The 230,686-nt window shown below is 69.6% G+C and carries 203 protein-coding genes, 3 tRNA genes and 7 pseudogenes (1 of these 213 cut by a window edge); 79 read left to right on the top strand and 134 right to left on the bottom strand.

The annotated features are described in order from the left end of the window. Positions 1-341 carry the 3' portion of a hypothetical protein gene (locus OG413_RS12885; RefSeq protein ID WP_266805239.1) on the top strand. 175 nt of this gene lie to the left of the window's left edge, so 341 of the gene's 516 nt are visible here — the last part of the coding sequence; the start codon falls outside the window, past its left edge; it ends in the stop codon at positions 339-341. Here the strand turns inward: OG413_RS12885 and OG413_RS12880 are convergent. The 15 genes from OG413_RS12880 to OG413_RS12810 all read right to left on the bottom strand — a co-directional run bounded on the left by OG413_RS12880 (position 319) and on the right by OG413_RS12810 (position 11,997). Further along, a complete protein-coding gene (locus OG413_RS12880) occupies positions 319-498 on the bottom strand; it encodes a hypothetical protein (protein WP_266805238.1) in 180 nt (59 codons plus the stop codon). The genes OG413_RS12885 and OG413_RS12880 overlap by 23 nt on opposite strands. A gap of 242 nt (positions 499-740) precedes the next feature. Beyond that, positions 741-1,250: a topology modulation protein gene (locus tag OG413_RS12875; RefSeq protein ID WP_266805237.1), complete on the bottom strand. Its 510-nt coding sequence runs from the start codon at positions 1,248-1,250 to the stop codon at positions 741-743. 96 nt (positions 1,251-1,346) lie between these two features. Continuing rightward, positions 1,347-1,604: a hypothetical protein gene (locus OG413_RS12870; RefSeq protein WP_266805235.1), complete on the bottom strand. Its 258-nt coding sequence runs from the start codon at positions 1,602-1,604 to the stop codon at positions 1,347-1,349. Between the two features lie 194 nt (positions 1,605-1,798). Next, the gene (locus tag OG413_RS12865) at positions 1,799-2,110 is read right to left on the bottom strand and encodes a hypothetical protein (protein ID WP_266805233.1); all 312 of its coding nucleotides are present in this window, start codon (positions 2,108-2,110) and stop codon (positions 1,799-1,801) included. Between the two features lie 95 nt (positions 2,111-2,205). Next, positions 2,206-2,523, bottom strand: a complete 318-nt coding sequence (locus OG413_RS12860) for a hypothetical protein (RefSeq protein ID WP_266805231.1) — start codon at positions 2,521-2,523, stop codon at positions 2,206-2,208. An 87-nt stretch (positions 2,524-2,610) separates the two neighbouring features. Continuing rightward, complete coding sequence (locus OG413_RS12855; protein WP_323137851.1) at positions 2,611-3,579, bottom strand: thiopeptide-type bacteriocin biosynthesis protein; 969 nt, start codon at positions 3,577-3,579, stop codon at positions 2,611-2,613. Between the two features lie 2 nt (positions 3,580-3,581). Continuing rightward, positions 3,582-4,811, bottom strand: a complete 1,230-nt coding sequence (locus OG413_RS12850; RefSeq protein ID WP_266805227.1) for a lanthionine synthetase C family protein — start codon at positions 4,809-4,811, stop codon at positions 3,582-3,584. Further along, entirely contained in the window at positions 4,808-7,873 is a 3,066-nt protein-coding gene (locus OG413_RS12845; RefSeq protein WP_266805225.1) for a lantibiotic dehydratase, read from the bottom strand. Before OG413_RS12845 ends, OG413_RS12850 begins: the two co-directional genes overlap by 4 nt. Positions 7,874-7,969: 96 nt before the next feature. After that, positions 7,970-8,173 carry an FxLD family lanthipeptide gene (gene fxlA, locus OG413_RS12840; protein WP_266805223.1) on the bottom strand — a complete coding sequence of 68 codons (204 nt, stop codon included), beginning with the start codon at positions 8,171-8,173 and terminating at the stop codon, positions 7,970-7,972. Between the two features lie 52 nt (positions 8,174-8,225). After that, positions 8,226-9,464 (bottom strand): methyltransferase, FxLD system, encoded by a 1,239-nt coding sequence (fxlM, locus tag OG413_RS12835; RefSeq protein ID WP_266805222.1) that lies wholly within the window; start codon positions 9,462-9,464, stop codon positions 8,226-8,228. Positions 9,465-9,665: 201 nt separating this feature from the next. Continuing rightward, complete coding sequence (locus OG413_RS12830; protein ID WP_266805221.1) at positions 9,666-10,313, bottom strand: hypothetical protein; 648 nt, start codon at positions 10,311-10,313, stop codon at positions 9,666-9,668. Continuing rightward, positions 10,310-10,513 (bottom strand): DUF5999 family protein, encoded by a 204-nt coding sequence (locus OG413_RS12825; protein ID WP_055643646.1) that lies wholly within the window; start codon positions 10,511-10,513, stop codon positions 10,310-10,312. The genes OG413_RS12830 and OG413_RS12825 overlap by 4 nt, the downstream gene beginning before the upstream one ends. Positions 10,514-10,566: 53 nt before the next feature. After that, on the bottom strand, positions 10,567-11,001 hold the full coding sequence (locus OG413_RS12820; protein ID WP_266805218.1) for a DUF6302 family protein: 435 nt from the start codon (positions 10,999-11,001) through the stop codon (positions 10,567-10,569). Between the two features lie 32 nt (positions 11,002-11,033). Continuing rightward, on the bottom strand, positions 11,034-11,342 hold the full coding sequence (locus OG413_RS12815) for a DUF6415 family natural product biosynthesis protein (RefSeq protein WP_266805216.1): 309 nt from the start codon (positions 11,340-11,342) through the stop codon (positions 11,034-11,036). A 181-nt stretch (positions 11,343-11,523) separates the two neighbouring features. After that, positions 11,524-11,997 (bottom strand): ATP-binding protein, encoded by a 474-nt coding sequence (locus tag OG413_RS12810; protein ID WP_266805214.1) that lies wholly within the window; start codon positions 11,995-11,997, stop codon positions 11,524-11,526. A gap of 175 nt (positions 11,998-12,172) precedes the next feature. On the opposite strand from OG413_RS12810, the gene OG413_RS12805 reads away from it, so the two are divergent. From OG413_RS12805 to OG413_RS12795, 3 genes are all read left to right on the top strand, one after another. Further along, complete coding sequence (locus OG413_RS12805; protein ID WP_266805212.1) at positions 12,173-13,564, top strand: helix-turn-helix transcriptional regulator; 1,392 nt, start codon at positions 12,173-12,175, stop codon at positions 13,562-13,564. After that, the gene (locus OG413_RS12800; protein ID WP_266805210.1) at positions 13,561-14,448 is read left to right on the top strand and encodes an aminoglycoside phosphotransferase family protein; all 888 of its coding nucleotides are present in this window, start codon (positions 13,561-13,563) and stop codon (positions 14,446-14,448) included. The genes OG413_RS12805 and OG413_RS12800 overlap by 4 nt, the downstream gene beginning before the upstream one ends. 101 nt (positions 14,449-14,549) lie before the next feature. Next, positions 14,550-14,855 (top strand): MazG-like family protein, encoded by a 306-nt coding sequence (locus OG413_RS12795; RefSeq protein ID WP_266805208.1) that lies wholly within the window; start codon positions 14,550-14,552, stop codon positions 14,853-14,855. A gap of 91 nt (positions 14,856-14,946) precedes the next feature. Here OG413_RS12795 and OG413_RS12790 read toward each other — a convergent pair whose 3' ends face one another. Further along, entirely contained in the window at positions 14,947-15,234 is a 288-nt protein-coding gene (locus tag OG413_RS12790; protein WP_266805206.1) for a hypothetical protein, read from the bottom strand. A 94-nt stretch (positions 15,235-15,328) separates the two neighbouring features. On the opposite strand from OG413_RS12790, the gene OG413_RS12785 reads away from it, so the two are divergent. Together OG413_RS12785 and OG413_RS12780 are read left to right on the top strand one after the other, a co-directional pair. Beyond that, entirely contained in the window at positions 15,329-15,988 is a 660-nt protein-coding gene (locus tag OG413_RS12785; RefSeq protein ID WP_266805204.1) for a helix-turn-helix domain-containing protein, read from the top strand. Beyond that, positions 15,985-17,598 carry a tyrosine-type recombinase/integrase gene (locus OG413_RS12780; protein WP_266805202.1) on the top strand — a complete coding sequence of 538 codons (1,614 nt, stop codon included), beginning with the start codon at positions 15,985-15,987 and terminating at the stop codon, positions 17,596-17,598. The genes OG413_RS12785 and OG413_RS12780 overlap by 4 nt, the downstream gene beginning before the upstream one ends. 616 nt (positions 17,599-18,214) lie before the next feature. Here the strand turns inward: OG413_RS12780 and OG413_RS12775 are convergent. The 11 genes from OG413_RS12775 to OG413_RS12725 form a co-directional block, all read right to left on the bottom strand. After that, positions 18,215-18,288, bottom strand: a tRNA-Thr gene (locus OG413_RS12775). Positions 18,289-18,404: 116 nt separating this feature from the next. Beyond that, complete coding sequence (locus OG413_RS12770) at positions 18,405-19,934, bottom strand: alpha/beta hydrolase (protein WP_266805200.1); 1,530 nt, start codon at positions 19,932-19,934, stop codon at positions 18,405-18,407. A gap of 172 nt (positions 19,935-20,106) precedes the next feature. Then, positions 20,107-21,312: a DNA polymerase III subunit delta' gene (locus OG413_RS12765; protein ID WP_266805198.1), complete on the bottom strand. Its 1,206-nt coding sequence runs from the start codon at positions 21,310-21,312 to the stop codon at positions 20,107-20,109. 168 nt (positions 21,313-21,480) lie between these two features. Then, complete coding sequence (gene tmk / locus OG413_RS12760; protein WP_266805196.1) at positions 21,481-24,789, bottom strand: dTMP kinase; 3,309 nt, start codon at positions 24,787-24,789, stop codon at positions 21,481-21,483. Between the two features lie 349 nt (positions 24,790-25,138). Continuing rightward, on the bottom strand, positions 25,139-28,009 hold the full coding sequence (gene topA, locus OG413_RS12755; protein WP_266805194.1) for a type I DNA topoisomerase: 2,871 nt from the start codon (positions 28,007-28,009) through the stop codon (positions 25,139-25,141). A gap of 281 nt (positions 28,010-28,290) precedes the next feature. Next, positions 28,291-28,488, bottom strand: coding sequence for a hypothetical protein (locus OG413_RS12750; RefSeq protein ID WP_073719550.1), 198 nt, complete (start codon positions 28,486-28,488; stop codon positions 28,291-28,293). A gap of 758 nt (positions 28,489-29,246) precedes the next feature. Next, entirely contained in the window at positions 29,247-30,779 is a 1,533-nt protein-coding gene (locus OG413_RS12745; protein ID WP_266805191.1) for a methyltransferase, read from the bottom strand. An 85-nt stretch (positions 30,780-30,864) separates the two neighbouring features. Then, on the bottom strand, positions 30,865-31,485 hold the full coding sequence (locus tag OG413_RS12740) for a small secreted protein (protein WP_266805189.1): 621 nt from the start codon (positions 31,483-31,485) through the stop codon (positions 30,865-30,867). A gap of 399 nt (positions 31,486-31,884) precedes the next feature. Continuing rightward, positions 31,885-34,317: a sodium-translocating pyrophosphatase gene (locus OG413_RS12735; protein ID WP_266805187.1), complete on the bottom strand. Its 2,433-nt coding sequence runs from the start codon at positions 34,315-34,317 to the stop codon at positions 31,885-31,887. Between the two features lie 462 nt (positions 34,318-34,779). Continuing rightward, on the bottom strand, positions 34,780-35,250 hold the full coding sequence (locus tag OG413_RS12730; RefSeq protein WP_266805185.1) for an ATP-binding protein: 471 nt from the start codon (positions 35,248-35,250) through the stop codon (positions 34,780-34,782). 196 nt (positions 35,251-35,446) lie between these two features. Next, positions 35,447-35,800, bottom strand: a complete 354-nt coding sequence (locus OG413_RS12725) for an STAS domain-containing protein (RefSeq protein ID WP_003967428.1) — start codon at positions 35,798-35,800, stop codon at positions 35,447-35,449. 78 nt (positions 35,801-35,878) lie between these two features. Between OG413_RS12725 and OG413_RS12720 the strand changes: the two genes are divergently transcribed. Beyond that, the gene (locus OG413_RS12720; RefSeq protein ID WP_266805184.1) at positions 35,879-38,392 is read left to right on the top strand and encodes a DEAD/DEAH box helicase; all 2,514 of its coding nucleotides are present in this window, start codon (positions 35,879-35,881) and stop codon (positions 38,390-38,392) included. A 261-nt stretch (positions 38,393-38,653) separates the two neighbouring features. Here OG413_RS12720 and OG413_RS12715 read toward each other — a convergent pair. The 7 genes and pseudogenes from OG413_RS12715 to ssd form a co-directional block, all read right to left on the bottom strand. Beyond that, positions 38,654-39,001, bottom strand: a pseudogene (locus OG413_RS12715) (Rv3654c family TadE-like protein); the annotation flags it as partial. Positions 39,002-39,147: 146 nt separating this feature from the next. Continuing rightward, positions 39,148-39,552 carry a TadE family type IV pilus minor pilin gene (locus tag OG413_RS12710; protein WP_266805183.1) on the bottom strand — a complete coding sequence of 135 codons (405 nt, stop codon included), beginning with the start codon at positions 39,550-39,552 and terminating at the stop codon, positions 39,148-39,150. Continuing rightward, positions 39,539-39,727, bottom strand: coding sequence for a DUF4244 domain-containing protein (locus OG413_RS12705; RefSeq protein WP_266805181.1), 189 nt, complete (start codon positions 39,725-39,727; stop codon positions 39,539-39,541). The genes OG413_RS12710 and OG413_RS12705 overlap by 14 nt, the downstream gene beginning before the upstream one ends. Positions 39,728-39,943: 216 nt before the next feature. Then, on the bottom strand, positions 39,944-40,762 hold the full coding sequence (locus OG413_RS12700; protein ID WP_266805179.1) for a type II secretion system F family protein: 819 nt from the start codon (positions 40,760-40,762) through the stop codon (positions 39,944-39,946). Beyond that, positions 40,759-41,631 (bottom strand): type II secretion system F family protein, encoded by an 873-nt coding sequence (locus OG413_RS12695; RefSeq protein WP_266805177.1) that lies wholly within the window; start codon positions 41,629-41,631, stop codon positions 40,759-40,761. The genes OG413_RS12700 and OG413_RS12695 overlap by 4 nt, the downstream gene beginning before the upstream one ends. Beyond that, positions 41,628-42,776 (bottom strand): TadA family conjugal transfer-associated ATPase, encoded by a 1,149-nt coding sequence (locus tag OG413_RS12690; RefSeq protein ID WP_266805176.1) that lies wholly within the window; start codon positions 42,774-42,776, stop codon positions 41,628-41,630. The genes OG413_RS12695 and OG413_RS12690 overlap by 4 nt, the downstream gene beginning before the upstream one ends. After that, positions 42,773-43,909, bottom strand: coding sequence for a septum site-determining protein Ssd (gene ssd / locus OG413_RS12685; RefSeq protein WP_266805174.1), 1,137 nt, complete (start codon positions 43,907-43,909; stop codon positions 42,773-42,775). The genes OG413_RS12690 and ssd overlap by 4 nt, the downstream gene beginning before the upstream one ends. Positions 43,910-44,409: 500 nt before the next feature. Between ssd and OG413_RS12680 the strand changes: the two genes are divergently transcribed. Further along, positions 44,410-45,252: an HAD family phosphatase gene (locus OG413_RS12680; protein ID WP_266805173.1), complete on the top strand. Its 843-nt coding sequence runs from the start codon at positions 44,410-44,412 to the stop codon at positions 45,250-45,252. Between the two features lie 434 nt (positions 45,253-45,686). On the opposite strand, the gene OG413_RS12675 is transcribed toward OG413_RS12680, so the two are convergent. Further along, on the bottom strand, positions 45,687-46,511 hold the full coding sequence (locus OG413_RS12675; protein ID WP_266805171.1) for an oxidoreductase: 825 nt from the start codon (positions 46,509-46,511) through the stop codon (positions 45,687-45,689). Positions 46,512-46,613: 102 nt separating this feature from the next. On the opposite strand from OG413_RS12675, the gene OG413_RS12670 reads away from it, so the two are divergent. After that, a complete protein-coding gene (locus tag OG413_RS12670; RefSeq protein ID WP_266805169.1) occupies positions 46,614-47,609 on the top strand; it encodes an ATP-binding protein in 996 nt (331 codons plus the stop codon). 108 nt (positions 47,610-47,717) lie between these two features. On the opposite strand, the gene OG413_RS12665 is transcribed toward OG413_RS12670, so the two are convergent. Next, complete coding sequence (locus OG413_RS12665) at positions 47,718-49,097, bottom strand: hypothetical protein (RefSeq protein WP_266805167.1); 1,380 nt, start codon at positions 49,095-49,097, stop codon at positions 47,718-47,720. Between the two features lie 284 nt (positions 49,098-49,381). On the opposite strand from OG413_RS12665, the gene OG413_RS12660 reads away from it, so the two are divergent. From OG413_RS12660 to OG413_RS12635, 6 genes are all read left to right on the top strand, one after another. Further along, complete coding sequence (locus tag OG413_RS12660) at positions 49,382-52,042, top strand: SulP family inorganic anion transporter (RefSeq protein WP_266805166.1); 2,661 nt, start codon at positions 49,382-49,384, stop codon at positions 52,040-52,042. A gap of 222 nt (positions 52,043-52,264) precedes the next feature. Continuing rightward, positions 52,265-54,262 (top strand): acetate--CoA ligase, encoded by a 1,998-nt coding sequence (gene acs, locus OG413_RS12655; RefSeq protein ID WP_266805165.1) that lies wholly within the window; start codon positions 52,265-52,267, stop codon positions 54,260-54,262. A 274-nt stretch (positions 54,263-54,536) separates the two neighbouring features. Next, the gene (gene nhaA, locus OG413_RS12650; RefSeq protein WP_266805163.1) at positions 54,537-55,943 is read left to right on the top strand and encodes a Na+/H+ antiporter NhaA; all 1,407 of its coding nucleotides are present in this window, start codon (positions 54,537-54,539) and stop codon (positions 55,941-55,943) included. A gap of 39 nt (positions 55,944-55,982) precedes the next feature. Continuing rightward, a complete protein-coding gene (locus OG413_RS12645) occupies positions 55,983-56,513 on the top strand; it encodes a phage holin family protein (protein ID WP_266805161.1) in 531 nt (176 codons plus the stop codon). Continuing rightward, a complete protein-coding gene (locus OG413_RS12640) occupies positions 56,510-57,484 on the top strand; it encodes an alpha/beta fold hydrolase (protein WP_266805159.1) in 975 nt (324 codons plus the stop codon). The genes OG413_RS12645 and OG413_RS12640 overlap by 4 nt, the downstream gene beginning before the upstream one ends. 104 nt (positions 57,485-57,588) lie before the next feature. Then, positions 57,589-57,804: a hypothetical protein gene (locus OG413_RS12635; RefSeq protein ID WP_266805158.1), complete on the top strand. Its 216-nt coding sequence runs from the start codon at positions 57,589-57,591 to the stop codon at positions 57,802-57,804. 178 nt (positions 57,805-57,982) lie between these two features. On the opposite strand, the gene OG413_RS12630 is transcribed toward OG413_RS12635, so the two are convergent. The 3 genes from OG413_RS12630 to nth form a co-directional block, all read right to left on the bottom strand. Then, positions 57,983-59,188, bottom strand: a complete 1,206-nt coding sequence (locus OG413_RS12630; RefSeq protein WP_266805156.1) for a MarP family serine protease — start codon at positions 59,186-59,188, stop codon at positions 57,983-57,985. 90 nt (positions 59,189-59,278) lie between these two features. Beyond that, positions 59,279-59,956 (bottom strand): CoA pyrophosphatase, encoded by a 678-nt coding sequence (locus OG413_RS12625; RefSeq protein ID WP_266805155.1) that lies wholly within the window; start codon positions 59,954-59,956, stop codon positions 59,279-59,281. A 326-nt stretch (positions 59,957-60,282) separates the two neighbouring features. After that, positions 60,283-61,128 (bottom strand): endonuclease III, encoded by an 846-nt coding sequence (gene nth, locus OG413_RS12620; RefSeq protein ID WP_266810103.1) that lies wholly within the window; start codon positions 61,126-61,128, stop codon positions 60,283-60,285. Positions 61,129-61,551: 423 nt separating this feature from the next. On the opposite strand from nth, the gene OG413_RS12615 reads away from it, so the two are divergent. Next, positions 61,552-62,226, top strand: coding sequence for a Crp/Fnr family transcriptional regulator (locus OG413_RS12615; protein ID WP_014046869.1), 675 nt, complete (start codon positions 61,552-61,554; stop codon positions 62,224-62,226). Positions 62,227-62,394: 168 nt separating this feature from the next. Here the strand turns inward: OG413_RS12615 and OG413_RS12610 are convergent, their stop codons facing one another. From OG413_RS12610 to OG413_RS12595, 4 genes are all read right to left on the bottom strand, one after another. Further along, the gene (locus tag OG413_RS12610) at positions 62,395-63,225 is read right to left on the bottom strand and encodes an MBL fold metallo-hydrolase (RefSeq protein ID WP_266805154.1); all 831 of its coding nucleotides are present in this window, start codon (positions 63,223-63,225) and stop codon (positions 62,395-62,397) included. Continuing rightward, positions 63,222-64,196: an NUDIX hydrolase gene (locus OG413_RS12605; RefSeq protein WP_266805153.1), complete on the bottom strand. Its 975-nt coding sequence runs from the start codon at positions 64,194-64,196 to the stop codon at positions 63,222-63,224. The genes OG413_RS12610 and OG413_RS12605 overlap by 4 nt, the downstream gene beginning before the upstream one ends. A gap of 302 nt (positions 64,197-64,498) precedes the next feature. Next, the gene (locus tag OG413_RS12600; protein ID WP_266805152.1) at positions 64,499-64,969 is read right to left on the bottom strand and encodes a RidA family protein; all 471 of its coding nucleotides are present in this window, start codon (positions 64,967-64,969) and stop codon (positions 64,499-64,501) included. Next, positions 64,969-65,127, bottom strand: a complete 159-nt coding sequence (locus tag OG413_RS12595) for a DUF4177 domain-containing protein (protein WP_003967454.1) — start codon at positions 65,125-65,127, stop codon at positions 64,969-64,971. Before OG413_RS12595 ends, OG413_RS12600 begins: the two co-directional genes overlap by 1 nt. 71 nt (positions 65,128-65,198) lie before the next feature. On the opposite strand from OG413_RS12595, the gene OG413_RS12590 reads away from it, so the two are divergent. After that, the gene (locus OG413_RS12590) at positions 65,199-66,173 is read left to right on the top strand and encodes an ArsA-related P-loop ATPase (RefSeq protein WP_266805150.1); all 975 of its coding nucleotides are present in this window, start codon (positions 65,199-65,201) and stop codon (positions 66,171-66,173) included. Beyond that, complete coding sequence (locus OG413_RS12585) at positions 66,170-67,609, top strand: ArsA family ATPase (RefSeq protein WP_266805148.1); 1,440 nt, start codon at positions 66,170-66,172, stop codon at positions 67,607-67,609. The genes OG413_RS12590 and OG413_RS12585 overlap by 4 nt, the downstream gene beginning before the upstream one ends. Before the next feature lie 188 nt (positions 67,610-67,797). On the opposite strand, the gene OG413_RS12580 is transcribed toward OG413_RS12585, so the two are convergent. Continuing rightward, the gene (locus OG413_RS12580; protein ID WP_266805146.1) at positions 67,798-68,148 is read right to left on the bottom strand and encodes a WhiB family transcriptional regulator; all 351 of its coding nucleotides are present in this window, start codon (positions 68,146-68,148) and stop codon (positions 67,798-67,800) included. A 419-nt stretch (positions 68,149-68,567) separates the two neighbouring features. Here OG413_RS12580 and OG413_RS12575 point away from each other — a divergent pair, with 419 nt between their 5' ends. Then, the gene (locus OG413_RS12575; RefSeq protein ID WP_266805144.1) at positions 68,568-70,802 is read left to right on the top strand and encodes a transglycosylase domain-containing protein; all 2,235 of its coding nucleotides are present in this window, start codon (positions 68,568-68,570) and stop codon (positions 70,800-70,802) included. Positions 70,803-71,020: 218 nt separating this feature from the next. On the opposite strand, the gene OG413_RS12570 is transcribed toward OG413_RS12575, so the two are convergent. Continuing rightward, on the bottom strand, positions 71,021-71,485 hold the full coding sequence (locus tag OG413_RS12570) for a GatB/YqeY domain-containing protein (protein ID WP_073719662.1): 465 nt from the start codon (positions 71,483-71,485) through the stop codon (positions 71,021-71,023). A gap of 79 nt (positions 71,486-71,564) precedes the next feature. Here OG413_RS12570 and OG413_RS12565 point away from each other — a divergent pair, with 79 nt between their 5' ends. The 4 genes from OG413_RS12565 to OG413_RS12550 all read left to right on the top strand — a co-directional run bounded on the left by OG413_RS12565 (position 71,565) and on the right by OG413_RS12550 (position 74,355). After that, positions 71,565-72,503: a metallophosphoesterase gene (locus tag OG413_RS12565; protein WP_266805140.1), complete on the top strand. Its 939-nt coding sequence runs from the start codon at positions 71,565-71,567 to the stop codon at positions 72,501-72,503. Between the two features lie 176 nt (positions 72,504-72,679). Then, positions 72,680-72,753 (top strand) — tRNA-Pro (locus OG413_RS12560). Positions 72,754-73,152: 399 nt separating this feature from the next. Next, entirely contained in the window at positions 73,153-73,323 is a 171-nt protein-coding gene (locus OG413_RS12555; RefSeq protein WP_266805138.1) for a hypothetical protein, read from the top strand. A 225-nt stretch (positions 73,324-73,548) separates the two neighbouring features. Beyond that, positions 73,549-74,355, top strand: coding sequence for an SGNH/GDSL hydrolase family protein (locus OG413_RS12550; protein WP_266805137.1), 807 nt, complete (start codon positions 73,549-73,551; stop codon positions 74,353-74,355). A gap of 72 nt (positions 74,356-74,427) precedes the next feature. On the opposite strand, the gene OG413_RS12545 is transcribed toward OG413_RS12550, so the two are convergent. Then, positions 74,428-75,903, bottom strand: a complete 1,476-nt coding sequence (locus OG413_RS12545; protein ID WP_266805136.1) for an MFS transporter — start codon at positions 75,901-75,903, stop codon at positions 74,428-74,430. A 46-nt stretch (positions 75,904-75,949) separates the two neighbouring features. Between OG413_RS12545 and OG413_RS12540 the strand changes: the two genes are divergently transcribed. Next, positions 75,950-76,621 (top strand): helix-turn-helix domain-containing protein, encoded by a 672-nt coding sequence (locus OG413_RS12540; protein WP_266805134.1) that lies wholly within the window; start codon positions 75,950-75,952, stop codon positions 76,619-76,621. 30 nt (positions 76,622-76,651) lie between these two features. On the opposite strand, the gene OG413_RS12535 is transcribed toward OG413_RS12540, so the two are convergent. Continuing rightward, positions 76,652-77,488, bottom strand: coding sequence for a bifunctional 2-polyprenyl-6-hydroxyphenol methylase/3-demethylubiquinol 3-O-methyltransferase UbiG (locus OG413_RS12535; RefSeq protein ID WP_266805132.1), 837 nt, complete (start codon positions 77,486-77,488; stop codon positions 76,652-76,654). A gap of 90 nt (positions 77,489-77,578) precedes the next feature. Here OG413_RS12535 and OG413_RS12530 point away from each other — a divergent pair, with 90 nt between their 5' ends. Both OG413_RS12530 and OG413_RS12525 read left to right on the top strand, forming a co-directional pair. Next, positions 77,579-79,396: a prolyl oligopeptidase family serine peptidase gene (locus tag OG413_RS12530; RefSeq protein WP_266805130.1), complete on the top strand. Its 1,818-nt coding sequence runs from the start codon at positions 77,579-77,581 to the stop codon at positions 79,394-79,396. 370 nt (positions 79,397-79,766) lie between these two features. Beyond that, positions 79,767-80,546: an SURF1 family protein gene (locus OG413_RS12525; protein WP_266805128.1), complete on the top strand. Its 780-nt coding sequence runs from the start codon at positions 79,767-79,769 to the stop codon at positions 80,544-80,546. A 213-nt stretch (positions 80,547-80,759) separates the two neighbouring features. Here the strand turns inward: OG413_RS12525 and OG413_RS12520 are convergent, their stop codons facing one another. The 8 genes and pseudogenes from OG413_RS12520 to OG413_RS12490 form a co-directional block, all read right to left on the bottom strand. After that, entirely contained in the window at positions 80,760-82,136 is a 1,377-nt protein-coding gene (locus OG413_RS12520; RefSeq protein WP_266805126.1) for a hypothetical protein, read from the bottom strand. After that, positions 82,133-82,708 carry a SigE family RNA polymerase sigma factor gene (locus tag OG413_RS12515; protein ID WP_073719508.1) on the bottom strand — a complete coding sequence of 192 codons (576 nt, stop codon included), beginning with the start codon at positions 82,706-82,708 and terminating at the stop codon, positions 82,133-82,135. The genes OG413_RS12520 and OG413_RS12515 overlap by 4 nt, the downstream gene beginning before the upstream one ends. Positions 82,709-83,067: 359 nt before the next feature. Continuing rightward, complete coding sequence (locus OG413_RS12510) at positions 83,068-84,132, bottom strand: aspartate-semialdehyde dehydrogenase (RefSeq protein WP_266805124.1); 1,065 nt, start codon at positions 84,130-84,132, stop codon at positions 83,068-83,070. Beyond that, positions 84,129-85,400 (bottom strand): aspartate kinase, encoded by a 1,272-nt coding sequence (locus OG413_RS12505; protein ID WP_266805122.1) that lies wholly within the window; start codon positions 85,398-85,400, stop codon positions 84,129-84,131. Before OG413_RS12505 ends, OG413_RS12510 begins: the two co-directional genes overlap by 4 nt. A 167-nt stretch (positions 85,401-85,567) precedes the next feature. Then, a pseudogene (locus tag OG413_RS47105) lies at positions 85,568-85,675 on the bottom strand (hypothetical protein); the annotation flags it as partial. Positions 85,676-85,690: 15 nt separating this feature from the next. Next, positions 85,691-86,141, bottom strand: a pseudogene (locus tag OG413_RS12500) (Uma2 family endonuclease); the annotation flags it as partial. Between the two features lie 21 nt (positions 86,142-86,162). Beyond that, positions 86,163-86,432: a hypothetical protein gene (locus OG413_RS12495; RefSeq protein WP_266805121.1), complete on the bottom strand. Its 270-nt coding sequence runs from the start codon at positions 86,430-86,432 to the stop codon at positions 86,163-86,165. Continuing rightward, positions 86,429-86,671: a hypothetical protein gene (locus OG413_RS12490; protein ID WP_266805120.1), complete on the bottom strand. Its 243-nt coding sequence runs from the start codon at positions 86,669-86,671 to the stop codon at positions 86,429-86,431. Before OG413_RS12490 ends, OG413_RS12495 begins: the two co-directional genes overlap by 4 nt. 591 nt (positions 86,672-87,262) lie before the next feature. On the opposite strand from OG413_RS12490, the pseudogene OG413_RS12485 reads away from it, so the two are divergent. Together OG413_RS12485 and OG413_RS12480 are read left to right on the top strand one after the other, a co-directional pair. Next, a pseudogene (locus tag OG413_RS12485) lies at positions 87,263-87,376 on the top strand (DUF4442 domain-containing protein); the annotation flags it as partial. A 152-nt stretch (positions 87,377-87,528) separates the two neighbouring features. Continuing rightward, the gene (locus OG413_RS12480; RefSeq protein WP_266805118.1) at positions 87,529-88,704 is read left to right on the top strand and encodes an abortive phage infection protein; all 1,176 of its coding nucleotides are present in this window, start codon (positions 87,529-87,531) and stop codon (positions 88,702-88,704) included. Positions 88,705-88,739: 35 nt separating this feature from the next. Here the strand turns inward: OG413_RS12480 and OG413_RS12475 are convergent, their stop codons facing one another. Then, entirely contained in the window at positions 88,740-90,809 is a 2,070-nt protein-coding gene (locus OG413_RS12475) for a LamG-like jellyroll fold domain-containing protein (protein WP_266805116.1), read from the bottom strand. Positions 90,810-91,092: 283 nt separating this feature from the next. On the opposite strand from OG413_RS12475, the gene OG413_RS12470 reads away from it, so the two are divergent. Continuing rightward, positions 91,093-91,926, top strand: a complete 834-nt coding sequence (locus OG413_RS12470) for an NAD(P)H-binding protein (protein WP_266805114.1) — start codon at positions 91,093-91,095, stop codon at positions 91,924-91,926. 82 nt (positions 91,927-92,008) lie between these two features. Here OG413_RS12470 and OG413_RS12465 read toward each other — a convergent pair whose 3' ends face one another. The 3 genes from OG413_RS12465 to OG413_RS12455 form a co-directional block, all read right to left on the bottom strand. Then, on the bottom strand, positions 92,009-92,668 hold the full coding sequence (locus OG413_RS12465) for a DUF5063 domain-containing protein (protein WP_266805112.1): 660 nt from the start codon (positions 92,666-92,668) through the stop codon (positions 92,009-92,011). An 89-nt stretch (positions 92,669-92,757) separates the two neighbouring features. Beyond that, positions 92,758-93,357: a recombination mediator RecR gene (recR, locus tag OG413_RS12460; RefSeq protein WP_266805110.1), complete on the bottom strand. Its 600-nt coding sequence runs from the start codon at positions 93,355-93,357 to the stop codon at positions 92,758-92,760. Positions 93,358-93,456: 99 nt separating this feature from the next. Continuing rightward, a complete protein-coding gene (locus OG413_RS12455; RefSeq protein ID WP_073719500.1) occupies positions 93,457-93,792 on the bottom strand; it encodes a YbaB/EbfC family nucleoid-associated protein in 336 nt (111 codons plus the stop codon). Between the two features lie 372 nt (positions 93,793-94,164). Here OG413_RS12455 and OG413_RS12450 point away from each other — a divergent pair, with 372 nt between their 5' ends. After that, the gene (locus tag OG413_RS12450; RefSeq protein ID WP_266805108.1) at positions 94,165-94,953 is read left to right on the top strand and encodes an SLATT domain-containing protein; all 789 of its coding nucleotides are present in this window, start codon (positions 94,165-94,167) and stop codon (positions 94,951-94,953) included. Positions 94,954-95,529: 576 nt separating this feature from the next. On the opposite strand, the gene OG413_RS12445 is transcribed toward OG413_RS12450, so the two are convergent. The 3 genes from OG413_RS12445 to OG413_RS12435 form a co-directional block, all read right to left on the bottom strand. Further along, positions 95,530-96,180: a hypothetical protein gene (locus OG413_RS12445; protein WP_266805106.1), complete on the bottom strand. Its 651-nt coding sequence runs from the start codon at positions 96,178-96,180 to the stop codon at positions 95,530-95,532. 184 nt (positions 96,181-96,364) lie between these two features. Beyond that, positions 96,365-97,087, bottom strand: a complete 723-nt coding sequence (locus tag OG413_RS12440) for a GntR family transcriptional regulator (RefSeq protein ID WP_266805104.1) — start codon at positions 97,085-97,087, stop codon at positions 96,365-96,367. Positions 97,088-97,177: 90 nt separating this feature from the next. Further along, positions 97,178-98,551: an aspartate aminotransferase family protein gene (locus tag OG413_RS12435; RefSeq protein ID WP_266805102.1), complete on the bottom strand. Its 1,374-nt coding sequence runs from the start codon at positions 98,549-98,551 to the stop codon at positions 97,178-97,180. Between the two features lie 160 nt (positions 98,552-98,711). On the opposite strand from OG413_RS12435, the gene OG413_RS12430 reads away from it, so the two are divergent. Continuing rightward, the gene (locus tag OG413_RS12430) at positions 98,712-99,308 is read left to right on the top strand and encodes a type 1 glutamine amidotransferase family protein (protein WP_266805100.1); all 597 of its coding nucleotides are present in this window, start codon (positions 98,712-98,714) and stop codon (positions 99,306-99,308) included. Continuing rightward, positions 99,305-99,784, top strand: coding sequence for a MarR family winged helix-turn-helix transcriptional regulator (locus OG413_RS12425; RefSeq protein ID WP_266805098.1), 480 nt, complete (start codon positions 99,305-99,307; stop codon positions 99,782-99,784). The genes OG413_RS12430 and OG413_RS12425 overlap by 4 nt, the downstream gene beginning before the upstream one ends. A 111-nt stretch (positions 99,785-99,895) precedes the next feature. On the opposite strand, the gene OG413_RS12420 is transcribed toward OG413_RS12425, so the two are convergent. Genes OG413_RS12420 through OG413_RS12410 form a run of 3 tightly spaced genes read right to left on the bottom strand, consistent with a single transcriptional unit; the run spans position 99,896 to position 104,237 of the window. After that, the gene (locus OG413_RS12420) at positions 99,896-103,156 is read right to left on the bottom strand and encodes an amino acid adenylation domain-containing protein (protein ID WP_266805097.1); all 3,261 of its coding nucleotides are present in this window, start codon (positions 103,154-103,156) and stop codon (positions 99,896-99,898) included. Positions 103,157-103,194: 38 nt separating this feature from the next. After that, the gene (locus tag OG413_RS12415) at positions 103,195-104,019 is read right to left on the bottom strand and encodes a mycofactocin-coupled SDR family oxidoreductase (RefSeq protein WP_266805095.1); all 825 of its coding nucleotides are present in this window, start codon (positions 104,017-104,019) and stop codon (positions 103,195-103,197) included. 47 nt (positions 104,020-104,066) lie between these two features. Next, entirely contained in the window at positions 104,067-104,237 is a 171-nt protein-coding gene (locus OG413_RS12410; RefSeq protein ID WP_266805093.1) for a hypothetical protein, read from the bottom strand. Between the two features lie 33 nt (positions 104,238-104,270). Between OG413_RS12410 and OG413_RS12405 the strand changes: the two genes are divergently transcribed. Both OG413_RS12405 and OG413_RS12400 read left to right on the top strand, forming a co-directional pair. Beyond that, a complete protein-coding gene (locus OG413_RS12405) occupies positions 104,271-105,965 on the top strand; it encodes a serine/threonine-protein kinase (protein ID WP_266805091.1) in 1,695 nt (564 codons plus the stop codon). Positions 105,966-106,106: 141 nt separating this feature from the next. Further along, complete coding sequence (locus OG413_RS12400) at positions 106,107-106,739, top strand: hypothetical protein (RefSeq protein WP_266805089.1); 633 nt, start codon at positions 106,107-106,109, stop codon at positions 106,737-106,739. A 26-nt stretch (positions 106,740-106,765) separates the two neighbouring features. On the opposite strand, the gene OG413_RS12395 is transcribed toward OG413_RS12400, so the two are convergent. Next, complete coding sequence (locus OG413_RS12395; RefSeq protein WP_266805088.1) at positions 106,766-107,173, bottom strand: hypothetical protein; 408 nt, start codon at positions 107,171-107,173, stop codon at positions 106,766-106,768. Positions 107,174-107,327: 154 nt separating this feature from the next. Here OG413_RS12395 and OG413_RS12390 point away from each other — a divergent pair, with 154 nt between their 5' ends. From OG413_RS12390 to OG413_RS12375, 5 genes are all read left to right on the top strand, one after another. Continuing rightward, the gene (locus OG413_RS12390; RefSeq protein ID WP_266805086.1) at positions 107,328-108,164 is read left to right on the top strand and encodes a helix-turn-helix transcriptional regulator; all 837 of its coding nucleotides are present in this window, start codon (positions 107,328-107,330) and stop codon (positions 108,162-108,164) included. Beyond that, positions 108,161-108,397, top strand: a complete 237-nt coding sequence (locus OG413_RS12385; RefSeq protein ID WP_266805085.1) for a DUF397 domain-containing protein — start codon at positions 108,161-108,163, stop codon at positions 108,395-108,397. Before OG413_RS12390 ends, OG413_RS12385 begins: the two co-directional genes overlap by 4 nt. 96 nt (positions 108,398-108,493) lie before the next feature. Continuing rightward, positions 108,494-109,108 (top strand): FG-GAP repeat protein, encoded by a 615-nt coding sequence (locus tag OG413_RS46920; protein WP_323137849.1) that lies wholly within the window; start codon positions 108,494-108,496, stop codon positions 109,106-109,108. Between the two features lie 10 nt (positions 109,109-109,118). After that, the gene (locus tag OG413_RS46915; RefSeq protein ID WP_323137848.1) at positions 109,119-109,919 is read left to right on the top strand and encodes an FG-GAP repeat protein; all 801 of its coding nucleotides are present in this window, start codon (positions 109,119-109,121) and stop codon (positions 109,917-109,919) included. Between the two features lie 184 nt (positions 109,920-110,103). Next, on the top strand, positions 110,104-112,122 hold the full coding sequence (locus tag OG413_RS12375; RefSeq protein ID WP_266805084.1) for a YncE family protein: 2,019 nt from the start codon (positions 110,104-110,106) through the stop codon (positions 112,120-112,122). Here OG413_RS12375 and OG413_RS12370 read toward each other — a convergent pair whose 3' ends face one another. Then, positions 112,123-113,595, bottom strand: a complete 1,473-nt coding sequence (locus tag OG413_RS12370; RefSeq protein ID WP_266810100.1) for a helix-turn-helix domain-containing protein — start codon at positions 113,593-113,595, stop codon at positions 112,123-112,125. It abuts the gene before it with no gap. Between the two features lie 388 nt (positions 113,596-113,983). Between OG413_RS12370 and OG413_RS12365 the strand changes: the two genes are divergently transcribed. Together OG413_RS12365 and dnaN are read left to right on the top strand one after the other, a co-directional pair. Next, a complete protein-coding gene (locus tag OG413_RS12365; protein WP_266805082.1) occupies positions 113,984-114,511 on the top strand; it encodes a nucleotidyltransferase domain-containing protein in 528 nt (175 codons plus the stop codon). Positions 114,512-114,647: 136 nt separating this feature from the next. Then, positions 114,648-115,757: a DNA polymerase III subunit beta gene (dnaN, locus tag OG413_RS12360; RefSeq protein ID WP_266805080.1), complete on the top strand. Its 1,110-nt coding sequence runs from the start codon at positions 114,648-114,650 to the stop codon at positions 115,755-115,757. 70 nt (positions 115,758-115,827) lie between these two features. Here dnaN and OG413_RS12355 read toward each other — a convergent pair whose 3' ends face one another. Then, the gene (locus OG413_RS12355; protein ID WP_266805078.1) at positions 115,828-116,178 is read right to left on the bottom strand and encodes a DoxX family protein; all 351 of its coding nucleotides are present in this window, start codon (positions 116,176-116,178) and stop codon (positions 115,828-115,830) included. 112 nt (positions 116,179-116,290) lie between these two features. Between OG413_RS12355 and OG413_RS12350 the strand changes: the two genes are divergently transcribed. After that, a complete protein-coding gene (locus OG413_RS12350) occupies positions 116,291-116,752 on the top strand; it encodes a MarR family winged helix-turn-helix transcriptional regulator (RefSeq protein ID WP_266810098.1) in 462 nt (153 codons plus the stop codon). Positions 116,753-116,855: 103 nt separating this feature from the next. Here OG413_RS12350 and OG413_RS12345 read toward each other — a convergent pair whose 3' ends face one another. The 3 genes from OG413_RS12345 to OG413_RS12335 form a co-directional block, all read right to left on the bottom strand. Next, a complete protein-coding gene (locus tag OG413_RS12345) occupies positions 116,856-117,746 on the bottom strand; it encodes a glycoside hydrolase family 19 protein (RefSeq protein WP_266805076.1) in 891 nt (296 codons plus the stop codon). A gap of 302 nt (positions 117,747-118,048) precedes the next feature. Further along, the gene (locus OG413_RS12340; protein ID WP_323137914.1) at positions 118,049-118,996 is read right to left on the bottom strand and encodes a glycoside hydrolase family 19 protein; all 948 of its coding nucleotides are present in this window, start codon (positions 118,994-118,996) and stop codon (positions 118,049-118,051) included. Between the two features lie 227 nt (positions 118,997-119,223). Further along, on the bottom strand, positions 119,224-120,507 hold the full coding sequence (locus tag OG413_RS12335) for an adenylosuccinate synthase (protein WP_266805073.1): 1,284 nt from the start codon (positions 120,505-120,507) through the stop codon (positions 119,224-119,226). A 186-nt stretch (positions 120,508-120,693) separates the two neighbouring features. Here OG413_RS12335 and OG413_RS12330 point away from each other — a divergent pair, with 186 nt between their 5' ends. Together OG413_RS12330 and OG413_RS12325 are read left to right on the top strand one after the other, a co-directional pair. Beyond that, positions 120,694-121,650, top strand: coding sequence for a diacylglycerol kinase (locus tag OG413_RS12330; protein WP_266805071.1), 957 nt, complete (start codon positions 120,694-120,696; stop codon positions 121,648-121,650). A 62-nt stretch (positions 121,651-121,712) separates the two neighbouring features. Continuing rightward, entirely contained in the window at positions 121,713-121,985 is a 273-nt protein-coding gene (locus OG413_RS12325) for a DUF1876 domain-containing protein (RefSeq protein WP_266805070.1), read from the top strand. Between the two features lie 126 nt (positions 121,986-122,111). Here OG413_RS12325 and OG413_RS12320 read toward each other — a convergent pair whose 3' ends face one another. Next, positions 122,112-122,693 (bottom strand): GbsR/MarR family transcriptional regulator, encoded by a 582-nt coding sequence (locus OG413_RS12320; RefSeq protein WP_266805068.1) that lies wholly within the window; start codon positions 122,691-122,693, stop codon positions 122,112-122,114. A 90-nt stretch (positions 122,694-122,783) separates the two neighbouring features. Here OG413_RS12320 and OG413_RS12315 point away from each other — a divergent pair, with 90 nt between their 5' ends. Then, on the top strand, positions 122,784-123,695 hold the full coding sequence (locus tag OG413_RS12315; RefSeq protein ID WP_266805066.1) for an ABC transporter ATP-binding protein: 912 nt from the start codon (positions 122,784-122,786) through the stop codon (positions 123,693-123,695). After that, positions 123,692-125,317 (top strand): ABC transporter permease, encoded by a 1,626-nt coding sequence (locus OG413_RS12310; protein ID WP_266805064.1) that lies wholly within the window; start codon positions 123,692-123,694, stop codon positions 125,315-125,317. Before OG413_RS12315 ends, OG413_RS12310 begins: the two co-directional genes overlap by 4 nt. A 280-nt stretch (positions 125,318-125,597) precedes the next feature. Here OG413_RS12310 and OG413_RS12305 read toward each other — a convergent pair whose 3' ends face one another. Continuing rightward, on the bottom strand, positions 125,598-126,116 hold the full coding sequence (locus OG413_RS12305) for an N-acetyltransferase (protein ID WP_266805062.1): 519 nt from the start codon (positions 126,114-126,116) through the stop codon (positions 125,598-125,600). A 208-nt stretch (positions 126,117-126,324) separates the two neighbouring features. Here OG413_RS12305 and hemA point away from each other — a divergent pair, with 208 nt between their 5' ends. Then, positions 126,325-127,554, top strand: a complete 1,230-nt coding sequence (hemA, locus tag OG413_RS12300) for a 5-aminolevulinate synthase (protein WP_266805060.1) — start codon at positions 126,325-126,327, stop codon at positions 127,552-127,554. Between the two features lie 86 nt (positions 127,555-127,640). Here hemA and OG413_RS12295 read toward each other — a convergent pair whose 3' ends face one another. After that, complete coding sequence (locus tag OG413_RS12295) at positions 127,641-128,606, bottom strand: LysR family transcriptional regulator (protein ID WP_266805058.1); 966 nt, start codon at positions 128,604-128,606, stop codon at positions 127,641-127,643. Beyond that, complete coding sequence (locus OG413_RS12290; protein WP_266805057.1) at positions 128,603-129,628, bottom strand: ScbA/BarX family gamma-butyrolactone biosynthesis protein; 1,026 nt, start codon at positions 129,626-129,628, stop codon at positions 128,603-128,605. The genes OG413_RS12295 and OG413_RS12290 overlap by 4 nt, the downstream gene beginning before the upstream one ends. An 83-nt stretch (positions 129,629-129,711) precedes the next feature. Here OG413_RS12290 and OG413_RS12285 point away from each other — a divergent pair, with 83 nt between their 5' ends. Together OG413_RS12285 and OG413_RS12280 are read left to right on the top strand one after the other, a co-directional pair. After that, complete coding sequence (locus OG413_RS12285) at positions 129,712-130,371, top strand: ScbR family autoregulator-binding transcription factor (RefSeq protein ID WP_266805055.1); 660 nt, start codon at positions 129,712-129,714, stop codon at positions 130,369-130,371. Next, a complete protein-coding gene (locus tag OG413_RS12280) occupies positions 130,368-131,306 on the top strand; it encodes an NAD(P)-dependent oxidoreductase (RefSeq protein ID WP_266805054.1) in 939 nt (312 codons plus the stop codon). The genes OG413_RS12285 and OG413_RS12280 overlap by 4 nt, the downstream gene beginning before the upstream one ends. Before the next feature lie 67 nt (positions 131,307-131,373). Here OG413_RS12280 and OG413_RS12275 read toward each other — a convergent pair whose 3' ends face one another. The 15 genes from OG413_RS12275 to OG413_RS12205 all read right to left on the bottom strand — a co-directional run bounded on the left by OG413_RS12275 (position 131,374) and on the right by OG413_RS12205 (position 147,817). Next, positions 131,374-132,423, bottom strand: a complete 1,050-nt coding sequence (locus OG413_RS12275; RefSeq protein WP_266805053.1) for a cytochrome P450 — start codon at positions 132,421-132,423, stop codon at positions 131,374-131,376. A 230-nt stretch (positions 132,424-132,653) separates the two neighbouring features. After that, on the bottom strand, positions 132,654-133,316 hold the full coding sequence (locus OG413_RS12270) for a response regulator transcription factor (RefSeq protein WP_266805052.1): 663 nt from the start codon (positions 133,314-133,316) through the stop codon (positions 132,654-132,656). Beyond that, positions 133,313-134,674 carry a sensor histidine kinase gene (locus tag OG413_RS12265; protein ID WP_266805050.1) on the bottom strand — a complete coding sequence of 454 codons (1,362 nt, stop codon included), beginning with the start codon at positions 134,672-134,674 and terminating at the stop codon, positions 133,313-133,315. Before OG413_RS12265 ends, OG413_RS12270 begins: the two co-directional genes overlap by 4 nt. 202 nt (positions 134,675-134,876) lie before the next feature. Next, positions 134,877-135,752: an alpha/beta hydrolase gene (locus OG413_RS12260; protein WP_266805049.1), complete on the bottom strand. Its 876-nt coding sequence runs from the start codon at positions 135,750-135,752 to the stop codon at positions 134,877-134,879. 229 nt (positions 135,753-135,981) lie between these two features. After that, positions 135,982-137,211 carry a kynureninase gene (gene kynU / locus OG413_RS12255; RefSeq protein WP_266810096.1) on the bottom strand — a complete coding sequence of 410 codons (1,230 nt, stop codon included), beginning with the start codon at positions 137,209-137,211 and terminating at the stop codon, positions 135,982-135,984. A 13-nt stretch (positions 137,212-137,224) separates the two neighbouring features. After that, positions 137,225-138,073: a tryptophan 2,3-dioxygenase family protein gene (locus tag OG413_RS12250; RefSeq protein WP_266805048.1), complete on the bottom strand. Its 849-nt coding sequence runs from the start codon at positions 138,071-138,073 to the stop codon at positions 137,225-137,227. Between the two features lie 232 nt (positions 138,074-138,305). After that, positions 138,306-138,719: a DUF3151 domain-containing protein gene (locus tag OG413_RS12245; protein ID WP_266805047.1), complete on the bottom strand. Its 414-nt coding sequence runs from the start codon at positions 138,717-138,719 to the stop codon at positions 138,306-138,308. A 48-nt stretch (positions 138,720-138,767) separates the two neighbouring features. Further along, positions 138,768-140,276 (bottom strand): DHA2 family efflux MFS transporter permease subunit, encoded by a 1,509-nt coding sequence (locus OG413_RS12240; RefSeq protein ID WP_266805046.1) that lies wholly within the window; start codon positions 140,274-140,276, stop codon positions 138,768-138,770. A gap of 443 nt (positions 140,277-140,719) precedes the next feature. Next, positions 140,720-141,877: a MalY/PatB family protein gene (locus OG413_RS12235; protein WP_266805044.1), complete on the bottom strand. Its 1,158-nt coding sequence runs from the start codon at positions 141,875-141,877 to the stop codon at positions 140,720-140,722. A gap of 112 nt (positions 141,878-141,989) precedes the next feature. Beyond that, positions 141,990-143,012, bottom strand: coding sequence for a class II fructose-bisphosphate aldolase (gene fbaA / locus OG413_RS12230; RefSeq protein ID WP_266805043.1), 1,023 nt, complete (start codon positions 143,010-143,012; stop codon positions 141,990-141,992). A gap of 190 nt (positions 143,013-143,202) precedes the next feature. Next, positions 143,203-143,742, bottom strand: a complete 540-nt coding sequence (gene pyrE, locus OG413_RS12225) for an orotate phosphoribosyltransferase (protein WP_266805042.1) — start codon at positions 143,740-143,742, stop codon at positions 143,203-143,205. 30 nt (positions 143,743-143,772) lie between these two features. Beyond that, a complete protein-coding gene (locus OG413_RS12220; RefSeq protein WP_266805040.1) occupies positions 143,773-144,567 on the bottom strand; it encodes an aldose 1-epimerase in 795 nt (264 codons plus the stop codon). A 22-nt stretch (positions 144,568-144,589) separates the two neighbouring features. Further along, entirely contained in the window at positions 144,590-145,474 is an 885-nt protein-coding gene (locus OG413_RS12215; protein WP_266805039.1) for an SRPBCC family protein, read from the bottom strand. A 114-nt stretch (positions 145,475-145,588) separates the two neighbouring features. Next, a complete protein-coding gene (locus OG413_RS12210) occupies positions 145,589-147,187 on the bottom strand; it encodes a polyamine aminopropyltransferase (protein WP_266805037.1) in 1,599 nt (532 codons plus the stop codon). A 108-nt stretch (positions 147,188-147,295) separates the two neighbouring features. Beyond that, positions 147,296-147,817, bottom strand: a complete 522-nt coding sequence (locus OG413_RS12205; protein ID WP_266805035.1) for a DUF2617 family protein — start codon at positions 147,815-147,817, stop codon at positions 147,296-147,298. Positions 147,818-148,598: 781 nt separating this feature from the next. Between OG413_RS12205 and OG413_RS12200 the strand changes: the two are divergent. From OG413_RS12200 to OG413_RS12190, 3 genes and pseudogenes are all read left to right on the top strand, one after another. Then, positions 148,599-149,354: pseudogene (locus OG413_RS12200) on the top strand (aminotransferase class I/II-fold pyridoxal phosphate-dependent enzyme); the annotation flags it as partial. Positions 149,355-149,463: 109 nt separating this feature from the next. Continuing rightward, positions 149,464-150,618 carry a pyridoxal phosphate-dependent aminotransferase gene (locus tag OG413_RS12195; RefSeq protein ID WP_266805033.1) on the top strand — a complete coding sequence of 385 codons (1,155 nt, stop codon included), beginning with the start codon at positions 149,464-149,466 and terminating at the stop codon, positions 150,616-150,618. Between the two features lie 112 nt (positions 150,619-150,730). Then, a complete protein-coding gene (locus OG413_RS12190) occupies positions 150,731-151,483 on the top strand; it encodes a transposase family protein (protein ID WP_266805032.1) in 753 nt (250 codons plus the stop codon). 706 nt (positions 151,484-152,189) lie between these two features. On the opposite strand, the gene OG413_RS12185 is transcribed toward OG413_RS12190, so the two are convergent. From OG413_RS12185 to OG413_RS12165, 5 genes are all read right to left on the bottom strand, one after another. Then, positions 152,190-152,780 (bottom strand): hypothetical protein, encoded by a 591-nt coding sequence (locus OG413_RS12185; protein WP_266805031.1) that lies wholly within the window; start codon positions 152,778-152,780, stop codon positions 152,190-152,192. A gap of 7 nt (positions 152,781-152,787) precedes the next feature. Beyond that, complete coding sequence (locus OG413_RS12180) at positions 152,788-154,461, bottom strand: DEAD/DEAH box helicase family protein (protein WP_266805029.1); 1,674 nt, start codon at positions 154,459-154,461, stop codon at positions 152,788-152,790. A gap of 3 nt (positions 154,462-154,464) precedes the next feature. After that, positions 154,465-157,023, bottom strand: coding sequence for an ATP-binding protein (locus OG413_RS12175; RefSeq protein ID WP_266805027.1), 2,559 nt, complete (start codon positions 157,021-157,023; stop codon positions 154,465-154,467). A 179-nt stretch (positions 157,024-157,202) separates the two neighbouring features. Continuing rightward, complete coding sequence (locus tag OG413_RS12170; RefSeq protein WP_323137847.1) at positions 157,203-157,703, bottom strand: very short patch repair endonuclease; 501 nt, start codon at positions 157,701-157,703, stop codon at positions 157,203-157,205. 278 nt (positions 157,704-157,981) lie between these two features. Continuing rightward, the gene (locus OG413_RS12165; RefSeq protein ID WP_266805025.1) at positions 157,982-159,298 is read right to left on the bottom strand and encodes a DNA cytosine methyltransferase; all 1,317 of its coding nucleotides are present in this window, start codon (positions 159,296-159,298) and stop codon (positions 157,982-157,984) included. 123 nt (positions 159,299-159,421) lie between these two features. Between OG413_RS12165 and OG413_RS12160 the strand changes: the two genes are divergently transcribed. Beyond that, positions 159,422-160,297, top strand: coding sequence for a GIY-YIG nuclease family protein (locus OG413_RS12160; RefSeq protein ID WP_266805023.1), 876 nt, complete (start codon positions 159,422-159,424; stop codon positions 160,295-160,297). A 214-nt stretch (positions 160,298-160,511) separates the two neighbouring features. Here the strand turns inward: OG413_RS12160 and OG413_RS12155 are convergent, their stop codons facing one another. The 5 genes from OG413_RS12155 to OG413_RS12135 form a co-directional block, all read right to left on the bottom strand. Next, positions 160,512-160,769, bottom strand: coding sequence for a hypothetical protein (locus OG413_RS12155; protein WP_266810094.1), 258 nt, complete (start codon positions 160,767-160,769; stop codon positions 160,512-160,514). A gap of 285 nt (positions 160,770-161,054) precedes the next feature. Then, positions 161,055-161,933, bottom strand: a complete 879-nt coding sequence (locus OG413_RS12150; protein WP_266805021.1) for a hypothetical protein — start codon at positions 161,931-161,933, stop codon at positions 161,055-161,057. A gap of 113 nt (positions 161,934-162,046) precedes the next feature. Next, complete coding sequence (locus tag OG413_RS12145; protein WP_266805019.1) at positions 162,047-162,694, bottom strand: hypothetical protein; 648 nt, start codon at positions 162,692-162,694, stop codon at positions 162,047-162,049. 348 nt (positions 162,695-163,042) lie between these two features. After that, positions 163,043-163,993, bottom strand: coding sequence for an NAD-dependent epimerase/dehydratase family protein (locus OG413_RS12140; RefSeq protein ID WP_266805017.1), 951 nt, complete (start codon positions 163,991-163,993; stop codon positions 163,043-163,045). An 11-nt stretch (positions 163,994-164,004) separates the two neighbouring features. Further along, complete coding sequence (locus tag OG413_RS12135) at positions 164,005-165,300, bottom strand: nucleotide sugar dehydrogenase (RefSeq protein ID WP_266805015.1); 1,296 nt, start codon at positions 165,298-165,300, stop codon at positions 164,005-164,007. A 335-nt stretch (positions 165,301-165,635) separates the two neighbouring features. Between OG413_RS12135 and metG the strand changes: the two genes are divergently transcribed. After that, positions 165,636-167,357 carry a methionine--tRNA ligase gene (gene metG / locus OG413_RS12130; protein WP_266805013.1) on the top strand — a complete coding sequence of 574 codons (1,722 nt, stop codon included), beginning with the start codon at positions 165,636-165,638 and terminating at the stop codon, positions 167,355-167,357. 32 nt (positions 167,358-167,389) lie between these two features. Here metG and OG413_RS12125 read toward each other — a convergent pair whose 3' ends face one another. Genes OG413_RS12125 through OG413_RS12100 form a run of 6 tightly spaced genes read right to left on the bottom strand, consistent with a single transcriptional unit; the run spans position 167,390 to position 173,319 of the window. Next, a complete protein-coding gene (locus OG413_RS12125; protein ID WP_266805012.1) occupies positions 167,390-168,028 on the bottom strand; it encodes a histidine phosphatase family protein in 639 nt (212 codons plus the stop codon). 21 nt (positions 168,029-168,049) lie between these two features. Beyond that, a complete protein-coding gene (locus tag OG413_RS12120) occupies positions 168,050-168,604 on the bottom strand; it encodes an FkbM family methyltransferase (RefSeq protein ID WP_266805011.1) in 555 nt (184 codons plus the stop codon). Further along, positions 168,556-170,151 carry a hypothetical protein gene (locus OG413_RS12115; protein WP_266805009.1) on the bottom strand — a complete coding sequence of 532 codons (1,596 nt, stop codon included), beginning with the start codon at positions 170,149-170,151 and terminating at the stop codon, positions 168,556-168,558. Before OG413_RS12115 ends, OG413_RS12120 begins: the two co-directional genes overlap by 49 nt. Positions 170,152-170,157: 6 nt before the next feature. Further along, a complete protein-coding gene (locus OG413_RS12110) occupies positions 170,158-171,300 on the bottom strand; it encodes a glycosyltransferase family protein (RefSeq protein ID WP_266805008.1) in 1,143 nt (380 codons plus the stop codon). Between the two features lie 13 nt (positions 171,301-171,313). Next, positions 171,314-172,630 (bottom strand): N,N-dimethylformamidase beta subunit family domain-containing protein, encoded by a 1,317-nt coding sequence (locus tag OG413_RS12105; RefSeq protein ID WP_266805007.1) that lies wholly within the window; start codon positions 172,628-172,630, stop codon positions 171,314-171,316. Further along, positions 172,627-173,319: a class I SAM-dependent methyltransferase gene (locus OG413_RS12100; RefSeq protein ID WP_266805005.1), complete on the bottom strand. Its 693-nt coding sequence runs from the start codon at positions 173,317-173,319 to the stop codon at positions 172,627-172,629. Before OG413_RS12100 ends, OG413_RS12105 begins: the two co-directional genes overlap by 4 nt. Positions 173,320-173,498: 179 nt before the next feature. Between OG413_RS12100 and OG413_RS12095 the strand changes: the two genes are divergently transcribed. Both OG413_RS12095 and OG413_RS12090 read left to right on the top strand, forming a co-directional pair. After that, a complete protein-coding gene (locus OG413_RS12095; RefSeq protein WP_266805003.1) occupies positions 173,499-174,536 on the top strand; it encodes an AAA family ATPase in 1,038 nt (345 codons plus the stop codon). After that, positions 174,536-175,087: a guanylate kinase gene (locus tag OG413_RS12090; protein WP_266805001.1), complete on the top strand. Its 552-nt coding sequence runs from the start codon at positions 174,536-174,538 to the stop codon at positions 175,085-175,087. Before OG413_RS12095 ends, OG413_RS12090 begins: the two co-directional genes overlap by 1 nt. Here OG413_RS12090 and OG413_RS12085 read toward each other — a convergent pair. Both OG413_RS12085 and OG413_RS12080 read right to left on the bottom strand, forming a co-directional pair. Then, a complete protein-coding gene (locus OG413_RS12085; protein ID WP_266804999.1) occupies positions 175,063-175,935 on the bottom strand; it encodes a DUF1932 domain-containing protein in 873 nt (290 codons plus the stop codon). The two genes, OG413_RS12090 and OG413_RS12085, sit on opposite strands and share 25 nt — an antisense overlap. Further along, positions 175,932-176,600: an HAD family hydrolase gene (locus OG413_RS12080; protein WP_266804997.1), complete on the bottom strand. Its 669-nt coding sequence runs from the start codon at positions 176,598-176,600 to the stop codon at positions 175,932-175,934. Before OG413_RS12080 ends, OG413_RS12085 begins: the two co-directional genes overlap by 4 nt. A 542-nt stretch (positions 176,601-177,142) precedes the next feature. Between OG413_RS12080 and OG413_RS12075 the strand changes: the two genes are divergently transcribed. Further along, a complete protein-coding gene (locus OG413_RS12075) occupies positions 177,143-177,496 on the top strand; it encodes a DUF317 domain-containing protein (RefSeq protein ID WP_266804995.1) in 354 nt (117 codons plus the stop codon). 237 nt (positions 177,497-177,733) lie between these two features. Continuing rightward, positions 177,734-178,546: a DUF317 domain-containing protein gene (locus tag OG413_RS12070; protein ID WP_266810093.1), complete on the top strand. Its 813-nt coding sequence runs from the start codon at positions 177,734-177,736 to the stop codon at positions 178,544-178,546. 109 nt (positions 178,547-178,655) lie between these two features. Here OG413_RS12070 and OG413_RS12065 read toward each other — a convergent pair whose 3' ends face one another. The 6 genes and pseudogenes from OG413_RS12065 to OG413_RS12040 all read right to left on the bottom strand — a co-directional run bounded on the left by OG413_RS12065 (position 178,656) and on the right by OG413_RS12040 (position 186,171). Beyond that, positions 178,656-180,398 carry a mobilization protein gene (locus tag OG413_RS12065; RefSeq protein ID WP_266804993.1) on the bottom strand — a complete coding sequence of 581 codons (1,743 nt, stop codon included), beginning with the start codon at positions 180,396-180,398 and terminating at the stop codon, positions 178,656-178,658. After that, positions 180,395-181,015 carry a mobilization protein gene (locus tag OG413_RS12060; RefSeq protein WP_266804991.1) on the bottom strand — a complete coding sequence of 207 codons (621 nt, stop codon included), beginning with the start codon at positions 181,013-181,015 and terminating at the stop codon, positions 180,395-180,397. The genes OG413_RS12065 and OG413_RS12060 overlap by 4 nt, the downstream gene beginning before the upstream one ends. Before the next feature lie 49 nt (positions 181,016-181,064). Then, a pseudogene (locus OG413_RS12055) lies at positions 181,065-182,374 on the bottom strand (hypothetical protein). After that, positions 182,371-183,060: a hypothetical protein gene (locus OG413_RS12050; protein ID WP_266804989.1), complete on the bottom strand. Its 690-nt coding sequence runs from the start codon at positions 183,058-183,060 to the stop codon at positions 182,371-182,373. The pseudogene OG413_RS12055 and the gene OG413_RS12050 overlap by 4 nt, the downstream one beginning before the upstream one ends. 9 nt (positions 183,061-183,069) lie before the next feature. After that, entirely contained in the window at positions 183,070-183,912 is an 843-nt protein-coding gene (locus tag OG413_RS12045) for a helix-turn-helix domain-containing protein (protein WP_266804988.1), read from the bottom strand. 816 nt (positions 183,913-184,728) lie between these two features. Beyond that, positions 184,729-186,171 carry a recombinase family protein gene (locus tag OG413_RS12040; protein WP_266804986.1) on the bottom strand — a complete coding sequence of 481 codons (1,443 nt, stop codon included), beginning with the start codon at positions 186,169-186,171 and terminating at the stop codon, positions 184,729-184,731. A 29-nt stretch (positions 186,172-186,200) separates the two neighbouring features. On the opposite strand from OG413_RS12040, the pseudogene OG413_RS12035 reads away from it, so the two are divergent. From OG413_RS12035 to OG413_RS12025, 3 genes and pseudogenes are all read left to right on the top strand, one after another. Beyond that, positions 186,201-186,632 (top strand): annotated as a pseudogene (locus tag OG413_RS12035) (aminotransferase class I/II-fold pyridoxal phosphate-dependent enzyme); the annotation flags it as partial. A gap of 105 nt (positions 186,633-186,737) precedes the next feature. Beyond that, entirely contained in the window at positions 186,738-187,523 is a 786-nt protein-coding gene (locus OG413_RS12030; protein ID WP_266804984.1) for a LamG domain-containing protein, read from the top strand. Positions 187,524-187,663: 140 nt separating this feature from the next. Then, on the top strand, positions 187,664-188,248 hold the full coding sequence (locus OG413_RS12025) for a sigma-70 family RNA polymerase sigma factor (RefSeq protein ID WP_266804983.1): 585 nt from the start codon (positions 187,664-187,666) through the stop codon (positions 188,246-188,248). 36 nt (positions 188,249-188,284) lie between these two features. On the opposite strand, the gene OG413_RS12020 is transcribed toward OG413_RS12025, so the two are convergent. After that, positions 188,285-189,226, bottom strand: a complete 942-nt coding sequence (locus OG413_RS12020; protein ID WP_266804982.1) for a hypothetical protein — start codon at positions 189,224-189,226, stop codon at positions 188,285-188,287. A gap of 243 nt (positions 189,227-189,469) precedes the next feature. Here OG413_RS12020 and OG413_RS12015 point away from each other — a divergent pair, with 243 nt between their 5' ends. Continuing rightward, positions 189,470-193,852 (top strand): FtsK/SpoIIIE domain-containing protein, encoded by a 4,383-nt coding sequence (locus OG413_RS12015; protein WP_266810091.1) that lies wholly within the window; start codon positions 189,470-189,472, stop codon positions 193,850-193,852. Positions 193,853-193,949: 97 nt separating this feature from the next. Here OG413_RS12015 and OG413_RS12010 read toward each other — a convergent pair whose 3' ends face one another. The 6 genes from OG413_RS12010 to clpB all read right to left on the bottom strand — a co-directional run bounded on the left by OG413_RS12010 (position 193,950) and on the right by clpB (position 200,139). Beyond that, entirely contained in the window at positions 193,950-195,179 is a 1,230-nt protein-coding gene (locus OG413_RS12010) for a hypothetical protein (protein WP_266804981.1), read from the bottom strand. 25 nt (positions 195,180-195,204) lie between these two features. Then, entirely contained in the window at positions 195,205-195,903 is a 699-nt protein-coding gene (locus OG413_RS12005) for a hypothetical protein (protein ID WP_266804979.1), read from the bottom strand. A 31-nt stretch (positions 195,904-195,934) separates the two neighbouring features. Beyond that, the gene (locus OG413_RS12000) at positions 195,935-196,231 is read right to left on the bottom strand and encodes a hypothetical protein (RefSeq protein ID WP_266804977.1); all 297 of its coding nucleotides are present in this window, start codon (positions 196,229-196,231) and stop codon (positions 195,935-195,937) included. 66 nt (positions 196,232-196,297) lie between these two features. Further along, positions 196,298-196,600, bottom strand: coding sequence for a WXG100 family type VII secretion target (locus OG413_RS11995; protein ID WP_073719404.1), 303 nt, complete (start codon positions 196,598-196,600; stop codon positions 196,298-196,300). Positions 196,601-196,842: 242 nt separating this feature from the next. After that, entirely contained in the window at positions 196,843-197,400 is a 558-nt protein-coding gene (locus OG413_RS11990; protein WP_266804975.1) for a YbjN domain-containing protein, read from the bottom strand. Positions 197,401-197,553: 153 nt separating this feature from the next. Beyond that, positions 197,554-200,139 carry an ATP-dependent chaperone ClpB gene (clpB, locus tag OG413_RS11985; protein ID WP_266804973.1) on the bottom strand — a complete coding sequence of 862 codons (2,586 nt, stop codon included), beginning with the start codon at positions 200,137-200,139 and terminating at the stop codon, positions 197,554-197,556. A gap of 247 nt (positions 200,140-200,386) precedes the next feature. Here clpB and OG413_RS11980 point away from each other — a divergent pair, with 247 nt between their 5' ends. Further along, positions 200,387-200,788: a pyridoxamine 5'-phosphate oxidase family protein gene (locus tag OG413_RS11980; RefSeq protein WP_266804972.1), complete on the top strand. Its 402-nt coding sequence runs from the start codon at positions 200,387-200,389 to the stop codon at positions 200,786-200,788. Positions 200,789-200,893: 105 nt separating this feature from the next. Here the strand turns inward: OG413_RS11980 and OG413_RS11975 are convergent, their stop codons facing one another. Both OG413_RS11975 and OG413_RS11970 read right to left on the bottom strand, forming a co-directional pair. Continuing rightward, positions 200,894-201,211 (bottom strand): (2Fe-2S)-binding protein, encoded by a 318-nt coding sequence (locus OG413_RS11975; RefSeq protein ID WP_266804970.1) that lies wholly within the window; start codon positions 201,209-201,211, stop codon positions 200,894-200,896. Beyond that, complete coding sequence (locus OG413_RS11970; protein WP_266804968.1) at positions 201,208-201,528, bottom strand: hypothetical protein; 321 nt, start codon at positions 201,526-201,528, stop codon at positions 201,208-201,210. The genes OG413_RS11975 and OG413_RS11970 overlap by 4 nt, the downstream gene beginning before the upstream one ends. Positions 201,529-201,638: 110 nt before the next feature. On the opposite strand from OG413_RS11970, the gene OG413_RS11965 reads away from it, so the two are divergent. Continuing rightward, complete coding sequence (locus tag OG413_RS11965; RefSeq protein WP_198953027.1) at positions 201,639-202,640, top strand: helix-turn-helix transcriptional regulator; 1,002 nt, start codon at positions 201,639-201,641, stop codon at positions 202,638-202,640. Positions 202,641-202,814: 174 nt separating this feature from the next. Here OG413_RS11965 and OG413_RS11960 read toward each other — a convergent pair whose 3' ends face one another. The 4 genes from OG413_RS11960 to dnaK all read right to left on the bottom strand — a co-directional run bounded on the left by OG413_RS11960 (position 202,815) and on the right by dnaK (position 207,032). Further along, entirely contained in the window at positions 202,815-203,261 is a 447-nt protein-coding gene (locus OG413_RS11960) for a helix-turn-helix domain-containing protein (RefSeq protein ID WP_266804964.1), read from the bottom strand. Between the two features lies 1 nt (position 203,262). Continuing rightward, entirely contained in the window at positions 203,263-204,444 is a 1,182-nt protein-coding gene (gene dnaJ / locus OG413_RS11955) for a molecular chaperone DnaJ (RefSeq protein WP_073719396.1), read from the bottom strand. Positions 204,445-204,537: 93 nt separating this feature from the next. Continuing rightward, entirely contained in the window at positions 204,538-205,188 is a 651-nt protein-coding gene (gene grpE / locus OG413_RS11950; protein ID WP_266804949.1) for a nucleotide exchange factor GrpE, read from the bottom strand. Further along, positions 205,185-207,032 carry a molecular chaperone DnaK gene (gene dnaK / locus OG413_RS11945; protein WP_266804947.1) on the bottom strand — a complete coding sequence of 616 codons (1,848 nt, stop codon included), beginning with the start codon at positions 207,030-207,032 and terminating at the stop codon, positions 205,185-205,187. Before dnaK ends, grpE begins: the two co-directional genes overlap by 4 nt. 552 nt (positions 207,033-207,584) lie before the next feature. Here dnaK and OG413_RS11940 point away from each other — a divergent pair. The 4 genes from OG413_RS11940 to OG413_RS11925 all read left to right on the top strand — a co-directional run bounded on the left by OG413_RS11940 (position 207,585) and on the right by OG413_RS11925 (position 213,068). Then, on the top strand, positions 207,585-208,169 hold the full coding sequence (locus OG413_RS11940) for a sugar transferase (protein WP_266804945.1): 585 nt from the start codon (positions 207,585-207,587) through the stop codon (positions 208,167-208,169). 82 nt (positions 208,170-208,251) lie between these two features. Beyond that, a complete protein-coding gene (locus OG413_RS11935; RefSeq protein WP_266804943.1) occupies positions 208,252-210,519 on the top strand; it encodes a (Fe-S)-binding protein in 2,268 nt (755 codons plus the stop codon). Between the two features lie 279 nt (positions 210,520-210,798). Beyond that, positions 210,799-211,917, top strand: a complete 1,119-nt coding sequence (locus OG413_RS11930; protein ID WP_266804941.1) for a VCBS repeat-containing protein — start codon at positions 210,799-210,801, stop codon at positions 211,915-211,917. Positions 211,918-212,111: 194 nt separating this feature from the next. Further along, positions 212,112-213,068: a Yip1 family protein gene (locus OG413_RS11925; protein WP_266804939.1), complete on the top strand. Its 957-nt coding sequence runs from the start codon at positions 212,112-212,114 to the stop codon at positions 213,066-213,068. A gap of 83 nt (positions 213,069-213,151) precedes the next feature. Here the strand turns inward: OG413_RS11925 and OG413_RS11920 are convergent, their stop codons facing one another. Continuing rightward, positions 213,152-213,649, bottom strand: coding sequence for a phosphoribosyltransferase (locus tag OG413_RS11920; protein WP_266804937.1), 498 nt, complete (start codon positions 213,647-213,649; stop codon positions 213,152-213,154). A gap of 10 nt (positions 213,650-213,659) precedes the next feature. After that, a complete protein-coding gene (gene dcd / locus OG413_RS11915; protein ID WP_266804935.1) occupies positions 213,660-214,235 on the bottom strand; it encodes a dCTP deaminase in 576 nt (191 codons plus the stop codon). Positions 214,236-214,769: 534 nt separating this feature from the next. Here dcd and OG413_RS11910 point away from each other — a divergent pair. Next, positions 214,770-214,840, top strand: a tRNA-Gly gene (locus OG413_RS11910). A 126-nt stretch (positions 214,841-214,966) separates the two neighbouring features. On the opposite strand, the gene OG413_RS11905 is transcribed toward OG413_RS11910, so the two are convergent. Both OG413_RS11905 and OG413_RS11900 read right to left on the bottom strand, forming a co-directional pair. Beyond that, a complete protein-coding gene (locus OG413_RS11905; protein ID WP_266804933.1) occupies positions 214,967-215,578 on the bottom strand; it encodes a DUF6461 domain-containing protein in 612 nt (203 codons plus the stop codon). A 67-nt stretch (positions 215,579-215,645) separates the two neighbouring features. Beyond that, on the bottom strand, positions 215,646-216,470 hold the full coding sequence (locus OG413_RS11900) for a hypothetical protein (RefSeq protein WP_266804931.1): 825 nt from the start codon (positions 216,468-216,470) through the stop codon (positions 215,646-215,648). 578 nt (positions 216,471-217,048) lie between these two features. Between OG413_RS11900 and OG413_RS11895 the strand changes: the two genes are divergently transcribed. Together OG413_RS11895 and OG413_RS11890 are read left to right on the top strand one after the other, a co-directional pair. Further along, the gene (locus OG413_RS11895; protein ID WP_266804929.1) at positions 217,049-217,396 is read left to right on the top strand and encodes a transcriptional regulator; all 348 of its coding nucleotides are present in this window, start codon (positions 217,049-217,051) and stop codon (positions 217,394-217,396) included. Continuing rightward, positions 217,393-218,064: a nucleotidyl transferase AbiEii/AbiGii toxin family protein gene (locus tag OG413_RS11890; RefSeq protein WP_266804927.1), complete on the top strand. Its 672-nt coding sequence runs from the start codon at positions 217,393-217,395 to the stop codon at positions 218,062-218,064. Before OG413_RS11895 ends, OG413_RS11890 begins: the two co-directional genes overlap by 4 nt. A 787-nt stretch (positions 218,065-218,851) precedes the next feature. Here OG413_RS11890 and OG413_RS11885 read toward each other — a convergent pair. Further along, positions 218,852-220,798, bottom strand: a complete 1,947-nt coding sequence (locus OG413_RS11885) for a YncE family protein (protein WP_266804925.1) — start codon at positions 220,796-220,798, stop codon at positions 218,852-218,854. Positions 220,799-221,306: 508 nt separating this feature from the next. Between OG413_RS11885 and OG413_RS11880 the strand changes: the two genes are divergently transcribed. From OG413_RS11880 to OG413_RS46910, 7 genes are all read left to right on the top strand, one after another. Then, on the top strand, positions 221,307-221,852 hold the full coding sequence (locus OG413_RS11880) for a hypothetical protein (protein ID WP_266804923.1): 546 nt from the start codon (positions 221,307-221,309) through the stop codon (positions 221,850-221,852). Between the two features lie 131 nt (positions 221,853-221,983). Continuing rightward, a complete protein-coding gene (locus OG413_RS11875) occupies positions 221,984-223,090 on the top strand; it encodes a sensor histidine kinase (protein ID WP_266804921.1) in 1,107 nt (368 codons plus the stop codon). Beyond that, positions 223,087-223,752, top strand: a complete 666-nt coding sequence (locus OG413_RS11870) for a response regulator transcription factor (RefSeq protein WP_266804919.1) — start codon at positions 223,087-223,089, stop codon at positions 223,750-223,752. The genes OG413_RS11875 and OG413_RS11870 overlap by 4 nt, the downstream gene beginning before the upstream one ends. Before the next feature lie 886 nt (positions 223,753-224,638). Then, positions 224,639-224,887, top strand: a complete 249-nt coding sequence (locus tag OG413_RS11865) for a type II toxin-antitoxin system CcdA family antitoxin (RefSeq protein WP_266804917.1) — start codon at positions 224,639-224,641, stop codon at positions 224,885-224,887. Continuing rightward, on the top strand, positions 224,884-225,285 hold the full coding sequence (locus OG413_RS11860) for a PIN domain-containing protein (RefSeq protein WP_266804915.1): 402 nt from the start codon (positions 224,884-224,886) through the stop codon (positions 225,283-225,285). Before OG413_RS11865 ends, OG413_RS11860 begins: the two co-directional genes overlap by 4 nt. Before the next feature lie 706 nt (positions 225,286-225,991). Beyond that, positions 225,992-226,825, top strand: coding sequence for a PIG-L family deacetylase (locus OG413_RS11855; RefSeq protein WP_266804913.1), 834 nt, complete (start codon positions 225,992-225,994; stop codon positions 226,823-226,825). A 323-nt stretch (positions 226,826-227,148) separates the two neighbouring features. Then, on the top strand, positions 227,149-227,310 hold the full coding sequence (locus tag OG413_RS46910) for a hypothetical protein (protein WP_323137846.1): 162 nt from the start codon (positions 227,149-227,151) through the stop codon (positions 227,308-227,310). Between the two features lie 23 nt (positions 227,311-227,333). Here the strand turns inward: OG413_RS46910 and OG413_RS11845 are convergent, their stop codons facing one another. Further along, positions 227,334-227,528, bottom strand: a complete 195-nt coding sequence (locus OG413_RS11845; RefSeq protein ID WP_266810413.1) for a hypothetical protein — start codon at positions 227,526-227,528, stop codon at positions 227,334-227,336. Between the two features lie 292 nt (positions 227,529-227,820). Here OG413_RS11845 and OG413_RS11840 point away from each other — a divergent pair, with 292 nt between their 5' ends. Continuing rightward, on the top strand, positions 227,821-229,032 hold the full coding sequence (locus tag OG413_RS11840) for a serine hydrolase (protein ID WP_266804911.1): 1,212 nt from the start codon (positions 227,821-227,823) through the stop codon (positions 229,030-229,032). Between the two features lie 138 nt (positions 229,033-229,170). Here the strand turns inward: OG413_RS11840 and OG413_RS11835 are convergent, their stop codons facing one another. Further along, on the bottom strand, positions 229,171-230,589 hold the full coding sequence (locus OG413_RS11835) for a DUF2252 domain-containing protein (protein ID WP_266804909.1): 1,419 nt from the start codon (positions 230,587-230,589) through the stop codon (positions 229,171-229,173). Between the last annotated feature and the right edge of the window lie 97 nt (positions 230,590-230,686).

Genomic DNA, 230,686 nt, shown 5'->3' with positions numbered 1-230,686 from the left:
GCACCTATCGAATCGGTTACGCCGCCCACGTGGCGGTTCAGGCAGTTCCCGGTGTTCAGCGGTCTCCCCACCTTGCCGACAGCCTCGCTGGGTTCAGGCCGGCCGTCGATGCCGCCCTCGAAGCTGTAAGCCTCGTGAGGCTGCACGGCCCGGACAAGGTCGCCCGTGCTGCGAACAACCTGGCCTCGGCCATGACTCGCTGGTGCCGCGAGGTGGAGGATCTGTACGACGGCCAAGGAGACGAGCAACGGGCAAGTGAGGCAATCGAATTGTACGAGGAGATGGAAGAGCGTTTCCTCACGTTGGGGCGAGAGACGCTCAGTCCTGAATTGGTGCGTTAAGAATCGACGGCTCGCCCTCACCCGTGACGAGCCGTCCGGTCTGCTGGGCAAGGAGGTTCGCAGCTCGCGCAAGATCGTCCGGGGAATCGACTGCTACACCGTCGTCCAGGACATGGATCATCTGTACGGCGTGGCCGTGTTCGACGAAGCGGAACATCTTCACTCCTTCCGTGCACTTCAGGGCCCCTGCTGGAGCTGCCGGGAGCGCTGGAGAGCCGGGTCGGTGAAGCCGTAGAAACCCAACTGACGCAGGTACTTTGGTCGGTCGTCCCTTCGGGGTAGCGATGGGCTGGCGCGAGAACCGGGCGGCGTGACCGTAGGGCTCGTGCGCCGGGCGAGGTCCAGGAACGGGTTGGGCTCGTTCATGCCGCGCCCCCCCTGTCCGGGAGCGCGGGCCGTTCAGGACTGCTCGGCGGCCACCTTCTGCAGCCAGCGCTGCGTCTGGCGCCGGTTGGCCAGCAGAACCACGTCCTCTCCGGCACCGAACTCCTCGATCTTCGCCATGACGCGGGGCCGCATCTTGCGCCGGTACGTGGCGACGTACTTGATCACGCCCCAGTGGATGCGGTTGTGCACCCCGTTGCCCTTGTGCCCGGCCCCATGCCGGATCTGCCGGGAGAAGATCCCGTACAGCGCCGCCACCGTTGACACGTCCATCAGGACCACCGTGTCGCAGGCTTCGAGCCGTACCTGCAGGGTCGAGTTGTAGTTGCCGTCGATCACCCACCGCGGCTGCGCGACCAGCTCGCGCTGCAGGTCGGCGAACTTGTCCATGGGCAGCACGTTCCACTCGTCGTCGTAGAACGCGGCGTCCAGGTGTGTGACCGGGGCGTCGAGGATGGTGCCCAGTTCGCGGGCCACGTGGGATTTGCCGCTGCCTCCGCAGCCGACGATGGCGACCTTCTTCATGGTGCTCCAGCGTAGAGAGGTTCGGGTGCCCGGCGGGGCCATCCTCCCGGACACGTGCGGATGACCCCGGCGCTATGGCCTGTCGAGAGATCTGCATCAGGCCACTCCCTGCTCGATCTCGGTGGCCTGGAGGAGTCCGTGCAGGACGGAATCCAGGGAGTCGACCTGCTTGCTCAGGCCGAACAGGTGCAGGCGGTCCATGCACGCCGCGATCAGGTCGGCGTGCTGCTGGGTGCCGGCGATCTCTCGGAGGTAGGAGAGACGTTCGATCACGTCGCTGCCGGAGCGCACGACCAGCTCCTTGGCGACGACCCGGTCGGCGAAGCGGATGTCCGCCGGGCCAACGGCGGGCATCCGGCGAGTACGGCCTCGAAGATGCGCTGGGTCGTCTGCCCGACGGCGGCGTACCGCTTGGGCAGCATGAGCACGGTGGCCAGAGACCGGCCGTAGATGCCGGTGGCGGCCTCGAACGGTATCCCGGCCCACGAAACGGAAGTGCGGCCAGCGGTCGTCTTCGTCCGCTACAAGATCTACTTGCGCAACAGACCCTAGGTCGGCGCAGCGAAGACCGCGTTGTCGGGCATCCGGTCGCGGAACGCATCCGGGATGGTGCCCATGAGCCAGAGGCGGCGCGTCACGTGCACGGTGCCTGTCGGGTCGTCGAGCAGGACGTAGCGGGACTCCCCACCCCCTACGTAGCCAATCTCCGGCGGAAACCCCTGCTCCTCGGTCCACGACAGGTAGTGGACGCCGTCGATCCGAAGGACACGCCGGCCGTCCGGGTCTTGGTCGCCGAGCATCGCGTACCCCAGGCACATCAGCCAGAAGTCACACGAGCTGCACACCCGATACGCAGCCATCCGCACACCGACACCTCGGATCTCCCGGTCCGTCCCCTTGTTCGGGCACAACTTGCATTGGAACAACTGGTACACCTCGGGTGTACGGGCTCGCCTCATGCGCCGGAGGCGGCGGGCCTGCGCCGGACATGCTTGCACCGGATACCGCGTTCGATGTCCTGGAGCGAGGGTCTGCGGGACGCCCCGCAGTCGGTGCACTCGCTCGCCCAAGGCATCGAGCGGGCACCGGGGTAAGGCGCCTTCGGCTCGTAGCCGGCCGCACGCATCACCTCCTCGGCTTCCCGCTCGTCGGCGGTCACCTGGGTGGTGGGCGGGGGCCCGGAGACGGGCGGCGGGAGCTCGAAGCTCTGTGGGTGTCCCCCGAACAGCAGTCCGAGGCTCACCCATTGCTTCTGCCGCGATGGAACGGTCATGGCAAGTCCTATCTCGCACTACTGTGGGTTGCGTCGCCTGAGCCCATAGCGTGTGACCTCCGGCGGTTTACACGGCTCGCGGCCGACCTATGCCCTGCGTTCCTGGTGCAGGATCGCCGCCCTCGCTGCCCAGGCCAAGATGCTCTGACCCCGCATGGACAGTCCAAGCCGGTTCCAGTGAAAGATCACGTGATAGCTCAGCACCTGCCTCAGTCCCCGGTCGAGCGTCCCGTCCTGTACGGCACGGCGGAGTTCCTGCCCCGTGCTGCGGAAGGCGGCGGCCCACTCGGCGACGGGCTCCAACAGCCCACCGGGGCGCAGCAGGACATCACTGTCAGCGAAGAGCAGTGGCCGGATCTCCTGCGCGCGGGCGTCGAGCCGGTCTGCCGGGACATCGCTGACGGCCGATCGGTGCTCTTCCGTGATGACGCGGTGCCACACGTCCCCCTGCTCGTACCACTCCAGGCCCGCGGCGCGCATCATGATCGTGCAGAGGAGAACGGACAGCTCGCGCGGTCCCACGGCCAGGTCCCCGCGCTGCCTTAGTTGCTGCGCCTCGCGGCTGTCGGTGACGAACAGCGCGTGCGCAGCCGTCATGCTGACCGCGCCCCCGAACGCTGCGGTCTCCGGCTCGTAGGTCCCGGGCCACCACCGGTGCAGATGCCCGTCGGAGACAAGACGGTCGAAGCCGTCGCCGAGGGTCAGTTTGGTTCCGGCCTCGGGCTGTAGACGAAGGCGCAGGCGCCAGCACGGGTGCTTGCGGGTGTACCACCAGCCGCCCATGAGCCCCGCGGCCTCTGCCTCCCGAAGCACGGGGAGCACGTGCGTGGTGAAGGTGGTGTCGGCGGCCGTCCAGTCGGTGAAGTGGAGGTACACCTGCCACCAGTCGGTGGCGGCGGCGTGGCGGGCCAGGGCCTCCCGGCCGGCTTGGTCGTAGACCGCCACGGCGTCGGACAGGATCGTCGGTTCCATCCCGTACTGAGCTGCGACCTCGGGGATCGGCAGGCCGGTGAGGGCAGCGGAGACCGCGCGCTGGATCGGGCTCGGCTCCGTCAAGATCAGTTGATCAAGAGACATGCGTCCCATCCGGAGATCGGGGCCTGCTGTGAGGCGTAGGTGGTGAGGGCGAGCGCGGTACCGGCGTCGCCGTTGATCAGGCCGGGCCCGGGAAGGCACGGCTGGGCGTTCGCTGCGAGGGTGTCGCCGAGGCGCTTCGGGAGGGTCTGAAGGCGGGGGTCGCGGGCATCGGCAGCGGCGCGGGTTGCGGTCTGGTAGATGCCTGCCCAGCCGTGGCACAGACCCGAGTCGGTGACGTGGGCGAGCTGTTCAGGGTCGGTCAGGGCGCGGTACAGGGCGTCCTCGTAGAACGCCTGGACGTCGGGGGCACGCAAGGCGAGCCCGGCGAGTTGCCCGGCCCGTGCGATGCCCGTGGTTCCGTAGCACCAGCTCGGCCGGGTGGGAGCGTCGTGGTGCGGGCGCCCGAGGTCGAGATCGCGGCGCGAGATGTGCTCGGGCCACCAGGGACCGGAGGGACTGAGCTGGCACCAGGCGTCAAGGTGTTCGCAGATGCTCCAGATGGCTTCGCGGTGGCCGCTGACGGCGATGCCGCGGCGCATGGCCTGGGTCAGCAGGAGGAGCGGACCGGTGATGCCGTGGGCTGCACCGAAGTTGCCGTGGCCGCCCGGGAAATGGGGGGACTCGCCACGGGCCGGGTCATGGCGGACCCACCAGCCCGGCAGGCCGCGGCCGTCGGGGACAAGGGGGCGGGTCAGGGCAACGAGGTACTTCAGGACCCGTTCCAGGGGGAGCCCTTCGGGGTCGGTCCGCAAGAGGTACGCCCCGATGCCGGTGAGGCCGTAGAACAGGTCGTACTCGGCGAACGTGGGCAGGTCGCCCTTGCGGATGCGGGTGAGAGCGGCGTCCATGCGGCGGTGGGCCATGTCGCTGATGTGCTGGTGCAGCGTCCGGCGCGCCGGTTCGTACAGGTGCTGGAAGGACGGCGGGACGGTGGTGAGGACGAAGCCGAGGGCCGGGGCGCCAAGGAACAGTCCGGCGGTGTCGGCCGCGCTGATGTGCCCGGCCGCAGCGGCGGTGATCCATCGGTGGGCGGTGCGCCAGGAGCCGCCCTGACGGCTGGCCATCTCGATGTGCAGCAGGCTGATTCCGGCGGCGCCGTCGGCGAGGGACTGCACCGCCCAAGGCTCGTCCGGGGGCGGCGGAGCGGGTTGTGCGAGGTGGGCGGTGTACTGCTCCAGGATCGTCGCGGTGGTGGTGGCCGGCGCGGTCATCGGGCGACCATCCTGTGCTGGAGGGCCGCGATTCGTACGAGCCGGATCGTGGTCTCCTCGGCGCGCGGGTCTACGCCCAGGGCACGTACATGGTGCTGATGCAGGAGTGACCGGGCGACGCCGAGGGGATCACGCTGACCGGTCAACGTGTTCCGGTAGGTGTCCACAGCGACGGCACGGGCCCGCCATGCTTCGGCGACCGCAGGGCCGCCGGGGAGGGCCGCGAGCGCGGAGGCGCCGTTCGGCGCGGCGAGTTCGAGCACCTGGGTACGCAGGGTCCGGTTCAGTTGCCCCGTGCTCTGGGGGAGGTTGCGCACCAACCACTCCTCGGCCGCCGCGTTGTTGGGCGCCAGGGGGGTGACGAGGTGCAGAGCGCTGGCCGCGGCGAGGGCCTGGGGGGCGACGGCGTCGGTGCGCTCCGTGAGGTGGATCTGTGCGAGGGCGGCGGCGGAGTCTGCGGCGAACACCTGGTGCGCGGCGTCCATGGCTGCCTCGCTGCCGAAGCGCCCGGTCTGCGGCTGGTAGGGAGCCAGGACGAGCCCGGCTGTCAGACCGGTCCTGTGCAGGCTGTCCGCCCAGGTACGAACGTGTTGGGCGGCGGCCCCGTATGCGTCCGGCGGCAGGTGCAGCGTGAGGTCGAGGTGCTGGTCGGCGTCCGGGCGGGCCATCTCCCGGTGCCGGGTGAACCACCAGACCGGCGGGGCGTCGCCGAACGCGGCGAGGAGGCTGGGCAGGTGGCGGCTCAGGATCTCGTCGTAGCGGCGCGGGTGGGCGTGGATCTGCGCGAGCAGGACGTCACCGGCGCCCGGAAGGTGCCGCTCGGGGACCGGTGACATGGCGGGGCGCGGCCGGGGCATGTCGGCGGTCTCCGGCTGCAACCGGCCCAACGAGAGCCAGATCTCGTGCGCCCGTCCGATCCAGCCGTGGGCGTCTACGTCCGGGACCTCGCGCAGCTCCAGACGCCGGGCGTTGTCGAGGTGGGCTCGCAGGGCACGGCGGTGGACCGGGTGGGACAGGTCGAGGGGAAGGCGCTGGTCGTACTCGATGATCGCGACCTGTATGGGGACCCTTAGCCGGTCCCGCCAGGCGGTGAAGGCGTCCTCCCACTCCTCGGTCGAGGCTTTGCGGCCGGGCAGGTCGTCGGCCATCAGCAGCCATCGGGCCTGCGTGAGGATGGTGCGGCGGTAGCGCACGCGGGGGAGGAACGGGAGCCGGGAGCCGGCGCCGAAGTCGAACGGCTTGTAGGCGGCGTACCGCCCGTTGGCCACTTCGGCCAGGAACCGGGCCAGTGGTGGTGTCTGTGTCCCGCCTTCCAGGGCGTGCAGGACCCGCACGTCGATGCGCCGGCCGGTGGAGAGCTGCACGAGGTGGAAGCTGCGCGGGTCCGCAGTGACGGCGATGTCGGCGAGCGGGATCGTCGTCTCGTCCGTCTCCTGGTGGCCGGACAGCTCGATGACGTGCGGCAGCAGCCGCGGCGTACGGGTGACGTTCTCGTTGCGGTGGCGGCGCGGCGGGAACACGAGCTGCGCCGTGAGGGCGTCCGGCGCGCCGTGGTACGTGGCGGCGAGCGCGTCCTGATGCTCGGGCGGCAGGACGTGGGCGAACCGGCCGGCCATGCTGCTGCCGGGGCGGGGGACCGCGGTGAGGAGGATGTCGAAGGTGCCGCTGGACAGTGCCCAGGTGCTGGGTGAGTGGACTTCGAAGGCGGCCTCTATCCGGGGTACGAACAGCCGCTCGTCCTCTCCGGCGGCCTTTTCCAAGGCGTCGACCATGCCGTCCGTCAGAAGCAGTTCATTGCGGCCGTCCAGGAGGACTTGCTGCATCAGCGCGAGCAGTAGTTCATCGCGGTCGGTGCGCACCTTCGGGGCTGCGCCGCGTTCGGAGCCGACGTATCCGGCGGGCAGGCCAAGGCCGCTGTCGGCGACCAGGTCCATCACCGGCACCAGGGCGCCGACGCCGTACCGGGCTCGGAAGCGGCGGTGGTAGTCGCGCCAGTGCTGGTAGCCGTAGGGCTGTGGGGTGGTCCGGTAGAGGGCCGACACGGCTGCTTGCACTTCCGCGATCACGGACTGCGGGAGCTGGGTCTCGCAGTCGAGGGCGGTGTCAATGAGCAGAGGGGTGGGGGTGACGGTGGTGAGGGCGTGCATCCGCGCGGCGACGGCGCTCAGGCTGGTGTCTGAAAGCGTCGGCTGGTGGGCGGACACGTCGTCGCGCAGCGCGTACAGCGCGTGGACCAGGTCTCGCACCTCGGGGACGTTGTCCGCCTGGTGCCGGTCCAGTTCGCGGCACAGGTGCTGAAAGCCGTCCACGGTGGTCATGGGCGCCCAGAGGCTGGTGATGAGGAACTGCTGCTCGACCAGGCTGGTGAGAAGGGCATCGATCTTCTCCGGTGTGGCCTGCGGGAAGCGGTCGCGCAGGTGGCCGTGGAGATCCCCGTAAGGGATGGGGGTGTGGGCCGCGTCCATGGCGGCGGCCACTGGCCGGGCGTTGCGGACGGATATCTCGACCGGGGCCAAGAGGACGGCGTGGCCGTCGGAGGGCGGGCCCGGCGCCACGAACCGGTCACCGCGGGCGCGGGCGGCGTTGTTGGCGACGAGCGGTAACCGCTTCAGCAACGCGGGGGTGCGCTGGAGCCGGAGCACCATGTCGGTGACCCATTCGGCGTCCGGCCGGATCATCGCGCGGTGCTTGTCGCGCCACCGCGCACTCGCCCCGGGCCCGACGGACACCGGGGCGATGCCGGCGAACAGGCCGAGCGGGGTCGGCCGGTGCTGCCACCGCAGGAGATAGGAGACCGTCGACAGCGCGGTGCGGCGGACGTGACGGGGCTCAGTCTGCCGGCCCCGGACGACGGCCTCGATGGCGTCGGACAGGACGGGGGTGGCCAGCTCCAGCGCGCTGCGGAAGTCCTCGCGCTGCCAGATGCGGTTCAGCCATCCGCGGGTGACGGCCACGTTGTCCAGGTCAAGGGTACGGGGGATGTCTGCCGGCCCGGGGCTGGTGGTGGCGCGCAGCATCGCAACGCCTTGCCACTGGTATCCGGCGGCTGCTCGGGAAGCCATGAGGCCCTTCCATGAGGCGGCGCGGGGAGGGGGGAGAGGGGCCTGTGGGCCGGGCGAAGCGCTTCGCCCGGCCCACAGGTCAGGGGTCGGCCTGGATCAGGCCGGGTCCTCCGTGAAGGAACCGCAGGCGGAGGCACCGGTCGCGCAGGTGGTGCCGCAGCCGTCGCCCGTGGAGCACATGAGGTGGCCGTACGAGTGCTCGGCGATGACGACCTTCACGTCCAGGGGCGCGAAGTCGTCGTTCAGGTCCGCCGACGGCGCGGGCGCGACCGGGGGCGGGGCGAGAGTGGCGCTCGTCATGATGTGCCCTTCTTCTTGTTGGGGGTGGTGCGGGATTACCTGGCTCCCGGTGTTACGCCGAGGGCCAGGAGAGCGAGACCCGGCTGTGCACCTTGTCGATGACCCGGTCAGCCGGGATCTGGTCATCGGGGGTGCTGGCCGGATAGACCCGGATGACCGGGCTGGGGCCGCCGCGCCGGTTGGCCTCCCAGTCACGGAGCACGTCGGTGATCTTGTCGGCGAACTGCTCCGCGTGCGGGCCGAGGGCGTGCACGCCGTACTCCAGGTGCTTGTTGTCCTGTGTGCGGCGGGTGACGAGGTAGGCGAAGGTGTCGTCCTCGACGGCCGCGAGGGCGAACCGCTTGTTCACGGGGGCGACCACGCCCGTGTCCGAGTTCTCGTCGACGGCCATCGTGCAGAAGCCCGGCAGGGAGATCGCCATCGCCATCTGAAGGGTGTCGATGAGTTCCTGGACGCGAACAGTCACGCCGGTCCACAGTTCGTGGCGCGGAAACGTGACGGCGTTGTCGAGCCGGTGCGGGTCGGTCGGCAGGCCGTCATCGAACTTGAGCCCGATCTCCGGGGTGCCGTTGACCAGGAGGAGTTCTTCCCGGTGGGCGGTCGAGCCCTGCATCGGGACGAAGCCGCAGATCCGCGCCGACTCGCTTTCCAGGTAGGGACCGTGCTCGCCCGTGACCTGGATGAAGGCGACCGACCGGGTCAGGCCGCGCATCCGCAGCGGGACGACGAGCCGGCCGCCCTGCTTGAGCTGCGCGGTCCACGCCGGGGAGACGTCCCAGGCCCCGGCGGTCACCATCACGACGTCGACCTCACCGAGGTCCGGGAGGGGCTCGGCGGCGTCGGCGGTGACGACGTGAACTCGACCGTAGCCGTGCTCGTTCAGGAGCTGGCGCGCGAGATCGGTTACGACGGGGTCAATGTCCACGGTGACGACTTCACCGTCTCCGCCGACGAGTTCGGCGAGGTAGGCCGCGTTCAGCCCGCCCGAGCCGATCTCCAGGACCCGCATCCCGGGCTTCACCTGGGCCTGCTCCAGCATCATGGCCTGGATCTGCGGCGCGGAGACGGAGCTGAGCTGCACACCGTGTTCGTCCGTCTTGGTGATCACGGCGGCATACGTGTCGTACGCCTTGTCCAGGGGCGTGGCGGCGGGGGTGAACTCGTGCCGGGGCACCTTGCGCATCACCGCTTCGATCTCCGGGGAGGAGATGTTGCCGTCCGCGCAGAGTTCGTCCACCACCTTGTTCCGCAGGCGGGTCGCCTCGTCGGGCTCGACGGTCGTGTTCGTCATGGACTTCCTTCGGTCGTTCGTGTTCGGGGGGGTAGGTCGGCACGCGTGCCGGGGGCCGGGAGGCTATCGGCCAAAGCTCTCCGTTCTCGTCGTACCGCCGAAGGTTGGCGGGTTCGTGCTGGACGACGCGCGAAGGTCCGGCGCCGGTGGTGAGCCGCCCGGCAGTCCTGTCTGTACCACTCAGGAGAGCCGGGCGGCCGTCTAGGAGGCGGGTACAAGATCGTCCAGGTTGACGACCTTGTACTCCCGCAGTTCCCGTACGAGCTGGGAGGCCAGGAACATGCCGATCTGGGGATGGCGGTAAGGGATTGGGGAGTCCATGTCCGAGAGGGCCTGTAGGCCGTTCGCGCTCCACTGGTACGCGTGGCCGATCACGCCGTACAGCGGGAAACGGGTGGCGAGAAGCGCTACGTGGCCCCTTGCCTTGAGCCGTGGGCACCGGCCTGCCGCCATCCGGGCGTGCTCCAGACAGACCGGCGGCTGCGCGGTCTTCACTGGACCGTCGTAGCCCTCTTCACCCGCCGTTTCCAGGAAGAGGATGCCGTCGGTGCGCTTCAACTGGACGGTGCATACCTGGCACCGCAGCAGCGCCATAGTCACGCGTTGACGGTGCGGGTGAATCATCCGCCAGCGCGGTGTCCCCCAGGGCTGCCCGAAGGTGTCGAGCGACATGGAGTAGCGGGCCCAGAGCACGCCCTTGAGGTCCCGGTCCGGCGGCGCCTCATCCACGTATCGGAGACGTGGCCGGCCGTCCGGCCCGCGGCCCATGCGCAGATTGAGGAATGAGTCGGCCTCTTCGCCCTCCCGGGCCGTGACGTAGGGCACGACGATCTGGGGAGCGGTGGTCACGCGGTGCTCCCGGCGGCGAGCGCGACCGGCCGGTGCGGAGCGACGATTTGGCCGTCCGGCAACAGCTCGCCGGTGTCCTCGAAGAGCAACACCCCGTTGCACAGCAGGCTCCAGCCCTGTTCAGGGTGGGCCACCGTGGGGCGGGCGGCCTCTCGGTCGGAAGCCTCGGCCGTGGGACACGGCGGGGTGTGCTGGCACATCGTACTCGTCGTCCTCTCAAGGCAGTGTGGGGAAGTTGGGCCCTCTTCGGCGACTACAAAGCCGTGGGGGAACACGGAGTGGAGGTTGCCGAAGAGGGTGTCTGTGGGCGTTCACGTACAAACGAGGTGATGGCGAACTCGCTGTAGCCGTAGAAGCGGCCGAAGACCTCGTCGTCCTCCCACCACTCGGGAGCGGGATCGCCCCACTCGACGGTGTGGCAGGTATCGCGGTACGGCGACCATCGGACGCGGAGGTCCGGGAAGCCGGGTTGCTCAAGGAGGAGGTCACGGACCTTGAGCCCGAAGCAGAGACACGACACCGGGTAGTACCCGCCGCGCCTCGTGCCCCCGACGGGGACCGCGAGGAAGGGCATGCGCAGGGTGCGCACAGCGATGCTCTTATCCAAGAGCCACGTGTCGGAGATCCGTTGCTCGAAGTAGTCGAAGTCGTATGCGTCTTGTGGGAGGGCTATCACCGTGGCGGTCACGGCCGGGTGCTGGACAGAGCTGGTGCAGTGCATCATTCCGCCCCCTTGATGTAGCGGGCTTCGATCAGTTCTTCGACCAGGTCGGAGGCCACGAAGGCCAGGCGGCGAGCGAGGCCGACGGCCCGCTGATGGTCGGCCGAGGTGCGCGCCTCCCGCAGGGGGCGCCCTCGCTCAACGAGCCGGACCATCTCCGCGGTGGGCGGATACTTGTCGTCGGCGACGGTGATGTCGCTGAGCTGCTTCAGGTGGACGCGGAGACGATCGATCAGGGCACCGGTGGTCGCGACGGGCGGCGGCTGGTTGCCGATTGCTGTGTCGAGGTCGTCAAAGACCTCCTCCACGTCGAACGGCTTCCAGTCTTGATCCGTTCCAGGACGAACCTCAAGCCCACTGCATCGAGTGGAGGGGTCCACCGCGCTGTGCTGGGCTTGTCGACTGGCGGAGGAACCACGTCGTTCTCCGGAACCAGAGCGGTGAGTGACATCGGAACTCCTGAAGAGGGCCAAGTGCCGGCCGTAGGGGCTAGAAGTGCTCGGTCGCTTCCGGGGGCCCTATGAAGACCCATACGTCCTTGCCCGCTGGGGTCACGGAGACGGACGTGTCGTCAGCCAAGGCGCGCAGCAGCATCAGTCCGCGCCCCTCTTCGGCCAGCGAGTCCGGCGACGTGTACACAGGCGGGCAGGGGTCCTGGTCGCTGACGACGGCGGTGACGCCGTCCGGCACCTTCTGGAGGAGCAGGCTGGCCATCCGGCATCCGTCGTCGTTTGCAGGGGTGTGCTGCAAGACATTGGTAAGTAGTTCGTTGACCACGGTCAGCATTCGGTGCGCGGTGCCGTTGTCGATGCGCCACCAGCAAAGGTGCGCTGCGACGATGTCCCGCACAGTTCCCAGGTCTTCAGCCCGGACGTCAAAACTCATGTCGAGTTGGCCGCCCACGCTTCTGGACGTGGCACGAACAGAAGCGTCCCGCTCGCGGGTGTCGACGAGTAGTTCCATCGCTGCTTCCTCCGTTCTGCCAGAACCCCTTCAGGCAGAGGTGGTTGCGGTGTGTACTGGACTAGAACCGATCAGCAACCATTTAGGCAGAGCGCACCGTGCACGTGCAGAGCCTGATGCCGAGAGGTGAAGAGTTCGGCATCAACGACTTCGGGGACAGAACATGCCGCAGCCAATGAAGCAGCTCGATCCGGGGGCGTCCCCCCAGGAGTGGTTCGGAAACGAGCTGCGCAGGCTGCGCCTGGAGCAGGGACTGTCGGCCAAGGAGCTGGGACGGTTAGTACAGGTCAGCGACGACATGATCTTGTCGATCGAGAAGGGCAAGTACCCGAGCTGCCGTCGCGATGTCGTTCAACGGCTCGATGACGTCCTCCGCACGGGAGGGCTGCTTGACCGTTCGTGGCCGATGGCCTTCGGCAACCGCGATGCCGATAAAAAGCGGGCTGATGCCGAAAAGGCTTCCGCGCGCAGGGGGGAGGGATCCGTTCAGGTGCCGTCAGGCCGCATCCTGGGCAGAGACGAACCGACTCTTCGCCCTGGGAGCCATGAGCCCGTGATTCGACGCTCCTTCCTCCAAATCGGTGGCCTCGCCGCCATAGCCTCACTCGACCTCACCGACGTCTTCGCCCCCTCCGAGCTGTCTCTCCCGACGACCGTCAACCCGACCCACATCGATCAGGTCCTGGCCGCGGCCACCGCCATCAGCGGTATGGACAACGAGCTGGGCGGCGGTGGCATGGTGCGTGACGTAGCCAGCCGCGCTATGCAGTGGTCGGCTGGCCTTCTGCAAGCCCAGTGCCCCGAGCACCTGCGAACCGAACTGTTCGCTGCCGTATCGCGACTCGGCATTGTGGTGGGCGCCTCCGCCTTCGATGCCTACCATCACGACGAAGCCACCCAGACATTCCGGTTCGCAGCAGACTGCGCCGAGGAGGCCGGCCACTGGCACCTGCGAGCCAAGACGTACTCGTTCCTCGCACGGCAAGCGGTATGGATCGGAGCCCCCGACGACGGCCTGACCTACGCCGAGAAAGGGCTCGTGCGCTCCGACCGCCTGACCGGGACGGAGCAGGCGATGCTTCACACGGCACGGGCCAGGGCCTTCGGGAAGATGGGCAACGTGCGCGACACCATGGCGGCCGTCGGCGCTGCGGACGAAGCGTTCACCCGGGCCCGGCCCGCCGAAGATGCGCTGTGGATGGCCTACTACGACGAGGCGCAGCACAACGGGGACACAGCTCACGCCCTGTTCGATCTCGCGATCCTTGCCGGGCAGGACCCGGGCCGGGCAGCACGCCGATTCGACACAGCGGTGAAGGGACACACAGACGCCTACAAGCGGTCCCGGGCGATCTCGCGGACCAAACTGGCCGCCCTGATCATGGCCAAGGGTGACCCCCGCCGGGCGGCGGCACTCGGGCACGACGCTCTGAATGAGGTAGGCCGGCTCACCTCCCGGCGAGCTGCCGACGATCTGCGGCAGCTCGGCCGTTTCGCCTCGAAGCATCGGACGATCCCAGAGGCTTCAGGGCTGCGGGATCGGATCGCCGCTACGGTTTCCGCATGACTACTGCGGCAGCCGCGCCCGCGCGCCACGTCCTGGAGCAGGCATGTTCCGCAGCCGGATTGGATCCCGCCGGCGCGGAACCTCTGCGCCTGGCCGAGAACCAGATATGGCGGCTACCGGATCAGCGGGTGATCGCGCGGATGGCACGGGAAGGACAGAGTGCTGCGGCGGCCCGTGAGGTACGCGTCGCACGTTGGCTCGCCCAGGAGAACGTCCCGGCTGTTCGCCTGGTCGACGTGGAGCAGCCGGTCGAGGTGGCCGGTAGACCCGTGACCTTCTGGGTGGAACTCCCGCCGCAGGAGCACGGCTCCGTTGAAGACGTCGCCCAAGTCCTTGCGCAACTCCATTCCTTGCCCACACCAGACATCGAGCTGGGGTACCTCGATCCCTTCGTCCGGGTCGGTGAACGGCTGCAAGCGGCCACCACGATCCGGGACGACGACAAGGAGTGGCTGCACGCCCTTCACCGCGACCTCGCCGCGGCCTGGGCCGAGCGGCCGGCCGGTCTCCCCGACCGGGCTGTGCACGGCGACGCCTGGCCCGGCAACATCGTCCGCACGGCCGACGGGGTCCTGATGATGGATCTGGAGCGCTTCTCCGTGGGGCCCCCGGAGTGGGATCTCGTGTCCACTGCAGTGCGCGCGAAGACCACGGGCGCCGTCAGCACTCGGGAGTACGACCGGTTCTGTGCGGTCTACGGGCACGACGTGACGGCGTGGGAAGGCTATCCGGTCCTCGCGCGTGCCCGAGAGTTGCGAATGGTGACGTACGCGGCCCAGCACGCAGCCAACAACCCGGAGTGGAGCAGCCAGGCGCAGTACCGAATCGACTGTCTGCGTGGTAGATCCGGTCCGCGGCCTTGGGCGTGGAAAGGAATTCTCTGAAGGCGGGCTCAGCACCGGTGATGGCCTGCTGAAGCAAGCACATCAAAACTCTGCTCCCGCTAGGCTTCGAAGGCACCTGCTGTACCGCCGCTGGAGGAGTCTTGGAGATCGGGTCCGCCCAGAAGCTCGCCTGGGAAAATAAGACCCTCAAGGGGTTCAACACCACAGACGTGGCCTTGGAGTTCGGCCTTCTCACCGCCGAGGTCGGCGAAGCCTTCACCGCCTGGCGCAAGGGGCTTCCCGATCTCGGGGAAGAACTGGCCGACGTCTTCCTCTACCTCACGGCCCTGGCCGAGATGAACGGCGTGGACCTGGACTCCGAGGTCGCCCGGAAGATCGAAAAGAACACGCGGCGTACGTACGAACGAAACGAGCATGGGGCTCAGATCCGGACGAGCGACGTCTAGGTCTTCCCACTCAACGACGGCGGGCCCCCGACACTGGTCGGGGGCCCGCCGTCGTACAGGTCAAGGTCAGCACATCGCTCGGTTGACGCTTCTAGGCGGCGAGGCCGTGACGCTCGCTTCTGCCGTCGCCCAGATCTCCACCTGCCTGCGGGCGCTCCAGGCCCAGCAACTTCAGCAGGTCAGCCGTCACCACCCGGTAGGCGTTGCCGAGACGCAGCACCTTGACCGGGTACTCCCCCTGCTTCGCGAGTCCGTATCCCGTTGATCGGCCGATCATCAGCGCTCGGTTTGAGGTGTCGAGGTCGATCACAGCAGGCAGGGCCAGCAGCTCGTCGCCCGTCAGTCCTCGTACCTCACGGGACGAATCAGATGCCGCCATGATGGTGCCCTCCTGGGGATATCTCGTGTCGTGGTGACGCCGTAGATGTATCACGAAGTTGCGGCAGCGCCTTTTGGCTGCCTAAAGTGTCGCCATGACACTTGATCAATGGCCGACAGCGTTCACCAGTCGGATCGCCCGGCGCCTGCGGGACTCACGTAAGGCCGCCGGCCTCACGATGGCCGAGGTCGCCCAGGGCTGTGCTGACCGCGGCTTGCCGGAGTTCACCGAGCACTCGATGAAGAACCTGGAGTCGGGGCGCAAGACGAGCATCACCGTCGCGGAGTTCGTCGTACTGGCTGACGTCCTCGGCGTCCCGCCGGTGACTCTCCTCTTCCCACTCGGATCCTCAGCCACGGTCGAAGCCCTCCCCGGCCGCGAAGTCTCCACCTGGGATGCGGTCGCGTGGTTCACCGGCGAGTCTCCCTTGACCGAGCCCGCGCTCGAAGGCTCCGCTCGGGAGGTCCTCGACCTCTTCCGTCAGCACGGTGACCTGGTGGCTGGCGCAATGGCCTCCTACGCCCTGGCTCGGGAAAGGCGTCGGGTGGCCAGCACCACCCTGGACCGGGCCCGCAGAACCACCCTCCTGCAGCGCGCCGAGGGCTACGAGGAGCACGCGTTCGAGGACTGCCAGGAGCTGCGCACGTTCCGTGGCCGGATGCGCGACCGCGACCTGGCACCTCCGTCCCTGCCTCACGAGCTGACCTTCGTCGACCAGCCCGAAACACTGACCCCCTCGGAGGACAGCGAGTGAAGAACGGCAACCTCATACGACGGTGCCGCTGCACGGACCCGAAGACCAAGAAGGAGTACGGCGCTTCCTGCCCCAAGCTCAAGTCTTCGCGCCGACACGGCACTTGGAGCGCTGTCCAGGAACTCGAACCCAACCAGAACGGCGACCGCAGGCGGTTCCGCCGTGGCGGCTTCGAGACCTCCACCAAGGCCCAGGAGGAGCTGGACAAGGTCCGGGCCCTCATGGCCATTCCCGAGGAGGACGACGCCTGGGGCAAGATCCAGATCAGCGACCTCCTGGAGAACTGCGTCAGGGACAAGGACCCGGTCCCGGACTACGACGAGACCCGCCGCCGCTTCAAGACCGGGCAGTCCCTGAACTCCAAGGTCACCGTGGCCGAGTGGCTCGACACCTGGCTGGCGGGACGCAAGCGGCTGCGGCGCGGTGGCGCGACCCGCTACGAGTGCGATATTCGCGTCCATCTGAAGCCCCATCTCGGGCACCTGCGCCTCGACAAGCTCCGCGTGCACCACATCGATTCGATGTTTGACGCGATCAACGAGCGCAACATCGAGGTCCAGGAACAGAACGCCCAGCGGCGCGTAGTGCGCGACGACCTCAAGGCCACGCCGAACAAGGGTGCCGAGAACCGCGCCCGACGCCATTGGCTGCGTGCCCAGCTCGACGCGATGCCTCCCTTTCGCCGGATCACCGGCCTCAACACGCAGCCGCATATCCGGGACACCCTGCGCGCCGCGCTGAACGTCGCCATCGCCCAGCAGGTGATGCCCGCCTTCAACCCAGCGGCGCACGTCGAGTTGCTGCCGGGCACGAAGCCGAAGGCCCTCGTCTGGAGCGACGAGCGCATTGCGCGCTGGAAGGAGACCGGCGAGAAGCCTTCGCCGGTCATGGTCTGGACCCCCGACCAGACGGCGACGTTCCTCGACTTCGTCGAGCAGGACCGGCTGTACGTGCTCTGGCGGCTGATCGCCTTCCGAGGGACACGACGCGGCGAAGGGTGCGGCGTCCGATGGGAAGATCACTCGGCCAAGGCTCGCTCGCTCGCCATCGCCACCCAGCTCGTGCAGGACGGCTGGGAGGTCCACGAGGGCGCCCCCAAGACCGACAGCGGCATTCGGCTGATCGCCCTCGACGAGGAGACGAACCAGGACCTCCTGTCTCACAAGGCCCGCCAGCAACGGGAGCGGGAGGCATGGGGCGAGGGCTGGCAGGACACCGGCCGGATCTTCACCCAGGAGGATGGCTCCCTTCTTCACCCTGGCAAGGTCAGCGACCTTTTCGAGCGTCTGGTGGAAGCCGCTGGCCTCCCTCCGATCCGCCTCCACGATCTTCGCCACGTCGCAGCGACGCTGATGCTCGCTGCCGGGGTCGACATCAAGGTGGTCTCCGAAACGCTCGGCCACTCGGACACGCGGATCACCCGGGACATCTACCAGTCGGTCCTGGACGATCTCGCTCGTGACGCCGCCGAGAAGGTCGTACAGCTCGTGCCGCACGCCCGGAGGCCCTTGGCGGCGGTGAAGGACGGGAAGCCGACAGCCTCTCCCCGCCGGCCCAGGATGACGCCTCCTCGCAAGAGCGAAGAGGGCAAAGAGGAACGCTCCGCCTGATTCAGGCGTGAAGGAGCCCCGGTCAGCGGGAATCTGACCGGGGCTCCGGCATGTGATGAACGCCACGCACTAGGCATAGTTGGCCGCGATTGATCGCATAGCGTGACCATCTTCCTCATTAGGTGCTGCCGTTCCAAGCGTGCTTCAACGGCGGGGATACCCCTGGCGACCACCGAGCAGCTTTGGGCGAGCCTGCCAGCGCACCGGCCTCCCGCAGCCCCCGGCTTACCTCGCCCCCTCGCACTCCAGCCGCTGCCGCCACGGCCGAAGGTGCGGCACAGCATCCCTGCAGCCGAACACAGAGAAGGCTCCTTGGCGGCGGCTCGGAGCCACGCCCCTCTACACGCCCGCCCCAGGGCTACTGGACCTGACCGAAGCCCTCGCCGACAGCACTGTTGGACGACGGCTTGTAGGGATGGAACAACAAAAGGACCGCTGCCCGCCCGCTTCCGCCGACGCTCTCGGCCACCGCCGATGCACGCCGTTTGCACGTTTGGCCACCGGTCGGCCACCGGGGGCCGCATCTCGGAGCCTCTGGGCTGACAGACCAACAGAAGTAAGGTCAAGAAAAGGAAAAAGCCCCAGGTCACGGCGAGTGAGTCCTGGGGCTAATCCGAGCCGCCTTCGGGATTCGAACCCGAGACCTACGCATTACGAGTGCGTTGCTCTGGCCAACTGAGCTAAGGCGGCACGCCCTGTCGCACCATGGTGCGATCAGCAGCGACGCCAAGTCTACACAGTTTCGGCAGGTGCTCCGTACCGGGCACCCCCGGGGCCATCAGCGCAGGTCAGACGCATCGGGCGGGTCAGGTGCACTTCTTGCCGTCGGTGGGCGGGGTGCCCTCCAGGAGGTAGGTGTTGATCGCCGTGTCGACGCAGTCGCTGCCGCGGCCGTACGCCGTGTGGCCGTCGCCCTCGTAGGTGAGGAGGGTGCCGGAGGAGAGCTGGCCGGCGAGGGACCGCGCCCACTTGTAGGGGGTGGCCGGGTCGCGGGTGGTGCCGACCACGACGATCGGGTCGGCACCCTTCGCCTCGGTGCGGTGCGGGGAGCCCGTGGCCTTCGTCGGCCAGTAGGCGCAGTTCAGGGAGGCCCAGGCGAAGCCGCGGCCGAAGACCGGGGACGCCTTCTCGAAGCTGGGGACGGCCTTGCGCACCGCGTCCGGACCGTCGAAGGCGGGCGGCAGGTCGAGGCAGTTCACGGCGGCGTTGGCGTACATCAGGTTGGCGTACTTACCGTTCGGCTCGCGCTCGTAGTAGCTGTCGGCGAGGGTCAGGAGCCCGGAGCCGTCGCCGCGCCGGGCGCCCGCGAGGGCCTCGCGGAGCTGCGGCCAGGCCGTCTCGTCGTACATGGCGGCGATCACCCCGGTGGTGGCCAGGGACTCGCCCAGGTCGCGGCTCTCCCCCGTCGGGACCGGCTTGGCGTCCAGATCCGTGAAGAGCTTCTTGAGCGCGGTGGCCGCGTCCGCGGTGGACGTGGTGCCCAGCGGGCAGTCCGTCTTCTTCACGCAGTCGGCGGCGAACGACTGGAACGCCCCCTCGAACCCGGCCGTCTGGTCACGGTTCATGTCGATGGCCTCAAGAGACGGGTCCATCGCACCGTCCAGGACCAGGCGCCCCGCGCGGGTGGGGAACAGGTCCGCGTACGTCGCGCCCAGGAAGGTGCCGTACGAGGCCCCGACGTAGTGCAGCTTCTCGTCGCCGAGCAGGGCGCGCAGGACATCCATGTCGCGGGCCGTCTCGACCGTGGAGACATGGGAAAGGATCTTGCCCGAGCGCTTCTCGCAGCCGTCGGCGAACTTCTCGAAGGCGCCGCTGAGCTTGTTGACCTCGCCGTCGTCGTCGGGCGTCTGGTCGACCTGCGTGAAGGCGTCCATCTCCTTGCCGGTGAGGCATTCGACGGGCTCGCTGCGGGCCACACCGCGCGGGTCGATGGCCACCATGTCGTACCGGGCACGGACCTGGGCGGGGTAGCCGATCGCCGCGTACCCCTGGAGGTAGCCGACCGCCGAACCGCCGGGGCCGCCCGGATTCACCAGGAGGGAGCCGATCCGCTTTCCCGGACCGGTGGCCTTCTTGCGGGAGACGGCCAGCTTGATGTCCCCGCCGTCCGGCTTCCCGTAGTCCAGCGGCGCCTTCATCGAGGTGCACTGGAAGCCCTCGACACCGCAGTCACGCCAGCTCAGCTTCTGCGTGTAGTACGACGTGAGGCCCTTGGGGGCAGCCGTACCGGTGGCCGAAGCACTGGAGGTCGAACTGCCGCTGCTACAGCCTGAGACGAGCAGGCCGGCAGTGCCGAGACCGGTGGCGAGGGTGCGGAGCAGGCGCCTGGTGTTCATCCTGGGAGCGTAGTCGCCGGGTGACGACTCGTACGATTCCCTGCTCAATCGGGTGAACGGTTGCGAAGGCCCCGGACCTGCCCGGCCCGGCGGACCCGAGGACGTAGCCCTGGCCCCGCGTCCTGGAACTGGTCCTGGAACTGAGAACTGGACCTGGAACTGCGCCCTGGGCCTAGCCCGCCCGCAGCGACATCGTCATCGCCTCCACCGCCAGCAGCGGCGCCACATTGCGGTCCAGCGCCCTGCGGCAGGCGATCACCGCCTCGATCCTGCGCAGCGTGTGCGCCGGGGCCGACGACTCCGCGATCCGGTCGAGGCTGTCCCGTACGTCGGCGTTGGCGATGGCGATCTGCGAGCCGAGCTGGAGCGCCAGCACATCGCGGTAGAACCCGGTGAGTTCGGTGAGCGCCAGATCGAGGCTGTCGCGCTGCGTACGCGTCTTGCGGCGCTTCTGCTTGTCCTCCAGGTCCTTCATCACGCCCGCGGTGCCGCGCGGCATCCGGCCCCCGGCGACCGCGCCGAGCGCCGCCTTCATGTCCTCGGTCTCCTTGACGTCGACCTCCTCCGCCATCTGCTTGGCGTCGTCGGTGGCCGTGTCGATCAGCTCCTGGGCCGCCTTGAGGCAGCCGCCGATGTCGGCGACCCGGAGCGGCACCTTGAGCACGGCGGCCCGCCGCGCGCGCGCCCGCTCGTCCGTGGCCAGGCGGCGCGCCCGGCCGATGTGCCCCTGGGTGGCGCGGGCCACCGCGTGGGCCCGCTCCGGGTCGATGCCGTCCCGCCGGATCAGTACGTCGGCGACGGCCTCGACCGGCGGCGTGCGCAGGGTGAGGTGGCGGCAGCGGGAGCGGATCGTGGGAAGGACGTCTTCGAGGGAGGGCGCGCACAGCATCCAGACCGTGCGGGGCGCGGGCTCCTCGACCGCCTTCAGCAGCACGTTTCCCGCCCCCTCGGTGAGCCGGTCGGCGTCCTCCATGACGATGACCTGCCAACGGCCCACGGCCGGGGAGAGCTGGGCGCGGCGGACCAGCTCGCGGGTGTCCTTCACGCCGATGGAGAGCAGGTCCGTACGGATCACTTCGACGTCGGCGTGCGTACCGATCAGGCTGGTGTGGCAGCCGTCGCAGAAACCGCAGCCGGGCTCCCCGCCCATGGCCCGGTCCGGGCTGGTGCACTGGAGCGCGGCGGCGAACGCGCGGGCGGCGGTGGACCGCCCGGAGCCCGGCGGTCCGGTGAACAGCCAGGCGTGGGTCATCTTCGAGCCCGGGGGCACGGGCTGCCCCGTGGAATGGGCGGTGACCAGCGCATCGGCGTCCTTGGCAGCGGCACCGAGCTGTTCCTGCACTCGGTCCTGTCCGACCAGGTCGTCCCATACGGTCATGGGTCACCGCCCTTCCGGTGGTGTCGTGCGGTGGCGTCGTGCGGGGTGGCGGGGCTGCGGCGTCATGCGGTGCCGCGGGACTGTGTCCCGTCCCTTCCCATTGTGGGGGAAGGGTCCGACAGTCCCGCCCGCCCCGTCAGCCGCGCGGCCCGTCAGCCGCCCGCTCCGTCAGCGGCGCGGGCGGCGGCCCCGGCGCGATGTGCCCGGGTCCTCGTCGTGCCCGCCGAGCAGTTCGTCGGCGAGGGTGGGCAGATCGTCCAGCGGGGTCTCCTCGGCCCAGTCCGGCCGGGGCCGGTTGCGCCGACCCTGTTCCTGCTGGTCGTGGGCGGCGCGGGGGTCCTGCGGGTCGTCGCTGATCTGCGGCAGTTCGCGGGTGCGTTCGTTCTCGCTCTCCGCCGCGGCCGGACGCTCGTCCCGGAAGATGCCCGGCGGCACCCGGTCGGCGGGCCCCTCGCCGCGCACGGGCGGAAGGACCGCCGTCTCCTCCGCGTCCCGCACGGGCCGGTGGCCGGGACGCCCGGCGGCCGGGTCCGTGACCTTGGGCAGCATGGCCGTCTCCTCGTCGTCCGAGGCCGGGCGGTCGGACCGGGCCCGGCCGGACGACGAGCCGCCGTCCGCCGCGCGATCGGCCGGCTGCGCCTTCGGGACCGGCTGCGTCACCTCGTTCGGGTTCACGATCGGCGTCGGCACCGTGAGCTCGTTGTCCGGTACGGACGGGGCCGCGGGCGCCTCGGCACGGGAGGCCGCCTCCGTACGGGAAGCCTCCTCCGCCCGCGAAGCGGCTGCGGCACGCGCGGCCTCAGCGCGTGCGGCCTCAGCGCGTGCGGCTTCGGCACGTGCGGCCTCAGCACGCGCCGTCTCCATGCGTTCGGCCTCGGCGCGCGCCGCCTCCGTACGCACCGCCGCGGCGGCCTCCGCCTGGCGACGGGCCTCCTCGGCCCGCATCAGCGCCTCTTCCGCCTTGCGCTGCTTCTCCAGGCGCCGCTCCTCCGCCTCCTTGCGCAGCCGGGCCTCTTCCGCGGCCTGCCTGCGGAGGCGTTCCTGCTCGGCCTCGCGCGCCTTCTCCTCGGCTTCGAGCCGCAGCCGGTCCTCCTCGGCGCGACGGCGGGCCTCCTCGGCGCGCTGCCGGGCCTCCTCCGCCTGGCGTTCGGCCTCGCGCTGCCGGGCCTCCTCCAGCTCGCGGCGCTTGCGCTCCTCCTCCTCGGCGCGGAGCTTGGCGAGCTGTTCCTGGCGCTCGCGCTCCAGCCGCTCCTCCTCCGCCTTGCGGGCCGCCTCTTCCTCGGCCTTGCGCCGGGCCGCTTCCTCGGCCTCGCGGCGGGCCTTCGCCTGCGCCTCGATCTCGGCCTCGGAGAGGGGAAGGAGCTGGTCGAGCCGGTGGCGTACGACGGTGGTGATCGCTTCCGGCTCCTTGCCCGCGTCCACCACCAGATAGCGGGTCGGGTCGGCCGCCGCGAGGGTGAGGAAGCCGGAACGTACCCGGGCGTGGAACTCCGGCGGCTCGGACTCCAGCCGGTCCGGAGCCTCGGTGAAGCGTTCCCGCGCGGTCTCCGGGTCGACGTCCAGCAGCACGGTCAGATGCGGTACGAGGCCGCTCGTCGCCCACCGCGAGATCCGGGCGATCTCGGTCGGGGACAGATCGCGGCCCGCACCCTGGTAGGCGACGGACGAGTCGATGTAGCGGTCGGAGAGGACGATCGCGCCCCGCTCCAGCGCCGGACGGACGACGGAGTCGACGTGCTCGGCGCGGTCGGCGGCGTACAGCAGCGCCTCGGCCCGGTTGGAGAGCCCGGCGGAGGACACGTCGAGCAGGATCGAACGCAGTCGCTTGCCGACCGGGGTGGCGCCCGGCTCACGGGTCACGACGACCTCGTGGCCCTTGGCCCGGATCCACTCGGCGAGTGCCTCCACCTGGGTGGACTTTCCGGCCCCGTCGCCGCCCTCCAGGGCGAGGAAGAAGCCGGTGGCCGCGGGCGCGACCGCCGGGTCGCCACCGCGCAGCGCCTCCCGCAGGTCCCGGCGCAGCGGCACGCCCGCCCGGTCGTCCGTCTTGGCGAGGACGATCGCGGCGACGGGCAGCAGCAGCGCGCCGAACAGCATCAGGACGAAGGCCGCTCCGCCATGGGCGAAGACGAAGTCGCCGGAGGCCAGGCGGTGCCGGCCGATGGCGGCGGCGAGCAGCGGTCCCCCGACGGCGCCGAGGGCGACGAGCACCCGGACGACGGCCTGGAGGTGCTCGGTGGTCCTGGCCCGCCGGAACTCCTCGGTCTCCTGGTCCACCAGTGCGTGGCCGGTGTGCGCGGCGACTCCGGCGGTGTAACCGGCGAGCAGCGCGATCATCAGCCCGGTCGCGGTGTCGGGCACCAGTCCGAGCGCGAGGAGCGCGATGCCGGTGACGGCGGTGGCGAGCGACAGCAGTCGGCGCCGCGACAGGGTGGGCAGCACCTTCTGCGCGGTACGGATACCGAGTGCGGTGCCGCCGGTCAGCGCGAGGATCAGCAGCGCGAACGTGGCGGGTCCGCCGCCCAGGTCGGCCGCGTGCAGCACGGAGACGGCGGCGGCCGCGGCGATCGCCCCGGCGACGGCGGCGCAGGCGCCGACGACCAGCGGGAGGGATCCGGTGCGGCCCTTTTCGGGGCCGTTGCCGTAGGTCGGCCTGCGCAGACCCTCCAGCGGCGAGCGCGGGCGGGGCGTCGGGGTGGCGGGCAGTTCGAGGAAGTACAGCGTGGAGATCGAGGCGGAGAACAGCCCGGCCGCGATGTACGAGCCGAGGGCCGCCTGGTGGAAGGAGAACCAGTCGAGGCCCGAGCCGAGCAGGTTGCCGATCAGCGTGGCGACCAGCAGGACCACCGCGGCGGCGGGCACGGCCAGGAAGTTCGTCCGCAGGGAGAGGCGGCGCAGCGCGTCGAGGCGGTCGGGCAGCGGACGTACGGCGCCGCCTTCGAGCGGCGGGGCGGGCAGCAGCGCGGGGGCCGCGCTCTCCTTGGCCACCGTCCACAGGCGCTCGGCGACACCGGTCACGAAGACGGTGATCAGGATCATCAGGAGCGCCTCGTCGGGTGCCCAGTCGATCCACAGCGGGGCGACGACCAGCAGCGCGAGCCGCAGCCCGTCCGTCCCGATCATCAGCCAGCGCCGGTCCAGCGGCCCGCCGGGCGCCGTGAGCGACGTCAGCGGTCCCAGGAGTACGGCTCCGAAGAGCAGGGTGGAAATAATCCGGGCGCCGAACACGGCGGCGACGGCAAAGGCCGCCCCCCGGTATCCGGCTCCGAATGAGCCCTCCAGGACCGCCGCTTGCAGCGACAACAACACCAGCACGAGAAGGGCGAGTGCATCGCCGATACTTCCGACGAGCTGGGCGCTCCACAACCGCTTCAGCGGAGGAATACGCAACAGGGCTCGTACGGCGCGCTCGCGTGAGTCTGCGGCAAGTGTGTCGGAGGTGGGGCTCACGACCGTTGGCTGCTCGGCTCGCGTCATCCGCCCAGCCTATCGGCAGCGGCACGGTCGCCGTCCGCCCCGTCCGAACATATGGTCGCCAGGCGCGCGGCGGCGGACGTGCGGCGGTGCGCCCGACGGACCGCCGGGCGGACCGAACGACGGACGAGCGATGGACGAACGACGGACGTGCGGCGCACGGCGGGCCGCAGGACAGAACGGGTCAAGCCGGGACATGACTCCGCCCGGCGCCTGGAGAGGCACCGGGCGGAATCGACGGTCCGGACGCCCGTACGAGGTATCTGTCCCGTACGGAAAAGACCTCGGCGTATCAGTCCCCGACGGGTCAGACCCCGACGGGTTAGACCTCGACGGGTCAGTCCCCGACGAGTCAGTCCTCGACGGTCGAAGCGGAAGCGGCGGTCTTCTTCGCCGCCGTCTTCGCGGTCGTGGCCTTCTTGGCCGTCGTCGTCTTCTTCGCGGCGGTCTTCTTGGCGGCCGTGGTCTTGGTCGCCGTGGTCTTCGCGGCCGTCTTCTTGGCTGTCGCCTTCTTGGCCGGGGCCTTCTTCGCCGTCTTCTTCTTGGCGGGTCCCTTGGCGCGCTTCTCGGCGAGCAGCTCGTAGCCGCGCTCCGGCGTGATGTCCTCGACGCTGTCGTCGGTCCGCAGCGTCGCGTTCGTCTCGCCGTCGGTGACGTACGCGCCGAAGCGGCCGTCCTTCACGACCACCGGGGCCCCGCTCACCGGGTCCGTGCCCAGTTCCTTCAGCGGCGGCTTGGCCGCGGCGCGGCCCCGCTGCTTGGGCTGGGCGTAGATCGCGAGGGCCTCGTCGAGCGTGATGTCGAAGAGCTGGTCCTCGGAGGTCAGCGAACGCGAGTCCGTGCCCTTCTTCAGATACGGGCCGTAGCGGCCGTTCTGCGCGGTGATCTCGACGCCCTCGGCGTCCTCGCCGACGACGCGCGGCAGCGACATCAGCTTGAGCGCGTCGGCCAGCGTCACCGTGTCCAGCGACATGGACTTGAAGAGCGAGGCGGTCCGCGGCTTCACCGCGTTCTTCCCGGTCTTCGGCGTGCCCTCGGGCAGTACCTCGGTGACGTACGGGCCGTAGCGCCCGTCCTTGGCGATGATCTGGTTCCCGCTCACCGGGTCCGCGCCGAGCTCGAAGTCGCCGCTGGGCTTGGCCAGCAGCTCCTCCGCCAGCTCCACGGTCAGCTCGTCGGGTGCCAGGTCCTCGGGCACGTCGGCGCGCTGGTGGCCCTCGGAGTCCTTCTCGCCGCGCTCGATGTACGGGCCGTACCGGCCGACCCGGAGCTTGATGTCGTTGCCGACGGGGAACGAGGAGATCTCCCGGGCGTCGATGGCGCCGAGGTCGGTGACCAGTTCCTTCAGGCCGCCGAGGTGGTCGCCGTCGCCGTTGCCCGCGTCGGACGCCGCACCGGCACCGGCCGCGTCGTCACCGGGGACCGCACCGAAGTAGAACCGCTTCAGCCACGGCACGGACTGGGCCTCGCCCCGCGCGATGCGGTCGAGGTCGTCCTCCATGCGGGCGGTGAAGTCGTAGTCGACGAGCCGGCCGAAGTGCTTCTCCAGCAGGTTGACCACGGCGAAGGAGAGGAAGGACGGGACGAGCGCCGTGCCCTTCTTGAAGACGTAGCCGCGGTCGAGGATCGTCCCGATGATCGAGGCGTACGTCGACGGACGGCCGATCTCGCGCTCTTCGAGCTCCTTGACCAGCGAGGCCTCGGTGTAACGGGCCGGGGGCTTCGTGGCGTGACCGTCGACCGAGATCTCCTCGGCGGACAGCGCGTCGCCCTCGGCGACCTGCGGCAGGCGCCGCTCACGGTCGTCGAGCTCGGCGTTCGGGTCGTCGGCGCCTTCGACGTACGCCTTCATGAAGCCGTGGAAGGTGATCGTCTTGCCGGACGCGGAGAACTCGGCGTCCCGGCCGTCGCTCGCCCGGCCGCCGATCTTGACGGTGACGGAGTTGCCGACCGCGTCCTTCATCTGGGAGGCGACGGTCCGCTTCCAGATGAGCTCGTAGAGCCGGAACTGGTCGCCGGTGAGCCCGGTCTCGGCGGGCGTACGGAAGCGGTCGCCGGAGGGGCGGATCGCCTCGTGCGCCTCCTGGGCGTTCTTGACCTTGCCGGCGTACGTACGCGGCTTGTCGGGCAGGTAGCTCGCCCCGTAGAGCTGCGTGACCTGGGCGCGGGCGGCGGCGATCGCGGTCCCCGAAAGCGTCGTGGAGTCGGTACGCATGTAGGTGATGAAGCCGTTCTCGTACAGCTTCTGCGCGACCTGCATGGTGGCCTTGGCCCCGAAGCCCAGCTTGCGGCTCGCCTCCTGCTGGAGGGTCGTCGTACGGAACGGGGCGTACGGGGAGCGGCGGTACGGCTTCGACTCGACGGACCGGACCGCGAACGTGGAGTCGGCGAGCGCGGCGGCCAGGGCGCGGGCGTTCGTCTCGTCCAGGTGCAGCGTCTGGCCGGAGGCGGACTTGAGCTGCCCGTCCGGACCGAAGTCGCGGCCCTGGGCGATCCGGCGGCCGTCGACCGCACTGAGCCGGGCGGTGAGGGTCGAAGGGTCGGACGCGTCACCGGCTCGGCCGGTGGAGAAGGTGCCGGTCAGGTCCCAGTACTCGGCGGAGCGGAAGGCGATGCGCTCGCGCTCCCGCTCGACGACGAGGCGGGTGGCGACCGACTGGACACGGCCCGCCGAGAGCTTCGGCATGACCTTCTTCCAGAGGACCGGCGAGACCTCGTAGCCGTAGAGGCGGTCGAGGATACGGCGGGTCTCCTGGGCGTCGACCATGCGCTGGTTGAGCTCGCGCGGGTTGGCGACGGCGGCCCGGATCGCGTCCTTGGTGATCTCGTGGAAGACCATCCGGTGGACCGGGACCTTGGGCTTCAGGACTTCCTGGAGGTGCCACGCGATGGCTTCGCCCTCGCGGTCCTCATCGGTGGCGAGGAAGAGTTCGTCGGACTCGGCCAGAAGCTGCTTGAGCTTCCTGACCTGGGCCTTCTTGTCGGCATTGACGACGTAGATGGGCTGGAAGTCGTTCTCGACATCCACGCCGAGACGGCGCACCTCGCCGGTGTACTCGTCCGGCACCTCGGCGGCGCCGTTCGGCAGGTCGCGGATGTGCCCGACGCTCGCCTCGACGACGTATCCGGGGCCGAGATAGCCCTTGATCGTCTTCGCCTTGGCAGGCGACTCGACGATGACGAGTCGGCGGCCGCCCTGTGCGGTCTCGCTGGTCGGGGACAACTTCGCTCTTCTCTCCGGTCGACACTCGGTGGGCATCCGGGCAGCGCCGTGACGCTGCCCGCGGTGCTGTCGCTGCGGAGTGTGACGGTACAACCCGCCCCCGTGTCAAACGGCAAAAGCCCGCAACGGCCACTCGAACGGTAACCCGACTTCCGCCATTCCTGCCGCCCGGACCGTCCGGTCCGCGCTGTCATGGCCTGCGGCCTGCGGATTTCCTGGTGCGGTCGGGCCGCCCGCGGGCGGCGGGGCCACCGGGTGTCCGGCCCTGCTGGGAGCGAGGATCAGATGAGCGTGAAACACCACAGGCCGAGGCCGAGGAAAACCACGCCGAAGAGTGTGGCGAGGGCGGTGGAAGCGACGGGGCTCACACCGTGCGCCACCGGCGCGCGGTGAACGGCCCGCGCCCCCGTCCAGACCAGGAGGGCGGTGCCGAACAGTGCGAAGGCCGCACCGGCGAAGACCGCTGAGACGCTCTCCATGTCGTACCCCTCAACCCGTCGCGAACCTGTGGTGGTGAACCCGTCCGGAACCGACCGCCCGGCAGGGGGAGGCTGCCACGCCGGGGCATCGCCGACACGAACCCCGGATGAACAGCACTCCCCCGGCGGCACCGGCCACGCCGGCCTGGTGTTCAACGCCCGCGCCGAACCCCTGCGAAGTGCCCCCGGAAGGCCCGGGACCGGAATCCGCAGACCGAGCGCGAGCGAGGCACGGTGAGCGTGAAGGCGCTGATGAGAAGGCCGTTGAGTACGTAGGACAGGACCCGGCCGAGCCGGAGCGGAGCCCGGCGACGGGTGCGGCGGCAGGTGCAACGGCGGGCCCGGCGGCAGGTGCCGGGAAGAACCGGGGAACCGGGACCCGGGCCACGGCAACGGCCGTCGCCCGCCCGCCCGGTGGTCGGCGCCGACGCGCTTGGTCAACTCACGAAGGGCCGGACAAACACGTCCACGCCCCGCGCCGCGAACGTCCGGGCCCGGACCCGCACGTCGTCCGCGCCGAGCCGCCCCCGCACGGTCGGCCGCGGCTGCCCCGACGCACCGTCCCAGCGAGCCACTTACGCGACGGCGAGCGCGGCGCAGGCCCTCTCGGAGCCGTAGGGATACGGGGCCGGGTGTGCGAGTGACCGCTCAGGCCGGATCACCCGGCCTCCTATCCCCCACCCGGCCTGCCGCCGCGCCCTGGCCTCCGCCGCCACCCAGACTCCTATCCCGTCACCCGGCCTCCGGGCCTCCCGCCGTCACCGGGCCCCCTGTCCGGCCGCGGGTACGGGCACCGGCTCCAGGAAGCCTTCCTCGACCAGCAGCCGGATCGCCTGCGGGGTCCGGTCGCGCAGCAGCACCGGGTCCTCGGACATCAGCTGGGCGATGGCGTCCAGGATCCGGCCGGCGGGCAGCGAACCGTCGCACACGCCCGCGAACCCCGCGGCGACCGCGTCCACCTTCGTCGCCCGCATCATCCCGCGGTGCTGGCGCAGCACCACATGCTCGGGGTCCTCGGCGCCGGGCAGCCCGACCTGTTCCTGCACGACCTCCGCGGCCAGGGTGAAGTGCCCGGCCAGAAGGGCGGCGTCGTCCTGCTCCCGGAGGTAGTCCTGACGGGCGAAGTGGTCCAGGACGGCCGGTCCGAGCGGCTGTTCCACCGCGTGCGGCCACTCCTCGACCACGATCGACGGATTCCCGGCGGCGGCCGCGGCGGACTTCCGCAGAGTGATCCAGCCGAAGCCGACGGCCCTGGTCCCGCGGGCTTCGAACTCGTCCAGCCACGCCTCGTAACGGGCGGCGTACTCGGCCGGATCCGTGCGGTGGTCGCCGCTGTCGCGCAGCCACAGCTCCGCGTACTGCGTGATGTCCTGCACCTCGCGCTGCACGATCCAGGCATCACAGCCGCCCGGCACCCAGGAACGCAGCCGGTCCTGCCACTCCTCGCCTTCCACGTGCTGCCAGTTGGCGAGGAACTGGGCGTAGCCCCCCTCGTTCAGCCGGTCGCCGGACTGCCGCACCAGGGTCCGGCACAGGTCGTCGCCGCCCATGCCGCCGTCGCGGTAGGTGAGGCGGGCGCCGGGGGAGATGACGAACGGCGGGTTGGAGACGATCAGGTCGAACGTCTCGGTGCCGACCGGCTCGAACAGGGAGCCCTCGCGCAGGTCGGCCGGGGCGGCGCCGGACAGGGCGAGGGTGAGCCGGGTGAAGTCGAGGGCGCGCGGGTTGAGGTCGGTGGCGGTGACCCGGGTGGCGTGCTGGGCGGCGTGCAGCGCCTGGATGCCGGAGCCCGTACCGAGGTCGAGGGCGGTGGCGACCGGCGTACGGACGGTGATCCCGGCGAGCGTGGTGGACGCTCCGCCGACGCCGAGGACGACGCCCTCCTCGTGCGATCCGATGCCGCCCGCGCCGCCGACCGCGCAGCCGAGATCGGAGACGATGAACCAGTCCTGGCCATCGGGCCCGCTGTACGGCCGGATGTCGACGGTGGCCCGGACCTGGCCGTCCCGTCGGCTCAGCCAGCCGTCCTCGACGCACTCCTCCAGGGGAAGCGCGGCGCGGGCCCGCTCGTACGGGACGGGGTGCTGAAGAAGGAACAGCCGCACCAGCGTGTCGAGCGGCGTTTCGCCCCGGGTGGCCCGCAGGGCGGGAACCGTCTCGCTGCGGGCGAGCGCGGCGTACGCGGGCGCACCGAGCAGTTCGAGGAGCCCGTCGGCGGTGAACGCGGCGGCGAGCAGGGCCTCACGGAGGCTGGGGATACGGTCGGGCGCGGGAAGGCTGGTCGTACTCACCCACCCATTGTGTCCGCTCCCACCGACAACGGCAGCGGCCCGGCCACCCGCAGGGGGTGTCCGGGCCGCACCGTGCGACCTTCGGTCAGGCCTTCTTGCTGGCCGAGGGGGAGGGCGAAGCGGGTTCGGACGCCGGGGGAGCAGCGGCCGGCGGCGCCGAAGCCGTCGGCTTCTGGCAGCCCTTCTGCTTGGCCATCGCGGTGCCGACATCGCCGGACTGAAGCTTCTTCAGTGCCTCGTCACCGTTGGTGCTGATCTTGTTCAGCTCGTCGGCGATCCCCTTCAGACCGTCGGCGAACTTCGCCTGGTCCTTCGTGTCGAGGGCATCGACCTTGGTCTTCAGGCCGGCGTAGGCCACGGAGGAGGCGTTGAGCTCCTTCACGGCCTCCTTCTGCGTGGTCTCGCCGTCGTTGACCGGCGGCGCGCCTGCCGAGTCCACGGCCGCGCCCAGCGCCTTGTACGCCTGCGAGATCTGCTGGAAGGCGGCCGAGTCGGTCTTCTGGACGTCTGCGGGCTTGCTGTTGTCCGCGGTCTGCTGCTGGATGGCCGCGTTGGCGTTCGCGATCTTCTGCAGCTGGGGCTGCACCTGGTCGCAGACGTTCTTGGCCCAGTCGTTCACCTTGTTGTCGCTGTCGTCGCCGCAGCCCGACAGCGTCAGTACGAGTACCGCACCGCCGGACAGTGCGGCAGCAAGCTTCTTGTTCACCGGATTGGTCCCTTCCAAGGCTCTCGGCCCCGGAACTTACACGCCAAGTGGGCGACATCCGGGTGCCGGGCATCCGATGTACATGCTTTTGCAGCCATTTGCACCAAGGGAAACGAGCGAGATACAACTCACCTACGCGCTCGGGCACTCGTACGGACACTCATCCGGTCGACGGACCCCACGGCCTCCGGCCGACCGGAGAACACGGACCTGAGGATCCAGGGACGCACGGACCCAAGGACGCACGGACATGGGGACATGGGGACATGGGCATGGGCATGGGCACATGGGGACGGACGGCACATCAGAATGCGCCGCCCGCCCACCTCTTGACCGGGCTCTACCGCATGCCGATCGGACAGAGCCCGCGGAGTCCCGCGGTCCCCCCGGCCGGACCGGTCATGAAGCCGCTGCGGGATCCGGTGACTTGGCCGGCTGACCGCCCTCGCCCCCGGAACCGTCGTCGTCACCCACGGCGATTCCGCGCCGTTTGGAGACGTAGACAGCACCGACGATGACCGCGATGGCGAAGACGGCCACCACGGCCCGCACTCCGGCGCTCGCGTCCGGCCCGTAACTGAACTGCACCACCGCCGGGGCGATGAGCAGCGCCACGAGATTCATCACCTTGAGCAGCGGGTTGATCGCCGGGCCCGCCGTGTCCTTGAACGGGTCTCCGACCGTGTCTCCGATGACCGTCGCGGCATGGGCGTCACTGCCCTTGCCGCCGTAGTGCCCGTCCTCGACGAGCTTCTTGGCGTTGTCCCACGCACCGCCGGAGTTGGCCAGGAAGACCGCCATCAGGGTGCCCGTACCGATCGCACCCGCGAGATACGAGCCGAGCGCGCCGACCCCGAGGGTGAACCCGACCGCGATCGGCGCCAGGACCGCGAGCAGCCCGGGGGTGGCCAGCTCACGCAGGGCGTCCTTGGTGCAGATGTCGACGACGCGCCCGTACTCCGGCTTCTCCGTGTAGTCCATGATCCCGGGATGCTCGCGGAACTGCCGCCGCACCTCGTAGACCACGGCCCCGGCCGACCGCGAGACCGCGTTGATGGCGAGCCCGGAGAAGAGGAAGACGACCGCCGCGCCGAGGATCAGGCCGACCAGGTTGTTGGGCTGCGAGATGTCGAGGCTCAGCCCCATCTCCCCGGCGCCGGCCCCCACATCCTCGACCGCGGTGGCGATGGCGTCGCGGTACGAGCCGAAGAGCGCCGCCGCCGCCAGTACGGCGGTGGCGATGGCGATGCCCTTCGTGATGGCCTTGGTGGTGTTGCCCACGGCGTCCAGGTCGGTGAGGACCTGGGCACCGGCGCCGGTGACATCACCGGACATCTCCGCGATGCCCTGGGCGTTGTCGGAGACCGGCCCGAAGGTGTCCATGGCGACGATGACACCCACGGTGGTGAGCAGCCCGGTTCCGGCGAGAGCCACCGCGAAGAGCGCGAGCATGATCGATGTCCCGCCGAGCAGGAAGGCCCCGTAGACGCCGAGACCGATCAGCAGCGCGGTGTAGACGGCCGACTCCAGGCCGATGGAGATGCCCGCGAGCACCACCGTCGCCGGCCCGGTCAGCGAGGACTTCCCGATGTCCTGGACGGGGCGGCGGTTGGTCTCGGTGAAGTAGCCGGTGAGCTGCTGGATCAGTGCGGCCAGGACGATGCCGATGGCGACGGCGACCAGGGCGAAGATCCGCGGATCGCCGCCGTGCGAGGTGATCGAGGCATCGGTGACCCCGTCCAGTTCCGCGTACGAGGACGGGAGATAGGCGAACACCGCCACCGCCACCAGGACGAGCGAGATCACCGCGGAGATGAAGAATCCCCGGTTGATCGCGGTCATCCCGCTGCGGTCGGCGCGCCTCGGGGCGACGGCGAAGATCCCGATCATCGCGGTGAGCACGCCGATCGCCGGAACGATCAGGGGGAAGGCCAGCCCGGCGTCCCCGAAGGCGGCCTTGCCGAGGATGAGCGCGGCCACGAGCGTCACGGCGTACGACTCGAAGAGGTCGGCGGCCATACCCGCACAGTCACCGACGTTGTCGCCCACGTTGTCGGCGATGGTGGCGGCATTGCGCGGGTCGTCCTCCGGGATGCCCTGCTCCACCTTGCCGACGAGGTCGGCGCCCACGTCGGCGGCCTTGGTGAAGATGCCGCCGCCGACCCTCATGAACATGGCGATCAGCGCGGCCCCGAGGCCGAAGCCCTCCAGCACCTTGGGCGCGTCGGCGGCGTAGACGAGGACCACGCAGGAGGCGCCGAGGAGGCCGAGACCCACCGTGATCATGCCGACCACACCACCGGTGCGAAAGGCGATCTTCATCGCTTTGTGCGAGACGGAGGTGAGATCTTTCTCCGGTTCGCCTTCTGCCGGAGTCGCCTCACGCGCAGCAGCCGCCACACGCACATTACTGCGCACCGCGAGTCGCATACCGATGTATCCGGTGGCCGCCGAGAAAAGCGCACCCACCAGGAAGAACAACGAACGTCCCGCGCGCTGCGACCAGTTGTCGGCCGGCAACAACAGAAGCAGGAAGAATACGACGACGGCAAAGACACCGACCGTACGCAGCTGCCGGGCCAGATAGGCATTCGCGCCTTCCTGGACGGCCGCCGCGATCTCCTTCATGCGCTCGGTGCCCTCACCGGCCGCCAGGACCTGGCGCACCAGCAACCGGGCGACGACCAGCGCGGCGACGGCGACGACCACGATGACGACGACGATCAGCCGGTTGCCGTCGGTGAGTTCCGCCGCCGCGAGTGAGGCGGGGCGGCCGGAAAGTGCGGATTCTTGCGTCAGTACTGCCACGGGTGTGTTGACGAACTCCGCCATACGTCCTCCTTGACGCTCAGCGCTCAAGACGTGGACGGATTGTAGGGAGCGGAACCTGATCAAAACAGTGGGCAGGGAACGGAATTGGAAACTCTCCCCCCAACGCCAAAAGATCAGGCCACCGAATCGGCCCGAATGCAGTAATGGGGCAGGCGCATTGCCCCGGAGATCATTGATCGAGCGAAAAGGAAAAGGGCCCTGCTCAGCAAGGCCCGGAAAATCGAAACATCAGTCGGCTCGACGGGAATCAGGAAACGCGGACGAGCGGGCGCGGAAGGAGCACCACACCTCACACCTCACCCGGGAAGCCGGGCAACAGGACGCACGGGAGGCCACACAACCGGACGGACCGCAGGGCAGCAGGCAGCGCGGGACAACCGAGCGGCGCGGGATCTCACCGAGCGGCTGCGGGATCAGGGGCACGGATCAAGCCAGCCACACGGCCCCCGGCCCCCGCCCGTGTCAGGGAAGCACCGTCGCGTGGGCCGTGGGCCAGCTCATGCGGATCACTCCGCCGTTGGCGCCCGACCGGACTTCCACGTCGTCCACCAGCCCGCTGATGACCGCGAGACCCATTTCGTCCTCGCCCTCACCGTCGGGCCCGGGATCGGGTTCGTCGAGGCCCACCTCGGGCGTGGCGCCGACTCCTCCCGGTACGCCGGTGGCGGAGACGCTCCCGGGGCCGGGAACCTCGTCACCGACCTCGATCGAGAACGTCTTGTCCTCATCGGTCAGCACGACGCTGACCGGAGAGGTGATGCCATGACTGCGATGCAGCCCGACGGCGCGGCTGCACGCCTCGCCGACCGCGAGTCTGACCTCGTCGAGCACCGCCTCGTCCACTCCGGCCCTGCGCGCCACGGCGGCTGCCACAAGGCGGGCCGTCCTGACATGTTCAGGCTGAGCGCTGAAGCGGAGTTCAACGGTGGCCATGTGATCCCCCTCGAACGTTCGGGCGTGCGTCTCAGGGGCCCGGGCGTGCCGCCCGGTACCCCTGCTCTCCTCCTCCGGAAGCCGACGAAGCCGACAGCCGACCAAAGGTCGACCGCCTGCCCGTCACGGCCTGCCTGCTGCCGCTGCCGGTCCGTCACTGCCTGCCTGCCGACCGATCGGTCGACCTGCGCCGACGTCAGTCGGTGGCCGCGACAGCCTCGTCGACCGTGGTGTGAATCGGGAACACCTTGGTCAGACCTGTGATCCGGAAGATCTTGAGAATGCGCTCCTGGTTGCAGACCAGGCGCAGCGAGCCCTCATGGGCTCGGACACGCTTCAAGCCACCCACGAGCACGCCGAGGCCGGTGGAGTCGAGGAAGTCGACACCTTCCATGTCGACAACCAGGTGGTAGCTGCCGTCATTCACCAACTCGACCAACTGCTCGCGCAGCTTGGGCGCGGTATACACATCAATCTCGCCACCGACCTCGACGACCGTACGGTCGCCACCAGGGCCGGACACATTGCGAGTCGACAGGGACAGGTCCACGGATCCTCCAGCACCTTGCTATCGAGCGGTCGCCCCTCGGTCTCCCCGACGGAGCCAGGGGACGGATCGCCAGCCGCGATGGCATTCAATCACTTACCAGCAGCCATGCACGACGCCTTGGGACCATTGTCCGTCACGCCAGTGACACACTCGGTGCCGATGGCCAAGAATCACCGCCCCAGTCGACCACCCGAGAGCGGGGACTTCCGCCCCCCTCCCGCCATGATCCTCGACCGGCTCGCCGCAGGGGCGGGCCGGGCCGCGCGCATCACTCATACGGAGCACTTGCCCCCGCGTACGGGAACCCATGCCATCTGGCCGGATCGTATCCGGCCAGAAGTGATCGCGGCGATTCAGAAAATCGGAATCGACCATCCGTGGGCGCACCAGGCCGCCGCCGCCGAGCACGCCCTCGACGGTGAATCCGTCGTGATCGCCACCGGCACGGCGTCCGGCAAGTCGCTCGCCTACCTGGCCCCGGTCCTCAGCGCCCTCCTCGACGGCTCCGAGGCCCCCAACGGCCGGGGGGCGACCGCGCTGTACCTCGCCCCCACCAAGGCCCTCGCCGCCGACCAGCGACGCTCGGTGAAGGCGCTCACGGCACCCCTCGGCAACGCGATCAGGCCCGCGGTCTACGACGGGGACACCCCCGTCGAGGAACGCGAGTGGGTGCGCCAGTACGCCAACTACGTCCTGACCAACCCCGACATGCTGCACCGCGGAATCCTTCCGTCCCACCCCCGCTGGGCCTCCTTCCTGCGCGCCCTGCGCTACGTCGTCATCGACGAGTGCCACACCTACCGCGGCGTCTTCGGCTCCCATGTCGCCCAGGTCCTGCGCCGCCTGCGCCGCCTGTGTGCCCGCTACGGCGCGCATCCGGTCTTCCTCCTCGCCTCCGCCACCGCGGCGGAGCCCTCGGTCGCCGCCGGCCGCCTCACCGGCCTGCCGGTCAAGGAGGTCTCCGACGACGCCTCGCCGCGCGGCGAGATGGTCTTCGCCCTCTGGGAGCCCCCGCTGACCGAGCTGCACGGCGAGAAGGGCGCCCCCGTACGCCGCACCGCCACGGCCGAGACCGCGGACCTCCTGACCGACCTGACCGTCCAGGGCGTCCGCTCGGTCGCCTTCGTACGCTCCCGGCGCGGCGCCGAACTGATCTCCGTCATCGCCAAGGAGCGCCTGGCCGAGGTGGACCGCACGCTGCCGAAACGGGTCGCCGCCTACCGCGGCGGCTACCTCCCCGAGGAGCGCCGCGCCCTGGAGCGCGCCCTGCACTCCGGTGAACTGCTCGGCCTGGCCGCCACCACCGCCCTCGAACTCGGCATCGACGTCTCCGGCCTCGATGCCGTCCTCATCGCCGGCTATCCGGGCACCCGGGCCTCCCTCTGGCAGCAGGCAGGCCGCGCGGGACGCTCCGGGCAGGGCGCCCTGGCCATCCTCATCGCCAGGGACGACCCACTGGACACCTTCCTGGTGCACCACCCCGAAGCGCTGTTCCAGCAGCCCGTGGAATCGACCGTCCTGGACCCCGACAACCCGTACGTCCTCGCCCCGCACCTGTGCGCCGCGGCGGCCGAGCTCCCGCTCACCGAACCCGACATCGTGCTCTTCGGGCCCGCCGTGCCCGAGCTGCTGCCGCAGCTGGAAGCCGCGAAGCTGCTGCGCAAGCGGGCGTCGGGCTGGCACTGGACCCGCCGCGAGCGGGCCGCCGACCTCACCGACATCCGGGGTGAGGGCGGCCGTCCCGTCCAGATCGTCGAGGAGGGCACCGGCCGCCTGCTGGGCACCGTCGACGAATCGGCCGCTCACACCGCCGTCCACGAAGGCGCCGTCCACCTCCACCAGGGCCACACCTATCTGGTCCGGCAACTGGATCTGGAGGACTCCGTCGCCCTCGTCGAGGAGGCTGTCCCGCCCTACTCCACGACCGCCCGCGACACCACCGCCATCGCCGTCCTGGAGACCGACACCGAGATCCCCTGGGGCGACGGACGGCTCTGTTACGGCTCCGTGGAGGTCACCAACCAGGTCGTCTCCTTCCTGCGCCGCAAACTGATCACCGGGGAAGTCCTGGGCGAGACCAAGCTCGACCTGCCTCCCCGCACCCTGCGCACCCGCGCCGTCTGGTGGACGGTCACCGAGGACCAGCTCGACGCCGCCCGGATCAACCCGGAGATCCTCGGCGGCGCCCTGCACGCCGCCGAACACGCGTCCATCGGCATGCTCCCGCTCTTCGCCACCTGCGACCGCTGGGACATCGGCGGTGTCTCGGTCCCGCTCCACCCGGACACCCTGCTGCCGACGGTCTTCGTGTACGACGGCCATCCCGGCGGTGCGGGATTCGCCGAGCGGGCCTTTCACACCGCCCGTACGTGGCTGACCGCGACCCGCCAGGCCATCGCGTCCTGCGAGTGCGAGGCGGGCTGCCCTTCCTGCATCCAGTCCCCCAAGTGCGGCAACGGCAACGAGCCGCTCCACAAGCGGGGCGCCGTACGTCTGCTCACCGAACTCCTCAGGGCCGCACCTCCCGACCCCGGAGAACCGAAGGCGGCGGAAGAGCCGGATGAGCCCAACGAGCCGAAGACGGCGGGATAGGCGGCCTGGACACAGCAGCGGGAGGCCGAGTCGACCCGCCAGGGTGCTCAGCGCACTGAGGAGCCGCAGGACGCCGCGACAACGCTTCTGAGGGCGTGGGCGACATTCACGGCCTCGGAGACGGCCGAGGAGCGGCAGACAGCCACACAGGCCCCCCAGTGCCCGCAAGGACCCGCCCAGGCCCGCGGAGCCCGCAGGACCCGCGGGGTCCACCAGACCCGCGGGGTCCACCAGACCCGCGGGGTCCACCAGACCCGCAGGACCCGCAGGACCCGCAGGACCCGCCCGGGACCTGGCCTCGGGTCGGTACGGGCCGAAGCTCGCCCGCGCCGTCACATCAGCCACCTCCCCCCGCACCGCGCACCGCACCACCACCGTGTCCTGTGCCCCGGCCACCTGCTTCGCCGCCCCGCACGCCGCCACGGTCCCCAGGAGCGCGCGGTCGGCCGCCGCGAGGGCCGCCAGGTCCGCCGCCCCGCCGGCTCTGTGCCGTGCGGCCACCGCCTGCCCCAGCGCCAGCACGATCGCGAACACCGTGCACAGGGACGCCGTGGTGATCGCCACCCACACCGTCGCCACCCCCCGGTCCCCGCACCTCGCCCTCCTCACCCTCCTCGCCCTCCTGACCCACCGCCTACCGGCCCTTCTCCCGGCCATCCTGCGGAACACCGCCCCCGCGGCTCCGCCCCGCCGCTCGCCGGGCGTCCCAACGGCCCCCTTCGTGCCCGGCCCCGTCGCGGCCTCGGGCGGCCCCGTCACGGCGCAGCCCCCACCGTGTCCTCCGCCAGCGCCACGGCCTCGGCGCTCAGTGTCAGGGCCAGTGCGCCCGGACCCGGAGTCGGCGCCTCCACCCGGACCCGCCACAACTCCCCCGCTCGCTCCACCCCGACCCGGGCCCGGTCCGGCGCCGCGCCACGGGCAGCCGCCAACACCGCCGCCTCCGGCTCCGAACGGGCAGCCGCCCGCGCCCCCGCCCGCGCCGCGTCCACGCACCGGATCTGTGCGGACGCCGCCACCAACGCCCAGACCAGGGCCATGGCGAACGCCACCAGCACGGGAATGACCACGGCCGCCTCCGCCGTCACCGCGCCCCTGTCCGGACGCCACGCACGCTCCCGCACAGCCGATCGGCCTTCCGGTCCGGCCTCAGAACTTCGCATCGAGCGCGTCCTTGATCAATGACTGCATGGCCGACAGCACGGGCCCGCTGTTGACCACCTTGTAGAGCACGGCCGCGAAAGCGCAGGCCGCGATGGTCCCCACCGCGTACTCGGACGTCGTCATCCCTCGATCGGACCGGACAAGCCGGCCCGACCACCGTGCCGACCACCTCACCGGCCACTCCGGAGGCCACTCCACCGACCGCGTGCGGCACAGAGCACCGGATACCCATTCCATGACGTTCTTGTTCATTTCAACCCCCGGTTGACAGCGATATGGAGCGGGCGCTCGAAGTGACACCCGCGAAGATCCGAGAAGTTCACGCCCCTCCGGCTTGGCCGAAGGGCCTGCCCGAGGAGAAGCAGCCCAGGAACAGTCCCGGGAGAGGCGCTAGCCGCCGCCCGCCAGCCCGGCCGCCAGACCGATCACCACGGGCGCCACCCCGACCGCCAGAAACGCGGGGAGGAAGCAGAGCCCGACCGGCGCGGTGATCAGCACACCCGCCCGCTGCGCGCGTGCCACCGCCGCACCGGCCCGCTCGGCACGTATCGTCTCGGCCAGCCTGGCGACCGGCTCCGCCGCCGGAGCCCCGGTCGCCCCGGCCCGGTACAGACAGCGGGCCAGCGGCCCGGCACCCGGCATGTCCCCGAACCGGCCCCATGCCAGGGACGGTTCACCGCCCAGTCGGATTTCCGCCGCGGCACGGGCCAACCGGTCGCCGACCGGACCGCCCATCGACTCCCCGACCGCCTCCGCCGCGTCCCGAGGCCCCGCCCCCGCCGCGATGCAGGCAGCCAACAGATCGGCCGCGAGCGGGAGTTGCCGAGAACTCTGGACGGAATCCTCACCCGGGGCGTCCGGCCGAGGTTTCGGCCGGAACCGCAGCCGGCGCCAAGTCCCGTACGCGGCAGCCAAACCGGTCACGCATCCCAGAACCCCGCCAACCAGGATCCACCCGGCCGCGAGAGCCCCCAGCGGTGCCGCCCACCGCCTCAGCCGGCTGCGGTCGCCGGTCAGGCCCATCCACCCCACCCGGCCCCACCAGCGCCCCCGCCCCCCGGCGTCGAGGGCCAGCAACACCGCTCCCCTGCCGCGAACCACCCGCTCCCGCCGCCACCCAGCCCACACGAGGGCCAGATACACGGCCGCGCCCACCGTCGCCCCCAATGCGCCCAGGTCATGGGGAACTTCACCGGTCACCACGTTCATGCCGCCTCCCCTCCCCGTACGATCCGGCCCGCCCAGAACAGCCCTGTCGCCTCCAGCAGTCCGCCTGCCGCCAGGCACACCAGCCCGCCCGGACTGTGCAGCAGAACCCCCAGCGGGTCCGCCCCGAGTGCCGCGCCCAGCCCCAGACCCGCCACCGGAAGCAGTGCCAGCACCACCACCGTCGACCAGGCGCCCGCCAGTTGGGCCCGCAGCTCCTCCCGCCGACGCCGCTCGGCCCGCAACGCCCCCTCAAGGCGGTCCAGACCGGCCGCGAGCCCGGCCCCGCCGTCCACCGCCACCCGCCAGCACGCCGCCATTCCGGCCAGCCCACCCAGGCCCGGCCCGTCCGCCGCCTTCCTCAACGCATCCGGCACATCCCCTCCGAACCGCGCAGCCGCCAGCACCGCGGCCTCCGCCCCACCCAGTGCCCCGCCCAACGCCACCGCGTCCCGCGCGGCGACCAACAACGCCTGACCCGGCTCCCGCCCCGCGCGCAACTCCCCCACCACCGCACCGCACAGCGCGGTCACCGCCTCCGCCCCCCGTTCCCGCGCCCGTCGCCGGGACCGCCCCCTCAGCCACCGCCGCACCGACGGAACCGCCACGGCCCCCGCCGCCAACGGCAGCACCGAAGCCCCCAGCACGGCGAGCAGCACCGCCACCGGCACGCACCACCACTCCCGCCGCCCCAGGACGAACGCCCGCACCGCGGTGAGTCCCGCCCACGGCCGCCGAGGCACCACCGCCTCGTCCACGAACAGCACCCGCGCCCGCCGCACCCCCGGGTCCTGCGCCGCGGCCAGCCACGCCGCCGACCCCGCGCAGACCGCCATCGCGTGCGCCGCGTACGCCGAAGCCCCTCCGGTCATGGCGCACCCCCGATCAGCGCCCCCAAGCGCTCCCAGCCCCGCTCCCGCACGAAGCCGTCGGCACCCCAGCGCAACGCCGGAACCGTCAGCACCAGCCCCGCCGCATCCCGCTCCAACACATGCACCTCGGCGATCCGCCGCTGCCCGGACCGGTCCCGTACGAGATGGACCACCACCGAGAGAGCGGCCGCCAACTGACTGTGCAACGCCACCCGATCGAGCCCCGCAGCCGTCCCCAACGCCTCCAGCCGGGCGGGTACGTGCTCGGCCGCGTTCGCGTGAACAGTGCCGCAGCCACCTTCGTGACCTGTGTTCAGCGCGGCCAGCAGGTCGGTCACCTCGGCTCCGCGCACCTCCCCGACCACCAGCCGGTCGGGGCGCATCCGCAGCGCCTGCCGCACGAGATCCCTCAGGGTCACCCGCCCCGCACCCTCCTGATTCGCGGGGCGGGACTCCAAGCGCACCACATGCGGGTGGTCGGGCCGCAGTTCCGCAGAGTCCTCGGCAAGCACGATCCGTTCGTGTGCGCCGACCGCTCCGAGCAGGCTTGCCAACAGGGTCGTCTTCCCGGCCCCCGTCCCCCCGCTGATCAGATAGGAGATCCGGGCCTCCACCAGCGCCCGCAGAACCCGGTCGCCGCCCGGCGGCACCGTCCCCGCCTCGACCAGCTCCGCCACGGTGAAGGCCCGGGGCCGCACCACGCGCAGCGAGAGGCACGTCGAGCCGACGGAGACCGGTGGCAGAACGGCATGCATCCGGGTCCCGTCCGGCAGCCGCGCGTCCACCCACGGGCGGGCATCGTCCAGCCGCCGCCCGGCCACCGCCGCGAGCCGCTGCGCAAGCCTCCGTACCGCCGCCGCGTCCGGGAAGAAAATCCCCGTCAGTTCGAGCCCGCTGCCCCGGTCGACCCACACCCGGTCCGGCGCGGACACCAGCACGTCGCTCACCGCCGGGTCCGCCAGCAGTGGCTCCAGTACTCCGGTGCCGACCAGCTCGCCTCGCAACAGCGCTGCCGTACCCAGCACTTCCGCGTCACCCAGCAACCGCCCCTGAGCCCGCAGTGCGGCGGCCACTCCGGCGGGCGTGGGGGCCGCACCGCTGCGCGCCAGTCGCTGCCGTACCGCGTCGAGCAGCGCTTCCGTCATGACGCACCTCCCCCGGGCAGGCCCGCCGCCAGGCTGCCGCCGCCCGTGAGGTCCGCCCGGTCCCAGAACGCCGTACAGAACCGGGACAGTGGTCCACGCGCGCTGCCGCCCGGTGGCGCGCCCCCGTCCTGGGCCGCCAGCAGCCCCGATTCCAGCGGAAGTTCACCCACGAGGGGCAGGCCGAGCGCCTGTGCGACCCACCGTTCGTCCAGGCCCGCCGCATAGGGCCCACGGGTCACCACCCGAAGGTCGCCCAGCACCATTCCGGCCATCGACGCCACCCGCTTCGCCGCCGCGACCGCCCTCAGCTCACCGGGGACCACGAGCAGACCGAGGTCCAGCTGAGCCAAGGCCTCCGCAACCCCTTCGTCGACCCTTCGCGGCAGATCCACGACGACCACCCCACCGAGCCGTCGGGCGGCGGCGAGTACGGCCTGCATCGCCTGCGCCGGGATGACCACCTCGTCGTCCCGGCCCCAGCTGAGCACCCGTAGACCATGAAGTGCGGGCAGGGAATCCTCCAGTGCCCCACCGCCGAGACGACCCTTGGAATGAACGAAATCCGGCCACCGCATTCCTTCGGCCCGCTCTCCCCCGAGCAGCACATCGATGCCTCCACCCAGCGGGTCACCGTCGATCAGCATGGTCCGCCGACCCGACCTCGCCGCAGTCACCGCGAGGGCACAGGCCAGCGTGGATGCGCCGGAGCCGCCCCTTCCGCCGATCACCCCGACGGTGAGGGCGGGCCGGCCCACCCCTTCGACCGCATTGGCGATCTGGTCGACGAGCCAGCTCTCGGAATCGGGCAGCCTCAGCACATATTCGGCCCCGATCTCCACCGCCCGCCGCCAGACGTCCGGGTCGTCCTGGTCCCGCCCGACCAGCATCACGCCCCGCCTGCGGGCGGCACCGCGGCATCGCAGGGCCGCGTCGTCGCCCACCAGCACCATCGGCGCCTGCTCCCAGCCGCCCCGGCGCTCGGGCGGTCCGTGATGCACTTCCGGTTCCGCTCCGGCCGCCGCGCACAGCCGCAGCAGATCGTCGAGCAGCTCCATATCCTCGGTCACGATCAGCGGTCCGCCCCGCCGCCCTTCGATGTTCGGCAGACCTTCCCGTGCAAGCGATCCAGCCACGATCTCCGCCCCCTTCCCACTGCCCCTTCAGTGCGGTTCGCGGCGATCTCGGAGCGTTCCGAGATGCGCGATTCCGGAACCCGCGGACTTCGCGGGTGGAATCAACGTGCAACACCTCGGAAAAACATGTGGATCTTGCTGAAAAACTGTGGACAACTTCGGCGTTGTGAATAACTCCGTAGCTCATACCGGCGACTTCCGGAGCGCAGCGCTTCCGCTACACACTGTGACGAGGCATGGTGGACGGAGCACGGGCGAGAGAAGGGCCGTCGCGGCCGAGAGGGGGCGGAGAAGCTTGGATCCGAGCGTCAAAAACGGGTCCGGACATGCGACGACCCCCGCCGGGGGGGAGAGCGGGGGTCGTCCCCACGGCCGACTCGGGGGGGGAGGAGTCGGACCGGGTTAGCACGGTCGCGAACGATCCGTGACTTCCATGGTGTACCCGAGAGCCTTCTCAGGCAAACCCACGCGCCGGACTTTACGCCGAATGGTGGGCCCCTATGCTCAGCTTTGTGGAAAACTGCTTCTCGCCGCGTACAGCAGCCTTCTTTGACCTGGACAAGACGGTCATTGCGAAGTCTTCGACTCTGACCTTCAGCAAGTCCTTCTACCAAGGCGGACTGATCAACCGCCGTGCCGTACTGCGCACCGCGTACGCACAGTTCGTGTTCCTTGCCGGGGGCGCAGATCACGATCAGATGGAGCGGATGCGTGAATATCTCTCCGCCCTCTGCAAGGGATGGAACGTCCAGCAGGTCAAGGAGATCGTGGCCGAGACCCTGCACGAACTGATCGACCCGATCATCTACGACGAGGCGGCCACCCTCATCGAGGAGCACCACACCGCGGGACGCGATGTGGTCATCGTCTCGACCTCGGGTGCCGAGGTCGTCGAACCGATCGGCGAGCTGCTCGGCGCCGACCGGGTCGTCGCCACCCGGATGGTCGTCGGCGACGACGGCTGCTTCACGGGCGAGGTCGAGTACTACGCGTACGGACCGACCAAGGCCGAGGCGGTCAAGGCGCTGGCGGTGTCGGAGGGGTACGACCTTTCGCGCTGCTACGCCTACAGCGACTCCGCGACCGATGTACCGATGCTGGACGCGGTCGGGCACCCGCACGCGGTCAACCCGGACCGCGCACTGCGACGCGAAGCGACCCTCAGAGAGTGGCCGATTCTCGTCTTCGACCGCCCCGTCCGCCTCAAGCAGCGACTGCCCGCCTTCTCAATGCCGCCCCGCCCGGCACTCGTGGCCGCGGCGGCGGTCGGGGCGGCGGCCGTCACCGCAGGGCTGGTCTGGTACGCCAACCGCCGACGTACCGCCGGCGCGCTTCCCGCCTGACAGCCGACGTTCAACCGGCCACCCGATTCACCCTTATTTGAACCTAAAAGTAAAGAAGTGGGGCCAGGGGTTTCCCTTCCCTTGGTACCGGAGTACAAAGGAGTCAACGGCCCGCGAGACCAGGGACATCCGAGAGGATCACCTTTCACGCAGTAAGGCCCCACGGACCGAGCATGAAAGCCGAGCACCCACGCGACGTCGACCCGTCGATTACGGGCCAGCCGCACCAGGTGACGGGCAAAGTTCCCGACCTGATGGGCATATTTCGAGGACGCTTGGTAACTGGGCGGACGTGCCAGCGGCGGTACCGGTTTCGGTACCGCCGCAACCCGTTCCCCTGCCGTCCCGACCCCCGACACCACGCCCCGGCGAAACCACGCTCCGGCGCGCCTCTCGCCCCGCCCGACCGCCGAAGCGCGCGAAAGCATCCGTACCTACGCGGCGCCGCGCTGCAGCGCCTCGCAGACCGCGGTCGACTCCCTGACGCCCAGCTCGACCGCGCGTCCGCAGTGCGCGATCCAGGCGGCCATTCCCTCGGGCGTCCCCGCCGCATAGCCTTCGAACGCCGCGACATAGGCCGCCCGCCCCTGTTCCGCGTGGCCCACTTCGGCGGGGCAGATGGACTTCGGGTCCAGCCCGCTGCCGATCAGCACAATCCGCTCCGCCGTCCGTGCGACCAGGCCGTTGCGGGAGCCGAAGGGACGCAGGGCGAGCAGTTCGCCGTGCACGACCGCGGCGGTGACCAGCGCCGGGGCCGCACCACCCGCGATGATCAGCCGTGAAAGACCTTCGAGCCGCCCGGCCACCTCGTCGGCGCTCGGCAACGGCGCCTCGATCAGCGGCTCGTCAACGGGTTCACCGGCCAGCCGCGGGCGTCCGACCGCGTCATCGGGACCGGCTCCGCCGGCCGCCACCAGATGCAGCCGGGCGAGGACCCGCAGCGGCGACTGCCGCCAGATGGAGAGCAGTTGACCGGCCTCCGCGGTCAGCCGCAGCGCGGCCCCGACGGTGCGCGCCTCGTCCTCACCACGGAAGTCGGTGCGCCGGCGCACCTCCTCCAGATTCCAGTCGGCGCCGGCCAGCGCCGCCGAACCGCGGGAACCCCGCAGCGCCGCTTCGGCGGTGACCTCATTGCTGCGGCGACGCATCACGCGGTGACCGTAGACCCGGTCCACAGCCTTGCGTACGGAGTCCACGGCGTCGGTGACCCCGGGCAGGGCAGCGAGGGCGGCAAGCGGGTCTGAGGCAGTCGTACTCATAAGTAGCGAGGCTACGCGCCCCCTACACCCTTACCGCCTTGGAGTGGTCTTCTTCACGAACCATGGCAGCGGACCGCGCTCGTCCGACTACCCTAGGTGAACATGAAGATCGCTTTCGTCGGGAAGGGCGGCAGCGGCAAGACGACGCTGTCCTCGCTCTTCATCCGCCACCTCGCTGCCAATGAAGCCCATGTCGTCGCAGTGGACGCCGACATCAACCAGCACCTCGGAGTCGCACTCGGACTCGACGAGGAGGAGGCTGCCGCGCTGCCCGCCATGGGCGCGCAGCTGCCCCTCATCAAGGACTATCTGCGGGGCAGCAACCCCCGCATCGCCTCCGCCGAGACGATGATCAAGACGACGCCGCCCGGCGAGGGATCGCGGCTGCTGCGCGTCCGCGAGGACAACCCGGTCTACGACGCCTGCGCGCGTACGGTCCGGCTGGACGACGGGGACATCCGGCTGATGGCCACCGGCCCGTTCACCGAGTCCGACCTCGGTGTGGCCTGCTACCACTCCAAGGTCGGGGCGGTCGAGCTCTGCCTCAACCACCTGATCGACGGTCCGGACGAGTACGTCGTGGTCGACATGACCGCGGGGTCGGATTCCTTCGCCTCCGGGATGTTCACCCGCTTCGACATGACGTTCCTGGTCGCGGAACCGACCAGGAAGGGGGTGTCGGTGTACCGCCAGTACAAGGAGTACGCGCGGGACTTCGGCATCGCCCTGAAGGTCATCGGCAACAAGGTGCAGGGCCAGGACGATCTGAACTTCCTGCGCGCGGAGGTCGGCGACGATCTGCTCGTCGGGGTGGGCCACTCCGACTGGGTCCGGGCGATGGAGAAGGGCCGCCCGTCCCGGTTCGAGCTGCTGGAGGCGGACAACCGGATGGCGCTGCAGGCCCTGCAGGACGCCGCGGAGGATTCGTACGAACTGCGCGACTGGGAGCGCTACACACGGCAGATGGTGCACTTCCACCTGAAGAACGCGGAGAGCTGGGGCAACGAGAAGACGGGCACCGACCTGGCCGCGCAGGTCGACCCCGCCTTCGTGCTCGATGAGCATCACGCGGAGACAGGCATCGCGGCACCCGCGTAATCGTGACCGCCGGACCGGCCGGGAGAGCCCGGCCGGTCCGGCGTCCCGGGTATGCCGCGGATGCCCGTGCCAGGGCACCCGGGCCCGGAGTGATCGAAGCGAAGCGCCCTAACCTGCGGCCTGGTCCGCCGGCTTCGCGGGGGCGGCCCCGGCCTCACCCTTGCCTGCGGGCTTGCCGGCCTCACCCTTTTCCGCGGGCTTTTCCACACCCTTTTCCCCGGGCTTGGCGGGAGCGGTCCGGGCTGTGAGGTAGGTCGACCAGCCCTTCTTGGGCGCCTGGCCGACACCGAGAGTGGTGAGCTTGGCCAGTGCCGCCGGGTCCTGCGCGTCCAGCCAGTCGGCCAGCTGCCGGAAGGACACGCAGCGCACGCCTTCCTTGGTGCAGACGTTCTTGATGGTCTCCTCGATGGCACGCATGTACGTGCCGCCGTTCCAGGACTCGAAGTGGTTGCCGATGATCAGCGGGGCGCGGTTGCCGTTGTACGAGCGGTCGAATGCCTGGAGCAGACCGTCGCGCATCTGGTCGCCCCAGTACTCGTGCTGGTCCGGGTCGCCCTGGGTCGTACCGGACTGGTTGAACATGAAGTTGTAGTCCATCGAGAGAGTCTCGAAGTCGCGGCCCGGCACCGGGACGAGCTGGAGCGGAAGGTCCCAGACGCCGCCCTTCTTCTCGGGCCAGACCTGGTTGCCGACGCCGCTGGAGTCGTAGCGGAAGCCCATCGTCCGGGCAGCGGCGACCATGTTCTTCTGCCCTTCGAGGCAGGGGGTGCGGCCGCCGACGAGTTCCTTGTCGTAGTCGAAGGGCAGGGGCGCCTCCGCCTTGAGTTCCGGGGTGTTGGTCTTCCAGTTCTTGATGAAGGACTTGGCCTGGTTGATCTCGCTCTTCCACTCCTCCACGGACCAGGTCCCCACCCCGCCGTCCTTGCCGCAGAAGTGACCGTTGAAGTGGGTGCCGATCTCGTTGCCTTCCTGCCAGGCGGCGCGCACTTCGTTGAGGGTGTCGCGGATTCCCTCGGTGTCGTTGAAGCCGATGTCGGAGCGGCCCGCCGAGTGCTTGGGCGGGTCATAGAGGGCCTTCTTCTTCTCCGGGAGCAGGTACACGCCGCTGAGGAAGTAGGTCATGCTGGCGTTGTACTTCTTGGCGACACCGCGAAAGTGCGAGAAGAGTTTCTGGCTGTCCTCCCCCGCGCCGTCCCAGGAGAACACCACGAACTGCGGAGGCTTCTGACCGGGCGCCATGCGCTTGGCCGCCGGGAGCTTCGGCTGGACACCGGTGAAGGCGGTCGAGCCGTCCCCGATGAGCTTGACTGCGTTCTTGGGGGCGCCGCCAGGGCCTTTTTGCTTGGCCTCCTGGGCCTTCTTCTCGGCGCCGGAGCCGGGCGCCCGGGAACCGGTGTCACCGGATTCCGCACCGGAACAGCCCGCGAGTCCCGCGATCAGCGCCGTGGCCATGAGGCCCACGGCGATCCTCTTCGTGGCGGCCATCATCCGCCCACCCTCTTCCTTGCAGGTTATTTGCGTTGAAGTGCCGACGGCGCGGTCAAAGTCGCACGCAGCTCTGCAGGTCATCGGACGACAGGCCGTATGAAAAGCCGCTTATTCACTTGAATGGGTGGTTCGATGGACCATTTGCCCCAAATGCGAGACATGCGACTTTACTCTGCATTACGATTCGTTTACTGAGAGTTGAGAAATCCCGCCGCTGCACGCCGTGACCCACGGCCGCGTCCCCCACACCCCCGCGACCGCGCTGCCCCGGAGGAGACGGGAACATGTCTGCCTGCGTCCCCACTCGTCATGAACGCACCCCCGGCTCGCGCCCTCCCCGCGCCTCGGGAGTCAAGCGCCCCCACAGCCCGCCACCCGGCGGGCGCCGATTCCGTATCGCGGGCGCGGATGTGTCCGCATCGATCACTGTCTTCCTCATCGCCGTCCCGATGTCCCTCGGCCTGGCCGTCGCCATGGACGCCCCACTGGCGGCCGGTCTGGTCTCCGCGGCCATCGGCGGGATCGTCGCCGGACTGCTCGGCGGGACCCCTCTCCAGGTCAGCGGCCCGTCCGCCGGACTGACCGTGGTCACGGCCGAGTTGATCCAGATCTACGGCTGGCGCACCACCTGCGCCATCACCATCGGCGCCGGCCTCCTTCAAATCCTGCTGGGCTCGCTGCGCGCGGCCCGCAGCGCTCTGGCCGTCAGCCCGGCCATCGTCCACGGCACGCTCGCCGGTATCGGTGTGGCCATCGCCCTCGCTCAGCTGCACATCGTGCTCGGCGGTTCACCCCAGAGTTCCGCCATGGGCAACGCCCTCTCCCTTCCAGCGCAGTTGGCCCGGTTCAGTCCGGCCGCCCCGATGATCGGTGCGCTGACCATCGCCGTCCTGGTGCTGTGGCCACGGCTGCCGGGGCGTACCGGGAGAGCGGTACGGAGAGTTCCGGCCGCGCTCGCCTCGGTGGTGATCGCCACGGCGGTGGCCGCCGTCGTGACACCCCGGATCGCCCGGGTCGACCTGCCGTCCTGGCGCTCGCACGCTCTGGCCGAGCTGCCTCAGGGCCCCGTACTGGCCCTGGCCACCGCGGTGTTCACGGTGATGCTGGTGGCCAGTCTGGAGTCACTGCTCGCCTCGGTGGCCGTGGACAAGCTGGCCGCCGAACGTGCGGCGAACCAAGCCGACCGCGCGTCGGGCGAGGCGCCCTCCCCGCCCGTCCGGCCGGCCACCCAGGAGTCCGACCCGCCGCCCACCCAGACGGCCGCGCCGGACACACCTCGGTCCTTGCAGGAGGCCGCCGAACAGTCCGGTCAGCCGCCCGCACCCGTCCAACGTTCCGACCTCGACCGCGAGTTGCGCGGGCAGGGCATCGCCAATGCGCTCGCGGGACTGCTCGGCGGGCTTCCGGTGGCCGGCGGCGCGGTGCGCAGCTCGGCCAACGTACGGGCCGGGGCGACCAGCCGCGCCGCCACCGTGCTGCACGGCGTCTGGGTGCTGCTCGCGGCGGCGCTGCTCGTCACGGTGCTGGAATGGATCCCGCTGGCCGCGCTCGCCGCCCTGGTGATGTTCGTCGGCATCCAGATGGTGAGCTTCGCCCACATCCGCAACGTCCACAAACACCGGGAGTTCCTCGTGTACGGGGCGACGATCACGGGCGTGATCGCCTTCGGAGTGCTGAAGGGCGTGGCGATCGGCATCGCCGTGGCGGTGGCCGTGGCGCTGCATCGGCTGGCCCGTACCAGAATCACGGTGAGCGAGCAGGACGGGCGGCATCTGGTGATCGTGCGCGGTCAGCTGACCTTTCTGGCCGTTCCACGCCTCACCCGGACGCTCGGCCAGCTTCCGCAGGGGGTCGACGCGACCGTCGAGCTGGACGGGTTCTTCATGGACCACGGGGCGTACGAGGCCATCCAGGACTGGCGCACCGCTCAGCTCGCCCAGGGCGGCCGGATCGTCTTCACCGGCAGATCGGGCGGCCGCATCGCCGAGCCGGCCGCGGCGACGCATTCCTGCTGCCGTCCCTGGACCCCGTGGCGCAATCACCACTGCCAGGACCGGCCCACACAGCCCACCACCGCCGCCGACACGCTCCACGAGCCCGGCACCGGCGCCCTCGGGAACACGGTCGGCGCGGGCGTCACCGGATCCACCGACGGCACCGCGTCCACGATGCGCCCGACCGGGGCCCAGCGTCTGCTCAACGGCCTCAGCTCGTTCCAGCGCAATACGGCACCGCTGGTGCGCGAGGAGCTGGCCAGGCTCGCAGCCGAGGGACAGCGCCCCTCCCAGCTCTTCATCACCTGCGCCGACTCCCGCCTGGTCACCAGCATGATCACGTCCAGTGGCCCGGGTGACCTCTTCACCGTGCGCAACGTCGGCAACCTGGTGCCCACGCCGGACATCCAATCCCCGGAGAACGGCGACGACTCGGTGGCCGCGGCGATCGAGTACGCGGTGGACGTGCTGAGGGTCGAGTCCATCACCGTCTGCGGGCACTCCGGCTGCGGGGCCATGCACGCCCTGCTCAACGCCGGTCCCGAGACCCCCAGGACCCCGTTGTGGCGGTGGCTGCGGTACGGGCTGCCGAGCCTGGAGCGGATGGCGTCCCGCCATCATTCCTGGGCGCGGATCTCCGGCCGGCTGCCCACCGATGCGGTGGAACAGCTCTGTCTCACCAATGTGGTCCAGCAGTTGGAGCATCTGCGGGCGCACGAGGCAGTGGCGCGGCGGCTCGCCGAGGGCACGCTGCAGCTGCACGGCATGTACTTCCATGTCGGCGAGGCGCAGGCGTATCTGCTGACCGAGGGGTCCAGTTCCGGTACGGGGCCCGACGAGGTCTTCGACCGGGTCGGGCCGGGTGCCGATCCGGATATGCCGAACGACCCGCCCCACACCCCGTTCATCGACCCCTCCGGTCCGGACGAGTTGGAACGTACCCACGTCTGAACCGGACACACCCCCAGTCCGTGAGACCTTGTGATCCCGCTTCCCGCAAGGACAACGCGTTGCCCCTGGGGCTCGCGCGGTGCCGTGAGGTGCCCGTGAGACCCCATGAAGGAGCCGTGCGAGGTCATTGCCGGGAGCGGGATCGTGCCTCCATACACGAAGACACAGGTCTAAACCAATTCCCGGCAGACACTTGTCACCTGGCCCTTGGCCTGATGAGCTATGCCCCGGGACACAACGGACACCCTGGGACTGGGAGAAGTCGTGAGCAACGAAAGCCTGGCCAACCTGCTTCGGGAAGAGCGGAGATTCGCGCCGCCTGCCGAGCTGGCCGCTGACGCCAACGTCACAGCAGAGGCGTACGAGCAGGCCGAGGCGGACCGGCTGGGCTTCTGGGCCGAGCAGGCCCGTCGCCTGACCTGGGACACGGAGCCGACCGAGACGCTCGACTGGAGCAACCCGCCCTTCGCGAAGTGGTTCGCGGACGGCAAGCTCAACGTCGCGTACAACTGCGTGGACCGCCACGTCGAGGCGGGCAACGGCGACCGGGTCGCCATCCACTTCGAGGGTGAGCCCGGCGACAGCCGCGCCATCACCTACGCGGAACTGAAGGAAGAGGTCTCCCGCGCCGCCAACGCCCTCACCGAACTCGGTGTCGGCACGGGCGACCGGGTCGCCGTCTATCTGCCGATGATTCCCGAGGCCGCGATCGCGATGCTGGCCTGCGCCCGCATCGGCGCCGCGCACTCGGTGGTCTTCGGCGGCTTCTCGGCCGACGCCATCGCCGCCCGCATCCAGGACGCGGACGCCAAGGTCGTCATCACCGCCGACGGCGGCTACCGCCGCGGCAAGCCCTCCGCGCTCAAGCCCGCGGTCGACGACGCCGTCTCCCGTATCGAGAGCGTCGAGCACGTCCTCGTGGTCCGCCGCACCGGTCAGGACACCGCGTGGACCGAAGGCCGCGACATCTGGTGGCACGAGATCACCGCCAGGCAGTCGGCCGAGCACACCCCCGAGGCCTTCGAGGCGGAGCAGCCGCTCTTCATCCTCTACACCTCGGGCACCACGGGTAAGCCGAAGGGCATCCTGCACACCTCGGGCGGCTACCTCACCCAGGCGGCGTACACCCACCACGCGGTCTTCGACCTCAAGCCGGAGTCCGACGTCTACTGGTGCACCGCCGACATCGGCTGGGTGACCGGACACTCGTACATCGTCTACGGTCCGCTGGCCAACGGCGCCACCCAGGTCATGTACGAGGGCACGCCCGACTCCCCCCACCAGGGGCGTTTCTGGGAGATCGTGCAGAAGTACGGCGTCACGATCCTCTACACCGCGCCGACCGCGATCCGTACGTTCATGAAGTGGGGTGACGACATCCCCGCCAAGTTCGACCTGTCGTCGCTGCGCGTCCTCGGTTCGGTCGGTGAGCCGATCAACCCCGAGGCATGGATGTGGTACCGGAAGCACATCGGCGCCGACAAGTGCCCGATCGTGGACACCTGGTGGCAGACCGAGACCGGCGCGATGATGATTTCGCCGCTGCCGGGTGTGACCGAGACCAAGCCGGGAAGCGCCCAGCGCGCGCTGCCGGGCATCTCCGCCACGGTCGTCGACGACGAGGCGCGGGAAGTGCCGGACGGCGGGGGCGGCTATCTCGTCCTCACCGAGCCGTGGCCGTCGATGCTCCGCACCATCTGGGGCGACGACCAGCGCTATCTCGACACGTACTGGTCGCGCTTCGAGGGCAAGTACTTCGCGGGCGACGGGGCGAAGAAGGACGAGGACGGCGACATCTGGCTGCTCGGCCGGGTGGACGACGTGATGCTCGTGTCGGGGCACAACATCTCGACTACCGAGGTCGAGTCGGCCCTCGTGTCGCACCCCTCGGTCGCCGAGGCCGCCGTGGTCGGCGCGGCCGACGAGACGACGGGACAGGCGATCGTCGCGTTCGTGATCCTGCGCGGTTCGGCGACCGCCTCCGACGAACTGGTCGCGGAGCTGCGTAACCACGTCGGCACCACGCTCGGACCGATCGCCAAGCCCAAGCGGGTGCTGCCGGTGGCCGAGCTGCCCAAGACCCGCTCGGGCAAGATCATGCGCCGCCTGCTGCGGGATGTCGCCGAGAACCGCGAGCTGGGTGACGTCACCACGCTCACCGACTCCTCGGTGATGGACCTGATCCAGACGCAGCTGCCGGCCTCCTCCTCCGAGGACTGACAGCCCGCCACGTACCTGGACCGTTCACGCGTCGACGGCCAGGACGTACCGAGAGACATCTGTACGTACGACCCCGATGGGCATCCGGCAACGCGCCGGGTGCCCATCGGGCATTTAGGGTGAAAATCACTGGATACGGTTTCCGGCCCCCCAGGTACAGTGGTCGCTGCGTCAACAACGCAATAAGAAATTTCCAAAGGGTGTGCCGGGAAGTCTGGTCGGCAAGTGCATCAGCCATGCCATCGCTGCCGTACCGACCCGGAGGTTCCCACTCGTGGCCGCGCCCACCCCCGCACCCCCGTCCCCCCGCCGCACCCTGCTCGGCCGTCTTCCGCTGCCCGAGCGGAACTATGTCGCGGAAGCACTGCGTACCGAGACGGTCGGCGGCGTCATCCTGCTGGTCGCCGCCGTCGCGGCCCTCGTCTGGGCGAACACCTTCCAGGCCAGCTACGAGACGATCAGCGACTTCCACTTCGGTCCCGAGGCGCTGGGCCTGAACCTCTCCGTGGCGCACTGGGCGGCCGACGGGCTGCTCGCCGTCTTCTTCTTCGTCGCGGGCGTCGAACTCAAGCGTGAACTGGTCGCGGGCGAACTCCGGGACCCCAAGGCGGCCGCCCTCCCGGTGGTCGCGGCGGTGTGCGGCATGGCCGTGCCCGCACTGGTCTACTTCCTGACCACGTCCCTCGGCGGCGGGTCCACGGACGGCTGGGCCGTCCCCACGGCCACCGACATCGCGTTCGCTCTCGCCGTACTCGCGGTCATCGGGACCTCGCTGCCGTCCGCCCTGCGCGCCTTCCTACTGACCCTCGCCGTCGTCGACGACCTCTTCGCGATCCTGATCATCGCGGTCTTCTTCACGGACAGCATCGATTTCATGGCGCTCGGCGGAGCCTTCGCCGGACTCGCCGTCTTCTACGTGCTGATCCGCAAGAGGGTCCGGGGCTGGTACATCTACATACCACTGGCCCTGGTCATCTGGGGCCTGATGTACAACAGCGGCGTCCACGCCACCATCGCCGGTGTCGCGATGGGCCTGATGATGCGCTGCACCAGGCGCGAGGGCGAGAAGCACTCCCCCGGTGAGCACATCGAGCATCTGGTCCGCCCGCTGTCGGCCGGGCTCGCCGTGCCGCTGTTCGCGCTCTTCTCAGCCGGTGTCTCCCTCAAGGGCGACGCGCTCGCCGGTGTCTTCACCCGGCCCGAGACGCTCGGTGTGGTCCTCGGACTGGTCCTCGGCAAGACCGTGGGCATCTTCGGCGGCACCTGGCTCGCGACCCGTTTCACCAAGGCGGAGCTGAACAAGGACCTGGCCTGGGCGGATGTCTTCGCAGTCGCCTCGCTCGCCGGAATAGGCTTCACCGTTTCGCTGCTCATCGGCGAACTCGCCTTCGAGGGCGACACGGAAATGGTCAACGAGATCAAGGCAGCCGTACTGATCGGCTCCCTGATAGCGGCCGTAGTCTCCGGTGTACTGCTCAAACTCCGGGTACGCAGATACCAGGCCCTGTACGAGGCGGAGGAGCTCGACGAGGACCAGTCCGGCGTGCCCGACATCTACGAACAGGACGACCCGGAGTATCACCTGCGGATGGCCGTGATCCACGAGAGGAAGGCGGCCGAGCACCGCCGTCTGGCCGAACTGGCGGGGGCAGCGCGCAACAAGCCGGACAGTCCGGCATGATCTGACATCGGATGTGTTGAAGAGGAGAGGGAGTCAGGGATGAGCGACCCCGGCAACTACGCGGGCAGCGCGGACCGCAGTCTCGGGCAGCTGGTCGCCTCGGCGACGGCCGAGATGTCCGCGCTGGTGCACGATGAGATCGCCCTGGCCAAGGCCGAGGTACGACAGGACGTCAAGCGCGGCGTCATCGGCAGCGTGGCCTTCATCGTCGCGGGCGTGCTGATTCTGTTCGCGCTGCCCGTACTGAGCTTCGCGGCCGCGTACGGGATCCATAACCTGGGGCTCGGACTCGCCTGGTCGTTCTTGATCGTGGGCGGCGCGTTCATTCTGCTGGCGGTGCTGCTGGCACTGATCGCGATCGCCAAGTTCAAGAAGGTCAAGCCGCCGGAGAAGACGATCGCCTCGGCCAAGCAGACCGCCGCCGTGCTCCAGGCCGTCAAGCCGCACCCCCGGCCCTCGGTGGAGGCCGACGCGATCCTGCGGCGCTCCGGCAGCACCCTGGCGGACAAGGCCGTCGAGAACCGCCCGGGTAAGGACAAGGCCGACGCTGTGGCACGCTCGTCCACATGACGGTCCCCGATTCCAGCCCATTCGGTCCGGCAGGCTCGTCGAGTCCGTCCGGTACCGGTAGTCCTGTACGTCTCGACGGCCCCTGGACCCACCGCGACGTGGCGGCCAACGGTGCGCGCTTCCACATCGCGGAGATGGGCGACGGGCCGTTGGTGCTGCTGCTGCACGGCTTCCCGCAGTTCTGGTGGACATGGCGCCACCAGCTGACCGCACTCGCCGACGCAGGTTTCCGTGCAGTGGCCATGGACCTTCGCGGAGTGGGCGGCAGCGACCGCACGCCCCGTGGATACGACCCCGCCAATCTGGCGCTCGACGTCACCGGCGTGATCCGCTCGCTCGGCGAACCCGACGCCGCACTGGTCGGCCACGACATGGGCGGCTATCTCGCGTGGACGGCCGCGGTGATGCGGCCGAAGCTGGTGCGGCGGCTCGTGGTGTCGTCGATGCCGCATCCGCGCCGCTGGCGCTCGGCGATGCTCTCCGACTTCTCGCAGTCCCGGGCGGGTTCGTACATCTGGGGTTTCCAGCGGCCGTGGCTGCCGGAACGTCAGCTCGTCGCGGACGACGCGGCCCTGGTGGGCCGTCTGATCCGGGACTGGTCAGGGCCGCGGACCGCGGACTTCCCCGACGAGGAGGCCGTGAACGTCTACCGGCGTGCCATGTGCATCCCGTCGACGGCGCACTGCGCGATCGAGCCGTACCGCTGGATGGTGCGGTCCATGGCGCGGCCGGACGGTATCCAGTTCAACCGGCGGATGAAGCGGCCGGTACGCGTACCGACGCTGCACCTGCACGGGTCACTCGATCCGGCGGTCAGGACGCGGAGTTCAGCGGGGTCCGGCGAGTACGTCGAGGCGCCCTACCGTTGGCGACTTTTCGACGGTCTCGGGCACTTCCCCCACGAAGAGGATCCGGTCGGCTTCTCGACCGAACTCATCAACTGGCTCAAGGATCCCGAGCCCGACCGGTAGCACCGGGGCGCAGCCGTCGGCGAACAGCCAATTGCCTGCCGCATAGGCCAATTGGCTGACTCCCACACGATTACCGACCTTGGGTCACGGGCAGACGTCGGGGTATGGGCTGGACGCACGACTTCACTGACGAAGCACGCAACCGCCGCTCCACCGCGACAGCCGGTGTGGGCACTCACGAGGGGGGCGGCCCTCAGGGCCGGCTGCACGATACGCATGACGTTCACCATCTCCGTACCCATCACCGGCTCGGGATTCCGCGCATTCTCCGCCGTCGGGCCCGCTGGGTCTCGGCGCGGCTGCGTCACCCGCGCAGCTGATCGCGGAGATGGCTCAGCGGCACTCCGACAGCGGGCCGCCCGCTCCGACTGACTGACCGGACCACGAGGCCCGGCGGCCACGGGGCGGTGGGTCCGGCGGTCACCGGGCGATGCGTCCGACAGTCAGGGGCGACGGCTCCGGCGGTCAGGGGCCGCGGCTCCGGCCGGCAGCCCGGACTCAGAGCGCGCAGCCCTGGCTGTCGACCTGCTGGTTGGCGGTACGGCCGCGCGCGATGTCCTGGCGGATCTCGTCCGCCGTCAGCGCGTAGCCGGTGTCCGGGTCATCGAGCGACTTGGCGAACACCACTCCGTACACCTTTCCGTCCGGAGTGAGCAGCGGCCCGCCGGAGTTTCCCTGGCGCACGGTCGCGTAGAGCGAGTACACATCACGGCGCACGGTGCCCCGGTGGTAGATGTCCGGGCCGTCGGCGTCGATGCGGCCACGTACGCGGGCGGAGCGCACGTCATAGGCGCCGTTCTCCGGGAAGCCCGCGACGATGGCGCTGTCGCCCGTCTCCGCGTCGTCGTCGGTGCCGGTGAACTTGAGCGGCTCGGCCCGAAGGTCCGGGACGTCCAGTACGGCGATGTCGCGCTGCCAGTCGTAGAGGACGACCTTCGCGTCGTACAGCCGTCCCTCGCCGCCGATCTGGACGGTCGGCTCGTCGACGCCGCCGACCACGTGCGCGTTGGTCATCACGCGGCGGTCGGAGAAGACGAAACCGGTGCCTTCGAGGGCCTTGCCGCAGCTCGGTGCCATGCCCATGACCTTGACGATGGACTTCTTCGCGCGCGCGGCCACGGGGCTGCCGGCCAGGGCCGGGTCCGGGGCCTTGACGTCGGTGATCGGCTCGTTGGCGAAGGGACTGAAGACCTGCGGGAAGCCCTTCTGCGCGAGGACCGAGGTGAAGTCCGTGAACCAGGTGGACGCCTGGCGGGGCATCACCCGGGAGACGCCGAGCAGGACCGAGGAGCTGCGGACCTCCTTGCCCAGCGTCGGCAGCGACGTACCGGCGAGCGCGGAGCCGATCAGCCAGGAGACCAGCAGCATCGCCACCACGTTGACGAGTGAGCCCCCGGTGGCATCCAGGGCGCGCGCGGGCGACCAGGTGATGTGCCGACGGAGTCTGTTGCCCAGGTGGGTGGTGAATGCCTGGCCGACCGAGGCACACACGATCACGATGACGACCGCGACGATGGCGGCCGTGGAGGAGACCTCGGACCCGTCGGTCGCCCGGTCCCAGATGAGCGGCAAGAGGTAGACGGCGACGAGTCCGCCGCCGAGAAAGCCGATCACCGAAAGGATGCCGACGACGAAACCCTGGCGGTAGCCGATGACCGCGAACCACACGGCGCCGACCAACAGCAGGATGTCCAGCACGTTCACCGTCTATAGCCTCGCAGATTCGTCACCTGGCCCGTCCGTACGACGGGGTCCGGACCGGGCCCGGAACAGCGCAGCAAGGGGGTCAGCCTGTCATGCACGCCAGTCGAGCGGCACCTGCTTGGCTCGGTCCCACGGGCGTTCCCACCCGGCGTAGTGCAGGATCCGGTCGATCACTCCGGCCGTGAAACCCCAGACCAGGGCGGATTCGACCAAAAATGCCGGTCCTTGGTGGCCACTCGGATGAACGGCTGTCGCCCGGTTGGCCGGGTCCGTGAGATCCGCCACGGGAACCGTGAAGACGCGCGCGGTCTCGGCCGGATCCACCACCCCGACCGGGCTCGGCTCCCGCCACCAGCCGAGCACGGGAGTCACGACGAAGCCGCTGACCGGGATGTACAGCCGGGGCAGCACGCCGAAGAGTTGGACGCCCCGCGGATCGAGCCCGGTCTCCTCCTCGGCCTCCCGCAACGCGGCCCTGAGCGGCCCGGTCGTCGCCTGGTCGCCGTCCTCGGGGTCCAGGGCGCCGCCGGGAAAGGACGGCTGTCCGGCATGGGAGCGCAGGGAGCCGGAACGCTCCATCAGGAGCAGCTCGGGACCGCGCTCCCCGTCACCGAAGAGGATCAGGACGGCGGACTGCCGTCCCGCGCCGCTCTCGGGTGGCAGAAAGCGGCTGAGCTGCTGGGGCCGTACGGTGCGCGCCGCGTCGGCGACGGGGTCGAGCCAGCCGGGCAGACCGCCACTGGTGACGGCCATCGCGCTGTCGGTCATCGTGCTGACGACGGATCTCGTGCGCGGTCCGTTCCCTGTGTCCGGCCCGTACGCCGTGCGCGGTCCGCCCGCCGGGCGCGGCGCGTTCCGTGCGTCCGGCCCGTTCGCCGGGCGCGGCGCGTTCCGTGCGTCCGGTGCGGGCGACGCACCCTGCGTGTGTGTCGTGCTCTGTGCGTGCGTCATAGGCACCCCCGTCGCTTTACAACGCCTGTCGTCGGCCATTTCGTTCCGAGCCATTCCGTGGGGAGGGTGCTTTCCTCATGTGGCGCTGCCAGTTGTGCGGCGCCGTATCCCCCGCGGGCCCGTCTCCGGTGCGGCTCTGTCACTCATCCGGCCCCCAGGGCGGGTGCGGGCTTGCCCGGGTAGTCCGCGGGCGGGCTGAGCCGCTGGCCCGGATAGCCGCCCATCTCGTACTTCAGGAGCTTCCTGGCCTTCTCCGGGTCCGTCTCGCCCTCACCGTACGAGGGACAGAGCGGTGCGATCGGGCAGGCGCCGCAGGCGGGTTTACGGGAGTGGCAGATCCGGCGGCCGTGAAACACCACCCGGTGCGAGAGCATCGTCCACTCGCTCTTCGGGAAGATCGCGGCCACATCGGCCTCGACCTTCACCGGGTCCTCCTCCTCGGTCCACTTCCAGCGGCGGACCAGCCGGCCGAAGTGGGTGTCGACGGTGATGCCGGGGACACCGAACGCGTTGCCGAGCACCACGTTGGCGGTCTTGCGGCCGACACCGGGCAGCGTGACGAGGTCCTCCAGGCGACCGGGGACCTCACCGCCGAAGTTGTCCCTGAGAGCCGCGGACAGGCCGAGCAGCGACTTCGTCTTGGCCCGGAAGAAGCCGGTCGGCCGGATGATCTCCTCCATCTCCTCCGGGACGGCCGCGGCCATGTCCTCGGGAGTGGGGTAGGCGGCGAACAGCGCGGGAGTGGTCTGGTTGACCCTCAGATCGGTGGTCTGAGCGGAGAGCACCGTGGCGACGAGGAGCTCGAAAGGGTTACGGAAGTCCAGCTCGGGGTGGGCGTACGGATAGACCTCGGCGAGCTCGCGGTTGATCCGGCGGGCCCGGCGGACCATCGCGAGGTGCGATTCCGGTTTCGGAGTCTTGGAGGCCTTGGGAGACCTGACGGCCCCGGGAGTCGTGGAGGTCTTCGGCTTGGCCGACTTCGGTGCGATCGACTTCGATGTGGTCGACTTCGGTGCGGTCACGTTCGCTGCGGTCTCGTTCGCTGTGGTCGAGTTCGGTGTGGTCGTCTTCACTTCGGGCCTCCCGGCCGGCTTCCGGGCCAACGCTCCAGCGGGCCTTTTGCGGCATTTTTCGAGCACCGAGCGAGTTGTTCGCCCACAGCGGAATTGTGGCTTTCCGGCACCCCATCAGCCCCCTTGGCCTGCGCTCTCACCGGCATTCTGGACACCCGGCCAGCCTAGAGCCCGCCACTGACATCCGCCCCGGTCACCGCGTATCCACGCCCGATCGGCCCCCTGCCGTAGGGTCCGGCACGCCCGTGCGTCAAACTGGTTTGTGATTGATCGCACTGTTTTACCGTCCGGCATGATGGGGACCACGGTTCCCTGAACAGGCCGACAAGGAGAGAACTCGTGGACGACGTTCTGCGGCGCGCCCCGCTTTTCGCGGCGCTCGATGATGAGCAGGCCGCGGAGCTCCGCGCCTCGATGAGTGAGGTGACCCTCGCGCGCGGCGACGCGCTCTTCCACGAGGGCGACCCGGGTGACCGCCTGTACGTGGTCACCGAGGGCAAGGTGAAGCTCCACCGCACCTCCCCCGACGGGCGCGAGAACATGCTGGCCGTCCTCGGCCCCGGCGAGCTGATCGGTGAGCTGTCGCTCTTCGACCCGGGCCCGCGTACCGCGACCGCGACGGCGCTGACCGAGGTCAAGCTCCTCGGCCTCGGCCACGGCGACCTCCAGCCCTGGCTGAACGCCCGCCCCGAGGTGGCCACCGCACTGCTGCGCGCCGTCGCCCGACGCCTGCGCAAGACGAACGACCAGATGTCCGACCTGGTCTTCTCCGACGTTCCGGGCCGCGTCGCACGGGCGCTCCTGGACCTGTCGCGCCGCTTCGGCGTCCAGTCGGAAGAGGGCATCCACGTCGTCCACGACCTGACCCAGGAAGAGCTGGCCCAGCTGGTCGGCGCCTCCCGGGAGACGGTCAACAAGGCGCTCGCGGACTTCGCCGGACGCGGTTGGCTGCGGCTGGAGGCCCGTGCGGTGATCCTGCTGGACGTGGAGCGGCTGGCGAAGCGGTCGCGCTGACCGCGCGGCTGCCGCACTGACACCTGCGGCTGTGTTGCGTGCCGATACGTCGCGTACGGGTGCGTTGCGTACGGGTGCGCCGCGTACGGATGCGTCGCGTGTGAGGAAGGGTCTCGCCGGACGGCGGGGCCCTTCCTCGCGCGCCCGCCAGGGATGACGGGACAGCCCTCAGATCAGGCCGTGCTCGGTGAGGTATTCCAGCTGGGCCCGTACCGAGAGCTCCGCGGCCGGCCACAGGGAGCGGTCCACATCGGCGTACACCTGGGCCACCACCTCCATCGGCGAGCGGTGCCCCGCCTCCACCGCCGTCTCCACCTGGGCCAGGCGGTGCGCGCGGTGGGCCAGGTAGAACTCGACGGCCCCCTGCGCGTCCTCCAGCACCGGTCCGTGGCCCGGCAGCACCGTGTGCACCCCGTCGTCGACCGTCAGCGAGCGCAGCCGCCGCAGCGTGTCCAGGTAGTCACCGAGCCGCCCGTCCGGGTGCGCGACGACGGTCGTGCCGCGGCCGAGAATCGTGTCTCCCGTCAGCACGGCCCGGTCTGCGGGCAGATGGAACGAGAGCGAGTCCGCGGTGTGCCCGGGGGTCGGCACCACCCGCAGTTCGAGCCCTCCGGTGGTGATCACGTCACCGGCCGCCAGCCCCTCGTCGCCCAGCCGCAGCGCCGCGTCCAGGGCCCGCACCTTCGTACGCGTCAGCTCGGCGAAGCGTGCCGCGCCCTCCGCGTGGTCGGGGTGCCCGTGGGTGAGGAGGGTGAGGGCGATGCGTCGCCCGGCCCGCTCGGCCGTGTCGATGACGGCCCGCAGGTGTGCGTCGTCGAGTGGTCCGGGGTCGATGACGACGGCGAGATCGGAGTCGGGCTCGGCGACGATCCAGGTGTTGGTGCCGTCCAGCGTCATCGCCGAGGCGTTGGGGGCGAGGACGTTGACCGTACGGGCGGTGGCGGGGCCGGAGAGCACCCCGCCGCGCGGCTGTCCGGGCAGGGCGGCAGCGTCGCTCACGCGGCCCCACCGCCCGCGCCTGAGGCCGGGCCTGAGGCCGGCTCCCCGCCCTCACGCGAATCCGGCGCCGCACCCGAGCCCACACCCGCACTCGCGCCCGCGCCCGGGATGTGTTTGGTGAACTCGTCGTGCCCGGGCCAGCTCAGCACCAACTCATCGCCCTCCAGTCGAGCCTGTGCGAGTACGGGAGCCAGGTCCTGGGAATCCGCCGCCTCCAGGGCCTCGGCGGACGTCCCGTACGGCCTCAGCGTCCGCAACGTCGACACGGTGGGCGGCATCATCAGAAGCTCGCCCCGGTCGTAGCCGTCGGCGGCCTCTCCGGGGGAGATCCACACCGTACGGTCCGCCTCGGTGGAGGCGTTGCGGGTGCGCTGCCCGTCCGGGAGCGCCGCGACGAAGAACCAGGTGTCGTACCGCCGCGGCTCGAAAGCCGGGGTGATCCAGCGCGCCCAGGCGCCCAGCAGATCGGAGCGCAGCACCAGACCGCGCCGGTCCAGGAACTCGGCGAACGACAGCTCGCGGGCCACCAGCGCCTCGCGGTCCGCCTCCCAGTCGGCTCCGGTCACATCCCCGACGACCGTGTCGCGGGTCGGCCCGGCGAGCAGGACGCCCGCCTCCTCGTACGTCTCGCGGACCGCCGCGCAGACGATGGCCTGCGCCTCGGTGACCGTGTCGACGCCGAGCCGGGCGGCCCAGCTCTCCAGGGACGGTCCGGCCCAGCCGATGAGGCGGTCGTCGTCGCGCGGGTCGACGCCGCCCCCCGGATAGGCGTACGCGCCTCCGGCGAATGCCATGGACGCACGGCGGCGCAGCATGTGCACCACCGGGCCGCGACCGGCGTCCGCGCCCACCCGGTCACGCAGCAGCATCACGGTGGCGGCCCGCCGGGGTGTCACGGCCGTCAGCTCTCCGGCGGCGAGTGCCCGGATCCGGTCGGGCCATTCCGGTGGGTACCACTGACCATTGGACATGGCCGGAGGCTATCCGGAAGCGCGCCGATGTTCGAGAGGCGGCCGGGAAGATCGCCGGAGCGCCCCTCGTCGCCCAGGGGCGGCCCGTGGCCCGCGGCCGTTTCACCCACGCCCGCCGGGGAAGAGGCCGAGTCCTTTCGCCCGTTTCACCCACGGCCACCGGGGAAGAGGCCGGAGCACTTCCGCCCAGGGGCCCATGACCACGAGGGTGGAGGTGGCGGACCGAGGCCCAAAAGAAGACCCCGCCCGGTCTCATCGACCGGACGGGATCATGATGTCTTCGCGCACCGCGTGGTGACGTCTCAGGCGTCGACCAGCTCGACCTGGACCTCGACCTCCACCGGTGCGTCCAGCGGCAGCACCGCGACGCCCACGGCGCTGCGTGCGTGCACGCCCTTGTCACCGAGCACGGCGCCCAGCAGCTCGCTCGCACCGTTGATCACGGCGGGCTGTCCGGTGAAGTCGGAGGCCGAGGCGACGAAGCCCACGACCTTCACGACGCGCGCGATCCGGTCCAGGTCGCCCGCGACCGACTTCACGGCGGCCAGCGCGTTGAGCGCGCAGATCTTCGCGAGTTCCTTCGCCTCGTCGGGCGTCACCTCGGCGCCGACCTTGCCGGTGACGGCGAGCTTGCCGTCCACCATCGGCAGCTGGCCGGAGGTGTACACGTACACCCCTGACCGCACGGCCGGCTGGTACGAGGCCAGCGGCGGCACGACGCCCGGCAGGGTCAGGCCGAGTTCGACGAGCTTCGCCTCGACGGCGCCCGCCACTACGCCTTCTCCCGCTTCAGGTAGGCCACGAGCTGCTCGGGGTTGTTCGGGCCGGGGACGACCTGGACGAGCTCCCAGCCGTCCTCGCCCCAGGTGTCCAGAATCTGCTTGGTCGCGTGCACGAGAAGGGGCACGGTCGCGTATTCCCACTTGGTCATGGGCCGACTGTAATACCTGGCACGTGCGGTCCCGTGCGTAGCCCGGGGCCGGACTGGTTAGGCTCGAATACGTGAGCAGGTTCCAGGTCGTCAGCGGCAAGGGCGGCACCGGTAAGACCACGGTGGCCGCCGCCCTCGCGCTCGCCCTCGCGACCGAGGGCAGGCGCACCCTCCTCGTCGAGGTCGAGGGCAGGCAGGGCATCGCCCAGCTCTTCGAGTCGGAAGCCCTTCCCTACGAGGAGCGGAAGATCGCCGTCGCCCCCGGCGGCGGCGAGGTGTACGCCCTCGCGATCGACGCGGAGCGCGCGCTCCTCGACTACCTCCAGATGTTCTACAAGCTCGGCGGCGCGGGCCGGGCGCTCAAGAAGCTCGGCGCGATCGATTTCGCGACCACCATCGCGCCCGGCGTCCGGGACGTCCTGCTGACCGGCAAGGCCTGCGAGGCCGTCCGCCGCAAGGACAAGCAGGGGCGTTTCGTCTACGACCACGTGATCATGGACGCCCCGCCGACCGGGCGCATCACCCGCTTCCTCAATGTGAACGACGAGGTGGCGGGGCTGGCCAGGATCGGACCGATACACAATCAGGCGCAGGCCGTCATGCGGGTCCTGAAGTCCCCGGAGACCGCGGTCCACCTGGTGACCCTCCTTGAGGAGATGCCGGTCCAGGAGACCGTGGACGGCATCGCCGAGCTCCGGGCCGCCGAACTGCCCGTGGGCCGGGTCGTCGTGAACATGGTGCGCCCGCACCTGCTCGACGAGGACGCGCTGCGCACCGCGTCCGGCGGCCGCCGCAAAGAGATCGCGAAGACGCTGACCCGGGCCGGAGTGACCGGTTCCGCCGCCCTCGTACGACCGCTGGTCGAGCAGGCCGCCGAGCATGCCCAGCGGGTCGGTCTGGAGCGCGAGCAGCGTGCGGTGCTGGCCGGTCTCGGGCTGCCGGCGGCGGAGCTGCCGCTGATCGGCGAGGGGGTGGACCTCTCCGCGTTGTACGACCTGGCGGCAGAACTCCGAAAACAGGGCGCAGGGGAAGAGGTGGGTTCATGACCCCGGTCACGCCGGTCGCGGACGCGGTACCCGGGCTGGACACCGACGCGCTGCTCGACGACCCGGACATCCGGATCATCGTGTGCTGCGGTTCGGGCGGCGTCGGCAAGACCACGACCGCGGCGGCCCTCGGCGTACGGGCGGCCGAGCGCGGCCGGAAGGTCGTCGTCCTGACCATCGACCCGGCCCGGCGCCTCGCCCAGTCGATGGGCATCGACCAGCTGGACAACATCCCGCGCCGGGTCGAGGGCATCGAGGGAGACGGCGAACTCCACGCCATGATGCTCGACATGAAGCGGACCTTCGACGAGACCGTCGAGGCGCACGCGGACGCCGAGCGGGCCCGCGCGATCCTGGAGAACCCCTTCTACCAGTCCCTGTCCGCCGGGTTCGCCGGTACGCAGGAGTACATGGCGATGGAGAAACTCGGGCAGCTCAGGGCGCGCGACGAGTGGGACCTGATCATCGTCGACACCCCGCCCTCGCGCTCCGCGCTGGACTTCCTGGACGCTCCGAAGCGGCTGGGCTCGTTCCTGGACGGCACGTTCATCCGGCTGCTGATGGCTCCCGCGAAGATGGGCGGACGGGCCGGGATGAAGTTCCTCAACGTGGGCATGTCGATGATGACGGGGACGTTGGGCAAACTGCTCGGCGGCCAGTTCCTGCGGGACGTGCAGACCTTCGTCGCGGCGATGGACACGATGTTCGGCGGCTTCCGCACCCGGGCCGACGCGACGTACAAGCTGCTCCAGGCGCCCGGCACGGCGTTCCTCGTGGTCGCGACGCCGGAGCGGGACGCGCTGCGCGAAGCCGCGTATTTCGTGGAACGGCTGGCTGCGGAGGACATGCCCCTGGCCGGCCTCGTCCTCAACCGGGTCCACGGCAGCGAGGCTTCCCGGCTCTCCGCCGAGCGGGCGCTCGCCGCCGCAGAAAATCTTGAAGAGACCCGCATTGTGGATCAGACGGCCGGGAAGGCTGCCCTTTGTGACCCGGCGGTCACCTCTCCCGAAGCCTCCGAGCCGCCGCTCTCCCCCGAGCCTGAGCCCGACCCCACATCTGAACCATCATCTGGGCCCGCCCCGGAGTCCGCCCCGACATCCGCAGACGTGCGCGAATCCGAGCGTGACCCGGCACCCGCACCCGACCATGCCCCCGAGAACGCTCCAGCCGTTGCCCCCGCCGTTCCCGTAGTCCCTGTAACCCCCGTAGTCCCTGTCGAGGAACTGACCGCAGGTCTGCTGCGGCTGCATGCCGAACGCATGCAGGTCGTCGCGCGCGAACAGCACACCCGCGACCGCTTCGCCGCGCTGCATCCCGAGGTCCCGGTGACCGAAGTCGCGGCCCTGCCGGGTGATGTGCACGACCTCGTCGGCCTACGGACCATCGGAGACCGGCTCGCGACCGGCTCCGGTTCAGCCCCGGCCGAATCCGCGTAGCAACGCCAGGCCACACCAGTAACCACGCCACGTCCCGGCAGCACGCCACACCACCGTGGCCGCACCACGCCCCACCCCACGGCGGGAACGCCGCCCACCGCCACGGACAGGCAGCGCCGCACCGGATGCCGAAAGGAACCTGGTGCCGAAAAAGGAAGCAGTCGTCGTACCAGTCGTCGAACCTGTCCCTACCCCACAGCGGCGTACGTCTCGTGCAGTTCGTCGTCCTCCAGCCCGATCCCTGCGGGCAGGATGCCCGTGGACCGCTCGTACTCGCTGCGCGCGGTCTCCAGCAGTCGACGCCAGGACGTGACGGTGGGCCGACGGCGCAACAGTGCGCGTCTTTCCCGCTCCGTCATTCCGCCCCACACGCCGAACTCGACGCGATTGTCCAGCGCATCGGCCAGGCACTCGGTCCGCACCGGGCATCCGGTGCACACCGCCTTGGCCCTGTTCTGCGCTGCTCCTTGTACGAACAGTTCATCCGGATCGGTAGTGCGGCAGGCTGCCTGCGCACTCCAGTCGGTTACCCAGCCCATGCCGGCGCCGTCCTCTCCCGAATCGAGGCTCCCCCACGGCGGCAGCGGCATATTCACCGTTGCCAGTTGAGGACGTTACGGAAGGTAGGGACACCACAACACCCCCTTCGGGCCCAATCTTGAATGGTCCGAACGGACTATGCGTATGCGGCAGATCACCCAGGGGAGTGAGGTGAGGACATGCGGGACTATATCCGCGAAAACGGGACAGTACACCCGAGTTGCAACGGACGTTCCCTGACACACGAGGCGATTTCGGGAACGTCTCGGTGTTTGGTCCAACTGCGCCCCGGCCAGGGAGAGAATGACCGGAAATTGCGCACGGGGCTTGATACGAAACCGGACTGCTGTGACAGTTGTGAGCAGCTTAGGCCAATGCATATACGCCTGTCCGGCAAATGAGAACGTAGGCTGCCCCCATGCCAAAAAAGCGCTCGGGCGGGGGTCTCACGACGACCCAGCAGGCCGCCAAGTTCCTCGGTGTCGCCGCACTCTCCGGAGCTGTGCTGGCGGGCATCGCGCTGCCCGCGGCCGGAGCACTGGGTCTCGCCGCCAAGGGGACGGTCGAGGGATTCGACGAGATCCCTTCCAACCTCAAGACTCCGCCGCTCAGCCAACGCACCACGATCCTCGACCGCGAGGGCGGTGCGATCGCGACGGTCTACTCGCGTGACCGCACCGTCGTCCCCCTCAAGGACATCTCCCCGTACATGCAGGACGCGATCGTCGCGATCGAGGACTCCCGCTTCTACGAGCACGGGGCGATCGACCTCAAGGGCATCCTTCGCGCGATGAACCGCAATGTTCAGGCGGGCGGAGCGGCGCAGGGCGCGTCGACGCTCACCCAGCAGTACGTGAAGAACGTCTTCGTCGAGGAGGCGGGCGACGACCCCGACAAGGTCGCGGAAGCCACCCAGCAGACGCTGGGCCGCAAGGTCCGCGAGCTGAAGTACGCGATCCAGGTAGAGGAAGAGCTCGGCAAGAAGAAGATCCTGGAGAACTACCTCAACATCACCTTCTTCGGACAGCAGGCGTACGGCATCGAGGCCGCGTCCCAGCGCTACTTCTCCAAGCGCGCCAAGGACCTGAAGCTGGAGGAGGCCGCGCTGCTCGCCGGCATCGTCCAGTCGCCGAGCCGTTACGACCCGGTCAACGACACGGAAGAGGCGACCAAGCGCCGCAACACCGTGCTCGCCCGGATGGCCGCCGTCCGCAGCATCTCGCAGGCCGAGGCGGACAAGGCCATGGCCACCCCGATCAAGCTGAAGGTCAAGAAGCCGAAGAACGGCTGCATCACCGCCGTCAGCGGTTCCGGCTTCTTCTGCGACTACGTACGCAAGGCGATCCTCAGCGACCCCGCCTTCGGCAAGACCGACGAGGATCGTTCCAAGCTCTGGAACCTCGGTGGTCTGACCGTCAAGACCACGCTCGACCCGCGCGCGCAGCAGGCCGCCAACGACGCCGCCACCGCGAAGGTCAACAAGGACGACAAGTTCGCGGCGTCGGTCGTGCAGGTCCAGCCCGGCAGCGGCAAGATCCTCTCCATGGGCCAGTCCCGCCCCTACGGCCTGGACCAGAAGAAGAACGAGACGGTGCTCAACCTCTCCGTCAGCAACAAGATGGGCGGCAGCACCTACGGCTTCCAGGTCGGCTCGACGTTCAAGCCGATCACCGCCGCGGCGGCGCTGGAGAAGGGCATCAGCCCGGCCACATCGTTCTCCACGGACTGGAAGCTCTCGGTCCCGATGAGCTCCTTCAGTACCTGCTCGGGTGCCAGTGCCGGTGGCGGCAACTGGGACCTGCAGAACGAGCTGGAGTCGGAGAAGGGCTCCTGGGACATGACGAGCGCGCTCGGCAAGTCCATCAACACCTACTTCGCGCTGCTGGAGCAGAAGGCCGGGCTGTGCGACACGGTCAAGATGGCGAAGAAGGTCGGCTACGAGCGGGGCGACGGCAAGCAGATCGGCGAGAACCCGTCGATCACCCTCGGCGGTGAGGTGAGCACCCCGCTCTCGATGGCCGCCGCGTACGCGTCGTTCGCCAACCGCGGTACGTACTGCACGCCGATCGCCATCGAGTCGATCACCGACGCCAACGGCAAGAAGATCAAGGTCCCGAAGTCCTCCTGCTCGCGGGCGATGACCGAGCGGACCGCCGACACGATCAACCAGATGCTCAAGGGCGTCGTCGAGGACGGCACCGGTACGCAGGCCGGGCTCAGCGACCGTGACAACGCGGGCAAGACCGGTACGACGAACGACCGCAAGGACGCCTGGTTCGTCGGTTACACCCCCAACCTCTCCACGGCGGTGTGGGTCGGTGACGACATCGGCGAGAAGAGCTCGATGTACAACGTCACCATCGGTGGCCAGTACTACGACAAGGTCTGCGGTGGCTGCCTCCCCGGTCCGATCTGGAAGATCGCGATGACCGGGGCACTGAACGCCTCCGAGACTCCTTCCTTCAACCCGGTCTCCGTCCCCAGGACGAAGCCGAAGGAGGACAAGGACAAGGACAAGGGCCACGACGGGGGCGACGAGGGCGACAGCCGCGAGGACGGCAAGCCCGGCGACACCGACCCGTTCCCCGGCCTGTTCGGCGGCCTCGGCGGCGACTCGCGCGGCAACCACGACGGCGGGAGGAACGGTCCCTGACCGGTCCGGCGTACGTATGAAGGTGGGGCGGTCCAGGTCACGTCGACCGGGAGCGCCCCACCTTCGTATATAGGTGTACGGGCTCCGCTATACGTGTACGGGCTCCGCCTCCGCCGGGCGTACGACCAGGTACGGGACGAGTCCCCGGCCCCTCGGCCCGCGAGAGACCCGCAGCCCCACCGTCGTACGCGGCACCGCCGTACGTACGGGATGTCCGCTCAGCCCGCGAGGAGCTTCTTCACCGCGGCGGCCACCCGGCCACCCTCCGCGAGCCCGGCCACCTTCGGGTTCACGATCTTCATGACGGCGCCCATCGCGCGCGGCCCCTCGGCCCCGGCGGCCTTCGCCTCCTCGACGGCGGATCCGACGATCGCGTTCAGCTCGTCGTCGGAGAGCTGCTTGGGCAGGTAGCCGTCGAGCAGCTCGCCCTCCGCCTTCTCCCGCTCCGCCTGCTCGGCACGGCCGCCCTGGGCGAAGGCTTCGGCCGCCTCGCGGCGCTTCTTCGCCTCCTTGGCGATCACCTTCTGTACCTCGTCGTCGGAGAGTTCGCGCGCCGTCTTGCCGCTGACCTCTTCCTTGGTGATCGCGGTGAGGGTGAGCCGAAGAGTGGACGAGGTCAGCTCGTCGCGCGCCTTCATGGCCGTGTGGAGGTCTTCCTTGAGCTTGGACTTGAGCGTGGTCATGCCGCGATTGTGACAGGTGGGGGCCACCTGCCGCCCGCCGGTTTTCCGGTCGACGCACCGTGTCTGCGACGATGGACACATGCGCGCACGCTACGGAGTACCCCTGAAAGTCACGGCAGTCGGCGCAGCGGTCGGTGCTGCCGGCCTCGCCTACGCCGCCGGATTCGAGGCCCGCTCGTTCCGCCTGCGGCGGGTCACCGTCCCCGTACTCCCTCACGGGGCACGCCCGTTGCGCGTGCTCCAGGTCTCCGACATCCACATGGTGAGCGGTCAGCGCAAGAAGCGGGCCTGGCTGCAGTCGCTGGCCGGGCTGCGGCCCGACTTCGTAGTGAACACGGGCGACAACCTCTCCGACCCGGAGGCGGTACCGGAGCTGCTCGACGCGCTCGGCCCGCTGATGGAGTTCCCCGGGGTGTACGTCTTCGGCTCCAACGACTACTACGGCCCCAAGCTCCGCAACCCGGCCCGCTACCTCCTGGAGAAGGCCCACGGCAAGCACGGCCTCAACGGGAACGCCCCGGCGGTCGGGGTCGTCCACAACCCGTGGGAGCCGATGCGCGACGCGTTCGACGAGGCGGGCTGGCTGGGCCTGTCCAACACCCGCGACCGGCTCAAGGTCGACGGCCTGGAGATCGCGTTCACCGGGCTGGACGACCCGCACATCAAGCGGGACCGTTACGCGGAGGTCTCCGGCGGCCCCGAGACGGGCGCCGACCTCTCCATCGGCGTGGTCCACGCCCCCTACCTGCGCTCCCTGGACGCCTTCACGGCCGATGGATACCCACTCATCCTGGCGGGCCACACACACGGCGGCCAGATCTGCATCCCGTTCTACGGGGCACTCGTCACCAACTGTGACCTCGACACCGACCGGGTCAAGGGCCTCTCCAGCCACACGGTGGGCTCCCGGCGCGCCTACCTCCACGTCTCCGCGGGCTGCGGCGCCAACCGCTACACCCCGGTCCGCTTCGCCTGCCCGCCCGAGGTGACCCTGCTGACGCTGACACCCCGCGACTGACGCCGGCACCCCGGGACTGGCCGGGTCCGCCGCGACCGGCCACCGGGGCACCGCACTGGCCCCGGGCGCGGTCGGCCGGGGCCAGGCGGAGCGGGCTCGGCGCCGAAGAAAGCAGATTTCGCCTCCGGGCGCCGGTGGGCTAAAGTAATCGATGTCGCCGGGAGACCGGTGGGCATCGGGGTGTAGCGCAGCTTGGCAGCGCGCTTCGTTCGGGACGAAGAGGTCGTGGGTTCAAATCCCGCCACCCCGACAGCTGAAATACCAGGTCAGGCCCGGTACTGAGAAATCAGTACCGGGTCTGATTTGCTGTGCGGGCCCGTTTTGGCCGTCGGTGGGGAGCCGGACACTGAGTCCGCCGTGCACCGGAGGACGCAGGTCGTGGTTTCGCCCGCTCTCGGGGGCTACTGCGGCGCGAGCGTTGAGCGCCTGCGCCGTACGTCACGGCCGCGCGTCAGGGGCCGTCGAGTCCGAAGACCGTGCCGAACGGGTCCACGAGCCGGCAGACGCGTCGGGCCGGGCGATACCGCGAGAGGGCCGCGGTGGTGGGTGCAGCCGCTGGTCAGGAGGCGTTGGCGTTCGGTGTCGAGGTCTTCGACGGACCAGTGGGGCACGGTGCTTCCGCCCGGGGGTTGGCCTCGGGGGATGTGGGGTGGAAGCCGAACTCGACGCCGTCGATGTCGAGCCAGGCGTAGCCGGAGGTGCCGTCGATATCGAGCTCGACTTCGGCGTCGGAGATCCCGCCACGCCGAGGGCCGGTGACGGCGTCTTCGGCCGGTCGCTCCGCATCGTCGGGAGCCGGTTTTGGCCGACCCGCCGTTGATCCTCACAGTCGTCGGCCACGTGGTGAGTTCCGGCGAAGTTACCGGTTCTCACATCGAGTTGAGGGTTTATCTACGCGCGGAGCATCGAATACCGAACGATCATTCGGGCATATCAGACGACTTCTCGCGTGGCCATTACCGGCGGGTACCGGGAGCTGCTAGAAACTGGTTCGCTCCATCGAAGTCCCCCCACCCACCCCCCACACTTCGAAGGGCTGGCAGCCATGTCAGTACGAAGAATTTGGGCATCCGTATCCACCCTGGCCCTCGCAGCCGTTGCCGCCCTTGGTGTTGCCGGACCGGCCACGGCCGCCGGCTCGGCCGCAGCGGGCGGTTATGTCGCGCTCGGTGACTCCTACTCCTCCGGTGTCGGCGCGGGGAGTTACCTCTCCGACAGCGGTGACTGTCGGCGCAGCACCAATGCCTACCCCTACCTCTGGGCAGCCGCGAACTCCCCCGCCTCGTTCGACTTCGTCGCCTGCTCCGGGGCGACGACCGGTTCCATCGCCAGCAGCCAGCTGGGCGTGCTGAGTTCGTCGACGTCGCTGGTCAGTGTCACGGCGGGCGGCAATGACGTCGGGTTCGCCGATGTCATGCAGGACTGCGTCCTGTCCAGCGAGGCCACCTGCGTCAACAGCGTGAACACGGCGGTCTCGCAGATCCAGAACTCCCTGCCGTCGAGCCTCGACTCGCTCTACGACAGCATCCGGGCCAAGGCTCCGCAGGCCCAGGTGGTCGTGCTGGGCTACCCGCGCTTCTACAAGCTCTCGGGAAGCTGCGTCGCCGGGCTCACCGAGACCGAGCGCAGTGCCATCAACAACGCGTCGGACGTGCTGAACGGGGTCCTCGCCAAGCGGGCGGCCGACGCCGGGTTCACGTTCTCCGGTGTGGCGGACGAGTTCACCGGTCACGAGCTCTGCTCCGGTGACCCCTGGCTCAACAGCGTGACGCTTCCGGTCTACAACTCGTACCACCCCAAGGCCGCAGGACAGTCGGGCGGTTATCTGCCCGCCTTCCGTTCGGCGGTCTAGGGACGCGAAGCTCCACCCCCCACAGGCGCGGCGGTTCACCGGGTTCGGCCCGGTGGACCGCCACTGCCGTGTTCAGGGCCCGCTCGGCACAGCCGTCGGACGGGGCAGTACGAGAGCGGCCGCGGCGGCCAGTACGGCCGTGGCGGCGGCAGCCCACCAGCCGTGCCGGAATGCCTCCAGTACCGCGTCGGGGGCGGCCGGGGCACCGAGCAGCGTGACCATCAGGGCGACCCCCAGCACCGAGCCGGTCTGGCGGGCCATGGTCGTGACGGCCGAACCGGTCGCGAAGCGGGTGGGCGGCAGGGCCGCGGCAGCCGCGCCGACCAGGGTGGGCAGGGCGAGGCCGACCCCGATACCGGTGACGACCATGCCGGGCAGGAACTCGGTCGCGTAAGCCGGTTCCGTACCGAGCAGTGCGGCCCACCAGGCCAGGCCCGCGCCGAACAGCAGGCACCCGAGCGCGGCCGTGCGCCCGGCCCCGATACGGCGGACCACCGGGCCGGAGGCGACCGCCAGCAGCGGCACGACCAGCGGGCCCGGAGCGATCGCCAGCCCGGTACGGATCGCCGAGTACCCCCATACCTGCTGGCACCAGAGCACCGAGGTGAGCAGCATCGCCGCGAACGCCACCGTGAAGAACAGTGCCGCCAGGGTGGCCGCCGCGAAGGCGGGCGTACGCAGTATCGGCAGTTCGATGATCGGTGCCGGATGCCGGGCCGAGCGCAGGACGAAGGCCGCTGTGAGGCCGACCGCCGCGAGGAGCGGAACGAGGACCCCGGGCGAACCCCAGCCCCAGGCATCGGCCTTGACCAGCCCGAGGGCCAGGGCCCCGATCGCGAGGGTCAGCAGCGCGGCCCCCGCCAGGTCCGGCAGGCGGCCCTCCCGGTCCGCGCGGGCGTCGGGCAGCAGCCGGGCCCCGGCCACCAGACCGACCACTCCCACCGGAACGTTCACCAGGAACACCCAGCGCCAGTCGGCCTCCACCAGAAGGCCGCCGATGACCGGGCCGAGTCCGGCTGCTATCCCGCCGATCGCGGCCCAGCTCCGGATGGCCCGCGGGCGGCGTTCCGCAGGGGTGTTGGCGAGCAGCAGCGCGAGCGAGGTCGGCATCAGGGCGGCGGCCCCGGCAGCCTGAAGGATCCGGGCCGCGACCAGCCATCCGACATCCGGGGCGAGGGCGCAGAGCGCGGAGGCCACGGTGAAGACCGCCAGGCCCAGTAGGAATCCGCGCCGGTGGCCGTAGCGGTCGGCGAGCCGTCCCGCGACGACCAGCAGCGCGGCGAAGACGATCGCGTACGCGTTGAGCACCCAGGACAGCGAGGCGAGGGAGCTGCCGCCGAAGGATTCGCCCAGCGCGGGAACGGCGACGTTGACGATGAACAGATCGAGGTTCACGACGAAGACACCGGCCGAGATGATCCACACAGCGGCGCGCGACGAGACCGGAGCGGGGGCCGGGGCGGGGGCTGCGGCAGGGGCTGGGCCGGAGGCGAAAGCTGGAGTCGTGGGCGGGGCAGGTGGCAGTGAGTTTGATTTTCCAACTGTCATGACGGCAAGCTAGCGCCAGTGAGTTTGAGATGGCAACCTAGTAGGGATGAACGCTTCGAAGAGCCCGGAGAGCCCGGAATCCAACGCCGTCACGCTGCCCGGGCGGCCCTGCTCCGCTGCCGCCGCACTCCATGTGGTGGGCGAGAAATGGGCGCTGCTCGCGGTGCGCGAGATCTTTTTCGGCAACCACCGGTTCGAGGCGATCGCCCGGAACACCGGTGCGCCCCGGGACCGCGTCGCCGCCCGGCTGCGCGCGCTGGAGCAGGCCGGGGTGGTCGAGCGTCGGCCGTACAACGAGCGGCCGCCGCGTTACGAGTACCACCTGACGGCGTCCGGCCGGGACCTCGCCCCGGTGATCCGGGCGCTGCTGGACTGGGGCGACCGCTGGGTGAACGAGGAGCCGCCGGTCGTGTTGGTGCACGAGCCCGGGAACGCCGGTGGGGGCGAGCCTGGCGACGGGAGCGGCGACGAGGACGGTCACACCGGCGAAGGCACGCGTGGCGGCCGGGGCGGGAACACCGGTGAGGGCGAGCACAGCGACGAGCACGGGCACGGGCGCGCGCACGATCTCGATGCCGCCTGGGTCTGCCGCACCTGTGGCGAGGAGATCGCGATGAACACCCTCACCGCCGACGTCCGCGCCCCGGGCTGGGACCGCGCCGGACCGCTCCCCGAACCCCTCCCCAGCCCGCCCTCTGAACCCATCCCCGCCGAGTGACACCGGCCATCGGCCGGGCGCGGCCGTCGTTCAGCCGATGACCGGACGTGATGCCTTGATCGAGTACATAAGCGGGATCCGCGGCCGGTCCGCCGGGAAGCGGTAGTGGCCGTCCTCGTGCCGCTCCAGCGAGCCGAAGCGGGCGAACAGCGAGACGTCGTGTTCGTGCAGGAACTCGATCCGCAGCCCGGCCGCCGCCAGCGCCGAGACCACTTCGCCCACCGGGTGCTGCCACTCGACGCTGCGGTTGTGGACGGTCGGGGCGTCGAAGTCGGCGTACGTCCCCGGCGTCTCGTCCACCCACGCCTCGCGGCTGAAGTAGTCGTAGGTGATCGTCGAGCCGGTCGAGTCGTCCAGCGTGTCGGTCAGCGGATGGAACTCGGCGAGATAGAGGAATCCGCCGGGTGCGACGAGCGAGGCCGCGGTCTCCGCCCAACGCCCGATGTCGGGAAGCCAGTTCAGCGCGCCGACGCCCGTGTAGACGATGTCGTACGAGAGGTCGGGGACGGCTTCCCGCGCGTCGTACACATCGGCGGCGACGAACGCCGCCCGGTCCGGGGCGAGCCCCAGCGACCGGGCAAGGCCGCGGGCCGTCTCGACGGCGGGCTCGGAGAAGTCGAGACCGACGACGTGCGCGGCGCCGTGCCGGGCCCAGGACAGGGTGTCGAGCCCGATGTGGCACTGGAGGTGCAGCAGGGACTTGCCGGTGACGTCACCGACCTCCGCGACCTCGAACGCGCGCAGGGCGTCCTTGCCCTCCCGGAAGGCATCCAGTTCGTAGAAGTCGCTCGCCGCGTGGATCGCCACGCGCTCGTCCCAGCGCGCGCGGTTGGCGTCGTGCCAGTTGTCCGGAGTCGGTGAGTACATGAGCCAAAAGTTACCCACAGGCTGGGGGGATGGTGCGAGGGGTTATCCACAGGCCACCCGGTCGCGCGTCCGATCGGGTTGGATGGTGGCATGAGCGATACACAGAACGCCTCGTCCACGCCGGCGTGGGAGCAGCGGTTCCGCGCACCCCGGGTTTCCCTGCCCGACTGGGCCGAGGACTCCCCTGAGCGCTCACTGTTCGTCTCCAATGCCACCGGGACGTACGAGCTGTACGCATGGGACCGGTCGAGCGGGGAACAGCGCCAGGCGACCGACCGGCCCAATGGGACGACCGACGGTGTGCTGACCCCGGACGGCGAGGCCATCTGGTGGTTCAGCGACACCGACGGCGACGAGTTCGGTGTGTGGATGCGGCAGCCCTTCGCCGGTGGCGCCGACGAGCCGGCGGCCCCCGGTCTGGAGCCGTCCTACCCGGCCGGCCTCGCCATCGGACGCGACGGGACCTCGGTGATCGGCCGCTCCACCGACGAGGACGGCACGACGATCCATCTCGTACGCCCGCAGGGGGAGCCCGCCGAGATCTACCGGCACCGGGAGTCCGCCGGGGTCGGGGATCTCTCCCACGACGGCACGCTGATCGCCCTGGAGCACACGGAGCACGGCGACGCGATGCACTCCGCGCTGCGCGTCGTGCGCCCGGACGGTTCCACGGTCGCGGAGCTGGACGACACCGAGGGCGGCACCAAGGAGCTGGGCCTCGCGGTGCTGGGCTTCGCACCCGTGGCCGGTGACTCCCGGCTGCTCGTCGGACACCAGCGCCGGGGCCGCTGGGAGCCGATGATCTGGGACCCGGTCGCGGGCACCGAGACCGCCCTGCCCATCGAGCTGCCCGGCGACGTGGGCGCCGAGTGGTATCCGGACGGCTCCGCGCTGCTGATCGAGCACAGCTTCGAGGCCCGCAGCGAGCTGTGGCGGTACGAGCCGGGCGCGGAGGGGCCGGTCAGGGTCGAGACCCCCGCGGGTACGGTCTCGGGCGCCACCGCCCGCCCGGACGGCACCGTGGAATATCTCTGGTCGTCGGCCGCGCAGCCGCCGGTCGTGCGCTCCACCGCCGGATCCGTGGTCCTCGACCCGCCCGGCGCCAAGGCCCCGGCGTCGGTGCCGGTCCAGGACGCGTGGGTGGAGGGCCCCGGCGGCCGCATCCACGCCCTCGTGCAGCGGCCCGCGACCGGTGACGGCCCGTTCCCCACCATCTTCGAGATCCACGGCGGGCCGACCTGGCACGACAGCGACGCCTTCGCCTCCGGTCCGGCCGCCTGGGTGGATCACGGTTTCGCGGTCGTACGGGTCAACTACCGCGGCTCGACCGGCTATGGCCGCGCCTGGACGGACGCGCTCAAGCACCGGGTCGGTCTGATCGAGCTGGAGGACATCGCGGCGGTACGGGACTGGTCGGTGAAGTCCGGGCTCGCGGACCCGCGGCGGCTGGTCCTGGCCGGTGGCTCGTGGGGCGGCTATCTGACCCTGCTCGGCCTCGGCACACAGCCCGAGTCGTGGGCCCTCGGCCTGGCCGCCGTGCCGGTCGCCGACTACGTCACGGCCTACCACGACGAGATGGAGGCCCTGAAGGCGATGGACCGCACGCTGCTGGGCGGCACCCCCGAGGAGGTGCCCGAGCGGTTCGCGGCCTCGTCACCGCTGACGTACGTCGACGCGGTGCGCGCCCCCGTCTACATCTCGGCGGGCGTCAATGATCCGCGCTGCCCCATTCGTCAGGTGGAGAACTACGTGGACCGCCTCAAGGCGCGCGGGGCGGCGCACGAGGTGTACCGGTACGACGCCGGGCACGGCTCGCTCGTGGTGGAGGAACGGATCAAACAGGTCCGGCTGGAGCTCGACTTCGCCCTGAAGCACCTGGCCGACGCCCCCGACAACGACGGCAGTTGACCGCAGCCGGCTTCAGGACGAGCTGAGGCAGGACGAGGAGGCACGGCTACGAACTGACGGGAGGGGCGGCAGCGCGGCTGCGAGGCTGCGAGGCGCGGTCGTCGCCCGGGGGCGGGGCGGGCGGCTGCGAGGCGCGGTTCGTCGCCTGGTGGCGGGGGCGGGGCGAGGTGGGGCGAGGGCGGTGCGGGGCGGCGACGGTGGGCGCTCGGAACTGCGGCTTGGGGTCGCGCGGATGTCGCCTCGCGGTGTTCCGGCCGCGGGCTGACGTCAACGTGGCGACGGGTTGCCGACGCCCTCGCGCACGCGTAAGGGCTGGATAAATGGTGTACCCCGCTCCGGGCCGCCGGAGCGGGGACCGTACCGTGGAGGGGTGTACCGGTTCCTGCTGACCCCGCGATGGTGGGGGATCAACCTCTTCGTCGTGCTGGCCATCCCGTTCTGCGTGTTCATGGGCACCTGGCAGCTCGGCCGTTTCGAGGACCGCGTGCAGTCGCACGAGGAGGCCGAGAAGCGGCCCGATCCGGGTACGCGGGCCGCCAAGCCGCTCGACGCGCTGCTGCCCGTCGACAAGGTGACGTCCGGCCGTCCGGCCGTCGCGTCCGGCACGTACGCCGACCAGTTCCTGGTCCCCGGCCGCGAGTTGGACGATCGCAACGGCTTCTACGTCCTGAACCTGCTGCGTACCGACAGCGGTAAGGCCCTGCCGGTCGTACGCGGCTGGCTGCCCGGCAGCGCGGGGAGCGCCGCGGTCCCCGCCGCGCCGAAGGGCGAAGTCACCGTGACCGGGGACCTCCAGGCCTCCGAGAACATGAACAGCGACGGCGTCCACTCCGACGGCGGTCTCCCCGACGGTCAGGTGGGCATCATCAGCGCCGCGTCCCTGGTGAACCTCGTCCCGTATGACGTGTACGACGCCTGGGTGACGCTCCCCGAGGCCGAGGCCGGGGGTACGGGCGGCGCGATGAAGCCGGTCCCGGCCGCCGCGCCGCAGGGCAGCGGACTCGACCTGAAGGCATTCCAGAACCTCGGCTACACCGGCGAGTGGTTCGTCTTCGCGGGCTTCGTGCTCTTCATGTGGTTCCGGCTCGTCCGGCGCGAGGCCGAGGCCGCCCGCGACATAGAGCTGGGCCTCGTTCCCGACGCCGACTGACCCACCCGCGTCCGCCCATATGGGTCTGGGCAGCCACCCCCGTCGGTCCGGCCATCTGTCCTGCCGTCGGTCCGGCCGTGGACCCGTCGGTCCGGCCGTGGACCGTCTGTCCGGCCGTGGACCGTCTGTCCGGCCGGTTAGCCGTGGTGCGGCTCGGGGCCGACCGTCCGGCCCGGCCCCCGCTTGTGCGGAACCGGGTGCGGGTCAATACAGCTAGGACGCGGTGAGTACGCCTGTCCGGTAGATCGTGCCCGCGCACGCGTTGTCGATCTTCGTCTCGGCTGTCGGCGCGCCCGATTCCGGGGTGTGTGTCACGGCGACACTGCCGTCCGCCGCACCGCCCTCCTCGCCCGCGAGCTGCGCCTGCGTGCCTTCCTGCGGGGAGCCTTCGCCGGTCGAGCCCCCGGCACCGTCCGTCGGGGTCGGGCTGGGCGTGGCGCCGGTGGTCGGGCAGGTGTCCGTCGGCACCCAGGCGAACTTCACCTCGTACGCCATGGACGGCTTCAGCAGCACCGTTCCCGGTTCCGTCGAGGGGTCGGGCAGTCCGGACGCCGCGTCTCCCGCGGTGTGCTGGACCACGTCGATCTTGAGCGGGTCGGCCGCGCCGCTGGCCATGAAGCTCACGGTGCCGTTGCTGCTCACCGAACAGTCCTTGCCGGACACGTTGGCGATCTTGAAACTGCCGTACACCGTGCCGTCGGCACCCGTCGCGCCCGTCCCGGCCGAGGCGACCCCGAGCTGGCTGGGGTCGCAGGTCGGCATGGAGGCCGCTTCGGAGCGGGGCGAGTCGGCGACGCCGCCGATCCGGTTGCCCTCGGCGTCCGTACCGCCGCTCACCGAGGGGCTGTCGGAGGCGTCCGGCAGGCCCTTGCCGCCCTCGCTCTCCCGCTCGGAGGATCTGGACGGCAGGTCGCCGCCGGCCTCGGAACCGGTGTCGGTGCCGTTGCCGCCCTGGGTCTGTTCACCGTGACCGGCGATGGCGGGCCGGTCGGTGGACGAGCCGTCCGAACTCGCGACGTGGACGAAGGCGGGAACGGCCGTGCCGATCAGCAGGGCCGCCGCGGCCGCCCCGACGACGGCCTGCCGCCGTCTGGCGCGCCGGGCGGGAACCGCACGGTGCAGATGGTCCAGGGTGCCCTCGGAGGGTGCGAGGTCATGGACCGCGCCGCGCAGCATGCGGCGCAGGGCCACCTCGTCCAGTTCCCCGCCGTCGCGCGCGCGGCCGGCGAAGAGGTCGGTCAGCGTGCCCGGGACGTCGCCGCCCGGGACGTCGCCGCCCGCGTCCTCGCCCCGGAAGCGGCCCGAGGTGCCGTCGCCCAAGATGTCGCCGCCCGAGAGGCCGCCACCCGCACCGGCGCCCGAGGCGTCGCCGCCCGCCTCGATGCCGCCCGTGTCGATGCCCACGACGTCCCCTGACACGTCCCCTGACGCATCGACCGCCTCGTCGCCCGACGAGTGGCCCGACGCGTCGTCCCGCGTATCGCTCAGGGCATCGTCCGCGGTGTCGTTGCCCGGGGTGTTCTCCGGCCCGTGGTTCACAATTCCGTTTCCAGTCCGGTCAGTCTCGTGCCTGCCCTCGGGCCCGCTCATGCCTGCGCCTCCATCACGACGCGCAGTGCCGCGATACCGCGGGAGCCGTACGCCTTGACCGAACCCAGTGACACTCCCAGCGTCTCCGCGACCTGGGCTTCCGTCATGTCCGCGAAGTAGCGCAGCACCAGCACCTCGCGCTGGCGCCGTTGCAGCCCCTTCATCGCCTTGATCAGCGCGTCCCGCTCCAACTGGTCGTACGCGCCCTCCTCCGCGCTCGCCATGTCCGGCATCGGCTTGGAGAGCAGCTTCAGCCCGAGGATTCGCCGCCGCAGGGCGGAGCGGGAGAGGTTGACGACGGTCTGGCGGAGGTACGCGAGTGTCTTCTCCGGTTCCCGTACCCGGTTGCGCGCCGAGTGCACGCGGATGAACGCCTCCTGCACCACGTCTTCACAGGACGCGGTGTCGTCCAGCAGCAGGGCCGCGAGGCCGAGCAGCGAACGGTAGTGGGCGCGATAGGTCTCGGTGAGATGGTCGACCGTGGTCCCCGCTGCCACCGTCTCCTCAGCGCCCTCGCGCTGCGACGGCAGCCTCGCCGGACGCGCGGCGGGCATGGGCGCGATCACCGGCATTCCACCGGCCGCGCGGGGCCGCCGGAGCGGACGCACCGAAGCGCTCCGCAACTGGCCCACCACTGTGATATCGAGAACCTCTGCCACGCCAGTTGGACACGCTGCCCCCCGTCAGGGTTGTACGCGTACGGCACCGCGTTCAGCGCTGTGCGACATGCCCTCATACGTACCTGCTCTTCCCCAAATGCCCCATAAATGCGCCCCGCCACGCAAGAAGTGACGGCATAGACGCTGCCCGACCGACGTGCGGTTGCAGAAGGCCGGGAGATCATCGTCGGATATGACAACGCCCCAGCTCAAGGGGTTCAGACCAGCGAATTACTCATAGGGCGTTCACAGATCCTACAAAACAAGTTCGATCAGGTCCGGGGGAATTCAGCGGCCACGGATTCGGCGATCTGGGCGACGTTCAAAGCCGCACCTTTTCGGAGATTGTCACCACAAACGAACATTTCCAATGACCGTGGATCGTCCATCGAGCGCCGGACCCGTCCGACCCACGTCGGGTCGGTGCCCACGACGTCGGACGGCGTGGGGAAGTCGCCGGACGCCGGGCTGTCGAACAGCACCACGCCGGGCGCGGTCGCCAGGATCTCGTGCGCCCGGTCGACGGCGACCTCGTTCTCGAAGCGCGCGTGGACGGACATCGAGTGCGTCGCGACGACGGGGACGTACACACAGGTCGCCGCGACCTTCAGGTCCGGCAGATCCAGGACCTTGCGGCATTCCTCGCGGATCGCCAGTTCCTCGGACGACCAGCCGTCCCCGGCGTCGGTCCCGGCCCACGGCACGACGTTCAGGGCCACGGGTGCGGCGAAGGGGCTCTTCTCGCGGTCGCCGAGGGCCCGCCGTACGTCGCCGGGGTGCGTGCCCAGGTCCGTACCGGCCACCAGGGACAGCTCCTCGCGCAGGGCCGCGACACCGTCCCGGCCCGCGCCGCTCACCGCCTGGTAGGAGGAGACGATCAGTTCCCGCAGCCCGAACTCGGCGTGCAGCGCACCGACCGCGACGATCAGCGACAGCGTGGTGCAGTTCGGGGAGGCGACGATTCCGCGCGACCGGAGCCGTACGGCGTGCGGGTTGATCTCGGGGACGACCAGCGGTACGTCGGCGTCGAGCCGGAAGGCCGCCGAGTCGTCGATGACCACGACGCCCTTGGACGCGGCGATCGGGCCCCAGCGCGCGGACACCTCGTCCGGCACCAGGAACAGGGCCACGTCGACCCCGTCGAACACGTCCTCGTCGAGCGCGAGGACCTCGGTCTCCTCACCGCGTACGACCAGCTTGCGGCCGGCCGAACGCGGCGAGGCGATCAGTTTCACCTCGCCCCAGACATCCGCGTGCTGCGAAAGGATCTGGAGCATGACGCCACCGATCGCCCCGGTCGCGCCGACGACCGCGAGCGAAGGGCGGCGGGCAGTCATCGTCCGGTGCCCCCGTAAACGACGGCCTCGTCGGAGTCGCTGTCGAGGCCGAAGGCGGTGTGCACGGCGCGCACGGCCTCGTTGACGTCGTCGGCGCGGGTGACCACCGAGATGCGGATCTCGGATGTCGAGATCAGCTCGATGTTCACGCCCGCGTCGGACAGTGCCTCGAAAAAGCCCGCCGTGACGCCCGGGTTGGTCTTCATACCGGCGCCGACCAGGGAGATCTTGGCGATCTGGTCGTCGTAACGCAGCGACTCGAAGCCGATGGTGGCCTTGGTCCGCTCCAGGGCGTCGATGGCCTTGCGGCCCTCGGCCTTGGGAAGGGTGAAGGAGATGTCCGTCAGCCCCGTCGACGCGGCGGAGACGTTCTGCACCACCATGTCGATGTTGACCTCCGCGTTCGCGATCGCGCGGAAGATCGCGGCGGCCTCGCCCGGCTTGTCGGGGACACCGACGACGGTGATCTTGGCCTCGGAGACGTCATGGGCGACTCCGGAGATGATCGCGTGCTCCACCTGCTGGTCCCCTTGCGGCTCGTTGCTGACCCAGGTGCCGCGCAGTCCGGAGAAGGACGAACGGACGTGGATCGGAATGTTGTATCGGCGTGCGTACTCGACACAGCGGTGCAGCAGCACCTTGGAGCCGGACGCCGCCAGCTCCAGCATGTCCTCGAAGGAGATCCAGTCGATCTTACGGGCCTTCTTCACGACCCGCGGGTCGGCGGTGAAGACACCGTCCACATCGGTGTAGATCTCACAGACCTCGGCGTCCAGCGCGGCCGCGAGCGCGACCGCGGTGGTGTCGGATCCGCCGCGGCCCAGGGTGGTGATGTCCTTCTTGTCCTGGGACACACCCTGGAATCCGGCGACGATCGCGATATTGCCCTCGTCGAGCGCGGTACGAATCCGCCCCGGCGTGACATCGATGATCCGCGCTTTGTTGTGAACCGAGTCGGTGATGACACCGGCCTGGCTGCCCGTGAACGACTGGGCCTCGTGGCCCAGGTTTTTGATCGCCATCGCCAGCAGGGCCATGGAGATCCGCTCTCCGGCGGTCAGCAGCATGTCGAATTCGCGCCCGGCAGGAATCGGGGATACCTGCTCGGCGAGATCGATCAACTCGTCCGTCGTGTCGCCCATCGCTGACACCACGACAACCACCTGGTTGCCGTTCTTCTTGGCATCGACGATTCGCTTGGCGACGCGCTTGATGCCCTCGGCATCGGCTACGGAGGAGCCTCCGTACTTCTGCACGACAAGGCCCACGTGCGCTCCTCGCTCAGTCCATTACTACGGTCGGCTCAGTTTAACGAGCAGTCCGGAATCGCCCGCCTCATACCAGATGGTGAGATGTCCCGCCCACCACATGATCCGGCGTGTCGACCCGAACTGCTCGTACCGGGCTGCTGCCCGCCGATCGCCCCCGCACTCCCTTATGTGGCCCAGCCCACACGCCGGGACGCCCCGCCTGCGGCCGGCCGGTCGGCCGGTCGGCCGGTCGGCCGGTCGGCCGGTCGGCCGGTCGGTCGGTCGGTCGGTCGGTCGGTCGGTCGGCGTCAGTCTGCGTAGTCCTTGAGCTTCTCGGTGTCCAGGGTGAGGCCCACCGGCTCGGGCAGCTCGATGACCGCACCGAAGGGCCTGGTGGTGGAGGAGCCGTACGCCCCCTTCTCCGGCTCGGTACACACGGTCACCGAGCACGCCTCACGGTCGACCGGCAGATAGACCGGGATACCGGGCCGCCGCATAGCCCTCGGGCTTCTCGACGCGGTCGCGCCGGTTGGTGTCGGCGTCGCGGGAGGTGACCTCGACCGCCATCAGTACGCCGGTGGGGTCGGCCCACTCCCCCGACCCGGCGAAGTAGTCATTGGGGGCGAGTGCGCCGTCGGGGCGGGCCCGGCCCCTGCGGTACGCCTCGATCTTCAGCCCCTGCTCGGGGTAGAGCGACAGTTCCGGCCGCTGCTGGATGCACTGCCTCAGCAGCCACATGACAATCGCACCATGGTGCCCCGACCCGGATCTCCCGCACGCTCATCGGCGCGGCCTCGGTACCGCGGCCGTCCCGCGTCCCGCCGCCGATCGCAGCTCGGCCACGCGGGCGGCGACGTCCAGCTGTCCGCGCGGGCGGGCCAGGAACGTGTCCGGTACGTCGCCGGTCGCCCCGCTCGCCTCGTCGCGGTCGATGCCGGCGCGGCAGTCCCCACAGACGCCGTCGACCAGCGTGGTCGTGGTCTCGTCCTCGTCACAGAGGGCGCACATCATCAGGGCGCCCACGATCTCCTCGGAGTGGGCGTCCGTCATGGCGGGCCGCGGTGCGGGGGCATCTTGTTCTCCAGTCGGGTACGGAGGAAGGCTCCGGCGGAATGCACGGAGGCGGGCAGCCCCGACACCAGGGACCGGGTGACCTGCTCACGGCCGAGGCCGCGCGCGAGCCACTCGTCGACGAGGTGCTCCAGCGCCACGCACTCGCCGTCGGACAGCTGGAGCCTCGACTCCTGGCCGCCGAGCCCCGCGAGCACGCTGTACGCCTCCGAGCGCACGGCCGGAACGCCGGGCTCAGGCTCCGACTCCGGCCGCTGCGAATGCTGTTGCTTTTCACGGGGTTGTTGCTGTTGCTGCGACACCACGTCCGGGGCGGGCGACTGCCCAGGGGCGTCGACGCGGCGTCGCGGGCGGTCCGCGAGAAGTACGTACGCGTCACCCAGCGCTTCCCGCCGTCGGTCACGGTGATGTGCACCTTGATCCGGCGCAGTTGCCCGGCGCGGGTCAGCCGGTCCAGCGCGCTGCGGCACGCCTGTTGGCCGTGTTCCGGCAGTTCCTCGGCCAGCACCTTGTAGCCGACGGCGGCGCCTTCGGGAAGTCGGTCGATGTACGCGGCGATGGCCGCTTCCCGGGCGTCCAGGTGGCCGAAGTCGTCGGCCCCGCGCGGGGTTTCGTCGGGGGCGTGACGCTTTCCATACCCGGCTTTGGCCATGGGATGGGCGGGCGCACGCAGGACAGCACTAACATTGTCAGCAGCCATGCGGATCGAAGGCCTAACGTTCGATCTGGAACGGTCAGACCCCGGATGGTGTTCCTGCACCGCCGGGGTCGTCCGTTTTTCGGACTGTGGGTCGCTCACCGTGAATTCCGGGCGGACCCTGACCGTGTGCGTGCTGGAGGTGTTCGGCGTCCAGGACGGTCGGCGAAAGCTGGTCGCCAACGGACAGCAGACGCTGATCCGCGTGGCCGTGCCCGAGCAGTGAGCCCGCAACCGCCGGTGCCGCCGTCCCGTACGACTTTCGTCGGCCTCCCGTAGACCATCGGCCGACGCCCCGGCCGCCCCTCGCTCACGACACTGGACGCCTCGGCCGGAACACGGGATCACCGGAACGCCGGAACAAACGGGAGGCACCCAGTGCGGAGCAGTGGAATCAGCCGGGCACGGTTTCTGGCCGGGACGGCGGCGCTGGGGGTGGCGGGAGCGGCCGGTCCGCTGCTCTCGGCGGCCCCGGCCGGTGCGTCACCGCGCCCGGGACTGACGTATCGGGGCGTGCTGTACGAGGTCACGGACGGCGAGAACCCGGCGACCGGATGGAACGCGCAACGTATGCGCACCGACCTCCGGGCGATCAGGAACGACCTGCACGCCAACTCCGTTTCGGTCTGGGGCGACGGTGTGGAACGGCTCGCGGCCACGGCGACCGAGGCGGCCGAACGCGGCCTGCACGTCTGGCTCCAGCCGCGCCTGGGCGACGTCCCGGAGGCGGACATCCTCGACCACCTGGCCGAGACCGGCCGGCACGCGGAACGGCTGCGACGCCAGGGGGCGCGCGTCCACCTCAGCGTCGGGTGCGAGTTCGTGCTGTACGTACCGGGGATCGTCCCGGGGGACTCGGCGCTCGAACGCGTGGAATACCTGCTCAACGGGACGTTCGACCCCGTGCTGGTGCAGCGGCGTCTCGCCTCGTTCGTCGCACGGGCGGCGAAGGCCGGACGGTCCGTGTTCCGGGGGCCGCTGACGTACGGCGCGGCGCACGAGGACGTGGTCGACTGGGACCTCTTCGACCTGGTGAGCGTCAACTACTACGCGTACCACGGCAGCCGGGCCGGTTACGTCCGCGACCTGCGCCCGTACCTGCGGTGGGGCAAGCCGGTCGCCGTCACCGAGTGCGGCACGTGCACCTACGTCGGCGCACCCGAGCAGGGCGGCATGGGCTGGAACGTCGTCGACTACGAGAAGGGCGAGATCAAGGGTGATCTGGTCCGCAGCGAGCGGGCCCAGGCGGCGTACCTGACCGACGTGTTCGACGTCTTCGAGTCGCTGGGCCTGTACGCGGCGCTGGTCTATACCTTCTCCGCCCCCGACGCCCCCCACCGCCCCGACGACCCGCCGCACGACCTGGACATGGCCACGTACAGCCTCGTGAAGACGATCCGCGACGGCGACCCCGACGACCCGGCGTCCCCCTGGCACTGGGAACCGAAGGAGTCCTTCCACGCACTGTCACGGCACTTCGGGAGGGCGGGGCGGGGCGGTGGGGGGAGCGGTGAGAGCGGTGGGGTGAGGGGGTGGGGTGAGGGGGTGGAGTGAGGGGATGCGCGGGCTGAGGGGCAGCGGGCCCCCTGCTAGCTGAGCAGGGCGATCTCCCTGCCGGTCAGCGCACCGGCGAAGGCCCGCACCTGGTCGACGTCGCCGTGGAGGTACTCGCCCCACCCGTCCGCCGTGATCCCGCGCCCGACCTGAAGGCCGCCGGTGCTCTTCCGCGCGTCGTGGAACTCCGCACCGGCCTCCGCGTTCGTCTGGCCGTTCACATAGAGCCTGACCTCGTCCGTCGCGTTGTCGTAGACCACGGCCAGCCGCTGGTCATAGCTGGAGCCCCAGGACGGGATGCGTGCGACCACCGTCTCGGCCGCGCCCGGAGTGTCCGCGGACGGCACGACCAGCTCCCAGCTGTCCGTCGTCGGCCCGTAGCGGACCTTGAACGCGCTCTGATGCTCGCCGCTCTGGGAGAGGACCGTCATCGGCCGGTCGGGTTGGCCGTCGGCAAGGCGTACGGTCGCCGTGACGGTGAAGCTGTCACCCGTGTCGGCCACCGGTTGCTGGGTGGCGGCGTATCCGGAGGTGCCGTCCAGGGCCAGGTGACCCTCGCCCTCGATCGGCCATGCCTCGGGGAAGCACTCCGGGTCCATCGGATCGCACGCAAGCTCGGGCCGGTAGATCGAGGCACCGGGGCCGAGCTTGAGCGGCTCGCCGCCGTCCGCCTCGGCGCTGAGTCCGTCCGGGGCCGTCTCCAGCGCCCAGTGGCCCCGCAGCCGGGCCTTCCGGCTCGCGAGCCCGGTCAGCTCGTCGGGCACCACCACCCGGTCATGGACGCGTACGTCCCCGATCCCGCCCTGCCAGTGGTCCTGGTAGCCCGCGGGTCCCCGCGCTCTGCCGATCTGGAAGTTCCCGCCGCCCGACACGGGGGACACGGGCTGTTCCTCACCCATCGCCCGTCCGTTGACATGGAGCCGCGCCTTTCCCGTCCTCGCGTCGTACTGGCCGAGCACATACGCCCACTCGTCCACCTCCGGCCGACCACCGGTGAGCCGCGTGCCACCGACGTCGAACGACCACACCGGGCGCCCCTCGGACTGCGACAGCCCCAAGGTGAACGCGGACCCGCCGGACGCGTCCTGTGCGGCGATCGTGCGGGTGCCGTCCACCGCCGCCGGTCGTACCCAGCCGCCCACCGCGAACGTCTGCCCGGCCGCCACCACCGGGGCGTCAGGGGTAAGGAAGGCGTTTCCGGTCCCGTCCAGCCCGACCGTCGACGCCACCGCCGTACCCGAGGGCCCGGCCGATCCGAAGACCGCGCCCGCCCCGGCGCGGGCCACGGGACCTGCCTCGGCCGCCGCCGCGGGCGAGCCCTCGGCGTCGTTCAGTTTCCAGTGCGCTGCGGGGGTACGCCCCGACGCCACACGGAACTGATAGTTCCGCGGGGTGCTGCTGTTGGAAGCCCGGTCGAACGCCTGAACCTCCAGCCCGTGCAGGCCCGAAGATTTCGGAAGGTAGGAGATATCCGCGCCGTTGTCCGGACCCGAGGCCGCTACGGTCAGCAGAGGTCCGCCGATGAAGTTGTAGCGGTAGAGGACCACGTCGTCGGAGGCCGACTCGATGTGGAAACTGCCGTGAACACCGACGCCGTCGGTCCAGGCGTCGTCGTCCGGGTAATCCGCCGACGACACGACCGGCCGCTGCGGGGGCGCGTTGTCGTAGATGAACTCGCAGACCGTCCCCGCGCCCTCGGAGCTCCAGGGTGACACCCCGTTGTCGTTGGCGGCCCGTACGCGCAAGGAGACGACCGTGTCCGTCGGGATGTTGTCCGGCAGCTTCCAGGAGAACGGAGCAGTGTCACTTGTCATGCCGGTGGTGAACGTTGCGCGCCGCTCGACGCCGGTCCCGTCCTTCCACCATGCCTCGAACTCCCCCGCGACCCGGCTCGCTTCGCCCGGCTGATTGTCCCCGGGTCCGTACAGCCGCGCCGTCACCGTCGCCCCGGATCTGAGGTAGGGCCGTTCCTCGCCCGCCGCACACGGTCGCGCGTTGATGCTCAGATCCGCGACCAGCGGCTGCTTCGGCGGCAGCGTGCCGGCCGTCGCCGCTGTCGCGATGCCCCCCGCCGCCAGTACCGCTCCGGCGACGAGTGACGCCACCGCCGCCCGTCCCGCCCATCTCGCCTGTCCCGTCCGTCTCGCGCGTCTGTATCCCGCACCCTCTGTCATGCGCGTACCTCTCCCCTGCCGAGCCCATGAAGATCACAGGCCCGGGGAGGCTAGCAACTTCTTGTGACAACTGCCCGCAATTTATGGCGAATTGAGGACCGCGCAGGCGGCGGGCACCCCGAGACAGATCCCGCTTCCCCTTGATCTCAAGCCGGGTTGAGGTCCTAGCCTGCTGCTCCTGGCCAGCACAGAACAATCACGGAGGAGGACGACGGTGATCCTGGTGACCGGCGCGACCGGAAACATCGGCAGGGAGCTGCTCGCGCAGTTGCGCGCTCATGGAGATCTGTCCGTACGGGGGCTGACCCGTGACGCGCGGCGGGCCTCGTTCCCCGAGGGGGTCGATGTCGCGGAGGGGGATCTGCGGGACGCCGCATCCATGAAGTCGGCCTTGAACGGCGTGCGTTCGCTGGTCCTGCTGGCGGGCAGGGGCGCGGACCTCACGGTCCTGGACGCTGCTCGACGGGCCGGTGTGGAGCATGTGGTGCTCGTGTCGTCGATCACGGTCACGAGCCATCCTCATCTGCCCGAGGCGCGGGCGAACCTGGAGATGGAGCGGCTGCTGGTGACCAGCGGGATGGACCGGACGGTCCTGCGGCCGACGCAGTTCGCCTCGAACACCCTGTGGTGGGCTGAGTCGGTCCGCGAGCGGGGCGTGGTCCGGGTGCCGTACGCGGATGTCGGCCTGCCCGCGATCCACCCAGCCGACATCGCGGGCGCGGCCCGTGTCGCGCTGACCGATCCGGCTCACCGGGGGCGCACCCACCTGCTCACGGGGCCGGAGCGGATCAGTCCCCGGCGGCAGGTCCTGGACCTGGCGACGGTGCTCGGACGTGACCTGGAATGCGTCGAGATCAGCCGGGAGGAGGCCCACGGGCAGCTGGCCGCCGCCCTGGGGGACGGCTCCGCGAACAGCGTCCTCGACCTGATGGGCGGGGACGTCAACGAGGAACTGCTGGCCGTCCGCGACACCGTGGCCCTGGTCACCGGGCAGCCGGCCAGGACGTTCCGGCAGTGGGCCACGGAGAACGCCGCCGCCTTCCGGTGAACCGTCCGGTGAGGCTTCCGGCAGACCGTCCAGTGGAGCTTCCGGTGGAGCGGACGCGACGTGGCGGGGCCCTCGCCGCCCGCTACTTCACCGGCCGCAGCCCCAGCGGTCCCGCGATCTCCGCGACCATCACGCGCCCCGCCTCCTCCGCCAGGTCGTCCTCGCCCGGGTCCTGGTCGATGTCCAGGCCGTCGAGCTCTTCGAGAGGCTGGTTGAGGCGGATGTGGGCGATCAGGGACTGGAGCGCGCGCAAGGTGGCGGAGGCGGTGGAGCCCCAGTTGGAGAAGTACGAGAACTGCCACCACCACAGCGCCTCGGCGGTGCGGTCGGCATCATAGTGGGCCAGTCCGTGGCCGAGGTCGGTGACCAGATCGGCCAGGTCGTCGGAGATCCGGTGCGGGACCGGGGGCTTGCGGGGCTCGTACGGGTCGAAGACCTCGGAGTAGACGTCGATCGGCTCCAGGAGGGCCGCGAAGCGTTCGCGCAGCCCGTCCGCGTCCGGCTCGGGGCCGAGGTCCGGTTCGTACCGCTCGTCGGGCAGGACGTCCTCGTACGCGCCGAGGCGGCCGCCCGCGAGCAGGAGCTGGGAGACCTGGAGGAGCAGGACCGGGACGGCCTCCTCCGGCTCGTCGACCTTGGACACCTCGGTGACCGCGACGATGAACGTCTTGATCTGGTCCGCGATCTGGACGGCGAAGTCGTCCGGGTCCTGCGTGACGGAGTTCAGCGTGGCGTCAGACATCGAGGGGACCTCCCGTGGGCGCGGTCACGAACGGTGAGTGGGGCCGGAAAAGCAACGGTGCGCGGGGCCGGAAAAGTACCGGGTGGGCGTCAGACATCCAGCAGCCGCCTTCCTTCGAAGGCACGGCCCAGGGTGACCTCGTCGGCGTACTCCAGGTCACCGCCCACGGGCAGGCCGCTGGCCAGCCGGGTCACCCTGAGACCCATCGGCTTGATCATCCGCGCCAGGTACGTCGCGGTGGCCTCGCCCTCCAGGTTGGGGTCGGTCGCCAGGATCAGTTCCGTGATGGAACCGTCCGCGAGCCGGGACAGCAGTTCCCGGATGCGCAGGTCGTCCGGGCCGACGCCCTCGATCGGGCTGATCGCGCCGCCGAGGACGTGGTAGCGGCCCCGGAATTCGCGGGTCCGCTCGATCGCGACGACATCCTTGGGTTCCTCGACCACACAGATGACCGTCTGATCGCGGCGCGGGTCCCGGCAGATCCCGCACTGTTCCTGCTGGGCGACGTTGCCGCACACGGCGCAGAACCGGACCTTGTCCTTGACCTCCAGGAGGGCATGGGCGAGGCGGCGTACGTCGGTGGGCTCGGTCTGCAGAATGTGGAAGGCGATCCGCTGGGCGCTCTTGGGACCGACGCCGGGCAGCCTGCCCAACTCGTCGATGAGGTCCTGAACAACGCCTTCGTACAACGGAACGCCTTTCCCTTATTCCTGCTTCGTACCGTAGTCGGTACGCGTGGGTACCAGTAGGTCGCGTGAGGACCCGGAAGGGTCCGGAGGTCCAGAAGGTCAGAAGGGGAGGCCGGGCATGCCGCCCAGACCCTGGGCCAGCGGGCCCAGCTTCTGCTGCTGGAGCGCCTGCGCGTTCTCGTTGGCCGCCTGGACCGCGGCGACCACCAGGTCGGCCAGCGTCTCGGTGTCCTCCGGGTCCACGGCCTTCGGGTCGATCACCAGGGCACGGAGCTCGCCGGAGCCGGTCACGGTGGCCCTCACCAGGCCCCCGCCCGCCTGACCGTCGACCTCGGTCCTGGCCAGTTCCTCCTGGGCCACGGCAAGGTCCTGCTGCATCTTCTGGGCCTGCTGGAGCAGCTGCTGCATGTTGGGCTGACCACCACCGGGAATCACGGTCACTCCTGGCATTTCGACGACAAATGTTTCGGTAAGCCGAGCCTACGTGTTCACCGGTCGCCGCGCCCCACCCGCCGGAGACCAACTCTTTCGGGTGAGATTGCGGGAGCGTCTCCCCGCCTCCTATACCTGATCACAGGCCGTGCGAAGGCAGGAATCCCGCGATTTCGATCCCACGGCCCACCATTCGGCGGTAGGAAGGGCACGCGTATCAGTACACACACCCGCACCGTCGGTAACGCAGAGTTACCCGAGCGAGGCCGTCGGCCGCGCCGACTGCCCTCCCGTGCCCGAGCCACGCCCGGAACACGTCGAGTCACGTCGAGTCCTTAAGCAGAGTCCTTAAGCAGAGTGCAGAGGAGTGCCCCGGTGAGTCAGCCGGAGATGCAGCCCGAGGGGCCGCCCCGCAAGGAGTCCGACGCGGGATCCGGTGGGGGTACCGAAGCGGAACAATCTGTTCCGATTTCCGCCGCGGGCCGCGACCTGACCGGCCGCGCCTTCCCGCTCGGCGACTGGGGCGAGCCCGCCGAACGCCTTGACGAGCTCTACCGCTGGGTCGAGACCGGCGCCCTGCGTACCGCCGACTGGTATCTGACCGACCGGATCCGGAAGCGGCGCGGGGCCCGCACGCTGCGGCTCGGCACCGCCGCCGGAGTGGTCGCGGGCACGGCACTGCCGCTGCTCGACCTCACGGGCGCACTGTCCGGGTCGGCCGGCTGGGGCTATCTGTCGTTACTGCTGGGCGCCGCCTGCATGGCGTGCGACCGGTACTTCGGTCTCACCTCCGGCTGGATAAGGGATCTCGCGACGGCTCAGGCCGTGCAGCGGCGCCTTCAGGTGCTCCAGTTCGACTGGGCGTCGGAGTGCGTACGCGAGGTCCTCGGGCCGACCGAGGGAACGGCCAGCGAGGCCGCCGAGCGGTGCCTCGGGGTGCTGCGGCGGTTCTCGGAGGACATCACCGAGCTGGTCAGGTCGGAGACCGCGGACTGGATGGTGGAGTTCCGGGCTGGGCCCGCGCCCATGGGGATGCAGTCGCTGGTGTCCGGCGGCGGGAGCGGGCGGGCGGAGCCGGGGGCGGGGGCGGGGCGGTTCGCGATGCCGTCGGTTGCCACCCGGCCGAATATGCCGCGTCAGCGGCCGCCGGAGTCGCCGCGCTGAGGTGGGCGGGGTGGGGGCGGGGGCTTTCTTTCGGGGGCGCTGCCCCCGGGCCCCTGGTCCTCAATCGCCGGACAGGCTGAAATGCGGCCCCGGACCGCCCGTACGGGGGGCGGGCTTGAAGGTGGCCCACGGCGCCGCCCCGTGCGGCGGACGAGCTTGAGGGCGGAGTGGCGCCGCGGGTTCCTTTCGGGAGCGCTGCCCCCGAACCCCCGAACCCCCGGTCCTCAATCGCCGGACAGGCTGAAATGCGGCCCCGGACCGCCCGTACGGGGGGCGGGCTTGAAGGTGGCCCACGGCGCCGCCCCGTGCGGCGGACGAGCTTGAGGGCGGAGTGGCGCCGCGGGTTCCTTTCGGGAGCGCTGCCCCCGAACCCCCGAACCCCCGGTCCTCAATCGCCGGACAGGCTGAAATGCGGCCCCGGACCGCCCGTGCGGGGGGCGGGCTTGAAGGTGGCCCACGGCGCCGCCCCGTGCGGCGGACAGGCTGAGAAGTGAACCCCGGCCGTCCCGTGCGGCGGACGGGCTGAAAACCCCCGGGCGGGCTTGGAGGTGGTGGTGGGCCGGGGGGTGTGCGGTCTCAGCTGAAGATGATCATTGAGCCTTGGGCCAGGCTGCGGGTCGCCGCCGCGTGCAGGCCGAGCCAGACGTGCCGTTCACGGGCGAACGGGCTCTCGTCGTACGGGATCGGGCCCGCCGGTTCCTCCAGCGAGGTCGGCCGGGCGGGCGGCTGAGGGGTCGCCGGGGGGTTGGCCGGGTCGATGCCGATGGCCGGGGCGACGAACTCCAGCTCCCGCAGCAGCCCGTGCGCCGAGCCCAGTGGGCCGCCGCCCTCCAGGAGCCGGTCGTCCGAGAGCGGGTACGGGAAGTCCACCGGGACGTACGCTCCGGCGTGGTCGTAGTGCCAGACCAGGTGCGACGCCTGTGCGTTCTGCTCGAACATCTCCAGCAACTGCTGGTAGTCCCCGCCCAGTTCACCGATGGGTGTGACGGCGAGTCCACTCAGCGTGAGCAGGTAGGCCCGGCGCAGGAAGTGCAGGGCGTCGTAGTCGAATCCCGCGACGGGGGCGACGTCCCCGTTCAGGCCCGGCATATAGGCGTAGACGGGGACGGGGGGCAGCCCCGCGTCGCTCAGCGCCTTGTCGTAGATGGCGATCTCTTCGGCGAACGGATTGTCGGGGCTGTGGCACAGCACATCGACGAGGGGGACCAGCCACAGGTCACAGGCCACGAAGTCTCGCTCTCCAATGGGTTCGGCGATCGTCGGGACAGCGTAATGCGGCCGCCACGTCGCGCACAGGGCCCCGACGGGAAGCGGACGGGGCAGGGAGGGGCAGGGAGAGGCCGGGAGGGGCAGGAGAGGCAGGAGAGGCCGGGGGGCAGGGACGGGGCTCTTCCGGGGCGGAGTGCCGGCGTCAGGCGCAGGGCTCTTCCGGGGCGGGCTCGGCGGCGGGGGCCTTCTCCCGGGCCTCCTCCTCCGCCAGTCGGTCCGCCCAGGCCAGCGCGTGCGCGTAGTAGGACCGCATCGTCGCGTGGACCTGGTCCCGGTCGCCGCGGGCGATCGCCTCGACCAGTTCCTCGTGGCCGAACCACAGCCAGTTCCCGTTGTCCTCGTCGCCCCGCAGTCGGTGCACGGCGAACACCCATGCCTGGACGCGGAGTTTGGCGAGGAAGCCCATGATGTACGGGTTCATGACGAACGCCCCGAGTTCCCGCCAGAACCGCAGGTCGTACCCGATCAGTACGTCGAGGTCGCCGCCCTTCGCCGCCCGTACCGCCTCTGCCGCGCGCCGCCGGATCGACGCCATCGCGTCGTCCCGGGTGGCCACCTGGTCCCCGGGGCTGCGGAATATGCCCTCCACCACGAGGGAGCGCGCCTCCACCATGGAGCGGTAGTCGGCGATGGTGAATTCGCGGACCTGGAAGCCGCGGTGCTGATCGGACGTGAGCAGCCCCTGCGCGGAGAGATCGAAAAGCGCCTCGCGGACGGGCGTCGCGGAGACTCCGTACTGCTCGGCGATCTGTTTGACCGTGAATTCCCGCCCCGGTCGCAAACGCCCTGCGAGCACCTCGTCACGCAGCGCGTCGGCGATCTGCTGGCGCAGCGTACTGCGGGTCACACCTCCGCTCGCACACATGACGCCCCCTCCCCTTTTCGGCTTCGGTCACCTTAAGCCAGGTCACGGTGCCCGGATCCGGGCAGGGGGAGGGGGGCCGCGTGCGGCTGACTACACCGTGTGCTCGTCGGCGACCGCGAGGGCCGCGTCCAGAGCCGCGAGCCCTTCCTTCGCCTCCGCCTCCGTGACGTTGCAGGCGGGAACGGCGTGGGTGCGGTTCATGTTGATGAAGGGCCACAGGCCGTGCTTCTTCGCCGCCGCGCCGAAGGCCGCCATCGGGGCGTTGGCCTCACCCGTGGCGTTGTACGGCACGAGCGGCTCGCGGGTCTCCTTGTCGCGGACCAGGTCCAGCGCCCAGAACGCGCCGAGGCCGCGGACCTCGCCGACCGAGGGGTGGCGCTCGGCCAGCTCGCGCAGGCCGGGGCCGAGGACCGTCTCGCCGATGTGCGCGGCGTTCTCGATGACCTTCTCGTCCTCCATCACCTGGATGGTGGCGACGGCGGCGGCGCAGGCCAGCGGGTGGCCGGAATAAGTGAGGCCGCCCGGGTAGGGGCGGGTGTCGAAGGTGGCGGCGATCTCGGCGTTGATGGCGACGCCACCGAGCGGTACGTAACCGGAGTTGACGCCCTTGGCGAAGGTCATCAGGTCCGGCACCACGTCGTAGTGGTCGGCGGCGAACCACTTGCCCGTACGGCCGAAACCGGCCATGACCTCGTCGAGGACGAACACGATGCCGTACCGGTCGCAGATCTCGCGGACGCCCGCGAGGTAGCCGGGCGGCGGGGTCATGATGCCCGCGGTGCCGGGGATCGTCTCCAGAATGATCGCGGCGACGGTGGCCGGGCCCTCGAAGGCGAGGGTGTCCTCCAGGTGCTGGAGTGCGCGGGCGCACTCCTCGGCCTCGGTCGCGGCGTGGAACGGCGAGCGGTAGAGGAACGGGGTCCAGAAGCGGACGACACCCGCGGAGCCGTTGTCCGAGGGCCAGCGGCGCGGGTCGCCGGTGAGGTTGATCGCGGTGGAGGTGGCGCCGTGGTACGAGCGGTAGGCGGAGAACACCTTCGTACGGCCGGTGTGCAGCCGGGCCATGCGGATGGCGTTCTCGACGGCCTCGGCGCCGCCGTTGGTGAAGAAGATCTTGTCCAGGTCGCCGGGGGTGCGCTCGGCGATGAGGCGTGCGGCCTCGGAGCGCGCCTCGACGGCGAAGGCGGGGGCGAAGGTGACGAGCTTGCCCGCCTGCTCCTGGATCGCCGCGACGACGGTGGGGTGCTGATAGCCGATGTTGGTGTAGACGAGACCGCTGGTGAAGTCGAGGTAGCGGTTGCCGTCGTAGTCCCAGAAATACGCCCCCTCGGCGCCGGCGACGGCGAGCGGGTCGATCAGGCCCTGGGCGGACCAGGAGTGGAACACGTGCGCGCGGTCCGCGGCCTTCACGGCCGCACCGGCCGCGGAGTCGACAAACGGGGCATGAGGGGCATGAGGGGTCATGCGGCGAGCGTAGGCGGTGGCAGGGGTGGTGCTCCATGGCCACCTTGTATGGCCTGGGGCCTGCGGTTCGGCAGGGTGTCGGGTTTTTCGGGCGATGCGAATATGCGACAGCATGCTGTCGTTATGGCAGTATGCTGTCATTGAGCTGAAGGAGGCCGCCATGACCCGCACGACCGTTCACCTCGCCGTTTACGACACGTTCGCCGACTGGGAGACGGGCCACACCACCGCCCATCTCGCCAAGAACGGCTACACCGTCCGAACCGTGGGCGCGGGCCCGGAGCCCGTCACCACCATGGGCGGCATGCGCGTCCTGCCCGATCTGACGCTGGACGAGCTGCGGCCCGAGGACAGCGCGCTGCTCATCCTCACCGGGGCGGAACTCTGGGACTCCGGCGACGAACTCGCCCCGTTCGCCCGCCGGGCCCGCGCCTTCCTCGACGCGGGCGTGCCGGTCGCCGCGATCTGCGGGGCGACGGCGGGACTGGCCCGCGAAGGGCTCCTCGACGACCGTGCGCACACCAGCGCCGTCTCCTTCTACCTGGCCGCCACCGGATACGGGGGCGGTGAGCGGTACGTGGACGCCGACGCGGTGACGGACGGCGGGCTCCTCGTCACGGCGGGTCCGACCGAGCCGGTGGCGTTCGCGCGCGAGGTGTTCGGGCTGCTGGGGGTGTACGAGCCGAAGAAGCTGGACGCCTGGTACCGGCTGTTCCACGACTCCGACGTGAGCGCGTTCGAGGTGTTGCAGGGATGAGCCGGGAGGACCAGGACCGGCTGAGCCGGACGGCGCTCACGGTCTTCCGGCTGAACGGACAGTTCCTCGCCGTCGCGGACGAGCTGGCCCGGCCCGGCGGGCTGACGGCGGCGTGGTGGCAGGTGCTGGGCGCGGTGCTGCCCGAGCCGTTGCCGGTGGCCGGGATCGCGCGGGCCATGGGGATCACCCGCCAGAGCGTGCAGCGGATCGCGGACCTGCTGGTCGCGAAGGGGCTCGCGGAGTACGCGGAGAACCCGGCCCACCGGCGCGCCAAGCTGCTCCGGCCCACCGCGGAGGGGCTGGCGGCCGTGGGTGAAATCAACCCCGGACACGCGGAGTTCGCGGCGCGGCTGGCCGAGCGGCTGGGCGAGGGGGAATTCGCGCGAGCCGTGGAGCTGCTGGAGCGGCTGTCGGCGGCGATGGACGCGGTGACCGCGGTGACCGCGTCCGCGTCTCCGGCCGGAAAAGCCCCGTAACCGACGGACTCGATCGCTCTCAGGGGCCCTTGGGCAGACAGGGCTCCTGGGCACGGCTCCTGGGTACGGCGGGCTTGGACGCCTCGCGCTCATGGGCAGCGGGCCGGTGGTTCACCCGGCACGTCCGGCGGTCAGCCGGCGGATCGTCGGGAACGTGTACAGGTCGCGCATGGAGACCGTGGGCCCACCGCGTCGGCGCAGCGCCGCGCCGACCCGCATGGCCAGCAGCGAATTGCCGCCCAGGTCGAAGAAGTTGTCGTCCGGGCCGACGGGGACGCCGAGCACCTCCTGCCAGACATCGAGGAGGGCGGCCGTTAGCGCGTCCTCCGGGGCGGCCGGGGAGGTGTCCCCCGCCCCGTCCGCGGTGTCCGGCACCCCAACGGTGACGGGGGCGGGAGCCGGGGCGGAGGAACCGGTGTCCGGCCGCGCGGGACGTGCCACCGCGGCGGGCCGGGGCAGCCCGGCCGCGTCGAGTTTGCCGTTGGTGGTCAGCGGCATCCGGTCGAGCGCGGTGACCGTCGACGGCACCATGTACTCGGGCAGATACCTGGCGGCCCGCTGCCGCACGGCCTCGGTGTCCACCCCCTCCAGCACCACGAACGCGTCGAGCCGCGCGGTCGCCCGGTCCTCCGGATCGGTCCTGTTGAGTACGACGACGGCGGCGCCGACCAGCGGATCGTCCAGCAGCACCGCGCGGATCTCGTCCAGTTCGATACGGAAGCCGCGCAGCTTCACCTGGTTGTCCAGCCGGCCCAGGTGCTCCAGCCGGCCGTCGGGCAGCAGCCTGCCCTTGTCACCGCTGCGGTACAGCCGCTCCCCGGTGCGCGGGTCGCGCAGGAAGCGCTGCCCGGTGAGGTCCGGCCTGTTCAGATAGTGCGCGGCGAGCCCGGCTCCGCCGACCTGGATCTCCCCGGCGACCCCGAACGGCAGGGGCCTGCCGTCACGGTCGGCGACCCGCACCCACCAGCCGGGCAGGGCGTGCCCGACCGACTTCGATCCGGTGAGCGCCTCGGCCCTGGTGACGGTCTGCGCGGTCACATGCACGGTCGTCTCGGTGATGCCGTACATGTTGACGACCCGGCACACGGTCTCCGGATGCCGGTCGAACCACGGCAGGAGCATGCGCGGTTCGAGCCCCTCGCCGCCGAGGACCACCAGGCGTACGGGGACAGGTTCCGCACCGTCGCGTTCGACGTCCAGCAGGTGGGCGAAGGCCGACGGGGTCTGGCTGAGCACCGAGACCCGCTCCTGGACCAGCAGCCGGTGGAACTCCTCCGGCGAGCGCGACACCCAGTAGGGCACCACGACCAGACGGCCGCCGGTGAGCAGGCAGCCCCAGATCTCCCACACCGAGAAGTCGAAGGCGCTGGAGTGGAACAGCGTCCAGATGTCGTCCGCGCCGAGGCCGAAGTCGTCCGTCGTGGCGGCCATCAGGCCGAGCACGTTCACGTGCGGGATGACGACACCCTTCGGGCGTCCGGTCGACCCGGAGGTGTAGATGACGTACGCCGGGTCCTGCGGGCCGGTCGCCGAGGGCGGCGGTCCGTCGCACGCCTCGGGGGCCAGTTCCGCGAGCGCGGCCGTACCGATCACGCGGACACCGCCGTCACCGCCGTCGCCACCACGGTCGTCACCGTTGCTGTCGCCGCCGGGGAAGTCCGCGAAGTCGGCGACGACCGTGCCGAGTTCTGCGTCGGCGGCGGTGTAGGACAGCCGGTCGCGCGGATAGGCGGGGTCCATCGGCACATAGGTGGCGCCCGCCTTGAGCACGGCGAGCAGGGTGACGATCAGCTCGGCCGATCGCTCCAGACACACCCCGATCCGGTCGCCGTCGGCCACACCGAGCCGGCGAAGGGCGTGGGCGAGCCGGTCGGCCCGGTGGTCCAGCTCGCCGTAACTGAGCCGGGAGCCTTCGAAGGACACCGCGACGGCGTCCGGGCGGGACGCCGCGAGGGCGGCTATCGCCGTGTCGATCCGCTCGGGCTCGAACGGCGCCCGCCGGGCGGGCCGACCCGGGTCGTGCCGGCCCGGCGCCGCCGTCCTGTCCAACTCGTCCTCGTCCAAAGGCTCCACGCTCGCGACCGGGGTGTCCGGCGACTCGACGAGCGTCCGGTGCACCCGGCACACGTGCCGCAGAAGCTGGTCGGCGATGTCCGCGCGCAGGGTCCGGGCCGAGAAGTCGCAGCGCAGCTCCCGCCGGTGCGCGGCGTCGCGGGTCACCGACAGCGTCACCGGGAACGGGGCGCGCTGGAACGGCCGGTACGCGACCGGGTCCGCGCCGGGGAAGTCCGCCGGGCCGTCGTCCTGGACGACGATCCCCACGGCGGGCACGGTCACCGAGTCGCCGAGCACGGACGCCAGTTCCCGACGGAGGTCCTCGGTGTGCCAGGCCGGACCGCCCGCCAGGCCCGCGCGGACCCGCTCGTCCACGGTGCCGAGCGTGTGCGCCGGGTCGGCGTCCACCGCCACGAGGGCGACGCCCTCGACACCGTGCGCGTCGAAGGGGTCGGTGACCAGCGCCGGGAGAACCGGCCGGGTGAGGCCCTCGTAACGGGCGAGAACGATGCCGAGTGCGGCGCTCCAGCTCCCGGTGTCGCCCACCGGGGCTCCGGCGGGCAGCGTCAGCACACGGCTCGCCGTCGTGTCCGGGCCGGACGGGCGGCCGAGTCCCCAGTCCGGCCGGGCGTCGAACCGGCCGCCCGCGAGGTCGGCGACCCACGCGGCAGGGTCGGGGGTCGCCCAGGCGGCGGCGGGGGCCTGGCCCTCGCCCCCGCCTGGGCTCGCCGCGGTGGCGGGGACCGGCGTACGGCCCAGCAGCTCCGCGGTGAAGTCGCCCAGCGCCCCGGCGCCGAGCACCGCGCGGTGCGCGACCACGACCAGTTCGGCCACATCGTCGGCGTACGTCAGCAGCACCGCGCGCACCGCCGCGTCCCGGTGGGCGACCAGCGGCCGGGCGAGCTCCCGCGTCCGCCACCGCTCGGCGTCGGGCGCGTCGGAGCGGCACGGCACCGGCTGCCGCCACAGCCGGGCGGCAGCCGGGAAGACCGCCCCCGTCGCGGTGGCGGACAGCAGCGCGGCGGCGAGGGAGGCGAACCGCTCGGACAACTCGTCCGGCGCGTAAGGCGCTTCCGGTGCGTAAGGTGCGTCCGACGTATTCGGCGCGTCCGACGCATTCGGTGCGTATGGTGCGTACGGCGCTTCCCGTGCGTACGGCGCTTCCGCGCGCGCGGTGCCGGTGAACCGTACGCACAGCGCGTGGCACACCGCGCCCGGTGCTTCGGGGCCGCTCTCGTGGACCCGGTCACGGGGGTGGACGAGGGTGCGCCGCGCCGGTGTGAGAGCGGCGAGGGCGGCCTGTTCAGAGATCGGCACGACTGGTTCCCTGCTTCCCTTGGCATGGTTGCGGTGCCTCACCGAGCGGTGAAGCCCCCGTCGACGGTGAGCACGGAGCCGGTCACCTGCCGGGACTCGTCCGAGGCCAGCCAGAGCGCCGCCCCCGCCACGTCCTCCGGCTCGATCAGCGCGTTCATCGGCTGCGACTGCACGAAGGTCTCCTCGTGCCCGGCGACCGGGAGACCGAGCGACCTCGCGATCTCGGAGAGCATCCGGCCCTCGGCCCCGCCGTCGTCCCGGATCGAGCCGGGACACAGGGCGTTGACCCGTACCTTCAGCGGCGCGTAGTCGAGCGCGGTCGCCTTCGTCAGGCCGATCAGCCCGTGTTTGGACGCCGCGTATCCGGCGAAGTTCCGGTAGCCGACCAGACCTGCGGTGGAGGCGACATTGATCACGCTGCCCGAGCGCTGCGCGAGCATCAGGGGGGCCACCACCGAGGTCATCCGCCAGGCACCGGTCAGGTTGATGTCGATCATCACCTGCCACTCGTCCTCGGTGACCTCATGGGCCGGCCTTCCCGAAGGCGCCGCGATCCCGGCGTTGTTGAGGAGCACGTCGACGCGGCCGAACCGCTCGACCGTCCCGTCCACGGCCGCGCGCAGCGCGTCGCGGTCACGGATGTCGGCCTCCGCCGTGAGGACGGCGGCCCCCTGTTCGCGGCACAGCCCGGCGGTGTGCGCGAGCTGGCTCGTGGTGCCGAGCGGGTACGGTACGCCGTCGATGTCGCCGCACACGTCGAGCAGCGCCAGATCGGCGCCCTCCCGGGCGAACGCCAACGCACAGGCGCGGCCGACACCACGCGCGGCTCCCGTCACGATGACGGTCTTTCCTTGCAGACGCACCAGGACTCCTCAACGTTGGGGGCGGTCGGCGGACTCGCCCGCTCCACTCATCCGGGGCAGATGTCCGCGAGTACCCGGATCAGGCCCTCGGCGTTGTCGACCGGATACATGTCACCACCTTCGACCGCCACGAAGTCGAACTCCTCGCAGAGCGGGGGCCGCGGGCGTCTGTCGGCCCCCGGGCCCGCGGGGCGGGGACCGCCGCTATTCTCGACCACGGTCCGCCACGGCCGTACGGGAGGAAGCGCACCATGGAGAAGCTCGGGCCCGACGACCCGCACCGCATCGGCGCGTACCGGCTCCTGAGCCGACTGGGAGAAGGCGGCATGGGGCAGGTCTTCCTCGCCCGCTCCGACCGCGGACGCACCGTCGCCCTCAAGCTCGTCCGCCGCGAACTCGCCGAACAGCCCGAGTTCCGCGCCCGCTTCCGCCAGGAGGTCCGCGCCGCGCAGCAGGTCGGCGGCGCCTGGACCGCCCCGGTACTGGACGCCGACACCGAGGCCCCCGTCCCCTGGGTCGCCACCGGCTACGTCGCCGGGCCCTCGCTCCAGGGCATCGTCACCGGCCGCACGGGCGTCACCGCCCCGGCATCGGGCGCGTACGGCCCACTGCCTGAACGTTCCGTCCAGCTCCTGGGCTCCGGGCTCGCCCACGCTCTCCAGCACATCCACGGCGCCGGGCTCATCCACCGCGACCTGAAGCCGTCGAACGTCCTGATGACCATCGACGGGCCCCGGGTCATCGACTTCGGGATAGCCCGCGCCATGGAGGTGGCCGACGCCGGTATCACCCGCACCGGCGCGCTGGTCGGATCACCCGGTTTCATGGCTCCGGAGCAGGTGCGCGGGGAACGCGTGACCGCCGCGTGCGACGTCTTCTGCCTGGGCTCCGTCCTCGCGTACGCGGCGACGGGCCGCCTCCCGTTCGGCACTGCGGAGAGCGGTGGCGTCCACGCCCTGATGTTCCGCATCGCTCAGGAGGCACCGGATCTGACCGGCGTCCCGGTGGATCTGGTCGAACTGATAGCGGACTGCCTCGCCAAGGACCCGGCCGCCCGCCCGACCACCGACGAGATCCTGGAGCGGCTGGGCGAGGCCGAGGCCACCGAGCCCTGGCTGCCCGGCACCCTCATAGCCGAACTGGGCCGCCACGCGGTGGAGTTGCTCAACGCCGAAGATCCGGAGCAGCCGCCTTCCGGGACGCACCGACTGCTCGCCCAGCCCGAACGGCCCACCCCCACCTCCACCCCCACCCCCGCGGCGGCCCCGCAGCCGCCACCGCACTCAGCGACCCCCACCCCGCCGCCGCACCACCAGCAAAAGCCCCAGCCACAGCCCCGGCAGCAGCACCAGCCACAGCAGCCTCAACACGTACACCAGACGTTCGGTCAGCCCTACCAGCCGCCCCACCAGACCCCCGCCCCCACGCGCCGGTCCACCGGGTCCACCATCGCCCTCGTCACCGTCGCCGTACTCGTCGCCATCGGCGCGGGCGGATCGGTCTACGCCTTCATGAACGACACGGGCAAGGACACCGCCGACGCGCCCACCAACTCCCCCTCCGGAGAAGGGAAGAAGGGGAAGGGCAGCGCCGTCCCCGACGACTACCTCGGCACCTGGACCGGCACCGCCAACGGCTCCGCGGGCACGTCCACCCGGCGCCTCGTCATCCGGCAGGGCGGGGTGGGCGACGCGGTCCTCTCCCTCACCGTGAAAGGCCCCCTGGCCTCCGGCGGCACGTACCGCTGTGTGTTCAGCGCTCCCCTGGCCGACCGGCCCACCTCCGGCGACCCGGTCCACATCGGTCCGTCCACCGTCTCCGTGGGCGAGCCCGCGACCTCGTGCAGCCCGGGGAAGGCCACCGATCTGACCCTGCTCCCCGACGGCACCCTGCGCCGGGCGACCGCGGGCACCGACGAGAATCTGGTCTACACGAAGTCGGACTGAGCCCCCCCCTCGACCGACCCACTCGACCGACTCCCACCGCGAGGACCGCCATCCTCGTCGCTCCCCGGCGGAACCGGACAACGTCAGTACGACGTCCCTCGCCGTACTGCCGTTTGTCGTCCAGTGGGAGGCGTGCGCCGCATGTGGTCTGTCCTCGGGATACTCTTCGCCGCCGCGCCGCTGGTCGTCTGGAAGGTGATCGCCCGCAGCCGGGGGGTCGGTCTGACGATCGGCGGATTCCTGCTGGCCGAGGCGTGCCTGCTGGTCGCCGCCCAGCAGGGCTGGCTGTCCGTGCCCCGGGCCGACGCCCATCTCATCCACGCGGTCCTCGCACCGCTCATCGTCGCGTTCGGCGCGGTCCTGGAACACGGTGAGAAGGGCCCCGGCCCGGCGGAGTGGATTCCCCGGCGCAACGGCGCCATCGGCTTCCTGGGAGTGCAGTTCGCCCTCACCCTGGTGGCCTCCCTGCTGTACGTCCTGTTCAACAGCGAGGGCTCGGACGCGCCGCCCGCCAGTGCGGTCCCGGAGCTGCCGCCCGGCCTCACGGTCGTCTCGCAGGGCACGGGCTGCGGATCGGGCGGCTGCTACCGCACGGTGCGGATAGGCAGCACGGAGAATCTGTCCCGCCAGGAGATCATCCGCCGGCTGGACCGCCCGCACGAGACCTGCCGCACCAACGGCTGGCTCCTGGACCGCCGCGACCTGTGCATCGGAGTCACGGACAACGGCCAGTACCCGGTGCTCTACCTCAGCCTCAACAACCTGATCGACTGAGACCGGCCCCGCCACCCTCTACCCCCTTACCCGAGCAGCAGGCACGCCGCGTTCAGCAGGATCAGCGTGTGGACGAAGCGACCGGGGTACGTCGGCGGGTAGCGCCACGCCAGCGGCCAGGTCCGGCCGATCAGCGCCGGAATGGGTACGTAACTGACGCACCCGGACGCCGTGTTGAACGGCAGCGCCCCCTCCGGCCACGCCCGGCTCACCGTCGAACCGGCGGGCACGAGGAAGTACACCGACCGCCGCCCGTTCGTCTCGGCCACGACCGGCCCCGGCTCACCCCCGACGATCGCCTCCATCAGGTCGGCCAGCCGCCGCCCGTCGTCGCCGTTGACACGGACGGCGTCGAATTGCACGCCCGCCTTGCGGAGTTGGAAACCGTGGTCGGGGATCCACTCGATATTCAGCTCACGATTCGATGCATTCACGGGACGATTGTGACGCGGATCACCTAGCGTTCTCTACGGTCGGCGAGGGGCGTCACACACCGGTTGACCTGCGTGAACTCGCCTGCGAACCAGTCGAGTTCAGGGGCATCCAGTAATGACCGGTTGAGTTCGGTTGAGTCGAAAAGAGATCGAAGTGGCGAGTGCGCAGAACAGGGAAACGGCCAGTCCGACGGTCAGATTGGTGGCCCATGTCGCCAAAATGGCGCGCATTCGAAAGAAACTGACGCAGGAGCAACTGGGCAAGATGATCGGTTATTCGGCGGCAGCGATCAGCGCGATGGAGAGCTGCGCCCAGCCGCCCAGCGACGACATGCTGATGAAGCTGGAAGAAGTGCTCGGGGACGGCATGGGCATCTTCGAGCAGGCGCGGCTGTACATGCGGATGGAGGCATACCCGCCGCAGTTCAAGGGCTACGCACCGCTGGAGCAGGCGTCACTGGGCCTTCAGCTGTACGCACCGCAGGTCGTGCACGGCCTCTTCCAGACGGAGCGGTACGCGCGGGCGCTGATCGGGGGCGGATACCCGCCGCTGCCCGAAGCACGGGTGAATCAGCTCGTGGAAGCTCGGATGGCCCGCAAGACGTTGTTCGACCGCGACCCGGTGCCACTGATCGAGGTGATCCTGGAGGAGACGGTCCTCACCCGGACCATCGGCAGCGAAGACATCATGCGCGAGCAGAGGCGCTACCTGGTGGATTGTGCTCAGCGCCGCAACGTCACCCTTCACGTGCTTCCGCTGGAAGCAGGGAAGTTCGGGGAGTACGCAGGCGATCAAGGCAGCCTCAACGTGCTGGAAACACCGGAACATGAACGCCTGGTCTACCTGGAACCCCAGGACGAGAGTCTGCTGATCACGGACCCTCCGAAGGTGAGCATGTACGGACACCTTTATGCGAAAATCCGGTCACAGACCCTGGGTCCTCGTGAATCGCCGGACCTCATCATGCGGTTGGCAGGAGTAGAGGTATGAGCGGCACTCTCCGGTGGTTCACGTCCAGCTACAGCGGGTCCAGCGGTGGCGACTGCATCGAAGTCGCCTACAACTGGCACAAATCCTCGTACAGCGGCCACAGCGGCGGCGAGTGCGTCGAAGTGGCCGCCTGCCCCCACACCGTCCACGTCCGGGACTCCAAGGTGCACGAGGGACCCACGTTCGCCGTCGCTCCCGAGGCCTGGTCGGCGTTCCTCACCTGGGCGAACTGAGCGAATCGGGTCCCGCTCCCGATTGCAGGAGCGTGATCGTTCGTGGCTGAATGCCCTCACAACACTGGATTCCTCAGGGGTGGGGGCACACACACCATGGCTGGACACTCTTCCCGTACCAGACGCATCGCCGCGCTGGCCGCGATGACCGCTGTCGCGGCCGGGCTGTCCGGGGGGACGGCTCACGCGGCGCCGATGCCCGTACCGCAGGACATCAACGGCGACGGCTACCAAGACCTCGTCGTCCCGGCGCCCGCGGCCACCGTGAAGGGCCTGGACTACGCCGGGTCGGTCGTCGTCCTGTACGGGTCGGCCAAGGGCGTCTCCGCCGCCAAGCGGGCAGTGATCAGCCGGAGTTCGCCGGGGGTGCCGGGGGCGGCCGAGGCGGGTGACCGGTTCGGCGCGTCCGCGTCGTTGGCCGATCTGGACCGGGACGGCTTCGCCGACCTGGTGGTGGGGGCGCCGGGCGAGCATCGGTTCCGCGACGGCGGCGGGTTCGGCCACCGTGCTGTGGGGCAGCAAGCAGGGCCTGGTGTCCGGGGCCACGCTGCCGACACGGGTGGAGAAGGACGGGCAGGCCGGCCGGGACGTTGCCGCCTGGTCGGGACCGGACGGCACCTCGGTCCTGATCGTCAACAACAACACCACCACACGGCTGACGGGCCCGTTCACCCGTGCGGGAAAGGTGGGCTCGTCCACGCTGCACGATGAGACCGGTTGGATGCGCTCCGCCACGTTCGGCGACCTGAACGGGGACCGGGCGGCGGACCGGGTGCTGGTCAGCGGCCGTATGGGCGGGTGGAGCGGCGGGCTCGCGTATGTGAACTCCGCACTGAGCGACCCCCTCCAGTCGACACACAGGATGAAGGGTGGCGACGGTCTCACCCCGGTGATCGGGGATGTCAACGGGGACGGCTACGGGGATCTGCTCCTCGGCGACCCCGACGATCCGGGTGCCGTCGAGGGGCCCTTCGGCCACCTCGGGGGCGCGGTGCACGTGTGGTTCGGGTCCGCCAAGGGTGTGTCCTACGACAAGGCGCCCATGACCATCCACCAGGACACGGCCGGGGTGCCGGGCGGCGGTGAACGGTACGACAGCTTCGGGGCCTCCGTCGCCGTCGCCGACCTGAACCGGGACGGGCTCGACGACATCGTCGTGGGTACGCCCGGCAAGCGCGTCGGCGCGAAGAGTGCGGCCGGGGCCGTGGTCGTCGTACCCGGTCTGCGTACGGGACAACTGGGCGCGGGTTCCTACAGCTTCACGCAGAACACCGCCGGGGTGCCGGGCGGGGCGGAGGAGAGGGACGCGTTCGGCTGCACGGTCACGGCCGCCGACCTCACCCGTGACGCCCGGCCCGAACTGGCCGTCGGGGCCTGCTGGGAGGACGGCCGGGGCGCGGTGTGGGTGCTGCCGGGAGGGGCGGCGAAGCCGGTGTTCACGTCCTCGGTGTCGTTCGGGACGGCGCAGCTCGGGCTGCCCTCGATCTCGGGAACCCTCCTGGGCGGCGACCACCAGCAGTAGCGGCCCGCACGGCGGAACGCCCGCGACGGTACGACGGGGAGCGCGGGAACGCCCTTCGCTCCCCTATCGTCATCTTAATTGCGCCCTGGGTGTCGTTGTCATGCCATACCCTGCGATTCGGGCCGCACCCCTCTCTCATCTCCGGGTGCCACGCGGCCCGCTTACCGTGGGGGTATACGTCACTGTGCGTACGCGCAGAATCTCGACCGCGACAGCGCTCGCGGTCCTCTTCAGTTCAGTAGTACTGGTCGGCGGCGCCGCGAACCCGGCCGCCGCCGACTCCAGCGCTCCACTGCCGATCACATCGAGCGGCGACATCGTGGTGGACGGCGTCCACCACCGGGTCTTCATCAGTGACCCGAAGTCCGGCAAGGTCGTCGCGACCGACTACAACGGCAAGGTCGTCGGCACGATCGCCTCCCTGCCCGGCGTGCGCGGGCTGGAACTGTCCGCCGACTCCGGCACCCTGTACGCGGCGGTGCCCGGCGACGGGTCGATCGCCGCGATCGACACCGCCTCGCTCGCCAAGAACAAGCGGTACGCGCTCGGCAAGGGCATCGAGCCGAAGTATCCGGCCCTCGCGGGCGGCAAGCTCTGGTTCGGCTTCGACGGCTCGGGAGCCGGCTACCGGGGGCAGATCGGGTCGATCGACCTGACGGTTCCGGAAGCCACCGTGACGCTCCCCCAGGGTGGGGAGAACAGCTGGTACTCCGCCCCGAGGCTGGCCTCCGACCCCGCCGCGCCCAACGTGCTGGCCGCCGCGCAGGAGGGCAGCAGCTTCATCACGCTCGCCGTGTACGACGTGGCGGAGGGTACGCCCAAGCGCGTGGCGTACGGGCCCGACAGCTCCGGCGGCGAATACCAGTCCTACCTGTCCGACTTCGACGTCACGCCGGACGGCAAGCAGTTGCTGGTGACGGGCGGCGGGACCCCGTACCACGCGCAGGCGTACTCGACCTCGGACCTGTCCAGGGTGGGTGCGTACAGCACCGGCTCACACGGCGCGGCGGTGGCCGTCGCTCCGGACGGCATGGTCGCCACCGGCACGAGCCAGTCCTCCCCCGACGTCTTCGTCTACAAGCAGGGCGCCACGAAGCCGCTGCGCACGTACGACATCCCGAGCGTCGACAGCAGCACCACGGCGACCAACGACCTCCATGAGGCGGGCCTCGCCTGGGCGCCGGACCGCAGCCGCGTCTTCGCCCTGACGACCAACGTGTACAGCGACATCTACGCCCTGCGCGTGCTGACCGACCCGACGAAGTCGGCGGTCGGCGTCACGGTGAACGCCCCGTCGAAGGCGACCCGTGCCAAGAAGCTCACGGTGACCGGCAAGGCCGCCTCCGGGGTGGCGCTCCCGGCGGGGACCAAGGTCTCGGTCGTCCGGACCGACATCGACTCGCCGAAGGGCAAGTCGCTCGGCACGGTGGCGCTGAAGTCCGGCGGCACGTTCTCCTTCACCGACACCCCGCCCGCCGGCGGCAAGGTGACGTACAAGGTGACGTACGCGGGCGACGCGACGCACTCCGCGGCGTCCGGGTCCGACTCGGTCGCCGTCTCGCGCGCCTCGACCTCGCTGACGCTGAACCGGAACAAGGCCGTCTACTCGTACGGCAAGGACGTCTCGTTCACGGCGCACCTCGGCAAGACGTACAAGAACCGGGTCGTCGAGCTGTGGGTGGACCCCTTCGGATCGGACAAGCCGAAGAAGCTGGCCAAGAAGGGCAAGGTCAACTCCAAGGGGAACCTGTCCGTCACGGTCGACATGAAGCGCGACACGACGGTCACCGCCGTGTTCGCGGGGGACGCCCGGAACGCGTCGAAGTCGGCCAAGTCGACCGCGTACGCGAAGGTGAAGGTCTCGACCTCCATCTCCAAGCAGTACAAGACGGCGAAGATCGGCAAGACGTCGTACGCGTACTTCCACAAGAAGAAGAACCCGGTCTTCACCAACACGATGAGCTACTACCAGGGCCGCTCGCACAAGCTGTCCCTGGAGCTGTACTACCAGGGCAAGTGGTACGACGCGGGCCAGCAGTACTTCCCGCTCGGCACCAGCGGGAAGTCGATCGTGACGCTGGAAGGCGCCCACGAGACCGGCTACAAGATGCGTGTCCGCTCCTCGTACGTGAACGGCTCCTCGGGTGACAGCGTGAACTCGACCACCCACGGAAGCTGGAAGTACTTCATCTTCACGAAGTAGTCACGAAGTAGTGAGGTCTGGAGCGGTGAGGTCCAGTGCCCTGAACGCCAGCCACAGGTCGTAGCGGGCGCTCGGGGCCTGGAGCAGCGAGCGCCGGAGCACGGTTTCGAGCCGGGCGAGGCGCTTGCGGGCTCCGGGCAGCGAGATGCCCAGCTCGGCTGCGGTCGGGCCGAGCTGGGCCTCGCATGCCAGCCAGGTGCGCAGGGTGTGTGCCGCCGCACCGGAGGCAGTGACCGAGGCCGTGCCGGTGGCCGTGCCCGTTTCGAGCGGGCGCAATTGCTGGGACGCCCACGCCTGTAGGGCGGGGCGGCGCAGGATCTCATCCAGGTCGCGCGCCGCTTTCGCCGCCGGTTCCGCCGGGCGGGAGGCGGGGGTGGCCCGGATGCGGAGGGCCAGGTCCAGCGCCGCCTGGTCGGCCAGCGTGCCGAGGTCGAGGCCGAGCAGGTCGCCTATGAGCTTGAGCCGGGCGGCCAGGGTGTTGCGGTGGATCTTCAGATGCTGTGTGGCGTGGGTCGAGAAGGCCAGCCAGGACGCGGCGGTGGCGGCCAGTTCCTGGCTTCCCGGGTCCTGGGAGCGGCGCGGCAGATGGTGCAGGAGCGGGGCGAGCAGGGCGTCCGCCCACAGCGCGCCCGTCTCACCGACGACGAGCGCCGGTTCCGGGGAGGCCCCGAACCCGGCGTGCCTGCCGGGGAGTCCACGGGCGACGGCGAGGGCGTGGAAAGCCTGTCGGTAGCCGGTCGCGGTGTCGGAGAGCGGTATCTGTTCGCTGGCGCCCACGACGCAGTCGTCCACGAGCGCGGCGACCTTCTCGTCCAGCGGCCCGTTCTTCCCCCGGCCCGCCGGCATGACGAGGATGAGGTGGCGGGCGTACACCGGGCACCGCACGATCCAGGAACGGCCGCCGTCCGCCTCCGCGCAGACCCGCGCCACCTCGTCGCGCTGCCCGCCCGAACACGCCACGACGCACACCCGCACCGGGTCGGGGAGCCTGGGGCGCAGGGCACCGGCCACCTGGTGGGCGATGGACAACTGGCCCGTCATCAGCAGGTGCAGCACCGCTTCCCGGCCGCGTGACTCGGCCAGATCGACCCGGCGCCGCTTGCGTTCGACGGTCTCGGTCCGCCAGCAGAGGGTCAGCGGCATCAGCACGTCGCCCAGCAGGACCGTGAGCCCGGCGGACACGGGCCGGGGCGCGACGACGGCCAGCACCGGGGCGCCCTCCCCGTCGAGCGGGAACAGCAGCGCGGTGTGCGTGTCCGAGTCCAGGGAGTGCGCCTGCGCGACGCGCGCCGTCAGTGCCTTCGCCCCCTCGGCCGCGAGCGCGGCGGCCTGCGGGGTGGCCGCCGCCGGGGTGCGGGCCGCCGCGTACAGCACGGTGCCGTCACCGTCGAGCAGCCCGGCCCAGCCGTCCGCGCGCCCGGAGAGCCAGCGCAACAACTCCTGCGTCCCGCCGGTTCGGGCCAGCCGGTGCATCCGCACCAGGTCCTCGGCCCGCTCCCGCACGTGCACGCGTCCTCCTGTGCTCACTGTCCGGCTGTACTCACTGTCCGGCTGCGCTCACTGTCCGACCGGGTTCACTGTCCGGTTGTGCCTCATCACCCACCGCCCCGAAACCGGAAGGCAGAGTACCGGTTTGGCTGTGCGGACTGATACCCCCGCGTCGCCACACTGGTCGAATTGAATCTGCCGCTCCGGTGCCCACCGGCCTAAGGTGCGAAACGTGTTCCGGCCCGTCGGCGACGACGGGGCAACAGAAGTCGTCGGGGGACGACGGGAAACAGCGCCGGAACAGTCGGGGGAGCACGACGGCAGCGGCTCACGGGGGTGGTCGCTGTCGTCGGTTCCTGTGATCATGAGGCCCATGATGAGCGCCGAAGACGTGCTGGACATCCTCGATCTCCTCGGCGGCGCCGGGGTGGACGTATGGCTCGACGGCGGCTGGGGCGTCGACGCACTGCTCGGCAGACAGACCCGCGCGCACGACGATCTCGACATCGTGGTGCGCTCCCCGGACCGTGCCCGGTACTCCGAGGTCATGGCAGCCGCCTCCTTCACCCTCTGGCGTGACGACGGCCCCTGGAACTGGGTGCTGAGCGACACGGCGGACCGACGGGTGGACGTCCACCTCGTGGACCTCTCCGCGATCCGGCTCGACGAGCGGGGCACCCACGTCCACGGGCCCGACGGGATTCCGTACCCCGTGGGTTCGCTCGACGGCACCGGCACGGTCCTCGGGCGGACGGTGGCCTGCGGGACCGCCGAGTTCCAGGTCCTCTCGCACACCGGTTACGCCATCGACGACAACGACATCCGCGATGTGCTGGCCCTGCACCGGCAGTTCGGCATCGCCCTGCCGCCGCCGTACGCGGACCTGGTCACCGGCACCTGACGGGACCCGCGTCCGGCTGACGGCTGCCCGTGGCCGACCGGGCGCGGCGGGATTGTCAGTGGTGGCGCATAGCGTCGTCGGAAGCCGTGCCGGACATCCGGAGTCCGGACGACCGACGAGAAGAGGGCCTGCCGCCATGGAGTTCCGCATCGAGCGAGGCGCGCTGACCGACACCGTGGCCTGGGCGGCCCGCGTACTTCCGACCCGGTCGCCCGTACCCGTACTGGGCGGGCTGCTGCTGGAGACGGACGGCGGGCGGCTGCGCATCTCCGGGCTGGACTACGAGGCGTCCGCGTGCATCGACGTGGAGGCGGAGACCGTACGTCCCGGGAAGGTGCTGGTCATGGGGCGGCGGCTGCTGGACATCTGCAAGGTGCTCCCCGAGGGGGCCGTGGAGTGCGCGGTGGAGGGCTCGCGGTTCACCGTGTCGGGGGACGGGGCCCGGTTCGGGCTCTCGGTGCTGCCGCTGGACGACTATCCGGCGCTGCCGCCGCTGCCGGAGGTCCGCGGGGCGGTGGACGCGGCGGAGTTCGCGGCGGCGGTCGCCCATGTGACGGTGGCCGCGGGGCGGGACGACACCCTGCCGACGCTCACCGGGATCCGGCTGGGGTTCGACGGGACGACGATGACGCTCGCCGCCACCGACCGGTACCGGTTCGCGGTGCGTACGCTGCCGTGGAAGGCGGCCGGGCCCGACGCGTCGGCCGATGTCGTGGTCTCGGCCCGCAGGCTGACCGAGATCGCCCGCTCGCTGGGCCGGTCCGGTCTCGTGAGCGTCGCGCTGGACGCGGGGTCCGTCGGCTTCGAACACGCCGGGATGCGGACGACGGTGCGCCTCCTGGACGGCCGACTGCCGCGCCACGACAAGCTGTTCGCCATGCCGGACCCCGCCGTCGCGGTGGTGGACCGCAAGCTGCTGGTGGAGGCCGTCAAGCGCGTCTCGGTGGTCGCGGACGGGGACAGCCCGCTCCAGATGACGTTCGGGCCCGAAGACAACTCCGTACTGCTGCAAGCCGGTTACGAGGACGACGTGGCCTCCCAGCGCCTGCCCGCGACGCTGGAGGGCGCCGAGGGGATGACGGTCGCCTTCAACCCCTCGTATCTGATGGACGCCCTGTCCTCGTTCGAGGAACCGGTGATCCGGCTGCTCCTGCTGGGCCCGGGACAGCGCGCGATGATCACGGACGAGGCGGGCACGGAGACCCACCGGCACCTGCTGATGTCGGTGAAACCGCCACTGATCTAGGCCCGGCCCACGGCGTCTCCTGGCGGGACCGGCGCGGGATGCGGGGCGCGCGGGATCAGGGCGCGCGGGATCAGGCCGACAGGACGCGCAGGATCAGCACGGCGACCGCGAGGAGGAGCATGACGGCCGCGTTGGGCGCGCCCTTGAAGTCGCTCCTGCGCAGGTGGGTGCCGACCGCACCGACGAAGTAGAGCACCACACCGATGGCGGCCGCGATGCCCAGCGGCGCCCACCAGATGCCGATGACCAGGCCGACCGCACCGGCGATCTCGCACGCGGCCAGGAACGGGAACATCTTCAGAGGCACGCCGAGGCCGGTGAGGCCGTCGACAAGCTGCTGATTGCGGGTGAGCTTGGCGCGCGCCGAGACCAGCAGCATCAGGGCCAGCACGATGCCGACGATGAGGTAGGCGAGGGACATCTTGCACTCCAGGTAATCAAGGATGATTTACCATCGAGGCTAGCAGATCGTTGAATGCACTCAACGATCTCAAGCATCCAATTATCACGACACTGGTAGCATTTGTTCCGTGATGGAGAAGCGGCCCGGACTCGCACTGGCCTTCGCGGGCCAGATAGCCGGCATGCGCGTACAGGAGGCCGTACGGGCACACGGCATCAAGAACAACCAGGCGCACGTGCTCATGGTGCTGGCCGACCAGGGGGCGACCGGCCAGCAGGCCCTGGCCCAGACCCTTGGCGTGGACCCCAGCATGCTGGTCGCGATGCTCAACGACCTGGAGGACGCCGGGCTGGCCGAGCGACGGCGCGACCCCGCCGACCGCCGCCGTCACATCGTGGAGATCTCGCCGCGCGGAACGCGGCTCGTCACGGACATCTACGACGGCATCGCGTCCGCCGAGGCCGAACTGTTCTCGGCCCTGGACGCGGACGAGCTCGATGTGCTGCACAAGATGCTCATCCGCATCCGCACCACCGGGGGCGAACCGAGCTGCGACGCCGCCGACACCGCTGACACCCCTGATTCCCTCTGACTCACCCTGACTCCCCTGAATCTCAAGGGAGTTGAACGCCGAAACGGGGGGTGCGTCCGGCCGCAGCCGGACGCACCCCCCGCTCAGGTGGAGGGATCGGCGGTCAGCAGCTCAGGTTCGAGCCGGTGGTGGTGCCGAGGATCTGGGTGAACGCCGTGTACTTGTTGATGCGGCTCTGGACCTGGCCGGGGTTACCGCCGTTGCACTCCAGGCTGCCGTTGATCGAGCGGATCGTCTCACCGAAACCGGCGCCGTTGACCATGGCGTTGTGGGGCGTCATGGTGCCGGGGCCGTTCTGGGTGTTCCAGTACCACAGGCCGGTCTTCCAGGCCACGGAAGCGTTCTGCTCCACCAGATACGGGTTGCCCAGCAGGTCGATGCCGAGCGCGTCGCCCGCGGCCTTGTAGTTGAAGTTCCAGCTGAGCTGGATGGGACCGCGACCGTAGTACGCGGCCTGTCCTGCCGGGCAGCCGTAGGGCTGGGTCGCGTCGCAGTAGTGCGGGTAGTTGCTCTGGTTCTGCTCGACGATGTACACCAGACCGCCGGTCTCATGGCTGACGTTGGCGAGGAACGCCGCCGCCTCCTGGCGCTTGACCGTGTCGCTGCCGGTGTTGGCGAAGCCCGGGTAGGCGCTCAGCGCGGCGGTCAGACCGCTGTACGTGTAGAACGAGTTCCGGTTCGGGAACATCTGGTTGAACTGCGACTCGCTGACGACGAAGCCCGACGGGTTGGGCTCGCCCGGGTCGGTGCCGCCGCTGCCGCAGGAGCCCTTGTCCGCCCAGACGTCCGAGGTGCCCGGAGTCTCGTTCTGGGTCCACCACTTGGCGGACCAGTTGTGCCCGTTGTACGAGGCGGAGCCACCGCCCGTATAGACGGACGAGGAGTTCCAGGCCGGGGCGCAGTCGGCGGCCGCGGCCGTGGTGGCGGGGAGAACGACGATCGTCGCGACGACCGCGCCGAGCGCGGCCAGAAGACTCATGACGCGTCTGATCACGTGATCACTCCTTAGGTGCGGCGCCACGTTCGACCGTGCGCGCCGCCATGGGGGTGACCGTCACTCAAGCGATGATGGTCTGAACCTGTCAAGGTCTAGACCATCCCGAAGACATGTTCCCTTCACACGTTCCTCAGCGCACACAGGCACCGGAGCGCCTCGCTCCGTCGGGCCGGGAGCGCTCTCAACAGCGGTGATTCCGGAGGCAGTCAGTCCGGATCGCACCCTCGACCGCCGCCGGGCCCGAAGGAAAAACCTTCGGGCCCGTCCAGCATGTGGAACGTTCGATGCCGGAGCCCGGCTCAGCAGGTGAGGCCGGAACCCGGTGCCGTACCGATGATCCCGGTGATCCGCTCGTACGTGGCCACCCGCGCCGCCACCGACTCGGGGTTGCCGCCGTCGCACTCCAGCGAGCCGTTGAGCGAACGGATGGTCTCGCCGAAGCCCGCACCGCCGACCATGGCCTCGTGCGAGGTCATGGTGCCGGGGCCGTTCTGGGTGTTCCAGTACCAAAGGGCGGTCTGCCAGGCGACCGACGGGTCCTGCTCGACGAGCCACGGGTTGTTCAGCAGATCGAGGCCGAGCGCGTCACCGGCGGCCTTGTAGTTGAAGTTCCAGCTGAACATGATGGGGCCGCGGCCGTAGTACGCCTTCTGGCCCGCCGGGCAGCCGTAGGGCCGGCTGTAGTCGCACTTGCGCCAGTAGTTGGCTTCGTTGATCTCCTTCACGTACTTCAGCCCGACCGACTCGAAGTGCGCGTGCGTCAGGAAGGCGGCGGCCTCGCGGGCCCGCGTCCCGGGCGTCCCGGTATTGGCGAAGCGCGGATAGGCGTGCAGGGCGTCGATCAGCCCCTGGTACGTGTAGAAGGCGTCACGGTCCGGGAAGATCTCGTCGAACCGCGCCTCGCTGATCACGAAGTCCGAGACCCCGCCCGTACAGGCTCCCCGGTCGGACCAGACGGTGGTGGCGCCCGGATTCTCGTTCCGCGTCCACCACTTGGCACTCCAGTTGCGCCCGTGGTGGGAGACGGTGCCACCGGCCGTGTAGGCGGTCGAGGAACTCCAGAGCGGCGCGCACGCGGAGGTGACGGCTCCGGTAGAGGCGGCGGGCGCGGCCGGTGCGGAGGCCACCGCAGGTCCGGCGGGTCCGGTGGTGGCGGCCGTCGCGGAGGCCGCGGAAGCTGCGGGGACGAAGGCGGCCGTCGCGACGACGGCACTCAGGACGGTCAGGAAGCTCTTGATGCGGTTCAGCGCTGCTCACCCCTTCGGCGCGGCGCGCCGAACGCCACGGCGGGCGGAGTTGACGTGCCGACTTGACGTGCCGAACACTCAAGCCCTGGTGGCCTGAACCTGTCAAGGTCTAGACCAGGAAGCCCCTTTGCCGCAACGGGGAAGGGCCCCGGATCAGCGCTGTCACGCCGATCCGGGGCCCTTCCGTACGTACTGCGGTGTTCCTGGCGTGGTCCCTGGCGTGGTCCCTACAGGAACGAGTTGATCTCGATGGTCTCGGTGCGGCCGGGGCCGACACCGATCGCGGAGATCGGTGCGCCCGACATCTCCTCCAGGGCCTTCACGTACGCCCGCGCGTTCTTCGGCAGGTCGTCGAAGGTCTTGGCCTTGGTGATGTCCTCGGACCAGCCCGGCAGCATCTCGTAGATCGGCTTCGCGTGGTGGAAGTCGGTCTGGTTGTACGGGAGTTCCTCGACGCGCTTGCCGTCGATCTCGTACGCCACGCAGACCGGGATCTGCTCCCAGCCGGTGAGCACGTCCAGCTTGGTGAGGAAGAAGTCGGTGAGTCCGTTGACCCGGGTCGCGTACCGCGCGATCGGGGCGTCGAACCAGCCGCAGCGACGGTCACGGCCGGTGGTGACACCGCGCTCGCCACCGATGCGCCGCAGCGCCTCGCCGTCCTCGTCGAGCAGCTCCGTGGGGAACGGCCCGGCGCCGACGCGCGTCGTGTACGCCTTGAGGATGCCGATGACCCGGCTGATCTTCGTCGGGCCCACGCCGGAACCGGTGCAGGCGCCGCCCGCGGTCGGGTTCGAGGAGGTGACGAAGGGGTACGTGCCGTGGTCGACGTCGAGCAGGGTGCCCTGGCCGCCCTCGAAGAGGACGACCTTGCCCTCGTCGATGGCGTCGTTCAGGATCAGCGTCGTGTCGGCGACGTAGGGCTTGATCTGCTCCGCGTACTGGAGCATCTCCTCGACAATCTTTCCGGCCTCGATCGCGCGCCGGTTGAAGACCTTGGCCAGGAGCTGGTTCTTCTGCTCCAGGGCCGCTTCGACCTTCTGCACCAGGATCGACTCGTCGTAGAGGTCCTGGACGCGGATGCCCACCCGGTTGATCTTGTCGGCGTACGTCGGGCCGATACCGCGGCCGGTCGTGCCGATCTTCCGCTTACCGAGGAAGCGTTCCGTCACCTTGTCGAGCGTGACGTTGTACGGAGTGATCAAATGAGCGTTGCCGCTGATCAGAAGCTTGGACGTGTCGACGCCTCGCTCGTTCAGACCGCTCAGCTCGGAGAGCAGGACCGCCGGGTCGACCACGACACCGTTTCCGATGACCGGGGTACACCCCGGCGACAGGATTCCGGAGGGGAGGAGATGCAGTGCGTACTTCTGGTCGCCTACGACGACCGTGTGACCGGCGTTGTTGCCGCCTTGGTAACGCACCACATAGTCCACGGATCCACCGAGGAGGTCGGTGGCCTTCCCCTTGCCCTCGTCACCCCACTGAGCACCGAGCAGCACAAGTGCGGGCACAGGCGTACACCCCTTCCGGGCGGGGCATGTCCAAGGTCAGGGGGCGTACGTAAAGGTCGTACCTGCCGCACGACGATGTACGGCAAAGCCTGAGCCGTCGAACCGGGTGCCCCGGAATAGACGAAGCCCCTGGCGCAATAGCGCAAGGGGCTCTTGCACCAAGATGCTACCCGAGGAAGGACCGAGGTGTCGGCTGCAGAGCCCCCCGACGACGGCGACCACCAGCTTCTGGTGCTCATCGACCCGGTTGCCCGCCGGACCGACGGCGAGTCCGTACGTATCGCCAAGGACGTGCTGAGCGCCGGTTCGCACGCCAAAATCTGCCTCCCGGACAGTCCGGAGGAGTTCGCACGGGCCCTGGCCCGCCGGGGCAACCGAAGGCCGGTGGTCGTCGGCGACGACCACGCGCTGCTGCGCGCGGTGGCCCAGTTGCACCGTGAGCGGGAGCTGGCCGACGGCGCGCTCTCCCTGATCCCGGTCGGCGCCGCGCACGCGCTGGAACTGGCCCGCGCACTCGGCGTGCCCCGGGGCGCGGTGGCCGCCGCGAGAACGGCGCTCGACGGAGCCGTACGGAAGCTGGACCTGCTGGTGGACGACAGCGACGGCGTCGTCCTGGGCCACCTGCGCATCCCCGGCCCGCTTCCTGCCCCGGGGACCGGCGCGGGCCCGGGTCCGGGACAGGAAGGGGGTTCGGGGTCCGGCTCGGGTTCTGCCGCTGGTTCTGGTTCTGGTTCGGGTGAGCCGCACACGGGTGTCACGGCGGTCTGGGACACCTGCCGCTCGTTGATGGCGTCCCTGGTGCGCCCGGGGCTGCCCTCCCATGCCGCGCCGCTGCGGAAACACCGGTTGCGGGTCGAGGCGGACGGAATCCTGCTCAATGACCTGGACCGGCCGGTCGAGTGCGTCTCGGTGACCTCACAGGGCGACGGCGGCCTCGCCGACGTGGTGGTGCACACGTCGTCGGGCGGGACGGTCACGGCGGAGGCGAAGTCCGTCACGGTCTCCGGCGCGGACTTCCGCTACCGGGCGGACATACAGGTCGGCGGCCCGGTCCGGACCCGGACGTGGACGGTGCGGGCGGGTGCCTGGGGGCTGATGCTGCCCTGCCCGGCGAGCGCGGACGGGGGAACGGGCGCACTCTGAGAAGAGAGGGCTGCGGGGGCCAGGGGGTTGTGGGGGCTCTGGAGGTTTCGGAGGTGACTGTCATGACCCGGACCGCTGTCGGCTGGCACATCGAGCTGGAATTCGAGGAGGACACCCACCGCACCCGTGCGGCGGCGATGGTGAGGCTCTCCGACGGGAGCGAGGTGCGGGCGCACGGATACGCCAGCCGCCACCCCTCCGACTCGGATCAGCAGAGAGTCGGCGAGGAGATCGCGGGAGCGCGTGCGCTCAACGAACTGGCGATGAGGCTGCTGACCAAGGCGCACGAGGAGATCGACGAGGCCTCCGGCAGGACGTCGTACCCGCTGACGTAGCCGGCCGGCCACTGCGCCGCCGCCTCCGCCTCCGCGGCTGCTTGAGTTGTCTGCTGCGCGATCGCACCCGATCCGCGGGGCACACCGATCCGGCGGGATCGCACCTGATCCGTCACTCCCGATCCGTCACGCCTGATCCGTCACTCCCGATCCATCGCTCGGCTCCGGCAGTCCTGATCCGTCAGCCCTGCTCCGGCGGGAAACGAGTGTCTCGCGGTGGGCCTTCCAGCGCTCCATCATCCCCACCAGCTCCACCTGGACGAACTCGAAGAACGCCGCCGTCTCCGCCATCCTGACCCCGGCCGGGGAGTCGTCGCCCAGCGTGCGGGCGCCCTCCTTCAGGGTGTCCTCCCAGCGCGTGAGCACCCGGTCCCGGCTGGCGAACGTGGTGTACCAGATCTCGTTGTGCAGGCGGTAGCGGTCGCGGCGGGAGCCCGGCTCGCGCTCGCGGCTCACCATGTCGACCTGGGCGAGATAGCTGACCGCGCCGGAGACTGCGGCCGGGCTGATCTGGAGCGCGAGGGCCAGCTCCGCCGAGGTCATCGACGCGTCGTCATCGGCGAGGAGCGCCGCGAAGACGCGGGACGCCATCCGCTGCATGCCCGCGTCGGTCATATCGGCGGCGAACCGTTCGATGAACCGGGACACGGCCGCCGTGTCCCGCTCGCCCTGTTCGTCGCGCGCGTCCGCGCCGTTCTCGCTGTTCATCGCCACATCGTCTCCCCTGCCCGGATCACGGCTCAATTTTATACGCTTCCTTAACTTCACAAATTTATGAAAGTAGCGTACGTTCAAAACATGACGAAGGCAATCACCGTGGCCGGACTGCATAAGTCGTTCGGGCGGACACGTGCGCTGGACGGCCTCGATCTCACGGTCGAGACCGGTGAGGTTCATGGCTTCCTCGGGCCCAACGGCTCCGGGAAGTCCACCACCATCCGGGTTCTGCTGGGGCTGCTGCGGGCCGACTCGGGCGCCACGCAGCTGCTCGGCCGGGACCCGTGGCACGACGCGGTAGCCCTGCACCGGCGCGTGGCGTACGTCCCCGGTGACGTCACCCTGTGGCGCAATCTCTCCGGGGGCGAGGTCATAGACCTCTACGGGCGGCTGCGCGGCGGGCTGGACCGCTCCCGCCGCGCCGACCTGATCGAACGGTTCGAGCTGGACCCGACGAAGAAGGGGCGTACGTACTCCAAGGGCAACCGGCAGAAGGTCGCCCTCGTCGCCGCCTTCGCCTCCGACGTCGACCTCCTGATCCTGGACGAGCCGACCAGCGGGCTGGACCCGCTGATGGAGGAGGTCTTCCAGAGCTGCGTCGAGGAGGAGCGGGAGCGCGGCCGGACCGTGCTGCTCTCCAGCCACATCCTCAGCGAGGTCGAAGCACTCTGCGACCGGGTCAGCATCATCCGGCAGGGCCGGACGGTGGAGACGGGTTCGCTCGCGGACATGCGCCACCTGACCCGTACGAGCATCACCGCCGAGCTGTCCCGCGCGCCCGACGGACTCGCGCGGCTGCCCGGTGTGCACGATCTCGACATCCAGGGCGGCCGGGTCAAGCTCCAGGTGGACACGGACAAGCTGAACGCGGTGCTCGCGTCGCTCACCGCCTCCGGGGTCCGTTCGCTGACCAGCACCCCACCCACGCTGGAGGAGCTGTTCATGCGGCACTACGCCGCCGACCAGGTGCCCGAGGAGGTGGCGGCGCGATGACCGCGGCCATGACCGTCCCCACCGCCGTACGCCGCCCGGCGCCGCGTCACGGCCCGCTCTCCGGGACCGGGACCCTGCTGCGGCTCGCCCTGCGCCGGGACCGGCTGATGATGCCGATCTGGGTCCTGGTGCTCGGAGGTTCCTTCTCCTCCGTGGCCAAGTCCTACGCCTCGCTGTACGAGACGGCCGCCCAGCGCGCCGACATGGCCGCCTCGATGAACGGCAACAGCTCGATCCGCGCGCTGTACGGGCCGATCTTCGACGACTCGCTCGGCGGGCTCGTGGCCTGGCGCATGGTCGGCTTCGGAGCCGCGCTGGCCGCCGTGATGAGCCTGATCATCGTGATCCGGCACACCCGCGAGGAGGAGGAGACCGGGCGTCAGGAGATGCTCTCCTCCGCGATGGTGGGCCGGCGCGCCCCGCTGACCGCCGCCCTCCTGACCGCCGTGATCGCCAACGCCGCGCTGGCCCTGGTGATAGTGGCCGCGCTGTCGGGCGCCGGTGCGGGCGGCGCGGGAGCGGTGGCGCTGGCCATGTCGGTGGCCGGCACGGGTGTGCTCTTCGCCTGTACGGCGGGCATCGCCGCCCAGTTCACCGAGAGCGCCCGGCTGGCGAAGGGGCTGACGGCGGCGGCGATCGGGGCCGCGTTCGTCCTGAAGGCGGCGGGCGACTCCGCGACGGACGACGGCTCCTCCGCACTGACCTGGCTCTCCCCCATCGGCTGGGCCGAGCACGTCCGGGCCTACGCCGTCGAGCGCTGGTGGGTCCTGCTGATCCTGGCCGCCGCTATCGGGGTCCAGGCCGTGCTCGCGTACACCCTGGCCGGGCGGCGCGATGTCGGCATGAGCTTCCTGGCGACCCGTCCGGGCCCGGCCACGGGGCGGATCTCCACGGCGGCCGGACTGGCGCTGCGGCTCCAGCGCGGTTCGCTGATCGGCTGGACGCTCTCCTTCGCCGCCGTCGGCGTGATCTTCGGCAGCCTGACCGGCGGGGCGGCGGAGCTGGTCGGCGACAACGAGAAGACGAAGGAGATCTTCGAGCGGATGGGCGGTCAGTCCGGGCTGACCGACGCGTTCCTGGCGACGATGGTCGGGATGCTGGGGATAGTGGCGGCGCTGTACATCGTCGCCTCGGTGCTCCGGCTGCACGGCGAGGAGACCGGCCAACGCGCCGAACCCGTCCTCGCGGGCGGGGTCGGCCGCATCGGCTGGGCCGCCGGGCACCTGGTCATCGCCTTCGGCGGCGCCGCGCTCATCATGGTCGTCGGCGGTCTCGGTCTGGCCCTCGGATACGGCCATCACCTTCCGGCGATCCTGGGCGCGTCCCTGGTCCAGCTCCCCGCGGTCTGGCTGCTCGGCAGCATCGCGGTCCTGCTCCACGGGGCCGCGCCGAAGCTGGCATCGGCCTCGTGGGGCATCGCCGGGCTCTGCCTGGCGATCGGCTGGATCGGTCCGGCGGTGGACCTGCCGCAGCCCGCGATGAACCTCTCACCGTTCAGCCACCTGCCGAAGCTGCCGGGCGGGGAGATGACCTGGACCCCGGTGCTGCTGCTGACGGCGGTCGCGGCGGTCGTGGTGGCGGCGGGCCTGGCAGCGCTGCGACGCCGCGACATAGTGAACTGACCGGGAACTCCCGACCGGACCCGGAACTCCCCGAGCCCGACCCGGAAGATCCACGTCCTCGCCCCTGCTCCCATTCGCGGATCATCCCTGTCGATCGGCCACGGGAGCCGGGACAGCGGCGGGGCGGGGGCGGGGTCAGACATCCAGCTCGGTCTCGTAACTGAAATCAGGGAATGTCCACGTCCTCGCGCGTGCGCCCCTCATACGCGAATTCCCTCGGCACCCGGGTGATGGTGAAGGCGGTGCGGAAGCATTTTCCCCGCATACCCGATTCCGACGATCAGGACCTTGAGGAGTCGGACGCCTCCAGGCTCAAGGAAAGCAGCTCTTCGCCGGACGGCTGGAATCCGAGCCCGCGGTAGAGCGGGGAGCCGGCCTCGGCGGTCTGCACGACGACCGCTTCGGCGCCCGCCGCCCGGAGCCAGCCGAGGGCGTGCTCCATCACGTGTGCCCCGAGTCCGCGATGCCGCGACGCCGGGTCGACCACCACGGTCTGCACCCAGCCGGACCGGCCGCTGGGACATCGCACGGTCGGGGCGCGCTGGTCCACGACGGCGACGGCGCAGGCGACCAGGGCATGCGCACCGCCGACCACCGAGACATGCACGGCCTCCTCGTCACCGGCGAGGACGCGGCCGAGCCAGGCCCGGTAGGCGCGCTTCCAGAGGTCGTCCTCCTCGGGGGTACGGGCCGTGTGGGCGCCGCCCCCGGAGCTGAGTAGACAGCCGCGCAGGCGCACGAGCTCTTCTATGTCACCCATGTCGGCGGACCGCGGCTGCGGTTTCTCCTGGGAACTCATACCGAAGGACTTTAGGGCGATACCCGCAGCATGAGAAATGGGACCTGTACATCATCTATGCGCTTTGGGAATGAGTGGTTCCGGAGCCACTCCGACCTCGATTTATGCAGCTTTCGCATGGCCCTGCGGATTCGGAATTTCCCTTGCCCGACAAGCGCCTGTACATTCCTGGCGTCACGTCCGGAAAGCCGTGTTCATCGGAGGGCCAGTGTTTCACCACGATGAATTCTTCTCGCCCCAGATCGACAACCTCAAGAAGCAGGGCGGCTACCGCACGTTCCTGGAGATCGAACGCCGGGCCGGCGCCTTCCCCACCGCGCTGAAGTACGGTCCCGGCGACGGCAGGCGGATCAGCGTGTGGTGCAGCAACGACTACCTGGGAATGGGGCAGCACCCGCTCGTCCTGGCCGCGATGAAGAAGGCCGTCGACGAGGCGGGCGCCGGAAGCGGCGGCTCCCGGAACATCTCGGGTGAAATCCGTCACCATGTAGCGCTGGAGGAGGAGTTGGCGGATCTCCACGGCATGGAGTCCGCGCTCATCTTTCCTTCCGGATACTCGGCGAACGACGCCGCGCTGACGGTGCTGGCGGGACGGCCGCCCGGATGCGTCGTGTTCTCGGACTCCCTCAACCACGCCTCGATGATCGCCGGTATCCGGCACAGCGGGGCCGAGAAGCATGTCTTCCGGCACAACGACACCGACCATCTGGAAGAGCTGCTGGCCGGTACGGACCCGTCGCTGCCGAAGATCATCGCCCTGGAGAGCATCTACTCCATGGGGAACGACATGGCGCCGCTGGAGCGGGTCGCCGAACTGGCCCGGCAGCACGGCGCGTTCACCTACCTCGACGAGGTGCACGCGGTGGGAATGTACGGGCCGCGCGGTGCGGGCCTGGCCGCCGAACGGGGGCTGGGTGACTGCTTCGACGTCGTCCAGGGAACGCTGGCGAAGGCGTTCGGTACGGCGGGCGGCTACATCGCCGGGTCCGGCGCGGTGATCGACGCGGTCCGGAGCTTCGCGTCCGCGTTCATCTTCACCACCGCGCTGCCTCCGGCGGTCGCGGCCGGAGCGCTCGCCGCCGTCCGCCATCTCAAGCGTTCGGACGGGGAGCGGGCCGCGCTGCGTCAGAAGGCGGCGCTCCTCCAGGGCCTGCTGCGCGCCGACGGCATCCCCGTGGCGTCCGAGGCCGCGCACATCGTGCCGGTGCTCGTCGGTGACGCCGTCAAGTGCACCAACGTCGCCCGGCAGCTCCTGGACCAGTACGGCTGCTATGTCCAGCCCATCAACGCGCCCAGTGTGCCGGTGGGTTCGGAGCGGCTGCGCGTCACGCCCACGCCGCACCACAGCGATGGCGAGATCGTGGACTTCGCCCGCGCCCTGGACTCCATCTGGGAACGGGAGGGCCTGCCCCGCACGCTCAGCCGCGTACCCGCGTGACCCCGCTTCGTACCCGCGTGACCCCGCCGCACGCCTGTCGTGGGCACAGGGGGTGACCGTCGTACCGAACGGTCACCCCCTGCGCGTCACCGGCCCCCGGCCGCCAGGCCCTGACGGCGGGGCCCGGCCGCCAACCGCACGGCCGGTGCCAGGACCTGCTGGACCACGCGGACGAACCGGTCCGACAGGGGGTGGCTGCCCTGGACCGGCTGGATCAACGAGATGGCGATGCTCGGCCCTCCCCGCAGTGGCACGAAGGCCACGGAGGGGTGGACGTTGCGTCGCAGCACCAGGTCGGGCACCACGCTGATGCCCTTGCCCGCGGCCACCGACTCGATGCACTCGTCGAAGTTGAGGCAGCACAGAACGGTGCTGGGACGACGGGCGATGCCCCAGTCCTTCTGCTCGACGGGGCCGGTGACCTCGTTGAGCACCAGGGGGTACTCGGCCAGTTCGAACCAGTCCACCCGCTCCCGTGCGGCCAGCGGATGCCGGCGCGGGACGGCGGCGACGTACCGCTCGGTGCCGAGCGGCGTCTCCCTCACCCCGCTGCGCCGCGGTCGGCCCCGCAGGATCGCCACGTCGACGGCCGCCTGGTCGACTCCGGCGCACGCGTCGTCGCGGCGCCGCAGTTCGACCCGGGCGCCGGTCTCCGACTCGAAGCGCCGGATGGCCTCGTGGACCCACTCGTCGGGGAGCAGCCAGGAGAACCCGAGCCGCAGAACGGGCGCGGCGCCCTCGGGGAACAGGGCCTTCTCGAAGCGAGGCAGCAGCACTTGGAGTTCGTCACGCAGGGCCGCGCCCGCCGGGGTCAGGGAGACCTGGCGGGTGGTGCGCTGGAACAGCCGTACACCCATGTGCTCTTCGAGACGGCGGATGGAACGGGTCAGGGCGGGCTGGTTGCTCGACATCCTGGCGGCGGCGTGGGTGAAGCTCAAGGTGTCGGCAACGGCGAGGAAGGCGTGCAGATGCCGCAGACTGACCCCCGTGAGACGTGCCGTCGGGGCGGGGGCATCGGGTATCCAGGGAGTGTCCTCGGGTTGTTGGGTCATGCCGCTCTACCGTTCCCGGCGGGCCCGTCGGCCCCGGTCTCCGCCACCGTCGCCGCCGCCGTCCCTGTCTCCGCCCCCGCCTCCGCCTCCGAGGGAGCCGTCGTGGTGACCGTGGCCGCGAAGGCGACACGGCCGGCCTGCACGGCCTCGACCCGGAGCCGGGCGCGGCCCGCGACATCGGGGCCGAGGGGCTCGGAGCGGAGCGCACAGGGCGCGTCCAGCTCGACGTACTGGGTGAACGTGCAGTCCAGGGCGGTTATCTCGACCGGCCGGCCGGCTCCGCGCATGAGGTCGTACGTCAGCTGGTGCGCCGACTCCAGCAGCAGCATGCCCGGCACATGGTCCACGGGGTGGTCGAAGTGGACGGGGTGCGGGGCGAGGACTCTGAGCTGCCTGTCCGCGCCCGGGGTGCCTGGGCTGATCACGACATCGTCCACGTGCGAACGCCGGACGTCGTCGGCGGCGGCCGGCGCGGGGGCGGGCACCGAACGGGCCATGGCCGCGGACGCGTCGGCGTAGGCCCCGCGCAGTCGCCGGTAGACCCCTGGGGTGTGCGTGGTGAATCTGGTCCGGGCGGTCGCCACTTCGACGCCGCCCCGCGTGATGACCATGCGCATGGAGAGGGCGGCGGGGCGGCGGCCCCGGTACGACAGGTCGAAGCACTCGACGTGGAGTTCGACCTCACGGCCGAGATCCGCACCGTACGCGGCGCTGTCGACCTGGAAGGCGAAGCTCTCCCAGATGAGCTGATGCCCGATCGGCACCTCGTACGCGGCGTGACACAGCAGCGGAAAGGTCTGACGGATCGTCTCGCAGAGCAGCAGGAGATCGAACGCCGTCCCCACACGGTAGAAGGCGTGCGTGGCGGGCCAGTCGGCGACGACGCGGAAGGCGTCCGGTCCCGTCCTGGTCCAGTTCTTGAGGTAGACCTCAGCGGCGTTCGACTTGTGCACGTAGTGCTGCGGCACTTGGTCGATGACTGGTTCGAGGATGCAGTTTCCGGCAGCGTCGTGTGCGGGCACGAGGACCGCCCCCCTCCGTGTAAGAGCACTCGCCGCCGAGTTGAGCGACGATCATCATTTCATTAACATAGAGGGAGGTCTCTTTGTTTGTCGAGAAAGCATGGGTCATCCTGATGAAGTCCAAACCACCACAGGAACGTGCCGTCCGAACCCGGAGGGCTCTCCTCAAGGCGGCGGCCGAGTGTTTCGACGAATGCGGATATTACGGGGCGGGTACGAACAAAATTCTGGCCCGTGCGGGCATGACACAGGGCGCCATGTACTTCCACTTCAAATCGAAGGAAGAACTGGCGCACGCCGTCATGCTGGAGCAGGCGGCCGACCTGGAACTGCCCGCAGAACCACGGGGGTTGCAACAGCTGGTGAACGTCACCCTCATGCTGGCCGTGGAGATGCAGCACAATGTTCTGCTGCGCGCCGGGGTGCGGCTCGCCGTGGACCCCGCGGGTCCGGCCCGGCACGACGACTCGATCTACTCCTGGTGGGCGGCGCTCTTCCACAAGGAGCTGGTGGTGGCCAGGGCGGCGGGCGAACTCCGGTACGACGTCGACGAGAAGAGCTTTTCGCAGACACTCGTCGGCGCGTACACCGGAACACAGCTGATGTCGGAGATAACGACGGGCCGCTCGGACCTGACCCTGCGCATCACGAACCTGTGGCGCTTCCTGCTGCCCGGCATCGCCACACCGGAGACGCTCGCCGCCCTCGACCTGAACGGCGTGCCCGTGACGGAGGCGAGGTGACCGGCACCCGGGTCGTCGTCACCGGTGGTACGGGGTTCATCGGCGCGCATGTCGCCAAGGAGCTGCTCGCCCGTGACGGGGTGACGGTCCGCTTCGCCGGCCGGCGGGCGGCCCACGCCGGCGCACCGGGCGTGGAGTGGGTACGGGCCGAACTCACCGACCCCGGCTCGCTGCACGGGATCTGCGAGGACGCCGACGTACTGGTCCACCTGGCGTCCAAGGTCTCGGGGAGCGAGGAGAGCTGCCGCGCCGTGAACGAGGCGGGCACCGCCGCTCTCATGGCGGAGGCGGTACGCGCCGGGACACCGCGCGTCGTACATCTGTCCACCACTGCGGTCTACGGCCGGGGCCCGCACACCGGCCAGGACATCGCCGACCTCACCCCCGCCCCGCTGTCGGCCGCCAGCGCGACGCGGCTCGCGGGCGAACAGCACGCGCTGCGGGCCGGAGCGGTGGTGCTCCGCGCCGGGCTGGTCCTGGGAACGGGTGACCGCTGGGTCGTCACCGCGCTGGCCGAGCTGCTGAAGCGGGTGCCCGGCCGGTGGGCGGGCGGAGCCGCCTCGCTGTCGGTCGTGGACGCGTCGGACCTGGGACGGCTGATCACCGCCGTCGCGCTGGCACCGGCACCACCGGGGCCCGCGGTGTTCCACGCGGCGCATCCCCGGCCGGTACGGATCGGTGATCTGGTCGCGGCCCTCGCCGAGCACGGGATCGTGCCCCCTCCCGCCGACGAGGACCGGTCCTGGGACCGTTGCCTCCAGGAGCTCGCCGACCGTCCGGGGATCGTGAGCGAGAGGCAGTTCCATCTCCTCGCGCAGGACCACTGGTACCGGTCCGACGAGGTCTGGCAGCGCACCGGAGTGGAACCGGGACCCGGCCCCCTCGACCGGCTGGCCGCCTCGACGGACTGGTACCGCACCCTGCCGCTGACCTGAAACGCGCCGCCGGACGCTCACGCACCGGGTGAGTCCGGCGCCCCCGAACCGGACTCCGCCCTGTCGCTCACAGCTCCACGCGCAGCTCCTTGAGCCCCCGGATCACATAGCCGGGATGCCACTGGGGCTCCGCCGTCACCCGCATCGTCGGCGCCTTGCGCAGCAACTCCCCGAACGAGGCGGCGAGTTCGATACGGGCCAGCGGCGCGCCCAGGCAGTAGTGGATACCCGCCCCGAACGTGACGTGCGGGTTGTCCTGCCGCGACAGATCGAGCGCATCCGGCTCCGCGAACCGTTCCGGGTCCCGGTTGGCCGAGCCGAACAGCAGCGCCACCTCCGACCCGCGCGGAATGACCGTGCCGCCGATCTCGATGTCGTCCAGCACCCAGCGCTCGAACATCTGCAACGGGGTGTCGTACCGCATCAGTTCCTCCACGGCCGTCGGCAGCAGCCCATGGTCCGCGCGCAGCGCCGCCAGCTGGTCCGGGTGCGCGAAGAGCGTGCGCCACCCGTTGACGGTGGTGTTGACCGTCGCCTCGTGCCCCGCGTTCAGCAGCAGCACACAGGTGGAGATCATCTCCTGCTCGCTCAGCCGCTCCCCCTCGTCGTGGGCGGCGATGAGCGCGGAGATCAGGTCGGACTCCGGGACGCCGAGCATTTCGGCGATGACGGCGACCGGCAGGGGTTCGGCGACGGCGGCCAGCAGATCGCCGCCGCCCTCGGCGACGAACGCGTCCACCAGCTCGGCCGCCAGCCGCCGTACGGTCGGCGCCAGCCCCTCGACCGTGCGCGGGGTGAACGCCTTGGAGACGAGCCGCCGGATCCGGGTGTGGTCCGGGGCCTCCAGATCGAGGAGGCCCTGCCCATTGAGGGTGTGGAACGGCTCGTGCGCGTCGGGCGGCGCCGGGAGGCCGAACTCCTCGTGGGTGAAGCGGTGCAGATACGTGCGGCCCAGGCGCCGGTCACGCAGCAGGCCCGACACATCCGAGTAGTGCGGGATCAGCCACTGCCGGGTCGGCTCGAAGTAGTGCGCCCGGCCGGTGGCACGCAGGGCGGCGTAGGCGGGGTACGGATCGGCGACGAACGCCGGAGACCAGGGATCGAAGGACACGTGCATGACCCGACGCTACCGGCGCCGGGCGCTACCGCAAGGGCTCCGGTGCGTACGGAGCGGACCGGCACCGGCCGCGGAGGCTCCGGTGCGTACGGGGCGGACCGGCACCGGCCGCGGAGGCTCCGGTGCGTACGGGGCGGACCGGCACCGGCCGCGGAGGCTCCGGTGCGTACGGAGCGAGCGGGCCGACGCCGCACGGGGCCCCGCCCCGGAGCCACCGCCCGTCCCCGCCCTCAGCCGGGCGTGACCAGCCGGGCCTCGTACGCGAACACCGCCGCCTGGGTCCGGTCCCGCAGCCCGAGCTTCACCAGGATGCGGCTGACATGCGTCTTGATGGTGGATTCGGCGACCACCAGATGGGAGGCGATCTCCGCGTTCGACAGACCCTGCGCGATGAGCACGAGCACCTCCGTCTCCCGTTCCGTGAGATCGCCGATCCGGGCGAGGGCGGGCGGCCGGGGTGTCTCGGCGACCTTGGCGAACTCGGTGATCAGCCGCCGGGTCACGGTCGGCGCGAGCAACGCCTCGCCGGACGCCACCACCCGTACGCCATCGGCGAGTTGCCGCGCCGAGGCATCCTTGAGCAGGAAGCCGGAGGCCCCGGCCCGCAGCGCCTGGTACACGTACTCGTCGAGGTCGAACGTCGTCAGTACCAGCACCTTCGCGTCCGCGTTCCGCGCCACGATCTCGCGGGTCGCCTCGATGCCGTTCATCACCGGCATCCGGATGTCCATCAGCACCACGTCGGGGCGCAGTGCCGCGACCTGCGAGACGGCCTGCCGCCCGTCGACCGCCTCACCGGCGACCTCGATCCCCGGCATCGCGTTGAGCAGCACGGAGAAACCCTCCCGCACCATCATCTGGTCGTCGACGATCAGGACCCGGATGTCGTTCATGCCTTCTCGTCCCGCTCGGTGTCGTATCTGTCGTGCGTGTCGTCCCGCGTGTCCCGCGTGCCGTGTGCGTCGTGCGTGTCGTGCGTGGTCTGTACGGGGATGAAGGCGGCGATCTCGTATCCGCCGGCCTCGGTCGCCCCCGCCGTCATCTCCCCGTTCAGCATGGCGACCCTCTCCCGCATTCCGGTGATCCCGTGCCCGGCCCCCGGTGAGGGCTTCACCAGGCCGGTGGGCGGCCCATTGACGACACGCAGCCCGAGGCCGCCGAGCACATAGGCGAGCTCGACCTGCGCGGTGGCGCCCGGTGCGTGCCGCAGCGTGTTGCTGAGGGCTTCCTGGATGATCCGGTACGCCGACAGCTCGACGCCCTGCGGAAGCTCGCGCACCGCACCGGTGATCGTCTTCTCCGACTCCAGCCCCGCCTCCCGCACATTGGCGAGGAGTCCGTCGAGCCCGTCGAGGGTGGGCTGCGGGGCGTCCGGCGCCTCGTAGTCGTCCGCGCGGACCACTCCGAGGACCCGGCGCAGCTCGGTGAGGGCGGCCACCGCGTTCTCCCGGATGGTGACGAACGCCTGCTCCAGCTCGGGCGGCGGGTTCTCCACCCGGTAGGGGGCCGCCTCCGCCTGGATCGCGACGACGGACATGTGGTGCGCGACGACGTCGTGCAGCTCACGGGCGATGGTGGTGCGCTCCTCCAGCAGCGTGCGCCGGTCGCGCTCGACGGCGGTGACGGTGCGCTGCACGGTCACCTCACGCTGGGCGTCGCGCCGGACGTGGACGATGCCCACCACGAGCAGTGCCATGGCGGAGAGCACGAGCATCGGCCCGATGCTGGAGGAGTACCGCATGGGTCCGCTGTTCTCCATCAGCAGGGCGAGCAGCAGGCTGGCCGTCCACATCCAGGCGGCGGTACGCGGCCGTGTCCTGGCCGCCACGACCACCAGGACCACCAGGTGCGCGAAGAAGCTGCTGGGCCCCCACAGCCAGTCATTGCTGGTCACGGCGGTGATGAAGGAGACCGCCATGGACAGCCAGAACGCGGCGACCGGCCTGACCAGGGTCAGCGCGACCGGAACCGCGGGCAGCGCACCGAGGAAGAACTGCCGGTGCCACGTGTCGATCGCGAGCGTCACGGTGAAGAACGCGGCCAGCAGTACCAGGGCGTGCGGGGTCCAGACGGCGTGCTTCCGCAGCCGTGCGGGCACCAGCCGGAAGAACCGCCCCTCGCCGCTCATCGGGGCCAGCGGGCGGTAGGCGAAGATGTCGTGGAAGAGGTCCTGTCGCAGGCCGGCTATCGCGCCCTTGAAGGCCCGCAGCTCCGGGCTTCTGGTCTTCGTCTGGGTCTGGGTCTGGGTCACGCCTCCACGGTAGGCGGCGGCGCGGCGCCGGTCGTCCGCAGTGATACGGATTCCGGAGCGTCCCCCTCAAGTACTACGAGGCGCACCCGCGCGCCCGGCGCACAGCCCCGCACATCCCCGCACGGCGCACCCGCACACCGCCGCGAGCCCCGCGCACGCCCCACCGCACAGCAGCACGACACGCCCCCGCGCCCGCCCGCCCTCACCACGCCAGCTGGGCCAGCTCCTCCGCCACCACCGCGCACGCGTCCGCCGACGGGTCGATCAGCGGGAAGTGGCCGACGCCCTCCAGCAGGGTCAGCCCCACTGTCTCGCCCGCCTTCGCCGCCGCGTCGACGAACGCCTCCGACACCGCCTGCGGCACGGTCAGGTCGTCGGTGCCCTGCACCACGGCCGTCGCGATGCCGGTCGGCAGCAGCACGGCCGGATCACTGGACGCCCGACGGCCCTCGAAGTCATCTTCCCCACCCAGGAGTTGCCCCACGGCGCCGGAGCAGATCCCCAGCTCGACAGCGGCCGTGAAGTCGGCGATCGGCGCCAGGGCGACGACTCCGCGCAGCGGCGGCGGCGAGGGCAGCCGCCACGGAGACCCTTCGGGAAGCTCGTGCCGGGCCGCCGCCCACAGCGCCAGGGTGCCGCCCGCCGAGTGTCCGGTCACCACGGTCCGCCGCAGATCGGCCTGCGGCAGTTCCCGGGCGGCCAGCACCGGCAGGGCGTCCATCGCGGCGGCGACGTCGTCGAACGTCTCGGGCCAGCGGCCCGCGACCGGCCCCGCACCGCCCTGCCGCGGGATCTCGCCGCCGCGCCGGTACTCCACGTTGGCGACGGCGAAGCCGCGCCGGGCCAGGAAGTCCGCGAGCGGCGAGACATGGGCCCGGTCGTACGGGGCCCGCCAGGCCCCGCCGTGGAACAGGACGACGAGCGGCACCCCGGTCCGGCCGTCGCGCGGTGCGAAGAAGTCGATCACCTGGTCGGGGTGGCTGCCGTAGGCGGCGGACCGATCGGGGGCGACCACCGGATGCGCGAACGCCGACTCGGTCTCGGCGGCGTCACGATCACGCGCGGCAGAATCCGACATGCTGCTCCAACCGTCCAATGCCAATGCCTGTGCCAGTGCGTGTGCCTGTGCCAGTACGTGTACCAGTCAGCCAGTACCGGCGCGTGGTCCCGACGCCAGTGTGTACCCACACGGTGGCCGGGTCTGTGCCGGGCCTGTGCCGGGGCCATGTGCCCAACTGGCGTGACCTGCGGGGACGGTACCAGTCGGGGGCGGCCCGTCCGGACCGCCCCCGTCCGGTCACTTCCCCTCACTTCCCCTTCGGCACCTCGGCCAGCACCTCGGCCAGGACGCGCGCGGCCCGTTCCGCGTCCGCGAACCCCACGTACAGCGGAGTGAACCCGAACCGCAGGATGTCCGGTCGCCGCAGGTCACCGACGACGCCCCGCTCGATGAGCGCCCGCATCACCGGCTCGGCCTCCGCGCAGCGCAGCGCGACCTGGCTGCCGCGCTCCGCGTGCGCGAGGGGAGTGATCGAACTGACCCGGCCGTCCGGCACATACGCGGCGACGCACTCCAGGAAGAAGTCCGTCAGCGCGAGGGACTTGGCCCGTACGGACTCGACGGACACCCCGTCCCACACGTCCAGCGCGGCCTCCAGCGCCAGCATGGACAGGATGTCCGGGGTGCCGACCCGGCCCCGTACGGCACCGTCCGCCGGGGCGTACGCGGGCGTCATCGCGAACGGGTCCGCATGCGACGTCCACCCCGGCAGGGGCGAGTCGAAGGCGGCCTGATGGCGCTCGGCGACGTACAGGTAGGCGGGCGAACCGGGGCCGCCGTTCAGGTACTTGTACGTGCAGCCGATGGCCAGGTCCACCCCGTGCGCGTCCAGGCCGACCGGCAGGGCGCCCGCGCTGTGGCACAGGTCCCAGACAGCGAGGCCGCCCGCCGCGTGCACGGCGGCGGTCAGCCCGGGGAGGTCGTGGAGCCTGCCGGTGCGGTAGTCGACGTGGTTGAGCAGGACGACGGCCGTACGCGGGCCCAGCGCGGCCGTCACCTCGGCGGGCGCGACCGGGACGATCCGGTGGCCGGTCATCCGGGCGGCGGACTCGGCGATGTACCCGTCCGTGGGAAACGTCGTCGCGTCAACAAGGATCTCGTCGCGTCCGTCCGCCGCCAGCCGGCTCGCGGCGACGACCGCCTTGAAGACGTTCACGCTGGTCGAGTCGCCGACGACGATCCGCCCTGCGGCGGCCCCGACGAGCGGCGCGATCCGGTCGCCGATCCGCTCGGGCGCGGTCCACCAGCCGCTCTCTTCCCAGGACCGGATGCGCAGCTCGCCCCACTGACGGGTGAGGACGTCCTGGACGCGGTCGGGTACGTGGGCCGGCAGCGCACCCAGCGAGTTGCCGTCGAGGTAGACGGTGTCGTCGAGGGTGAACAGGGCTCGCCGGGAGGCGAGTTCGTCGGCGGCGTCGAGCGCGGCGGCCCGCGCGGCGAGGCCCGTCGCGGCCGTCGTGCCCCTCGCGCCCGTCATACCCGTCGTGGTCTCAGACATGGCTGCGCGCCGTCCACAGCTCGGGGAACACGTTCTTCGTGGCCCGCTTCTCCAGCCAGGCCACTCCGGCGGAACCGCCGGTGCCGGTCTTGGAACCCATCGCCCGCCGGGTGGCGACGAGATGGTCGTTGCGCCAGCGCCAGACCAGTTCGCCGACGTCGGTCATCAGCTCACCGAGCCGGACGAGGTCGTCGTACCGCTCCGGATCGCCGTAGATCTCCGCCCAGACGGCCTCGATCTCGGGGGACGGCTCGTACTTCCGGGTCAGGTCCCGGCCGAGCACGGCCTGCGGCACGGCGTGGCCGCGCCGGGCGAGCAGGGCGAGAACCTCGTCGTACAGGCTGGGCTCGCCCAGCGCCTTCTCCAGCTCGGCGTGCACACGGGGCGCGCCCCGGTGCGGCACGAGCATGGACGCGGACTTGTCGCCGAGCAGGAACTCCATCCGCCGGTACATCGCCGACTGGAAGCCGGAGCCCTCGCCGAGCGCGCCGCGGTAGGAGTTGAACTGGCCGGGGGTGAGTGCGGCGAGCGGGGTCCAGGAGGCGTTGAGCGCCTCCAGTTCCCGCAGCGAGCGCTTCAGTGCGTCCCGGGCGACCGGTATGCGGTCCTCGCGCAGGGCGTGCGCCGCGGTCTCCCACTCATGGACGATGACCGTGAACCACAGCTCCATGACCTGGGTGGTGACCAGGAAGACCATTTCGCCGGGGTCGTCGGAGCGAAGGTGCTGGAGGTGGGTCAGGACATCCGCCTGGACATAGTCCTCGTACGGAGTCGTTCCCGCGAAGTCCAGGTGCGGGGCCTGCGCACCGGTGGCTTCGGGGCCGGGGTGGTTGGTCGACATTTCTGTCTCCTCGACACGAGCTTCCGGGTAGCGGTCCGCCCCTTCCGTGAGGTGGTGGAGCTCCGGTCCCCTGTCCGCATCCTAATCCGGGCGCGCGCCGGGCGTGCGCCGGACCGGCGGCCCTCCCGGCGCACCGGGAGGGCCGGACACCGGGACAGCACGGGGCCCCGCGGGCGGTGGTGCGGCCCGCGGGGCCCGGTGAACTGTGCTGCGTACGGGTGGGGGGGGCGGCTCAGCCCAGGATGTCGGCGGCGGTCGGCGAGGAGTCCCGCAGGAACGTCGAGCAACGCTCGTACTCGTCCTGCTCGCCGATCACCTGGGCGGCGCGGGCGAGGGCGTGCAGCGCGCGAAGGAAGCCGCGGTTCGGCTCATGCTCGAACGGGACGGGGCCGTGGCCCTTCCAGCCCGCGCGGCGCAGGGAGTCGAGGCCGCGGTGGTAGCCGGTACGGGCGTACGCGTACGACTCGATGACCCGGCCGCCCTCGAACGCCTCGTCGGCGAGCTGAGCCCAGGCCAGCGACGAGGTGGGGTACTTCGCCGCGACGTCGGCGGGCGGCGTACCGCCCGCGAGCAGCTCGCGGGGCTCGGGGTCGTCGGGCAGATGGGTCGGGGCAGGGCCCCCGAGAAGGTTCTCGTGGATGGACATGGGATCAAGTGTGCCTGGCACGGGGGGCCGGTGGGGCCGCACCCCGGTTCACGTTCCGGCGCGTGTGTGCGGCTCGTGCTCCGGCTCCAGGGGCGGCGCGGCGACCCCGCAGTGCACGGCGCACTCGGGCCGGGTGTCACGGGCCGCCGCGGGCGGGGTACGCACCGTCCAAAAGGCGATCACCGCGCCGGCCACCAGCAGCCCCGCGCACATCGGCATGGCCCGCCGGAAGGTCGCGGCGAACTCGCCCGCGTCCCGGTACGCCTCCGGCCCCATGCCCGCGAGCAGCGGCAGCGCGGCCACCGCGATCAGCCCGGCGGCACGGGCCGCCGCGTTGTTGATGCCACTGGCCAGCCCCGCCCGCCCGGCGTCCACGGCGGCCAGGACGGTCGCGGTGAGCGGCGCGACGAGCGTGACCAGGCCCAGTCCGAGCATCAGCACGGCGGGCAGCACGTCGCTCAGGTACGAGGTCACCGAGGCCCCGGGTCCGACCCGCAGCATCAGGAGCATCCCGGCGGCGGCCAGCAGCGGGCCGACGGTGAGCGGGATACGGGGGCCGATGCGCCGCCCCAGGTCCCCCGCCGAGGCGGAGAACAGCAGCATCAGGACGGTGGTGGGCAGCAACGCGGTGCCCGCGCCCAGCGCCGAGTACCCGGCGACCACCTGGAGCTGGATCGCGGAGAGGAAGAAGAAGCCGCCGAGAGCCGCGTACACACAGAACGTCACGATGTTGACCGAGGTGAACAGCCGGGACGCGAAGATCGACGGCGGCAGCATCGGATCCGGCCGCCGCCGCTCCACCCGCACGAACGCCACGCCGAGCAGCACCCCGGCCACGGCCGAGCCGATGACGAGCGGCGACGCACCGCGCCCCGGCGCCTCGATCAGCGCATACGTCACCCCGGCGAGCGCGAGCGCCCCGAGCACGGCCCCCAGGACGTCGAACCGGCCGTGTGCCGCCGGGTCCCGGGACTCCGGTACGTGACGCAGCGCGACGGGCACACAGATCGCGGCGAGCGGCAGATTGAGCAGGAACACCCATCGCCAGCCGGGCCCGTCGACGAGCCAGCCGCCGACGAAGGGACCGACAGCGGCACCGACCCCGCCGAGCCCCGACCACAGGCCGACGGCGCGGGCCCGGTCGTCCGGGTGGAAGCTCGCCTGGATGAGGGCCAGCGATCCGGGGGTGAGCAGCGCCCCGCCGACCCCCTGGAGGGCCCGTGCGCCGATCAGCACCGCGGCGTTCGGCGCCACCCCGCACAGCAACGAGGCGAGCGCGAACCACACGACCCCGACGACAAACACCCGCCGCCGCCCGTACCGGTCCCCGAGCGCCCCGCCGAGCAGGATCAGCCCGGCGAGGGTGAGCATGTACGCGTTGACGGTCCACTGCAACGCGGCCAGATCGGTACCGAGGTCCTTGCCGATGCGGGGCAGGGCGACATTGATGACCGTGGAGTCCAGCATCGCCATGCTGGAGCCGAGCACAGTGGTCAGAACAACCCAACGCCCGACAGGCGACGCAACGCGAATGCTCCCCGGCTCGGCATCAGGCATAAGAGCAGCATCCCCGCGATCCGCCACCCCGGCCAGAGGAAACCCCGACAACCACCCGCCCAAAACCCACCCAGCGGCCGTACGCGCCCCGCCCGGCAACCACCATCCACCCCACCCGGCGGCCCAAACCCCAGCCCGCTCAGCGACCAAACCCAGCCCGCCCGGCGTTTGAGGGCATCTGAGGGCATCCTTTCGCCCACGGCCCGAGGCCGAGCCACCAAATCCCAGCCCGCCCGGCGGTTGAGGGCATCTGAGGGCATCCTTTCGCCCACGGCCCGAGGCCGAGCCACCAAATCCCAGCCCGCCCGGCGGTTGAGGGCATCCTTCCCCGGGGCCCGGGGCAGCGCCCCGGTTTCGGGAAGGGGCGGGTAGGGGAACACGCCCGCCGCAGGCGCCCCACCCCCGCGCCCCACCCCCACACCCCTACGGCACCCCCCGCCCCCCTACCGCCCCACCCCCCGAATCAACGCCTCCACCCCCACCCCCACCTTGCTCCGCGGACACCCCACATTCAGCCGCAGGAACCCCTCCGCCCCGTACACCGACCCCGGCATGATCGCGACCTTCTCCCGCTCGATCAGCACCCGCTGCAATGCCTCGTCGTCCACGCCCAGCGGCCGCAGGTCGATCCACGCCAGGTAGCCCGCCTGCGGCGGCTCCCAGCCCAGCTCGGGGAAGGCCGTGTTCAGCCGTTCCGCGACCAGCGCCAGGTTCCCCGCCACATACGCCCGCACCGCGTCCAGCCACGGCCCGCCGTCCCGGTACGCCGCGATGTGCGCGGTCAGCGAGAGCACGGCGGGCGAGGCCAGCCCCTCCGCCGTCTCCATGCGACGCAGGAACTCCACCCGGTCGGCCGCATCGCCGATGATCCCGTACGAACCCGTCAGCGCCGGAAAGTTGAACGCCTTCGACGCGGAGCTGATGACCGCCCAGCGCCCGTCGCCGCCCACCCGCGTCCACGGCACATGCCGGTGCCCCTCGTGCACGAAGTCCGCGTGGATCTCGTCACTGATCACGGCCACCCCGTGCCGCCGGGCCGACTCCGCCATCGCCTCCAGCTCGGCCTCCGTCCACACCCGCCCGGTCGGATTGTGCGGCGAACACAGCACGAGCACCTTCGCGTCCGCCCGTGCCAGCTCCCGCTCCAGCGCCTCCGCGTCGCCCACCGGAACGCCCCGCGGCTCCCGCCCGAGCCCGGTGATCGCCTTGCGGAAACCGTCGTACGTGGGGGTGTGGACGATGACCCCGTCGCCCTCGCGCGTCCACATCTGCAACAGCTGCGAGAGCTGGCTGAGCACCGAGGGCCCGTAGACGAGCCGGTCCGTGTCGATCGTGGTGCCGTAGCGGGTCGCGTACCAGTGGGCTATCGCCGACCGGAAGTCGTCCTGCTGCCAGGTGGTGTAGCCGAGCACCCCGTGATCGAGCCGGGCCCGCAGCGCGCTCAGCACCTCGGGCGCCGTCTCGAAGTCCATGTCGGAGATGGTGAACGGCAGCAGACCGTCCACTCCGAACCGTTCGGCGACCCCGTCCCACTGGACGCACCAGGTGCCGCGGCGGTCGACGACGGTGTCGAAGTCGTAGGACGAAATCGGCGTACTCACAACGGATCCCTCAATTCGGTGCGTCACTTCAGTGCGTCATTGATGCCGCCCGGACATGCCATGGGCCCGGCACCCCAAGGGGTACCGGGCCCACGACGGAGGTCCGTACGGACTACTTCAGCTTCGTACCGGTGGAGCGCAGGTTCGCGCACGCCTCGGTGACACGCTTGGCCATGCCGCCCTCGGCGGACTTGCCCCAGCTGCGCGGGTCGTAGAACTTCTTGTTGCCGACCTCGCCGTCGACCTTCAGGACGCCGTCGTAGTTACGGAACATGTGGTCCACGATCGGCCGGGTGAAGGCGTACTGGGTGTCGGTGTCGAGGTTCATCTTCACGACGCCGTTCTCCAGCGCGGTGGCGATCTCCTCCGCCGTGGAGCCGGAGCCGCCGTGGAAGACGAAGTCGAAGGGGGAGGACTTGCCGTACTTGGCGCCGACGCCCTCCTGGAGGTCCTTCAGGAGCTCGGGGCGGAGCACGACGTTGCCCGGCTTGTAGACGCCGTGGACGTTGCCGAAGGAGGCGGCCAGCAGGTAGCGGCCCTTCTCGCCCAGGCCGAGCGCCTCGGCGGTACGCAGCGCGTCGTCGACGGTCGTGTACAGCTCGTCGTTGATCTCGTGCGTGACGCCGTCCTCCTCGCCACCGGTCGGGGTGATCTCGACCTCAAGGATGATCTTGGCGGCGGCGGCCTTGGCGAGCAGCTCCTGACCGATGGCCAGGTTGTCGGCGAGGGTCTCGGCCGAACCGTCCCACATGTGCGACTGGAACAGCGGGTTGAGGCCCTTGGCGACGCGCTCCGCGGAGATGTCGATCAGCGGACGCACATAGGTGTCCAGCTTGTCCTTGGGGCAGTGGTCGGTGTGCAGCGCGACCGTGATGTCGTACTTGGCGGCGACAATGTGCGCGAACTCGGCCAGGGCTACGGCGCCCGTCACCATGTCCTTGTTGTACTGGCCGCCCAGGAACTCCGCCCCACCGGTGGAGATCTGGACGATGCCGTCGCTCTCGGCCTCCGCGAAGCCGCGCAGCGCAGCGTGCAGGGTCTGGGTCGAGGTCACGTTGATGGCCGGGTAGGCGAACTTTCCTGCCTTCGCCCGGTCGAGCATCTCGGCGTAGACCTCGGGGGTTGCGATGGGCATCTGACCGCTCCTTGGGATGTGCGGGTGTGCAGTGCTGGTCCCTGACCTGGGGGCGACGTCATCGTCGCCCCCATCTTCCCAGACTCCCGCCCCGGCTCCACCCGGAGGACCCCCACGGGTACGCGTCCGGGGTGGGAGGTTTCACGTGAAACCTCCCACCCCGGAGAGAAACCGCAGGTCAAGCCCTATATCAGCCGAGGTCGAGGTCGGCCACCGAGTAGACCTGGACATACGGCAGCCCGGCCTCGGCGATGGCCGGGGCGGCACCCCGCTCCACGATCACGGCGACGGCGACCACCTCGCCACCCGCCTCGCGCACCGCCTCCACGGCGGTCAGCGGCGAACCGCCGGTGGTCGAGGTGTCCTCGACGACCAGGCAGCGACGGCCCTTGACGTCCGTGCCCTCGATGCGGCGCTGCATGCCGTGCGCCTTCTGCGCCTTGCGGACGACGAACGCGTCCAGGCTTTCCCCGCGCGCCGCGGAGGCGTGCAGCATCGACGTGGCGACCGGGTCGGCGCCCAGCGTCAGACCGCCGACGCAGTCGTAGTCCAGTGCGGCGGTGGCGTCGAGCATGACCTGGCCGACCATCGGCGCGGCCTTGCCGTCCAGCGTGATCCGGCGCAGGTCGATGTACCAGTCGGCTTCCAGACCCGAGGAGAGGGTCACCTTGCCGTGCACCACGGCCTTGTCCTTGATCTGCTGGAGCAGGTCAGCGCGTACGTCAGTCATGTCAACGAGGGTAAGCGCTGCCGCCCCCGCTCAGAGCCGCACCCAGCTCCAGGTGGTCGCGATCTCCAGCGGGTCGATCGGAGTGACCAGCCGGGGCGCGGTGTTCAGCCCGTTCGGCGGCCCGGACTGCGGCTCCACGCACACCGCCTCCTCCTGCTCGTCGTAGATCACGACCCATTCGTCCCGGCTCTTCACCGTCAGTTCCAGTTGCTCCGGCCAGGTGAGCTTCACGTCGACACCGTCGGGCATCCCGAAGCAGTCGTCCCACGGGCCGGGCAGCGGGTCGATCCGCCGGCCGGTCGGCAGGTGGTCCGCGCCGCGCTCCTCCTGCCAGGCGGCGTCGAAGGTGAGCTGTGCGTCCCGGCCCCCGGTGTTCCGGCGGAACCAGGGATGCCAGCCGGCCTGCGCGGGGAAGGAATTCCCGTACGTCTCGACGGACAGCCGCAGCGTGAGCGCGTCCTCGGTCAGCTCGAAGGTCTGCGTCACCCGGCCCTCGTACGGCCACGGCTCGGCGAGGTCGTAGTAGAAGGCCGCCTCCGTCGCGCCCTCCCGGGCGGTGTGCCAGGCCGTGTCGCGGCCGGTGCCGTGGATGGCGTGCGGCGGGGAGTTCAGCGGCAGCCGGTGGACCGCGTCACCGTTGCGGAACACCCCGTTCTCGGTACGTCCGCACCACGGCACCATCGGGAAGCAGCCGTACCGCTCCCCCTGGCGCAGCAGTTCGGTGCCACCGATCCGCAGGCTGCTGATCCGGCAGCCATGGACGGGGTCAACGGTCAACTCGGCGTCGCCGACGGTCAGCCGGACGTTCTTCGCAGCTCTGCTCACACCCCCGACACTACTGGCGCCGCTACCTCCGGCGCCGCAGCGCCCGGCCCAGCACGACGGCGGAGGCGATCGCGAGGGCGGCGGCGGGGGCGGCCCAGCGCAGGACGGTGCCCGCGCCGCTCGCGTCGGGCGAGGGCACGGGGGCGTACCGGCCGCGCGGCGGCGCGTGGTCGACCTCCTCGGCGCTGCGCCCGATCATGGTCCGCCGGGCATGCGCGGCCTCGGCCGGGGGCTCGTCCGGCACGGTGAACTCCACCTCGATGACGGGGTCGAGCGAGGGCGGCGGCACGGGCGCGTCGAACACGGACGCGTTGCCGACGGCCGGTGCCCCGCCCTGGACATCGTCGTCGTCATCGTCATCGTCATCGTCGTGCAGAGCTTCATCCCGCAGAGCGTCATCTGCGGCTTCGGCCGCATCGGTCGGCGCGTCCCCGCTCAAGTCCGCCACGGGCGACGCCTGTTCCTCCTCGTGGGAGGCCAGCGTCTCCGTCACCAGCTGCTGCGTGAAGCGGTCCAGCAGCCGGTGGGCCGCCGCGAGCGCGGCCGCCGCGTCCAGCTCCTTGAGCCGGCCGTCACCGCTCGCCGTGCCCGTGAACGTCAGCGTCGTACCGCCGTCGGTCTCCGTGAGGCCGATGGTCAGCGCCAGCTTCACCGCACCGGTGCCCCGGGCCTCCGCGCCCTCACCGGTCACCGAGAAGCGGTCCCCGTGCGGACCGGACAGCCGCAGCACACCCCGGTACGTGATCGTGTGGCCATCGGCCCTGATCTTCAGGCGGCCGGCCAAGGGCCCGGCCGACGCGTCGGCGTCCTGCTGGAGACCCGGTACGCAGCGGGCGACGCGGGCAGGATCGCCCAGCGTCCGCCGAAGGGACGGGGCCGGAACCGGAACGAACACCTCATGCTCCATGGAAACCGAGCCTACTCAGCCCCGGCCGGTACGTCAGCGCTTCCGCACCCCGCACTCCCTCCACCGGCCCCGCCGGGCCCGCGGCGGCCCCCCGCGCACCACACCCCCCGAGGATCACTTCCCCTCCCAGTAACGCGGGTGGACCAGCGTCGACGGCTCCTGCCCCCTCACCCGTACGCTCTCCGCGGACCGCCCCGCCGTGTGCACCTCCCGCTCCCCCAGCGACCGCAGACCGGGGCTCCCGGCGGCCAGCCCCAGCGGTGGCGGCCCGCCCGCGGAGGCCAGGACGAAGCCCCAGTCGCGCGGGCCCCGCCCGTCTCCGTTGGCCCGGTCCGGGCTCGCCGCGAAACCGGAGAGCCTGCCGGTGACGCGGTACGGCCTGGGCGTGAGGCCGCCCGCCCGGACCGAGGCCTCCACCGTCCAGAACGTCCCCGGCCGGACACTCAGCGGCCCCGCGTGCACCACCAGCCGCCCGCCCGGCGCGAGGGCCTCCGCGACCAGTCCGTAGAACTCCGCCGAGTAGAGCTTGGTGCTCGCCGTGATGCCCGGGTCCGGCAGGTCGGAGATCACCACGTCGTAGCGGTCACCACCGGCCCGGAGCCAGGTGAACGCGTCCCCGCCGACCGCGGTGAGCCGCGGGTCCCGGTACGCGAGCCCGTTCAGGTCGCGGAGCGCGGGGTCCGTACGGGCCAACCGGGTGACGGCCGGGTCCAGCTCGACCACCGTCAGCTCCCGCACATCCCGGTAGCGCAGCACCTCGCGGGCGGCGAGCCCGTCGCCGCCGCCCAGGATCAGCACCCGCTCGTGCTTCCCGTTCATCGCCGGGTGCACCAGCGCCTCGTGGTAGCGGTACTCGTCACGGGCGCTGACCCGCAGGCGCCCGTCCAGATACAGATCGAGGGAGTCACGGCCGGACCCGGTGAGCACGACCTCCTGCACCCCGGTCTGCACGGCGACCCGCACCTCGTCCCCGTAGACCGCCCGCCGCGCCGCCCGCTCGAAGTCGTCGACCAGCACCGTGGCGACGGCCAGCAGCAGGATCACCGTGAGGTTGGCGAGGACGAGGAGCCACCGGGACCTGGAACTGAGGTCGCGCCGGAACAGCCACAGCACCAGCGCCCCGCCCGCCGCCGCGTTCACCGCACCGGTGAACAGGGCGCCGGTCAGCTGGCCCAGTACCGGCAGCAGCAGAAAGGGGAACGCCAGTCCGCCGACCAGCGCCCCGACGTAGTCGGCGGCGAAGAGATCCGCGACGGCCCCGCCCGGGTCCTGCCGGTCGACGCGCTGGATCAGCGTCATCAGCAGCGGGATCTCCGCACCGATCAGCACCCCGATCGCCAGCGAGAACCCGACCAGCGCGTACCGCGACTCCCCGAGCCACGCGAACGAGGCGTACAGCACGAGCGCCGAGGAGCCGCCGATCAGCGCGAGGGCGGCCTCGATGAGCCCGAAACCGACCGCGGCACGGCAGCGTAAACGTTTCGCGAGAAGAGAGCCGATACCCATCGCGAACACCATCACGGACAGCACGACGGACGCCTGCGTGACCGAGTCACCGATCAAGTAGGAGGCGAGCGCGACCAGTTCGAGTTCGTAGACCAGGCCGCAGGCAGCACAGATGAAGACGGCGGCCAGCACGAGGAACCGGCCGGTACGGGGCCGTACGGGAAGTCCCGCCCCGGCCCCTCGCAGCGGCACCTGCTGGTCGATCATGAAGCGAACGCTACGTCACGAACCGATCGCCAACTGTCACCCACACGGGTGTAAGTGACCGGGGCGGGCCGGGGCGGACCGGAGAAGTCCCCATGGCGGCCCGCCTGTTCAGAGGACGGGCGCCGGCATCCGCACACCCACCCGGGTACGGGTCACCACCAACTGCCCCTCCTGCGGGTACGCGTGCCACGTACGCCACCGCACCTGGCCCTCGGTCCGCTGCGCCAGCATCGCCGTGAAGGCGTGCGGGCTGCCCGGAAAGGTCCCCGCGAGACCGTGCGGATGGTCGGCGACCAGGGCGAGGAGCTCCTGGGCGCGCCCGGCGAACGAGCCCTCCGACAGCGTCTCCACCCGCGCGGCGAACTCGTACTCCCAGTCCCCGAGCCGCTTGGCGACACCGAGGGGCAGGGGTGTGCTGCTGCCCGGAATGCAGGCAACGGTCTCCGAGCAGGTGCCGCTCTCCTCCTCCAGGAGGACCTGATGGGAGGCACCGAGAAGCCTCAACTGGACAGTGGCGTCGGCGAGCTGGAGGTCGAGGACGGCGAGGGCGGGCAGCGGCTCCCGTCCCAACGCCCAGGCCAGGTCGGCAGCTCGGGTATCGGAATAGGCCGTCTGGAGGGTCGTGAGCATGGGTCGGCTCCGCAAACACACATGGACACATGGACAGGGAGCGTCCCCCGTAACAACGCGCATAGGAGTGGGGAACGCCCGATCAGGTCCAACTGGGGTCCGAGGGCTGAATGTTCTGTACTGCGAGGGAATCACGAAGTACGCCTCACTCACAGCGTTTTTGCCCAACTTGACGCGGTTTCCATCCCCTCGGGGGCTGCCCGGTTCACCTGTTCAACTCGAACCCCACGCGTTGATCAACAAAAAGGTGTCCGGCGGGAGTTCACCCACCGGACACCTGACGGAACATCTACCGGTCAGCTGCCGCCTCCGCCGCAGCCGCCCCCGCCGCCGCACGAGGAGCTGCCACCCCCGCACGACGAACTGCCGCTTCCGCACGAGTGGCCGCCGGAGTGACCTCCCGAGTGGCCACCGGAGTGGCCGCCGGAGTGGCCGCCGGAGTGGCCGCCGCTGCCGCAGGACGAGCCGCCGCCGCTGTTACCGCCCGTGTTACCGCCGCCCGCCCACCAGCTGCCCCCGGCCGCCGCTCCCCCCGCGGCCCGGCGCCTGCCGCTCCGCCGGTTGCCCGCCCGCACCACGAGCGCGAGCACGGACCCGATCACCACAAGCACGATCACTACCGTGAAGAAGGCTCCCACCTGTCCCCACATCCTTCCGTCCCCCGAAGCGGAATCCCCCGCTTCATGTTCATGTCGCTTCTTGCGTGTGTGGGGGATGCCCCCGCCCCGCCGGAGCCAAAGCGGACTTGAGCAACTCCAGAGCTTCGGCACAGGATGGGTCCATGACTCAGGGACGACCGCTGCTCAACCGCCGCCTCGCCGAGTTCGGCACGACGATCTTCGCGGAGATGTCGGCGCTGGCCGTACGGACCGGATCCCTCAACCTCGGCCAGGGCTTCCCCGACACCGACGGCCCCGACGAAATCCGCGAGGCCGCCGTACGGGCCCTGCGCGACGGGCGCGGCAACCAGTATCCACCGGGGCCCGGCGTGCCCGAACTCCGTACCGCGATCGCGGACCACCAGCGGCGGCGCTACGGCCTCATCCACGACCCCGACACCGAGGTCCTGGTCACGGCGGGCGCCACCGAGGCCATCGCCGCCGCGATGCTCGCCCTGCTCGAACCCGGCGACGAGGTCATCGCGCTGGAGCCCTACTACGACTCGTACGCCGCGTGCATCGCCATGGCGGGCGGCACCCGGGTCCCGGTCACGCTCCACCCCGACCGGGACACGGGGACCTTCCGGCTCGACCTCGGCGAACTCCGCGCGGCCGTCACCCCCCGCACCCGCCTGATCCTGCTCAACACCCCGCACAACCCCACCGGCACGGTCCTCACCCGCGAGGAGCTCGCCGCCGTCGCCGCGCTCGCCTGCGAACGCGACCTGCTCGTCGTCACCGACGAGGTGTACGAGCACCTGGTCTTCGAGGGCGAACACATCCCGCTCGCCTCGTTCCCCGGCATGCGCGAGCGCACCGTCACGGTGAGCAGCGCGGGCAAGACCTTTTCCTTCACCGGATGGAAGGTCGGCTGGGTCAAGCCATTTTCACCCACCTATTTTGTGACCTGCGCATGATCTTGCCCTCTTGCGTCCGACAGGATGGACCGCAGACGATCGGGATCACACGCGAGGAGATGGTGGGGACATGGGCGACAGGCCGCTGCTGAACCGCAGGCTGGACGGATTCGGCACGACGATCTTCGCCGAGATGTCGGCTCTGGCGGTGAAGACCGGAGCGATCAACCTTGGGCAGGGCTTCCCCGACACCGACGGCCCGGAGGAGATCCGCGAGGCAGCGGTCCGAGCTCTGCGCGACGGCCGCGGCAACCAGTACCCGCCCGGCCCCGGCATCCCCCAACTGCGCACGGCCGTCACCGAGCACCAGCAGCGTTTCTACGGCCTGGCCTTTGATCCCGACACCGAGGTCCTGGTCACCGCGGGCGCTACCGAAGCCATCGCCGCCACGATGCTCGCGCTCCTTGAGCCGGGCGACGAGGTCATCGCCTTCGAGCCGTACTACGACTCGTACGCGGCCTGCATCAGCATGGCCGGCGCCACCCGCGTCCCGCTGACCCTCCGCGCTCCCGACTTCCGCCCTGACCTCGACGCGCTCCGGGACGCGGTGACAGACCGCACCCGCCTACTGCTGCTCAACTCCCCTCACAACCCGACGGGCATGGTGCTGACCCGGGAGGAGCTGTCGGCGATCGCCGAGCTGGCTGTCGAGCGAGACCTGATCGTGGTGACGGACGAGGTGTACGAGCACCTGGTCTTCGACGGCGAGCACATCCCACTCATCTCGCTGCCAGGAATGCGCGACCGCACGGTCTCCATCTCCTCCGCCGGCAAGACCTTCTCCTTCACGGGATGGAAGGTTGGCTGGGTTACCGCGTCTGCACCGCTGGTCACGGCCATCCGCACGGCTAAGCAGTTCCTGACGTACGTGTCATCCGGTCCATTCCAGTACGCAGTCGCGGAGGCGTTGCGCCTGCCAGACGGCTACTTCACCGGCTTCCGCGAGGACCTGCGGGCGAAGCGCGACATCCTTGCCGACGGGCTCTCGGCGGCGGGCTTCGAGGTCTTCCGCCCCCAGGGCACTTACTTCATCACCACCGACATCGCCGCCCTCGGCGAGAAGGACGCCCTGGCCTTCTGCCGGAGTCTGCCAGAACGGTGCAGAGTGGTGGCCGTCCCCAACTCGGTCTTCTACGACGACCCAGTGGTCGGCCGCAGCCAGGTCCGTTTCGCGTTCTGCAAAAGGGAGGACGTCCTGCGAGAGGCTACTTCCCGCCTTCAGTGAACCTCTTCCAACCTGACGGGTGGTTGGGCCGGCAGCCCCGGCGGCGGGCATGAGGAAAGCTCCTGGTAAACGGGTTCACGACCAAGATCACCAGTCCGCCAGGAGCCTTCGCGTGCTTGTCTACCCGTCCGGCATCGATCTGTCCAGCCGCACTCTGCGGCATCTCTCCGGTCTTCTCGCAGGTCACCGCCGTCGGATCGGTTCACGCTGGCGGCGCCTGACCTGCGGCCGACAGGCCATGCTCGTCCTGGCCCACCTACGCTGCGGCGACACCTACGCCCGTCTCGCCGCAGGCTTCCGCATCGGGATCGCCACGGCCTACCGCTACATACGCGAGGCCGTCGACCTCCTGGCCGCTCTCGCGCCCACGCTGGAACAGGCCATGACGACCGTCCGCAAGAAGGCGTACGTGATCCTTGACGGCACCGTACTGCCGATCGACCGCATCGCCGCCGACCGGCCGTACTACTCGGGGAAGAAGAAGCATCACGGGATGAACGTGCAAGTCCTCGCCGATCCCGCCGGACGCCTGATCTGGGCTTCGGACGCACTGCCGGGAGCCACACACGACCTGACCGCGGCGCGGGTCCACGGCATTCCCGCCGCCCTCGCCGCAGACGACATCAAGTGCTGGGCCGACAAGGCGTATCAGGGTGCCGGCCCTGCGATCCGTGTCCCGATCCGTGGCAAGCACCTGCGCGGCTGGCGCCGACGTCACAACCGCGATCACGCCAAGATCCGCAGCCTCGGCGAACGCGCCATGGCCATCCTCAAGTCCTGGCGGCTCCTGCGGAAACTTCGCTGCAGCACCACCCGGATCACCGCCGCCGTCCGAGCCGTCGTCGCCCTCGAACTCGCCACCTGATCAAGATGGAAAAGGCTCAGTGATGGTGAGCCGCCCTTCCAGGCAGCTCAGGGCGAACAGGCATCAAATTCCTGTGCAGGACTGCAGGTTGATACCAGGCACAAGCTACGCTCGCGCCCCCTCAATACGGGCTGCCCGTCGGGCGGGCGGAGGAAACGGCACTCGCCGAAACTACCCCTGCCCCCGCATCCGAGGAGGCTAGACGCGGGGCCGCGCTTCTGTCCCGCCTGGGCAGAGCCGAGCCGAAGCTGGCCCTGAGCACCGCAGACGCGCTCACCCTGGCCCAGCTGGCCACGCGGTGGCTGAACGCTGGGGTGTCGGACTTGGAGGCCAGCTCCCTCCTCACTGCCGGGCTGCCCCCGGTGGTACACAGCTCACGGGCGCTCCTCGCGGGCCGCCTCGACGCAAGCTGCCCGCTGGCGTACCCGGCAGGGCGCCGGCGCCCCGAGGTCGCCGCTAGCGGACTGCGCCGAGTGCCGCAATCCCCTGCCGCGCGGCAAGCAGGCCGACAACTGCGCTGTCTGTACGGGTGCGGCGGCCCCTGTCGACAAGGTCGCACCCGTCTCGGAGATGGTGCCCGATGGGGTAGCAACTCTGCGTCGGCGCCACGTGCTCAAGGACCGCCGCGATCCGGACTTGACCCCCGCCTGCCGTGGGCACCTCAGCACAGCCAACAGAAAAGTGCCATGTCCGGTCTGAGCCGCCGTCACACACGCGTGAGTCGAAGGGTAATGTGGAGCAGCTCGATGCTTGCCTGCTTGGCGAGGAGCCGATGCCGAAGCTTCTCGCCTCCGCTGAGGCGCGTTCCCTGCGGTGAGGTAACAACGATGAGCGGCTCGGCACCGCCATCCACACGAGCGTTGATGCCCGCCCACACAAGGTCGGCAAGTTTGGCCGCCGGCCCCCAGATCATCAGGACGTCCGTTTGCGGCCCGCGGACCAGGCAGCGATTGGGCTTGACGTCAACTGTCTTAGGGTCAGCGAGCCAGTCCGGCCCAATCGCCTGATGCGCGATCTGCTCCATCCCGGGGTAGCGGCTGGCCGAGAACTGCGCGTAGGAACCGATGCCGTAGCGCGCCCTGGGCAGTTCCTTGATCGGTCCATCCTTGATCCACACGCGGACGCGGTCGCGTTCAATGAAGCGTGTGAGCTTGCCCCCGATGAGTGGGTCGTCGATCCAACGCACGTACCACTGAGAACGCTCACGCGGGGCCATACCGTCCCAGTCGAGTTCGTCGACCTGCCTATACACCTCGGCGATCACCTCGCGGCGGATCTCCTCATCGATGTCACTCATCGGTCCTTCATCCCCCAAAGGCAGCCGGGTCGGGAAACTGAAGGCGACTCTTATCCAACGAAGTCTCCAGACTCGCCGCGTCCTTGATCCATTCACGCATCAGACTCTCCGCGCGCTTGTCGGCGAAGTCGAAGCTCGTGCCGCGTTCCCGCAGGCGCAGGGTCTCAACTTCGTCTTCGGCAATCTGTTGGCGGATGTTCAAGATAGCGGCGATGCGGCGGATGTCGCTGACGAAGTCAAGGACCTCCACGTGCGACTTCCCCGGACGCAGGCGCAGACCACGGCCGAGTTGCTGAACGAAGATCCGGCGACTGTGCGTGACTCGGGCGAAGCAGAGGATGTTCACATCCGGGATGTCCACACCCTCGTTGAGGATGTCGACGGCTGTCAGGATCGGGACCTCGCCGCTACGGAAGCTCATCAGTCGGGCCTGACGTTCCCGCTTGTTGAGACCGGCGTGAACGGTGAGCGCACCGCGCCACTGCGGAACCTTCGCGAGCAACGCCGCCAATCGTTCGGCATGTTCGATGGTGCGGCAGAAAACCACCGCGCGAGGGTTCTGAGTGCGCGCCCATACCTCCATCAGCTTCTCGCGCACTCCTTCGTCTCGTTCGGGGAGGAAAAGGCGTGCGTTGAGATCCTTGATCGAGTAGTTGTGGTCGCTGACGCCACGGACGAAATCCCAGTCGATGTTGTCCGCATAGAGCCGGTAGCGGACTTCTGACAGGTAACCCAATCGCATGCCGTCCTCGATACCCAGCGTGTAGCTGGGTTCGCCGAAGCGTGTGCGAATGTCGAAGCGATCACCACGCCAGGGCGTTGCCGTGACCCCGAAAATCTGACTCGCGTGGAGGACATCAAGAAGCTCGGCCAGTTGGCCGTCCTCGGCGACGTGATGGGCTTCGTCGACCATGACTAGCGCAGGGCGGTAACCGGCGCGGGCGTAGCTGAGAGCACTCGCTGTTGTTGCGCAGGTAACTCCTCGCAGGTCGTCAGGACGGTGGTCGCCGGTTAGGAGCTGAGTGCGCACGCCCTTGGGCAGGTGGTGCCACAACGCTCGCTCAAGCTGCTCCACAAGATCCTTTGCCGGGGCGACGATTAGGATTTTGTCCCGGGGATTCTCGCGCAGGTGGCGGTCGACGGCCTCGCCGCCAACCACTGTCTTCCCCAGGCCGGTTGCCAAAACCAGCAGTGCACGGTCGGCGCTTCGCAAGTCGCCAATCACTGCCCGCAAAGCCTCGCCTTGGTAGGGGCGAAGCGTGCGGGAGGGCAGCCGGTCAGCTGTGAATCGGTCGTCCGAGTAGAGGTCAGCCAGTTCCTGTCCCGCCCATAGCTCCACTCTCATGCCGACCGCCGCGAGGCTGTCGCGCCGCTTCTGGGTGAGCGGCCCGAAGCGGCTGTTAGTGACCACAACGGCGTGGTCGGCGCCATAGTGGGCTTTGGCCTCCAGGACCTCGTCGATGGCGCTTGGAGGCACCGCCGCTCCTGCCTTCCACTTGGCTTGAAACACCCAGAGGCGGCCCTCGCGGGTAGCGAGAATGTCGCCACCCTGGTCGTTCGCACCGTCAATGTTGACGACGTCGGTGAAGCCCAGGTGTAGCGCTAGCCGTTCCAGCTGGCGAGTGAAACCGAACGGTCCCATCCAGCGCAGGAAGTCGGGAGCCATGAACGAGGTGGTCATCGCTCACACCGGTCCGGCAACGCTCTGGTCGAGCATGTCGAAGGTGATCCGTGCCAAAGAAAGCTCGAGTCGAGTCTTCGCACCTGGGTCGGTCAGGAACTCACTGACGACCTCCAGGGGGCGCACGGTCTGCGCCACCTGCCTGTCCTTGACCGCACTGTCCGACCAGCCGCTCCAGGACGTCTTGAACACTGCTCCATCCAGGAAGGCGGCTGGACGCACCCGGACGACAGCCGCGATCCCGGCAGCGTCCAAGTGAGCCACGAAAGCCCCGTCCTTGACAACAGTGGGCCAGTCCAGAGAAGCGTCTGCCCGCCCGGCGTCCCGCTCGGCATGCAGCCTGACCACCTCTGGCACCGCCTCCCAAAGCTCGTTGGCCATCGGCGCGACGACGGGCGCCATCAGCTCGCGCACTCGGCCCAACAGCGAGCCAGCCCGGTCGCGTAGCGCTGACTCGGTGACCCGTTGGTCGGAAAACTGTCGTGTGACCTCAGCCGCGACCGCTGTTACCTTCTGCCCATCCGGTTCGAACGCGTGCAGCGTCTGTGCGATCTCCATCAACGCGTAGTCGCGCGGATCTCGTCCATACTCGCGGAAGACGAGGTGCTCGCCATGGACGAACACCTCCAGGCTCACGCCCTTTCCCAGACGCGCCAGCGAGGGAACTGGCCGCTCGCGATCGTCCAGCAAGGGGGTGCGCGTCTCAAAGACCGTCACGGCTTTGCGGCCAAGTCGCGGCAGGGTTACCTCGCCCGTCAGATCAAAGATCTGACGGGCATCAGCGCGGTAGCGCTCGAAGCGCTGCTCCTCAGTCTCCACAGGCTCGGGCTCAGATGCCGGAGCGGGTGTCGGTGTGGGCGCCACGCCTCCGAGATCGTGGCCGTCGGTAGGCGAGCCGCCCAGAGGCGTCAGTCCCGTGCGACCCGTCAGCGAGGGACCGCCGACCCCACCACTGGTGGTCGGCCGCGTGGGTGCCCCTCCATTGGCTCGGATCTCATCGTGGGCCAGCACCGCCTGGTACCAGATCTCGTCCGAGAGGAACTCCGGGTGCTGGCCAGAGTGGAACTTCACACCCCAGTCCCGAGCTGTGTCGTGAATAGCCGTGCTGCCGTTGCCGGGGATCAGGCAACCAACACCTGGGCGGTTTTCCTGATAGCCCTTGAAAATCTCTCCGAGCGGCGAGGTGTTCGACGGGTATCCCGCCGTCCTAGCCTTCTTCGGGCGCATCGGCCCCTCACCACGCAGCGCAACGACAGCGTGCCGCCAGTCTCGGCTCTCCCGGTTGAAGTCGGTCTTCTGGTAACCCACCGGAACATGGTCGAGGTGAATCTCGCCCACGATGCGGCCCTGAGTAGCAGGGATGTCCACCGGATACTCCGGGACCTGAGACCCGTCGTTCGGGTTCTCCCAGGAGAACAGGGAGCGGTCCCCGATCCGGATCTTCCTGCCATTGCGCAGGAAGTCGATTCCGTAGTCGCTCTCGTCCAGGTAACGCTGAACCCCGAACCAACCGTGGATGCGGCGCTCGCGCAGCTGCATGTCGTCGCCGTCGCACTCCGCGCACCGATCCAGCGCGAGGTCCGGGCTCTGCCAGTGGCCGCACTTCATGCACGCCAACGCCGAGGCCAGGGGAATGTCCACAGCCCTAACAGCGGCAATCTCCCGCCCTTCCTTGGTCACCGTACGCGACGCCGACCAGACACAAGGCAGCCTCGGCGAGACGGTTTTCCCGTTCACCTTCAACCGGAAGCCGCGCCCCGCCATCGGGCCGTCGGGAACTCCAGGGACCGGGTTCTCGCCGCGCAACAGATACGAGTAGACGCGGCCGAGGTCAGCGCGGACCGAAGCATGGCGATTGGCCTTCTTGAGATCCTCGGCGATCTCGGTGCGCAGACGACGGACGATCACTTCGGTGCCGTGATCGGAAACGTCTTGCTTGGGCTCCCTCCGGAGAGGCGTCCTGAAACTGTCGTTCCGCGCGAGGCGGCGTAGGTCGATCTCCACGATCAGCCAGTCCGGGTCGCCCGCCCGTGTGGTCCGCACCTCCGTGTGGTGGCCCAGGCGAGCCGTGGCGATGTTGAAACCCATGCCAAACAGCCCGAGACTGCCATACCGGCGCTTACCGCTATAGCCAGCCTTCAGCGCACTCTGCAGCATCTCCAGGCTCATGCCCCGCCCGTTATCGAGTAGGCCGACGATCGGATCGTCGTCAGTCGGCTTCGGCAGAGTGATCCAGACCTCCTGTGCCTCGCTGCGGTCCGGGTCCGTCAGGAAGTCGTCGAAGGAGTTGTCGATCAGCTCCGCCAGACACTGCCACGGTTTGTAGGGGATGTCCCCCAACGCCTCCAGCAACTGCGGAGACGGCGTGAGGTCGATCTCCTCGAACAGAATCCCTGCGGCGTCATTCGACAAAGCGCTGCTCCCATCTGAAGTGTGGCTGGAGGACTCCAGGTCATCCACCTGTGCCAAGAGATACCGCATGGCACTGACATCGGAGCAAAGTCCTGTCGGGAAGCGACTGTTCAAGCTGTCGCCAACGCCGTACTTCTTGAGATGGATCAAGGGGTGGAGGACATTTTCAGCCAGGCGAAAACGCGCTGGTCGAGACCCTGACTGCCCCAGTTTGGGCTGCAAGCGGGCCGCACGTGCTCGGGCGCAACGTCGCCTCTCTTGAGCCGCACCAGAGTGGCGAAGGTATCTCTCTCCCGACACCGACGCATGGGGAGGGCGGGAAGGCCAACTCAGGCGCCATCTGCCCGTTCCCTCACAACTTGGTCGATCCGCTCAGCCGCTATCTCTGGGTCCTCGTGTTCCCAGATCCTCACAACGATCCACCCCTGCGCGTTCAACGCCGTGTTCGTGTCGGCGTCGCGGGCGCGGTTCCCCTCGATCTTCTCTTGCCAGAACTCCGCTCGCTTGGTGGCGGGCCGGTGGTGCTCGGGACAGCCGTGCCAGTAGCAGCCATCGACGAACACGGCCACACGGGCTTTGGTGAACACGATGTCGGCCGTACGCCGAAGGTCCGAGATCGGCCGCGCCGAGACGCGGTAGCGAAGTCCCTTGCGGTGAAGAGCAGAACGCAGGAGACGCTCCGGCTTCGTGTCCCGCCCCTTGTTCGCGGACATGACCGCACGGGAGGCCGGTGACGACGCCCACGAGCCGGGCGGCACGGTCTCGGTAGTCACGTATCCGGCAGTGCGCGCCATCGCCCACGCTTGCGCCAAATTCGCGGCGCGGGTCACCGCGTCCACCTCACCGACGTACCGCTCTCGCGTCTCGCCGCTCTGTGACCACCGAAGGTAAGCGCGGATTCGGCGAGTGCTCCGGTAGAGGCGCAGCGCGACCGATGCGCGGGCGTACCTTCCCTCACCGACGTCGACCGCTCGCGTATGACGCCCGCCGGCAGCTCGGTCTTGTTCAGACGCACGCGACTCCCGGTTCATTCCCGCTCGCGGCTTCCACGCCCGATCAGGCGGCATCCGCTCGTTCCAACGTCTCTGCCGATCGCTCGCGGCTTCGTTCACTTCCGCTTCTCCGGGTCCTCCAGAGCCCCAACCGACGTGAGGGCTTTGGCCACAGCCTCCGCGAACACCCTCCCCAGCTTGACCGGAACGGCGTTGCCCAACTGGCGCATCTTCTCGCCGCGTGGGCCTTCGAGTACCACATGGTCCGGGAACGTCATGACTCGCGCGGCCTCGCGCACGGTCATATAGCGGTATCCGTTTCCGCCCCCGAAGTTGACGAAGTTGACATTGTCGAGCTGCATGACGGATTCCCCACCCGGCACACCATGCACACCCGCCTTTACGGTCTTCGCGGGCCGGTCCAGCACGTTCGGGGTGTGCCCGGTATACATACGAGCCGCAGGCCACCCAGTGTGATCGGGGATGCTTCCCACCGGAAGCTTGCCTTTGACAGCATCCTCCGTAACGTACGGAAGCGGCTTCCCCTCGTTCTCGTCGATTCCCGCGATGGCGTCCCGCAGCGTGCGCCACGGCTCTAGCTTCAGCTTCTCTTTGGTCTTCGGATCCTCGTGATCAAGTTCGGGAAGGTTGGCAATTACGCGCTTGCGGACTTCCGGGGAAACCCTCTTATGCCGCCCTGCCCAATAAGGCCCGCCTTCACGCATAGAGTGAATCATCGACTCTTCGGAATGTGTCTCCTTGGGCATAAACTCGCCCCACTCGACATCGAGATCGGCACGGAATGCTACGATGATCACCCGATTTCGGATCTGCGGAACGCCATAGTCAGCCGCGTTAACCGCCATCTCCTTGACGACATACCGCTCCGACAACTCAACCGTGTCGTTGGCGATCAACTTCTCAAGAATCTCGTTGTGTTCTTCCCACGTATGATTCTTGTCCCGTTCCACGAAGGGCAAGCTCATCTCGTTCAAGATGTATTCAAAATAGGGCTTGAAAGACGGTCTAATCAGACCGCGAACATTCTCGCAAATAATCGCTTTCGGTTTCATTTCCCGAATGGCCCGGAACATCTGCGGGAACATGTTCCGCTCGTCTTCCATGCCCCTAGCAACTCCACCGAGACTGAACGGCTGGCAGGGCGGCCCGCCCGCGAGGACGTCGACCTCGTCCGTGACGAGGTCTGTGAAGTCGATATCGCGCACGTCGCCCGGGACTAGCGGCCAACGTTTCGTCGGCTCGTCAGGGTTGGGCGGGTTCTTCGCCAGAGACTCACACGCCCGCTTGGCGTACTCATTCACCAGGAGCGGGCGGAAGCCCGCAGCGTGTACAGCCATCGCGAGCCCCCCGCCGCCAGCGAACAGCTCGACACATGTCCCCACCTCTTGGCGCTCTTCTCGCAGTTCAGACATGAGGGAAGCATACCGCGGAGTTAGTGATCACGACGACACATCCCGCAACTTGTCTCGCGTGTTTCCCAGGATCACCGGATAGGGTGACCGCGATCAGGCGTTTCTTGGATGACAGGTGCTCACATGACGGACCAGTTCAGCGATCAGTTCCGCCTCAGCATCACCGAGGCACTGAGCAAACAGCTGTACGCCGCTCTGAACCGCCTAGAGCCCGCACCCCTCACTCGGGAGAACTTGGCCAAACTTGCCCCTCAGGCCGACTTGCTCGGCCTACCCAGCAAGTCCGGCGTATATCAGCTCTTCCGTCAGAAACCTGGCGAGGCTCGCGAACTCACCTATGTCGGAAAGGCCGACGAGTCACTTCCAGAGCGCCTGGAAAACCATCTCTCCAAACTGTCTGGACGGGAAGGAGTCTCCCTAGGGGAGATGCATTTCCGGTGCCTCTTTGTCGAAGAGGACCTCTCCTCGGTCTCTCCGGAAAAGATGTTGATCAAACAGCACCTTAAGACTGGAAAGATCGTTTGGAATAATCGCGGATTTGGCAACAACGACCCGGGCCGCAATCGCGACGGAACCACAATCAAGAGTGATCATTTCGATCTCGAATTCCCGGTCGACCTCTCCCGCAAGGTAGAGGGGCTGACGCCAGGTACACAGCCCCTATATGCGATGCTTCGAGATATCAAGAGCGGCATACCGTTCCTCTTCCGCTTCAAGACTTCAACCGCTCTCAAGCAGCTGATGGTCACCGTCCCGGAAGGTGACATGACCGCAGACGAGGCGTTCCGCTTTGTCTCGCAGCACCTGGCTGGCAAGTGGCAAATCTGTGCCCTGCTCGGCTGGGTAATCATGTACGACGACAGCCCCTCGACCTACCCCAGCGCCCGGCGCTACTACCGCTCAGGGGAAGTCCTCGATCAGGCTCCGAAAACGAAACAGCCTGGGAAGAATGACGACGCAGAGGACGAGGGAAGCGAAAACGACTACTCCGACGCGTGACGTCCTGAATGAGCATTGCTCCGCTACGGATAAAGCCCTGACTCGGTAGTCAACATTTCCGAATCGGGCCACCAAACCGCTGGTGAACGGATCGAAGCCTGCCACCATTTGGGGCTGCCTGAAACGCCTGTCGCGACTCCTCACCATCAAGGTGTTGCGACGATGGGCTGAACTCGCCCTGGCTACGGCTCCGATACTGGCAACGCTCCGTATTCTAGGTAGACGGTCTGGCCCGCCGCGTGAGCCTGGATGTCAGCGGTGATTCGGCGTACGAGGCGGGGGATGGTGAGTTCCGGCAACTCTCCGATGTGGTGGAAGTCGTAGCTGCAGAGCTCGTCGGCTTGGAGCGCGACCTGCTGGCAGTGGTCCGCACTGAGACGGCCACCGTGGAAGAGGTAGAGGACCTCCAGTCCACGACGAGCAGGCGGCCGATGCCGGGCTTGATGCCCAACTCCTCGTGGACCTCGCGCACGCAGGCTTGCAGCGGGGACTCGCCCTTTTCGACGTAACCGCCAGGGGCGGTGGTCACTGTGTGTCAGCTGATAGCCCTCAAGCGGACCGCCGTGGCTCTCGTACTCGACTTCACGCATGCCGGCACAGTAGCTTCGGCCCAGTCGGGGGCCGAGGCGATGATTGATCCTGACCGACCTTGGTGCAGCCCTGAACGGCATTGGCGGCCGGGAGAGTGCAAGACTGCTGTACGTAACCAGCTGCGCCCCGCCTGATTTTCGCTGGACGAGGTGGCCAGGACTCCTCCTCATGCAGAACGAGCGCGCCGTCTCACTAAATGCCGCGTAGCAGTAGCCGGCCGAACCCTGGGCAGCCTCGGTCGCGGCAACGCTGTCTGCGAAAGCCGCTGTAGTAGGTCACGGGATCGCTCCGACAGCTCGTGCCCCAGAGCCAAGAGCGAGCTCCGCGCTTGAACCCAGCGCAGCACGGGTGTTGCAGCCGCAGCCGCCGAAAGGGCAAGCATGATCGCGTACCCCAGGAAAGTGCTGCCGGAGACGCCATGGCGAATCGAGGGCCATACGGAAACGGCGATCGGGAGTGCGGCGGAGATGACAATGGCTGCCTGGCTCTTGCGCGACTCAGCATGAAATGCATCGCGCCACGTCCGGATGCGGACAGCTGCTGTGATGCGTGAACCGATCTCACCCAGCGCGACCGCCCGCTGCTGGAGCCTGCGCCGTTCACGGACTGCCAGCACCGACCCGTCGGAGAGGATGCGCGACAACTCCGCCGCTTGCTGCCGCCAGCGTGCACGGGCTACCGACCTCGGACGCCTCCCGATGGCCTCGCTGTACTGGTTGCGCGCCACAGCGAGCACGATGAGGGTGCTCATCGCGAATCCGAGGACGGTAGCCCCCGGGCCCTCACCGATCATGCTGGTACTGATACCCCCGGCCAGGCCCCCCACAAAGGCCAGCACGGGTGTGGTGAACTCCGTGAAGTAGCGCTCGTCTGGGATCGAGTGCAGACGTCGTTCGAAGCGGTCAATGCGATGCGACAACAGCATCGACAACAACTGCGCGATGAATGTTACGGCGACGTAGGCAACGTCGGCTCCGACCAACCCCACCCATATGAGCTTCTCCACGGCACGCAGCGTAGACAACAGCGGCTTGTCAATGGTCAAAACCTAGGAACCGGCAAGCATGGCTGGGGGCGGTCAGGGGTCGGACATCGGGGGTTCGGGGCACCCACAGATCGATGGTTCCCGAGACGCGACAGGCTTACCACCGAGAGCAGTCAGTAAGGGGGCTCCTCTACGCCCGTACAGGCTGGGCCAGAAGCTATCGTGTTGCTTTCGGCGCACAAGGCAACTGCGTTCTGCAGGCCGGTGAAGTCGGTCTCCAGCGGGTTGAGGCGCTTGAGGCTGGATGGCCTGATGCTCTTCTGGGTCGGGCACCGCTCGTCCAGGATACGGGTGGGCAGGACGTAGAAGGTCCACTGGTCGAGGTCCAGGGGGTCGAGGGTTTGCTTGTCCTGGTGGTGCAGCAGGCAGAAGACGTACACGTCTGAGCGGCGCAGTACGTCGGGCGAGGTAGTGCCGGTCTGGGCGTCCCAACCGGAGGTCGGTTTGATGTCGAACGAGACCTCTGACGGCCGGGACTGTGCCCACGACTGCAGGTAGGCCGTCGACTTCACCTCGACGCGCCGACCTTCGCGCGTGCGGATGTCGACAGTGTCCCATTCGGTGCGGGTGCCGGCGGCGGCGCCCAGGGCCGTGGCCACGAGGTACTCGGCCAGGACGCCGCGCATGGTGTTGTTGGCCAGGTCAGAGCATGCCCAGCTCCAGAAGTCGCCGAGCCTGCCCACAGTTTCGCTGTCAGCCCGTATCGGCTCGCTTCCGTTGCGGCGCGTGATGACCAGCGGTCCAAGATCGGCGGTGCTCATACTGTCCTCCTGACGACGGTCTGGGGCGGGCGGTGTTTAGTCTGACACCAGCCGCTGACAAGGCAGTTAGGACCCTCGGAAGGATGCGTTCCGTCCGCCGGAAGCCGAAGGGTGAGAACACGCGACGGACCCGACGGTGGCGTGGTCGGGCCCGCCGCTTTTGCTGAGTTCGAGCTGGTTGCCCCGGTTGGCGTGTGCAGGAGTCTCCGACGCCAGCGCCGAATCCGCGGACGCTTCGAAGCACGGAGGGCAGTCGGTCTGAGTGATGGCTGACCCGAGAGACGATCCGGCCGTCGTCGATGCGGCACACCGCTTGGTCACCGAGGCGCAGCAACTCGACCGCATAGCTCAGATGAGGGTGGGGCCCGTCATCGAGTTTCGGAACCAGTCAACTGTGGCCGGTAGCCCTCCCTGAATCGGTATGGATCTCACCATTGGAAAGAGCGCTCGCAGGCGTGTGCCATCGGCCTGTGAATGTGGGACCTCGCCGAGGCGGATGGGTGCGTGTGCCCTGCGGGCGCGGCGCCCTGTTGCGGCCTCAATCTCCGGAATCAGGTCCAGTAGGGACATGCGAGTCCCGAAGGCCAGGTTTACGGGGCGGGGTTCCACGATCCGGTGCAGCAGAGCGTCGGTGAGGACGCGGCAGACGGTGCCCACGTAGGTGAAGTCGCGTGTCTGTGTGCCGTCGCCGAACACAGTCACAGACTGGCCCGCGAGCGTGGCGCTGATCCACTTCGGTATGACGGCGGCGTAAGGGTGATCGGCGCGCTGACCGGGGCCGTAGACGTTGAAGAAGCGGAAGGGCAGGACCGGCAGACCGTAACTGTGGTGGTACGCCCCCAGGTACGCCTCGGTGGCGAGTTTGGTGACCGCGTACGGGCTCATCGGGGCAGGGGCCAGGTCCTCATGCTTCGGGAGGCACGGGTTCGCGCCGTAGACCGAGGATGAGGAAGCTGCGATCACGTGCAGGTTGCCGGCACGGCGGGCGGCTTCGAGGACCTGGAGGGTCCCCGTCGCGTTGGCATGGTGGCTGGCCAGCGGATCCCTTACGGAGCGAGGCACGGATGGCAGAGCGGCCAGGTGAACGATGGCGTCCGCGCCGTGGAATGCCTGGTCCAGGAGAGCCGCGTCCTGGATGTCACCTTCGAAGAAGCCGACGTCCTGGTCCGCGAGGTTCTGCTTCGACCCGGTGCTGAGGTTGTCGATCACCCGGATCTGGGTGATCGCAGGGTCGTTTGCCAAGGTCCGGACGAGGTTGCTGCCGATGAATCCGGCGCCGCCGGTGATCACGATGTTCACGGGGGTTCCCTTCAGAGAGCGTCGATGTGGGCGCCGGCCAGCCGACGGCGGCAGTCGAGTACGTACGGGGCGTGGGCGTTGATCGAGGCGTAGTCGAAGGCGTCGTGGTCGGCGAGGAGAACGACGGCGTCGGCCGCGGCGAGGTGCTCCGGGGTGGCATCGACACGTTGGAGGTTCTCCAGAGCGGCAGCACGAGGGTGGGCGTCATCCACAACATGAGGGTCCGCGGCCTGGACCTCGGCGCCCATACCCGTCAGCAGTTCCGCGATTCGGGCTGCGGGGGTTTCTCGGGCGTCGCCGGTGTTGGCCTTGTAGGCCAGCCCCAGCAGCAGGATGCGGGAGCCGTTGAGCGACTTACTGCGCTTGTTGAGGCCGTCCACGAGGCGACGGACCACATAGTCGGGCATGTGGCTGTTGACGTCGTTGGCCAGTTCGACGAAGCGGAAGCTACGGCCCAAGGTTCGCTGGACCCGCCAGGAGAGATAGGACGGGTCAATGGGCAGGCAGTGACCGCCGACGCCAGGTCCTGGTGTGAAGCGCATGAAGCCGAAGGGCTTGGTGGCTGCGGCGTCGATCGCGGCCCAGATGTCGATGCCCAGGTCGTGGGCGAACATCGCGAGCTCGTTGGCCAAGGCGATGTTCACGTGCCGGAAGGTGTTCTCCAGTAGCTTGGCCAGCTCGGCTTCCTTGCAGTTGGCGACCGGGATGACCGTGTCGACGAGAGAGCCGTAGAAGTTCTGGATGGCTGTTACTGACGCGGCGTCGATGCCGGAGACGACCTTGGGAGTGTTCTCCAGCTTCCACTCCCGGTTGCCGGGGTCGATGCGCTCGGGGCTGCAGCCGAGGTGGAAGTCGTGGCCAGCAGTCAGGCCGGACACGCGCTCAAGGATCGGGCCGAAGAGTTCCTCGGTCGTGCCGGGGTACGTGGTGGACTCCAGGACGACGGTCGCCCCTGGTCTGAGATGGCGGCCGAGCATCATCGCTGCGTCCTCGACATGCGCCAGATCGGGAACCCCGTCGCGGAGCGGTGTGGGGACGGTGACGATCGCGAGATCGAAGTTCGCGCAGTCAGCGGTGTCGAGGCTCGGGCGATAGGCCCCGGAGGCCAGGAACGGACCCAGCCGCGCGTCCGGAACGTCCTCGACGTACGACTCCCCAGCAATCAGCCGCTTCACGCGCTCGGCGTCAACGTCGAGGCCGACAACGCGGTACCCGACTTCGGCGGCCCGGACCGCGAGAGGGAGACCGACGTACCCCTGCCCCACGACGAGGACGCGTCGCTGCTGGGACTCGGATTTTTCGATCATGCTGACCACCTGTTTGGAGTGGAGTGAGGACAGTGCATGCGGATCGGCCGAGGCGCGATGGTTCTAAGATGAGGACTGCCTCGGCCGTACGAGACTCGCTTGGCCGCCTGTCTCGGACGGCCGAGCGCCTTTTCCGCACCGGCTTGTCCGAGGGATAAACAGCACGCCGGGGGAACACCCGGGTTCGATACGATGGCGGCGGCCTGCAGACCCGACCGGTCACCGTGGGTGACACGACTGAGCGACCTGAGTGGTCGCGTCTGCTGCCGCCTCCCGACTTGGGCCCGCCGCAGCACTGCCACCGGCGCTGTACGTAAGAAATGGAGCATCCAAGGATGGCTCGACACCTGGTAACCAGCGCGCTTCCCTACATCAACGGGATCAAGCACCTGGGCAACATGGTGGGGTCGATGCTTCCGGCGGATGTGTACTCCCGGTACCTCCGCCAGCGTGGTCACGACGTCCTCTACATCTGCGCGACCGATGAGCACGGCACACCTGCCGAGCTGGCCGCCAAGGAGTCCGGGCTGTCGGTCGCGGAGTTCTGCGCGCAGGCCCATGACGCACAGAAGGCCGTGTACGACGGCTTCCAGCTGGCTTTCGACTACTTCGGCCGTAGCTCTTCGCAGCAGAACGTCGAGATCACACAGCACTTCGCGCGCCAGCTCCACAAGAACGGCTTCATCGAGGAGCGGGCGATCAGCCAGGTGTACTCGCCTGTCGACGGCCGCTTCCTGCCGGACCGGTACGTCGAGGGCACCTGCCCGCACTGCGGCTACGACAAGGCCCGCGGTGACCAGTGCGAGAACTGCACCCGCGTCCTGGACCCGACCGACCTGATCGACCCGCGCTCGGCGATCAGCGGCTCCACCGACCTGGAGGTCCGCGAGACCAAGCACCTGTTTCTGCTCCAGTCGAAGCTCCAGCAAGAGGTGGAAGCCTGGGTGGCCCAGCACGAGGAACAGTGGCCCCAGCTGTCCTCCTCCATCGCCCGCAAGTGGCTCACCGAGGGCCTGCTCGACCGGGCGATTACCCGCGACCTGGACTGGGGCGTCCCGGTCCCGGCCGACACCTGGCCGGAGCTCGCGGCCGAGGGCAAGGTCTTCTACGTCTGGTTCGACGCTCCGATCGAGTACATCGGTGCGACGAAGGAGTGGGCGGACGCTGCCCAGGACGGCCAGACCCGCGACTGGAAGTCGTGGTGGTACGAGGCGGACGACACCGTGCGCTACACGCAGTTCATGGCTAAGGACAACGTCCCCTTCCACACCGTGATGTTCCCGGCCACCGAGCTCGGGGTGCGCGAGCCGTGGAAGAAAGTCGACGTCGTCAAGGGCTTCAACTGGCTGACGTACTACGGCGGAAAGTTCTCCACCTCCCAGAAGCGAGGCATCTTCACGGACGCTGCCCTGGAGATGCTGCCCGCCGACTACTGGCGTTACTTCCTGATCGCCAACGCCCCGGAGTCCGACGACTCGTCGTTCACCTGGGAGCACTTCGCCGCCACAGTCAACAAGGACCTGGCAGACACCCTCGGGAACTTCGTCAACCGTGTGCTGTCCTTCTCCCGGAAGCGGTTCGGCGACGAAGTCCCCGCAGGCAATGCGGCCGGCCAGGCGGAGGAGAAGCTGGGCGAGGAGATCGCCCAGCTGCTGGCCGAGTACGAGGAGCACATGGAGGCTCTTCAGTACCGAAAGGCCGGAGCAGCGCTGCGCGCCCTGTGGTCGGCCGGCAACTCCTACCTGGAGGAGAAAGCCCCCTGGCTGGAGATCAAGACCGACCCGGAGGGCGCGGCTCTGACGCTGCGTACGGCGATGAACCTCATCCACCTCTACGCGGTCGTCTCCGAGCCGTTCATCCCGGCTTCGGCCGCCGCCATGCGGGGCGCCTTCGCCCTTGAAGGCGACACCGCGACCTGGGTGAGCGCCGAGCAGGCCAGGTCCCTTGACGCGGTCCCAGCTGGCACTGCGTTCACCCTGCCGCCGGTCCTCTTCGCGAAGATCGCGGAGGAGGATCTGGAGGCGTATCGCACCCGCTTCGGTGGCGGCGACTCCTGACGGTGCCGTTCGCGCCCGTACCGAGGGCGCCCTCATCGCGCGGTATGGGCGGTGAGGCGCCCGGCCAGCTCGTCGGGCGGCACGTTCATCAGCCGGATTCGGGCGGCACCTTCGTGGATGTCGACGCATGTTAGGCATCCCGAGCCGGGCACGTACTTGAGGTAGTGCTCGAAACCGTGCTGCGTGAGCTTCAGCAGGAGGCAGGCGATTCCGCCACCGTGTCCGACCAGGAGCGTCGTGCGGTGCGATCCGGCGCAGATGTCGTCCCACAGGCATAAGTAGCGGGCCTGTACGTCTTCGGATGATTCGCCGCCCGGCGTGCGGTGCTGGTGGATGGGAACACCCTGGCGTGCCGCCTCCGCCGCTGCGAGGTCCCTGGGCCAGCCGCCAAGGTGGCCGCTGTTCTTCGCGGCCAGTCGGTGGTCCACGCGTGCGTGGGTTGGTGCGAGTGTGTCGGTCAGGAGGGCGGCGGACTCTTGGCATCGGGACATTGGGCTGACGAGCATCTGGTCGACCGCGATGCCGGCGGCGGCGAGGGTGCTGCCAACAGTGCGGATGTCGTCACGTCCGCGCTTGCTGAGTGTGCCGCCGACGGATTGGCCCTGGTGGATGGCGAGGGCGTTCTCCTCGGTCTCACCGTGCTTGATCAAGTAGATGCGCTTCGCGTACATGGCGCTCACTCCCCTTCCCGGTCAGTCCCAGTCGCGGACGTCGACGAACTCGGATACGGCGGCGAAGAGTTGGTCGTGCTCGGCTTGACTCATGGCGGGGAAGCGGTCGTAGTGCCACTCGATGTATAGAACGGAGATGAGGTTGACCGTCCCGTCGGCGAGCAACTTCCTGAGTACGGGGTATTCGGCACCCTCGATGTCCATCTTCACGACGACGTGATCGTCAGGTGTGACGGTCCGACTCAGCCAGGCACTGAAGTCGATGGCAGGTACCGGCACCGGTGAGCTGTAGTCGATCTGCTGGTCGTACACCGGCGGGACGCGCTTCCCTGGCATCACGGTGGAGCTCTCGTGGTGGCCGAGGAAGAGGTCCATCGTCCCGTCGTGCGTCCATACCGCGCTGTGCGAGACCTCGACGCGAGGTGAGTGCGATGCCTGTTCGACTTCACGCTGGATGGACGGCAGCAGTTCCTTGTTGGGCTCGAAGGCGTAGAAGTCGTGGTCGGGGAGTTCGTGGATGAAGCGGCTCAGGACGATTCCGAGGTTGGTTCCGCAGTCGATGAAGACTTTGCGCATGCTGGACTCCCGTGGTTGGTCGTAAGGGCGGGCAGGTGGATCTCCTGCACGACGTGGTCGGCGAGGAGGGCGAAGCCGCCGGTGTCCGGGCGGTAGCAGCGTTCCTGGTAGCGGATGGTGATGCGGCGCACCGGTTCCTCACCCCGGTAGGGAGGAAGGTCGCCCCACTGGTAGAGCTGGCCACCGGGGGCTTTGAGCCGGCGCAGCCGCCGGGGTAGGGGACCCTTCGGCGTACCGGCGTTGAGACGCGTGAACATCATGGCCAGGAAGGCAATGTGCTCGCGGGCCTGTATGTCGTCCGCTTGCACCTGGCCGTAGGTCTGCTTGAGGTGGCGGAGCTCGTCCGGGTCACCAGCTGCGTGGACGAGGCGGTCGCGGAGCTCTCTGTCCCAGACGATGCCGAGGTGACCGTGGAGGATGGGTTCGCTGGTGAGGAAGTAGCCCAGGACGCGGCCGAACTCGCGCTCGTAGGGGCACATGAAGTTGTTGTAGAGCCCGAGGACCGCGCCGGAGACTGTGTCCACCTGCCAGCTGACGCGGGCCGTGAAGGGTGAGTCCCACCAGCCCAGGTGCCACGGCTGCCACAGCAGGTCAGCCGTGCTGAGGATGAAGACGGGCAGCGCGATGACGATGGCTTGCCAGCCGAACGCCGCGGCGTACTCCGGACCGGGGAGCAGTGCGGTGGTCAACGCCAGGGCGACGTTGGTGCAGATGTTCTCCCAGAAGAAGATGCCGGACGCGAGGACGACGGCGAGGTTGAAGACGGCCGTTGCGACCAGGACCGCGACGAGCAGTCGGCGGTCGTGGAAGGCGATGAGGCCGGCGGTTTCGACCAGCACGGTCAGGATGTTGAAGGGACGGTCCGCGGAGCGTGCGCGGCGCAGGAAGCCGATCACGGTCTCGGGGCGCAGGAAGCGTGCCCATCCCCAGGAGTAGGCGGAGGCCGTGAGGTAGTGGGTGCGGTTGTGCCAGGCCCAGGACCAGGGCCGCGGCCCGAGCCGGGCCTTGCTCCACGCCGGCTTGACGTAGTGGGAGAGCGAGACGCAGCCGAGTGTCACTACGAGCCCCGTCGCGGGCCCAGAAGTGCTGAGGACCGTCGCCACGACGAACCACGTGAGGTACGCCTTGAGAAGACGCAGCGGCATCATCGCGTGGTGCTTCCAACCGTGCAATCGGCCGCAGTAGACAGCGAGCCACGGCAAGAGGGCCGGTGTCCAGAAGCAGCAAGCCAGTCCGAGGAGCAAGAGCACCGCTTTGGCCCGGCGCTGTGGGCCGATGGCCTGGGTCACGTCGTAGTCGCTCGTGGTGCCCTGCCAGGTGAGCAGAGCGATCACGAACACAACGAACCAGCGAAAGGGGCCCGGGTCGGGCGCGGGGAGGAAGGCCAGCAGGGCGGAGGGAACGGCGGTCGCGAGCGTCGCTCGCGCGGCCGTAGGCCGAAAGGACAGTGCACGCACTGCCGGAGAGACGACGAAGCGGTAGCAGATCACGACGGTCGCCACGACCAAGGCGGTGGTCACGTACGCGGGAAGCGCAGGCAGCTCCATGGCCGTCTACCGGACCGGCGAGTAGGAGACTCGACCAATGGTCGCGGGCATGGTCTCCAGGTAGGAGGCGATTCGCTTCCGGGGGTCTTGGATGAGGTGCTGGTCCCGATGACGTTCGACGTTGGCGCGAATCTCCTGGGTCCGGTTGAGGAAGTCGAGTACTGCTCCGCGGTCGATCCATGGAGCGGTGGTGCCGAGCTCCGCATCGTGGACCACCTTGGCGCACCAGTGCTGGTCGTACGTCGGCAACGGCACCAGGTGGACCGGCTTTCCGAGGACGAAGGCTTCGCTGATGAGGTTGAAGCCGGCGTTCGAAAAGACGGCCTCGGAGCGCGCCAGGTCGGAGATGAACGCCTGGCGGTCGAAGGGGCAGATCTCGATCTTGTCGTCGGCGTACTGACGCAGGGTTTCGATCTCGTCGGAGTGGGCGTAGATCCGCAGGGTCCGGTCGGGGACGTACTGCCGGAAGACGTCGGCGAGGGTGCGGACGGAGTCTTCAGGGCCGTGGTTGAAGTACCGCGAGAAGTAGGCCGTGGTCACCGGTTCGGTCGTGACTCGGGCGGAGCGGACGAAGTCCGGGACGACGGGGGCGATGAACTCCAGCTTCTGATCGTCTGCCTCCAGAGGGACATAGGAGCAGATGAAGGATCGGTCGGCGCGAGGTGCGAAGTAACGCAGTCGCTGCTCGTCGGCAGTGCGGGCGTACCGGCCAACCGGCGGCAGGTCGAGGTGCCGGTATTTGCTCTGTTGGTCGACCGAGATGAGTGGTTTGCCGAAGTGGTAGGCCAGGCGAGGGGTGTTGGGCTCGTAGTCCGTGATGAAGACGTCCGGGACGCCGGTTTCCCTGATGGTCCGGCGCAGGCGCAGGTGTCGGCTGATGCCGGCGGGAGTCTGCCGGATGTTGGTGCGTAAGGCGTCGGCCGCGTGGATGCGGTCGTCGCGGGCAAGGAGCGTCGGCATCCACCCGTCCCAGGCGGGGAAGCCGAGGTCGCGGAAGTACTCGACTCGGGTGCTCCCGTTGGTGATGATCCGTACCTGGTGGCCGCGGTCGCGCAGGTACTGGGCGATCACGCTCTGCCTGACGGAATGCCCCATGCCGATGCCGTTGACGCCGATGACCACGCTGAGCGGCTGTGTGAGTGCGGACACGACGATCCCTTCGTCAGGCGAGCCGGGTGATGACGTTGTGGGTGATGGCCGCGACCTGGGGGTCGGTGGCGAGCAGCCGGGCCCAGTCAGTGGTGGCGGCGGTGAAGACGGTGCCGGTCGCCGTGTAGAGGCCGAGGGTGGCTGCGCGGGGGCTGGGCATCGGCTCTCGGGCTGCGAAGTTCCAGTCGGAGGGCAGTGGGGCGATGCCGAGGATCTCGAAGTCCTTGGGCGTTCCGTCCTGGCCGGTGGGCCGCGGGCGTCTCTGCCCGTCGATCTCGTATGCGGCGCCGTCGCATTCGTAGCCGACGAGCGCGCTGTCGTGGCCGAAGGTGTCACCGGTCTTGAGGCCCGTTCCGGAGAACACCCAGTGGTCCGCGTCGGTGACGGTGAACCCGAGGGGCACGCGCGGGCCGTCCCAGTGCCCGCCGCCGTTCCGGTAGCTCACGCCCAGGAGGGCGTTCTCGGGCTCCGACTCCCACCAGTGGTCAGGGCAGCCGTACGAGCTGTCCGGGTCCGCTCCGGCAGGGGCGTCGGGAGGGAACTTCGCGCACCCCAGGGCCGAGCGATCCTCGTCGAGACTCACTCGCCACCAGCAGCTGTTGGCACCGAAGTTGGCGATGTTGCCGCCTGTGTCACGGAAGGCAGTCACGTTCCGACGGGTCTGGGCGGTCCAGTATTCGTCGTGCCCGGAGGAGACCAGAAGGCGGTATCCGTCGCCAAGGAGCCGGCCTTCGTCGAGGTCGAGGTCCGTGCAGAAGTCGCTCTGGATCCCGTTCTCCTCCATCCAGGAGATGAAGGGAGCATCCCAGTGCGCAAACGTCTGCCGAGGCGACGTGGTGTCGTACGGATCGGGCAGGCCCTTGACCGGACCGCCGACACCGCCTCCGGGGCGGCGCAGCGTCACCCGGGAGGCGCTGTAGAGGCTTCCGCCACCCGCCGTGTTGTACGCGTGGTAGGTGGAAACAGGGATCTTGTAGAGGACCTTGCGGCCCGAGGGAACGGAGGGCGTGACGACCAGAAGGAATCTGGCCTCGCGGGCATCCATGGCCGGCTGGCTCGGACATACCCCCGTGCTCAGGACTCCGATGTAGACGCCGGACCGCCAGTCTCGCGGTACGAGGAAGTCGTAGGCCGGCCACTGCCAGTCCTGGTCGTACCGTCCGGGTGCTGCGTTCCGTCCGGTCCACTCGACGTGCCCTGTGTGCTTGGGTGTCGAGCCCCAGCGGTAGAAGTCGAGCCGGAAGCGATCCGCGGAGGTGGCGATGTGAAGTCGGATGCTGCGGCCGGCGCGGACCGAGGGGGACGCCGGGTATCCGTTGATGCCGGTCATGAGTGGGCCTGCGGTCGCGCGACGCCGATGTAGTGGTAGCGATCAACCTGCTCGACCTGAGACTCCCAGCCCAGGGCGTCCAGCCGCTTTGTGAGCCCGCGGGCGTCGTAAAGCACCTTGACGGTCAGGTGCTGACTCCCGTCGGAGAGCCTCCGACGCACCGTCGGAACCGCACGTCCCTCGATCGTCTCCTCGATCTCCGCCTTCGCGCGGGAGTCGTCGAGGAAGACCACGCAGCCACCGGGCTTCAGAGCCTTCCGCAGGGCCTTCCAGAAGGGCTCCAGGTACGCGGGCGGCACATGGCTGAGCCAGAAGGCGAAGAAAACGGTGTCGTACTGGCGGTCCGGAACCTGGCTGAAGATGTCCGCCTCGATGAACCGAGTTGTCGAACCCGCCAGGCGGCGTCGCGCGATGGCCAGCATCTCGGGCGCGGCATCCACCGCAGTCAGGCTCCGGGCGCGCCCGGATAGCAGGTGAGTCCACTGGCCGGTGCCGCACGCCAGCTCCAGGACGTCTCCGCTGATGGGCAGCCGATCGAGCACATGCGAGAGTTGGGGCATCCCCATACGGTCCGCGTATGCGGTGTCGTACTCGTCAGCCCTTGCGCGGTAGTAGGCGATCTGCCGCTCGGACCATTCAGCCGATGCGCCGTACTGCTCTCCGATGTCGAGCATCTTCAGCTCCTTCATGAACCAGTAGCATTTGGCCGCCAGTTGAGAACTTGGCGAGCTGACAAGGTCCATGACAGCGGGGTGCAGGTCATCCGTGTATCACGGCGGGCTAGTGAGGCCGTTCATCGGCGAGCACCCTGACTTTTCAACATCTGCTTACACACGACTTCGCACGGGGCAGACTTACTGTCCCGATCATGTTGAACGATGGGCAGGCGGTAGCTGACGTGGCAAGGAGCCGTGCGGGATGGCGCCCGGACAAGCTCCGTGAGGTGCGTGAGGCACACGGATTAACCCTCGAGCGTGCCGGTGAGCGATTGCGTGAAGTGGCTACGAGGGCCGCAATCACGGCGCCCGCAGCCAACTTCCAGACGCTCTGGCAGCACGAGCAGGGCGAGGTATACCCGGGTCCGCACTATCGGCGCGCGTACTGCCTTCTGTACCGCGGCACGGAACCCGAGCTCGGATTCCGCCACCCCCTGCCCGACGAGGCCACGCACCTGAAGCTCACGGCGTCGACGGAATCTCGCAACGGCGCCCACGTTCTTGCTGTCGAGCGGGCGCTCTCTCAGCTCACGCCAGGAACGGATGCCTGCGGTGATCTCGACGTTCAGCAGCGGATCATCGACGCGTGGAAACGTCGGCACACGGGCGGAGATCCTCATCGCCCGTCTCTGCTCATCGTCGGCGGCTTCGCAGGCAGCGGGAAGTCGGAGTTCTCCCGCTTCATTTCCCAGCTCACGGGATGGCCCGTCCTCGACAAGGACCCCATCACGCGTCCCCTGGTCGAGCGACTTCTGGTGGAGATGGGCAGCGAGCCCAACGACCGGCACTCCGAGCTCTACCGTGAGCAGGTGCGGCCCCTCGAGTACCAGTGCCTACTTGAGACCGCCTACGCCAACATCGACTGCTCCATCAGCACGGTGCTGACAGCACCGTTCATCTCAGAAGTGATGGATGTCCGCTGGATCCAGCGGCTGACCAACAGATGCGAGGCCCGAGGCGTCAGCGTCTCCATAGTCTGGATCAAGTGCGATGTGGAAACGATGCGTGAGTACATCAGCTTCCGGTCCGCTGCCCGCGACAGCTGGAAGCTTCAGCACTGGGACGAGTACGTGAAAACCGTCGACGTCGAACTACGTCCCGTTGTCGACCACATGGTGGTGGACAACCGCCTCGGCGCGGCGATATCCCTCACTGATCAGGTACGACAGGTGTTGGGAACGGTGTTCTGATGAACCAGGGAATCCTGCTGTACGGGCCCCCTGCCGCCGGTAAGGACACAGTGACGGCAGTTCTTGCCGAACTCGACTCGCGCTATGTCCTCTTCAGCCGACTCAAAATCGGCAGCGGGAAGTCTGAGGGTTACCGGATGGGTACCCCGGATCAGCTGGCGGAGCTGGAGAGGCGGGGCGACCTCATCTACCGCAATGACCGATACGGAAACACCTACGTTGTCGACCGCCAGGGCCTCGCGCTGGCCATGGAGGGTGGGCGCATTCCCATCCTCCACCTCGGCCAGGTCGCGGGCGTAGAGGCGGTGACCACCAAGTACCCCGCCGCCTGGTCGACAGTGCTGGTGTGGTGCTCTCGGGAGGTCACGGCCGTCCGCTCGACGAGCCGGGGCGATCGCGATACGGAGGCCCGGCTCGCCGCATGGGACGCGACGGAGAAGGATCTCGCCACCAACGATCACCCTGCCTGGGATCTCCGTGTGGACACCGAGGTCTCCTCGCCTGGAGACGCGGCAGTCCTCATTGATCAGCTTGTACGCGCGTCTGTGTGACGAGCCTCCACTGAACTCAGCAGTTCGAGAGCACGGGAGACGGTGACGGGCCTGTCGTGGACCTCGTCCCAGCGGTGAAGGGCAGCGGCGATCTCCCGCATGAAGTGGTCTGGCAGTCCCGACTCGGCGAGCAGGTCCGCGGCGTCTTCCAGTTCGGGCGCCCACCGCCAGGCGCGAGCGGCGGTCTTGGGAATGTAGTCCGTCTCCGTCAGATAGCTGCCGGTGCGCTTGGCGGCGATCTGCAGGAGCTCGTCCGCGACGCCGTTCACGTCGGCCAGCCCGTATGCCACGGCGGCCAAGACGCGGGACGCCTTCTGATAGCTGGAATACGCGAGCTTCAGAGCGGAAGCCTGCCCGATCTCAGTCCCCAGGGAGCGTGTGCGCACATCGGTCCCCTCGAAGAGGTCGGCAACCAGCGTGACGTGCCGCGGGGGGCCTGAGAGGTACAGCGTTGGCTGCCTTCCCCCTACAGGAGGAGAGCCGACGACAGAACCATCGATAACGGCTGCATCAGGCAGGCAGGCGGCGACAGCTCGGACCCTCTGCGGAGTGATCGCGTTGGCCTCGACGTACGTCCCGTCCCGGAAACCGTGCTCGGCCACAGCTGCTGCGACCTCCTCGGCGGCGGCCGGCGGGCACAAGGAGATGACCAGGTCAACGCGCCGTAGGAGCTGCCCGAGATCGTCGACTGCCTCCATGCCCGCGTGCTCCGCACGTTGCCGGGAAGCATCGCTGCGGCCGGCAGGACACCAGAGGACGGTCGTGCCTCGGGTTCGGAGCTGGGCTGCGAAAGCCGCACCCATGCTGCCTGGATGCAGCAGCCCCACCGCAGCGATGTCGGACTTCACGTAGTCACACTCCTCGAACAGTCATCGGCCAGCAGCAGCGCGATGGCTGCTTCCGCGTCGGGTACGCAATGATCAGGTGCGGCGAGCCGAACAGGCCACGGACTCCCGTTGCGGATCCAGATTGTGCGTAGGGCGGCGCGACGACCTCCATCAATGTCGGTCTCTGGGTTATCGCCCACCATCCAGCCGCCTTGGGAGAGGCGGGAGCCACACGCTACGGCTGCCGCCTCGAAGACGGCGGTCGCGGGCTTTCGTGCACCGACGGACTCCGAGACGCAGACGCCATCCACGCGACCGATCAGGCCGGTCGCCTGGAGCTTGGCGTTCTGGATGTCGGTCGCCCCGTTGGTGGCGATACCGACTCGCCAGCCGGTAGCTCGTAGGGCATCTATGCCCGCGAGCACCCGCTCAGGACACCTGACCGCCGCCGCGATGTCGGAGCAGTACTGCCTCCAGAGCGAATCGACGGAGGGCCGGAGACGGTACTGCGCCCGTATGGTTTCGAAGGTGGCCGGGAATGCTCGCTCCTGGACCGACTCGACCAATTGCGTGGAGGCGTGGTGGGCGAGGGAGTACCGAGCGGCGAACTGGGCGGCCCAATCTTGGATGGCACCGTTCCTGTCGATCAGGGTGTTGTCGAGATCGAAGAGCACCAGCCGCTGCATAGATGACGACCTTAGTCGGAATTAATGGGCCGCTACCGGCGAGGGGACTTCACGCTGTGATCCCCCCGAGGTCGCGCATCCGAGGGGATCGGCGGTGCCCTTCAGCACGCGTACCCGCGAATTCCGACCGGCCTTGGTTCACGCCGCCTCTGGCCCTCCACGCCTCTGCTGGACTTCGCCGAGGTGGCAGGTAACCGGGCCGGCCGGAGCAGCCGAGTCGCTCTGCCGGCTCGGTCCGCGGAACGGCCTTCATCACAGTGCCCTGCCGCCGGGCTTCCCGCTCCGCTGCCTCCGTCCAAGCCAGGTTGCCGGTCAGTGCGTCCGGCGCTGCGTTGGTGTCAGTCTCAGATCCGTGGCCGATCGGTCATTGAGTAGCCGTTGGCCGCGAGATACGGCCAACGGCATTTGAGATCCCACAAAGGAGCCAGTGCCCCAGTTCGCCGGGGGCAGACAGGAAAGAGTCGCGAAATACTGGCCAGCGGGTGCAGAGGGATGTCAACGTAGACGACCTTCCGGAACCCCAGGTCAGAGAGGTGATCGCCGTGACCGTGGCACCCATGAGCCCCGGCTTCTCCACCACCGCCAAGGCCCTGAAAGTGCGCGACTGGCAGCTTGGCCCGGGCCAGCCCACACTCGTGATGGATAAGTTCTCCGCCGAGGATTTCCACATGGTTGTGGACGACCGCGCCGACGTGCACGTCAATTCGAAGGACGGCCGGTTCTACTTGGGCTGGTCTTCGCTCGGCCGTCCTGGGACCGACGGCGAAGGCTGGAAGATCGCGGTTACCGGTACCGCGACGGTGCCTGGCAACCGCATCTCCTTCGGCACCGAGACGCCGGCCGATATCGTCGCCGCCGCTGTGACATGCGTGCTGGAAGGCGCCCGTCCTCGATGAGCACGCCAGTCGGCGTCAACTGCCTCGCAAGCGCGCGACACAGGTCGTGGAGGCCCGCAACGAGATCGGACGGTCCTCCGGCTATCTGGCTGGGCGGTATGCGGACGGCCGCTTCGGGCGACTGCCCGCTCGAAGCGGCCGTCGCTCTGAATTGGCATCTCCCGTCCAGGCGCCGCCGCGACACCCTCGCCGCGTTGCTGGCGGCCAGTAGACCCGCACCCACCCCTTGGAGGCGCCCTGTATCCCAACCCTCTGCTCGACCCGTCCGCCCCGAACCAAAGAGCTCTGCCTGCGTACTGGGTCGGCCCCCGGCACTTGGCCAGCGACGACGGACGTCCCTACGATGCCGTCGCGGACCGCCTCGCCGGCATCGGTTGGACGAGCCTGGCCGTCGTTCGTGGGCGCCGTGAGCTCGACGAGCCGCCGGAGGACCATCAGGTCCTGCGCAGCACCCTCCTCCACATCAGTCCCGACGCCCTTCGGTGGGCTCAGTGGGTGCTGCCGGACGAGCCGTTTCACCTCGGTGGGCTGCCGATCGCGTGGCAGGTGTCGGCCTGCTCGGATGTGAGCAGTCCGCTCGCGGACTGGTCCGCCTATTTCACCCGCGACGTCCCGGGTGAGGTCATCGCCGACTTTCTCCTCGCGCTCGACGAACGCGGCCAGCCCACCGCCTCGTCCGCCGGTCCCGAAGTGGTCCTCGGTGCGGCCACCACGCATGGTTGGCTCCGCGACGCCGACCAACCCCATGCGGCGGTGATACACCCCACCTTCACCGCCCGCCTCAGCCTCGGCGAGGTGCCGCCCCTCATCCAGGACGCCTCCCCCTGCGCCCTGACCGTCGGGGCGCAGGAGACAGGCGCTTCTGGCTGGCAGGCGTGGGCTGAGCTCGGTATGGGCGCCTCGTACTTGTGGACTGCGTCGTTCAGTGCCAGCGTGCCGCACTGCCTTGTTGCCGCGTTCGCCTCCTCGCTCAGCTCCACCGCACCGGTACTGCGCCGGGTGCTGCCGGAGAGCACGCGGGACCAGCTCCTGCGTGCCCCCGCCAGCTGACCATTGCCCCACGCTACGAAGCCGGGCCTCCCGTGGGGGAGGCCCGGCTTCGCGCTGCTCTGGCAACTCCGGTATCTAACAGGCTCGCGGTCACCGGGGCGGGCCTGGGTCAGCGCTGACGGCTGGAGGGGTTCGCCGCCCTGGCCACTGGTGGTGTGGCGGGTGCTGGGGCCGGGGTACGCCGGCTGTCCCGAGCGGATGTGGCCTGGGGGTTTTCGGGTGCGGCGGGCAGGTGGGCGCTGCGGCGCAGGCGCCAGACGAGGACGTCGCTGATGGAGTCGGCGGTGTCGAGTTCGCGTCGGTGGGTGGCGTGGGTGAGCAGGGCTGTCGGGTCGTGGCCTGCTTGCTGGGCGTCGGCGAGGGTTGCGGCCAGGGCGGGCCAGCTGGGCTCGGCCTGGATGCGGTCGGCGAGCTCTGGCAGCGTCTGGTGCAGGAGATCGGCTTGCCGCTGCCGGATCTGGGGTGTCAGATGCTGGCCTCGCTGGCGGAGGGCGGCGATGGGGTGGGCTGCGGCGGCCTGGTAGGCGGTGCGTAGATGCTCGGCGGCTTGCTGGGCTGCGGCTGCCTGCTGGCTGTGGTGCTTCTTGGCGTGCCAGTTCGCTGCGGTGATGGCGAGGAAGACAGCCGTGTCGATGACCATCGCCGTGGTGGCTCCGTCTTCGCCGCAGCCGAGCGCGGGGCCGCTGTGGACGAGATCGTGCGCGGCCTGCCGCAGGGCTTGGTCGTGACCGCGTACGACGCGCACGTGGGAACGGCTGGCCCGCTCGAACACGGCTGCGGCCTGCTGGAGTTCAGCACGGGTGTGGGCGGCAGAGGTCTTGGCGAGGGCGTCCAGGACCTCCCCTGCCGCAGCGATCTGCGCTGCTGCCACGCCGTCATCGCCGTGATCAATGATCAACACAGCCTGCCAGGTCGCAGCGGCAGCCCGGCGCCGAGCGAACGCGGGATGGGTCACCGGCGGCAGGGTGGGCGGGGCGGTCTCGCCCCCGCTCTCGGAGAGTGCCGTCGCTTGGAGGGACCAGCGTTCGCGGATACGGGGCAGGGACAGATCGGGTGCGAGGGTGGAACCGGCATAGAAGACCGGTTCGTCGTCCTTGTTGCGGTCGTCAGGCAGCGCGACCTTGTAGCCGAGCAGGTCGCCTGACGGTGCGAACCGCTTACGGATCAGCAGACCGTCGGCGGCCAGACGGTCGAAGAACTCGTCCGTGGAGGCAGCGCCGGCCGAGGCGCTGCGTACAGTCTCGCGCAGCTTCTCCCGCGCTGTGCGCTCCCGCCCTTGCCGTTGGGCCTTGTGGCGTTCGGCGCTGGTGGGGCGTTTGGCTGCGGTGCCGTCGCCGGGAGTGACGCGGTGCAGGTCGTAGTCGCCTTCGATGAGGCGGGCTGCGGCCTGGGCGCGTTGGCCGGAGCGGTGGTGGTCAGGGCGACGGCCATCCTCGCGTACCAGGGTGGCGATGATGTGGATGTGGTCGTCGGCGTGGCGCACGGCGGCCCACCGGCACCCGGCGTCGTCCGCTCCGCCGGAGTCGATGCCGGTGGCGGCCACGACGCGGCGGGCGATGTCGCCCCACTCCTCGTCGCTCAGGATGCGGTCGGTGGCCGCCGCGCGGACGGAGCAGTGCCACACATGCTGTTCGGGCCACTGGTCTGCGTCGAGGAGGTGCAGTGGCTGGTCAAGAAGCCGCTGGAGGTCTTCCTTCGTCGCGGAGGGGTCTCGGCCGGGGTCGGGTGCCATCAGGTAGTCGAAGGAGGCGACCAGGTGCGGGTCGACGTGCTCTTCGCGGGTGCCCTTGCCGTAGAGGTAGTTGAGCAGCCCGCGTGTGTTACTGCCTTGCTTGTGGATGCGGGGGATCAAGCGGTCTCGTCTTTCTGGTGGTTGTTGATCCGCTCGACGGCCGCCCTGGTAGCGGTGGCCGCGCGGCGGACGTCGGCGAGGGCTTCCTCGATGCGGGCGATGTCGCCGCCCGAGTTGAGGGTCTTGGTCATCTGGTTGAGATTGCTGCCGGCCCAGCCGAGCTTGCGGCCTGTGGCGAACAGCTCGGTGAGGACGTCGTGGTCGGCGGCGATGGATACGGCGGTACGGGTCTGGTCGCGGGCGGCGGCCAGGGCGGAGTGGGCGAGGAATCCGGCGATACTCATACCGACGGCGTCGGCGCCGGTCTGGATGATGGTGTGTTCGCGTTCGTTGAGGCGGACGCTGTGGGCGGGGCGCTGCTTCTTGTCACGCGGACGTGACTTCCCCTTGGGCCGGCGCTTGCGGACGGCCCTACTTGGCTGCGATCCGCCCTCGGTCGCAGCCTTCCCGTCCGGCGCCCCCTGGCGCCGGTCGGGCCCCGCCACCCCTGGGGCGGGGGCGGGTTCGGACGCTCCCCCTGCGGGGGAGTGTCCGAACCTCCAACTTGCTCCGCTGTTGGCTGGGATGGGGCGTGCCTGCTGCCGGTCGGTGGGCGCGGGGGTGAGGTGCTCGTGCATCAGGTCCCTTCTCGAAGTGCGGAGGCGTAGACAGCCGACACGGTCTCCGTCAGTGGGACTGTTCGGCGCGAGCGGTCTTCAGCTCGGCCTTGACAGCGCGGGTGACCTCGGCGGCGCGGTCACTGGCGATGCTGTGGCCGTCAGCACGTACGGCGTCCTCCAGGCGGTCGCGTGACAGACGCCCGGTCTCCTGCTGGACGCGATGGGCGTATATGACGAGGACGTCCCACGGCAATTCGGGCTTTCGTCCTGGCTGCTTCGGCTTCTTGGCTTCGCCCGGACCATCTCCGGGTCCGTTGCCCGCCACCGATTCCGGGCTGACGGATGTGGGGCTTGGTCGTTGAGGGCGCTCCGTACTCGGGCGGGGGTGATTGTCAGGTTCCGGGTGGGCGAGTTCCGGGCGGGCTGCCCGGTGAACGTCGTCATCGCCCGAAGCCGAGACGGACAGGGCGCCCGTCGCCTTTGCCTGCTTCGCAGAGCTGAATCGCGCACGTGTCTGCCCGGAACTGCCGGAGCCGTTCGAGACCGGGGCGTGCCAGCGCGGGGCAGCGTGATGGCGGCGAGGTCGAGAGCCTGCTTGCGGGTGGCGAGCTTGCGCAGCAGCAGCTCGTCCTGGAGCGGGTCTCCGTCGACATCGGCCCGCTCTAGCGCTTCGTGCAGGCGATGGGACAGGTGTCGGCCTCGCAGGCTGCCGCGCTGCTGACCGGTCATCGCTTCGGCACGGATGATCAGCGTGACGGCTTTGCTCAGGGCGCGCTCGCGGATGAGCCGGGCGGCGTCCGCGTGCCGGTCGGCGATGCCCAGCCGGGCCAGCAGCCGTTCGCGCACTTGCCGGACGAGGACGGCCGCCAGACCGTGTGAGGCGCCCTGAGGTGTGCGGTGGCGCAGTTCGATGCCCATGGCCAAGTGCCACAACATCGCTGCCATGACCGGGCCGATGAAGGCGCGCACGGTGCCGCCGACAAGCCCGAACTCGGCGTAAGCGGGGATGATCTGCACTCCGGTGATCACCCACACCAGGGCGCCGGGTACGCCCGGCGCGCGTGCGGGCCCGTTGAGGTTCTGGCGTGCCATCAGCGCGGTGGCGAACATGAGGGCACGCTCGACGGTGCTGCTCATGTCCAGGTAGTCGGCGGCGAAGCGCCAGCTCGTGTCGGCGCTGTAAGCGGTGCAGCCGACTGCCGCCAGGGCCGCGACCTTAACCGCGGGAGTGCCCTGCCGACTGCCACCGGTACGGGCGCTTCGCCGGGTGAGCCTGCCGGCCAGCAGCGTGGTGGCAGCCAGCGCTACGGCGATCACGAGCAGGGGCGAAGGTTCGAGGGAGGAGACGGAGAGCGGCAGGAAGTCGGGGAAGGTCATACGGCTCCCTGTCGGGTGAGTTTCGCGGCGGCGAGGTCGAGGCGCGTCGGGTGGGGCGTGGCCCGGGGCGCGCTGCCCCGGGCTCTGCCGTCGGGGCCCACGCGTCGGCTGCGGCAGGATTCGCCCCTGTCGGCGTGGCACCACTGGCACGGGACGCTGAGAGCGTCAGGTCGTCCTTCCGCGATGGTGGCTTCACGGGCGGCGCGGGCTGGCCGGTAGCCGACCAAGTCGGCGCGCACAGCCGGTGGGATACACGAGCCGACGGCGCGCAGGCGGGCCTCCACATCGGAGTGCGGGTCACTACTGGTGATCTGTCGGTGCGTCGAGGGCGCGACCGCTCCCGTGGCCACGGCCTGCCGGGTGCCGAGCAGCTCGGCCCGCCACGCGGCCAGGTCGTCCGGGTCTGCGGTTGGCGTGGGGTCGGTGTGCCGATCGAGGCGGGCGCGGCGGTACCTGCGCCACTCGCGCGCGACGTCCACGGGGAGGATCGGGTAGGGCGAGTCGAGGACGTGTGCCCGTATCGCCTCGCGGACGTCCCAGCCGTGGTTCGTGGCGAAGGGCACGTCGTGGAGCAGTTCATGCCATTGGGCGAGCTGGTCGCGGGCCTCGCCTGGGGCGGTACGGATCGAGCGGGGGTCAAGGCGGCCGATGTAGGCGAGGACGGCGGCGACTTCGCGGCGTTCCAAGGGGGTGGGTTACTCCATTCCTGTCGGTTCGTCGAGGGCTGCGAGGAGGGCTGCGGTGTGTGCCTCGGCGCGGGTCATGCCTCCGGCGGGTGGGGCGGCACCGCCGGGCAGCGCGTACAGGTTCGGCCGCTCCGGAGCGGGAGTGCGTTCCCGGGCGATCCACGCGCGCCAGTCGGCGCCCCATGCGGCGGCGGAACGAGGTGCCGCGGTCGCCCGGTAGATGCGCCACTTCTCGTCAGCCGCCCGCAGGCCGTGCTCACCGAGTCGGGCGAGGTGCCCGTGGTGCTCCAGCCAGGTTCGGGCGGCTTCGTCGACCTCCCACTCGACTGCGGTGATGGGGGAGGCAGAGCTGCTGCTCTTACCGTTCACCTTCGGTTCTCTAGGGTTCTGGGGGTCGGAATCCGATCCCCCGGCAGGCCGGAATCCGGTCCCCCCGGGGGTCGGAATCCGCCTCCTGGGGTCGTCATCCGGCCCCCCTTCGTAGATGCCGGCAGGGTCGGATTCCGGCCCGTCGAGGGTCGGAATCCGATCCCCCTGAGGGGCCGAATTCCGGCTCCCCTCGGTGACTTGACCGGCGAGCAAGGAGGCAGCGCTCGGGAGGTGGTAGTACGTCTCTCCGCGCGGCCCCTTGCGACCCGCGAGCTGTACCAGCTCCCCGCTGGCGATCAGGTTCGTGAGGGCGTCACGCACGGCCGTACGGGAGGCGTTCGCGCGCTTCATGAGAGTGGGCACGGACGCGTACGCGATGCAGCTGCGATCTCGGCACCGGTCGGCGATCAGGGCGAGAACCATGCGGGCGGTGCCCTTGCTGCTGCTGTGGTTCCACACCCATTCGCGGGCGTCGTAGCTCATCTGGTGGCGGCTCCTTGATCAGGGCAGGCGGGGGCCGGGCGGGCCCTCTTCGGGCGATGCAGGGGGTGGGAGCGGGGCGCGTGATCGGCGCCGGACGTGTCGGTGACGTTCGCGAGTGCGCGGGTGCGCGATGGGCCCCGGCCACAGCGGGTTCGTTGGCCTTGGCCTGCGCGCGGCTCGATTCCCGCAGGCCAGCGCACCGGGCGCAGCACCAAGACAGCCACACCCGCGCGCGAAGATCCAGCGTTCGGCCGGAGAAACCACACAGCTCACGGCGAACACCTCCTGGGTGCCGTATCCGAAGCCGTAGGCCGGTGCGCTGATACCGACTGTCGGCGGCTGCCAGGCCATCCGGCGAGCTGATGTCGGCCATGCGCCGGCCGTCCTCGGTCCTGCCGGCGGGACGGGTGACGAGACGACTCCGCCAGCTCCGGTCAGGCTGCCTGGGCATAGGTCGTGGTGGAGAACAGGGCCGCGAGTCTGGCGGCACTCTGTGGGCTGATCGTCGTCGTGAACCCCGCGCACACGCGCTGGAGAGCGGCGTCCCTCGCCAAGTCCGCCCTCCGGCGGCAAGCGCGGGCTCCCTCGGGGGCGATGGCGGGCTGTATGACGGCGGGTTCGGTCTGGCATTGGAGCATGGACGTCCTCGGGGCGGCTTCCGGTCATCGGCCCCGCCTGCGTATGGCGGGGGCCGACGGGTTGGCTGGGAGCGTCAATGGTCCGGAGAATCGCCGGTTTGGGTAACCGGCGATCGTCGGCTATGTTGCGCCGCGCATCGCCTCGGCCGGCAGGTCAGATTCCAGCAGCCCCGACCCGCTACAGCGGGTTCTGCTCGACGTTGATCCGGTCCCAGTCCATGTACCGGCCAAACTTCTTCGGCTCGTCGATGACGATGCCGGAGAAGAGGAACCGCAGCACCGCGTTGCGCCGCTCGTCCGTCATGTCCTCGGCGTCCCAAGCCGCCCGCGCGCCCGAGCCCGTGAGGCCGTCGAGGAGCACCATCGGCCGGACGACCACCCTGCGTTGGGCCTTGGCGATGCGATCGGTGATCTCCTTTCGCATCTTGCGGTACTCCGCCGTGGAGATCTCCTTCGCGGTCCACATCTGGTTCAGGTCGTCGAGCTGCCGCTGGTCGTCCTCCAGCTCCTCGGTCACGCTCTCGGCGAGGTTGGTGCTGGCGAGCCGGCCGTCCACCCGCAGCTCGCCGAGCAGCTCGACCGCGGCATCCATGACGAAGTCCTCCAGCGTCCCGGCCATGATCGACCGGGTGCACTTCTTGTCGTCGTTCCGGCCCCGACGGTTGCACTGATAGACCGGCCCGGTGCCCTTCGCCGTACCGGACATCAGCGTTCCGCACCGCCCGCACATCACCAGTCCGCGCAGCAGGTAGTAGCGCTGCGCGGGCTTGCCGAGCGTCTCCCGGTGCACCGCCGACCGGTACTCGCGCCGTGTCCGCACCTCCGCCCATACGCCCGCGTCGATGATCGCGGGCCAAGTGCCGGGGCCGACTTCCTCGCCCTGGTGCATGCGGATTCCGGCAACGTGCCGGGAGTCGAGCAGGGCGCGAACGGTGCCGCTGTTCCATGCCTTGCCGCCGGCTGTACGGATGTCCCGGCTGTGCAAAGCCTTCGCGATGGGTGCCGCGCCCTCGCCCTTCAGGTAGCGGTCGAACACCTCCCGCACGATTTCGGCCTCCCCCTCGACGATTGTCATACCGTCCTTGGTGTAGCCGAATCTCCTCATGCCGCCCTGCGGCTTGCCCTCCCGCGCCCGGTCCTGCATGGCGGACTTCAGCCGCCGTGAGGAGTCGTCCGAAGAGCGGCAGGCGTGCGCGACTTCGATGCGGAGGATGAAGCGGTCGTCGGGGTCGGAGAGGTCCCGCCGATTCGCCTCGCCGTGGAGGGTGATCGCGTGGTCGTCGGATACCTGGAGCAGCTCCTCCAGGTCCCGGGGCTGCCGCATGAGCCGGTCGGGGTGGTAGGCGATGATGTGCCGGAAGCCACGGTTCCGGGCGTCCCCCAGCAGGCGGTCCCATCCCGGCCGCTTCCGCTTACGGCTCCAGGCGGAGCGGCTGTTGTCCACGAAGATGTGGGCGGGATCGATGACGAGGCCACGCCGTTCGGCGATCTCGCGGCAGATACGTTCCTGACGGTCGACGCCGGTCTGGTCGTCGTCGTCCGCCTGGGATATCCGGCAGTAGATGGCGGCCGGCTCACCGGCGGTACTGGAGAGGCCCCTGGTGGGCTTGTTGCGCGACACGCGAATGAGTGTACGAACAAGGGGTGGCCTGGGTCACGGCGACCGGCCCGCTCGTCTCCGCCGTCCGGACGGCCAAGCAGTACCTGACGTACGTCAGCGCGGGCCCCTTCCAGTACGCGATCGCCGAAGCGCTGCGTCTGCCGGACGCGTACTTCGACGGCTTCCGCGCCGGCCTCCGCCGCAAGCGCGACCTGCTCGGCGACGGCCTGCGCGCGGCCGGGTTCGAGGTCTACCAGCCCGGGGGCACGTACTTCATCACCACCGACATCACCCCCTTCGGCGAGAAGGACGCCTACGCCTTCTGCCGCGCCCTCCCCGAACGGTGCGGCGTCGTCGCCATCCCCAACTCCGTGTTCTACGACGACCCCGACGCCGGCCGCAGTCAGGTCCGCTTCACGTTCTGCAAGAAGGACGACGTCCTCCGGGAGGCAGTCGCCCGGCTGCGGCGCCTGGCGTCCTGAACCCGCGCCTCCGGAACGTCACAACTCGGATGCACACTGAACCGCTTCCGGGTCGGAATCGTGGTCATCAGTGACACATCTATGTCTCACCTCCTGAGGAAATTCATGGCGCGCAGATGGCCACTCATCACCACGATCACCGTATTGACCGTCGCGCTGGCCTTCGTCGTCGTCCAACTGGTGCGCGGCCAGGACTCCGAGAAGCAACAGGCCGGGAAGGAACAGCCCGCGGCGAAACCGGCCGCGTCGAGCACGGCTGACGACGCCGACCCGCTACAGGACCTCGGCTGGTGGCCCCTGCACCGGTCCGGCACCGCGAAGGCCGGCGAGCACGACGCCTCGGTCAGGGGCGGCACGCAGTGGACCGACGGCCCCGAGGGCGGCGCCCTGCGGTTGAACGGCACCAGCGGATACGTGGACTCCCACACCCGGCTCGACCCCGCGGGCAAGGATTACTCGGTCGCCGCGCGGGTGCGCCTCAGCTCCCAAGGCATGACCGGCATGCGCACCGCCCTGTCCCAGGACGGCGACCGGATCAGCGCGTTCTTCCTCCAGTACTCCGGCCAGGACGGGAACTTCGCCTTCAGTTTCAGCGGTGCTCGTACGGTCGCGACGACGCCCGAGAAGCCGCAGCCCGGCCGTTGGTACCACCTGACCGGCACGTACAGTCAGAAGGACCACCGGATGCAGCTCTACGTGGACGGCCGGCTCGCGGGAACCAGGGTGGCCTCCAGCAACGTGAAACCCACTGGCACCGTGGTGATCGGGCGCGGCAAGTTCGATGGGAAGGCAGCCGATTTCTGGAACGGTGATATCGCCGACGTACATCTCTACGACCGGGAGCTGACCTCCCGTGAGGTGGGCTCGCTTTCCTCTCGCGAACCGGGCTGAACGGCGCGACGGGGCGAGTTCACCGCCGCCGCGGGCCGACGGGCGCCGCACGGTCGCCCGTCGGCCCGCGGCGGCGCCCGCCGGTTGTCCCCAGCCGGTTGGAACCCGTCTCCCCACAGATGACCGGAGAGGAAAGGCCCTTGTCGGCCAGCGCTTCGTCCGAAGAGCTCATACCTGGCCCCCGTGCCGCGGAACCCCACCCCGACGAGTTCCTCAGAACGCTCTACCACCTGCACGGGAACGCGTTGTTGCAGTTCGCCGCACGGCGGCTGGAGGGCGACTGGCACCGCGCCGAGGACATCCTCCAGGAAGTCGCGATACGCGCCTGGATGCACGCCGAGGAACTCGACCCGAGCACGGACGCGGTGCGGCCCTGGCTGTTCACCGCGCTGCGCAATCTGGTCATCGACGGCCACCGGGCCCGCCAGGCCAGACCACCGGAGACCGGTGACCCCGAACTCGCCCACCTGCCGGTGTCCGACGGCGTGGACCACCTGCTCACCTCCCAGGTGCTCATCGACGCGTTGCGTGACCTGCGGCCCGCGCAGCGCGAGGTCCTGATGCACGTGCACTTCCTGGGACGCAGCGTGAACCAGACGGCCGAGGTCCTCGGTGTGCCGCCGGGAACCGTCAAGTCCCGGACGTTCTACGCCGCCCGCGCCCTGCGCGAGGCACTGCACAACCGGGGGCTGTACGCGGGCGGCGTGTACCGCGAGGCCGGATGACACCGAGGTTCGGATGACACCGAGGCCGGATGACACTTATGCCAGACGTCCCGCGTGCCGGGTGATCTCCAGGCCGAGCGGCCCGGTGTCGAGCGATCCGCCCGCGTCGGCACGCCAGCGCCACCCCGTGGGTGCCTCACCGATCACCAGCAGCGCGTCCCCGCGCCGCAGACCGGCCAGTGCCCCTTCCCGTCGCGGGAGCTGCGAGGCGTCAACGACGAACAGATGCGGCGCCTCGCCCTGGACGGCGATCCGGCTGCTTCCCTCGATCAGGCGGTAGATCTGGGTGACGTCGGGCGAGCCGAACTCCGGCGCTCCCGTGCCCGCCGACGCCGCCGTGGCGAACGCCTCCTCCAGGCTGGCCGCGCTGTGCAGACGCGAGGTCCGCGGCTCGTCGCCGAACAGAAGCCGGCCGTCGGCCAGGGATCCCACCAGGGTGACCTCGGCGAGCGCCCCCACCGGTCCGGCGAGCGCCTCGCTGACGACGGCCCGCACCAGGCTGTGCACCTCCTTGTCCGGCCCCGTCACCGAGACGGGCCCCGCCGCCCGGGAGAGGTCGACCAGCACGCGGTCGGGTCCGTCCAGGCCCACCGTCACCGTCAGCGCGTACGGCAGGGCCGGCTCGCCCTCCGGGCCGGGGCGGTGCAGGGCGTCGGGCGAGATCGTCCAGCGCTCGCCGTCCGCCTCGACGGTCCAGGGCGCGGGGGCGGACTCCTCGGCACCGGCCAGCAGCAGGGCGAGCCGTTCCTCGGAGTAGACGACGGCGTACAGGTCGGGCAGCGGCCGGCCGGAGCGCAGGCACTCGCCCGTCAGCCGGCGCAGTCCCGCGTTGACCACGTCCAGCGCCTCCCGGCCCACGACGGCCACCGAGGCGGCGCGGGGCTTCGGCGGGCGGGATCGTCGCTCGGTGACGATCAGCGCGGCCACCGCCCCGATCAGCGCCAGCCCCAGCACCACGGCCAGGACGTACCAGATCATCTTCTGACTCCTTGTCGGGACGCCCCGGCGGCGGAGCCGGGACGATCGGGAACGAGAGCGGCGCGGTCGCCGCGCGGTGCACCCGATGGCCACTACGGCGCCCGTCGGCGGATGGTTCACCCGCCGCACCGGTGAACCATCCGAGGACGCGCTCCGTAGGTCCCATCAGTGTCACGGGAGCCGCCGACCGCGGCTGCCGGGGCCCCCATTTCACGTCGGCTGGAGGACGTTCTCGTGTCGTTGATGTTGACCGTGGTCGAGGAGGGCGGTGACGCGTTCGACGTCCACCTCGACGCCGACCCCGACACGCCCGTGGGCGCTGTCGCGGAGGCGCTGGCCGGGGCGGGCGGCGTCCACCGGCCCCCGGAGGGCCTCGGCCTGTACGCCGGCGACCGGCTGCTGCCCGCCGATATGCGGCTGCGGGACGCGCCGCTGCACCACGCGGCCATCGTGGGCCTGGGCGGCCCGGCGGGCACCGCTTCGGCCGAACCGAACGGGCTGGTGGAGGTCCGTACGGTCGGCGGCGCCGGCGCGGGCGCCGTGCGCCGGCTGGACATGGGCGAGTACCGGATCGGGCTGGCCCACGACGGCGCCGCCCAGGTGCTGCGCTCCGTACCGGACCGTCCGTTCGCCGTCCTGGCGGTGGGCCCCGGAGGACGCTGCCGTATCTCGCCCGACGCCTCCGCGCCGGGCGACGGCACCCTGCAACTGGACCGCGAGGACCTCACCGAGGCGGCCGCCTGGCCGGCCGGCGCACAGCTCCTCGTCGGGGACAGCCTGCTCGAACTCGCCCTCCCGCAGAAGCCGGACGCGGCCGTGCAGCCGTCGGAGGACGGCACCGGCTACGACTACAACCGGCCGCCGCGGCTGCGGCCGGCCGAGAACGCCACCCGCTTCACCCTGCCCTCCCCGCCCGGCCCGCCCCCCTCCCGGCCGCTCCCGTGGATCACCGCGCTCGCCCCGCTGGTGATGGCGGGGGCCGCGGCACTGCTGTTCGACCGTATGACGATGCTGCTGTTCGGACTGCTCTCCCCGGTCGCGATCGTCGGCAACTATGTGATGAGCCGGCGCACGGGGCGCCAGTCGCACGCCGAGAGTGTCGTCGCCTACGAGGAGAAGAAGGCACGGATCGAGGGCGACGCGGCGGACGCCCTGACGGCCGAACGCACCGCCCGGCGCCGCGGCTTCCCGGACCCGGCCGAGGTCGTCCTGACCGCCGTCGGCCCCCGGCGCCGTCTGTGGGAACGCCGCACCTCCGACGCCGACTTCCTCGAACTGCGCATCGGAACCGCCGACCAGGACTCCGAGGTGGTGCTCCAGGACCCGACGAAGGACGAACACCGCCGCGAGGACCCGCGGACCGCGTACGACGTCCCGGTGACCGTCCCGCTGCGGGAGCACGACGTCCTGGGCATCGCCGGTGAGGGCGCCGTCGCCCGCGCCGTGGCGCGCTGGGTGGTCGCCCAGGCCGCCGTCCTGCACAGCCCCCGTGACCTCCAGATCCATCTGCTGACGACCGGCGAACGGGGCCGGGACGGCTGGTCCTGGCTGCGCTGGCTGCCGCATGTGCGCAAGAAGTCCGGCGACACCCCGGCCAGCATCGGCTACGGCACGGAGACCTGCGCCCGGCGGGTCGCCGAACTCACCGCGCTGATCGTCGAGCGCGCCGGACGCAAGGACCGGCGGAGCCGGCCCGCCGGGCCCGACGTGCTCGTCATCCTCGACGGAGCCCGCAGGCTGCGTTCGCTGCCCGGCGTGACGCAGATCCTGCGCGACGGACCGGCCGTCGGCGTCCGCGCGCTCTGCCTGGACGCCGAGGAGCGGCTGCTGCCCGAGGAGTGCCACGCCGTCGTCGCCGAGGAGCCCGGCGGAACCGTGCGGGTGGGACGCTCCGGGAGGGGCACCGTCGGGGGCATCCGGCCCGACGTGGTGTCCCTGGACTGGTGCCGTTCGCTGGCCCGCGCGATGGGCCCGCTGCGGGACCCGGGCGGGGCCGACGAGGAGGCCGCGGTGCTGCCCGGCTCCGCGCGGCTGCTCGACGTCCTCGCCCTCGACCCGCCGCAGGCCGGGGCGATCCGGGCGCGCTGGACGGCCGGGGGACGCTCGACCCGGGCGGCCGTCGGCGTCTCCCTGGACGGCCCGTTCCACCTGGACCTGCGGCGCGACGGCCCGCACGGGCTGATCGCCGGCACCACCGGCTCCGGCAAGTCCGAACTCCTCCAGACGCTGGTCGCCTCGCTGGCGGTGGCGAACCGTCCGGACGCGATGACGTTCGTCCTGGTCGACTACAAGGGCGGCTCCGCGTTCAAGGACTGTGTCGACCTGCCGCACACCGTCGGCATGGTCACCGACCTCGACGCCCACCTCGTCGAGCGGGCCCTGGTGTCGCTGACGGCGGAACTCACCCGGCGCGAGCACATCCTCGCCGCGGCCGGCGCCAAGGACATCGAGGACTACGTCGACCTGCTGGAGCGCGACCCGGCGGGCCGCGCGCCGATGCCCCGGCTGCTCATCGTCATCGACGAGTTCGCCTCGATGGTGCGCGACCTGCCGGACTTCGTGAAGGGTCTGGTCAACATCGCCCAGCGGGGCCGCAGCCTCGGCATCCACCTGATCCTGGCGACGCAGCGCCCCAGCGGCGTCGTCTCCTCGGAGATCCGCGCCAACACCAACCTGCGCATCGCGCTCCGGGTGACGGACGCCGGGGAGAGCCAGGACCTCCTCAACTCCCCCGAGGCCGCCGGGATCTCGCAGGGCACCCCCGGCCGCGCCTATGTGCGCCTGGGCCAGAACTCCCTCGTGCCGTTCCAGTCCGGACGGGTCGGCGGCCGTCGGCCCGGTGCCTCGGCGACCTCGCTGCCGACGCCCTGGGCGGTGACGGTCGGCTGGGAACGGCTCGGCGAGCCGCTCCCGGCACGTCCCCGCGGCGCCGCCGCACCCGCCGAGGTGGAGACCGACCTCACCGGGCTCGTCGCCGCGATCCGCGAAGCGGACCGGGAGATGAGCATCCCCGCGCAGCACAGCCCCTGGCTCCCGCCGCTGCCCGAGGTCCTGGTCACCGGCGAACTGCCGGCGCCCCCGCCCTCGGACTACGACCTCGCGCCGGTCGCGTACGGCGTGGTGGACCTGCCCGCGCAGCAGGCCCGGCTGCCCCTGGTGATCGACCCGGCGACCCTCGGGCACCTGCACATCATCGGCTCGCCCCGGCAGGGCAGGTCGCAGACCCTGCGCACCATCGCGGGCACCCTGGCCTTCGCCCATTCCCCGGACAAGCTGCACATGTACGGCATCGACTGCGGCAACGGCGCGCTGCTGCCCATCGAGAAGCTGCCGCACTGCGGCGCCATCACCATGCGCACCCAGCCCGACCGGGTGGCCCGGCTGCTCGCCCGGCTGACCGGGGAACTGGCCCGGCGCCAGGAGATGCTCGCCGCCCGCGGCAGCGCCGACCTGCCGGAGCTCCGCCGCGGCCTGCCGGAGGCCGAACGGCCGCCGCACATCGTGCTGTTCATCGACCGGTGGGAGGTCTTCGACAAGCAGCTGGGCGAGTACGACTCCGGGAACCTGCTGAACTCCGTACTGACCCTGCTCCGGGACGGTGCGAGCGTCGGCATCCACCTGGTGATGACCGGCGACCGGGCCCTGTTCTCCAGCCGGGTCAACGGCTCCACCGAGGACAAGCTCGTACTGAAGCTGAACGAGAAGTCCGAGTACGGGATGATCGGCATCACCCAGCGCAACGTGCCCGACGAGATCCCGCCGGGCCGCGCGTTCCGTGCCGCCGACAAGGCGGAGGTGCAGATCGCGCTCCTCACGGACAACCCGGAAGGCCAGGCGCAGGCCGCGGCGCTCATCCAGATCGCCGAGTACTGCACCGATCGGGCGTCCCAACTGCCCGCCTCCACCAGGCCGTTCCGCGTCGACACCCTGCCGGACCGACTCAGCTGGGAGGAAGCGGTCCGGTACGTGCCACAGCCGCTGCCCTCCGCACGGTGGGCCATGTCCGGTGTCGGCGGCGACGAACTCGCCGCGTACGGGCCGGACTTCGGCGTCACACCGACCTTCCTGGTCGCCGGACCCGCCCGCTCCGGCCGCAGTACCGCCCTGGCGACGCTGACCCTGTCACTGCTGTCGTCCGGGATGTCCGTCGTCATCGGCGCGCCCGCCAGGTCACCGCTGCGCCAACTCGCCGGACGGCCCGGCGTACTCGCGGTCTTCGACGAGTCCGACATCGACCCCACGGCGCTGGAGGAGGCGCTGGCGTCCTCGCCGCAGGGGGCCGTGGTGGTCCTGGACGACGCCGACCTGCTGCTGAAGACGAAGGCCGAGCCCGTCCTCACCCAGATCGCCAAGTCCGGTGCCGAGAGCGGCCGGGGCCTGGTGATCTCCGGGCAGACCGACCGGCTCTCCTCCGGCTTCTCCGGCTGGCACACCGAGGCCCGTCGCAACCGGTGCGGTCTGCTGCTGAAGCCGCAGAACATGAGCGACGGCGAACTGATCGGCGTCAAGGTGCCCCGCAGCCGCCTGGGCGCGACCCGCCCGGGGCGGGCGATCCTGCACCTGGGCGACGGCGTGCTGCGCACCGTCCAGGTCCCGGAGACGGTGCTTCCGCCGGCCGGGAGCTGAGCGCCCGCACAGGGGGTCCGGCACTTCACCGCAGAGGGCTCCCGCCCCGGCCACGGCCGGGGCGGGAGCCCTCACGCATGACGGGACGCGGTCCGGATCAGGTCGATCCCTCCACGTAACCGGGGTCGTGCTTGATCGTGCCCTTCGACCCGTTGGGGACGGCGCTGTTGATCGCCCAGGCGAGGCCGGCCAGTCCGATGAGGTTCGAGCTCTGGTCGAGCCACCCCGCCGTCTTCGTCCAGATGTTGGTGATGTCCGGCAGCTGCTTGATGATGTCCGGTGTCTTCAGCCCGCCGGGGATGTTCTTCAGAATGTTCGCGACCAGGTCGCCCGGGTTCTTGAACCCGGTGAACGACTTGATGGTGGGGATCACGGTCTTGATGTTGATCTGTATCGTCTTGAGGTTGCTCGTGACGGACTTGAGGGTGTTCGCGATCCCGCCCAGATTGGCGATCTTGATCAGGCCGACACCGCCGAGCACCAGCCCCAGGCCGCTGAGGACCATGTCGAGCACGTCCCATTCGCCCGACTGGATGCTGTCGACGATATTCATGATGAAGGGGATGGCGGCGGTGACCAGACTGGCGATCGTCAGGATGAGCCCCAGGCCCTGAAGTCCGGGGATGAGCATGGCGATGATGCCCAGGGCGGCGCTGATGAAGCCGAGCACCTTCTTGAAGATGTCCTTGATCTTCTCCCACAGGCTCTTGCCCGGGACCGCCTCGCTCGTCGCCTCGTCCAGGGCGCGGGCCGCCGTCGAGGCGTCCGTCTCGCGCAGCTCCCGCGCGTCCTCGGCGAGCATGCGGGCGGCGTCGAGATCCCGCTGGGCGCTGTCGACGTTCCCCTGCGCCGCGGACTGGTCGTTGCGGGCATCCTCCATGGCCTGCCGCGCACTGCGCCGGGCCGCCTCGTCGTCCGGCGGGGGCGGGTCCGCCGCGTCCAGCCCGCTGATCACGGACCCCGCCGCCGCGGCGGTCTCGGTGGCCCGCTGCAGCCGCTCCTTGGCGTCCCGTCCGTCGACCAGGGCGTTGTCGGCCTTGCGCTGATGGTCCCCCAGCAGGTCGGCGTAGGTGTCCAGCGCGCGCGCCGCCTTGTCGTACGAACTGTGCAGCTTCTCCACCTGATTGGCCAGGTCCCCGAGCTTGTCCCGGAGTTTCTCCATGGCCTTGCCCTCGCCGAGCTGACCATTTTTCAGGTTACTGACGATGGGGAGCGCCTGGTCCGCGTCGTCGGCGACGGACCGGTACTGGCCCGCGAGCCTCCCGAGCATCTCCGCGTCGCCCGGCGTCGGGTCCGAGAACCCGAAGACCGTCTCCCAGTCGGACACCGCTGCCCGCACCATTGCCCCGCCCTCACTTTCCGTTCTCGTCCGTGCCCTGCGGGCTCTGTGCGGCCGGCCCGGCCGTGCCCTCGCTCCTGGCTTCCACGAAGCGCAGCGTCCCCGCGATGGCGTCGAACACCTCGAAGAACTGGTCCTTGAGGTCCACGTTGGGCGTGGAGCTGGAGACCAGCAGGTATTCGCGGCGGTCCGGTATCGGGAACAGCGTGTGCAGCAGCGCCGTACGCACCGGCGTGCCCTTGTAGTCGATGTCCTCGATCGAGGCGATCCGCCCGACCGGTCCGACGTCCGGCAGCTCCAGCAGATCCACCTCGCGCGGCGGGTATCCGCTGCTCTGCGGGTCCCCGGCCAGCATGCTCGCCCCGAACAGCACCTCGGCCAGATCCGCCGCCTCGTCCTCGGGCACGGGCATCCGCAGTACGACGGACGTGGCGCTGAGCATCGAGTCCCCGCCGGGGAACCTGACCATCCCCGCCGCCTGGAGCGCCCCCCGGGAGTAGGCCTCGCGGGCGGTCCGGCGGGTGTCGCGGATCAGGCCGTCGAGCCGCTCGCGGGAGAGTTGCGGAACTCCCTTCGCCTGGTGCTCGATACGGCGGCGGATGGACGCGTCCCGGGTGCTCGGGTCGAGGTCCAGATGCCACCAGGAGCCGGGGAAGCGCAGCTTGTAGTGCGCGGGCGCCCCCGTAGCCCGGTCCGTGACCGGATGCGTCATGACGCATGTCCCTTCAGCCAGCAGGCTCTTGTCAGGTCTTCTTGGATTCGTCCAGCGTCTTGACGGTCTCGTCGTCCGTCTGCGTGAAGGCGTCGGAGATCTTCTTCGTGTTCTCGGAGAAGACCTTCACGTTCTCCTGCACCTTCTCGTGGCCCCTGCCCCAGGCGCCGTCGAAGTCGGAGAGGGAGTCGGCGAGCTTCGCATCGCCCACTTCGTCCTTCGATCCGATGTCGCTGAGCCGCGCGGTCTTGTTGATCCGCTCCCCGATGTCCTCAAGTGACTTGACCGTCTCGTTCAGATCGTCGAGGGGGATGCTGATGCGGGTCATCGGTTACTCCTCCCGGGCCACCGTCCGGTCCCGCCGCGGAAGGGCGGGACCGGACACAGGGGCACATCAGCCGATGGAGCCGGACGTCTGGTCGTCGGTGTCGACGAACGCGTCGGCGACCTGCTTGATGAACTCGCTGACGCCCTGGAGGCCCTCGATCGCCTTGTCGGTGCCGTTCTTGTACTCCTCCCAGAACGGACGGAACTTGGTCTCGGAGCCCGGCGTCGCGTAGGCCGCCTCGACCATCTCGTCCATCTTGGTGTTGGCCTCGTGGAGACTCTGCTGCATCAGTTCCTTCTGGTGCTGCAGCCAGGTCGAGGCCTCCCGCATCTCTTCCGGGCTGATGTTGATGTTGCCGTTGGCCGCCATGTCGGCTCCTTCTCTCGTTCCAGGTCGCCGCGGCCGCTGAGCCGCGTTCATCGGGCTGTACGGGGCACCCGGCGGGGCGGTTCACGCCTGTTGCGGAACGGTGACGAACGTGACGGGCCTGCACCACAAGGCCGGCCGGCGCGGTGCGGGCGGATGCGGATGGATGCGGGCGGACATGACGGAGCCCGGCCGGTCGGGACACGTATGTCCCTGCCCGGCCGGGCTCCGTTCGCGGGGGCGGCTCAGCCCTCGGCGGGCGTGTCGCCCTCGGCCTTCTCCTCGGCCTTGTCCTCGGCCTGCTCCAGGCCCAGGCGCTCCACGAGCCACTTGTCGAACTCGATCGAGGCGCGCACCCAGCTGACCGTCGAGGAGACGAAGTGCTCCAGGCTCACGCCGGTGCCGATGAGCATCTGCGCCTCACCGATCAGCCGGACGGAGCCCGCCTCGCCCTCCTCGCCCTCGTGGGCGTGCGTGTAGACCTTCGGCCACAGGGTGCGGCGGTTCCAGTCGTCGATCGCGTCCAGGAGGACGGGACGCTGGTCGAGGGCGTGCGGGCGGTCGTAGAACGTACGGACCGAGAAGACCTGCTGCTCGTCCTCGCCCCGGAACATGAAGTACGTCCGGAACTCTTCCCACGGCGCCGCGAGGTCACCCTCGTCGTCGACGACGTACTTCAGCTCCATCTGCTCCAGGAGCTGCTTGACGAGGTCCTGGTCAGGGACGACGGGGCCCTCCGGTCCTGCCGCCTGCGGTTCGGGCTGGCCCCCGAAATTAGGAATCGAGGACGGATCGATGCTCACCGTAATTTCCCTTCGTGATGGTTGCGGCCATCCTCCCCCATGGCGGGCGGGGCATGGCAAGCCCCGGCGGCCCCGATCCGCCACAAGCTGACACGCGGCCGGTGCGGACCGGGCCCGCCGGGGTCCGGGTGGCCGGAATGTCCGGCCGGGATGTTACGAGACGCGGCCGACGCTCAGACCGTCGTCGGCCCGGTCCACCCGCACGGTGTCGCCGTCCGTGATCCCGCCCGCGAGGATCTCCTTCGCGAGCCGGTCGCCGATCGCCGTCTGGATCAGGCGGCGCAGCGGCCGGGCTCCGTACGCCGGGTCGTTGCCCTCCTCCGCCAGCCAGGCCAGCGCCTCGGGCGTGACGTCGAGGGTGAGCCTGCGGTCGGCCAGCCGCTTGGCGAGGCGGCCGATCTGGAGCCCCGCGATGTGCGAGAGCTCGTCGCCGGACAGGGCGGAGAAGACCACGATGTCATCGAGCCGGTTGAGGAACTCCGGCTTGAAGGACGCCCGTACGACATCCATGACCTGCTCCTTCTTCACCTCGGGCTTGACCAGGGGGTCGACCAGGAACTGGCTGCCGAGGTTGGAGGTCAGGATCAGGATGGTGTTGCGGAAGTCCACCGTCCGGCCCTGGCCGTCGGTGAGCCGGCCGTCGTCGAGGACCTGGAGCAGGACGTCGAAGACCTCCGGGTGGGCCTTCTCCACCTCGTCCAGCAGGACGACGCTGTACGGGCGGCGGCGGACCGCCTCCGTGAGCTGGCCGCCCTCCTCGTAGCCGACGTAGCCGGGCGGCGCGCCGACGAGCCGCGCGACGCTGTGCTTCTCGCCGTACTCGCTCATGTCGATGCGGATCATGGCCCGCTCGTCGTCGAACAGGAAGTCGGCGAGCGCCTTCGCCAGCTCGGTCTTGCCGACCCCGGTCGGGCCGAGGAAGAGGAACGAGCCGGTCGGGCGGTCCGGGTCGGCGATCCCGGCGCGGGTGCGCCGTACCGCGTCGGAGACCGCCTGCACGGCCTCCCGCTGGCCGATGAGGCGCTTGCCGAGCTCCTCCTCCATGCGCAGCAGCTTCTGGGTCTCGCCCTCCAGCAGCCGCCCGGCCGGGATGCCCGTCCAGGAGCCGACGACATCGGCGATGTCGTCCGGGCCGACCTCCTCCTTGACCATCGTGTCCTTGGCGGCCTCCTGCTCGGCCTCCGCGGCCTCCTCCAGCTCGCGCTCCAGGCCGGGGATCTCCCCGTACAGGAGCTTGGAGGCGGAGTCGAAGTCGCCGTCGCGCTGGGCCCGTTCGGCCTGGCCGCGCAGTTCGTCGAGCCGTTCCTTCAGCTCACCGACGCGGTTGAGGCCCTCCTTCTCCTTCTCCCAGCGGGCGGTGAGGCCGCGCAGCTCCTCCTCCTTGTCGGCGAGGTCGCGGCGGAGCTTTTCCAGGCGCTGCTTGGAGGCCGCGTCGGTCTCGTTCTTGAGGGCCAGCTCCTCCATGCGCAGCCGGTCGACGGCGCGCTGGAGCTCGTCGATCTCGACGGGCGAGGAGTCGATCTCCATGCGCAGCCGGGACGCCGCCTCGTCCACCAGGTCGATGGCCTTGTCGGGCAGGAAGCGGGAGGTGATGTAACGGTCGGAGAGCGTGGCTGCGGCCACCAGCGAGGAGTCCGCGATCTGGACCTTGTGGTGGGCCTCGTAACGGCCCTTGAGTCCGCGCAGGATCGCGATGGTGTCCTCGACGGACGGCTCGGCGACCAGGACCTGCTGGAAGCGGCGCTCCAGTGCCGGGTCCTTCTCGATGCGCTCGCGGTACTCGTCCAGCGTGGTGGCGCCGACCATCCGCAGCTCGCCGCGGGCCAGCATCGGCTTGAGCATGTTGCCCGCGTCCATGGCGGAGTCGCCGCCCGCGCCGGCGCCCACGACGGTGTGCAGCTCGTCGATGAACGTGATGATCTGGCCGCCGCTCTCCTTGATCTCGGAGAGGACGGTCTTCAGGCGCTCCTCGAACTCGCCTCGGTACTTCGCGCCCGCGACCATGGCCCCCAGGTCGAGGGAGACGAGGCGCTTGTTCTTCAGGCTCTCGGGGACGTCGCCCTTGACGATGCGCTGGGCGAGACCCTCGACGACGGCGGTCTTGCCGACGCCGGGCTCACCGATGAGCACGGGATTGTTCTTCGTGCGGCGGGACAGGACCTGGACGACGCGGCGGATCTCCTGGTCACGCCCGATGACCGGGTCGAGCTTGCCCTCGCGTGCGGCGGCCGTGAAATCGGTGCCGAACTTCTCCAGAGCCTTGTACTGGCCCTCCGGGTCCGGTGTGGTCACCCGGCGCCCTCCCCTGCTCGTCTCGAACGCGTCCAGCAGCTTCTTCGCGCTGGCCCCCTGCTCACCGAGGATCTCACCGGCACGGCCGCCCCTGGCCGCGATGCCGATCAGCAGATGCTCGGTGGACAGATACTCGTCGCCGAGCTCCTTGGCCTGCTGCGCGGCGTCCGCGATGACGGCGAGCAGTTCACGGTTGGGCTGCGGCGGCGCGACGGTGGACCCGGTGACGCTGGGCTGTGCGGCGAGCAGCTGCTCGGTCGCGGCGCGCACGGCGACCTGGTCGGCGTCGACGGCGGCCAGCAGGTCGATGACGTTCTCGTTGTCCTCGCCCTCAAGCAGCGCGAGCAGCAGATGCCCGGGGGTCAGGTCGGGGTGCCCGTCCTTCACGGCCCTGCTGGTGGCCGCGTTGAGGGCGTCCCGGCTCTTGTTGGTCAGCTCGGCGTCCACGTGCGCTCTCTCCTCCTTGCGGTGGTGCTTCTCGGGTCCGGCGCGTGACCGGGCAGCGCCCGGCCCCTATTGACTGAATCAACGTGTACAAAGTTGAGTCTATTTCACTCAAGCCTGAAGGCACACCTCGGCCCGAGGAGACGCCTCCACGCCTCGGCACCGCCGGTGTCGGCCCTGATCCGAGTGAACCGTTCACCACCCCGGCCCGCCACCGCAGCACGGCTCCTCGGGCGCCTACGCTTCGGGCATGCCCGACGTACGCGATCCCAGCCCCGAGTACCTGGCCTTCTGGCGCGAGCGCCACCTGTGCACCCTGACGACGCTCCGCCCGAACGGCACCCCGCACGTGGTGCCCGTCGGCGTGACGTACGACCCCGAGGCGGGGCTCGCCCGCGTCATCACCAACAAGAACAGCCGCAAGGTCGCCAACATCCTGGCCGCGGGCCCGGACGGGGCACGGGTCGCCGTCTGTCAGACGCACCGCGCCCGCTGGGCGACGCTGGAGGGCCGCGCGACGATCCGGATGGACCAGGACAGCGTCGACGACGCGGTACGCCGTTACACGGAGCGCTACGAGCGCACGCCGAAGCCCAGCCAGGACCGGATCGTCATCGAGATCGCCCTGGACCGGGCGCTCGGCAGGGCCTGAGCCGGGCCGCGGCGGGACAGCACAACGGCGCCACCGTGTTCAGGTCACGGTGGCGCCGCTGTGTGGGGGAAGCGCCTGGGCGATAAGGAACGACGGGGGAATCGCTCAGGCACTGCGGGGGGTGGCCGCGATGGCTTCTGTTTCGAACAGCTCATGATCACGCTGGTCGAGATTGACGAAAATCATGCCGTACCTCACGGCACAGCGGACCGGCTGCGGAGCACCGCGGGGCCGACGGAGACAGCGGTAGGCGCGGACGCCCTCGTCCTCCTCCATCACGACGACGATCGGCTCTCCGAACAGGGTGACCATCAACGAATCGCCACGGTGGGGGAGTGCCGTGAGCAGATCGATGAAATGCCACCCTGAGCGGTACGCCGTGGCCATTTCCCGGCGGAAGGTGCGGTCGTCCGGGGGGATCATGCCTGTGCCGTCGCTCGTGGCGCGATGTCCCACACCAGGTCGGGCGGGGCCACGTCCGCGACCTGCACCGCCGTCGATCCGACCGGCGCCACGTCCCACACCAGGTCCGGCGGGGGCAGGGCCCGGACGTATGACGCCGTCGATCCGACCGGCGCCACGTCCCACACCAGATCCGGCGGGGGTGCGGCCTGCGTCCGCGCGCCTGTCGCATCGGTGGGCGCACTGTCCCAGACCAGGTCCTGGATACTGATCGCTCCGATCGCCAGCCCAGCGGAGAAGGCCGCGGCAAGCGCCGAGCGAAGCATTTTGCTACCCATAGTCGGCTTCGTCCTCACTTCCAAGGTTTCCTCTCCCCCGCATGACAAGACGATGGCTCATTCAGGCACGTCAATGCCACAGGATCGATGCATCATGTTCCTGTAGTTTCATGTTCCTGGGGGGTGGAGAATTGACAATAAACAGCACAAATACGACACATCCCCACTCTGTCACCGCCCTGTGCGAGGAGGGGATACGGCTCTACGCCAGCGCACTGAGCGTGGGCAAGATCGCCCGCTCCGAAGTGGCCGCCGCGCCCTGTCTGCTGGAGTTCGCCCTGCTTCATCCCGATCCGGCCGATGACGCCTGGCTCCGGCCGGTACCGCCGTCCGCCGCGCTGACGCAGCGGCTCCATCCGATCGAGCGGGAGATCCAGGCCCGCAGACAGCTCTCCGTCGAGCTGACCGACACCTTCGAACCGTTCATGGCCATCAGCGCCCAGACGCCCACCACGCACGCGATCACGGTGCTTGAGGGAATCGACCGGATCAACGCCTCCATCGAGCTGGCCATGGCCGAGTGCCGGTCGGAGGTCCTGACCATCCAGCCGGGCGGCGGTCGCAGCGAGGGCACGCTCAACATCGCCGTGGAGCGCGGGAACATGCTCGCCGAACGCGGCGTCGGCATGCGCTCGCTCTACCAGCACACCATCCGCCACAGCCACGGCACCCTGACGTACGCGGACCGCATGACGGCGGGCAAGGTCGAGATCCGCACCCTCGAAGAGCTCATCGAACGCCTGATGATCTTCGACCACACCGTCGCCTTCATCCCCGCCACGGACGACCGCCGGGTGGCGCTCGAACTGCGCCACCCCGGGCTCGTGCAGTACCTGGCCAAGGTCTTCGAGCAGTTGTGGAGCCGCGCCGCGCCGCTGCGGGAGGAAGTCAAGTACGAACCGACGCCCAAGGGCATCAGCGGGGTCCAGCGCTCCATCGCCCAACTGCTCGTCGAGGGCCATGTGGACGACTCCATCGCCCGGCGTCTGGGCATGAACGTCCGGACCTGCCGGGCGCACGTCGCCAAGCTCTCCGCCGCCCTGGGCAGCAGCAGCCGGGCCCAGCTCGGCTATCTGATCGCCCGGTCGGGAATCCTCGACCAGGACTCCTGAACGCCCCGGAACGCGCCGCGGGGCCCGCCTCCCGGAAGTGGACTCCCGGGAGGCGGGCCCCGCGGTTCACGCGTGAGCTCCGGAGCGACGCCCCGCCGCACAGCGGCTTCGCACAGCGGTCTCGCTCAGCGGCTTCACTCAGCCGCCCCGCCCCGCCACGCAGCGCCGCCCGGCTCAGTCCTTCGGCTTCTTCGGCCGCCAGACCACCAGCGCGCTGGTCTGCTGCACGTCCTGGTACGGCACCAGATCACGGCGGTACGAGGCATGCACCTGCGCCTCGCGCTGCTGCATGGCGACCGCCGCGCCGTCCACCGCCGCCGAGAGCTCGGCGACGCGCTGCTGGAGGGCGGCGACCTGGTTCTCCAGCTCGATGATGCGTTTGATGCCGGCCAGGTTGATGCCCTCGTCCTGCGACAGCTGCTGCACGGTGCGCAGCAGCTCGATGTCGCGGGCCGAGTAGCGCCTGCCGCGCCCGGCCGTGCGGTCCGGGGAGACGAGGCCGAGACGGTCGTACTGACGCAGCGTCTGCGGGTGGAGGCCCGAGAGCTGAGCGGCGATCGAGATCACGTACACAGGTGATTCATCGGTCAGCTGATACGGATTACGTCGACGGCCGTCCATCTCAAGCTCCCTTCGCAGCCTGGAACAGCTCCGCCCGCGGGTCCTGGTCCGCGGTCGCCTTCCGGTAGGTCTCCAGCGCGTCCTTGGCCTCCTGCGGGAGGTCCGTGGGCACGTCCACCTCGACGGTGACCAGAAGGTCGCCGCGGGTGCCGTCCTTGCGTACCGCCCCCTTGCCGCGGGCCCGCATCGTACGCCCGTTGGGGGTGCCGGCCGGAAGCTTCAGGGTGACCGCGGGTCCGCCGAGCGTGGGGACCTTCACCTCGCCGCCGAGCGCCGCCTCCGCGAAGGTGACGGGCACGGTGACGGTGAGGTTGTCGCCCTTGCGGCCGAAGACCGGGTGGGCGTCGACATGGACGACGACATAGAGGTCGCCGGCCGGACCGCCGCGCTCCCCCGGGCTGCCCTTGCCGCGCAGCCGGATCCGCTGGCCGTCCAGGACGCCCGCGGGAATCCTGACCTGCATGGTGCGGGCCGACTTCGCCCGGCCGCTGCCCTTGCAGACCTCGCAGGGGTCCTGGGCGATGAGGCCCCGGCCCTTGCAGTCCACGCACGGGTCGGTGAGCGAGAAGCCGCCGCCGCTGCCGCGCGAGACCTGGCCGGTGCCGACACAGGTCGGACAGACCCTCGGGGTGCCGTTCTTGTCGCCGGTGCCCGAACACGCCTTGCAGGGCGCCTGGCTGGACATCCGCAGCGGGACCGTGGCCCCGTCGACGGCCTCGGTGAAGCTGAGCGTCACCTCGGACTCGATGTCCTGGCCGCGGCGCGGCTGCACACGCGTCCCCGTACCGCCGCGGTTGAACAGGCCGCCGAAGACGTCGCCCAGACCGCCACCGCCGCCGAACCCTCCGGCGCCACCGGGCTGGCCGCCGCGCTGGGCGCCGCCGAAGAGGTCGCCCAGGTCGAAGTTGCCTCCCGCGCCACCGGGACCTGCCCGGAAGCCACCGTTGCCGAAGAGGGCGCGCGCCTCGTCGTACTCCTTGCGCTTCTTGGTGTCACCGAGGACGTCGTTCGCCTCGGAGATCTCCTTGAAGCGCGACTCCGCCTTGGCGTCACCCTTGTTGGCGTCCGGGTGGAACTCGCGGGCGAGCTTGCGGTACGCCTTCTTGATCTCGGCGTCGGTGGCGTCCTTGGGGACGCCGAGGACCTTGTAGTAGTCCTTCTCGACGAAGTCCTTCGTGCTCATCGACGTCCCTCCTTCCGGACGATCGGCCGAGCGACCGGCCTGTTGGCCGGTCGCTGGGCCGGGCGGTAAGCACCGGGATGGTCGGACGGAATGTCAGACCTCCTCGGTGCCACCGCTCTCCTCGTCATCTGCCTTCTCTTCCTTCGCCGCCGCGGGCGTGGCGCCCGGCTGCGGCTCGGCGACGGCCACCCGCGCGGGGCGGATGGTGCGCTCGCCGATGCGATACCCAGGCTGCAGGATCGCCACGCAGGTCGTCTCGGTGACGTCCGGCGCATAGCTGTGCATCAGGGCCTCGTGGATCGTCGGGTCGAAGGGCTCGCCCTCCTTGCCGAACTGCTGGAGGCCCAGCTTCGCGACGGTCGTCTCCAGCGATTCGGCCACCGACTTGAAGCCGCCGACCAGCTCGCCGTGCTCCCGCGCGCGGCCGACGTCGTCGAGCACGGGCAGCAGCTCGGACAGGAGGTTCGCCGAGGCGATCTCCTTGACCGTGACCCGGTCCCGCTCCACGCGGCGGCGGTAGTTCTGATACTCGGCCTGGAGCCGCTGGAGGTCGGCCGTGCGCTCCGCGAGCGCGGTGCGGACCTGGTCCAGCTGAGCCGTCAGACCTGCTGTCTGGTTAGCGTCCCCGGCCGGGGCCGCCGCCTCCTCCTCGGAGGGAGCGGCGGCCTTCGGTTCGGCGTCGTCGGAGGTGGCGCCGGAGGGGACGTCGGGCTTCTCGTCGAAGCCCGGAGTCTCCTCGGTCACGCCGCACCGCCCTTGGTGTCCTTCTCGTCGTCCACGATCTCCGCGTCGACGACATCGTCATCGGCCTTGGCCCCGTCGCCCGGCACGTCCGCGCCCGGCGTCGCGCCGGCCTCGGCGTTGGCGTACATCGCCTGGCCCAGCTTCTGGGAGACGGCCGCGACCTTCTCGGTGGCGGTACGGATCTCGGCGGTGTCCTCGCCCTTGAGCTTCTCCTTCAGCTCGCCGAGCGCGGTCTCCACCTCCGCCTTCACATCGCCGGGAACCTTGTCCTCGTTGTCCTTGAGGAACTTCTCCGTCTGGTAGACGAGCTGCTCGCCCTGGTTGCGGGACTCGGCGGCCTCACGACGACGGTGGTCCTCGTCGGCGTACTGCTCGGCCTCTTCACGCATCCGGTTGACCTCGTCCTTCGGCAGCGAGGAGCCACCGGTGACGGTCATCTTCTGCTCCTTGCCGGTGCCGAGGTCCTTGGCTGCGACGTGCATGATGCCGTTGGCGTCGATGTCGAAGGCGACCTCGATCTGCGGCACGCCACGCGGGGCCGGCGGCAGACCGGTCAGCTCGAACATTCCGAGCTTCTTGTTGTACGCCGCGATCTCGCGCTCGCCCTGGTAGACCTGGATCTGCACGGACGGCTGGTTGTCCTCGGCCGTCGTGAAGATCTCGGAGCGCTTGGTCGGGATGGTCGTGTTGCGCTCGATGAGCTTCGTCATGATGCCGCCCTTGGTCTCGATACCCAGAGACAGCGGGGTGACGTCGAGCAGCAGGACGTCCTTGACCTCACCCTTGAGGACACCGGCCTGGAGCGAGGCGCCGATGGCGACGACCTCGTCCGGGTTCACACCCTTGTTGGCCTCCTGGCCACCGGTCAGCTCCTTGACGAGCTCGGCGACGGCCGGCATACGGGTCGAGCCACCTACGAGAACGACATGGTCGATCTCGGAGAGCGCGATGCCCGCGTCCTTGATGACGTTGTGGAACGGGTTCTTGCACCGGTCCAGAAGGTCGGCGGTCAGCTGCTGGAACTGGGCGCGCGTGAGCTTCTCGTCCAGGTGCAGCGGGCCCTCGGCGGACGCCGTGATGTAGGGCAGGTTGATCGTGGTCTCGGTCGAGGACGAGAGCTCGATCTTCGCCTTCTCCGCGGCCTCGCGGAGACGCTGGAGAGCCATCTTGTCCTTGGACAGGTCCACGCCGTGCCCGTTGGCGAACTGCTTCACCAGGTAGTCGACGACGCGCTGGTCCCAGTCGTCACCACCGAGGTGGTTGTCACCGTTGGTGGCCTTCACCTCGACGACGCCGTCACCGATCTCCAGGAGCGACACGTCGAAGGTGCCGCCACCGAGGTCGAAGACGAGGATCGTCTGGTCGTCCTTGTCGAGCCCGTACGCCAGAGCGGCGGCCGTCGGCTCGTTGACGATACGCAGGACGTTCAGGCCCGCGATCTCGCCGGCCTCCTTCGTCGCCTGGCGCTCGGAGTCGTTGAAGTACGCCGGGACGGTGATGACCGCGTCGGCCACCTTCTCGCCCAGGTAGGACTCCGCGTCACGCTTCAGCTTCTGCAGGATGAAGGCGCTCATCTGCTGCGGGTTGAAGCTCTTGCCGTCCAGGTCGATCTTCCAGTCAGTGCCCATGTGGCGCTTGACGGAGCGGATGGTCCTGTCGACGTTCGTGACTGCCTGGCGCTTGGCGACCTCGCCGACGAGCACCTCGCCGTTCTTGGCGAAGGCGACGACGGACGGCGTGGTCCTGGCGCCTTCGGCGTTGGTGATGACGGTGGGCTCGCCGCCTTCGAGAACGCTGACGACGGAATTAGTCGTGCCCAGGTCGATGCCGACCGCACGTGCCATTTCGATTCCTCCAACTGACTACTTGAGTGGATCTGACTCAAGAATGCATGACACCCGCCGCGGAGTCAACAGACCTGAGCCAGCTCGACTCAACTTAAGTGCTCACCCCCAGCACCACCAGGGCTTTCCCCGAGGCGCCGACCTGTTCCGTACGCGGCACGTCCCGCGGCACGTCCCGCGCCACGCCCCGCGCACCCCTCGACCCACCATCCCACCGTGGCATCGTTCTGTCACAAAATGCCGTGAGCCGGTCATAAGCGGCACACCATCGGACCTCGAACCCGGGCGGGCGCGATGCGGAACGCGAGGCAGAACCCCAGGCGGCGACGCGCGAGGCGGCAGCCGCGGCCCGGCGCCCGGGGCCGGTCCAGGGCATGGGGCCGGTCCAGGGCATGGGGCCGGTCCGGGGCATGGGGCCGGTCCGGGGCATGGGGCCGGTCCGGGGCATGGGGCCGGTCCGCGGCGTACGGCCCCGGACGGGCGCGGACCCGACGGGCAGCGACACGACCGGCATCGCCGCCCGCGGCGGTACGTACGGCGGTATGGACAGCGGTGGACGCGGCGCGCCTCTTCACCTCCCGCGTGACGGCCAAACGGGTACTGGACCTGCTGATCGGCTCGGCCCTCCTGGCCCTGGCCGCCCCCGCCCTCGTCGCGGGCGCCCTCGCGCTGGCGGTGAAACGCCGGCCCGGCGGCGTACTGGAGCGCCGGACCCTGACCGGGCTGCACGGCCGGCCCTTCGAACTGCGCTCCCTGCGCACCCGCGGGCTCCGGCTCGACGTCCTCTCCCGGCTGCCCCACGTCGTACGGGGAGACCTCTCCCTCGTCGGCCCGACCCCGCTCGCGCCGGGCGACCCGGGGGCCGGAAGGGCGGGATCCGGGCACTGGCGTCAGGAGCTGCGACCGGGCCTGACAGGCTTGGCCCAGGTACGGGCCCGTTCCGGGATGCCCTGGGACGAACCCGACCTGCTCGACCAGCACTACGCCGAGCACCGCGGAACGGTGCTCGACCTCGTCATCCTGGCGGAATCCGTACACCGTCCGCTGCGTGCGGCGCTTCGCGGGCTCGCCCGGCGCGGCAAGGCACGCCTGAGCGACACAGATCACCGCTTGCCCGGCTACAGCGTCGCGGAATAAGTGGATAGTGTCAGCACAGACTGATTAAGTTACTGCTTAGTAGTGCTGGATCCCAACCCTCGCAGGCCCGAGGAGCCCCCTAATGCAACTCGCCGCGATCATCGTGTCGCTGGTGCTGACCGTCGTCGGCGTTGCGCTCATCGCCCGAGCCGTCGCGCAGATCTACCGGTTCGTCCGACTCGGACAACCGGTACCGGCAGGCAGCCGCACCGACAACCCCAAGCAGCGCACGATCACCCTGGTCAAGGAGTTCCTCGGCCACACCCGGATGAACCGGTGGGGCATCGTCGGCTTCGCCCACTGGTTCGTCGCCATCGGCTTCCTGACCCTGCCGCCGACACTGCTCCAGGCGTACGGACAGCTCTTCCAGGCCGACTGGGTGCTGCCGATCATCGGCGGCTGGCTGCCGTTCGAGATGTACATCGAGTTCATCGGCCTGATGACGGTGGCCGGGATCGTCACACTGATGGCGATCCGGCTGCTGAACCTGCCCTCCCGGGCCGGCCGCAAGTCGCGCTTCGCGGGCTCCAAGGCCTGGCAGGCGTACTTCGTCGAGTACGTCATCCTCGTCATCGGCCTGGCGATCCTGGCCCTGCGCGGCCTTGAGGGCGCGATCCACCACGTGGACGGCTACGGGGCGGCGTACTTCGTCTCGTACCCCCTGGTGCTGGCCTTCAAGGGACTCGCCCTCGGCACGCTCCAGAACCTCATCTACTTCACCGCGATGATCAAGATCGGCACCTCGCTGATCTGGATGATCACGGTCTCGCTCAACACCAACATGGGCGTGGCCTGGCACCGCTTCCTCGGCTTCCCGAACATCTGGTTCAAGCGGAACGCCGACGGCGAGGTCGCACTGGGCGCACTCCAGCCCATGACGTCGGGCGGCAAGGAGATCGACTTCGAGGACCCGGGCGAGGACGACGTCTTCGGTGTCTCACAGGTCGAGCAGTTCTCCTGGAAGGGCATCCTCGACTTCTCCACGTGCACCGAGTGCGGTCGCTGCCAGTCGCAGTGCCCCGCCTGGAACACCGGAAAGCCGCTCTCCCCGAAGCTCCTGATCATGTCACTGCGCGACCACGCGCACGCCAAGGCCCCGTATCTGCTGGCCGGTGGCGGCAAGGACATGGAGGGCAACGAGAAGGCTTCGGCCGAGGCCCTCAAGGACGTTCCCGCCGCCGCCCTCGCGGAGGCCGAGCGCCCCCTCATCGGCACCGCCGAGGAGAACGGCGTCATCGACCCGGACGTGCTGTGGTCCTGCACCACCTGCGGTGCGTGCGTGGAACAGTGCCCGGTCGACATCGAGCACATCGACCACATCGTCGACATGCGCCGCTACCAGGTGATGATCGAGTCCGCGTTCCCGTCCGAGGCGGGCACGATGCTCAAGAACCTGGAGAAGAAGGGCAACCCCTGGGGTCTCGCCAAGAAGCAGCGCGTCGAGTGGACCAAGGAAGTCGACTTCGAGATCCCGATCGTCGGCAAGGACGTCGAGGACCTCAGCGAGATCGACTACCTGTACTGGGTCGGCTGCGCGGGCGCCCTGGAGGACCGGGCCAAGAAGACGACGAAGGCGTTCGCCGAACTGCTCCACATCGCGGGCGTCAAGTTCGCGATCATGGGCGGCGACGAGAAGTGCACGGGTGACTCGGCCCGCCGCCTGGGCAACGAGCCGCTGTTCCAGCAGCTCGGCCAGGAGAACGTCGCGATGCTGAACATGGCGTTCGGCGAGGACGACGAGGACGAGGCCACCAGGAAGCCGAAGTCGTCGAAGAAGATCGTCGCGACCTGCCCGCACTGCTTCAACACCATCGCCAACGAGTACCCGCAGCTCGGCGGCGAGTACGAGGTCATCCACCACACGCAGCTGCTCCAGCATCTGGTGGACGAGGGCAAGCTGATCCCGGTGACCCCGGTCGAGGGCCTGATCACGTATCACGACCCGTGCTACCTGGGCCGTCACAACAAGATCTACTCGCCGCCGCGCGAGATCATCGCGAAGGTCCCGGGTCTGCGGAACGAGGAGATGCACCGCCACAAGGAGCGCGGCTTCTGCTGCGGCGCCGGTGGTGCCCGGATGTGGATGGAGGAGCGGATCGGCAAGCGCGTCAACAACGAGCGCGTCGACGAAGCCCTCTCCCTCAACCCGGACATCGTCTCCACCGCCTGCCCGTTCTGCCTGGTCATGCTGACCGACTCGGTCAACGGCAAGAAGAACGACGGCACGGCCAAGGAATCGATCCAGGTGGTCGACGTCTCGCAGCTCCTGCTGGCGTCCGTGAAGACGCCCGCGGACCCGGCGGACGAGCCGGAGACGGCGGACGCGCCGGAGCCCGAACCGGCGACGTAACCGATCCGTACGATGCCGCAAGCGGCCGGACCTGCCTCGGGGGCAGGACCGGCCGCTTGCGCGTGTGAGCACGGTCGCATGTGAGCCGGGACATGTACGTGGCGGGCGAACTGCAGCATCATTTGGCGCGCACGCATGACGGACGACAGACGACGGTTCACGTACGTCCCGGCCACGGGCGTACGTCCCGGCCACGGGCGGCAGCCCGCAGACGCCGATCACGCGGGCGACCGACGCCACCGACGCGACCGACCGCAGATATCGACGGATGAGGACCCCGTGCGCAGACGCATCACGCAGCCGACGGCAACGGTGACCGCCAGGACCGCGGCCACGCTCGCGGCGGGCTGCGCCACGCTGCTCGTGGTGCTCACGGCCTGCGGCAGCCCCTCCGCCGCCCACTCCCCGTCCGCCGCCTCCGGCAAGAACGGCGACACCCCGCCCGGCGCCGCGCGCGCCGCGGTCCCGCGCGGCGAGGGCAGCCGCACCCCGGACGACTTCAACGGGGACGGCCTGCGGGACCTGGTCATCGACGACCTGGTGAAGGCCCCCGAGGACAGCCACGGGGACGACGCGGGCATCGGCATCGTGTACGGCTCCGCGGGCCGCGGCCTGGACCCCGCCGCCCACCAACTGCTGAGCGCCCACGCCAACGCGGCCAAGTCCGGGGACACCCTCCCGGCGGCGTTCGACGCCGAGGCGGCCTGCGACCTCGACCGGGACGGCTTCACGGACCTGGTCGTCTCCACCGACCCCCCGTACAACGGCATCGGCGCCCCACCCGTACCCCTCCAGATCCTCTTCGGCTCCCCGTCCGGCCTGACCGGCAGGGCGGTGACCCTGCGCATCCCGCGGAAGGCCCGCTTCGGCAACGACTGGCCCGAGCAGCCGGTCTGCGGCGACTTCGACGGCGACGGGCGCACCGACCTCGCCGTCAAGGCCGGCGCGGGCAGGGTCAGCTTCCTGCGCGGCCCCTTCACCCGCGCCGGAGCCCCGCGCGCCGCCGAGGCGCTCCCGGGCGGCGGCCCGTACCTCTACGCCCCCGAGCCGAAGGCCGACACGAACGGCGACGGCTACGACGACCTGGTCCACGCCACCCGCCCGCACACCGCCGGCGCGCCCGCGAAGGCCACCCTGCTGCTCGGCACCCCGCAGGGCCCGACCCGGCCGGGCGGCACGTACCGCTTCAAGGCCGCGGAGGTCCCGAAGGCCCCCCTCCGTACCACCGCCACCACCGGCACCACGCTCCTGGCACGGGCCGACTTCGACGGCGACAAGAAGGCGGACACCGTGGTCCGTACGCACCGGGGCGAACGGCAGGACCTGATCGCGCTCTTCCCGGCGAGGACGCCCGGCCGCCCCCTGATCACGTTCAGCACGGCCCTGTTCCTGCCCTGAGGAGCGCTGCCGCCGGTCCCGCCACCGCGTCGACCGTCCCCGCACACCCCCCGCACACCCTCCGCACACCCCTCGGCCAACCCCCGCCCAACCCCCCAGGCTCCCCCTAGGGGATGTCACAGCTCGGCAGCAAAGGGGCGTGGGTTCCCCCGGCCCCCTCACGACACCCACATGGACCAGGTACGTTCGATTCCGTGGCTGGATTCAGGATCGGACGCGGCCGGGACAACCGCACCCCGCAACAACCGCAGCAGCACCCGCAGCAGCAGCCGTACGGAGGCCAAGCACCACAGCCGCCGTACGGCGGGCAGTCGTGGCCCCCGGCAGGAGGCAACGGCGCACCGCCGTACGGAGCGCCCCAGGGCGCCCCGTACAACGGCGGCTACGGCAACGGGCACGGCGGCGGACACGGCGGCAACGGACAGCAGGGCGGCAACGGCGCCCACGGACACGGGGAGCCCGAGTACTTCGGCGACCCGTACCAGGAACCCCCGCACCACGACCCGTACGCCAACAGCGCGGGTCACACCCAGGCGTTCAGAGTCGACGAGGACCCGTACGGCGACGGCGGGACCTACCGCGCCGGCCAGGCCCCCGCCCAGCCCGCAGGCCCGCGCCTGCCCTGGAAGGGCCTGCTCACCGGCATGGTGATGCGACCGGGCCCGACGTTCTGGCAGATGCGCGACTACCCCGTCTGGGGCCCGGCGCTCATCGTCACGTTCCTGTACGGGCTGCTCGCGCTCTTCGGCTTCGACCAGGCGCGCGACGAGGCGATCAACGCGACGATCTCCACGGCCGTCCCGTACGTCGTCATCACCGGCATCGGCTTCGTCATCGGCGGCCTGGTCCTCGGCGCGGTCACCCACACCCTGGCCCGCCAGCTCGGCGGCACCGGCTCCTGGCAGCCGACCGTGGGCCTCTCGATGCTGATCATGTCGATCACGGATGCCCCGCGCCTGCTCTTCGCGCTCTTCCTGGGCGGCGAGAACTCCCTGGTCCAGGTGATCGGCTGGGTCACCTGGCTGGCGGCCGGAGCGCTGTTCACGTCGATGGTGAGCAAGTCGCACGACCTGCCGTGGCCGAAGGCGCTGGGCGCCTCGGCGATCCAGCTGATCGCACTGCTGTCGATCATCAAGCTGGGCACGATCTGACGGACGAAGGGCCCCTGGAGCGCCAGATGGCGCCCCAGGGGCCCTTCGCCGTACTCACGGCCGTCGCCGTACTCACGGCCGTCTCAGGCGTCGAGGACCTGGCCCTCGCGGCGTACGACGGGCTTCTCCACACTCCACGGGAAGTTGATCCACTGATCGGTCTTCTTCCACACGTACTCGCATTTCACGAGTGAGTGCGACTTCTCGTAGATGACCGCGCTGCGTACTTCCGCGACATGGTCGATACAGAAGTCCCGGACCAGCTTCAGGGTCTTGCCCGTATCGGCGACGTCATCGGCGATCAGGACCTTCTTGTCCGAGAAATCGATGACATTCGGAACGGGCGCCAGCATGACGGGCATTTCCAGCGTGGTGCCGATCCCGGTGTAGAACTCCACGTTCACGAGGTGGATGTTCTTGCAGTCCAGCGCGTACGCGAGACCGCCCGCGACGAACACCCCTCCCCGGGCGATGCTGAGCACCACATCGGGCTCGTACCCGTCGTCGGCCACCGCCTGGGCCAGCTCCCGCACGGCGAGCCCGAAGCCCTCGTACGTCAGGTTCTCGCGCGGCCCGCTCATCGATCCGCCCTCACACCTGAGTCCGATGGAAGTTCATGTACGACCGGGAGGCGGTCGGCCCGCGCTGACCCTGGTAGCGCGATCCGTACCGCTCGGAGCCGTACGGGAATTCGGAGGGCGAACTCAACCGGAACATGCACAGCTGCCCGATCTTCATCCCCGGCCACAGCTTGATCGGCAGCGTCGCGAGATTCGACAGCTCCAGGGTCACGTGTCCCGAGAAGCCCGGATCGATGAACCCGGCCGTCGAATGCGTCACGAGCCCGAGCCGCCCCAGCGAACTCTTCCCCTCCAGCCGCGACGCGAGATCGTCGGGCAGCGAGATGACCTCGTACGTCGAGGCGAGCACGAATTCACCGGGGTGCAGGATGAACGCCTCATCCCCCTCCGGCTCGACCGTGCGGGTCAGGTCGATCTGCTCCACGGCTGGGTCGATATGCGGATAGCGGTGGTTCTCGAACACCCGGAAGTAGCGGTCCAGCCGCACGTCGATGCTCGATGGCTGCACCATCGACGGGTCGAACGGATCAATGCGGACCCGCCCGGCGTCGATCTCGGCCCGGATGTCCTTATCTGAGAGAAGCACGTCCCGAGGATACGCAGAACGCGCGAGCCCGCCCCAACCGGACCGCCCCGCGCGCCTGCCTCCACCACTGCCCGGACCCCTCGACGGCACCCCGCGAACCTGCGGAGACCGCCCCTCGGCCCCGTGCCTACCGCTCCTCGAACACCACAGGCACCGCATGCCGCAACCGGGCACAACGCGGACACCGAATAAGCCGCCCCGGACCGATCCGGCCGGCCCCGAGCTGCTGCATCGGGAACGACGAGGTAGCAAAAACGTGCCCTTCGGCACAGCGGACGACGGTGCGCTCCATCGACTCCATCAAGTCCCTTCCCCAACCAAGCCTTGGACGAGAACGCCACATTAGGGGATGAACAGGACGCCGCTCCACGCGGCACTCCGACAACCCACGCTACGCCCCCAACTCCCGCCCCCCACAACCGCATCCACCCTTCCCGACCCCCGGAACGACGAACGGACCCCGCGACGAATACGCCGGGGGCCTGCCATGGGGTACAGTGTGCGACGATGCACCGCCGATGATCGGCGAGCTTCGCGGGTGTAGTTTAATGGTAGAACATGAGCTTCCCAAGCTCAGAGCGCGAGTTCGATTCTCGTCACCCGCTCTTTGAAAGGGCCCCAGGCCAATGGCCTGGGGCCCTTTTCGTTGCCCGACCTCATAAACTCCGGGCAACAATCACGTTCCCCAGGGATCCGCACGACACGCCAAATCTCTTCTCCTGCACCGACGGTCAGGGGAGCCAGGCTGCCTCCAGGTCACCGAAGAGGGCGTCGGGAGAGGCAAGGACCACGGTACGGAGCGGCGCCCCCATCAGAGCTGGATCGACCGGTACACCCATAACGTGCTCCATCAGCACCAAGGACTCAGCGCCCAAAGCACCCAGGTGAAAGGCGACGCCGGTCGCCCACGAGGGAATCTCGGGCACGGGGTCCACCCAAGGTGCGTCTTCCAGGTCGGCGGGGTCGAACATGCCATCCACTCGACCATCGAACGCATGGATGACCTGGGAGTGACCGTTGACCGTCTGCTGAACGCTGAAGAACTCACCCCCGTTCACCGAGGCGCGCCTGGCGATCTCCGGGATGCTTCCGCGGTAGCCCCACTCGATGGCGATGACGTGCTTATCCACCGTGACGACCCGCAGGAGCGCGTAGTCCTCGTAGAGGTGACTCGCCTGTTCATCGGCAGCCTCGTCGAAAGTCATCGCCCGAGAGACTGCGGGATCCCCGCCGAAGGCCCGGATCACTTCGTCCTCGGCCATCCCCGAAATCACCGAGAACGTGTACACCACCAGCTCATCCGCATCAGCCCACGCATACCGGGCAACAAGGTCATCCCACACCGCAGCATCTCTCTTTTCAGGTTTGATAGAGCTCCCCTTTGAGCCAAGGGCTGTTTGAAAGTGCCAGTCAGCTGCTCGCTGGCCTATTCACGTCCGAGCCAGTGGAGAGGCGAAGGATCTTGTCCCAAGTAGCCATTACAGCCACAGCGGCGGCCGTAGCCAGGGCGACGCCGACAGCTGATGAGGCCAAGGCAAAGACGATGCCGGCGAGACAGAGGGTGAACGCAGATCCTCGCAACACCTGCTGTCGCCACGCTCTGCGCTCCCGGTGGCTGTGCAACAGCTCGTCGGCGGATGCGTCACCGGGCGCGAGATCTTGCAGCTGACCACTGGCGAGGACTTTCAGAATTCTCTCGACTCCGAGCAGAGCACGCTTCGCACCGTCGATGCGATCAAGTTCAACCCCGTCCCGAAGCTCGCGCACGAGGGCGGCGGCTGCTGAGAATCGAGCCACGACCTGGGGCATGGGGTTGCGGCCGTCGGGAAGCGCACGTTGCAGGGCGTATCTCTCCAGCGCAATGGCGAAGTCCTCCAACGCTTGGACTGCCGCGACATGCGGGGAGTTGAAGGGCGATGCTGTCGGAGGCACCTTCCCCTTCACTTCCAGAGGCTTGAGAAGTGCCTCATAGGCCCTACGTACCGTGGCTGTCACAGCCTCGGTTGTCCACCGTTGCATGCCTTGGTTCGAGACAAGTGAAGCAATCACGGCAGTGATCAGAATGGGCGTTACGAGGGCCCCGACAGCGAGGGCGTCGCGCCCGACGTGCCAGGCTGTGCGTTCGATGGTTGCTGCAAGGGCTAGCCCCGTTGAGAAGGATGTCAAGACGGGGACGATCACCTTTATGCCGAGTGCCCTCCTCGACACCTGATAGAGGACGTCTTCGCGCTGCAAGTAGTCCAGCGTTGGATAGTCTGGACGTGTCGCCAGGGAGCTGTCGCGGATCTGGCGCACCAAGTGAGCGCGACGACGTCGTGCGTGCACCCGCGCGCGAGTCCAGCAGAGCCGCTCCAAGAGTGTTCTTTTACCTCGGCGCTGCGACGTTGCCGTCATGGTCAGGGCCCATATCGACATTGTCCAAGCAGCGAAGACGAGCGCCACAAGGTCGGTTTTCGACACGCTCTCCCCCTCCGGAAAATCGTGGGACTCAGCCCCACCGCGCGCAGCGAACAGCCGGCAGAACTCGATAGAGAGCATTTCAGAGGTGCCGGGTCTGGTCGGTGCGGTGGCCGGTATCGTCGCCTCCTCCACAGCCAGTCCGGTGGCCAGACGCTCTCGATCGTCGTGGGCGATCTGGGGGTGGGCATCACGCTGGTGCTGGGGCCGAGTTCCACCGCCGATCTCCGAGATAGGCATCGCGGGCGGCGGCGTCATCGGCGCCGCCGCCGGGGCAGCGGGCCGGTGTCCTGCTCGCAGGAGTGACGTCTGCGGCCCGAGCGGCTCATCGTCGGCTCTTCCTGGATAATCGATGCATGGCATCACAGCCTCGTCTTTCCGACCTCCGTCGTGCCAAGTTCGTCCGGCGCCTGCCCGCAGCGCTCTCCGAGCTTGCCGGTCCCAAGCACGGCCCGGTACACCTGCCGCTCCACCTTGCCTGGTCCGGGTTGACCACGTTCGACCTCGACCGGCCCCGGCTACGGATGAGCTACTACCGGATCGTGCTGGCCGAGGGCCGGCACGACGACTTGGTCCAGTACCTCGACCAGGACCTTCTCGTCGGCCTGTGGCCCACACTGCGCACACTGGTCAGCCCTGATGTCCGCGAGGTCTGGGAGAGCGCCTTCGGCGAGCTGGCCGACAGCGCCCGGACCGCTGCGTGAACCTCACGGGCCTGCACCACCGCTTGCTTGCAGACGTGCTTGCCGTGGGCGGCGCTTACCCTCTCGCGCTCACCGGCGGCTACGCGGTCCAGGCACACGGCCTTGTCGACCGGCTCAGCCAGGACCTCGATGTCGCGACCGAGAACCCAGATCCCATGGAGGACATCGCGACCGTCGTGCGCACCGGACTGGAGCGGCGCGGATGGCACGTAGAAGCCCTGGAGACAGACCCGCTGTCCGCACGCCTGATCGTCACCGACCCTGCCAGCCGCGAAGAGTGCGAGGTCGACATCCTCAAGGAAGCACTCTGGCGACCACCCGTACACACCGAACACGGCTTGGTGCTGTCCCTCGAAGATGTCGTTGGGACCAAGGTCCGCGCACTGGCCGACCGCGGACTCGCCAGGGACCTGATCGACGTGCGGGCCGCTGCGAACCGCTGGAGCCATGTCGGACTCGAAGAGCTCGGACGGCGCCATGCGCGCGACTCCTTCGACCTGAGCGAGCTACAAGCCCGACTGGGCGGAGCCGAGTGGATCGACGACACAGAATTCGCCGCCTACGGGCTCGACGAGCAAGCAATCACCGGGCTGCGGCAGTGGGCACAGGCATGGGGCGACGACATCGGCGAACGACTCCAGGGGCTGGAAGCTCCGCACGAAGACTGATGGCCGCATGGAGGCTGGACGCTCGGCAGGATGCGCATCGGGCCGTTCAGACCTCAGTGGCCATGCCCCATCCGTGCCCAGCAGAGCGGACAACAGCGGTCAGGTACGGCTCCCAGGGACCGTAGCCAACCATCCCGTCCATTGGAAAAGCACAGGTCAGAGCACCTTCGGTAGCCCAAGAACCGGTGATTCCCAAGCTCAGAGCGCGAGTTCGATTCTCGTCACCCGCTCTTCGATGAAGGCCCTGGTCAATCACCGGGGCCTTTCTTGTTGTCCAGACCTCTTGCGAGGCGGCGAGCCCTCCGCGTGCCCCCAGCTCGTATCCGTCATCGGTCCCAGGTCCTGACCTGGGACTACACCTGTGACGCCAACGACCGCACCAGCGCCGAGACCGACTACAACGGCCACACACTTAGCTATGTCCACGACGCCGCCCCGGGCGGCACCAGCTGGCCCTCGAACCGCCGACGCGAACTCATTCTCATGGATTCCTCACCCCTGCCTTCCCGTCCGGTCCCTGTTTTAGACGGACGGGAAGGAATGTAGGACCGCTCCTACGAAGGACCCTATGAAGAAGCCATCAAGAACTTTCCCCGTGGGCTGCATCGTGTCGGGATGCGGCAGCGTCGCCGGTTGCCATGCCCACCTCGGGTGTCGATGACATGGTGAAGCCTCTTGGCGGCCGGGTCCGCTCCCGTCGCCGTGCAGCGAACCTCGAAGAGCCCCACCGCGAGCGGTAGAGCCCTTCCCAGGACATCGGATCCGTGAGGCCACCCGGACGGAGCGGCTATTTGGAGAAGTACAGGTATTTCCAGGAGCCATACGTCGTGGAGTTCACGGTGTCGCCGGACGACCCGTTGACGTACACCGACCGCATCCGCGCCTTGATCCCGGACTTCCCCGGCGCCCCCAGGCGTACGGCCGACTTTCCGTTCGTGCGGAGCGCGAAGTACTCCGAGTCGGTGGAATACCACTTTCCGCCCGAGTGGACCTGGAGGTCGAAACGTTGCTTACGCCCCTTGTAGTAGGACATGGTCGTCGTGAGCAGCGGATCGGTACTCCTGTGGAACCAGTAGTACGACGTCGAGCCGATCTTGGCCGTCTTGTAGTGCTTGGAGACGGCGGTGGAAACACTGACCCGGGCGTATGCCGTGGACTTCACCGTACTGGGCGCGATGCGGGTGTCCCCCTTGAAGACCGCGGTGACTTCCGTGTCCCGCGTCATGCCCACCGTCGCGGAGATGTTGCCGCTGGAGTTGACCGTCCCGGTCTTCAGCAGCTTGTTGGGCTTGTCGCCGCCGAAAGGGTTCGCCCAGATCTCGACCGTGCGGCTCTTGTACGTCGAGCCGAGGTGCGCGGTAAAGGAGACATCGGTGCCGTAGTTGTAGACGTTGCCGTTCTTGTTCAGGGTCAGCGTCGGCTTCGTGTGGGGAACCGTGACCTTGTCGGACGCGCTGACCGCCATGTGCGCGGCGTCGCCCGCATAGGTGACCTCGTACGTGACCGTGCCGCCGGCCAGCGGGGTGTCCGTGAACGCGAACGAGCCGTCTGCCTTCAGCGTGACAGCGGGCAGCGACTTGCCCTTCGGGCTCTCAAGGTCGGTGCGGGTGAGCTGCAATTTGGCGCCACTCGGCAGCGGCACTGTCGCCGACAGCTTCCCGGTCGCGGTGAGCTTATTGCCGCGCGTGGCGGTCGACGGTGCGTTCACCGTCAGAATCGGGACGTTGAGCGTTGGGTCGGTGAGCGCCTTGAGGGTGTAGCCGCCGGGCGAGTTCACGAGCGCGAAGATCCGGGAGGCGTCCGGGGCCCAGGCGAGGACGGAGGCGTCGGCGGCGTATGTGCGGATCGGCTTGGTCGCGCCGGGCCGGTAGACCGACACGTTCTCGTCGCTGATCTGGGCAACCAGTCCGTTCGGAGCGATGTCCGCGCGCTGCCCGGCCGGGTAGGCGCCAACGGCGGTGAACTTCCCGTCTGCATAGGCGTGCCGGTCCGTGCCGTCGACCAACACCTGTGGGGAACCGGGCACGAGGTCGATGTCGGTGACGTAGTTCAACGAGTAGTCGCCGTTGTGCCAGGCGGTCACCTGGGGCGTGGCGCCGGAGACGTCGACGACGGCCATCAGGTCCTTGGTCATGTCGAAGAAGTCGGTCCCGCCGACGGCCAGCAGTCCGGGTGCGGACGGGTCGGAGTCGAGGAACGGCACGCCCTCGACTCCGGAATCCCGGGAGAGCTGTCCGAGCCTCACCGGATCCGTCCCTTCGGCCGGGTCCACCGCCGGGTCGACCGAGCCCAGGTTGCCGTGGCCGTCCAACTGGCCTTCGTAGCTGAACCAGGCCTTGCCCCCGGTGAATTCGACGTACAGCGGGCCGATGCTGGTGGCCACGGGGTACCGGGCCTTGATGTCGAGGGTGGCCGCGTCGAGGGCCACGATCTCGTGGCTTCCCCGCGCCGCCGCGTACAGGGTGGTGTTGTCGTCGGAAAGAGCCAGGTCGAAGATCCCGTCGATGCCGCTCACCGAGTCGAGAAGCTTGCCGCTGTAGTCGGCGGCGATGATCCTGTCGTTCGTGTCGTCGCCGACGAAGACCCGTTGTCCGACGCCGTCGACGACGATGCCCGCGGGCGAGCCGATGGTCGAGGTGACCGCCGACGCGGGACCGGCCGCGGCGACACTCAGTACCACCGAGCTGAAGAGGACCGCTAGCGCTGTCGCGGTCGAGATGCTGCGCGTACGCACAGTAGTTTACCCCCACGAGAAACCCCGGTGGATGGCCGGGAGTTGACAGCACCGCGCAGCACCCGGATGTGTCCGCGGAGCGCGGTGACGCGGGGTGCGTGGCTGCTATCGGGCAGCGTATGACATGAAAGTGACAAATGCGGGGGGAGCTTCCCGCGCGGAGAAGGCGCGCTCACCCGAAGGAGTCGGGCGAGGGCGCCCGGAGCGGCCTTCCCTACGGCGCCGGCCTCGCCCGGCGGCACTCGTCGCGGCGCCGGAGCCGCCTCAGCCACCGCCCCGCCTCAGGGCGCATGTCGTGCCGACCCATGTCACCCCTGCCGCCCCCGAGCGCGCGGCCGCCGTGATGAACCTGTGCACTTGCCTCTCCGAGCTCGCCTCGGACCTCGCCAAGCGGTACGGCGCAGAGGCGCGGGCAGGTGGGGTGGATGAGTGCGGGACGACGATCTCCACCTGTCGTTCCACCCATGGGTCCAGGTGCGCGAGGCCCTACGCCAGCACTCTTGAGGGCATGACAACGACCGAGTGGATCACCGACATCGCCCTCGTCCTGATCGTCTTCCGGCAACTGCGGGAAGGCCGTCTCGACCTCAAGACCTTCCTGATCCCGCTGGGGATCGTGGCCTTCGTGGCCCACACGTACCTCGACAGCGTGCCCACCGCGGGCAACGACCTGGTGCTGATCGGCGCGCTCATGGCCGTCGGCGCGGCGCTCGGCATCGCGGGCGGCGTCTGCACCCGCATCCGGGTCGCGGGCGGTCACCTGCTGATCAAGGCCGGCGCGGTGTCCGCGATCCTTTGGGTGCTCGGCATGGGCGCCCGCATGGGCTTCCAGTTCTGGGTCTCGCACGGCGGCGCCGACAACGTCGCGCGGTTCAGCATCACCCACCACATCACCACCGACCAGGCATGGGTCGCGGCCTTCGTCCTGATGGCACTCACCGAGGTCGTCACGCGACTCGCGACGATCTTCATCCGGAGCCGGATGGTGAACGGCAGGCAGGCGCAGCCGACCGCAGCGACGCACCCGGCGCCCTCTCTCGACCGCACGGCCTGACCGTGGACTATGGTCACGCCGTGCCCGAAGCACAGAGCGTCCCAGAAAAGCAGAGCACCCCTACGCTCGGTACGGGCTCGGCCCCGTACCGAGCGTCCGGCCCCCTGGCCTTCACAGGTCAGGATCCTCGCGTGGGCTGGGTCCTGACTCTCTGCGTCATCGGTTCCGCGTTCATCACGGTGCGGCCGATCGGTCTCAGCGGCCGGGGCCTCGTGGTCGCCGCGCTCATCGTCGTCAACTCCCTCGCCCTCCTCGCCCGGCACCTGCCCGAGCACAGGATCCCGCCCCGCGTCGCCCTGGTCTGGCTGACCCTCGGCATCGTCGCCGCGGCAGCCCTGATCGCCGTCAGCCGCAGCGGATCGAGCTACCTCTTCGCGTTCTTCATCGTCGGCCACGCCGGATACCGGCTCCAGCCCAAGCCGGCCTTGGCCCTCGCGGCGTTCTGCGGCCTGCTGTGCGGCGGAGTCCTGTACTTCCGCGTCGGCCCCGGCCACCACCTGCTGCCCTGGGCGGTCGGTCTGGCCACCAGCGCCCCGGTCGTCCTCGGCATCATCAACCGCAGCCGCCGGCGCGCCGTCCAGGCGGTGATCGAGGCCGCGGAGTCCGCCGAGCGGGCTGCCCGCGCCGAGGCCCAGGCCGCCGTCCTCACCGAGCGGGGACGGATCGCCCGCGACGTGCACGACGTCCTGGCCCACTCCCTCGCGGGCATCAACATGCAGCTGGAACTGGCGGACGCCCTGATCGAAACCGGTGACCTGGAGAAGGTCCGCGAGGCGAACCAGAAGGCGCACAGCATGGTCAAGGAGAGCCTGAAGCAGGCCCAGTGGACCGTGCACGCGCTCCGTGAGGACTCCCTGCCGCTGGTGGGCAGCCTGACCGCGATGCTCGACTCGTCCGGCCACCGCGACGCCCTCACCCTCACCGGCACCGCGCGCGACGTACCGTCCCAGGTCACGCAGAACCTGCTGCGGATCGCGCAGGAGTCGCTGACCAACGCCGTCCGGCACGCGCCCGGCGCCGAGGTCCATGTGGAGCTGACGTTCGATGCCGCATCGACGACACTGAGGATCCGTAACAGCGCGGCGACCCGTGCGGTGCGCGCGGGCGTCGGCAGCGGAATGGGGCTGATCGGCATGCGGGAACGGGCCGCCCTGCTGGGTGGCACGATTACTGCGGGCCCGGTCACCGAAGGACCGGACGAAGGCGGCTGGCAAGTGGAGGCAGTGGTACCGGGATGAGTGAACCGACGCAGAACCCCCAGCGGCTGCGTGTGATCGTCGCTGACGACCAGGCTGCCGTACGGGAGCCGCTGGCCGCGGTCCTCGGTCTGGCCGAGGACATCGACGTCGTCGCCTCGGCCGCCGACGGCACCGAAGTACTCGCAGCAGTCGCCGCAGGCCCGGTCGACGTGGTCCTGATGGACCTGCGGATGCCGGTGATGGACGGCACCGAGGCGACCCGGCGGCTCACCGAGGAGCACCCCGAGGTCGCCGTGGTCATCCTGACCACGTTCGCCGACGACGACTCCATCCTGGCCGCGCTGAGCGCCGGCGCCAGCGGCTACCTGACCAAGAACGCGGGGCGCCAGGACATCACCCGCGCCATCCGCGCCGCCGCCGCGGGGCAGTCCGTCCTCGACCGCGAAGTCCAGAACCGCCTCCTGGAGACGGTCCGCACCAAGCCCGCGGCCCCCGGACAGCCGCTGCCCGGCGACATCACCCCGCGCGAGCGCGAGGTTCTCACCCTGATCGGCCAGGGCCTGCCGAACCGTGCCATCGCCGAGAAGCTCTTCATCAGCGAGGCCACGGTAAAGACCCACATCAACAACCTCTTCGCCAAGGCGGACATCAAGGACCGCGCCGACGCCGTGCGCCGCGCCCTGGGGGCAGGCCTGGCCTGAGTCGTCGAGATTCTGCGGCCTCCACCTCGCGCGGCGATACTCCCTGCGCATCTCAGCAGATCAGGAGGGGCGTCATGCCGGCTGGGCTGTGGACTTCTACACCCATCATCCGGTGCTCCTCATCGGATCCACCGATCCTCCGGAGCTGGACTGGGACAACGCGCCGACCTGTAGCGACGGCGAACGCATCGTCGTCCGGACTCGCGGGCAGACCGCGCTCACTCGGGTATCGATCTGGAACCGCGCTATGCCTGCATGGGAGACGACGTCTTCGACGGGGTGCTGAACGCAGAGGGGTCGCTGGTATGCCTGGCCGACGCGGAGAACCTCATCCGGTGGGTCACGGGCTGGGTGTCGTCAGGCTGGCAACCTGTCGTCATGTGCGTTGACGATCCCGGCCGTGCTCGTCGCTCCCAGCTGCCAGGCGCCGATGCCCCCCTGCTCGCCGTCACCCGCAACGGCCGCACGCCGACGTCCTCACTCTCACCCCCGAGGACCTCCATGACGCCTGGACCTGAACCTGTGACCGGCCGTGCCATTACGTGCCAGCCGGAGCGGTAAAGAGCGGGCATCACAGATGCCGATACGACACTCGGATCCGGGAAGCATGAGCCTGTTCCCGCAGGTCAGGTCGCACATTGACGTCCGAGCATCGGGTGATTCCCAAGCTCGGAGCGCAAGTTCGATTCTCGTCACCCGCTCTTTGACAAAGGCGCTGGTCAGCGGCTGGGGCATTTCGCTTGCCCCCCAGCGGCACCGCTGCGGGTTCTCACCCCGCTGCGGATAGCCTGAGCGCCACAAGCCCCACGGGATCATGCAACCTCGGCTGTCGAGATCCGGCGTAGAAGCCCGGGCCGACCCGTGCATACTCCAGTATGCTTGCCGTATGTCCTCAACGACTCGCATCACCGTTACGCTCCCCAGCGACCAGGTGGCGGAGCTCCGCAAGCTCACGGACAACGTCTCCGGCTACGTGGCGGAAGCCGTGGCCCGCCAGATCCGGCACCAGCTGCTGGGCGAAGACCTTCGCCGCCACGAGGCAGAGCACGGACCTTTCAGCGACGAGGAGCTCGCCGAGGCCCGCGCGAAGATCTTTGGTGCCGTCGGCCCCTCCAAGGACGCGGACGCGGCGTGAGCGAGCGCATCGAGACAGTCGTCCTCGACTCGGAAGGGCTCTCCGCCTGGGTCGCGCAGGACCGCAAGTTCCTCGCGATGCTGCGGGTCTTCCACGACATGGGGGCCGACCTGGTGATCGGGGCTAACACCATCGTGGAAGTCAGCCACGCCCACACCAACATGCCTCGCCTGAACTGGGCTCTGTCCCGGATCAAGGTAGAACCGGTCACCGAGCAAGCTGCCAAGGCAGCAGCGGAGCTCCTCAAAGGCGCTGGGCTGCACGGGCACAAGTACGCCATCGACGCCACGGTGGCCGAGGTCGCCCTGCGTCAGCCGAAACCGGTCGCCCTGCTGACCTCCGACAGTGACGACATGACCAAGCTCTGCGGCAACCAGGTCCGCATCATCTCTCTCTGACCCACCGGCCCATCCGTTCCCCGCGGAGCGGGCATCAGCGGTCAGGTGCGGCTTCAGCAGACCATCGTCGTCTAAGCCGCCTCACGGGAAAGCACAGGCCAGAACCCCTTCGGTGGCCCGAGAACCGCTGATTCTCAAGCTCAGGGCGCGAGTTCGATTCTCGTCACCCGCTCCACGCAAAGGCCCCAGGCCAGCGGCCAGGGGCTTCTTCTTTGTCCAGGCCTCTCAGAACCAGGTCAGCCACGGGGCGGCGCCTCAGGAGCCGGGAGCGGGGGCACGGGCCGGTGGGCGGCACTGACCGGGCCGATGCCGGATCCCGGGTCCGCTGACATGCGTCGGCAGTGGACGACCACGTCGTTGGCCTCGGCGCCCGTGCTGGTGCTCGCCGGCGGAGTGCCGGCAGATCAGCTGCACCCGCGACCTTTCCTCTCCGCCTCCGGCGAACCGGGCCCGGAACCGCTGTAGGGTTTCGCCCTTCGTGTCGGGATCTCACGGCTGGTGCCGGACGGCGCCCGGAAGGCCGGGCGGCAGTGCCGGGAACAGCCGGTCCGGTCGACACGGTTGCATCGACCGGAGGGCCGGCGCCGCACGGGCGGAGAACACGGAGACCGCACGGTCGCCCGCCCCGCCAGGATCCGGGCCCCAGGATCGCGGCGGCCCCGCCGCGTACTCGGACCAAGACGTATTTCTACAGAAGGACTGTTTCATGACTGACCGGCCCTTGACGCTCATGGCAGTACACGCCCACCCCGACGACGAGGCCACCAGTACCGGAGGGGTCCTCGCCCGGTACGCGGCGGAAGGCATCCGCACGGTGCTCGTGACCTGTACCGACGGCGGCTGCGGTGACGGACCGGGGGGTGTCAAGCCGGGCGATCCCGGGCACGATCCGGCGGCCGTCGCCTCGATGCGCCGTCAAGAACTCAAGGCGAGCTGTGACGTCCTGAAGGTCAGCGATCTGGAGATGCTGGACTATGCCGACTCCGGGATGACCGGCTGGCCGAGCAACGACGCCCCCGGATCCTTCTGGCAGACCCCCGTGGAGGAAGGCGCCGCCCGGCTCGCGGAACTCATGCGGCACTACCGACCCGATGTGGTCGTCACCTACGACGAGAACGGCTTCTACGGCCACCCCGACCACATCCAGGCCCACCGCATCACGATGGCGGCGCTGGAGATGACCGCGCTGACACCGAAGGTGTACTGGACGACGATGCCCCACTCGACGATGCAGCGGTTCGGGGAGACCATGCGCGAGTTTCAGGAGGACATGCCGGAGCCGGATCCTGCCGAGGTCGCCGCGATGGCCGAGATCGGCCTCCCCGACGACCAGATCAGCACGTGGGTGGACACCACCGCATTCAGCGGTCAGAAGTTCGATGCGCTGGCCGCGCACGCCAGTCAGGGCGAGAACATCTTCTTCCTCAAGATGGGCAAGGAGAGGTTCGGCGAGTTGATGGGCATGGAGACCTTCACCCGTGTCAAGGACACCACCGGCTCGGACGTACCCGAGAACGATCTTTTCGCCGGACTGCGCTGATCCGCCGTCAACGAGCCATCTTTCGGCGTCGTGGACCGAAGCGAGGCTGTAGCGGTCGGACGGCTGTACCGCATGTCCATGGTGCTGTGCCGGGACGAGGCGGGTCGCTACGTCATGCACCGGCGGCCCGGGAGCAGCTCGCGCTTTCCGGGCGAGTACAGCTGGCCGGTGGCCGGCGCCATGGAGGCGGGGGAGTCGTACGCGGAGGCTGCCGACGTGAGCTCCGCGAGGAGATGGGGGTCCGGGCATCCGTTCGCCCCCTGTTCAGATTCCTCTGTCGGGGCGAGCTGAGCCCGTACTGGTTCGCGGTGTACGAAGCCACCGTGGACCAGCGGAAGATGGCTCCGCAGGCGACCGAAGCGGCCTGGCATGACTGGCTGTCCGCGGCCGAGCTGAGGGACGCGATGACGAGCTGGAAGTTCGTCTCGGACAGCCACGATGCCTACAACCGCTACCTGGAACTGGGCACAGACAGCCCGCAGTGAGCTGCGCAGGGCATGGGGACCAACTACGTGGTTCGCGAGCGAGACCGTTGGCCGCTGAGCCCTCTCCGGCCTCGGAGCGCGAGTTCGATTCTCGTCACCCGCTCCACGACCTCTTCCGGAGTGGCCCGCTCAGCCGGGTCGGCGGCCAGGCAACGGGCGAACATCGGACGCAACGGTTCGGGCAGCAGGGACAGTTCGACATCCGTCACATCATTCATCGGCCTGCTCCCCCAACTTTGCTGGCCAACGGCAGCAGCCTAAGGGGCAGGTCCACGGCGTTGTGGTTTCGGAGCGGCGGCCAGGAGTGGTGGTGATCCGGCAGTACGTCCCCTAGACGACCCTCGCCACCGGACGGGGCGCGGAGGTGGCCCGGGTGGCTCCGAATGAGTGGACTCCTTGGCGCGCGGACATCAAGGGGGCCTGAGCCATGGGTCCGGATGGTGATGTTCTGCCGTCCGTGCTCTCAAAAAGAGGCGGGCCATCCGCCCCCTTCTGGAAGAGGCGCCCCACATGCGACGTACTCCCTCCTCCCGCCGTCTGGTCGCCGCAGTGCTGCTCGCGGCCTCCGTACTGGCACCGATGGCCGCGATTCCCGCCACGGCCGTCCCGGCCACGGGGACGGCCCGGCACGGCAAGCCCGGCCCCACGCCGGACGGTCTTGATCCCGAGCTCACCGCCCGGCTGGACAGGACCATCGAGGAGGTCCGCGAGCAAGCGGGCATCCCCGGCGTCGTCGTCGGACTGTGGATGCCGGGTGAGGGAAGCTACGTCCGCGCGATCGGCGTGGCCGACACCGCCACCGGCAGGCCGATGTCCGCCGGCTCCTCCGTGCGGATCGGCAGCGAGACCAAGACGTTCACCGTCACCGCGCTGCTGGAGCTCGTGGACGACGGCCGGATCAAGCTGGACGACCCCATCTCCGATTACGTCCACGGCGTGCCCGACGGTCACCGGATCACGCTGCGCCAGCTCGCCGAGATGCGCAGCGGCCTGTTCCCGTACACCTCGGACCCCGACTTCACGCACGCCCTGCTGAGCGACCCGGAGCGCACCTTCACCCCCCGCGAAACGCTCGCGTACGGCTTCAGGCACCGGAACACCTTCGCGCCTGGGACGCAGTTCCAGTACTGCAACTCCAACCTCGTCCTGCTCGGCCTGGTGATCGAGAAGGTCAGCGGTCACCGGCTCGCCGACTTCATCCACGAGCGAGTGCTCGACCCGGCCCACCTGCACCACACGCTGTTCCCGACGGGGTCCGAGTTCCCCGCGCCGCACCCGCACGGCTACACCGACCAGACGCTGAGTGGCGAGACCGCGGACACCACGTACTGGAACCCCAGCTGGGCCTGGGCTGCCGGAGCGATGATCTCGAACCTGCACGACCTGCGCCGCTGGGCCCCGATCGTCGCCACCGGAAAGCTCCTCAGCCCCGAAACCCAGCGGCAGCGGCTCAAGACGCTGCCCACCGGGTTCCCGGGTACCAGCTACGGCCTCGGGATCTTCAAGACCAACGGATGGACCGGGCACAACGGCTCGATCCCCGGGTACGAGACGGTGACGGTCTATCTGCCCTCGAAGAAGGCCACCCTGGTCATCATGATCAACACAGACATCCAGTACCAGGGTCAGGAGCCGTCCACCGTCCTCGCCCGAGCGATCACCACGGTCGCCACACCGGACAACATCTACGACAAGGACAGCGCGATCAGCCCGCGCGCATAGCCGCGTCAGCACCTGTCTCTGCTTATGCCTGTGCCTGTGCCTGTGCCTGTGCCTGATGGCTTCGGGCGGTCAGCGGCGTAGCTCAAGCCATGGAGGGGGGGGAGAAGGGGCACGCCGCCCCGAAAGGCCCGGAGGTCCTCAGGCCGCTGTGGCGGACAGCCGTCCGGTGTGGACGGCGTCGACGAGTCTCTGATGGTCGCGCTCGTTCTGGTCGGCGTAGCGCTCGGCGAAGGTCACCAGCGCGCGGTCGAAGGCGTCTCCACCGCCCAGATAGGCGGCGATGGCGATGCGATCGCCGGATCTCGCGTGGGCACGTGCCAGCGTCGCGCCGCACAGTGCGCCGAAGGTACGCATACCTCGGGGCACCATGTCCTCCGCCGCGGCAACCCACTTCCAGTCCCGCAACTGCCGTACGTAGAAATCTCTGCGTCGGCCGTCGATGCCCTCGACGCGCTCCCATCCCAGGAAGATGTCGCTGGTGGCCTGCATCAGCCGCTGTCCGGCGACCACCCGCTCACCCTGCGTTCGATGCGCGCTGTCCCCCACGTGGGGCGCGAGCACCGACTCGTCGGCCTCCTTGGCCTGGAGGAACAGCGGATCCCCTTCGTCCTTGCCGAGCAGGAGCACGATCCAGCAACGGGTGCCCACGCTGCCGACGCCGACGACCTTGCGGGCCATGTCGGCCACCCGGTACTGCTCCAGCAGGAACCGCCGGTCAGACTGCAGAGTCTCGCCGTACCGCTCGATCAGTGTGCGGATCTCCTGTTCCACAGCACCACGCCGGTCGTCCGGCAGCACATCTTCGAGACGGGTGACGAGCGGAGGGTCGGAGGTGATTCGTCGCCGACCGTCCACGACATGGGTGAGTTTGCCGAAGACCTGGAGGGTGTCGCGCGAATGTGCCTCGGACACGGCCCGCGCCCAGCGCTCGCGGCCTCGCGCGGACAGGTCGGCCACGAAGCGGTCCTGCACCCGGTCGACGTCGAACTGGGCGTACCAGACGGCCAGGTTGCCGAGTCCGGCGAAGGACCGCATGCCCTCGCGGTACGACCGCACAGTGGCCCGTACGATCGCGGCCCGCTCCTTGGCGCTGAAGCCGTTCGCCCGGCCCGCGATGACAAGGCTGGCGGCCAGCCGCTTGACGTCCCACTCCCAGGGGCCCGGCAACGTCTCGTCGAAGTCGTTGATGTCGAACATCAGGCGGCGCTCGGGTGAGGCCAGCAGCCGGAAGTTCAACATGTGTGCGTCACCGCACAGTTGTGTGCGCAGCCCCGTCGTCGGAGTGTCCGCGAGATCGGACGCCATGATGGCCGCCGCACCCCGGTAGAACCGGAACGGCGACTCGGACATCCTGCCGTAGCGGACCGGCACGAGGTCGGGCAGCCGGGACGCCGACTGCTTCTCGATGATCTTCAATGGGTCCGGCCGCCCTGATCCGGGTGCGAACTCGGCGTGGCTGGAGCGGGGCACGTCGGCCCGCACCGCCTTGCCCACCGCGGCCCGCTCCTGCGGGGTGCGGTGCCGCACGTCGCGTCCATCGAGGTGGTTGTCGGTCATGGCTGCGGCTCCGTGAGGTGGTCTCGCCGGCGCCCGGGGCGGTGGCGATGGCTGCCGGACGACACCGGAACAGTTCACGGAGCACCGTGGAATCGCC

Origin of the sequence: Streptomyces sp. NBC_01433 (assembly GCF_026340105.1) — a bacterium.
Lineage (GTDB): Bacteria > Actinomycetota > Actinomycetes > Streptomycetales > Streptomycetaceae > Streptomyces.
The sequence above is the reverse complement of the archived record's forward strand: the minus strand, read 5'-3'. Positions and strand labels throughout refer to the sequence as shown.

Coding starts and splice junctions, on each gene's coding strand:
- OG413_RS12880 (WP_266805238.1), bottom strand. CDS start 498: ATGTTCCGCTTCGTCGAACACGGCCACGCCGTACAGATGATCCATGTC.
- OG413_RS12875 (WP_266805237.1), bottom strand. CDS start 1,250: ATGAAGAAGGTCGCCATCGTCGGCTGCGGAGGCAGCGGCAAATCCCAC.
- OG413_RS12870 (WP_266805235.1), bottom strand. CDS start 1,604: ATGCCCGCCGTTGGCCCGGCGGACATCCGCTTCGCCGACCGGGTCGTC.
- OG413_RS12865 (WP_266805233.1), bottom strand. CDS start 2,110: ATGGCTGCGTATCGGGTGTGCAGCTCGTGTGACTTCTGGCTGATGTGC.
- OG413_RS12860 (WP_266805231.1), bottom strand. CDS start 2,523: ATGACCGTTCCATCGCGGCAGAAGCAATGGGTGAGCCTCGGACTGCTG.
- OG413_RS12850 (WP_266805227.1), bottom strand. CDS start 4,811: ATGACCGCGCCGGCCACCACCACCGCGACGATCCTGGAGCAGTACACC.
- OG413_RS12845 (WP_266805225.1), bottom strand. CDS start 7,873: ATGGCTTCCCGAGCAGCCGCCGGATACCAGTGGCAAGGCGTTGCGATG.
- fxlA (WP_266805223.1), bottom strand. CDS start 8,173: ATGACGAGCGCCACTCTCGCCCCGCCCCCGGTCGCGCCCGCGCCGTCG.
- fxlM (WP_266805222.1), bottom strand. CDS start 9,464: ATGACGAACACGACCGTCGAGCCCGACGAGGCGACCCGCCTGCGGAAC.
- OG413_RS12825 (WP_055643646.1), bottom strand. CDS start 10,513: ATGTGCCAGCACACCCCGCCGTGTCCCACGGCCGAGGCTTCCGACCGA.
- OG413_RS12810 (WP_266805214.1), bottom strand. CDS start 11,997: ATGGAACTACTCGTCGACACCCGCGAGCGGGACGCTTCTGTTCGTGCC.
- OG413_RS12805 (WP_266805212.1), top strand. CDS start 12,173: ATGAAGCAGCTCGATCCGGGGGCGTCCCCCCAGGAGTGGTTCGGAAAC.
- OG413_RS12800 (WP_266805210.1), top strand. CDS start 13,561: ATGACTACTGCGGCAGCCGCGCCCGCGCGCCACGTCCTGGAGCAGGCA.
- OG413_RS12790 (WP_266805206.1), bottom strand. CDS start 15,234: ATGGCGGCATCTGATTCGTCCCGTGAGGTACGAGGACTGACGGGCGAC.
- OG413_RS12785 (WP_266805204.1), top strand. CDS start 15,329: ATGACACTTGATCAATGGCCGACAGCGTTCACCAGTCGGATCGCCCGG.
- OG413_RS12770 (WP_266805200.1), bottom strand. CDS start 19,934: ATGAACACCAGGCGCCTGCTCCGCACCCTCGCCACCGGTCTCGGCACT.
- OG413_RS12765 (WP_266805198.1), bottom strand. CDS start 21,312: ATGACCGTATGGGACGACCTGGTCGGACAGGACCGAGTGCAGGAACAG.
- tmk (WP_266805196.1), bottom strand. CDS start 24,789: ATGACGCGAGCCGAGCAGCCAACGGTCGTGAGCCCCACCTCCGACACA.
- OG413_RS12750 (WP_073719550.1), bottom strand. CDS start 28,488: ATGGAGAGCGTCTCAGCGGTCTTCGCCGGTGCGGCCTTCGCACTGTTC.
- OG413_RS12735 (WP_266805187.1), bottom strand. CDS start 34,317: ATGGCGGAGTTCGTCAACACACCCGTGGCAGTACTGACGCAAGAATCC.
- OG413_RS12730 (WP_266805185.1), bottom strand. CDS start 35,250: ATGGCCACCGTTGAACTCCGCTTCAGCGCTCAGCCTGAACATGTCAGG.
- OG413_RS12720 (WP_266805184.1), top strand. CDS start 35,879: ATGGCATTCAATCACTTACCAGCAGCCATGCACGACGCCTTGGGACCA.
- OG413_RS12710 (WP_266805183.1), bottom strand. CDS start 39,552: ATGCGAAGTTCTGAGGCCGGACCGGAAGGCCGATCGGCTGTGCGGGAG.
- OG413_RS12700 (WP_266805179.1), bottom strand. CDS start 40,762: ATGAACGTGGTGACCGGTGAAGTTCCCCATGACCTGGGCGCATTGGGG.
- OG413_RS12695 (WP_266805177.1), bottom strand. CDS start 41,631: ATGACCGGAGGGGCTTCGGCGTACGCGGCGCACGCGATGGCGGTCTGC.
- OG413_RS12690 (WP_266805176.1), bottom strand. CDS start 42,776: ATGACGGAAGCGCTGCTCGACGCGGTACGGCAGCGACTGGCGCGCAGC.
- OG413_RS12680 (WP_266805173.1), top strand. CDS start 44,410: ATGCTCAGCTTTGTGGAAAACTGCTTCTCGCCGCGTACAGCAGCCTTC.
- OG413_RS12675 (WP_266805171.1), bottom strand. CDS start 46,511: ATGAGTACGACTGCCTCAGACCCGCTTGCCGCCCTCGCTGCCCTGCCC.
- OG413_RS12670 (WP_266805169.1), top strand. CDS start 46,614: ATGAAGATCGCTTTCGTCGGGAAGGGCGGCAGCGGCAAGACGACGCTG.
- OG413_RS12665 (WP_266805167.1), bottom strand. CDS start 49,097: ATGATGGCCGCCACGAAGAGGATCGCCGTGGGCCTCATGGCCACGGCG.
- OG413_RS12660 (WP_266805166.1), top strand. CDS start 49,382: ATGTCTGCCTGCGTCCCCACTCGTCATGAACGCACCCCCGGCTCGCGC.
- acs (WP_266805165.1), top strand. CDS start 52,265: ATGCCCCGGGACACAACGGACACCCTGGGACTGGGAGAAGTCGTGAGC.
- OG413_RS12645 (WP_266805161.1), top strand. CDS start 55,983: ATGAGCGACCCCGGCAACTACGCGGGCAGCGCGGACCGCAGTCTCGGG.
- OG413_RS12640 (WP_266805159.1), top strand. CDS start 56,510: ATGACGGTCCCCGATTCCAGCCCATTCGGTCCGGCAGGCTCGTCGAGT.
- OG413_RS12635 (WP_266805158.1), top strand. CDS start 57,589: ATGGGCTGGACGCACGACTTCACTGACGAAGCACGCAACCGCCGCTCC.
- OG413_RS12625 (WP_266805155.1), bottom strand. CDS start 59,956: ATGACCGACAGCGCGATGGCCGTCACCAGTGGCGGTCTGCCCGGCTGG.
- OG413_RS12605 (WP_266805153.1), bottom strand. CDS start 64,196: ATGTCCAATGGTCAGTGGTACCCACCGGAATGGCCCGACCGGATCCGG.
- OG413_RS12595 (WP_003967454.1), bottom strand. CDS start 65,127: ATGACCAAGTGGGAATACGCGACCGTGCCCCTTCTCGTGCACGCGACC.
- OG413_RS12585 (WP_266805148.1), top strand. CDS start 66,170: ATGACCCCGGTCACGCCGGTCGCGGACGCGGTACCCGGGCTGGACACC.
- OG413_RS12580 (WP_266805146.1), bottom strand. CDS start 68,148: ATGGGCTGGGTAACCGACTGGAGTGCGCAGGCAGCCTGCCGCACTACC.
- OG413_RS12575 (WP_266805144.1), top strand. CDS start 68,568: ATGCCAAAAAAGCGCTCGGGCGGGGGTCTCACGACGACCCAGCAGGCC.
- OG413_RS12570 (WP_073719662.1), bottom strand. CDS start 71,485: ATGACCACGCTCAAGTCCAAGCTCAAGGAAGACCTCCACACGGCCATG.
- OG413_RS12565 (WP_266805140.1), top strand. CDS start 71,565: ATGCGCGCACGCTACGGAGTACCCCTGAAAGTCACGGCAGTCGGCGCA.
- OG413_RS12550 (WP_266805137.1), top strand. CDS start 73,549: ATGTCAGTACGAAGAATTTGGGCATCCGTATCCACCCTGGCCCTCGCA.
- OG413_RS12545 (WP_266805136.1), bottom strand. CDS start 75,903: ATGACAGTTGGAAAATCAAACTCACTGCCACCTGCCCCGCCCACGACT.
- OG413_RS12540 (WP_266805134.1), top strand. CDS start 75,950: ATGAACGCTTCGAAGAGCCCGGAGAGCCCGGAATCCAACGCCGTCACG.
- OG413_RS12535 (WP_266805132.1), bottom strand. CDS start 77,488: ATGTACTCACCGACTCCGGACAACTGGCACGACGCCAACCGCGCGCGC.
- OG413_RS12530 (WP_266805130.1), top strand. CDS start 77,579: ATGAGCGATACACAGAACGCCTCGTCCACGCCGGCGTGGGAGCAGCGG.
- OG413_RS12520 (WP_266805126.1), bottom strand. CDS start 82,136: ATGAGCGGGCCCGAGGGCAGGCACGAGACTGACCGGACTGGAAACGGA.
- OG413_RS12515 (WP_073719508.1), bottom strand. CDS start 82,708: ATGCCGGTGATCGCGCCCATGCCCGCCGCGCGTCCGGCGAGGCTGCCG.
- OG413_RS12510 (WP_266805124.1), bottom strand. CDS start 84,132: ATGACTGCCCGCCGCCCTTCGCTCGCGGTCGTCGGCGCGACCGGGGCG.
- OG413_RS12495 (WP_266805121.1), bottom strand. CDS start 86,432: ATGACGGACGCCCACTCCGAGGAGATCGTGGGCGCCCTGATGATGTGC.
- OG413_RS12465 (WP_266805112.1), bottom strand. CDS start 92,668: ATGTCTGACGCCACGCTGAACTCCGTCACGCAGGACCCGGACGACTTC.
- OG413_RS12440 (WP_266805104.1), bottom strand. CDS start 97,087: ATGTGTGCGAGCGGAGGTGTGACCCGCAGTACGCTGCGCCAGCAGATC.
- OG413_RS12435 (WP_266805102.1), bottom strand. CDS start 98,551: ATGACCCCTCATGCCCCTCATGCCCCGTTTGTCGACTCCGCGGCCGGT.
- OG413_RS12430 (WP_266805100.1), top strand. CDS start 98,712: ATGACCCGCACGACCGTTCACCTCGCCGTTTACGACACGTTCGCCGAC.
- OG413_RS12425 (WP_266805098.1), top strand. CDS start 99,305: ATGAGCCGGGAGGACCAGGACCGGCTGAGCCGGACGGCGCTCACGGTC.
- OG413_RS12405 (WP_266805091.1), top strand. CDS start 104,271: ATGGAGAAGCTCGGGCCCGACGACCCGCACCGCATCGGCGCGTACCGG.
- OG413_RS12400 (WP_266805089.1), top strand. CDS start 106,107: ATGTGGTCTGTCCTCGGGATACTCTTCGCCGCCGCGCCGCTGGTCGTC.
- OG413_RS12385 (WP_266805085.1), top strand. CDS start 108,161: ATGAGCGGCACTCTCCGGTGGTTCACGTCCAGCTACAGCGGGTCCAGC.
- OG413_RS46920 (WP_323137849.1), top strand. CDS start 108,494: ATGGCTGGACACTCTTCCCGTACCAGACGCATCGCCGCGCTGGCCGCG.
- OG413_RS46915 (WP_323137848.1), top strand. CDS start 109,119: ATGCGCTCCGCCACGTTCGGCGACCTGAACGGGGACCGGGCGGCGGAC.
- OG413_RS12370 (WP_266810100.1), bottom strand. CDS start 113,595: ATGCACCGGCTGGCCCGAACCGGCGGGACGCAGGAGTTGTTGCGCTGG.
- OG413_RS12365 (WP_266805082.1), top strand. CDS start 113,984: ATGATGAGCGCCGAAGACGTGCTGGACATCCTCGATCTCCTCGGCGGC.
- dnaN (WP_266805080.1), top strand. CDS start 114,648: ATGGAGTTCCGCATCGAGCGAGGCGCGCTGACCGACACCGTGGCCTGG.
- OG413_RS12355 (WP_266805078.1), bottom strand. CDS start 116,178: ATGTCCCTCGCCTACCTCATCGTCGGCATCGTGCTGGCCCTGATGCTG.
- OG413_RS12350 (WP_266810098.1), top strand. CDS start 116,291: ATGGAGAAGCGGCCCGGACTCGCACTGGCCTTCGCGGGCCAGATAGCC.
- OG413_RS12325 (WP_266805070.1), top strand. CDS start 121,713: ATGACCCGGACCGCTGTCGGCTGGCACATCGAGCTGGAATTCGAGGAG.
- OG413_RS12320 (WP_266805068.1), bottom strand. CDS start 122,693: ATGAACAGCGAGAACGGCGCGGACGCGCGCGACGAACAGGGCGAGCGG.
- OG413_RS12315 (WP_266805066.1), top strand. CDS start 122,784: ATGACGAAGGCAATCACCGTGGCCGGACTGCATAAGTCGTTCGGGCGG.
- OG413_RS12310 (WP_266805064.1), top strand. CDS start 123,692: ATGACCGCGGCCATGACCGTCCCCACCGCCGTACGCCGCCCGGCGCCG.
- OG413_RS12305 (WP_266805062.1), bottom strand. CDS start 126,116: ATGAGTTCCCAGGAGAAACCGCAGCCGCGGTCCGCCGACATGGGTGAC.
- OG413_RS12295 (WP_266805058.1), bottom strand. CDS start 128,606: ATGACCCAACAACCCGAGGACACTCCCTGGATACCCGATGCCCCCGCC.
- OG413_RS12275 (WP_266805053.1), bottom strand. CDS start 132,423: ATGCACGTGTCCTTCGATCCCTGGTCTCCGGCGTTCGTCGCCGATCCG.
- OG413_RS12270 (WP_266805052.1), bottom strand. CDS start 133,316: ATGAACGACATCCGGGTCCTGATCGTCGACGACCAGATGATGGTGCGG.
- OG413_RS12260 (WP_266805049.1), bottom strand. CDS start 135,752: ATGTCGGATTCTGCCGCGCGTGATCGTGACGCCGCCGAGACCGAGTCG.
- kynU (WP_266810096.1), bottom strand. CDS start 137,211: ATGACGGGCGCGAGGGGCACGACGGCCGCGACGGGCCTCGCCGCGCGG.
- OG413_RS12250 (WP_266805048.1), bottom strand. CDS start 138,073: ATGTCGACCAACCACCCCGGCCCCGAAGCCACCGGTGCGCAGGCCCCG.
- OG413_RS12245 (WP_266805047.1), bottom strand. CDS start 138,719: ATGTCCATCCACGAGAACCTTCTCGGGGGCCCTGCCCCGACCCATCTG.
- OG413_RS12240 (WP_266805046.1), bottom strand. CDS start 140,276: ATGCCTGATGCCGAGCCGGGGAGCATTCGCGTTGCGTCGCCTGTCGGG.
- fbaA (WP_266805043.1), bottom strand. CDS start 143,012: ATGCCCATCGCAACCCCCGAGGTCTACGCCGAGATGCTCGACCGGGCG.
- pyrE (WP_266805042.1), bottom strand. CDS start 143,742: ATGACTGACGTACGCGCTGACCTGCTCCAGCAGATCAAGGACAAGGCC.
- OG413_RS12215 (WP_266805039.1), bottom strand. CDS start 145,474: ATGGAGCATGAGGTGTTCGTTCCGGTTCCGGCCCCGTCCCTTCGGCGG.
- OG413_RS12210 (WP_266805037.1), bottom strand. CDS start 147,187: ATGATCGACCAGCAGGTGCCGCTGCGAGGGGCCGGGGCGGGACTTCCC.
- OG413_RS12205 (WP_266805035.1), bottom strand. CDS start 147,817: ATGCTCACGACCCTCCAGACGGCCTATTCCGATACCCGAGCTGCCGAC.
- OG413_RS12195 (WP_266805033.1), top strand. CDS start 149,464: ATGGGCGACAGGCCGCTGCTGAACCGCAGGCTGGACGGATTCGGCACG.
- OG413_RS12185 (WP_266805031.1), bottom strand. CDS start 152,780: ATGAGTGACATCGATGAGGAGATCCGCCGCGAGGTGATCGCCGAGGTG.
- OG413_RS12180 (WP_266805029.1), bottom strand. CDS start 154,461: ATGACCACCTCGTTCATGGCTCCCGACTTCCTGCGCTGGATGGGACCG.
- OG413_RS12165 (WP_266805025.1), bottom strand. CDS start 159,298: ATGTCTGAACTGCGAGAAGAGCGCCAAGAGGTGGGGACATGTGTCGAG.
- OG413_RS12160 (WP_266805023.1), top strand. CDS start 159,422: ATGACGGACCAGTTCAGCGATCAGTTCCGCCTCAGCATCACCGAGGCA.
- OG413_RS12145 (WP_266805019.1), bottom strand. CDS start 162,694: ATGAGCACCGCCGATCTTGGACCGCTGGTCATCACGCGCCGCAACGGA.
- OG413_RS12135 (WP_266805015.1), bottom strand. CDS start 165,300: ATGATCGAAAAATCCGAGTCCCAGCAGCGACGCGTCCTCGTCGTGGGG.
- metG (WP_266805013.1), top strand. CDS start 165,636: ATGGCTCGACACCTGGTAACCAGCGCGCTTCCCTACATCAACGGGATC.
- OG413_RS12125 (WP_266805012.1), bottom strand. CDS start 168,028: ATGTACGCGAAGCGCATCTACTTGATCAAGCACGGTGAGACCGAGGAG.
- OG413_RS12120 (WP_266805011.1), bottom strand. CDS start 168,604: ATGCGCAAAGTCTTCATCGACTGCGGAACCAACCTCGGAATCGTCCTG.
- OG413_RS12115 (WP_266805009.1), bottom strand. CDS start 170,151: ATGGAGCTGCCTGCGCTTCCCGCGTACGTGACCACCGCCTTGGTCGTG.
- OG413_RS12105 (WP_266805007.1), bottom strand. CDS start 172,630: ATGACCGGCATCAACGGATACCCGGCGTCCCCCTCGGTCCGCGCCGGC.
- OG413_RS12100 (WP_266805005.1), bottom strand. CDS start 173,319: ATGAAGGAGCTGAAGATGCTCGACATCGGAGAGCAGTACGGCGCATCG.
- OG413_RS12095 (WP_266805003.1), top strand. CDS start 173,499: ATGTTGAACGATGGGCAGGCGGTAGCTGACGTGGCAAGGAGCCGTGCG.
- OG413_RS12090 (WP_266805001.1), top strand. CDS start 174,536: ATGAACCAGGGAATCCTGCTGTACGGGCCCCCTGCCGCCGGTAAGGAC.
- OG413_RS12080 (WP_266804997.1), bottom strand. CDS start 176,600: ATGCAGCGGCTGGTGCTCTTCGATCTCGACAACACCCTGATCGACAGG.
- OG413_RS12060 (WP_266804991.1), bottom strand. CDS start 181,015: ATGCACGAGCACCTCACCCCCGCGCCCACCGACCGGCAGCAGGCACGC.
- OG413_RS12045 (WP_266804988.1), bottom strand. CDS start 183,912: ATGAGCTACGACGCCCGCGAATGGGTGTGGAACCACAGCAGCAGCAAG.
- OG413_RS12030 (WP_266804984.1), top strand. CDS start 186,738: ATGGCGCGCAGATGGCCACTCATCACCACGATCACCGTATTGACCGTC.
- OG413_RS12020 (WP_266804982.1), bottom strand. CDS start 189,226: ATGATCTGGTACGTCCTGGCCGTGGTGCTGGGGCTGGCGCTGATCGGG.
- OG413_RS12015 (WP_266810091.1), top strand. CDS start 189,470: ATGTTGACCGTGGTCGAGGAGGGCGGTGACGCGTTCGACGTCCACCTC.
- OG413_RS12005 (WP_266804979.1), bottom strand. CDS start 195,903: ATGACGCATCCGGTCACGGACCGGGCTACGGGGGCGCCCGCGCACTAC.
- OG413_RS12000 (WP_266804977.1), bottom strand. CDS start 196,231: ATGACCCGCATCAGCATCCCCCTCGACGATCTGAACGAGACGGTCAAG.
- OG413_RS11995 (WP_073719404.1), bottom strand. CDS start 196,600: ATGGCGGCCAACGGCAACATCAACATCAGCCCGGAAGAGATGCGGGAG.
- OG413_RS11980 (WP_266804972.1), top strand. CDS start 200,387: ATGCCCGACGTACGCGATCCCAGCCCCGAGTACCTGGCCTTCTGGCGC.
- OG413_RS11975 (WP_266804970.1), bottom strand. CDS start 201,211: ATGATCCCCCCGGACGACCGCACCTTCCGCCGGGAAATGGCCACGGCG.
- OG413_RS11970 (WP_266804968.1), bottom strand. CDS start 201,528: ATGGGTAGCAAAATGCTTCGCTCGGCGCTTGCCGCGGCCTTCTCCGCT.
- OG413_RS11965 (WP_198953027.1), top strand. CDS start 201,639: ATGTTCCTGGGGGGTGGAGAATTGACAATAAACAGCACAAATACGACA.
- OG413_RS11960 (WP_266804964.1), bottom strand. CDS start 203,261: ATGGACGGCCGTCGACGTAATCCGTATCAGCTGACCGATGAATCACCT.
- dnaJ (WP_073719396.1), bottom strand. CDS start 204,444: ATGAGCACGAAGGACTTCGTCGAGAAGGACTACTACAAGGTCCTCGGC.
- dnaK (WP_266804947.1), bottom strand. CDS start 207,032: ATGGCACGTGCGGTCGGCATCGACCTGGGCACGACTAATTCCGTCGTC.
- OG413_RS11935 (WP_266804943.1), top strand. CDS start 208,252: ATGCAACTCGCCGCGATCATCGTGTCGCTGGTGCTGACCGTCGTCGGC.
- OG413_RS11920 (WP_266804937.1), bottom strand. CDS start 213,649: ATGAGCGGGCCGCGCGAGAACCTGACGTACGAGGGCTTCGGGCTCGCC.
- OG413_RS11895 (WP_266804929.1), top strand. CDS start 217,049: ATGGCATCACAGCCTCGTCTTTCCGACCTCCGTCGTGCCAAGTTCGTC.
- OG413_RS11880 (WP_266804923.1), top strand. CDS start 221,307: ATGACAACGACCGAGTGGATCACCGACATCGCCCTCGTCCTGATCGTC.
- OG413_RS11870 (WP_266804919.1), top strand. CDS start 223,087: ATGAGTGAACCGACGCAGAACCCCCAGCGGCTGCGTGTGATCGTCGCT.
- OG413_RS11865 (WP_266804917.1), top strand. CDS start 224,639: ATGTCCTCAACGACTCGCATCACCGTTACGCTCCCCAGCGACCAGGTG.
- OG413_RS11855 (WP_266804913.1), top strand. CDS start 225,992: ATGACTGACCGGCCCTTGACGCTCATGGCAGTACACGCCCACCCCGAC.
- OG413_RS11845 (WP_266810413.1), bottom strand. CDS start 227,528: ATGAATGATGTGACGGATGTCGAACTGTCCCTGCTGCCCGAACCGTTG.
- OG413_RS11840 (WP_266804911.1), top strand. CDS start 227,821: ATGCGACGTACTCCCTCCTCCCGCCGTCTGGTCGCCGCAGTGCTGCTC.
- OG413_RS11835 (WP_266804909.1), bottom strand. CDS start 230,589: ATGACCGACAACCACCTCGATGGACGCGACGTGCGGCACCGCACCCCG.